The 230,686-nt window shown below is 50.7% G+C and carries 200 protein-coding genes, 8 tRNA genes, 1 other RNA gene, 6 pseudogenes and 1 riboswitch (1 of these 216 cut by a window edge); of the genes and pseudogenes, 120 read left to right on the top strand and 95 right to left on the bottom strand.

What is annotated here, in order from left to right; all coding sequences use genetic code 11:
• From ACJHXB_RS13655 to ACJHXB_RS13635, 5 genes are all read right to left on the bottom strand, one after another.
• Window positions 1-49 carry the start of a methylaspartate mutase subunit E gene (locus tag ACJHXB_RS13655; RefSeq protein WP_000423321.1) on the bottom strand. 1,397 nt of this gene lie to the left of the window's left edge, so the window shows 49 of its 1,446 coding nt (coding positions 1-49); it begins with the start codon at window positions 47-49; its stop codon lies beyond the left edge, outside the window.
• A gap of 18 nt (window positions 50-67) precedes the next feature.
• Entirely contained in the window at window positions 68-1,456 is a 1,389-nt protein-coding gene (gene glmL, locus ACJHXB_RS13650; protein WP_001167709.1) for a methylaspartate mutase accessory protein GlmL, read from the bottom strand.
• A complete protein-coding gene (gene glmS / locus ACJHXB_RS13645) occupies window positions 1,456-1,905 on the bottom strand; it encodes a methylaspartate mutase subunit S (protein ID WP_000710393.1) in 450 nt (149 codons plus the stop codon). Before glmS ends, glmL begins: the two co-directional genes overlap by 1 nt.
• Window positions 1,906-2,452: 547 nt before the next feature.
• A complete protein-coding gene (locus ACJHXB_RS13640) occupies window positions 2,453-2,875 on the bottom strand; it encodes a hypothetical protein (RefSeq protein WP_000613113.1) in 423 nt (140 codons plus the stop codon).
• Window positions 2,876-2,955: 80 nt separating this feature from the next.
• Window positions 2,956-3,900 carry a hypothetical protein gene (locus tag ACJHXB_RS13635; protein ID WP_001599571.1) on the bottom strand — a complete coding sequence of 315 codons (945 nt, stop codon included), beginning with the start codon at window positions 3,898-3,900 and terminating at the stop codon, window positions 2,956-2,958.
• Between the two features lie 805 nt (window positions 3,901-4,705).
• Here ACJHXB_RS13635 and cydA point away from each other — a divergent pair.
• The 20 genes from cydA (at window position 4,706) to pnuC (ending at window position 16,781) form a co-directional block, all read left to right on the top strand.
• A complete protein-coding gene (gene cydA, locus ACJHXB_RS13630) occupies window positions 4,706-6,274 on the top strand; it encodes a cytochrome ubiquinol oxidase subunit I (protein ID WP_000884361.1) in 1,569 nt (522 codons plus the stop codon).
• Between the two features lie 15 nt (window positions 6,275-6,289).
• Entirely contained in the window at window positions 6,290-7,429 is a 1,140-nt protein-coding gene (gene cydB / locus ACJHXB_RS13625; protein ID WP_000568275.1) for a cytochrome d ubiquinol oxidase subunit II, read from the top strand.
• A gap of 14 nt (window positions 7,430-7,443) precedes the next feature.
• A complete protein-coding gene (gene cydX / locus ACJHXB_RS13620; RefSeq protein ID WP_000270282.1) occupies window positions 7,444-7,557 on the top strand; it encodes a cytochrome bd-I oxidase subunit CydX in 114 nt (37 codons plus the stop codon).
• Complete coding sequence (ybgE, locus tag ACJHXB_RS13615; protein ID WP_000034602.1) at window positions 7,557-7,850, top strand: cyd operon protein YbgE; 294 nt, start codon at window positions 7,557-7,559, stop codon at window positions 7,848-7,850. Before cydX ends, ybgE begins: the two co-directional genes overlap by 1 nt.
• A gap of 149 nt (window positions 7,851-7,999) precedes the next feature.
• Window positions 8,000-8,404 (top strand): tol-pal system-associated acyl-CoA thioesterase, encoded by a 405-nt coding sequence (gene ybgC / locus ACJHXB_RS13610; protein WP_001098379.1) that lies wholly within the window; start codon window positions 8,000-8,002, stop codon window positions 8,402-8,404.
• Complete coding sequence (gene tolQ, locus ACJHXB_RS13605; RefSeq protein ID WP_000131314.1) at window positions 8,401-9,093, top strand: Tol-Pal system protein TolQ; 693 nt, start codon at window positions 8,401-8,403, stop codon at window positions 9,091-9,093. Before ybgC ends, tolQ begins: the two co-directional genes overlap by 4 nt.
• A 3-nt stretch (window positions 9,094-9,096) precedes the next feature.
• Entirely contained in the window at window positions 9,097-9,525 is a 429-nt protein-coding gene (gene tolR / locus ACJHXB_RS13600) for a colicin uptake protein TolR (protein WP_000090097.1), read from the top strand.
• Between the two features lie 64 nt (window positions 9,526-9,589).
• On the top strand, window positions 9,590-10,855 hold the full coding sequence (tolA, locus tag ACJHXB_RS13595; RefSeq protein WP_000030637.1) for a cell envelope integrity protein TolA: 1,266 nt from the start codon (window positions 9,590-9,592) through the stop codon (window positions 10,853-10,855).
• Between the two features lie 132 nt (window positions 10,856-10,987).
• On the top strand, window positions 10,988-12,280 hold the full coding sequence (gene tolB, locus ACJHXB_RS13590; RefSeq protein ID WP_001469076.1) for a Tol-Pal system beta propeller repeat protein TolB: 1,293 nt from the start codon (window positions 10,988-10,990) through the stop codon (window positions 12,278-12,280).
• Window positions 12,281-12,314: 34 nt separating this feature from the next.
• Window positions 12,315-12,836, top strand: a complete 522-nt coding sequence (gene pal / locus ACJHXB_RS13585) for a peptidoglycan-associated lipoprotein Pal (protein ID WP_001295306.1) — start codon at window positions 12,315-12,317, stop codon at window positions 12,834-12,836.
• 9 nt (window positions 12,837-12,845) lie between these two features.
• Window positions 12,846-13,637, top strand: a complete 792-nt coding sequence (gene cpoB / locus ACJHXB_RS13580; RefSeq protein ID WP_000097573.1) for a cell division protein CpoB — start codon at window positions 12,846-12,848, stop codon at window positions 13,635-13,637.
• Between the two features lie 164 nt (window positions 13,638-13,801).
• A tRNA-Lys gene (locus tag ACJHXB_RS13575) sits at window positions 13,802-13,877 on the top strand.
• A gap of 135 nt (window positions 13,878-14,012) precedes the next feature.
• Window positions 14,013-14,088 (top strand) — tRNA-Val (locus tag ACJHXB_RS13570).
• Window positions 14,089-14,090: 2 nt separating this feature from the next.
• A tRNA-Lys gene (locus ACJHXB_RS13565) sits at window positions 14,091-14,166 on the top strand.
• Window positions 14,167-14,217: 51 nt separating this feature from the next.
• Window positions 14,218-14,293, top strand: a tRNA-Val gene (locus tag ACJHXB_RS13560).
• 3 nt (window positions 14,294-14,296) lie between these two features.
• Window positions 14,297-14,372 (top strand) — tRNA-Lys (locus tag ACJHXB_RS13555).
• Between the two features lie 146 nt (window positions 14,373-14,518).
• Window positions 14,519-14,594 (top strand) — tRNA-Lys (locus tag ACJHXB_RS13550).
• A gap of 33 nt (window positions 14,595-14,627) precedes the next feature.
• A tRNA-Lys gene (locus ACJHXB_RS13545) sits at window positions 14,628-14,703 on the top strand.
• Window positions 14,704-14,980: 277 nt separating this feature from the next.
• Complete coding sequence (gene nadA / locus ACJHXB_RS13540) at window positions 14,981-16,024, top strand: quinolinate synthase NadA (RefSeq protein WP_000115279.1); 1,044 nt, start codon at window positions 14,981-14,983, stop codon at window positions 16,022-16,024.
• Window positions 16,025-16,061: 37 nt separating this feature from the next.
• Window positions 16,062-16,781 (top strand): nicotinamide riboside transporter PnuC, encoded by a 720-nt coding sequence (gene pnuC, locus ACJHXB_RS13535; protein WP_000345410.1) that lies wholly within the window; start codon window positions 16,062-16,064, stop codon window positions 16,779-16,781.
• On the opposite strand, the gene zitB is transcribed toward pnuC, so the two are convergent.
• Both zitB and ACJHXB_RS13525 read right to left on the bottom strand, forming a co-directional pair.
• Window positions 16,778-17,719 (bottom strand): CDF family zinc transporter ZitB, encoded by a 942-nt coding sequence (zitB, locus tag ACJHXB_RS13530; protein WP_000951276.1) that lies wholly within the window; start codon window positions 17,717-17,719, stop codon window positions 16,778-16,780. The genes pnuC and zitB overlap by 4 nt on opposite strands.
• 113 nt (window positions 17,720-17,832) lie before the next feature.
• Window positions 17,833-18,213 (bottom strand): YbgS-like family protein, encoded by a 381-nt coding sequence (locus tag ACJHXB_RS13525; RefSeq protein ID WP_000784342.1) that lies wholly within the window; start codon window positions 18,211-18,213, stop codon window positions 17,833-17,835.
• Between the two features lie 315 nt (window positions 18,214-18,528).
• Here ACJHXB_RS13525 and aroG point away from each other — a divergent pair, with 315 nt between their 5' ends.
• Window positions 18,529-19,581 (top strand): 3-deoxy-7-phosphoheptulonate synthase AroG, encoded by a 1,053-nt coding sequence (gene aroG / locus ACJHXB_RS13520; RefSeq protein ID WP_001109212.1) that lies wholly within the window; start codon window positions 18,529-18,531, stop codon window positions 19,579-19,581.
• A 165-nt stretch (window positions 19,582-19,746) separates the two neighbouring features.
• On the opposite strand, the gene gpmA is transcribed toward aroG, so the two are convergent.
• The 7 genes from gpmA to modE all read right to left on the bottom strand — a co-directional run bounded on the left by gpmA (window position 19,747) and on the right by modE (window position 27,549).
• Complete coding sequence (gpmA, locus tag ACJHXB_RS13515) at window positions 19,747-20,499, bottom strand: 2,3-diphosphoglycerate-dependent phosphoglycerate mutase (protein ID WP_001295305.1); 753 nt, start codon at window positions 20,497-20,499, stop codon at window positions 19,747-19,749.
• 202 nt (window positions 20,500-20,701) lie between these two features.
• The gene (gene galM / locus ACJHXB_RS13510) at window positions 20,702-21,742 is read right to left on the bottom strand and encodes a galactose-1-epimerase (protein ID WP_000931390.1); all 1,041 of its coding nucleotides are present in this window, start codon (window positions 21,740-21,742) and stop codon (window positions 20,702-20,704) included.
• Window positions 21,736-22,884 carry a galactokinase gene (gene galK / locus ACJHXB_RS13505; protein ID WP_000053413.1) on the bottom strand — a complete coding sequence of 383 codons (1,149 nt, stop codon included), beginning with the start codon at window positions 22,882-22,884 and terminating at the stop codon, window positions 21,736-21,738. The genes galM and galK overlap by 7 nt, the downstream gene beginning before the upstream one ends.
• A 3-nt stretch (window positions 22,885-22,887) precedes the next feature.
• Complete coding sequence (gene galT, locus ACJHXB_RS13500) at window positions 22,888-23,934, bottom strand: galactose-1-phosphate uridylyltransferase (RefSeq protein ID WP_000191508.1); 1,047 nt, start codon at window positions 23,932-23,934, stop codon at window positions 22,888-22,890.
• A gap of 9 nt (window positions 23,935-23,943) precedes the next feature.
• Window positions 23,944-24,960 carry a UDP-glucose 4-epimerase GalE gene (gene galE, locus ACJHXB_RS13495; protein WP_001265443.1) on the bottom strand — a complete coding sequence of 339 codons (1,017 nt, stop codon included), beginning with the start codon at window positions 24,958-24,960 and terminating at the stop codon, window positions 23,944-23,946.
• A 260-nt stretch (window positions 24,961-25,220) separates the two neighbouring features.
• A complete protein-coding gene (modF, locus tag ACJHXB_RS13490) occupies window positions 25,221-26,693 on the bottom strand; it encodes a molybdate ABC transporter ATP-binding protein ModF (RefSeq protein WP_000096860.1) in 1,473 nt (490 codons plus the stop codon).
• A gap of 67 nt (window positions 26,694-26,760) precedes the next feature.
• Entirely contained in the window at window positions 26,761-27,549 is a 789-nt protein-coding gene (gene modE, locus ACJHXB_RS13485) for a molybdenum-dependent transcriptional regulator (RefSeq protein ID WP_001147439.1), read from the bottom strand.
• A 128-nt stretch (window positions 27,550-27,677) separates the two neighbouring features.
• Here modE and acrZ point away from each other — a divergent pair, with 128 nt between their 5' ends.
• From acrZ to modC, 4 genes are all read left to right on the top strand, one after another.
• Window positions 27,678-27,827, top strand: a complete 150-nt coding sequence (gene acrZ, locus ACJHXB_RS13480) for a multidrug efflux pump accessory protein AcrZ (RefSeq protein ID WP_000891515.1) — start codon at window positions 27,678-27,680, stop codon at window positions 27,825-27,827.
• A 165-nt stretch (window positions 27,828-27,992) separates the two neighbouring features.
• Window positions 27,993-28,766: a molybdate ABC transporter substrate-binding protein gene (gene modA / locus ACJHXB_RS13475; protein ID WP_000101994.1), complete on the top strand. Its 774-nt coding sequence runs from the start codon at window positions 27,993-27,995 to the stop codon at window positions 28,764-28,766.
• Window positions 28,766-29,455 carry a molybdate ABC transporter permease subunit gene (gene modB / locus ACJHXB_RS13470; protein ID WP_000604031.1) on the top strand — a complete coding sequence of 230 codons (690 nt, stop codon included), beginning with the start codon at window positions 28,766-28,768 and terminating at the stop codon, window positions 29,453-29,455. The genes modA and modB overlap by 1 nt, the downstream gene beginning before the upstream one ends.
• A gap of 2 nt (window positions 29,456-29,457) precedes the next feature.
• Window positions 29,458-30,516 (top strand): molybdenum ABC transporter ATP-binding protein ModC, encoded by a 1,059-nt coding sequence (modC, locus tag ACJHXB_RS13465; RefSeq protein ID WP_000891697.1) that lies wholly within the window; start codon window positions 29,458-29,460, stop codon window positions 30,514-30,516.
• Here modC and ybhA read toward each other — a convergent pair whose 3' ends face one another.
• Complete coding sequence (gene ybhA, locus ACJHXB_RS13460; protein ID WP_000213425.1) at window positions 30,517-31,335, bottom strand: bifunctional pyridoxal phosphate/fructose-1,6-bisphosphate phosphatase; 819 nt, start codon at window positions 31,333-31,335, stop codon at window positions 30,517-30,519.
• A 154-nt stretch (window positions 31,336-31,489) separates the two neighbouring features.
• Between ybhA and pgl the strand changes: the two genes are divergently transcribed.
• Complete coding sequence (pgl, locus tag ACJHXB_RS13455) at window positions 31,490-32,485, top strand: 6-phosphogluconolactonase (RefSeq protein WP_000815432.1); 996 nt, start codon at window positions 31,490-31,492, stop codon at window positions 32,483-32,485.
• A 40-nt stretch (window positions 32,486-32,525) separates the two neighbouring features.
• On the opposite strand, the gene ACJHXB_RS13450 is transcribed toward pgl, so the two are convergent.
• Window positions 32,526-33,479: a LysR family transcriptional regulator gene (locus ACJHXB_RS13450; protein WP_000679972.1), complete on the bottom strand. Its 954-nt coding sequence runs from the start codon at window positions 33,477-33,479 to the stop codon at window positions 32,526-32,528.
• A 183-nt stretch (window positions 33,480-33,662) separates the two neighbouring features.
• Here ACJHXB_RS13450 and ACJHXB_RS13445 point away from each other — a divergent pair, with 183 nt between their 5' ends.
• From ACJHXB_RS13445 to ACJHXB_RS13435, 3 genes are all read left to right on the top strand, one after another.
• Window positions 33,663-34,715: a 4-oxalomesaconate tautomerase gene (locus tag ACJHXB_RS13445; protein ID WP_000723663.1), complete on the top strand. Its 1,053-nt coding sequence runs from the start codon at window positions 33,663-33,665 to the stop codon at window positions 34,713-34,715.
• Between the two features lie 75 nt (window positions 34,716-34,790).
• Window positions 34,791-36,224, top strand: coding sequence for an anion permease (locus tag ACJHXB_RS13440; RefSeq protein ID WP_001036486.1), 1,434 nt, complete (start codon window positions 34,791-34,793; stop codon window positions 36,222-36,224).
• Between the two features lie 182 nt (window positions 36,225-36,406).
• Window positions 36,407-38,668 (top strand): hydratase, encoded by a 2,262-nt coding sequence (locus ACJHXB_RS13435; protein WP_000593892.1) that lies wholly within the window; start codon window positions 36,407-36,409, stop codon window positions 38,666-38,668.
• Between the two features lie 69 nt (window positions 38,669-38,737).
• Here the strand turns inward: ACJHXB_RS13435 and ACJHXB_RS13430 are convergent, their stop codons facing one another.
• The 3 genes from ACJHXB_RS13430 to bioA form a co-directional block, all read right to left on the bottom strand.
• The gene (locus ACJHXB_RS13430; protein ID WP_001091563.1) at window positions 38,738-40,021 is read right to left on the bottom strand and encodes a putative acyl-CoA thioester hydrolase; all 1,284 of its coding nucleotides are present in this window, start codon (window positions 40,019-40,021) and stop codon (window positions 38,738-38,740) included.
• A gap of 151 nt (window positions 40,022-40,172) precedes the next feature.
• Window positions 40,173-40,649 carry a kinase inhibitor gene (locus ACJHXB_RS13425; RefSeq protein ID WP_000767411.1) on the bottom strand — a complete coding sequence of 159 codons (477 nt, stop codon included), beginning with the start codon at window positions 40,647-40,649 and terminating at the stop codon, window positions 40,173-40,175.
• Window positions 40,650-40,707: 58 nt separating this feature from the next.
• Window positions 40,708-41,997 (bottom strand): adenosylmethionine--8-amino-7-oxononanoate transaminase, encoded by a 1,290-nt coding sequence (bioA, locus tag ACJHXB_RS13420; RefSeq protein ID WP_001469074.1) that lies wholly within the window; start codon window positions 41,995-41,997, stop codon window positions 40,708-40,710.
• Window positions 41,998-42,083: 86 nt separating this feature from the next.
• On the opposite strand from bioA, the gene bioB reads away from it, so the two are divergent.
• From bioB to uvrB, 5 genes are all read left to right on the top strand, one after another.
• Window positions 42,084-43,124 (top strand): biotin synthase BioB, encoded by a 1,041-nt coding sequence (gene bioB, locus ACJHXB_RS13415; RefSeq protein WP_000951213.1) that lies wholly within the window; start codon window positions 42,084-42,086, stop codon window positions 43,122-43,124.
• A complete protein-coding gene (gene bioF / locus ACJHXB_RS13410; RefSeq protein ID WP_000118793.1) occupies window positions 43,121-44,275 on the top strand; it encodes an 8-amino-7-oxononanoate synthase in 1,155 nt (384 codons plus the stop codon). The genes bioB and bioF overlap by 4 nt, the downstream gene beginning before the upstream one ends.
• Window positions 44,262-45,017: a malonyl-ACP O-methyltransferase BioC gene (gene bioC / locus ACJHXB_RS13405; RefSeq protein WP_000246777.1), complete on the top strand. Its 756-nt coding sequence runs from the start codon at window positions 44,262-44,264 to the stop codon at window positions 45,015-45,017. Before bioF ends, bioC begins: the two co-directional genes overlap by 14 nt.
• Window positions 45,010-45,687 (top strand): dethiobiotin synthase, encoded by a 678-nt coding sequence (gene bioD, locus ACJHXB_RS13400; RefSeq protein ID WP_000044832.1) that lies wholly within the window; start codon window positions 45,010-45,012, stop codon window positions 45,685-45,687. The genes bioC and bioD overlap by 8 nt, the downstream gene beginning before the upstream one ends.
• Before the next feature lie 578 nt (window positions 45,688-46,265).
• Window positions 46,266-48,287 carry an excinuclease ABC subunit UvrB gene (uvrB, locus tag ACJHXB_RS13395; protein ID WP_000042533.1) on the top strand — a complete coding sequence of 674 codons (2,022 nt, stop codon included), beginning with the start codon at window positions 46,266-46,268 and terminating at the stop codon, window positions 48,285-48,287.
• 146 nt (window positions 48,288-48,433) lie between these two features.
• On the opposite strand, the gene yvcK is transcribed toward uvrB, so the two are convergent.
• Window positions 48,434-49,342, bottom strand: a complete 909-nt coding sequence (yvcK, locus tag ACJHXB_RS13390; protein ID WP_001308507.1) for a uridine diphosphate-N-acetylglucosamine-binding protein YvcK — start codon at window positions 49,340-49,342, stop codon at window positions 48,434-48,436.
• A gap of 264 nt (window positions 49,343-49,606) precedes the next feature.
• A riboswitch (molybdenum cofactor riboswitch) is annotated at window positions 49,607-49,751 on the top strand.
• Here yvcK and moaA point away from each other — a divergent pair.
• The 7 genes from moaA to ACJHXB_RS13355 all read left to right on the top strand — a co-directional run bounded on the left by moaA (window position 49,739) and on the right by ACJHXB_RS13355 (window position 53,877).
• Complete coding sequence (moaA, locus tag ACJHXB_RS13385; RefSeq protein ID WP_001295301.1) at window positions 49,739-50,728, top strand: GTP 3',8-cyclase MoaA; 990 nt, start codon at window positions 49,739-49,741, stop codon at window positions 50,726-50,728. Its footprint overlaps the riboswitch before it by 13 nt.
• Window positions 50,729-50,749: 21 nt before the next feature.
• Complete coding sequence (gene moaB / locus ACJHXB_RS13380) at window positions 50,750-51,262, top strand: molybdenum cofactor biosynthesis protein B (RefSeq protein WP_000084639.1); 513 nt, start codon at window positions 50,750-50,752, stop codon at window positions 51,260-51,262.
• 2 nt (window positions 51,263-51,264) lie between these two features.
• Window positions 51,265-51,750, top strand: a complete 486-nt coding sequence (gene moaC, locus ACJHXB_RS13375; protein ID WP_000080885.1) for a cyclic pyranopterin monophosphate synthase MoaC — start codon at window positions 51,265-51,267, stop codon at window positions 51,748-51,750.
• On the top strand, window positions 51,743-51,988 hold the full coding sequence (gene moaD / locus ACJHXB_RS13370; RefSeq protein WP_000598614.1) for a molybdopterin synthase sulfur carrier subunit: 246 nt from the start codon (window positions 51,743-51,745) through the stop codon (window positions 51,986-51,988). The genes moaC and moaD overlap by 8 nt, the downstream gene beginning before the upstream one ends.
• A 1-nt stretch (window position 51,989) precedes the next feature.
• On the top strand, window positions 51,990-52,442 hold the full coding sequence (gene moaE / locus ACJHXB_RS13365; protein ID WP_000852287.1) for a molybdopterin synthase catalytic subunit MoaE: 453 nt from the start codon (window positions 51,990-51,992) through the stop codon (window positions 52,440-52,442).
• Between the two features lie 136 nt (window positions 52,443-52,578).
• Window positions 52,579-53,283 (top strand): Bax inhibitor-1/YccA family protein, encoded by a 705-nt coding sequence (locus tag ACJHXB_RS13360; RefSeq protein ID WP_001469073.1) that lies wholly within the window; start codon window positions 52,579-52,581, stop codon window positions 53,281-53,283.
• A 204-nt stretch (window positions 53,284-53,487) separates the two neighbouring features.
• Window positions 53,488-53,877 carry a hypothetical protein gene (locus tag ACJHXB_RS13355; protein ID WP_000446922.1) on the top strand — a complete coding sequence of 130 codons (390 nt, stop codon included), beginning with the start codon at window positions 53,488-53,490 and terminating at the stop codon, window positions 53,875-53,877.
• Between the two features lie 35 nt (window positions 53,878-53,912).
• On the opposite strand, the gene ACJHXB_RS13350 is transcribed toward ACJHXB_RS13355, so the two are convergent.
• The 3 genes from ACJHXB_RS13350 to ACJHXB_RS13340 are packed head-to-tail and all read right to left on the bottom strand — an operon-like array spanning window position 53,913 to window position 56,868.
• Complete coding sequence (locus tag ACJHXB_RS13350) at window positions 53,913-54,869, bottom strand: YbhN family protein (RefSeq protein ID WP_000045450.1); 957 nt, start codon at window positions 54,867-54,869, stop codon at window positions 53,913-53,915.
• On the bottom strand, window positions 54,869-56,110 hold the full coding sequence (gene clsB / locus ACJHXB_RS13345) for a cardiolipin synthase ClsB (protein ID WP_410233503.1): 1,242 nt from the start codon (window positions 56,108-56,110) through the stop codon (window positions 54,869-54,871). The genes ACJHXB_RS13350 and clsB overlap by 1 nt, the downstream gene beginning before the upstream one ends.
• Window positions 56,107-56,868 (bottom strand): endonuclease/exonuclease/phosphatase family protein, encoded by a 762-nt coding sequence (locus tag ACJHXB_RS13340; RefSeq protein ID WP_001113348.1) that lies wholly within the window; start codon window positions 56,866-56,868, stop codon window positions 56,107-56,109. The genes clsB and ACJHXB_RS13340 overlap by 4 nt, the downstream gene beginning before the upstream one ends.
• Window positions 56,869-57,000: 132 nt before the next feature.
• Here ACJHXB_RS13340 and ACJHXB_RS13335 point away from each other — a divergent pair, with 132 nt between their 5' ends.
• Window positions 57,001-57,411 (top strand): YbhQ family protein, encoded by a 411-nt coding sequence (locus tag ACJHXB_RS13335; protein ID WP_000871982.1) that lies wholly within the window; start codon window positions 57,001-57,003, stop codon window positions 57,409-57,411.
• Here ACJHXB_RS13335 and ACJHXB_RS13330 read toward each other — a convergent pair.
• Genes ACJHXB_RS13330 through cecR form a run of 5 tightly spaced genes read right to left on the bottom strand, consistent with a single transcriptional unit; the run spans window position 57,373 to window position 63,014 of the window.
• Window positions 57,373-58,479: an ABC transporter permease gene (locus tag ACJHXB_RS13330; protein ID WP_000469031.1), complete on the bottom strand. Its 1,107-nt coding sequence runs from the start codon at window positions 58,477-58,479 to the stop codon at window positions 57,373-57,375. The genes ACJHXB_RS13335 and ACJHXB_RS13330 overlap by 39 nt on opposite strands.
• Before the next feature lie 10 nt (window positions 58,480-58,489).
• Entirely contained in the window at window positions 58,490-59,623 is a 1,134-nt protein-coding gene (locus tag ACJHXB_RS13325; RefSeq protein WP_000070131.1) for an ABC transporter permease, read from the bottom strand.
• The gene (locus tag ACJHXB_RS13320) at window positions 59,616-61,352 is read right to left on the bottom strand and encodes an ATP-binding cassette domain-containing protein (protein WP_001469071.1); all 1,737 of its coding nucleotides are present in this window, start codon (window positions 61,350-61,352) and stop codon (window positions 59,616-59,618) included. The genes ACJHXB_RS13325 and ACJHXB_RS13320 overlap by 8 nt, the downstream gene beginning before the upstream one ends.
• Complete coding sequence (gene hlyD / locus ACJHXB_RS13315) at window positions 61,345-62,340, bottom strand: secretion protein HlyD (RefSeq protein ID WP_000743444.1); 996 nt, start codon at window positions 62,338-62,340, stop codon at window positions 61,345-61,347. The genes ACJHXB_RS13320 and hlyD overlap by 8 nt, the downstream gene beginning before the upstream one ends.
• Before the next feature lie 2 nt (window positions 62,341-62,342).
• Window positions 62,343-63,014 carry a DNA-binding transcriptional regulator CecR gene (cecR, locus tag ACJHXB_RS13310; protein WP_410233502.1) on the bottom strand — a complete coding sequence of 224 codons (672 nt, stop codon included), beginning with the start codon at window positions 63,012-63,014 and terminating at the stop codon, window positions 62,343-62,345.
• 228 nt (window positions 63,015-63,242) lie between these two features.
• Between cecR and rhlE the strand changes: the two genes are divergently transcribed.
• Window positions 63,243-64,607, top strand: a complete 1,365-nt coding sequence (gene rhlE, locus ACJHXB_RS13305; protein WP_000007109.1) for an ATP-dependent RNA helicase RhlE — start codon at window positions 63,243-63,245, stop codon at window positions 64,605-64,607.
• A 104-nt stretch (window positions 64,608-64,711) separates the two neighbouring features.
• On the opposite strand, the gene ACJHXB_RS13300 is transcribed toward rhlE, so the two are convergent.
• Entirely contained in the window at window positions 64,712-66,397 is a 1,686-nt protein-coding gene (locus ACJHXB_RS13300) for a hypothetical protein (protein WP_000551719.1), read from the bottom strand.
• Between the two features lie 304 nt (window positions 66,398-66,701).
• Between ACJHXB_RS13300 and espX2 the strand changes: the two genes are divergently transcribed.
• The 5 genes from espX2 (at window position 66,702) to ybiE (ending at window position 73,490) form a co-directional block, all read left to right on the top strand.
• Window positions 66,702-68,714, top strand: a complete 2,013-nt coding sequence (gene espX2, locus ACJHXB_RS13295; RefSeq protein WP_000340610.1) for a type III secretion system effector EspX2 — start codon at window positions 66,702-66,704, stop codon at window positions 68,712-68,714.
• A gap of 283 nt (window positions 68,715-68,997) precedes the next feature.
• Entirely contained in the window at window positions 68,998-71,148 is a 2,151-nt protein-coding gene (gene dinG / locus ACJHXB_RS13290; protein WP_001218654.1) for an ATP-dependent DNA helicase DinG, read from the top strand.
• A 27-nt stretch (window positions 71,149-71,175) separates the two neighbouring features.
• Entirely contained in the window at window positions 71,176-72,138 is a 963-nt protein-coding gene (gene ybiB / locus ACJHXB_RS13285) for a DNA-binding protein YbiB (protein ID WP_000386541.1), read from the top strand.
• 140 nt (window positions 72,139-72,278) lie between these two features.
• Window positions 72,279-73,364, top strand: coding sequence for a hydroxycarboxylate dehydrogenase HcXB (gene hcxB, locus ACJHXB_RS13280; RefSeq protein WP_000443525.1), 1,086 nt, complete (start codon window positions 72,279-72,281; stop codon window positions 73,362-73,364).
• Window positions 73,365-73,430: 66 nt separating this feature from the next.
• Window positions 73,431-73,490 (top strand): protein YbiE, encoded by a 60-nt coding sequence (gene ybiE, locus ACJHXB_RS13275; RefSeq protein ID WP_211180490.1) that lies wholly within the window; start codon window positions 73,431-73,433, stop codon window positions 73,488-73,490.
• 13 nt (window positions 73,491-73,503) lie between these two features.
• Here the strand turns inward: ybiE and ybiJ are convergent, their stop codons facing one another.
• From ybiJ to mcbA, 5 genes are all read right to left on the bottom strand, one after another.
• A complete protein-coding gene (gene ybiJ / locus ACJHXB_RS13270; protein ID WP_000849301.1) occupies window positions 73,504-73,764 on the bottom strand; it encodes a DUF1471 family protein YbiJ in 261 nt (86 codons plus the stop codon).
• A gap of 264 nt (window positions 73,765-74,028) precedes the next feature.
• Window positions 74,029-74,295 (bottom strand): C4-type zinc finger protein YbiI, encoded by a 267-nt coding sequence (ybiI, locus tag ACJHXB_RS13265; protein ID WP_000146357.1) that lies wholly within the window; start codon window positions 74,293-74,295, stop codon window positions 74,029-74,031.
• 73 nt (window positions 74,296-74,368) lie between these two features.
• Window positions 74,369-75,046: a PKHD-type hydroxylase YbiX gene (gene ybiX / locus ACJHXB_RS13260; RefSeq protein ID WP_000990140.1), complete on the bottom strand. Its 678-nt coding sequence runs from the start codon at window positions 75,044-75,046 to the stop codon at window positions 74,369-74,371.
• Window positions 75,047-75,087: 41 nt separating this feature from the next.
• Window positions 75,088-77,370 (bottom strand): catecholate siderophore receptor Fiu, encoded by a 2,283-nt coding sequence (locus ACJHXB_RS13255; RefSeq protein WP_000430002.1) that lies wholly within the window; start codon window positions 77,368-77,370, stop codon window positions 75,088-75,090.
• A gap of 264 nt (window positions 77,371-77,634) precedes the next feature.
• Window positions 77,635-77,895: a DUF1471 family periplasmic protein McbA gene (gene mcbA / locus ACJHXB_RS13250; RefSeq protein ID WP_000710619.1), complete on the bottom strand. Its 261-nt coding sequence runs from the start codon at window positions 77,893-77,895 to the stop codon at window positions 77,635-77,637.
• Between the two features lie 275 nt (window positions 77,896-78,170).
• Here mcbA and rlmF point away from each other — a divergent pair, with 275 nt between their 5' ends.
• Entirely contained in the window at window positions 78,171-79,097 is a 927-nt protein-coding gene (gene rlmF / locus ACJHXB_RS13245) for a 23S rRNA (adenine(1618)-N(6))-methyltransferase RlmF (protein WP_001275944.1), read from the top strand.
• Here rlmF and ybiO read toward each other — a convergent pair.
• From ybiO to rhtA, 6 genes are all read right to left on the bottom strand, one after another.
• A complete protein-coding gene (ybiO, locus tag ACJHXB_RS13240) occupies window positions 79,094-81,319 on the bottom strand; it encodes a mechanosensitive channel protein (protein WP_001267204.1) in 2,226 nt (741 codons plus the stop codon). The genes rlmF and ybiO overlap by 4 nt on opposite strands.
• Window positions 81,320-81,435: 116 nt before the next feature.
• The gene (gene glnQ, locus ACJHXB_RS13235) at window positions 81,436-82,158 is read right to left on the bottom strand and encodes a glutamine ABC transporter ATP-binding protein GlnQ (protein ID WP_000569080.1); all 723 of its coding nucleotides are present in this window, start codon (window positions 82,156-82,158) and stop codon (window positions 81,436-81,438) included.
• Window positions 82,155-82,814 (bottom strand): glutamine ABC transporter permease GlnP, encoded by a 660-nt coding sequence (gene glnP, locus ACJHXB_RS13230; RefSeq protein ID WP_001159065.1) that lies wholly within the window; start codon window positions 82,812-82,814, stop codon window positions 82,155-82,157. Before glnP ends, glnQ begins: the two co-directional genes overlap by 4 nt.
• A gap of 138 nt (window positions 82,815-82,952) precedes the next feature.
• Window positions 82,953-83,699, bottom strand: coding sequence for a glutamine ABC transporter substrate-binding protein GlnH (glnH, locus tag ACJHXB_RS13225; protein WP_000843866.1), 747 nt, complete (start codon window positions 83,697-83,699; stop codon window positions 82,953-82,955).
• A 403-nt stretch (window positions 83,700-84,102) separates the two neighbouring features.
• A complete protein-coding gene (gene dps, locus ACJHXB_RS13220; RefSeq protein WP_000100800.1) occupies window positions 84,103-84,606 on the bottom strand; it encodes a DNA starvation/stationary phase protection protein Dps in 504 nt (167 codons plus the stop codon).
• A gap of 298 nt (window positions 84,607-84,904) precedes the next feature.
• Entirely contained in the window at window positions 84,905-85,792 is an 888-nt protein-coding gene (gene rhtA / locus ACJHXB_RS13215; protein ID WP_001295297.1) for a threonine/homoserine exporter RhtA, read from the bottom strand.
• 234 nt (window positions 85,793-86,026) lie between these two features.
• Here rhtA and ACJHXB_RS13210 point away from each other — a divergent pair, with 234 nt between their 5' ends.
• On the top strand, window positions 86,027-86,092 hold the full coding sequence (locus ACJHXB_RS13210; RefSeq protein WP_120795379.1) for a protein YliM: 66 nt from the start codon (window positions 86,027-86,029) through the stop codon (window positions 86,090-86,092).
• Window positions 86,093-86,144: 52 nt separating this feature from the next.
• Window positions 86,145-86,660: an outer membrane protein OmpX gene (gene ompX, locus ACJHXB_RS13205; RefSeq protein WP_001295296.1), complete on the top strand. Its 516-nt coding sequence runs from the start codon at window positions 86,145-86,147 to the stop codon at window positions 86,658-86,660.
• A 48-nt stretch (window positions 86,661-86,708) separates the two neighbouring features.
• Here ompX and opgE read toward each other — a convergent pair whose 3' ends face one another.
• Entirely contained in the window at window positions 86,709-88,292 is a 1,584-nt protein-coding gene (opgE, locus tag ACJHXB_RS13200) for a phosphoethanolamine transferase (protein WP_001054670.1), read from the bottom strand.
• 271 nt (window positions 88,293-88,563) lie between these two features.
• Window positions 88,564-88,692: a manganase accumulation protein MntS gene (gene mntS, locus ACJHXB_RS13195; RefSeq protein ID WP_001001761.1), complete on the bottom strand. Its 129-nt coding sequence runs from the start codon at window positions 88,690-88,692 to the stop codon at window positions 88,564-88,566.
• A gap of 185 nt (window positions 88,693-88,877) precedes the next feature.
• On the opposite strand from mntS, the gene mntR reads away from it, so the two are divergent.
• Both mntR and ACJHXB_RS13185 read left to right on the top strand, forming a co-directional pair.
• A complete protein-coding gene (mntR, locus tag ACJHXB_RS13190; RefSeq protein WP_000091016.1) occupies window positions 88,878-89,345 on the top strand; it encodes a manganese-binding transcriptional regulator MntR in 468 nt (155 codons plus the stop codon).
• A complete protein-coding gene (locus ACJHXB_RS13185; protein ID WP_000056419.1) occupies window positions 89,342-90,460 on the top strand; it encodes an anion transporter in 1,119 nt (372 codons plus the stop codon). Before mntR ends, ACJHXB_RS13185 begins: the two co-directional genes overlap by 4 nt.
• A 58-nt stretch (window positions 90,461-90,518) precedes the next feature.
• Here ACJHXB_RS13185 and ldtB read toward each other — a convergent pair whose 3' ends face one another.
• Complete coding sequence (gene ldtB / locus ACJHXB_RS13180; RefSeq protein ID WP_001056384.1) at window positions 90,519-91,439, bottom strand: L,D-transpeptidase; 921 nt, start codon at window positions 91,437-91,439, stop codon at window positions 90,519-90,521.
• A 218-nt stretch (window positions 91,440-91,657) separates the two neighbouring features.
• On the opposite strand from ldtB, the gene ACJHXB_RS13175 reads away from it, so the two are divergent.
• On the top strand, window positions 91,658-93,250 hold the full coding sequence (locus ACJHXB_RS13175) for an ABC-F family ATPase (protein ID WP_000961458.1): 1,593 nt from the start codon (window positions 91,658-91,660) through the stop codon (window positions 93,248-93,250).
• 239 nt (window positions 93,251-93,489) lie between these two features.
• Here ACJHXB_RS13175 and ACJHXB_RS13170 read toward each other — a convergent pair whose 3' ends face one another.
• The 4 genes from ACJHXB_RS13170 to ACJHXB_RS13155 all read right to left on the bottom strand — a co-directional run bounded on the left by ACJHXB_RS13170 (window position 93,490) and on the right by ACJHXB_RS13155 (window position 99,199).
• On the bottom strand, window positions 93,490-94,749 hold the full coding sequence (locus tag ACJHXB_RS13170) for a DUF1479 domain-containing protein (RefSeq protein ID WP_001558879.1): 1,260 nt from the start codon (window positions 94,747-94,749) through the stop codon (window positions 93,490-93,492).
• Between the two features lie 151 nt (window positions 94,750-94,900).
• Window positions 94,901-95,716 carry a sugar-phosphatase YbiV gene (gene ybiV / locus ACJHXB_RS13165; protein WP_000114271.1) on the bottom strand — a complete coding sequence of 272 codons (816 nt, stop codon included), beginning with the start codon at window positions 95,714-95,716 and terminating at the stop codon, window positions 94,901-94,903.
• A gap of 145 nt (window positions 95,717-95,861) precedes the next feature.
• A complete protein-coding gene (locus tag ACJHXB_RS13160; protein WP_000209370.1) occupies window positions 95,862-98,294 on the bottom strand; it encodes a glycyl radical protein in 2,433 nt (810 codons plus the stop codon).
• A gap of 5 nt (window positions 98,295-98,299) precedes the next feature.
• Complete coding sequence (locus tag ACJHXB_RS13155) at window positions 98,300-99,199, bottom strand: glycyl-radical enzyme activating protein (protein ID WP_001469062.1); 900 nt, start codon at window positions 99,197-99,199, stop codon at window positions 98,300-98,302.
• Between the two features lie 130 nt (window positions 99,200-99,329).
• Between ACJHXB_RS13155 and fsa the strand changes: the two genes are divergently transcribed.
• Window positions 99,330-99,992, top strand: coding sequence for a fructose-6-phosphate aldolase (gene fsa, locus ACJHXB_RS13150; protein WP_001305948.1), 663 nt, complete (start codon window positions 99,330-99,332; stop codon window positions 99,990-99,992).
• Between the two features lie 75 nt (window positions 99,993-100,067).
• On the opposite strand, the gene moeB is transcribed toward fsa, so the two are convergent.
• Together moeB and moeA are read right to left on the bottom strand one after the other, a co-directional pair.
• Window positions 100,068-100,817, bottom strand: coding sequence for a molybdopterin-synthase adenylyltransferase MoeB (gene moeB, locus ACJHXB_RS13145; RefSeq protein WP_000829222.1), 750 nt, complete (start codon window positions 100,815-100,817; stop codon window positions 100,068-100,070).
• A complete protein-coding gene (gene moeA, locus ACJHXB_RS13140) occupies window positions 100,817-102,052 on the bottom strand; it encodes a molybdopterin molybdotransferase MoeA (RefSeq protein WP_000397341.1) in 1,236 nt (411 codons plus the stop codon). The genes moeB and moeA overlap by 1 nt, the downstream gene beginning before the upstream one ends.
• A gap of 203 nt (window positions 102,053-102,255) precedes the next feature.
• Here moeA and iaaA point away from each other — a divergent pair, with 203 nt between their 5' ends.
• The 7 genes and pseudogenes from iaaA to ACJHXB_RS13105 all read left to right on the top strand — a co-directional run bounded on the left by iaaA (window position 102,256) and on the right by ACJHXB_RS13105 (window position 112,351).
• Window positions 102,256-103,221: a beta-aspartyl-peptidase gene (iaaA, locus tag ACJHXB_RS13135; RefSeq protein WP_000513764.1), complete on the top strand. Its 966-nt coding sequence runs from the start codon at window positions 102,256-102,258 to the stop codon at window positions 103,219-103,221.
• Window positions 103,208-105,079, top strand: a complete 1,872-nt coding sequence (gsiA, locus tag ACJHXB_RS13130) for a glutathione ABC transporter ATP-binding protein GsiA (protein WP_001469058.1) — start codon at window positions 103,208-103,210, stop codon at window positions 105,077-105,079. The genes iaaA and gsiA overlap by 14 nt, the downstream gene beginning before the upstream one ends.
• A 19-nt stretch (window positions 105,080-105,098) precedes the next feature.
• Window positions 105,099-106,637, top strand: coding sequence for a glutathione ABC transporter substrate-binding protein GsiB (gene gsiB, locus ACJHXB_RS13125; RefSeq protein WP_000090158.1), 1,539 nt, complete (start codon window positions 105,099-105,101; stop codon window positions 106,635-106,637).
• A 17-nt stretch (window positions 106,638-106,654) separates the two neighbouring features.
• Entirely contained in the window at window positions 106,655-107,575 is a 921-nt protein-coding gene (gene gsiC / locus ACJHXB_RS13120) for a glutathione ABC transporter permease GsiC (protein WP_000936043.1), read from the top strand.
• 2 nt (window positions 107,576-107,577) lie between these two features.
• Window positions 107,578-108,489: a glutathione ABC transporter permease GsiD gene (gene gsiD, locus ACJHXB_RS13115; protein WP_001236044.1), complete on the top strand. Its 912-nt coding sequence runs from the start codon at window positions 107,578-107,580 to the stop codon at window positions 108,487-108,489.
• Between the two features lie 177 nt (window positions 108,490-108,666).
• Window positions 108,667-111,015 (top strand): annotated as a pseudogene (locus ACJHXB_RS13110) (EAL domain-containing protein).
• A 7-nt stretch (window positions 111,016-111,022) separates the two neighbouring features.
• Window positions 111,023-112,351, top strand: coding sequence for a GGDEF domain-containing protein (locus ACJHXB_RS13105; RefSeq protein ID WP_000086873.1), 1,329 nt, complete (start codon window positions 111,023-111,025; stop codon window positions 112,349-112,351).
• Window positions 112,352-112,397: 46 nt separating this feature from the next.
• Here ACJHXB_RS13105 and rimO read toward each other — a convergent pair whose 3' ends face one another.
• The gene (gene rimO / locus ACJHXB_RS13100) at window positions 112,398-113,723 is read right to left on the bottom strand and encodes a 30S ribosomal protein S12 methylthiotransferase RimO (RefSeq protein WP_000049367.1); all 1,326 of its coding nucleotides are present in this window, start codon (window positions 113,721-113,723) and stop codon (window positions 112,398-112,400) included.
• Between the two features lie 212 nt (window positions 113,724-113,935).
• Between rimO and bssR the strand changes: the two genes are divergently transcribed.
• Both bssR and yliI read left to right on the top strand, forming a co-directional pair.
• Window positions 113,936-114,319, top strand: a complete 384-nt coding sequence (bssR, locus tag ACJHXB_RS13095) for a biofilm formation regulator BssR (protein WP_000497137.1) — start codon at window positions 113,936-113,938, stop codon at window positions 114,317-114,319.
• 110 nt (window positions 114,320-114,429) lie between these two features.
• Window positions 114,430-115,545, top strand: coding sequence for an aldose sugar dehydrogenase YliI (yliI, locus tag ACJHXB_RS13090; RefSeq protein WP_000555052.1), 1,116 nt, complete (start codon window positions 114,430-114,432; stop codon window positions 115,543-115,545).
• On the opposite strand, the gene gstB is transcribed toward yliI, so the two are convergent.
• The gene (gene gstB, locus ACJHXB_RS13085; protein ID WP_001469056.1) at window positions 115,542-116,168 is read right to left on the bottom strand and encodes a glutathione S-transferase GstB; all 627 of its coding nucleotides are present in this window, start codon (window positions 116,166-116,168) and stop codon (window positions 115,542-115,544) included. The genes yliI and gstB overlap by 4 nt on opposite strands.
• Window positions 116,169-116,414: 246 nt before the next feature.
• Here gstB and dacC point away from each other — a divergent pair, with 246 nt between their 5' ends.
• The gene (gene dacC, locus ACJHXB_RS13080; RefSeq protein ID WP_000195961.1) at window positions 116,415-117,617 is read left to right on the top strand and encodes a serine-type D-Ala-D-Ala carboxypeptidase; all 1,203 of its coding nucleotides are present in this window, start codon (window positions 116,415-116,417) and stop codon (window positions 117,615-117,617) included.
• A 46-nt stretch (window positions 117,618-117,663) separates the two neighbouring features.
• Here dacC and deoR read toward each other — a convergent pair whose 3' ends face one another.
• Window positions 117,664-118,422, bottom strand: coding sequence for a DNA-binding transcriptional repressor DeoR (deoR, locus tag ACJHXB_RS13075; protein ID WP_000450121.1), 759 nt, complete (start codon window positions 118,420-118,422; stop codon window positions 117,664-117,666).
• A 57-nt stretch (window positions 118,423-118,479) separates the two neighbouring features.
• Window positions 118,480-119,076 (bottom strand): undecaprenyl-diphosphate phosphatase, encoded by a 597-nt coding sequence (gene ybjG, locus ACJHXB_RS13070; protein ID WP_000892317.1) that lies wholly within the window; start codon window positions 119,074-119,076, stop codon window positions 118,480-118,482.
• Between the two features lie 284 nt (window positions 119,077-119,360).
• Between ybjG and mdfA the strand changes: the two genes are divergently transcribed.
• A complete protein-coding gene (gene mdfA / locus ACJHXB_RS13065) occupies window positions 119,361-120,593 on the top strand; it encodes a multidrug efflux MFS transporter MdfA (RefSeq protein WP_001469053.1) in 1,233 nt (410 codons plus the stop codon).
• Between the two features lie 40 nt (window positions 120,594-120,633).
• Here the strand turns inward: mdfA and ybjH are convergent, their stop codons facing one another.
• From ybjH to ACJHXB_RS13050, 3 genes are all read right to left on the bottom strand, one after another.
• Entirely contained in the window at window positions 120,634-120,918 is a 285-nt protein-coding gene (gene ybjH / locus ACJHXB_RS13060; protein ID WP_000605485.1) for a protein YbjH, read from the bottom strand.
• An 85-nt stretch (window positions 120,919-121,003) separates the two neighbouring features.
• Window positions 121,004-121,819 (bottom strand): 5-amino-6-(5-phospho-D-ribitylamino)uracil phosphatase, encoded by an 816-nt coding sequence (ybjI, locus tag ACJHXB_RS13055; protein WP_001305939.1) that lies wholly within the window; start codon window positions 121,817-121,819, stop codon window positions 121,004-121,006.
• Entirely contained in the window at window positions 121,819-123,027 is a 1,209-nt protein-coding gene (locus ACJHXB_RS13050) for an MFS transporter (RefSeq protein ID WP_000217858.1), read from the bottom strand. Before ACJHXB_RS13050 ends, ybjI begins: the two co-directional genes overlap by 1 nt.
• An 83-nt stretch (window positions 123,028-123,110) precedes the next feature.
• Here ACJHXB_RS13050 and rcdA point away from each other — a divergent pair, with 83 nt between their 5' ends.
• Entirely contained in the window at window positions 123,111-123,647 is a 537-nt protein-coding gene (gene rcdA, locus ACJHXB_RS13045) for a DNA-binding transcriptional regulator RcdA (protein WP_001295289.1), read from the top strand.
• A 174-nt stretch (window positions 123,648-123,821) separates the two neighbouring features.
• Here rcdA and ACJHXB_RS13040 read toward each other — a convergent pair whose 3' ends face one another.
• Window positions 123,822-125,507, bottom strand: a complete 1,686-nt coding sequence (locus ACJHXB_RS13040; RefSeq protein ID WP_001024885.1) for an aspartate:alanine antiporter — start codon at window positions 125,505-125,507, stop codon at window positions 123,822-123,824.
• A gap of 269 nt (window positions 125,508-125,776) precedes the next feature.
• Here ACJHXB_RS13040 and ACJHXB_RS13035 point away from each other — a divergent pair, with 269 nt between their 5' ends.
• Window positions 125,777-126,154, top strand: coding sequence for an inner membrane protein YbjM (locus tag ACJHXB_RS13035; RefSeq protein WP_000681108.1), 378 nt, complete (start codon window positions 125,777-125,779; stop codon window positions 126,152-126,154).
• A gap of 29 nt (window positions 126,155-126,183) precedes the next feature.
• Here the strand turns inward: ACJHXB_RS13035 and grxA are convergent, their stop codons facing one another.
• Complete coding sequence (grxA, locus tag ACJHXB_RS13030) at window positions 126,184-126,441, bottom strand: glutaredoxin 1 (RefSeq protein WP_001195231.1); 258 nt, start codon at window positions 126,439-126,441, stop codon at window positions 126,184-126,186.
• Between the two features lie 159 nt (window positions 126,442-126,600).
• On the opposite strand from grxA, the gene ACJHXB_RS13025 reads away from it, so the two are divergent.
• The 10 genes from ACJHXB_RS13025 (at window position 126,601) to rlmC (ending at window position 135,443) form a co-directional block, all read left to right on the top strand.
• Window positions 126,601-126,888, top strand: a complete 288-nt coding sequence (locus tag ACJHXB_RS13025) for a DUF1418 family protein (protein ID WP_001201580.1) — start codon at window positions 126,601-126,603, stop codon at window positions 126,886-126,888.
• Window positions 126,872-127,594 (top strand): nitroreductase NfsA, encoded by a 723-nt coding sequence (gene nfsA, locus ACJHXB_RS13020; protein WP_000189139.1) that lies wholly within the window; start codon window positions 126,872-126,874, stop codon window positions 127,592-127,594. The genes ACJHXB_RS13025 and nfsA overlap by 17 nt, the downstream gene beginning before the upstream one ends.
• Before the next feature lie 60 nt (window positions 127,595-127,654).
• On the top strand, window positions 127,655-128,557 hold the full coding sequence (gene rimK / locus ACJHXB_RS13015; RefSeq protein WP_000684321.1) for a 30S ribosomal protein S6--L-glutamate ligase: 903 nt from the start codon (window positions 127,655-127,657) through the stop codon (window positions 128,555-128,557).
• An 87-nt stretch (window positions 128,558-128,644) separates the two neighbouring features.
• Window positions 128,645-129,121: a YbjN domain-containing protein gene (locus ACJHXB_RS13010; RefSeq protein ID WP_000203025.1), complete on the top strand. Its 477-nt coding sequence runs from the start codon at window positions 128,645-128,647 to the stop codon at window positions 129,119-129,121.
• A gap of 350 nt (window positions 129,122-129,471) precedes the next feature.
• Complete coding sequence (gene potF, locus ACJHXB_RS13005; RefSeq protein WP_000126075.1) at window positions 129,472-130,584, top strand: spermidine/putrescine ABC transporter substrate-binding protein PotF; 1,113 nt, start codon at window positions 129,472-129,474, stop codon at window positions 130,582-130,584.
• A 204-nt stretch (window positions 130,585-130,788) separates the two neighbouring features.
• Window positions 130,789-131,922 (top strand): putrescine ABC transporter ATP-binding subunit PotG, encoded by a 1,134-nt coding sequence (potG, locus tag ACJHXB_RS13000; RefSeq protein WP_000996011.1) that lies wholly within the window; start codon window positions 130,789-130,791, stop codon window positions 131,920-131,922.
• 9 nt (window positions 131,923-131,931) lie between these two features.
• Window positions 131,932-132,885: a putrescine ABC transporter permease PotH gene (gene potH, locus ACJHXB_RS12995; protein WP_000105436.1), complete on the top strand. Its 954-nt coding sequence runs from the start codon at window positions 131,932-131,934 to the stop codon at window positions 132,883-132,885.
• Complete coding sequence (gene potI, locus ACJHXB_RS12990; RefSeq protein ID WP_001061672.1) at window positions 132,882-133,727, top strand: putrescine ABC transporter permease PotI; 846 nt, start codon at window positions 132,882-132,884, stop codon at window positions 133,725-133,727. The genes potH and potI overlap by 4 nt, the downstream gene beginning before the upstream one ends.
• A 59-nt stretch (window positions 133,728-133,786) precedes the next feature.
• Window positions 133,787-134,275: a YbjO family protein gene (locus ACJHXB_RS12985; protein ID WP_000389260.1), complete on the top strand. Its 489-nt coding sequence runs from the start codon at window positions 133,787-133,789 to the stop codon at window positions 134,273-134,275.
• 40 nt (window positions 134,276-134,315) lie between these two features.
• Window positions 134,316-135,443 (top strand): 23S rRNA (uracil(747)-C(5))-methyltransferase RlmC, encoded by a 1,128-nt coding sequence (rlmC, locus tag ACJHXB_RS12980; RefSeq protein WP_001149737.1) that lies wholly within the window; start codon window positions 134,316-134,318, stop codon window positions 135,441-135,443.
• A 28-nt stretch (window positions 135,444-135,471) separates the two neighbouring features.
• Here the strand turns inward: rlmC and artJ are convergent, their stop codons facing one another.
• The 6 genes from artJ to ACJHXB_RS12950 form a co-directional block, all read right to left on the bottom strand.
• The gene (gene artJ / locus ACJHXB_RS12975; RefSeq protein ID WP_001295905.1) at window positions 135,472-136,203 is read right to left on the bottom strand and encodes an arginine ABC transporter substrate-binding protein ArtJ; all 732 of its coding nucleotides are present in this window, start codon (window positions 136,201-136,203) and stop codon (window positions 135,472-135,474) included.
• Window positions 136,204-136,428: 225 nt separating this feature from the next.
• Complete coding sequence (artM, locus tag ACJHXB_RS12970) at window positions 136,429-137,097, bottom strand: arginine ABC transporter permease ArtM (RefSeq protein WP_410233501.1); 669 nt, start codon at window positions 137,095-137,097, stop codon at window positions 136,429-136,431.
• Complete coding sequence (artQ, locus tag ACJHXB_RS12965) at window positions 137,097-137,813, bottom strand: arginine ABC transporter permease ArtQ (protein ID WP_001001687.1); 717 nt, start codon at window positions 137,811-137,813, stop codon at window positions 137,097-137,099. Before artQ ends, artM begins: the two co-directional genes overlap by 1 nt.
• Before the next feature lie 6 nt (window positions 137,814-137,819).
• Complete coding sequence (gene artI / locus ACJHXB_RS12960; RefSeq protein ID WP_000756575.1) at window positions 137,820-138,551, bottom strand: arginine ABC transporter substrate-binding protein ArtI; 732 nt, start codon at window positions 138,549-138,551, stop codon at window positions 137,820-137,822.
• A gap of 17 nt (window positions 138,552-138,568) precedes the next feature.
• Window positions 138,569-139,297, bottom strand: a complete 729-nt coding sequence (artP, locus tag ACJHXB_RS12955; RefSeq protein WP_000027208.1) for an arginine ABC transporter ATP-binding protein ArtP — start codon at window positions 139,295-139,297, stop codon at window positions 138,569-138,571.
• A gap of 217 nt (window positions 139,298-139,514) precedes the next feature.
• Entirely contained in the window at window positions 139,515-140,030 is a 516-nt protein-coding gene (locus ACJHXB_RS12950; protein WP_001270660.1) for a lipoprotein, read from the bottom strand.
• Window positions 140,031-140,641: 611 nt separating this feature from the next.
• On the opposite strand from ACJHXB_RS12950, the pseudogene ACJHXB_RS12945 reads away from it, so the two are divergent.
• The 4 genes and pseudogenes from ACJHXB_RS12945 to amiD form a co-directional block, all read left to right on the top strand.
• A pseudogene (locus tag ACJHXB_RS12945) lies at window positions 140,642-141,880 on the top strand (pentapeptide repeat-containing protein); the annotation flags it as partial.
• Entirely contained in the window at window positions 141,863-142,444 is a 582-nt protein-coding gene (locus ACJHXB_RS12940) for a pentapeptide repeat-containing protein (RefSeq protein ID WP_227467198.1), read from the top strand. The pseudogene ACJHXB_RS12945 and the gene ACJHXB_RS12940, both read left to right, overlap by 18 nt.
• Before the next feature lie 210 nt (window positions 142,445-142,654).
• Window positions 142,655-142,978: a heavy metal-binding domain-containing protein gene (locus ACJHXB_RS12935; protein ID WP_001160737.1), complete on the top strand. Its 324-nt coding sequence runs from the start codon at window positions 142,655-142,657 to the stop codon at window positions 142,976-142,978.
• On the top strand, window positions 142,975-143,805 hold the full coding sequence (gene amiD, locus ACJHXB_RS12930; RefSeq protein WP_001255162.1) for an N-acetylmuramoyl-L-alanine amidase AmiD: 831 nt from the start codon (window positions 142,975-142,977) through the stop codon (window positions 143,803-143,805). Before ACJHXB_RS12935 ends, amiD begins: the two co-directional genes overlap by 4 nt.
• Here amiD and ACJHXB_RS12925 read toward each other — a convergent pair.
• From ACJHXB_RS12925 to aqpZ, 8 genes are all read right to left on the bottom strand, one after another.
• On the bottom strand, window positions 143,802-144,815 hold the full coding sequence (locus ACJHXB_RS12925) for an NAD-dependent epimerase/dehydratase family protein (RefSeq protein ID WP_001305933.1): 1,014 nt from the start codon (window positions 144,813-144,815) through the stop codon (window positions 143,802-143,804). The two genes, amiD and ACJHXB_RS12925, sit on opposite strands and share 4 nt — an antisense overlap.
• 98 nt (window positions 144,816-144,913) lie before the next feature.
• The gene (locus ACJHXB_RS12920) at window positions 144,914-146,344 is read right to left on the bottom strand and encodes an SDR family oxidoreductase (protein ID WP_001136539.1); all 1,431 of its coding nucleotides are present in this window, start codon (window positions 146,342-146,344) and stop codon (window positions 144,914-144,916) included.
• Window positions 146,345-146,354: 10 nt separating this feature from the next.
• A complete protein-coding gene (ltaE, locus tag ACJHXB_RS12915; RefSeq protein WP_000566382.1) occupies window positions 146,355-147,356 on the bottom strand; it encodes a low-specificity L-threonine aldolase in 1,002 nt (333 codons plus the stop codon).
• A gap of 36 nt (window positions 147,357-147,392) precedes the next feature.
• Complete coding sequence (poxB, locus tag ACJHXB_RS12910; protein WP_000815342.1) at window positions 147,393-149,111, bottom strand: ubiquinone-dependent pyruvate dehydrogenase; 1,719 nt, start codon at window positions 149,109-149,111, stop codon at window positions 147,393-147,395.
• A gap of 132 nt (window positions 149,112-149,243) precedes the next feature.
• Window positions 149,244-150,212 carry an NADH oxidoreductase gene (gene hcr, locus ACJHXB_RS12905; RefSeq protein WP_000178668.1) on the bottom strand — a complete coding sequence of 323 codons (969 nt, stop codon included), beginning with the start codon at window positions 150,210-150,212 and terminating at the stop codon, window positions 149,244-149,246.
• An 11-nt stretch (window positions 150,213-150,223) separates the two neighbouring features.
• The gene (gene hcp / locus ACJHXB_RS12900) at window positions 150,224-151,876 is read right to left on the bottom strand and encodes a hydroxylamine reductase (protein ID WP_000458771.1); all 1,653 of its coding nucleotides are present in this window, start codon (window positions 151,874-151,876) and stop codon (window positions 150,224-150,226) included.
• Between the two features lie 143 nt (window positions 151,877-152,019).
• The gene (lysO, locus tag ACJHXB_RS12895; RefSeq protein WP_000491132.1) at window positions 152,020-152,919 is read right to left on the bottom strand and encodes an L-lysine exporter LysO; all 900 of its coding nucleotides are present in this window, start codon (window positions 152,917-152,919) and stop codon (window positions 152,020-152,022) included.
• A gap of 483 nt (window positions 152,920-153,402) precedes the next feature.
• Window positions 153,403-154,098, bottom strand: a complete 696-nt coding sequence (aqpZ, locus tag ACJHXB_RS12890; RefSeq protein WP_001328199.1) for an aquaporin Z — start codon at window positions 154,096-154,098, stop codon at window positions 153,403-153,405.
• A gap of 425 nt (window positions 154,099-154,523) precedes the next feature.
• On the opposite strand from aqpZ, the gene ACJHXB_RS12885 reads away from it, so the two are divergent.
• Entirely contained in the window at window positions 154,524-156,182 is a 1,659-nt protein-coding gene (locus ACJHXB_RS12885; RefSeq protein WP_000599806.1) for an ATP-dependent endonuclease, read from the top strand.
• Here ACJHXB_RS12885 and ACJHXB_RS12880 read toward each other — a convergent pair.
• Entirely contained in the window at window positions 156,179-157,135 is a 957-nt protein-coding gene (locus ACJHXB_RS12880) for a VirK/YbjX family protein (RefSeq protein ID WP_001355621.1), read from the bottom strand. The genes ACJHXB_RS12885 and ACJHXB_RS12880 overlap by 4 nt on opposite strands.
• A 150-nt stretch (window positions 157,136-157,285) precedes the next feature.
• On the opposite strand from ACJHXB_RS12880, the gene macA reads away from it, so the two are divergent.
• Together macA and macB are read left to right on the top strand one after the other, a co-directional pair.
• The gene (gene macA / locus ACJHXB_RS12875; RefSeq protein ID WP_000746460.1) at window positions 157,286-158,401 is read left to right on the top strand and encodes a macrolide transporter subunit MacA; all 1,116 of its coding nucleotides are present in this window, start codon (window positions 157,286-157,288) and stop codon (window positions 158,399-158,401) included.
• The gene (macB, locus tag ACJHXB_RS12870) at window positions 158,398-160,344 is read left to right on the top strand and encodes a macrolide ABC transporter ATP-binding protein/permease MacB (RefSeq protein WP_000188173.1); all 1,947 of its coding nucleotides are present in this window, start codon (window positions 158,398-158,400) and stop codon (window positions 160,342-160,344) included. The genes macA and macB overlap by 4 nt, the downstream gene beginning before the upstream one ends.
• 72 nt (window positions 160,345-160,416) lie before the next feature.
• Here the strand turns inward: macB and cspD are convergent, their stop codons facing one another.
• Complete coding sequence (gene cspD / locus ACJHXB_RS12865) at window positions 160,417-160,641, bottom strand: cold shock-like protein CspD (RefSeq protein WP_000410785.1); 225 nt, start codon at window positions 160,639-160,641, stop codon at window positions 160,417-160,419.
• A 149-nt stretch (window positions 160,642-160,790) separates the two neighbouring features.
• Between cspD and yljB the strand changes: the two genes are divergently transcribed.
• The 3 genes from yljB (at window position 160,791) to clpA (ending at window position 163,591) form a co-directional block, all read left to right on the top strand.
• Window positions 160,791-160,865, top strand: coding sequence for a protein YljB (gene yljB, locus ACJHXB_RS12860; protein ID WP_001406719.1), 75 nt, complete (start codon window positions 160,791-160,793; stop codon window positions 160,863-160,865).
• Between the two features lie 98 nt (window positions 160,866-160,963).
• The gene (gene clpS, locus ACJHXB_RS12855) at window positions 160,964-161,284 is read left to right on the top strand and encodes an ATP-dependent Clp protease adapter ClpS (protein ID WP_000520781.1); all 321 of its coding nucleotides are present in this window, start codon (window positions 160,964-160,966) and stop codon (window positions 161,282-161,284) included.
• A gap of 30 nt (window positions 161,285-161,314) precedes the next feature.
• A complete protein-coding gene (clpA, locus tag ACJHXB_RS12850) occupies window positions 161,315-163,591 on the top strand; it encodes an ATP-dependent Clp protease ATP-binding subunit ClpA (RefSeq protein WP_000934041.1) in 2,277 nt (758 codons plus the stop codon).
• A 342-nt stretch (window positions 163,592-163,933) separates the two neighbouring features.
• On the opposite strand, the gene ACJHXB_RS12845 is transcribed toward clpA, so the two are convergent.
• From ACJHXB_RS12845 to trxB, 9 genes and pseudogenes are all read right to left on the bottom strand, one after another.
• Window positions 163,934-164,068: non-coding RNA, RtT sRNA (locus ACJHXB_RS12845), on the bottom strand.
• A gap of 43 nt (window positions 164,069-164,111) precedes the next feature.
• Window positions 164,112-164,199 (bottom strand) — tRNA-Ser (locus tag ACJHXB_RS12840).
• A 253-nt stretch (window positions 164,200-164,452) separates the two neighbouring features.
• Entirely contained in the window at window positions 164,453-164,671 is a 219-nt protein-coding gene (gene infA / locus ACJHXB_RS12835; protein ID WP_001040187.1) for a translation initiation factor IF-1, read from the bottom strand.
• A pseudogene (locus ACJHXB_RS12830) lies at window positions 164,599-164,751 on the bottom strand (hypothetical protein); the annotation flags it as partial. The pseudogene ACJHXB_RS12830 and the gene infA, both read right to left, overlap by 73 nt.
• Before the next feature lie 59 nt (window positions 164,752-164,810).
• Window positions 164,811-164,955 (bottom strand): annotated as a pseudogene (locus tag ACJHXB_RS12825) (hypothetical protein); the annotation flags it as partial.
• Window positions 164,956-165,660, bottom strand: coding sequence for a leucyl/phenylalanyl-tRNA--protein transferase (gene aat, locus ACJHXB_RS12820; protein ID WP_001241678.1), 705 nt, complete (start codon window positions 165,658-165,660; stop codon window positions 164,956-164,958).
• Between the two features lie 41 nt (window positions 165,661-165,701).
• Entirely contained in the window at window positions 165,702-167,423 is a 1,722-nt protein-coding gene (cydC, locus tag ACJHXB_RS12815; protein WP_001202145.1) for a heme ABC transporter ATP-binding protein/permease CydC, read from the bottom strand.
• A complete protein-coding gene (gene cydD, locus ACJHXB_RS12810) occupies window positions 167,424-169,190 on the bottom strand; it encodes a heme ABC transporter permease/ATP-binding protein CydD (RefSeq protein WP_001043584.1) in 1,767 nt (588 codons plus the stop codon).
• A gap of 122 nt (window positions 169,191-169,312) precedes the next feature.
• Entirely contained in the window at window positions 169,313-170,278 is a 966-nt protein-coding gene (trxB, locus tag ACJHXB_RS12805; protein ID WP_000537432.1) for a thioredoxin-disulfide reductase, read from the bottom strand.
• 544 nt (window positions 170,279-170,822) lie between these two features.
• Between trxB and lrp the strand changes: the two genes are divergently transcribed.
• From lrp to dmsC, 8 genes are all read left to right on the top strand, one after another.
• On the top strand, window positions 170,823-171,317 hold the full coding sequence (gene lrp / locus ACJHXB_RS12800; protein WP_000228473.1) for a leucine-responsive transcriptional regulator Lrp: 495 nt from the start codon (window positions 170,823-170,825) through the stop codon (window positions 171,315-171,317).
• 134 nt (window positions 171,318-171,451) lie between these two features.
• Window positions 171,452-175,597 carry a DNA translocase FtsK gene (gene ftsK / locus ACJHXB_RS12795; protein WP_019843100.1) on the top strand — a complete coding sequence of 1,382 codons (4,146 nt, stop codon included), beginning with the start codon at window positions 171,452-171,454 and terminating at the stop codon, window positions 175,595-175,597.
• Window positions 175,598-175,755: 158 nt separating this feature from the next.
• Window positions 175,756-176,367 (top strand): outer membrane lipoprotein chaperone LolA, encoded by a 612-nt coding sequence (gene lolA, locus ACJHXB_RS12790; RefSeq protein WP_001295343.1) that lies wholly within the window; start codon window positions 175,756-175,758, stop codon window positions 176,365-176,367.
• Between the two features lie 10 nt (window positions 176,368-176,377).
• Window positions 176,378-177,721: a replication-associated recombination protein RarA gene (gene rarA, locus ACJHXB_RS12785; RefSeq protein ID WP_000067755.1), complete on the top strand. Its 1,344-nt coding sequence runs from the start codon at window positions 176,378-176,380 to the stop codon at window positions 177,719-177,721.
• Window positions 177,722-177,811: 90 nt separating this feature from the next.
• Window positions 177,812-179,104 (top strand): serine--tRNA ligase, encoded by a 1,293-nt coding sequence (gene serS / locus ACJHXB_RS12780; protein WP_000886683.1) that lies wholly within the window; start codon window positions 177,812-177,814, stop codon window positions 179,102-179,104.
• A gap of 238 nt (window positions 179,105-179,342) precedes the next feature.
• Window positions 179,343-181,787, top strand: coding sequence for a dimethylsulfoxide reductase subunit A (gene dmsA / locus ACJHXB_RS12775; RefSeq protein ID WP_000850305.1), 2,445 nt, complete (start codon window positions 179,343-179,345; stop codon window positions 181,785-181,787).
• A gap of 10 nt (window positions 181,788-181,797) precedes the next feature.
• Window positions 181,798-182,415 carry a dimethylsulfoxide reductase iron-sulfur subunit DmsB gene (gene dmsB, locus ACJHXB_RS12770; RefSeq protein WP_000213098.1) on the top strand — a complete coding sequence of 206 codons (618 nt, stop codon included), beginning with the start codon at window positions 181,798-181,800 and terminating at the stop codon, window positions 182,413-182,415.
• A gap of 1 nt (window position 182,416) precedes the next feature.
• The gene (gene dmsC, locus ACJHXB_RS12765; RefSeq protein ID WP_000534637.1) at window positions 182,417-183,280 is read left to right on the top strand and encodes a dimethyl sulfoxide reductase anchor subunit DmsC; all 864 of its coding nucleotides are present in this window, start codon (window positions 182,417-182,419) and stop codon (window positions 183,278-183,280) included.
• Window positions 183,281-183,314: 34 nt separating this feature from the next.
• Here dmsC and ycaC read toward each other — a convergent pair whose 3' ends face one another.
• The gene (ycaC, locus tag ACJHXB_RS12760; RefSeq protein ID WP_000165876.1) at window positions 183,315-183,941 is read right to left on the bottom strand and encodes an isochorismate family cysteine hydrolase YcaC; all 627 of its coding nucleotides are present in this window, start codon (window positions 183,939-183,941) and stop codon (window positions 183,315-183,317) included.
• 314 nt (window positions 183,942-184,255) lie between these two features.
• Between ycaC and ACJHXB_RS12755 the strand changes: the two genes are divergently transcribed.
• Window positions 184,256-185,404, top strand: a complete 1,149-nt coding sequence (locus ACJHXB_RS12755) for an MFS transporter (protein WP_042096748.1) — start codon at window positions 184,256-184,258, stop codon at window positions 185,402-185,404.
• Window positions 185,405-185,613: 209 nt separating this feature from the next.
• Complete coding sequence (locus tag ACJHXB_RS12750; RefSeq protein ID WP_000918506.1) at window positions 185,614-187,044, top strand: APC family permease; 1,431 nt, start codon at window positions 185,614-185,616, stop codon at window positions 187,042-187,044.
• Here the strand turns inward: ACJHXB_RS12750 and ACJHXB_RS12745 are convergent.
• The 5 genes and pseudogenes from ACJHXB_RS12745 to ycaO form a co-directional block, all read right to left on the bottom strand.
• A pseudogene (locus ACJHXB_RS12745) lies at window positions 187,045-187,155 on the bottom strand (LysR family transcriptional regulator); the annotation flags it as partial.
• 98 nt (window positions 187,156-187,253) lie between these two features.
• Window positions 187,254-187,994, bottom strand: a complete 741-nt coding sequence (pflA, locus tag ACJHXB_RS12740) for a pyruvate formate lyase 1-activating protein (protein WP_000111043.1) — start codon at window positions 187,992-187,994, stop codon at window positions 187,254-187,256.
• A gap of 191 nt (window positions 187,995-188,185) precedes the next feature.
• Entirely contained in the window at window positions 188,186-190,468 is a 2,283-nt protein-coding gene (gene pflB / locus ACJHXB_RS12735; RefSeq protein WP_001292809.1) for a formate C-acetyltransferase, read from the bottom strand.
• A gap of 54 nt (window positions 190,469-190,522) precedes the next feature.
• Window positions 190,523-191,380 (bottom strand): formate transporter FocA, encoded by an 858-nt coding sequence (gene focA / locus ACJHXB_RS12730; RefSeq protein ID WP_000642546.1) that lies wholly within the window; start codon window positions 191,378-191,380, stop codon window positions 190,523-190,525.
• Window positions 191,381-191,785: 405 nt separating this feature from the next.
• Window positions 191,786-193,546, bottom strand: a complete 1,761-nt coding sequence (gene ycaO, locus ACJHXB_RS12725) for a 30S ribosomal protein S12 methylthiotransferase accessory factor YcaO (RefSeq protein ID WP_001469537.1) — start codon at window positions 193,544-193,546, stop codon at window positions 191,786-191,788.
• A 129-nt stretch (window positions 193,547-193,675) separates the two neighbouring features.
• Here ycaO and ACJHXB_RS12720 point away from each other — a divergent pair, with 129 nt between their 5' ends.
• The 14 genes from ACJHXB_RS12720 to ACJHXB_RS12655 all read left to right on the top strand — a co-directional run bounded on the left by ACJHXB_RS12720 (window position 193,676) and on the right by ACJHXB_RS12655 (window position 209,559).
• Complete coding sequence (locus ACJHXB_RS12720; protein WP_000642852.1) at window positions 193,676-194,368, top strand: DUF421 domain-containing protein; 693 nt, start codon at window positions 193,676-193,678, stop codon at window positions 194,366-194,368.
• A gap of 198 nt (window positions 194,369-194,566) precedes the next feature.
• On the top strand, window positions 194,567-195,655 hold the full coding sequence (gene serC / locus ACJHXB_RS12715) for a 3-phosphoserine/phosphohydroxythreonine transaminase (RefSeq protein WP_000057132.1): 1,089 nt from the start codon (window positions 194,567-194,569) through the stop codon (window positions 195,653-195,655).
• 70 nt (window positions 195,656-195,725) lie between these two features.
• Window positions 195,726-197,009, top strand: coding sequence for a 3-phosphoshikimate 1-carboxyvinyltransferase (aroA, locus tag ACJHXB_RS12710; protein ID WP_000445213.1), 1,284 nt, complete (start codon window positions 195,726-195,728; stop codon window positions 197,007-197,009).
• Window positions 197,010-197,177: 168 nt separating this feature from the next.
• Complete coding sequence (gene ycaL / locus ACJHXB_RS12705; protein WP_410233500.1) at window positions 197,178-197,942, top strand: metallopeptidase YcaL; 765 nt, start codon at window positions 197,178-197,180, stop codon at window positions 197,940-197,942.
• Between the two features lie 172 nt (window positions 197,943-198,114).
• Window positions 198,115-198,798 carry a (d)CMP kinase gene (cmk, locus tag ACJHXB_RS12700; protein ID WP_000125016.1) on the top strand — a complete coding sequence of 228 codons (684 nt, stop codon included), beginning with the start codon at window positions 198,115-198,117 and terminating at the stop codon, window positions 198,796-198,798.
• 110 nt (window positions 198,799-198,908) lie between these two features.
• Window positions 198,909-200,582: a 30S ribosomal protein S1 gene (rpsA, locus tag ACJHXB_RS12695; protein WP_000140327.1), complete on the top strand. Its 1,674-nt coding sequence runs from the start codon at window positions 198,909-198,911 to the stop codon at window positions 200,580-200,582.
• Window positions 200,583-200,741: 159 nt separating this feature from the next.
• The gene (ihfB, locus tag ACJHXB_RS12690; protein ID WP_000167336.1) at window positions 200,742-201,026 is read left to right on the top strand and encodes an integration host factor subunit beta; all 285 of its coding nucleotides are present in this window, start codon (window positions 200,742-200,744) and stop codon (window positions 201,024-201,026) included.
• 207 nt (window positions 201,027-201,233) lie between these two features.
• Window positions 201,234-203,498, top strand: coding sequence for a ComEC family protein (locus ACJHXB_RS12685; RefSeq protein WP_000705748.1), 2,265 nt, complete (start codon window positions 201,234-201,236; stop codon window positions 203,496-203,498).
• Between the two features lie 36 nt (window positions 203,499-203,534).
• Entirely contained in the window at window positions 203,535-205,283 is a 1,749-nt protein-coding gene (gene msbA / locus ACJHXB_RS12680; protein ID WP_000551266.1) for a lipid A ABC transporter ATP-binding protein/permease MsbA, read from the top strand.
• Window positions 205,280-206,266 carry a tetraacyldisaccharide 4'-kinase gene (gene lpxK / locus ACJHXB_RS12675; protein ID WP_000570552.1) on the top strand — a complete coding sequence of 329 codons (987 nt, stop codon included), beginning with the start codon at window positions 205,280-205,282 and terminating at the stop codon, window positions 206,264-206,266. Before msbA ends, lpxK begins: the two co-directional genes overlap by 4 nt.
• A gap of 36 nt (window positions 206,267-206,302) precedes the next feature.
• The gene (gene ycaQ / locus ACJHXB_RS12670) at window positions 206,303-207,535 is read left to right on the top strand and encodes a crosslink repair DNA glycosylase YcaQ (RefSeq protein ID WP_000056542.1); all 1,233 of its coding nucleotides are present in this window, start codon (window positions 206,303-206,305) and stop codon (window positions 207,533-207,535) included.
• Between the two features lie 51 nt (window positions 207,536-207,586).
• On the top strand, window positions 207,587-207,769 hold the full coding sequence (gene ycaR, locus ACJHXB_RS12665) for a protein YcaR (protein ID WP_000350058.1): 183 nt from the start codon (window positions 207,587-207,589) through the stop codon (window positions 207,767-207,769).
• Window positions 207,766-208,512, top strand: coding sequence for a 3-deoxy-manno-octulosonate cytidylyltransferase (gene kdsB / locus ACJHXB_RS12660; protein ID WP_000011612.1), 747 nt, complete (start codon window positions 207,766-207,768; stop codon window positions 208,510-208,512). Before ycaR ends, kdsB begins: the two co-directional genes overlap by 4 nt.
• Window positions 208,513-208,665: 153 nt before the next feature.
• Complete coding sequence (locus ACJHXB_RS12655; protein WP_000436922.1) at window positions 208,666-209,559, top strand: YcbJ family phosphotransferase; 894 nt, start codon at window positions 208,666-208,668, stop codon at window positions 209,557-209,559.
• Here the strand turns inward: ACJHXB_RS12655 and elyC are convergent, their stop codons facing one another.
• Complete coding sequence (elyC, locus tag ACJHXB_RS12650; RefSeq protein WP_000899598.1) at window positions 209,560-210,315, bottom strand: envelope biogenesis factor ElyC; 756 nt, start codon at window positions 210,313-210,315, stop codon at window positions 209,560-209,562.
• 135 nt (window positions 210,316-210,450) lie between these two features.
• Here elyC and cmoM point away from each other — a divergent pair, with 135 nt between their 5' ends.
• The 7 genes from cmoM to gloC all read left to right on the top strand — a co-directional run bounded on the left by cmoM (window position 210,451) and on the right by gloC (window position 221,211).
• Window positions 210,451-211,236 (top strand): tRNA uridine 5-oxyacetic acid(34) methyltransferase CmoM, encoded by a 786-nt coding sequence (gene cmoM, locus ACJHXB_RS12645; protein WP_001469538.1) that lies wholly within the window; start codon window positions 210,451-210,453, stop codon window positions 211,234-211,236.
• The gene (mukF, locus tag ACJHXB_RS12640; protein ID WP_001288850.1) at window positions 211,233-212,555 is read left to right on the top strand and encodes a chromosome partition protein MukF; all 1,323 of its coding nucleotides are present in this window, start codon (window positions 211,233-211,235) and stop codon (window positions 212,553-212,555) included. Before cmoM ends, mukF begins: the two co-directional genes overlap by 4 nt.
• A complete protein-coding gene (gene mukE / locus ACJHXB_RS12635; protein WP_001469539.1) occupies window positions 212,536-213,240 on the top strand; it encodes a chromosome partition protein MukE in 705 nt (234 codons plus the stop codon). Before mukF ends, mukE begins: the two co-directional genes overlap by 20 nt.
• On the top strand, window positions 213,240-217,700 hold the full coding sequence (mukB, locus tag ACJHXB_RS12630) for a chromosome partition protein MukB (protein ID WP_000572620.1): 4,461 nt from the start codon (window positions 213,240-213,242) through the stop codon (window positions 217,698-217,700). The genes mukE and mukB overlap by 1 nt, the downstream gene beginning before the upstream one ends.
• 260 nt (window positions 217,701-217,960) lie before the next feature.
• Window positions 217,961-219,808 carry a L,D-transpeptidase gene (gene ldtD, locus ACJHXB_RS12625; protein ID WP_000925997.1) on the top strand — a complete coding sequence of 616 codons (1,848 nt, stop codon included), beginning with the start codon at window positions 217,961-217,963 and terminating at the stop codon, window positions 219,806-219,808.
• A gap of 180 nt (window positions 219,809-219,988) precedes the next feature.
• A complete protein-coding gene (locus tag ACJHXB_RS12620) occupies window positions 219,989-220,537 on the top strand; it encodes a YcbK family protein (protein WP_001605195.1) in 549 nt (182 codons plus the stop codon).
• A gap of 26 nt (window positions 220,538-220,563) precedes the next feature.
• Complete coding sequence (gloC, locus tag ACJHXB_RS12615) at window positions 220,564-221,211, top strand: hydroxyacylglutathione hydrolase GloC (RefSeq protein WP_001109450.1); 648 nt, start codon at window positions 220,564-220,566, stop codon at window positions 221,209-221,211.
• A gap of 50 nt (window positions 221,212-221,261) precedes the next feature.
• On the opposite strand, the gene aspC is transcribed toward gloC, so the two are convergent.
• The 4 genes from aspC to pncB all read right to left on the bottom strand — a co-directional run bounded on the left by aspC (window position 221,262) and on the right by pncB (window position 227,099).
• Window positions 221,262-222,452, bottom strand: a complete 1,191-nt coding sequence (aspC, locus tag ACJHXB_RS12610; RefSeq protein ID WP_000462687.1) for an aspartate transaminase — start codon at window positions 222,450-222,452, stop codon at window positions 221,262-221,264.
• 184 nt (window positions 222,453-222,636) lie between these two features.
• Window positions 222,637-223,725, bottom strand: coding sequence for a porin OmpF (gene ompF, locus ACJHXB_RS12605; protein ID WP_000977917.1), 1,089 nt, complete (start codon window positions 223,723-223,725; stop codon window positions 222,637-222,639).
• A gap of 601 nt (window positions 223,726-224,326) precedes the next feature.
• On the bottom strand, window positions 224,327-225,727 hold the full coding sequence (gene asnS / locus ACJHXB_RS12600) for an asparagine--tRNA ligase (protein ID WP_000117881.1): 1,401 nt from the start codon (window positions 225,725-225,727) through the stop codon (window positions 224,327-224,329).
• A 169-nt stretch (window positions 225,728-225,896) separates the two neighbouring features.
• Window positions 225,897-227,099, bottom strand: coding sequence for a nicotinate phosphoribosyltransferase (pncB, locus tag ACJHXB_RS12595; RefSeq protein WP_001305916.1), 1,203 nt, complete (start codon window positions 227,097-227,099; stop codon window positions 225,897-225,899).
• Between the two features lie 265 nt (window positions 227,100-227,364).
• On the opposite strand from pncB, the gene pepN reads away from it, so the two are divergent.
• Window positions 227,365-229,977 carry an aminopeptidase N gene (gene pepN / locus ACJHXB_RS12590; RefSeq protein WP_000193811.1) on the top strand — a complete coding sequence of 871 codons (2,613 nt, stop codon included), beginning with the start codon at window positions 227,365-227,367 and terminating at the stop codon, window positions 229,975-229,977.
• Between the two features lie 67 nt (window positions 229,978-230,044).
• On the opposite strand, the pseudogene ACJHXB_RS12585 reads toward pepN, so the two are convergent.
• Window positions 230,045-230,686 (bottom strand): annotated as a pseudogene (locus tag ACJHXB_RS12585) (IS3-like element IS1397 family transposase); the annotation flags it as partial.

Genomic DNA, 230,686 nt, shown 5'->3' with positions numbered 1-230,686 from the left:
GCTCGGTCATGAATTCGTCATGGGTTAATTTCTTATTTCGAAGTTCCATTGATTGCAGCCTTAATTGTTATAGGGTTAAGCATTGAATACTGGTGCGCGCGGCGGCCAGTGGATCGACTCTGGCGACGTTTGCCAGCAGTGGTAATAGCCCCCGGGAATCGCGGTAATATTCAAATTCGGTCGGTAAGAGAATGCGTTTACCGTCGTCGTTTAACTCGCGGTATTTCAACCAGTGATGCATATCGAACTGACTGGCACGCGAGAGCCATCCGCCGGAACCAACGACTTTACGCACGGTTGTCAGGTCACGTCCCATCTGTAAATCGACATTGCCGACGCAGGTGCAGACCTCTTTTTTGGTGCCCGCATGTCTTTCGGTGGCATAACCCACACACAGTCCGGCCAGGACGGTATCGAAATATTTTTCTTCTGCATTCGCGGGTAAGTAGTCGGGATGAGCGACTAGATGGCGGAGGTAATGATAAAAAGCGTCCAGCTGTGCGGGTTGCTGAGCAAAATTCACATTGACTAACTCTTTCGCACTTTCACCAACCACCATTGCCGAGACGCGCATTCCCAGATCGCCTTCCACCGTCCGTTTCACGAAGGGTTCCGGTACGCCGTGTAAAACGGTGTCGGGCGAGAGCGTGTTGGCACAGGCGGAATAGACATCGGTGGTTGCGCCACCCATGTCGATCAGCATGAACTCTTTCCAGCTGTGATCGACGTTACTGATTGCCTTAACCAGTTCAAAGACCGTCCATGGTGTCGGCATTGGTTCTTCGCCTGTTTTATCAACAATGACATCCAACCCTTTCCCTTTAACGATGCGTTTAAGGAATATGTCGCAGATAGCCTGGCGTGCAGCTAAAGGGTTCGGATGGTCAAGATCGGGCAGAACGTTGTCGACGATGGTCAGGTCTTTATGCCCGAGGATCTCCTGCACCTCGTCCTGAATATCCCGGTTTCCGGCATAAATAATGGCGCAGTCGAGTTTGGATTCTGCCAACACACGGGCGTTATTCAGTCCGTAGCTTTCTTCTCCGCCATCGGTGCCGCCGGTGAACAAGAGAATATCGGGCTGCGTTTCTTCCAGTGCCTGGATATCACGGCGGTTCAGCTTGTAGGCGTAATATTGCGCAATTTTAGCACCCGCAGAGTGAGCGGTTACTTTCGCGGTTTCCAGGGTGATAGAAGGCACCAATCCCATTGCGGCAACCGCCAGCCCACCTTTGGCAGAGGAGGAATACTTCAATGCAACCTCACCACTGTTTAACAGGGGGAGGGCATTATCTACGTTTAACACCTGGTCCAGGCTGGAGAAAAACCCCTTCGCCAGATGATGGGTGGTGGTTGGGGTCAGAACGTGGTTAACCAACGTTAACGCGTCCCCCTCCCGGGTGAAGAGGGCTGCTTTGGTCCACGTCGAACCAATATCGACAGAGACGATTTGCATCAGATTGCCTCTTCAAGAATGCGAGTATCAACGTCATGACGTTGGTTGATATCGTGGGCCATCAGCTGACAAACATCTTCTAAGTCATGACTTGGGGAAAAGACGCGATCAAATCCCATCTCTTTGAACTTGGTTTCCACGTCAGCGAAGTCATGTTTTCCGACCACCAGGTTACCGCCCACATAGAGCAGGATGTTACCCAGCCCACGCTCGATGCAGCGTTCGCGCATGCCCAGACAATCGATATCGCCATGCCCATAGATAGAGGAGACGACAATCGCGTCAGCACCAGTTTCAATGGCAGCATCAATATATTCGTCCTGGCTGACCATTACGCCCAGATTAATAACTCTGAAGTCATGGTTGCTAAAAACGCGGTCCAGAACTTTATTGCCTACTGCATGGCAGTCCGCGCCAATAACGCCAATCACAAGTGTTGCTTTCTTCATGGGTAATCCTTTGTAAGACAGAGAGTAAAATAAGTTACACACGTCGTATTTATGGCCGCTCATAACGGCACAGGTTTAATATCACAGGAGTGTCTTTATCTGACCGTAATGTTGCAATTGATCTATTTTCAAAATGTCTTTCGGGAAATGATTGTTTAAAGTGTGTTTTCAAATTCTCATTTTAATTCAGTGTGTTATGTCAACTAATGTCATGAATGTTAAATTTTTAAAATTAACTTGATTTGATGTATTGAGATAATTGTGATCAACTTCTAATTTGCATTTTTGTGACGTGGCTTTAGCCATGAGTAAATACATTTCATAAAAGTTAAGTCGAATTTCACTGCAATTCATCTCTGCTTAATGTAAAAATAATGTTGAAAATAACAAATAATTAATGATTCATGCGAATTATGACCTTTGTTAGCTCTTTTGATTTTTCGTAAAAAAGAAAAGTACATGAAGGTGCTACCAGTACGAGTAACGTTAATCAAAAGTTTTATTACGTCTGGCAATAACGCAGGCCATTTTTCGCGACAGGAGGGATTTAATCAGTATAATCCTCATACAATAGGTCAGGATTTACTGAACCGTTAACGGGGATTTGGTGTTGAAATTTAGAAATGGCGGAGTCAATTAATGAAGACAATATCGGAAAAATGACAGTGTCAGAATTAATTTCAATTAATCCTTCTCGTTGTTGACCAAAAAAGATATTTATCTTGATTTCATTTGTACTACGGCAATCAATATGCAGTAATTTTTGATCGCTGAGATTTTCTGTTTCATAAATGTTTTTGGCGATAGTCGGATGTATTGATGCCAGACATCTGCTCAGATAAGCCAGATCCTTTAGGGAACACCCCGCTGAGTAGAGGATGTCAGAGAATTTTTGTGTGTCAACTGTTGTCTCTGAAGCGTATGTTGCATTGACAGGAAGGGTGTTGAAAGAGATTTGAGATGGGATCATTATTTAAATCTTTCCGTGAGTAATAAAAATTAATCCCCGGGCATTGTTTAGCAATATTTGCCACAGGGAATATATAAAAATTAAAGTATTTGATTGGCATCGGTTAACTGATCAATAACCAGTGCCAGATTGGTAAACATTTTGAAAAAGCGATACTGGCTCGGAATATCTCTTTCAAAGACGAAACATTCAATGTCATTGTTTGAAAAATAAAGGACTAGTGTTGCTGATTCGTCAGGAAAAATATGGAAATATATCTGGTTACCAGAAGGAGGATAGTCCAGATGAAGGGTATCTTTGCCCGTCACATACCTGTTGTGGTCGTGGATGCTGCGCTCACACTTCATCAGAGGTGTCATGATACTCATGTATTCATCTGATGTTAATATATTAAAATCACCATCCATTTTAAAGAAACGATAAAGTAACAGTACATCCTCTTGCGTAACCGGTTCGTTTGTTTTTAGAGGGAAATAAGTGGGAACCAGAAGATGAGGTTCTAATCTATTTTGTTGAGCGCTATAACTAAATTTGAACATAAATTCCGGATCGCTCATTAATTGAGCGACATAATTATGCCTGGCTTCAAAAATTTTAACTTTTATCAGGTTAAATAAGTCTGTTTCGTCATCCTGTATTAAAAGACATTGGCCATAGCAGCCAGGCTTTTTTTCATTATAAGCAGAAACGGTTATTCTGTCAGGAGTGTCAACGTTATATCCAAAAGCCAGATAGTGACCTTCCTCATCGAGATTTGTTTCCAGGTTATTTAAATTCATCACATGAAGTGTTTGCAATGCTGATTCAATGAGCTGTTGACTCTCTGAGGTAAATGTTTCGCGCTGCGTTGTATAAAGTGTATCGATTCCAACGACTATCCGATGTGGGTCAAGGATGGCGGCAATCATCTTTATTACCTGCACAGTCATGGGTGATGTCATTGATTCTTTATCTGTTTTTAGAGGATCATTAGATGGCCAACCTGAGAAGCGATTGACAGCAGAACTGATATTATCAGGACTCATAGCAGCAACCTCATTGTAATCAAGCGAGGCGCTGAGCGTACTCGGCTATAGAAAAACTAACTTGCAAAAATCGCTCATTTTTCATTTATCAGGCGAAAGTGGTCTCTGTTCACTCAGAAACAATCACTCCCGCTAAGTCATACCTGTTTCATCGATACATTTAAGTGATTATTACTAATGAAACAATAACATAACGGGCTTACGGCCGGTGCTCATAAACGCAACAATCAATTAACTTTGATAAAAATATGTTATGTAAAATAGCAACAAATTGGCTAATCTAATCAATTGGTATTATAAAAAGTGGATAAGGCGGTTCTGTTAAATAAAACACTGGTTTTTTATCTATACCTTTTCATTGTAATAATTGTGTTGCATAAATATTTCACAATAAATTAACAATAAAATTACCAATGATCTATGGTTTATACATAATTAACATATTTGGTTGGTTTTGATATAAATCAATTTTTAATTCTTGAAAAAAATCTGCAAAACACGATAAATTGTCGTAGATCAAATTGGTGAGATCGTGACAATTTCGCTATAAATTGATCACTGTCGAAAAATGCAAATTTGCTCAATAAAAACCTGTTTATTGTAAGGATTTTGCGGCGTAATATAATTACGGGATCAATTTGGTTTATTCATTAACATATTTGTAACTTTTTTATCATTGTCTTTTCCTCTTTTGATGAAATGGCAACGATAGAGGCGAGCAAATAATTTTGTATTGGGGCATGCGTGTGACCCTTTCTAACGGGGTTCACTCTCGGAGTCTTCATGCGATGAGCAAGGAGTCATGATGTTAGATATAGTCGAACTGTCGCGCTTACAGTTTGCCTTGACCGCGATGTACCACTTCCTTTTTGTGCCACTGACGCTCGGTATGGCGTTCCTGCTGGCCATTATGGAAACGGTCTACGTCCTTTCCGGCAAACAGATTTATAAAGATATGACCAAGTTCTGGGGCAAGTTGTTTGGTATCAACTTCGCTCTGGGTGTGGCTACCGGTCTGACCATGGAGTTCCAGTTCGGGACTAACTGGTCTTACTATTCCCACTATGTAGGGGATATCTTCGGTGCGCCGCTGGCAATCGAAGGTCTAATGGCCTTCTTCCTCGAATCCACCTTTGTAGGTCTGTTCTTCTTCGGTTGGGATCGTCTGGGTAAAGTTCAGCATATGTGTGTCACCTGGCTGGTGGCGCTCGGTTCAAACCTGTCCGCACTGTGGATTCTGGTTGCGAACGGCTGGATGCAAAACCCAATCGCGTCCGATTTCAACTTTGAAACTATGCGTATGGAGATGGTGAGCTTCTCCGAGCTGGTGCTTAACCCGGTTGCTCAGGTGAAATTCGTTCACACTGTAGCGTCTGGTTATGTGACTGGCGCGATGTTCATCCTCGGTATCAGCGCATGGTATATGCTGAAAGGTCGTGACTTCGCCTTCGCTAAACGCTCCTTTGCTATCGCTGCCAGCTTCGGTATGGCTGCCGTTCTGTCTGTTATTGTTCTGGGTGATGAATCTGGTTACGAAATGGGCGACGTGCAGAAAACCAAACTGGCTGCTATTGAAGCCGAGTGGGAAACGCAACCTGCGCCTGCTGCCTTTACTCTGTTCGGCATTCCTGATCAGGAAGAGGAGACGAACAAATTTGCGATCCAGATCCCTTACGCGCTGGGCATCATTGCAACGCGTTCCGTGGATACTCCAGTTATCGGCCTGAAAGAACTGATGGTGCAGCATGAAGAACGCATTCGTAACGGGATGAAGGCGTACTCTCTGCTCGAGCAACTGCGTTCTGGTTCTACCGACCAGGCGGTTCGTGACCAGTTCAATAGCATGAAGAAAGACCTCGGTTACGGTCTGCTGCTGAAACGCTATACGCCAAACGTGGCTGATGCGACTGAAGCGCAGATTCAACAGGCAACCAAAGACTCCATTCCGCGTGTAGCGCCGCTGTACTTCGCGTTCCGTATCATGGTGGCGTGTGGCTTCCTGCTGCTGGCAATCATCGCGCTCTCTTTCTGGAGTGTCATCCGCAACCGCATTGGCGAGAAAAAATGGCTGCTGCGCGCCGCGCTGTACGGTATTCCGCTGCCGTGGATTGCTGTAGAAGCGGGCTGGTTTGTGGCTGAATATGGCCGCCAACCGTGGGCTATCGGTGAAGTGCTGCCGACAGCTGTGGCGAACTCGTCACTGACCGCAGGTGATCTCATCTTCTCAATGGTGCTGATTTGCGGCCTGTATACCCTGTTCCTGGTGGCAGAATTGTTCTTAATGTTTAAATTTGCACGCCTCGGCCCAAGCAGCCTGAAAACCGGTCGCTATCACTTTGAGCAGTCTTCCACGACTACTCAGCCGGCACGCTAAGACAGGAGTCGTCAAATGATCGATTATGAAGTATTGCGTTTTATCTGGTGGCTGCTGGTTGGCGTTCTGCTGATTGGTTTTGCAGTCACTGACGGTTTCGACATGGGGGTGGGCATGCTCACCCGTTTCCTCGGTCGTAACGACACCGAGCGTCGAATTATGATTAACTCCATTGCACCACACTGGGACGGTAACCAGGTTTGGCTGATCACCGCAGGCGGCGCACTCTTTGCTGCCTGGCCGATGGTCTATGCCGCTGCGTTCTCCGGCTTCTATGTGGCGATGATCCTCGTGCTGGCGTCTTTGTTCTTCCGTCCGGTCGGTTTTGACTACCGCTCCAAGATTGAAGAAACCCGCTGGCGTAACATGTGGGACTGGGGCATCTTCATTGGTAGCTTCGTTCCGCCGCTGGTGATTGGTGTAGCGTTCGGTAACCTGTTGCAGGGCGTACCGTTCAACGTTGATGAATATCTGCGTCTGTACTACACCGGTAACTTCTTCCAGCTGCTTAACCCGTTCGGCCTGCTGGCAGGCGTGGTGAGCGTAGGGATGATCATTACTCAGGGCGCAACCTATCTGCAAATGCGTACCGTGGGCGAACTGCACCTGCGTACCCGTGCAACGGCTCAGGTGGCGGCACTGGTGACACTGGTCTGTTTCGCACTGGCTGGCGTATGGGTGATGTACGGTATCGATGGTTATGTTGTGAAATCAACAATGGATCATTACGCGGCATCTAACCCACTGAATAAAGAAGTGGTTCGTGAAGCTGGCGCATGGCTGGTTAACTTCAACAACACGCCGATTCTGTGGGCTATTCCGGCACTGGGTGTGGTTCTGCCGCTGCTGACCATCCTGACTGCACGTATGGATAAAGCCGCGTGGGCGTTTGTGTTCTCCTCCCTGACGCTGGCCTGCATCATCCTGACAGCCGGTATCGCAATGTTCCCGTTTGTGATGCCGTCCAGCACCATGATGAACGCAAGTCTGACAATGTGGGATGCAACTTCCAGCCAGCTGACACTTAACGTCATGACCTGGGTTGCGGTGGTTCTGGTACCGATCATTCTGCTCTACACTGCCTGGTGTTACTGGAAAATGTTCGGTCGTATCACCAAAGAAGATATTGAACGTAACACCCACTCTCTGTACTAAGTAAGGAGCTAAAAATGTGGTATTTCGCATGGATTCTGGGAACGCTTCTTGCCTGTTCGTTTGGGGTAATCACTGCGCTGGCGCTTGAGCACGTCGAATCAGGCAAAGCCGGTCAAGAAGACATCTGATGAGTAAGATTATCGCAACCTTGTATGCGGTAATGGACAAGCGCCCCCTGCGGGCGCTTTCCTTCGTGATGGCGCTTCTGTTAGCAGGATGTATGTTTTGGGACCCATCTCGTTTTGCCGCGAAGACCAGTGAACTGGAAATCTGGCATGGTTTATTGCTGATGTGGGCCGTCTGTGCTGGTGTGATTCACGGCGTGGGCTTTCGTCCGCAGAAGGTTCTCTGGCAAGGGATTTTTTGCCCATTGCTTGCCGATATTGTTCTCATTGTCGGGCTGATTTTCTTCTTCTTTTAAATCAGAATTCTCTTTAAAAAATTATGGGCCGCTCCAGGCCCATAAATTTTTACGCTCCCTTAACTTGCCCTCATTCCCAAACCTCAATCGCGCGCGTATAGTAGCAGCGTTTAAAAGCTCTAACTTTTGTTGCATTACCGGGATGTAAAGTGAATACAACGCTGTTTCGATGGCCGGTTCGCGTCTACTATGAAGATACCGATGCCGGTGGTGTGGTGTACCACGCCAGTTACGTCGCTTTTTATGAAAGAGCACGCACAGAGATGCTGCGTCATCATCACTTCAGTCAACAGGCGCTGATGGCTGAACGCGTTGCCTTTGTGGTACGTAAAATGACGGTGGAATATTACGCACCTGCGCGGCTCGACGATATGCTCGAAATACAGACTGAAATAACATCAATGCGTGGCACCTTTTTGGTTTTCACGCAACGTATTGTCAACGCCGAGAATACTTTGCTGAATGAAGCAGAGGTTCTGGTTGTTTGCGTTGACCCACTCAAAATGAAGCCTCGTGCGCTTCCCAAGTCTATTGTCGCGGAGTTTAAGCAGTGACTGACATGAATATCCTTGATTTGTTCCTGAAGGCTAGCCTTCTGGTTAAACTTATCATGTTGATTTTGATTGGTTTTTCAATCGCATCCTGGGCCATTATTATCCAGCGGACCCGTATTCTTAACGCAGCGGCGCGCGAAGCCGAAGCGTTTGAAGATAAATTCTGGTCTGGAATCGAACTCTCTCGCCTCTATCAAGAGAGCCAGGGGAAACGGGATAATCTGACTGGTTCGGAACAAATCTTTTACAGCGGGTTCAAAGAGTTTGTGCGCCTGCATCGTGCCAATAGCCATGCGCCGGAAGCCGTAGTGGAAGGGGCGTCGCGTGCTATGCGTATCTCCATGAACCGTGAACTTGAAAATCTGGAAACGCACATTCCGTTCCTCGGTACGGTTGGCTCCATCAGCCCGTATATTGGTCTGTTTGGTACGGTCTGGGGGATCATGCACGCCTTTATCGCCCTCGGGGCGGTAAAACAAGCAACACTGCAAATGGTTGCGCCCGGTATCGCAGAAGCGTTGATTGCGACGGCAATTGGTCTGTTCGCCGCAATTCCGGCGGTAATGGCTTATAACCGTCTCAACCAGCGCGTAAACAAACTGGAACTGAATTACGACAACTTTATGGAAGAGTTTACCGCGATTCTGCACCGCCAGGCGTTTACCGTTAGCGAGAGCAACAAGGGGTAAGCCATGGCCAGAGCGCGTGGACGAGGTCGTCGCGATCTCAAGTCCGAAATCAACATTGTACCGTTGCTGGACGTACTGCTGGTGCTGTTGCTGATCTTTATGGCGACAGCGCCCATCATCACCCAGAGCGTGGAGGTCGATCTGCCAGACGCTACTGAATCACAGGCGGTGAGCAGTAACGATAATCCGCCAGTGATTGTTGAAGTGTCTGGTATTGGTCAGTACACCGTGGTGGTTGAGAAAGATCGCCTGGAGCGTTTACCACCAGAGCAGGTGGTGGCGGAAGTGTCCAGCCGTTTCAAGGCCAACCCGAAAACGGTCTTTCTGATCGGTGGCGCAAAAGATGTGCCTTACGATGAAATAATTAAAGCACTGAACTTGTTACATAGTGCGGGTGTGAAATCGGTTGGTTTAATGACGCAGCCTATCTAAACATCTGCGTTTCCCTTGCTTGAAAGAGAGCGGGTAACAGGCGAACAGTTTTTGGAAACCGAGAGTGTCAAAGGCAACCGAACAAAACGACAAGCTCAAGCGGGCGATAATTATTTCAGCAGTGCTGCATGTCATCTTATTTGCGGCGCTGATCTGGAGTTCGTTCGATGAGAATATAGAAGCTTCAGCCGGAGGCGGCGGTGGTTCATCCATCGACGCTGTCATGGTTGATTCAGGTGCGGTAGTTGAGCAGTACAAACGCATGCAAAGCCAGGAATCAAGCGCGAAGCGTTCTGATGAGCAGCGCAAGATGAAGGAACAGCAGGCTGCTGAAGAACTGCGTGAGAAACAAGCGGCTGAACAGGAACGCCTGAAGCAACTTGAGAAAGAGCGGTTAGCTGCTCAGGAACAGAAAAAGCAGGCTGAAGAAGCCGCAAAACAGGCCGAGTTAAAGCAGAAGCAAGCGGAAGAAGCGGCAGCGAAAGCGGCGGCAGATGCTAAAGCGAAGGCCGAAGCGGATGCTAAAGCTGCGGAAGAAGCTGCGAAGAAAGCGGCTGCAGACGCGAAGAAAAAAGCAGAAGCAGAAGCCGCCAAAGCCGCAGCCGAAGCGCAGAAAAAAGCCGAGGCAGCCGCGGCGGCACTGAAGAAGAAAGCGGAAGCGGCAGAAGCAGCTGCAGCTGAAGCAAGAAAGAAAGCGGCAACTGAAGCTGCTGAAAAAGCCAAGGCAGAAGCTGAGAAGAAAGCGGCTGCTGAAAAGGCTGCAGCTGATAAGAAAGCGGCAGCAGAGAAAGCTGCAGCCGACAAAAAAGCAGCAGAAAAAGCGGCTGCTGAAAAGGCAGCTGCTGATAAGAAAGCAGCGGCAGAAAAAGCCGCCGCAGACAAAAAAGCGGCAGCGGCAAAAGCAGCAGCTGAAAAAGCCGCTGCAGCAAAAGCTGCCGCAGAGGCAGATGATATTTTCGGTGAGCTAAGCTCTGGTAAGAATGCACCGAAAACGGGGGGAGGGGCGAAAGGGAACAATGCTTCGCCAGCCGGGAGTGGTAATACTAAAAACAATGGCGCATCAGGGGCCGATATCAATAACTATGCCGGGCAGATTAAATCTGCTATCGAAAGTAAGTTCTATGACGCATCGTCCTATGCAGGCAAAACCTGTACGCTGCGCATAAAACTGGCACCCGATGGTATGTTACTGGATATCAAACCTGAAGGTGGCGATCCCGCACTTTGTCAGGCTGCGTTGGCAGCAGCTAAACTTGCGAAGATCCCGAAACCACCAAGCCAGGCAGTATATGAAGTGTTCAAAAACGCGCCATTGGACTTCAAACCGTAATCGCGATGTTGACTTTTCCGACGGTCAACATCAGGCACCGGTTGCCACGGGGTTCTGGTAGTTTTGTGTATTTTAGTTTGTTAACATTCTGCTAAATTATCGTGGGCCATCGGTCCAGATAAGGGAGATATGATGAAGCAGGCATTACGAGTAGCATTTGGTTTTCTCATACTGTGGGCATCAGTTCTGCATGCTGAAGTCCGCATTGTGATCGACAGCGGTGTAGATTCCGGTCGTCCTATTGGTGTTGTTCCTTTCCAGTGGGCGGGTCCTGGTGCGGCACCTGAAGATATTGGCGGCATCGTTGCTGCTGACTTGCGTAACAGCGGTAAATTTAATCCGTTAGATCGCGCTCGTCTGCCACAGCAGCCGGGTAGTGCGCAGGAAGTACAACCAGCTGCATGGTCCGCACTGGGCATTGACGCTGTAGTTGTCGGTCAGGTCACTCCGAATCCGGATGGTTCTTACAATGTTGCTTATCAACTTGTTGACACTGGCGGCGCACCGGGTACTGTACTTGCTCAGAACTCGTACAAAGTGAACAAGCAGTGGCTGCGTTATGCTGGTCATACCGCCAGTGATGAAGTGTTTGAAAAACTGACCGGCATTAAAGGTGCGTTCCGTACCCGTATTGCCTACGTTGTTCAGACCAACGGCGGTCAGTTCCCGTATGAACTGCGCGTATCTGACTATGACGGTTACAACCAGTTTGTCGTTCACCGTTCACCGCAGCCGCTGATGTCTCCGGCGTGGTCACCAGACGGTTCTAAACTGGCTTATGTGACCTTCGAAAGCGGTCGTTCCGCGCTGGTCATCCAAACGCTGGCAAATGGCGCTGTACGTCAGGTGGCTTCATTCCCGCGTCACAACGGTGCACCTGCATTCTCGCCAGACGGCAGCAAACTGGCATTCGCCTTGTCGAAAACCGGTAGTCTGAACCTGTACGTAATGGATTTGGCTTCTGGTCAGATCCGCCAGGTGACGGATGGTCGCAGTAACAATACCGAACCGACCTGGTTCCCGGACAGCCAGAACTTGGCATTTACTTCTGACCAGGCCGGTCGTCCACAGGTTTATAAAGTGAATATCAACGGCGGTGCGGCACAACGTATTACCTGGGAAGGTTCGCAGAACCAGGATGCGGATGTCAGCAGCGACGGTAAATTTATGGTAATGGTCAGCTCCAATGGTGGGCAGCAGCACATTGCCAAACAAGATCTGGCAACGGGAGGCGTACAAGTTCTGTCGTCCACGTTCCTGGATGAAACGCCAAGTCTGGCACCTAACGGCACTATGGTAATCTACAGCTCTTCTCAGGGGATGGGATCCGTGCTGAATTTGGTTTCTACAGATGGGCGTTTCAAAGCGCGTCTTCCGGCAACTGATGGACAGGTCAAATTCCCTGCCTGGTCGCCGTATCTGTGATAATAATTAATTGAATAGTAAAGGAATCATTGAAATGCAACTGAACAAAGTGCTGAAAGGGCTGATGATTGCTCTGCCTGTTATGGCAATTGCGGCATGTTCTTCCAACAAGAACGCCAGCAATGACGGCAGCGAAGGCATGCTGGGTGCCGGCACTGGTATGGATGCGAACGGCGGCAACGGCAACATGTCTTCCGAAGAGCAGGCTCGTCTGCAAATGCAACAGCTGCAGCAGAACAACATCGTTTACTTCGATCTGGACAAGTACGATATCCGTTCTGACTTCGCTCAAATGCTGGATGCACATGCAAACTTCCTGCGTAGCAACCCGTCTTACAAAGTCACCGTAGAAGGTCACGCGGACGAACGTGGTACTCCGGAATACAACATCTCCCTGGGTGAACGTCGTGCGAACGCCGTTAAGATGTACCTGCAGGGTAAAGGCGTTTCTGCAGACCAGATCTCCATCGTTTCTTACGGTAAAGAAAAACCTGCAGTACTGGGTCATGACGAAGCGGCATACTCCAAAAACCGTCGTGCGGTACTGGTTTACTAAGAGAATTGCATGAGCAGTAACTTCAGACATCAACTATTGAGTCTGTCGTTACTGGTTGGTATAGCGGCCCCCTGGGCCGCTTTTGCTCAGGCACCAATCAGTAGTGTCGGCTCAGGCTCGGTCGAAGACCGCGTCACTCAACTTGAGCGTATTTCAAATGCTCACAGCCAGCTTTTAACCCAACTCCAGCAACAACTCTCTGATAATCAATCCGATATTGATTCCCTGCGCGGTCAGATTCAGGAAAATCAGTATCAACTGAATCAGGTCGTGGAGCGGCAAAAGCAGATCCTGTTGCAGATCGACAGCCTCAGCAGCGGTGGTGCAGCGGCGCAATCAACCAGCGGTGATCAAAGCGGTGCGGCGACATCAACGACGCCGACAGCTGATGCTGGTACTGCGAATGCTGGCGCGCCGGTGAAAAGCGGCGATGCAAACACGGATTACAATGCAGCAATTGCGCTGGTGCAGGATAAATCCCGCCAGGATGACGCAATGGTGGCATTTCAGAATTTCATCAAAAATTACCCTGATTCAACTTACCTGCCAAACGCCAATTATTGGCTGGGTCAGTTAAACTACAACAAGGGTAAAAAAGATGATGCGGCGTATTATTTTGCTTCGGTAGTGAAAAACTATCCGAAGTCACCGAAGGCTGCAGATGCGATGTTTAAAGTCGGCGTCATCATGCAGGACAAAGGTGACACCGCAAAAGCGAAAGCCGTATACCAGCAGGTTATCAGTAAATACCCTGGTACTGATGGCGCTAAACAGGCGCAAAAACGTCTGAACGCGATGTAATGCATAACACACGACCAGAAGTCGCATTATTTCTGGTCGTGTCGTGCGAATCATAAGCAGTTGAGTGATCTACATCGAAATTTTTGTTGCGCTCAAGTCTGAAATCAGTAATATATGCCGCCGTTGCCACGGGATATCAAACAAACCGAAAGCAACGAAAAAGTGGGTCGTTAGCTCAGTTGGTAGAGCAGTTGACTTTTAATCAATTGGTCGCAGGTTCGAATCCTGCACGACCCACCAATCGCTAAGGTGGACGCGGTAGTAAAACGTGAAGGATAACGTTGCGTCAGCAACGGCCCGAAGGGCGAGACGAAGTCGAGTCATCCTGCACGACCCACCACTAACCTAGTTAGTTGTAGTATCCAGCGTAGTATCGGGTGATTAGCTCAGCTGGGAGAGCACCTCCCTTACAAGGAGGGGGTCGGCGGTTCGATCCCGTCATCACCCACCACCGGGTCGTTAGCTCAGTTGGTAGAGCAGTTGACTTTTAATCAATTGGTCGCAGGTTCGAATCCTGCACGACCCACCACTAATTACGGTGGGTTCGGTGGAAGTAGTTTGTAGTATCCAGCGCAGTATCGGGTGATTAGCTCAGCTGGGAGAGCACCTCCCTTACAAGGAGGGGGTCGGCGGTTCGATCCCGTCATCACCCACCACTCGGGTCGTTAGCTCAGTTGGTAGAGCAGTTGACTTTTAATCAATTGGTCGCAGGTTCGAATCCTGCACGACCCACCAATTTTAACATCAAACTCAGATGTTAAGCGTGAAGGATAACGTTGCGTCAGCAACGGCCCGTAGGGCGAGCGAAGCGAGTCATCCTGCACGACCCACCAATTTTAAAGATTGGTTCCGAGTAGAAATCTTTCAGGTAACACCCGTATGGGTCGTTAGCTCAGTTGGTAGAGCAGTTGACTTTTAATCAATTGGTCGCAGGTTCGAATCCTGCACGACCCACCATCCTGAATGATTAAAGCAGCATAATCCCGCAAGGGGTCGTTAGCTCAGTTGGTAGAGCAGTTGACTTTTAATCAATTGGTCGCAGGTTCGAATCCTGCACGACCCACCAATGTAAAAAAGCGCCCTAAAGGCGCTTTTTTGCTATTCAGGCATCTCTCAATTTCAATTCTTAACCCAGATGACATACTCCGCGTTTGCTGCGTAAACAACTTTACGTCGGAGAAATAAGACGCAAAGTGTGGCATTCGGCATCTCATACGTAATTCGAGTGACTTTTCCCCACCATTCGACTATCTTGTTTAGCATATAAAACAAATTACACCGATAACAGCGAATATTACGCTCATGTCGGTTTTAACGTTAAGCCTGTAAAACGAGATGGTAAGATGAGCGTGATGTTTGATCCAGACACGGCGATTTATCCTTTCCCCCCGAAGCCGACGCCGTTAAGCATTGATGAAAAAGCGTATTACCGCGAGAAGATAAAACGTCTGCTAAAAGAACGTAATGCGGTGATGGTTGCCCATTACTATACCGATCCCGAAATTCAACAACTGGCAGAAGAAACCGGTGGCTGTATTTCTGATTCTCTGGAAATGGCGCGCTTCGGTGCAAAGCATCCCGCTTCTACGTTGTTAGTCGCTGGGGTGAGATTTATGGGAGAAACCGCCAAAATTCTCAGTCCGGAAAAAACAATTCTGATGCCGACACTTCAGGCTGAATGTTCACTGGATCTCGGCTGCCCTGTTGAAGAATTTAACGCATTTTGCGATGCCCATCCCGATCGTACTGTCGTCGTCTACGCCAACACTTCTGCTGCGGTAAAAGCGCGCGCAGATTGGGTGGTAACTTCAAGCATTGCCGTCGAACTTATTGATCATCTGGATAGTTTGGGTGAAAAAATCATCTGGGCACCTGACAAACATCTGGGGCGTTACGTGCAAAAACAGACGGACGCAGACATTTTATGCTGGCAGGGTGCCTGCATTGTGCATGATGAGTTTAAGACTCAGGCGTTAACCCGCTTGCAAGAAGAATACCCGGATGCTGCCATACTGGTGCATCCAGAATCACCGCAAGCTATTGTAGAGATGGCGGATGCGGTCGGTTCCACCAGTCAACTGATCGCTGCTGCGAAAACATTGCCACATCAGCGACTTATCGTGGCAACCGATCGGGGTATTTTCTACAAAATGCAGCAGGCGGTGCCAGATAAAGAGTTACTGGAAGCACCAACCGCGGGTGAGGGCGCAACCTGCCGCAGCTGCGCGCATTGTCCGTGGATGGCCATGAATGGCCTTCAGGCCATCGCAGAGGCATTAGAACAGGAAGGAAGCAATCACGAGGTTCATGTTGAGGAAAGGCTGCGAGAGAGGGCGCTGGTGCCGCTCAATCGTATGCTGGATTTTGCGGCTACACTACGTGGATAACGAATAATAAGGCGTAACGTTACGCTTTGGGGGAAAGATGGATTTTTTTAGTGTGCAGAATATCTTGGTACATATACCAATAGGGGCAGGCGGTTATGATCTCTCATGGATCGAAGCGGTAGGCACGATCGCCGGGTTGCTGTGTATTGGCCTTGCCAGTCTGGAGAAGATCAGCAACTACTTCTTTGGCCTGATCAACGTCACCTTGTTTGGCATTATTTTCTTTCAGATTCAGCTGTATGCCAGCCTGCTATTACAGGTGTTTTTCTTTGCCGCGAATATTTACGGTTGGTATGCGTGGTCGCGACAAACCAGTCAGAACGAGGCGGAGTTGAAAATTCGCTGGTTGCCATTGCCGAAGGCGCTAAGCTGGTTGGCGGTTTGCGTTGTTTCGATTGGTCTGATGACGGTATTTATCAATCCGGTGTTTGCATTTTTGACCCGCGTGGCAGTCATGATCATGCAAGCATTAGGATTACAGGTTGTGATGCCTGAACTGCAACCGGACGCTTTCCCGTTCTGGGATTCATGCATGATGGTGTTATCTATCGTGGCAATGATTCTGATGACGCGTAAGTATGTGGAAAACTGGCTGTTGTGGGTGATTATTAACGTGATTAGCGTCGTTATTTTTGCACTTCAGGGCGTTTACGCCATGTCTCTGGAGTACATCATCCTGACCTTTATTGCCCTCAACGGCAGCCGGATGTGGATCAACAGCGCACGCGAAAGAGGTTCACGCGCGCTGTCCCATTAATGGTGATGATGTGAATGGCCAGACACCCCTTCATTCAGGTGGCAGTCTGGCCCATGACAAGGTTGATATTCCATCTGAATGGTGGCGTGCTCAATCTGATAGTGATCCATCAGGTAGTGTTGGATCTGATCTAACAAGGCATCGTGATCGTGTGGCGGGATCACCTGCACATGCAGCGTCATCACCGGCTTCTCGCCTACCATCCATACATGTACATGGTGCACATTGCGGACTTCCGGGATTTCCCGGCACATACGACGCTTCAGTTCGGCGATATCCAGCGATACCGGTGCACCTTCAAGTAATTCATTCACGCTATCTTTCAACAGTCGCCACGCGCTACGCAGAACCAGAAGCGACACCAGTATTGAGAGAATGGGGTCAGCAGGTGTCCAGCCGGTCCAGATAATAATCAACGCGGCAATAATAGCCCCAACCGAACCCAGCAGGTCCCCGAGCACATGCAGTGCCGCTGCTCGCACGTTGAGGTTTTTCTCTTCGCTGCCGTGATGAAGTAACCAGAAAGAAAGTATATTTGCCAGCAGCCCAGCCACGGCAATTGCCATCATCATGCCGCCCTCGACCGGACGCGGAGTGCGGAAGCGTTCTATCGCCTCCCAGACAATCAAAATAGTAATCACCACCAGGGCGATGGCATTCACAAACGCCGCGAGCGTGGTCAATCTTAGCCAACCGAAAGTGTGGCGAATGGTGGGAGGACGACGGGAAAATTGCACTGCGAGTAGGGCGAAAAGCAGGGCGGCAGTATCGGTCAACATATGACCCGCATCGGCCAGCAATGCCAGAGAACCGGAAAGAAAACCACCAATGACTTCTACGAGCATAAACCCGGCAGTCACGCCGAAAGCATACAACAAGCGACGAGCATTATTATCTTCTGGCAGGTGTGAGGAAGTGTGTGAGTGTGAGTGCGCCATGACGAGTCATCCCTTAATTATTCTCACTTAACTTTATGACATCATACTGCTTTTAGAAGGGAAAAATTAAAAGGGAGAGACTCCGCTCTCCCATTATTGGCTATTTCGCAGGGTTACTGCGTGGTACCGTCGGTTTTGGTATCGACATCATTGTTGATGCCATCACCGGTTTGGACTTTTTTATTGATATCCGGGCAGCGACCATCTTTGCACATGGTGTTCTTGTGCTCTTCATCTTTGGTCATGCCGTCGTTGTTCATTGAAGAACCATCCGGATGCAGCATTGTGCCTCCAGAACCGGTATTTACCCCGTTATTGTCGACGTTATTTGGCGCGACATTTTCACGGGCGTCAGGGGCTACCTGGCCCGCATCAGCTGCGGCGTTTGCCTGGCCGTTATTGCTTTGCGCTCCGCTATCGGCTGCCAGTGCGGCACCGCTGGCAAGGCTTAGAGTGGCAGTCAAAAATAGTGTGGCCAGTTTTGTCATTTTCATAGGATGCTCCTGTTATGGTCGTTATGTCGGATAACCTCTTCCAACAGTGCATTTGCAGGTGAATATAAGGCAATGGTTTAAGATTTCAGCCAGGCAAAGATACCCAGCAGAGAATCTTGAAATAATTAACAAACAAAGGAGTTACAGTTAGAAATTGTAGGAGAGATCTCGTTTTTCGCGACAATCTGGCGTTTTTCTTGCTAATTCCAGGATTAATCCGTTCATAGTGTAAAACCCCGTTTACACATTCTGACGGAAGATATAGATTGGAAGTATTGCATTCACTAAGATAAGTATGGCAACACTGGAACAGACATGAATTATCAGAACGACGATTTACGCATCAAAGAAATCAAAGAGTTACTTCCTCCTGTCGCATTGCTGGAAAAATTCCCCGCTACTGAAAATGCCGCGAATACGGTCGCCCATGCCCGAAAAGCGATCCATAAGATCCTGAAAGGTAATGATGATCGCCTGTTGGTTGTGATTGGTCCGTGCTCAATTCATGATCCTGTCGCGGCTAAAGAGTATGCCACTCGCTTGCTGACGCTGCGTGAAGAGCTGCAAGATGAGCTGGAAATCGTGATGCGCGTCTATTTTGAAAAGCCGCGTACTACGGTAGGCTGGAAAGGGCTGATTAACGATCCGCATATGGATAACAGCTTCCAGATCAACGACGGTCTGCGTATTGCCCGAAAATTGCTGCTCGATATTAACGACAGCGGTCTGCCAGCGGCGGGTGAATTCCTGGATATGATCACCCCACAATATCTCGCTGACCTGATGAGCTGGGGCGCAATTGGCGCACGTACTACGGAATCGCAGGTGCACCGCGAACTGGCGTCTGGTCTTTCTTGCCCGGTAGGCTTCAAAAATGGCACTGATGGTACGATTAAAGTGGCTATCGATGCCATTAATGCCGCCGGTGCGCCGCACTGCTTCCTGTCCGTAACGAAATGGGGGCATTCGGCGATTGTGAATACCAGCGGTAACGGCGATTGCCATATCATTCTGCGCGGCGGTAAAGAGCCTAACTACAGCGCGAAGCACGTTGCTGAAGTGAAAGAAGGGCTGAACAAAGCAGGCCTGCCAGCACAGGTGATGATCGATTTCAGCCATGCTAATTCGTCCAAACAATTCAAAAAGCAGATGGATGTTTGTGCTGACGTTTGCCAGCAGATTGCCGGTGGCGAAAAGGCCATTATTGGCGTGATGGTGGAAAGCCATCTGGTGGAAGGCAATCAGAGCCTCGAGAGCGGGGAGCCGCTGGCCTACGGAAAGAGCATCACTGATGCCTGCATCGGCTGGGAAGATACCGATGCTCTATTACGTCAACTGGCGAATGCAGTAAAAGCGCGTCGCGGGTAAGGTTTAATTGTCGGATGCGCCGTCAGAGTGGCGTATCCGATGAATCACCGTAGCCCTGACAAGACGCGTAGCGTCGCATCAGGCAATGTGCTCCATTGTTAGCAACGACAAACAAAAAAGCCGGCTCACTTGCAGTCGGCTTTCTCATTTTTAAGCGAATGACGTTTACTTCGCTTTACCCTGGTTCGCAACGGCCGCTGCTTTCGCCGCGATCTCGTCAGCATTACCCAGATAATAGCGTTTCAACGGTTTGAAATTCTCGTCGAACTCATACACCAGTGGCACACCAGTCGGGATATTCAGCTCAAGAATCTCTTCTTCGCTCATGTTATCGAGATATTTCACCAGCGCACGTAACGAGTTACCGTGTGCGGCGATGATTACGCGCTCACCGCTCTTCATACGCGGCAGAATGGTTTCATTCCAGTAAGGGATCACGCGGTCAATGGTCAGCGCCAGGCTTTCCGTCAGTGGCAGTTCTTTCTCGCTCAGCTTCGCGTAACGTGGATCGTGACCCGGATAACGCTCATCATCTTTAGTCAGTTCCGGCGGAGTCACTGCAAAACCACGACGCCACTGTTTTACCTGCTCGTCGCCATACTTTTCAGCAGTTTCTGCTTTGTTCAGACCCTGCAACGCACCGTAGTGACGTTCGTTCAGTTTCCAGGATTTCTCAACGGGCAGCCATGCCTGATCCAGTTCGTCCAGCACATTCCACAGGGTATGAATAGCGCGTTTCAGCACAGAGGTGTAAGCAAAGTCAAAGCTGTAACCTTCCTCTTTCAGCAGCTTACCTGCTGCTTTTGCTTCGCTTACGCCTTTCTCAGACAGATCCACGTCGTACCAACCGGTGAAACGGTTTTCTTTGTTCCACTGACTTTCGCCATGACGAACCAGAACCAGCTTAGTTACAGCCATATACTTACTCCTCAAATCATCTTTTAATGATAATAATTCTCATTATATTGCCGTGACGAAGCAACAGCAATGCTTACGCATAACCATAGCGAAAATAGTGTCGCAGTGTAAGGTTGTTGTGAATATTGAGTTGCAAATATGTCGGTGTTTGCTGGTGATTTGAACAATATGAGGATAAAGCCCTCATGACGAGGGCTTAACATTACTGAGCAATAAACTGATATTCCGTCAGGCTGGAATACTCTTCGCCAGGACGCAGGAAGCAGTCTGGTTGCGGCCATTCAGGGTGGTTCGGGCTGTCCGGCAGAAATTCGCTTTCCAGAGCCAGCCCTTGCCAGTCGGCGTAAGGTTCGGTTCCCCGCGACGGTGTGCCGCCGAGGAAGTTGCCGGAGTAGAATTGCAGAGCCGGAGCGGTGGTGTAGACCTTCAGCTGCAATTTTTCATCTGCTGACCAGACATGCGCCGCCACTTTCTTGCCATCGCCTTTGGCCTGTAACAAGAACGCGTGATCGTAACCTTTCACTTTGCGCTGATCGTCGTCGGCAAGAAACTCACTGGCGATGATTTTGGCGCTGCGGAAATCAAAAGACGTTCCGGCGACAGATTTCAGGCCGTCGTGCGGAATGCCGCCTTCATCAACCGGCAGATATTCGTCCGCCAGAATCTGCAACTTGTGATTGCGCACGTCAGACTGCTCGCCGTCAAGATTGAAATAGACGTGATTAGTCATATTCACCGGGCAAGGTTTATCAACTGTGGCGCGATAAGTAATGGAGATACGGTTATCGTCGGTCAGACGATATTGCACCGTCGCACCGAGATTACCCGGGAAGCCCTGATCGCCATCATCTGAACTCAGGGCAAACAGTACCTGACGATCATTCTGGTTCACAATCTGCCAGCGACGTTTGTCGAACCCTTCCGGGCCGCCGTGCAGCTGGTTAACGCCCTGACTTGGCGAAAGCGTCACGGTTTCACCGTCAAAGGTATAACGGCTATTGGCGATGCGGTTGGCATAACGACCAATAGAGGCCCCCAGAAACGCGGCCTGATCCTGATAGCATTCCGGGCTGGCACAGCCGAGCAGCGCCTCGCGGACGCTGCCATCGGAAAGCGGAATACGGGCTGAAAGTAAAGTCGCACCCCAGTCCATCAGCGTGACTACCATCCCTGCGTTGTTACGCAAAGTTAACAGTCGGTACGGCTGACCATCGGGTGCCAGTGCGGGAGTTTCGTTCAGCACTGTCCTGCTCCTTGTGATGGTTTACAAACGTAAAAAGTCTCTTTAATACCTGTTTTTGCTTCATATTGTTCAGCGACAGCTTGCTGTACTGCAGGCACCAGCTCTTCCGGGATCAGCGCGACGATACAGCCGCCAAATCCGCCGCCGGTCATGCGTACGCCACCTTTGTCGCCAATCACAGCTTTGACGATTTCTACCAGAGTGTCAATTTGCGACACGGTGATTTCGAAATCATCGCGCATAGAGGCATGAGACTCCGCCATCAACTCGCCCATACGTTTCAGGTCGCCTTGCTCCAGCGCGTTGGCAGCTTCAACGGTGCGGGCGTTTTCAGTCAGGATATGACGCACGCGTTTCGCCACGATTGGGTCCAGTTCATGCGCAACAGCGTTGAACTCTTCAATGGTGACATCGCGCAGGGCTGGCTGCTGGAAGAAACGCGCACCGGTTTCGCACTGTTCACGACGGGTGTTGTATTCGCTGCCAACCAGGGTACGTTTGAAGTTACTGTTGATGATGACGACAGCCACACCTTTGGGCATGGAAACTGCTTTGGTCCCCAGTGAGCGGCAGTCAATCAGCAAGGCATGATCTTTCTTGCCGAGTGCGGAAATTAGCTGATCCATGATCCCGCAGTTACAGCCAACAAACTGGTTTTCTGCTTCCTGACCGTTAAGCGCGATTTGTGCGCCGTCCAGCGGCAGATGATAAAGCTGCTGCAATACGGTTCCGACCGCGACTTCCAGTGAAGCGGAAGAACTTAACCCAGCACCCTGCGGCACATTGCCGCTGATCACCATGTCCACACCGCCGAAGCTGTTGTTACGCAGTTGCAGATGTTTCACCACGCCACGAACGTAGTTCGCCCATTGATAGTTTTCATGCGCGACAATGGGCGCATCGAGGGAAAACTCGTCGAGCTGATTTTCATAATCGGCTGCCATTACGCGAACTTTACGGTCATCGCGTGGCGCACAGCTGATCACGGTTTGATAATCAATCGCGCAGGGCAGAACGAAACCGTCGTTGTAGTCGGTGTGTTCACCAATCAAATTCACGCGGCCAGGCGCCTGAATGGTGTGAGTGGCAGGGTAGCCAAATGCGTTGGCAAACAGAGATTGTGTTTTTTCTTTCAGACTCATTTCTTACACTCCGGATTCGCGAAAATGGATATCGCTGACTGCGCGCAAACGCTCTGCTGCCTGTTCTGCGGTCAGGTCTCGCTGGGTCTCTGCCAGCATTTCATAACCAACCATAAATTTACGTACGGTGGCGGAGCGCAACAGAGGCGGATAAAAGTGCGCGTGCAGCTGCCAGTGTTGATTCTCTTCGCCATTAAATGGCGCGCCGTGCCAGCCCATAGAGTAGGGGAAGGAGCACTGGAAGAGGTTGTCATAACGACTGGTCAGCTTTTTCAACGCCAGCGCCAAATCGCTGCGCTGGGCGTCGGTCAAATCGGTGATCCGCAAAACGTGGGCTTTGGGCAGCAGTAGCGTTTCGAACGGCCAGGCAGCCCAGTAAGGCACAACGGCTAACCAGTGTTCGGTTTCGACAACGGTACGGCTACCGTCTGCCAGCTCGCGCTGAACATAATCCACCAGCATTGGCGATTTCTGCTCGGCAAAATATTCTTTTTGCAGGCGGTCTTCGCGCTCAGCTTCGTTAGGCAGGAAGCTATTTGCCCAAATCTGTCCGTGCGGATGCGGGTTAGAGCAGCCCATCGCCGCACCTTTGTTTTCAAAGACCTGCACCCATGGGTATGTTTTCCCCAGTTCTGCGGTTTGCTCCTGCCAGGTTTTGACGATTTCCGTCAATGCCGCAACGCTGAGTTCTGGCAACGTTTTACTGTGATCCGGTGAAAAGCAGATCACCCGGCTGGTACCGCGCGCGCTCTGGCAACGCATCAGCGGATCGTTGCTTTCTGGCGCATCTGGCGTGTCAGACATCAAGGCCGCAAAGTCATTAGTGAAAACGTAAGTCCCGGTGTAATCGGGGTTTTTATCGCCTGTCACCCGCACATTACCTGCGCAGAGGAAGCAATCTGGATCGTGCGCAGGTAACACCTGTTTGGCTGGCGTTTCCTGCGCCCCCTGCCAGGGGCGCTTAGCGCGGTGCGGTGAAACCAGAATCCATTGCCCGGTGAGCGGGTTGTAGCGGCGATGTGGATGATCAACGGGATTAAATTGCGTCATGGTCGTTCCTTAATCGGGATATCCCTGTGGATGGCGTGACTGCCAGTGCCAGGTGTCCTGCGCCATTTCATCGAGTGTGCGCGTCACGCGCCAGTTCAGTTCACGGTCGGCTTTGCTGGCGTCCGCCCAGTAGGCCGGAAGGTCGCCCTCGCGACGCGGTGCAAAATGATAGTTAACTGGTTTGCCGCAGGCTTTGCTGAAGGCATTAACCACGTCCAGCACGCTGCTGCCTACGCCAGCGCCGAGGTTGTAGATGTGTACGCCTGGCTTGTTCGCCAGTTTCTCCATCGCCACGACGTGACCGTCCGCCAGATCCATTACGTGGATGTAATCGCGTACGCCAGTACCGTCTTCGGTCGGATAATCGTTACCAAAAATCGCCAGCGAGTCGCGACGGCCTACAGCAACCTGGGCGATGTATGGCATCAGGTTATTCGGAATGCCTTGCGGATCTTCGCCCATATCGCCCGACGGATGTGCGCCAACCGGGTTGAAGTAGCGCAGCAGGGCAATGCTCCAGTCCGGCTGGGCTTTTTGCAGATCGGTGAGGATCTGTTCAACCATCAGTTTGCTTTTGCCGTAAGGGCTTTGCGGTGTGCCGGTCGGGAAGCTTTCAACGTATGGAATTTTGGGCTGATCGCCATAGACGGTGGCGGAGGAGCTAAAAATAAAGTTTTTGACGTTCGCGGCGCGCATGGCGCTAATCAGGCGCAGGGTGCCGTTAACATTGTTGTCGTAATATTCCAGCGGTTTTTGTACCGATTCGCCAACGGCTTTCAGCCCGGCGAAGTGGATCACAGTGTCGATAGCGTGATCGTGCAGGATCTCGGTCATCAACGCTTCGTTACGGATATCGCCTTCAACAAACGTTGGATGTTTGCCGCCTAAACGCTCGATAACAGGCAGTACGCTGCGCTTACTGTTACAGAGGTTATCAAGAATGATGACATCATGACCGTTTTGCAGTAATTGCACACAGGTATGACTTCCAATGTAACCGCTACCACCGGTAACCAGAACTCTCATAATTCGCTCCATTAGGCTTATGGTATGAAATAACCATAGCATAACAAAGATGCGAAAAGTGTGACATGGAATAAATTAGTGGAATCGTTTACACAAGAATTTAGCCGTTTTTTATGCGCGATTAAGTGATTATAAAACAGAGGGTTTATGAATGATTGCGCTTTTTATCTGAAAAAAGTCGCGGTTTCATGCCTGCATGCGTCGAACCGTTGGCCGGAGAGGGCGTTTAGGCCGCCTCCGGTACAGTCAGCATTACCGACTCAGTTTATTTTTGTCAGCGCATAGCGATAAAAGTCACCGTCCGGCACGAACTCAAGACGATGGGTAATACAGGCAGGCGCATCTTCAGCGTGGTGCGAAACAAACAACAATTGCGTTTCACCTTCGCTAATCAGCACATCAACAAAACGGCGGATAAGCTGGCGATTGAGTGGATCAAGCCCCTGTAGTGGTTCATCGAGAATAAGCAACGTCGGATGTTTCACCAGTGCGCGGACAATCAGCGCCAGACGCTGCTGTCCCCAGGAAAGACTATGGAAAGGAGCGTCAGCCGTGCGTTTATCAATGCCGAGAATATCCAGCCACTGCTGCACCAGCTTTTGCTGGCGATCCGAAACGGCCTGATAAATGCCAATCGAATCAAAATAACCAGACAGGATCACATTACGCACGGTAGTGCTGACCCGGTAATCCAGATGCAAACTACTGCTGACGTAACCGATATGCTTTTTGATATCCCAGATGGTTTCGCCGCTGCCGCGACGTCGTCCGAAAAGCGTTAAATCGTTGCTGTAACCTTGCGGATGATCGCCAGTAATCAGGCTTAATAACGTCGATTTTCCCGCGCCATTTGGCCCGACAATTTGCCAGTGTTCGCCTGGATTCACCTGCCAGCTAAGGTTATTAAGAATGGGGCGATCGTTATAAGAAACCACGCCATTGTTCAGCACAATGCGCGGTTCGTTGGCGGGTAAGGCGTGACGTGCTGAAGGTTCATCCGGCTCCGGCAGTTGTACACCTTCAAGCTGTTCGCTATGCGCCAGTTGCGCAACGAGTGCTTGTTGGAGCAGTTCCTCTTTAGCGCCCGTTTCCGCTAACGTACAATCCGCCAGCACGCCAGCAAACTGGACAAATTCCGGGATCTCATCGAAGCGATTGAGCACCAGTACCAGAGTAATACCGGACTGATGTAACGAGGCGAGTAGCTCAGCCAGCTGCTGACGTGAGGCAACATCCAGGCCATCGAACGGCTCATCAAGAATCAACAAGTCAGGCTCCGACATCAGCGCCTGACACAGCAGGGTTTTTCGCGTCTCGCCAGTGGAAAGGTATTTAAAGCGTCGGTCGAGGAGGGCGGTAATACCGAACTGCTGCGCCAGTTGCATACAACGCGGTGCATCCTTTACTTCATCCTGAATGATTTCAGCCGTGGTACGCCCGGTGTCATCTTCGCCAGGGCCGAGCATATCGGTGTTATTCCGCTGCCATTCGTCGCTGACGAGCTTTTGCAATTGCTCGAAGGAGAGACGAGTGATGTGGGAAAACTGGCTTTGCCGCTCACCTTTCAAAAGCGGAAGTTCCCCCGCCAGCGCGCGGGCCAGGGCCGATTTCCCGCTTCCATTCGAACCGACAAACGCCCAACTATCACCCGCGTTTAACGTTAGCTGAGGCAATTGCAGCGTTTTTGTGTCGCTAAGACGAAACGTGCCTTGCAAAATTTGCAATGATGACATTTTATATCCCATTTTGTGCAGCGATTACTGACAGGGATACGTGTTTCATAACAAATTGTCAACACGCTTAGCACAGCGTGGCGATAATCACGCTGTCGGCATTAAAGTAGGCCGTGACATTCTGTCCTTGCTGAAGAGAAGTCGCTTCATTTACCGGCACTGTGGCGCACAGTGTTTGCCCGTCGGGTAGCGCCATTAATACTTCGCACTGCTCTGCGCCGCGCTCAATATGACTAATAATACCCGGTAATTGGTTGTCGGCGTTTTGTGCGACCGCTTCGTCCTGAGTAATGCCTACCCACGGCGCTTTTAGTAATATCAACACTTCTTTGCCTTCATCCAGCCCCAGACGCGCGCCGCTTTGTGCGGTAATTGCGACTTTCAGGCGTGTTTTTCCGTCAGCCAGTAAGACATCAACATGCTGTTGAACGTCATCATGATCGCGGGCGGTGATGGTGCCAAACCATTGGTTACGGGCGCTGGTTTGCAGTGAAAAACGTGAGATCGCGGCCAGCAGGCTGTTCAGCGGCAGGGCGTCATCGTCACTTAACACATCAAAGGCTTTTTGCTGGATTTGCGCCAGTAAGTCATAGAGCTGAATCAGTCGCTGACCATAGCGGGTCAGTACTGCGCCGCCGCCACCTTTACCGCCTGTTGCGCGCTCGACCAGAATATGCTCACTTAACTGATTCATTTCGTTAATGGCATCCCAGGCGCTTTTATAGCTGATACCGGCATCTTTCGCTCCCTGGCTAATGGAACCGGAAAGCGCAATGTGTTTTAGTAGCGAAATGCGGCGCGGGTCGGCGAATAATTTTTGTTGGAGCTTAAGGGTGAGAAGGATTTCGGCCTGCATAACAATATCCTGGCAAAAGTCTTATTGTGACGGAAAACGGACGCCACGCAAAGCTGACCGCACAAAAGGGGAGTGCTTTTCTGTGCTTAGCGGTTAGAATAGTCTCATGACTATATCTGGAGTTGACCATGTTAGAGTTATTAAAAAGTCTGGTATTCGCCGTAATCATGGTACCTGTCGTGATGGCCATCATCCTGGGTCTGATTTACGGTCTTGGTGAAGTATTCAACATCTTTTCTGGTGTTGGTAAAAAAGACCAGCCCGGACAAAATCATTGATTCCCTGAATGCCCGCTTAGTCGGGCATTTCTTTTTCTCAACTTCCTGCTTTTCCTGCCGATATTTTTTCTCATCTACCTCACAAAGGTTAGCAATAACTGCTGGGAAAATTCTGAGTTAGCCGTTATATTGTCGCCTACATAACGTTACATTAAGGGGTTACCAATGGCTCGTAAATGGTTGAACTTGTTTGCCGGGGCGGCACTCTCTTTCGCTGTTGCTGGCAATGCACTGGCAGATGAAGGGAAAATCACGGTGTTCGCCGCCGCATCACTGACTAACGCAATGCAGGACATTGCTACGCAGTATAAAAAAGAGAAAGGCGTGGATGTGGTTTCTTCTTTCGCTTCGTCATCTACTCTCGCCCGTCAGATTGAAGCGGGTGCGCCTGCGGATCTGTTTATTTCTGCCGATCAGAAATGGATGGATTATGCGGTTGATAAAAAAGCGATCGATACAGCTACGCGTCAGACACTGCTCGGCAATAGCCTGGTCGTTGTAGCACCGAAAGCCAGCGAGCAGAAAGATTTCACCATCGACAGCAAAACCAACTGGACTTCGCTGCTGAATGGCGGTCGTCTGGCGGTTGGCGATCCGGAACATGTTCCCGCTGGCATTTATGCAAAAGAAGCACTGCAAAAACTGGGCGCATGGGATACGCTCTCCCCGAAACTGGCTCCGGCGGAAGATGTTCGTGGCGCGCTGGCGTTGGTCGAACGCAATGAAGCGCCGCTGGGCATAGTTTACGGTTCTGACGCAGTTGCCAGCAAAGGGGTAAAAGTGGTCGCCACCTTCCCGGAAGATTCGCATAAAAAAGTGGAATACCCGGTTGCTGTTGTGGAAGGGCATAACAATGCGACAGTGAAAGCATTTTATGATTATTTGAAAGGGCCGCAGGCTGCGGAAATCTTTAAACGTTACGGATTTACAACCAAGTAATGATACTGACCGATCCAGAATGGCAGGCGGTTTTACTAAGCCTGAAAGTTTCTTCCCTGGCTGTGCTGTTTAGCCTGCCGTTTGGGATCTTTTTTGCCTGGTTACTGGTGCGTTGCACGTTTCCGGGCAAAGCTCTGCTCGACAGCGTACTGCATCTACCGCTGGTGTTACCGCCCGTGGTCGTCGGTTACTTATTATTAGTTTCGATGGGACGGCGCGGATTTATCGGTGAACGTCTGTATGACTGGTTTGGCATTACCTTCGCCTTTAGCTGGCGCGGCGCGGTTCTCGCTGCCGCCGTCATGTCGTTTCCGCTGATGGTGCGGGCAATTCGTCTGGCGCTGGAAGGTGTTGATATCAAACTGGAACAGGCCGCAAGAACACTGGGTGCCGGGCGCTGGCGCGTTTTCTTTACTATCACGTTACCGCTGACCTTACCGGGCATTATTGTTGGTACGGTACTGGCTTTTGCTCGTTCTCTCGGTGAGTTTGGTGCAACCATCACCTTTGTGTCGAACATTCCTGGTGAAACGCGAACCATTCCTTCTGCCATGTATACCCTGATCCAGACCCCCGGCGGGGAAAGTGGCGCGGCGAGACTGTGCATTATTTCTATTGCACTGGCGATGATCTCCCTGTTGATTTCAGAATGGCTGGCCAGAATCAGCCGTGAACGGGCGGGGCGCTAATCATGCTGGAACTGAATTTTTCCCAGACGTTGGGCAACCATTGCCTGACCATTAATGAAACGCTGCCCGCCAATGGCATCACTGCTATCTTTGGCGTCTCCGGTGCCGGAAAAACTTCGCTGATTAACGCCATCAGTGGACTGACGCGCCCGCAAAAAGGGCGGATTGTCCTCAATGGGCGGGTACTAAATGATGCCGAAAAAGGTATCTGCCTGACGCCAGAAAAGCGTCGCGTTGGCTATGTTTTTCAGGATGCGCGGCTGTTCCCGCATTACAAAGTGCGTGGCAATCTGCGCTACGGCATGTCGAAAAGTATGGTCGATCAGTTCGATAAGCTGGTGGCGCTTTTAGGCATTGAACCGTTGCTTGACCGTTTACCAGGCAGCCTGTCCGGAGGCGAAAAACAGCGCGTGGCGATTGGTCGGGCTTTGCTGACAGCACCGGAATTGCTGTTGCTGGATGAACCGCTGGCGTCACTGGATATTCCGCGTAAACGCGAACTGTTGCCTTATCTGCAACGGCTGACACGGGAAATCAACATTCCGATGTTGTATGTCAGCCATTCGCTGGATGAGATCCTCCATCTGGCAGACAGAGTGATGGTACTGGAAAACGGTCAGGTGAAAGCCTTTGGCGTGCTGGAGGAAGTGTGGGGCAGTAGCGTGATGAATCCGTGGCTGCCGAAAGAGCAACAAAGTAGCATTCTGAAAGTGACGGTGCTTGAGCATCATCCGCATTACGCGATGACCGCGCTGGCGCTGGGCGATCAGCATTTGTGGGTCAATAAGCTGGACGAACCGCTGCAAGCTGCGCTACGCATCCGCATTCAGGCTACCGATGTCTCGCTGGTTTTACAACCGCCGCAGCAAACCAGCATTCGTAACGTATTGCGGGCAAAAGTTGTTAATAGTTATGACGACAACGGCCAGGTGGAAGTGGAGCTGGAAGTCGGCGGTAAAACGCTGTGGGCGCGTATCAGCCCGTGGGCCAGGGATGAACTGGCGATCAAACCAGGCTTGTGGCTGTACGCGCAAATTAAAAGTGTGTCGATAACCGCCTGATTAAATCAGGTGGCTATAAATGAACTGGGCAATGCTGTCGGTGGTGTTATCACCAATCACAATGTTGGCGCGCGCTTTTACCGCGTCATCGGCGTTGCCCATCGCCACGCCTGTACCAGCGGCTTCCAGCATACTGATATCATTAAAGTTATCGCCGAATGCCACGACGTTTTCCATCGACCAACCTTGTGCCTCAACCCATTTCGTCAAACGTTTACCTTTGCTGTTGCCGCCGCGTGCAATATCAACCTGATCGTGCCAGGACCATTCACACTCCAGTCCCAGTTCATGTTCGACATGCTTACCAAAATGCTGCAATTGCGGCAGGTCATCGTGCGTCAGGGCGAACTTCCATACGGCGTTAACTTGTTGCGCCGTTTCAGCCAGAGAAGCGACTTGTGTGAAAGTCGGACGCTGTTCCGGCGGCAGGGTTTGCGCCCAGTTAGACGTGCGAATGACATGCCCGGTCGGGTGCTCATAGACCATTGCATCATCGACATACATCAGACCGTGAATGTGGTGTTCATTCAGCATCTCAATGAGTTGCAGGGCTTTATTAACGGGCATTGGGTCCGCTTCCAGCACTGTTTTTGCATGATAATCATACAAATAGGTGCCATTACAGCAAATAGCAGGTGTATCCAGCGCCAGCGCCTGATAAAAAGGATGAATAGCGACGTGATGGCGACCTGTGACGATGATTAATTGATAGCCTGCTTCGCGAGCGCGGGCCAGGGCTTCTATCGATGATGGAAGCAAGGTCTTTTTCGGGGTCAATAAGGTGCCGTCTAAGTCGAGAGCAATCACGCGTGTGGTCATGGCGTATTCCAGATTAAGGTTAAGAATTTTCTTCTGCGCGAATGGTACACCGATACCACTATCGGACAAAATTCTGCGTTTTAATTCAGCATTCACCGCCAAAAGCGACTAATTTTAGCTGTTACAGTCAGTTGCTAAATGCAAAGGAGCATTCATGAAGCAAACAGTTTATATCGCCAGCCCTGAGAGCCAGCAAATTCACGTCTGGAACCTGAATCATGAAGGCGCACTGACGCTGACACAGGTTGTCGATGTGCCGGGGCAGGTGCAGCCGATGGTGGTCAGCCCGGACAAACGTTATCTCTATGTTGGTGTGCGCCCTGAGTTTCGCGTCCTGGCGTATCGTATCGCCCCGGACGATGGCGCACTGACCTTTGCCGCAGAGTCTGCGCTGCCGGGTAGTCCGACGCATATTTCCACCGATCACCAGGGGCAGTTTGTCTTTGTTGGTTCTTACAATGCGGGTAACGTGAGCGTAACGCGTCTGGAAGATGGCCTGCCAGTGGGCGTCGTCGATGTGGTCGAGGGGCTGGACGGTTGCCATTCCGCCAATATCTCACCGGACAACCGTACGCTGTGGGTTCCGGCATTAAAGCAGGATCGCATTTGTCTGTTTACGGTCAGCGATGATGGTCATCTGGTGGCACAGGACCCTGCGGAAGTGACTACCGTTGAAGGGGCCGGCCCGCGTCATATGGTATTCCATCCAAACGAACAATATGCGTATTGCGTCAATGAGTTAAACAGCTCAGTGGATGTCTGGGAACTGAAAGATCCGCATGGCAATATCGAATGTGTCCAGACGCTGGATATGATGCCGGAAAACTTCTCCGACACCCGTTGGGCGGCTGATATTCATATCACCCCGGATGGTCGTCATTTATACGCCTGCGACCGTACCGCCAATCTGATAACTGTTTTCAGCGTTTCGGAAGATGGCAGCGTGTTGAGTAAAGAAGGCTTCCAGCCAACGGAAACCCAGCCGCGCGGCTTCAATGTTGATCACAGCGGCAAGTATCTGATTGCCGCCGGGCAAAAATCTCACCACATCTCGGTATACGAAATTGTTGGCGAGCAGGGGCTACTGCATGAAAAAGGCCGCTATGCGGTCGGGCAGGGACCAATGTGGGTGGTGGTTAACGCACACTAACCGCTGATTTACCCGGCGCAGTCTCTTCTGCGCCGGTGTATTAACCTATCTCCTGTAACGCATGTCTCTGGCGTTCGACGATATTGGTCCACAAATTGTCTTTATCGTCAGTCCACAAATTAATCAGCAAGGCAAAAAAGCGTTCAGCTGCCGGAGAAAGCACGGCATCTTTGCGGCGAATAATCCCCAATGTCCGACGTATAACCGGTTCCACCAGCGGGATACCAATAATCGAAGAATAGGGTGCATGGGGCATTGCCAGACCAGGAAGCGCCGAAATCCCCAGTCCCGCCTCCACCAGTCCTAATGACGTCGAAAGATGACGCACTTCGTAAAACCAGTCCAGCTTCCAGGGCTTGTCGGCCAGCTGTTGTTCTATCAACAGTCGGTTGCCGCTGGAGGAGCGTACGCCAATCATTTTGTAACCCACTAACTCCTGCCATTCTACAAGCTGCTTTTTGGCCAATGGATGGTCACGCCGACAGGCCAGCACGAACGGCTCGTTGACCAGTGGGGTAAAATCAATGGATGAATTTGTGACGTTGTTCATGTTTATGCCAAAGTCTGATTCGTTACACAGCACCGATTCCATGCAATTATTCGTGCCTTGTTCCAGAATCCGCACTTTAATATTGGGATACAGCTCATTAAATTTACCGATTGCCAGCGGTAAAAAATAAAATACCGCGGTCGGAATACACGCTAACGTCACCATACCACGATGATAAGCATTCATATCACGAATATTAAAAAGCGTTTCATCGAATTTCTTTATTAATTCCCGCGCCTCCGGGAGCAACCTTTTTCCTGCTTTTGTTAACGTAACCTTGCGAGTTGTACGCTCAAATAGTTGAATATGTAAATCTTCCTCCATCTTTTTTATTCTTCGCGTTAATGCAGGTTGCGTAATATTGAGTAATTTAGCGGCATTGTTAAATGAACTGGACTCTGCCAGTATGACAAATGCCTTCATACTTGATAATTCATGCTTCATTATTACTCCGAAAAATGGAAGCGTCGATTTTGGGTGGCTGGCCGTTAAAAATTTTAACTGCATTTAGCCAACTTAAATTAATGAAAAAATGTTATTAATCGTTGAGCTAAAGTCATTAGAGATGCTTTGCCCTTAATGTAACCATATCGCAATAAGTTATGTTTTTAAATTGAGGGCATTATTATGAAAAAAATACCCTGCGTGATGATGCGAGGTGGAACCTCGAGGGGCGCGTTCCTGTTAGCGGAACATCTACCCGAAGATCAAACGCAGCGCGATAAAATATTGATGGCAATTATGGGTTCCGGTAACGATCTGGAAATTGACGGTATTGGCGGCGGTAATCCGCTGACCAGTAAAGTCGCCATTATTAGCCGTTCCAGCGATCCGCGTGCAGATGTCGATTATCTGTTTGCTCAAGTTATCGTCCATGAGCAACGTGTCGATACCACGCCTAACTGCGGCAATATGCTGTCTGGGGTTGGGGCATTCGCCATTGAAAATGGTTTGATTGCAGCGACTTCGCCAGTTACCCGCGTACGTATCCGCAACGTCAATACTGGTACGTTCATCGAGGCTGATGTGCAAACGCCAAATGGTGTTGTCGAGTACGAGGGTAGCGCCAGAATTGACGGCGTACCGGGTACTGCCGCACCGGTTGCGCTCACTTTCCTGAATGCCGCCGGAACCAAAACCGGAAAAGTCTTCCCGACTGATAATCAGATTGATTATTTTGACGATGTCCCGGTGACCTGTATCGATATGGCGATGCCAGTTGTCATTATTCCTGCTGAATATCTGGGAAAAACAGGCTATGAATCACCGGCGGAGCTGGATGCCGACAAAGCATTATTAGCCCGCATTGAATCTATCCGTCTACAAGCGGGTAAAGCAATGGGCTTAGGCGATGTCAGTAATATGGTTATCCCTAAACCTGTGCTTATTTCTCCAGCGCAGAAAGGCGGAGCAATTAATGTGCGTTATTTTATGCCGCATTCTTGCCATCGCGCGCTGGCGATAACCGGAGCTATTGCCATTTCCAGTAGTTGTGCATTGGAAGGCACCGTCACCCGACAAATCGTCCCTTCTGTAGGATACGGCAATATCAATATTGAACACCCCAGTGGTGCGCTCGACGTTCATTTAAGTAATGAAGGTCAGGATGCCACGACGTTACGCGCATCTGTTATTCGGACAACCAGAAAAATATTTTCCGGTGAAGTTTATCTTCCCTGAAAAAATTCGTTGTCAGGATAAGGACAATCAATAAAGGACTTCTGTATGAGTCATACAGAAAGAACAGGATTTTAAATGAATAAGAAATCGTTATGGAAGCTAATTCTGATATTAGCGATCCCATGTATTATTGGCTTTATGCCAGCTCCGGCAGGATTAAGCGAACTGGCGTGGGTGCTTTTTGGTATTTACCTGGCGGCCATTGTGGGGCTGGTTATCAAGCCTTTCCCGGAACCTGTCGTACTGTTAATTGCCGTTGCTGCCTCAATGGTGGTGGTCGGTAACTTATCCGACGGTGCGTTTAAGACCACCGCCGTATTAAGCGGTTACTCTTCAGGTACCACCTGGCTGGTGTTCTCGGCGTTTACCTTAAGCGCCGCATTTGTGACCACCGGCTTAGGTAAACGTATAGCCTATCTGCTGATTGGTAAAATTGGTAGCACTACCCTGGGTCTGGGTTACGTTACGGTATTTCTCGATCTGGTACTGGCTCCGGCAACACCGTCTAACACCGCGCGTGCGGGCGGTATTGTGTTACCGATCATCAACAGCGTGGCGGTGGCTTTGGGGTCCGAACCGGAAAAAAGTCCGCGTCGTGTCGGACATTACCTGATGATGTCCATTTACATGGTCACCAAAACCACCAGCTATATGTTCTTTACCGCAATGGCGGGGAATATTCTGGCGCTGAAAATGATCAACGACATTCTGCACCTGCAAATTAGCTGGGGTGGATGGGCGCTGGCCGCTGGATTGCCGGGTATCATTATGCTGCTGGTCACCCCGCTGGTGATTTACACCATGTATCCGCCAGAAATTAAGAAGGTGGATAACAAAACCATCGCCAAAGCGGGCCTTGCCGAACTGGGACCGATGAAAATCCGCGAAAAAATGCTGCTCGGTGTCTTCGTGCTGGCGCTGCTGGGCTGGATTTTCAGTAAGTCACTGGGGGTTGATGAATCCACCGTGGCAATCGTTGTTATGGCGACTATGCTGCTGCTGGGTATCGTTACCTGGGAAGACGTGGTTAAAAATAAAGGCGGCTGGAATACCTTAATCTGGTACGGCGGTATTATCGGCTTAAGCTCCTTATTATCGAAAGTTAAATTCTTCGAATGGTTAGCTGAAGTCTTTAAAAATAACCTGGCATTTGATGGTCACGGTAACGTTGCTTTCTTCGTTATTATTTTCCTCAGCATTATCGTGCGTTATTTCTTCGCTTCCGGTAGTGCCTATATCGTTGCCATGTTACCAGTATTTGCCATGCTGGCGAACGTCTCCGGCGCGCCGTTAATGTTAACCGCGCTGGCACTGTTGTTCTCTAACTCCTATGGCGGCATGGTTACTCACTATGGCGGCGCGGCAGGTCCGGTCATCTTTGGCGTGGGTTACAACGATATTAAATCCTGGTGGTTGGTCGGTGCGGTACTGACGATATTAACCTTCCTGGTGCATATCACCCTCGGCGTGTGGTGGTGGAATATGCTGATCGGCTGGAACATGCTGTAAATATACTCGTCATACTTCAAGTTGCATGTGCTGCGTCTGCGTTCGCTCACCCCAGTCACTTACTTATGTAAGCTCCTGGGGATTCACTCGCTTGTCGCCTTCCTGCAACTCGAATTATTTAGAGTATATCCATTTATTATCTTTCTGCGCACTTTCCGGTGCGCAGATATCTGGAGCATTTGATGATCAAGTTATCTGAAAAAGGCGTGTTTCTCGCCAGTAATAACGAAATAATTGCCGAAGAACATTTCACCGGCGAAATTAAAAAAGAAGAAGCAAAAAAAGGCACTATTGCCTGGTCTATTCTCTCTTCTCATAATACGTCCGGAAATATGGATAAACTTAAAATTAAGTTTGATTCATTAGCCTCTCACGATATTACCTTTGTTGGTATTGTACAGACCGCTAAAGCGTCCGGTATGGAACGTTTCCCGCTGCCGTATGTGCTGACCAACTGCCATAACTCACTCTGCGCCGTCGGCGGCACCATTAACGGTGATGACCATGTTTTTGGTTTATCGGCAGCGCAGCGTTATGGCGGTATTTTTGTGCCTCCGCATATTGCGGTCATCCATCAATATATGCGTGAGATGATGGCAGGCGGCGGCAAAATGATCCTCGGGTCAGACAGCCACACCCGTTACGGTGCATTAGGGACAATGGCAGTCGGTGAGGGTGGCGGTGAGTTGGTAAAACAGCTGCTTAATGACACCTGGGATATCGACTATCCGGGCGTGGTTGCGGTGCATTTGACCGGAAAACCTGCGCCGCATGTGGGGCCACAGGATGTGGCGCTGGCTATCATCGGTGCCGTGTTCAAAAACGGCTACGTCAAAAACAAAGTGATGGAATTCGTAGGTCCCGGTGTTGCTGCGCTCTCTACCGATTTCCGTAACAGCGTTGACGTTATGACCACTGAAACGACCTGTTTAAGTTCTGTCTGGCAAACCGATGAAGAAGTCCATAACTGGCTGGCGCTGCACGGTCGCGGCCAGGATTACTGCCAGCTTAACCCTCAACCGATGGCGTACTACGATGGCTGCATCAGCGTTGATTTAAGCGCCATCAAACCAATGATTGCGCTGCCGTTCCACCCGAGCAACGTATATGAAATCGACACACTGAACCAGAACCTGACCGACATTCTGCGTGAGATTGAAATTGAGTCCGAGCGCGTGGCGCACGGTAAAGCCAAACTCTCGCTGCTGGATAAAGTCGAAAACGGTCGCCTGAAAGTGCAGCAGGGGATTATCGCGGGCTGTTCTGGCGGTAACTACGAAAACGTCATCGCGGCGGCGAATGCACTGCGCGGTCAATCCTGTGGCAATGACACCTTCTCGCTGGCGGTTTATCCGTCATCACAGCCGGTGTTTATGGATCTCGCCAAAAAAGGTGTGGTAGCAGATTTGATTGGCGCAGGCGCAATCATCAGAACCGCGTTCTGCGGCCCATGCTTTGGCGCGGGCGATACGCCAATCAACAACGGTTTGAGCATTCGCCACACCACGCGTAACTTCCCGAACCGCGAAGGCTCTAAGCCAGCCAATGGGCAGATGTCAGCGGTGGCGTTGATGGACGCTCGTTCTATCGCTGCGACTGCGGCAAACGGTGGCTATTTAACTTCTGCCAGCGAACTCGATTGCTGGGACAACGTGCCGGAGTACGCCTTCGATGTAACGCCGTATAAAAACCGTGTTTATCAGGGCTTTGTGAAAGGGGCAACTCAGCAACCGCTGATTTACGGACCGAACATTAAAGACTGGCCGGAATTAGGTGCGCTGACTGACAATATCGTCCTCAAAGTGTGCTCGAAGATCCTCGACGAAGTGACCACCACCGACGAACTGATCCCTTCCGGTGAAACCTCTTCTTATCGTTCAAATCCGATTGGTCTGGCGGAGTTTACCCTGTCACGCCGCGATCCAGGTTATGTTGGCAGAAGTAAAGCGACTGCTGAGCTGGAAAATCAGCGTCTGGCGGGGAATGTCAGCGAGCTGACAGAGGTGTTTGCGCGCATTAAGCAGATTGCTGGTCAGGAGCATATTGATCCGCTGCAAACTGAAATTGGCAGCATGGTCTATGCGGTGAAACCAGGCGATGGTTCTGCGCGTGAGCAGGCGGCGAGCTGCCAGCGTGTGATTGGCGGTCTGGCGAATATTGCCGAGGAGTACGCGACTAAACGCTACCGTTCTAACGTCATCAACTGGGGGATGTTACCGCTGCAAATGGCGGAAGCACCGAACTTTGACGTAGGTGATTACATTTACATCCCAGGCATTAAAGCGGCGCTGGATAATCCGGGTACGACGTTTAAAGGTTATGTGATCCATGAAGATGCGCCAGTAACAGAGATTACGCTCTATATGGAAAGTCTGACTGCTGAAGAGCGCGAGATTATCAAGGCGGGTAGTTTGATTAACTTCAATAAAAACCGTCAGATGTAAAAAAAGGCGCTATGAAATATAGCGCCCAGTTTCATTAACCCGATGGTTCAGACTATCGGGTTTTCTTTTTTACTTCTTCGCCTCTGCAACCACTTTGCTACCCACGCCGCGGTTATTGTATTCCCACATGCGGTTGTAGTTAGTGTCATTCAGATTGCGTTGTATTTCGTCGCTATCGTCAACGCTGCCGGTGTTACCTGCGAATGGACGATTGGAAATCACCGCATCGGCCCACGGTTTCGCCGTGTTAAAACCTTCGTTGATGGCGCTATCACGGATCACCACCTGACCGTTGGTATTGGCATCAACATCCAGCGAGCGGCCCAGTTGCGCCACGCCATCACCGGAAGCATTGAAACGGCTGTTTACGGCGAGGAAACCGTAATAGATGTTAGACAGCGTAGCCGGTGCAAACACATACGCTTCTTGCTGAGTACGTGAGTTCACCACGCGGAATTCGGTATTATCGAACACCACTGCGCCGCGACCAGAAACGATATCCACATCCCCTTCAATATAGCTGTTGGTCACCAGAGTACGCGGCTGACGGTTGGTTTCCAGACGGTTTTGCACACCACTGTTGGTGACAAAGAAGGTATTCTGACGACCGAGAATGTTGACGTTATTGATCTGCACTTTGTCGCCATCAGTACGCAGTGCCACCGCCGGATGGTTACCCGCATCTACGCTATCGCCCAGCGTGTTTTCGATGGTCAGGTTTTGCAGTTGCAGGCCATTGTTTTGTGACCAGAAGACCGCAGAGCAGAGAACGCCGATACTGTCGCTGCGTTTGCTCTGGCAGCTATCGTACATATACCACGCTGGTTTACCTGGCATATATTTGCCGCGCGGGTTGACGTCATGACGCCAGTCGGCAGGGCTCATGCCCCCATCAAGGGAAAGCCCAATCTTCACATCAATCGGTTTTTCACCTGTACCGTACAGAGTAATTCCACCCGGAGCGGCAGGGACATATACCGTTCCCTGATACTCACCAGGCATCACGGCAATATACTGGCGCTTGTTGGTGCGCTTGATAATTGCCGCATCTACCGCCGCCTGAATCGTGGTATGCGTTACACCTTGAGTACCCGCCGGGCCGACAACAAAGTCAGGTTGCGCAGGCAGGGTAATCGGGGAAGGATTCCACGCTGCCGCACCTGGTGTCAGGGATGCAAAATAGTGTTGAGCATCGAAATTCTGCGCTTCTTTTGCCGACAGAATCGGGCGAGAAGAGGTACCAGGCGCGGTTTGATCAGAAGGACGTTGATCGGGCGGTGTTGAGCTACAGGCGGTCAGCGTCACGCCAAAAGCCAATGCCAGCGCCAGACGGGAAACTGAAAATGTGTTCACAGGTTGCTCCGGGCTATGAAATAGAAAAATGAATCCGTTGAAGCCTGCTTTTTTATACTAACTTGAGCGAAACGGGAAGGTAAAAAGACAAAAAGTTGTTTTTAATACCTTTAAGTGATACCAGATGGCATAGCGCCATCTGGCAGAGTGATTAACTAAACATCGCAGTAATCGAGGCGCTTGCCAGAGAATGGAAATGGACGTTAAACCCGACCATCGCGCCGCTGGCACCTTCATCGACATCAATACGTTCTACATCCAGCGCGTGAACGGTAAAAATGTAGCGATGGGTTTCGCCTTTCGGCGGCGCTGCACCATCGTACCCGGTTTTACCAAAGTCGGTACGCGTCTGCAAAACGCCGTCTGGCATTGCTACCAGACCAGAGCCAAACCCTTGCGGTAATACGCGGGTATCCGCGGGTAAATTAACAACTACCCAGTGCCACCAGCCGGAGCCAGTTGGCGCATCCGGGTCGTAGCAGGTGACAACAAAACTTTTCGTTCCCACAGGAACATCATCCCACGCCAGATGCGGTGAAATATTATCGCCATCGTAACCCATGCCGTTAAAGACATGACGATGCGGCAACTTATCGCCATCGCGCAGATCATTACTGATGAGTTTCATGAACCCTCCTTTCTAGTTTGCAGAAAGTGTAGCCAGAAACCCTCACGCTGACTTCCCGTTATTGGCAAAAAAATGTTTCATCCTGCACCGCACGATTAACCGCTGCGGTCAGACGCTGCAACTGTTGCGGGAGAATAATATAGGGCGGCATCAGGTAAATCAGTTTGCCAAAAGGCCGGATCCAGACACCCTGTTCGACAAAGAATTTTTGCAGCGCTGCCATATTCACCGGACGAGTGGTTTCGACCACGCCGATTGCCCCCAGTACGCGCACATCGGCAACCATTTCGGCGTCACAGGCGGGGGCAAGTTGCTCGCGTAGCTGCCCTTCAATAGCCGCCACCTGATGCTGCCAGTCGCCAGATTCGAGAATCGCCAGGCTGGCGTTTGCTGCTGCGCAGGCCAGCGGATTGCCCATAAAAGTTGGCCCATGCATAAAGCAGCCGGCTTCGCCGTTACTGATGGTTTCCGCAACCTCGCGCGTGGTGAGCGTGGCGGAAAGGGTCATTGTGCCGCCGGTTAAGGCTTTACCGAGACATAAAATATCCGGCGCGATTTCTGCATGTTCACAGGCAAACAGTTTGCCGGTACGACCAAATCCGGTGGCGATCTCGTCGGCAATCAGCAAGATACCTTCGCGATCGCACATTTTGCGGATTCGTTTTAACCATTCCGGATGGTACATGCGCATCCCGCCTGCGCCCTGGACAATCGGTTCAATGATCACCGCCGCGATTTCATGACGATGCGCCGCCATCAGGCGGGCAAAGCCCACCATATCGCGCTCATCCCATTCGCCATCCATGCGGCTTTGCGGGGCGGGAGCAAACAAGTTTTCTGGCAGATAGCCTTTCCACAGGCTGTGCATTGAGTTGTCCGGATCGCACACCGACATCGCGCCAAAGGTATCGCCATGATAACCATTGCGGAAGGTCAGAAAACGCTGGCGCGCTTCGCCTTTGGCCTGCCAGTACTGCAACGCCATTTTCATCGCCACTTCTACCGCTACGGAGCCGGAGTCCGCGAGAAAAACGCATTCCAGCGGTTGCGGCGTCATCGCCACCAGTTTGTGGCACAGCTCAATGGCTGGCGCATGAGTGATACCGCCAAACATCACATGCGACATGGCATCAATTTGCGACTTCATCGCCGCATTAAGCTGCGGGTGATTGTAACCGTGGATCGCCGCCCACCAGGACGACATACCGTCAACCAGGCGTCTGCCGTCAGACAAAATTAGCTCGCAACCTTCGGCGCTCGCCACCGGATAAACCGGTAGCGGGGAGGTCATGGATGTGTATGGGTGCCAGATATGGCGTTGGTCAAAGGCAAGATCGTCCGTTGTCATAATCGACTTGTAAACCAAATTGAAAAGATTTAGGTTTACGAGTCTACACCGAATTAACAACAAAAAACACGTTTTGGAGAAGCCCCATGGCTCACCGCCCACGCTGGACATTGTCGCAAGTCACAGAATTATTTGAAAAACCGTTGCTGGATCTGCTGTTTGAAGCGCAGCAGGTGCATCGTCAGCATTTCGATCCACGTCAGGTGCAGGTCAGCACGTTGCTGTCAATTAAGACCGGAGCTTGTCCGGAAGATTGCAAATACTGCCCGCAAAGCTCGCGCTACAAAACCGGGCTGGAAGCCGAGCGGTTGATGGAAGTTGAACAGGTGCTGGAGTCGGCGCGCAAAGCGAAAGCGGCGGGATCGACGCGTTTCTGTATGGGCGCGGCGTGGAAGAATCCCCACGAACGCGATATGCCGTACCTGGAACAAATGGTGCAGGGAGTAAAAGCGATGGGGCTGGAGGCGTGTATGACGCTGGGTACGTTGAGTGAATCTCAGGCGCAGCGCCTTGCGAATGCCGGGCTGGATTACTACAACCATAACCTCGACACCTCGCCGGAGTTTTACGGCAATATCATCACCACACGTACTTATCAGGAACGCCTTGATACGCTGGAAAAAGTGCGCGATGCCGGGATCAAAGTCTGCTCAGGTGGCATTGTGGGTTTAGGCGAAACGGTAAAAGATCGCGCCGGATTATTACTGCAACTGGCAAACCTGCCGACGCCGCCGGAAAGCGTGCCAATCAACATGCTCGTGAAGGTGAAAGGTACTCCACTGGCAGATAACGATGATGTCGATGCCTTTGATTTTATTCGCACCATTGCCGTAGCGCGGATCATGATGCCGACCTCTTACGTGCGCCTTTCTGCCGGACGCGAGCAGATGAACGAACAGACTCAGGCGATGTGCTTTATGGCCGGGGCTAACTCAATTTTCTACGGTTGCAAACTGCTAACCACGCCGAATCCGGAAGAAGATAAAGACCTGCAACTGTTCCGCAAACTGGGGCTAAATCCGCAGCAAACTGCCGTGCTGGCAGGGGATAACGAACAACAGCAGCGTCTGGAGCAGGCACTGATGACCCCGGACACTGACGAATATTACAACGCGGCAGCGCTATGAGCTGGCAGGATAAAATCAACGCGGCGCTCGATGCGCGGCGTGCTGCCGACGCCCTGCGTCGCCGTTATCCAGTGGCGCAAGGAGCCGGACGCTGGCTGGTGGCGGACGATCGCCAGTATCTGAACTTTTCCAGTAACGATTATTTAGGTTTAAGCCATCATCCGCAAATTATCCGTGCCTGGAAGCAGAGTGCGGAGCAATTTGGCGTCGGTAGCGGCGGCTCCGGTCACGTCAGCGGTTATAGCGTGGCACATCAGGCGCTGGAAGAAGAACTGGCCGAGTGGCTGGGCTATTCGCGGGCACTGCTGTTTATCTCTGGTTTTGCCGCTAATCAGGCAGTCATTGCCGCGATGATGGCGAAAGAGGACCGTATTGTTGCCGATCGGCTGAGTCACGCCTCATTGCTGGAAGCTGCCAGTTTAAGCCCGGCGCAGCTTCGCCGTTTTACCCATAACGATGTCACTCATCTGGCGCGACTGCTTGCTTCCCCCTGTCCGGGGCAGCAACTGGTGGTGACAGAAGGCGTGTTCAGCATGGACGGCGATAGTGCGCCACTGGCGGAAATCCAGAAAGTAACGCAACAGCACAATGGCTGGTTGATGGTCGATGATGCCCACGGCACGGGCGTTATCGGGGAGCAGGGGCGTGGCAGCTGCTGGCTGCAAAAGGTAAAACCAGAATTGCTGGTGGTGACTTTTGGCAAAGGATTTGGCGTCAGTGGGGCAGCGGTGCTTTGCTCCGATACGGTGGCGGATTATCTGCTGCAATTCGCCCGCCATCTTATCTACAGCACCAGTATGCCGCCCGCTCAGGCGCAGGCATTACGTGCATCGCTGGCGGTCATTCGCAGTGATGAGGGTGATGCACGGCGCGAAAAACTGGCGGCACTCATTACGCGTTTTCGTGCCGGAGTACAGGATTTGCCGTTTACGCTGGCTGATTCATGCAGCGCCATCCAGCCATTGATTGTTGGTGATAACAGCCGTGCGTTACAACTGGCAGAAAAACTGCGCCAGCAAGGCTGCTGGGTCACGGCGATTCGCCCGCCAACCGTACCTGCTGGTACTGCGCGACTGCGCTTAACACTAACCGCCGCGCATGAAATGCAGGATATCGACCGTCTGCTGGAGGTGCTGCATGGCAACGGTTAATAAACAAGCCATTGCAGCGGCATTTGGTCGGGCAGCCGCGCACTATGAGCAACATGCGGATCTACAGCGCCAGAGTGCTGACGTCTTACTGGCAATGCTCCCACAGCGTAAATACACCCACGTACTGGACGCGGGTTGTGGACCTGGCTGGATGAGCCGCCACTGGCGGGAACGTCACGCGCAGGTGACGGCGTTAGATCTCTCGCCGCCAATGCTTGTTCAGGCACGCCAGAAGGATGCCGCAGACCATTATCTGGCGGGAGATATCGAATCCCTGCCGTTAGCGACTGCAACCTTCGATCTTGCATGGAGCAATCTCGCGGTACAGTGGTGCGGTAATTTATCCACGGCACTCCGCGAGCTATACAGGGTGGTGCGCCCCGGAGGCGTGGTCGCGTTTACCACGCTGGTGCAGGGATCGCTCCCTGAATTACATCAGGCGTGGCAGGCGGTGGACGAGCGCCCGCATGCTAATCGCTTTTTACCGCCAGATGAAATCGAACAGTCGCTGAACGGCGTGCATTATCAACATCATATTCAGCCCATCACGCTGTGGTTTGATGATGCGCTCAGTGCCATGCGTTCGCTGAAAGGCATCGGTGCCACGCATCTTCATGAAGGGCGCGACCCGCGAATATTAACGCGTTCGCAGTTGCAGCGATTACAACTGGCCTGGCCGCAACAACAGGGGCGATATCCTCTGACGTATCATCTTTTTTTGGGAGTAATTGCTCGTGAGTAAACGTTATTTTGTCACCGGAACGGATACCGAAGTGGGGAAAACTGTCGCCAGTTGTGCACTTTTACAAGCCGCGAAGGCAGCAGGTTATCGGACGGCAGGTTATAAACCGGTCGCCTCTGGCAGCGAAAAGACCCCGGAAGGCTTACGTAATAGTGACGCGCTGGCGTTACAGCACAACAGCAGCCTGCAGCTGGATTACGCAACGGTAAATCCTTACACCTTCGCAGAACCCACTTCGCCGCACATCATCAGCGCACAAGAGGGCAGGCCGATAGAATCATTGGTAATGAGTGCCGGATTACGCGCGCTTGAACAACAGGCTGACTGGGTGTTAGTGGAAGGTGCTGGCGGCTGGTTTACGCCGCTTTCTGACACTTTCACTTTTGCGGATTGGGTAACACAGGAACAACTGCCGGTGATACTGGTAGTTGGTGTGAAACTCGGCTGTATTAATCACGCGATGTTGACGGCACAGGCAATACAACACGCCGGACTGACTCTGGCGGGTTGGGTGGCGAATGATGTCACGCCTCCTGGAAAACGTCACGCTGAATATATGACCACGCTCACCCGCATGATTCCCGCGCCGCTGGTGGGCGAAATTCCCTGGCTTGCAGAAAATCCAGAAAATGCGGCAACCGGAAAGTACATAAACCTTGCCTTGTTGTAGCCATCCTGTATTTGGTTAAATTGCGAGCGAGATCGCGTCTTCGATTGACTGCAATTTAACCAATTAAATTCTAAAATAATCACGAAAAAAATTTTACTTCCGCATCATGCGATGAATGTGGGAATTGCCCAGGCGGCGGGGGATAGGGGCTGCAGACAGTTATCCACTATTCCTGTGGATAACCATGTGTATTAGAGTTAGAAAACACGAGGCAAGCGAGAGAATACGCGGCTTGCACGCGAATTGGCGTTAAAGACGGCTCAAAGAAATATCTTTTATTTTTTAACTGGTTAGATAATTGCAATGGCAGTCACTGAAGAGGCATCTCTTGCCATAAAACTGTCATCACTCATCTTGACAAATGTTAAAAAAGCCGTTGCTTTGGGGATAACCCGGTAAGGCCGGAGTTTTATCTCGCCACAGAGTAAATTTTGCTCATGATTGACAGCGGAGTTTACGCTGTAACAGAAATATTATGGTGAGGAACTGTTTTTTTATCCAGTATAATTTGTTGGCATAATTAAGTACGACGAGTAAAATTACATACCTGCCCGCCCAACTCCTTCAGGTAGCGACTCATGAGTAAACCGTTCAAACTGAATTCCGCTTTTAAACCTTCTGGCGATCAGCCAGAGGCGATTCGACGTCTCGAAGAGGGGCTGGAAGATGGCCTGGCGCACCAGACGTTACTTGGCGTGACTGGCTCCGGGAAAACCTTCACCATTGCCAATGTCATTGCTGACCTTCAGCGCCCAACCATGGTACTTGCGCCCAACAAAACTCTGGCGGCCCAGCTGTATGGCGAAATGAAAGAGTTCTTCCCGGAAAACGCGGTGGAGTATTTCGTCTCCTACTACGACTACTATCAGCCGGAAGCCTATGTACCGAGTTCCGACACCTTCATTGAGAAAGATGCCTCGGTTAACGAACATATTGAGCAGATGCGTTTGTCCGCTACCAAAGCGATGCTGGAGCGGCGTGATGTGGTTGTGGTGGCGTCTGTTTCCGCGATTTATGGTCTGGGCGATCCTGATTTATATCTCAAAATGATGCTCCATCTCACGGTCGGTATGATTATCGATCAGCGCGCGATCCTGCGCCGACTGGCGGAGCTGCAATACGCTCGTAATGATCAAGCATTCCAGCGTGGTACTTTCCGCGTTCGTGGTGAGGTGATTGATATCTTCCCGGCAGAATCGGATGACATTGCACTTCGCGTGGAGCTGTTTGACGAGGAAGTGGAACGATTGTCGTTATTTGACCCGCTCACCGGGCAGATTGTTTCCACTATTCCACGTTTTACCATCTATCCGAAAACGCACTACGTCACGCCGCGCGAGCGCATCGTACAGGCGATGGAAGAGATCAAAGAAGAACTGGCCGCCAGACGCAAAGTGCTGTTGGAGAATAACAAACTGCTGGAAGAGCAGCGGCTGACCCAGCGTACCCAGTTTGATCTGGAGATGATGAACGAGCTGGGCTACTGTTCCGGGATTGAGAATTACTCGCGCTTCCTCTCCGGTCGTGGACCGGGTGAGCCACCGCCGACGCTGTTTGATTACCTGCCTGCCGATGGGCTGCTGGTGGTTGATGAATCTCACGTTACCATTCCGCAAATTGGCGGCATGTATCGCGGTGACCGGGCGCGTAAAGAGACGCTGGTGGAGTACGGCTTCCGCCTGCCATCAGCGCTGGATAACCGTCCGCTGAAATTTGAAGAGTTCGAAGCATTAGCGCCGCAAACCATCTATGTTTCGGCGACGCCGGGTAATTACGAGCTGGAAAAATCCGGCGGCGATGTGGTGGATCAGGTGGTGCGTCCAACCGGATTGCTTGATCCGATTATCGAAGTGCGGCCAGTGGCGACACAGGTCGATGATCTTCTATCGGAGATTCGTCAGCGAGCGGCAATTAACGAACGCGTACTGGTCACCACACTGACCAAGCGAATGGCGGAAGATCTCACGGAATATCTCGAAGAACACGGCGAGCGCGTGCGTTATCTTCACTCAGATATCGACACCGTCGAACGTATGGAGATTATCCGCGACTTGCGTCTGGGCGAGTTCGACGTGCTGGTGGGGATCAACTTACTGCGCGAAGGTCTGGATATGCCGGAAGTGTCGCTGGTGGCGATCCTCGACGCTGACAAAGAAGGCTTCCTGCGTTCCGAACGTTCGTTGATCCAGACTATTGGTCGTGCGGCGCGTAACGTTAACGGTAAAGCGATTCTCTACGGCGATAAGATCACCCCGTCAATGGCGAAAGCGATTGGCGAAACCGAACGTCGTCGCGAGAAACAGCAGAAGTACAACGAGGAACACGGTATTACGCCGCAAGGCTTGAACAAGAAAGTGGTCGATATCCTGGCGCTGGGGCAGAACATTGCTAAAACCAAAGCGAAGGGCAGAGGAAAATCGCGCCCGATTGTTGAGCCGGATAATGTGCCGATGGATATGTCGCCTAAAGCGTTGCAGCAGAAGATCCATGAACTCGAAGGGTTGATGATGCAACACGCGCAGAATCTGGAGTTCGAAGAAGCGGCACAAATTCGTGACCAGTTGCATCAGCTGCGTGAGCTGTTTATTGCCGCGTCGTGACAAGATGAAAAAGCCGGAATGTTCTTCCGGTTCAGATTAACGATCAAGTCAAAAAAGTGCTCGAACGTTCCCCTCGCCCCTCCGGGGAGAGGGTGAGGGGAACAGGTCGCATTGCACCAGAAGCCTGGTCAGCAATCTCGGCCACATTAACCCAGTGCCTGTAACGCCTTTTCCAGTGCGTTATGTAACAACTGGCGATCATGACGATACGGAATATCGCTGGCCTCCAGTACCTCCTGAATCACAATCCGCTCTTTAACCGCCGAGACATCCACTTTTGGCCCGACGATGACCGCATCAATGACCTTTTTACCGACATACTGCTCCATAATTGCCAGCTTGCTTTCCAGCTTCAAATTAGCCGCAGGTAAACTCAACTCACGCCCCAAATTGCCGATATAGACCATCGGCGCTGGCGTGCGGCGTAATGCCTGTGCGATTTCCTTCAGCAGCAGAATTGGCATCAGGCTGGTGTAAAAACTGCCAGGCCCAATAATGATGAGATCCGCTTCACTGATAGCGTGAACCGCCTCACGCGTTGCGGGTACATTCGGCGTTAACAGTAACTCCTGAATCGGCGTAGTTAACTGGTCGATATTGACCTCGCCGTAAACTTCATGCCCCTGATCGTCAATCGCCATCAGATCAACAGGATGCTCCGACATCGGAATCAAATGTGCGTCCACTTTCAGCAGATTGCGAATCAGATTGATCGCTTCAAGAGGTCGCACGCTAAGGTGATCCAGTGCCTTCAACATCAGGTTTCCAAGGTTATGCCCGGAAAGTTCGCCATTACCGCCGAAACGATATTCAAACATTGCGGAAGCGACGCTGGGTTCAGTTATCAGCTGGTTGAGGCAGTTTCGCATATCGCCCCAGGCAATGCCGCCTTCTGAGCGGCGAATACGCCCCGTCGATCCGCCATTATCCGTGGTGGTGACGATACCCGTTAAACGAGAACCCAAAGACGAAAGTGATGAGAGAACGCGTCCCAGTCCATGCCCTCCGCCGAGAGCAACGACACGATCAAGATCAGCCAGCGTACGATTGCGCATATAGTTTCCTGGAGTCAGATTATCCGCGCTACAGTAGCGCAAATTGCGGGGAAACAGCAATTAACCTGCCAATATTGAGGATACAAACTATTTTCTTCTACCTCTAAAGGACGATGTACGCTATGCCTCTCTGATGATGTATATCAAAGTAAAACCGCCATTTTCCCTTATTCTGTAGCGAAATAGCACGATCATGACGCTATATACATGATTACATAGCGAAAGTGTGGATGGTAAAAATCTCATTTACACGCTAGTATCGGCTTAACCACTAAACACTCTAGCCTCTGCACCTGGGTCAACTGATACGGTGCTTTGGCCGTGACAATGCTCGTAAAGATTGCCACCAGGGCGAAGAAAGAAATGACTTCGCCTCCCGTATCTGGAAAGGTGTACATGGCTTCACAACTGACTGATGCATTTGCGCGTAAGTTTTACTACTTGCGCCTGTCGATTACCGATGTGTGTAACTTTCGTTGCACCTACTGCCTGCCGGATGGCTACAAACCGAGCGGCGTCACCAATAAAGGCTTTCTTACCGTCGATGAAATTCGCCGGGTTACGCGCGCCTTCGCCAGTCTGGGCACCGAAAAAGTCCGTCTGACGGGCGGTGAGCCATCTTTACGCCGCGACTTTACCGATATCATCGCCGCTGTGCGGGAAAACGACGCTATCCGCCAGATTGCGGTCACCACCAATGGTTACCGTCTGGAACGCGATGTGGCGAACTGGCGCGATGCGGGACTTACTGGCATCAACGTCAGCGTTGATAGCCTTGACGCTCGCCAGTTTCATGCCATTACCGGGCAGGATAAATTCAACCAGGTCATGGCAGGGATCGATGCTGCATTTGAGGCCGGTTTTGAGAAGGTCAAAGTCAATACCGTGCTGATGCGTGATGTTAATCATCATCAGCTCGACACCTTTCTGAACTGGATCCAGCATCGCCCTATCCAGCTGCGTTTCATCGAATTGATGGAAACGGGTGAGGGCAGCGAGCTCTTCCGTAAGCATCACATCTCTGGTCAGGTTCTGCGTGACGAGCTACTGCGTCGCGGCTGGATCCACCAATTACGTCAACGCAGCGACGGTCCCGCGCAAGTCTTTTGTCATCCGGATTACGCCGGAGAGATTGGCCTTATCATGCCGTATGAAAAAGACTTCTGCGCCACTTGCAACCGCCTGCGCGTTTCCTCCATTGGTAAACTCCATCTCTGCCTGTTTGGTGAAGGCGGCGTTAACCTGCGCGATCTGCTGGAAGACGATACCCAGCAACAGGCGCTGGAAGCGCGTATTTCAGCGGCGCTGCGGGAGAAGAAACAGACCCATTTCCTGCATCAAAACAACACCGGTATTACGCAAAACTTATCGTACATTGGCGGCTAAAACGTCAAAAGGAGAGATCAGATGAGTCAGGTAAGCACTGAATTTATCCCGACCCGTATTGCTATTCTTACGGTTTCTAATCGTCGTGGTGAAGAAGACGATACCTCCGGTCACTATCTGCGCGATTCGGCGCAGGAAGCGGGCCATCACGTTGTCGATAAAGCCATTGTGAAAGAAAACCGCTACGCTATTCGCGCTCAGGTATCTGCGTGGATCGCCAGCGACGATGTACAAGTGGTATTGATTACGGGGGGTACTGGCCTGACGGAAGGTGATCAGGCTCCCGAAGCGCTGCTGCCGTTGTTCGACCGTGAAGTTGAAGGTTTTGGTGAAGTGTTCCGGATGTTGTCGTTTGAAGAGATTGGCACCTCAACGTTGCAATCTCGTGCGGTAGCGGGCGTCGCTAACAAAACGCTGATTTTCGCCATGCCGGGTTCGACCAAAGCGTGCCGCACCGCGTGGGAAAATATCATCGCGCCGCAGCTCGATGCCCGTACACGTCCATGCAATTTCCATCCACATTTGAAGAAATAAGTATGTCGCAACTGACCCATATCAACGCCGCTGGCGAAGCACACATGGTGGATGTCTCCGCCAAAGCGGAAACCGTGCGTGAAGCGCGGGCGGAAGCCTTTGTCACCATGCGCAGCGAGACGCTGGCGATGATTATTGATGGTCGCCACCACAAAGGCGACGTATTTGCCACTGCGCGTATCGCCGGTATTCAGGCGGCAAAACGCACCTGGGATCTGATCCCGCTCTGTCACCCGCTGATGCTCAGCAAAGTTGAAGTCAATTTACAGGCCGAGCCGGAGCACAATCGGGTACGTATAGAAACCTTATGCCGCCTGACCGGGAAAACCGGTGTCGAAATGGAAGCGTTAACCGCGGCCTCCGTGGCGGCGCTGACCATTTATGACATGTGCAAAGCGGTGCAAAAAGATATGGTAATTGGTCCGGTACGTTTGCTGGCGAAGAGCGGCGGCAAGTCGGGTGACTTTAAGGTGGAAGCGGATGATTAAAGTTCTTTTTTTCGCCCAGGTGCGCGAGTTGGTGGGAACAGATGCAACCGAAGTGGCTGCGGATTTCCCAACCGTTGAAGCGTTACGCCAGCACCTGGCTGCGCAGAGCGATCGCTGGGCGCTGGCGCTGGAAGATGGCAAATTGCTGGCTGCCGTCAACCAGACGCTGGTGAGTCTTGACCATCCGCTGACTGACGGCGACGAAGTGGCTTTCTTCCCGCCGGTAACCGGAGGTTAAGATGGCAGAAACCAAAATTGTTGTCGGCCCGCAGCCATTCAGCGTAGGAGAAGAGTATCCGTGGCTGGCGGAGCGTGATGAAGACGGTGCGGTAGTCACCTTTACCGGTAAGGTGCGCAACCATAACCTTGGCGACAGCGTCAAAGCATTAACCCTCGAACACTATCCGGGGATGACTGAAAAAGCACTGGCAGAAATTGTCGATGAAGCGCGTAACCGCTGGCCGCTGGGGCGCGTCACGGTGATTCACCGCATCGGGGAATTATGGCCGGGAGATGAAATCGTTTTTGTCGGTGTCACCAGTGCGCATCGCAGCAGTGCGTTTGAAGCCGGGCAGTTTATTATGGATTATCTCAAAACCCGCGCACCGTTCTGGAAGCGTGAAGCCACGCCGGAAGGCGACCGCTGGGTTGAAGCTCGGGAGAGCGATCAGCAGGCGGCAAAACGCTGGTAGTTTTTTGTTAGCCGGATAAGGCACCGCTGCGTCCGGCAATTTCACCGCTCAGTACATGCGTTTACGCTGCGTCGATGCACAGCCTCATCATTTTGCAGTATCCTTAAGATATTCCTTATATCTTCAGGAGATCGTCATGGACAGATTCCCACGTTCTGATTCAATTGTACACCCCCGGGCTGGCTTGCAAACTTATATGGCGCAAGTCTATGGCTGGATGACCGTTGGCTTGTTGCTGACCGCATTTGTTGCCTGGTATGCGGCTAATTCCGCGGCCGTGATGGAGCTGTTGTTCACTAACCGTGTCTTTTTAATCGGTCTGATCATCGCGCAATTAGCATTGGTTATTGTGTTATCAGCGATGATTCAAAAGCTGAGCGCAGGTGTAACGACGATGCTCTTTATGCTTTATTCGGCGCTGACGGGTCTTACGCTTTCCAGTATTTTCATTGTCTATACCGCTGCTTCTATCGCCAGTACTTTCGTCGTTACTGCCGGGATGTTTGGCGCAATGAGCCTGTACGGTTACACCACGAAGCGCGATCTAAGCGGCTTTGGCAATATGCTGTTTATGGCGTTAATCGGCATTGTGCTGGCATCGCTGGTCAACTTCTGGCTGAAAAGCGAAGCATTGATGTGGGCAGTTACCTACATCGGCGTGATTGTCTTTGTCGGATTGACGGCGTATGACACTCAGAAATTGAAAAATATGGGTGAGCAGATTGATACCCGCGACACGTCGAACCTGCGCAAATATTCCATTCTTGGCGCGTTAACCTTGTATCTGGACTTCATCAACTTGTTCCTGATGTTGTTGCGGATCTTCGGCAACCGCCGTTAATTCTTTTTCACCATCAATATCCCGGCCATGTGTCGGGATTTTTTTCTTACTAAAAACGACACTTAACAAGTACCAGGTATAAAATATGCCTTATGGCCGAGCGGAAGTGTTTTCCGTATCCATAAATACAAAAATATTTTGTATGCGTGGTTTTAAATTTATTGATGGTGAATATTAATATTTTTTCTAAGGACAACTAAAAGAATGGAATCATACTCGCAAAACAGCAATAAATTAGATTTTCAGCACGAGGCCAGGATATTAAACGGTATATGGCTCATTACCGCTTTGGGTATGGTGGCAACCGCAGAGCTGGCCCTGGTGATCATCATGGATGCCGCATTAATGAGTGAACGACCAGTTTGGGTAATAAGTTGCTTAATGATTGTGTTATGGTCAGGCATTATCTCGCATGGACGAAATAAGCTCCTTGAACTGGCAGGAAAATGCCATAGCGAAGAGTTGTGGAGTCCGGTTCGTTGCGCTTTTACAGGTGCATTAACACTCTATTACTATTTTATCGGCTTCTTTGGGATACTTGCCGCGATAGCTATAACGCTTGTCTGGCAAAGGCATACGCGTTTTTTTCATTAGTCGTAAATGCACATACTAAAGAACTTAACTAAACTTCACATCGCCGCTTCATTTTTCGCTCGTAGCTTCTTCGCCTGGCTTTCCAGTAGCAGGTAACAGATCAGCGCCAGCAGCAGTGGGATAAAGTAATACAGCACACGGTAAGCGAGTAGGGCGGCGATAATTGTACCTTTGGAGGTATGCTCCCCAGCCAGTAGCGCGATAAATACCGCTTCCAGCACACCAATTCCCGCCGGAATATGCACGATGACGCCAGCAATACTACTAACCAGTAACACGCCCAGTACAAAGAAATAGTTTACGCTTTGACCGAGTAACAGCCAGATAATCGCTCCCATTACCATCCAGTTAACGCTGGAAATCAGCATCTGGGCGAGGGCAAATTTCCATGAAGGCAGCACCAGTTTTTGTCCTTTGATGGTCATATGGCGGTGCTTCGCGAAAGCGCAAAACCACAAATAAACCGCGATAATCATCAGTAAGCCAATGCCGAGAATGCGCAGCGTGGTTTGATCGACATACCAGTGGTCCGGCAGCTCCACCACGCCTGCGGTAAAGATAATCCCGGCCAGCAAAATATAGCCCAGCCAGTTGGTGGTAATACTGAGCGAGAAAATCCGCGTAATAGTGCTGCCCGGTAACCCTAGCCGGGAGTACAAACGATAGCGCATACCAATGCCGCCGACCCAGGTACTAAGCGTCAGGTTGAAGGCGTAGCAGATAAACGACACCAGCATCACCTGGCGCTTCGCCAGTTTGTGACCGCAGTAAAAGCGGGCGAGCAGATCATAGCAGCCGTAAATCAGATAACTGACGACCACCAGCCCGACCGCACTGAGCAACGCAACGCGATTGTAGTCGCGGATGACCTTCCAGACCTCTTCCCAGTCCACCTTTTTGGCGTAGACCACCAGCAACACTATCACCGCGATAAAAAACAGCCAGGTGAGGATCTTCTTTGCTAAGCGCCAGCGTGGGTGTGATTTACTCATCAGGGTTTTACCCCCGTGTTTTCAGTTTCTACCCGATCCTGCGTTTCCATTGTCGGCTGAGCGGGCGGGTCAACCTGCGCCAGACGTGGCGTGTGTGCCGGAAGCCAGCCGACCAGCGCCGGGAAGTGGCGTAAAAAGTGGAAGGCCAGCACGCTTTTGGTCAGATTCCACCAGGTGCGTTTGGGCAGCATGGTTTCATCCACCTGCTGGCAGTCTGCGGCGATAATGCCGTTTAGATTATCGCGCAGCGTCTGGTTAAAATGACGATCGTGGATGATGACATTTGCTTCGAGATTCAGTGACAAACTGAGCGGATCGAGATTACTGGACCCTACTGTCGCCCAGTGATCGTCCATCAATGCTACTTTGCCGTGGAGCGGGCGGCGGCGGTACTCAAAAACCTGAACGCCACCTTTAACCAGATAGTTATACAGCAAGCGTGCACCGACTCTGACAATCGGCATATCCGGTTCGCCCTGAATGATCAGTTTGATCCGCACCCCGCGCCGTGCCGCTTTACGCAAGGCGTGTAAAAATCGATAGCCGGGGAAGAAGTAGGCGTTGGCGATAATCACTTCCCGCCGCGCCTGAGTGAGCATTTTCAGATAGTGGCGTTCGATATCATCGCGATGTTCTTCGTTATTGCGCCAGACCAGCAATACCTGCGCTTCTCCCGGCTGGCGATTTTCTTCCGCTTTGTGATGACGTCGCCACCAGCGTCGCGCCGCGCTCTGTCCTGGCAGGTTTTCCAGCTCAAACTGGAGAATATCTTCGACAATCGGCCCTTCGAGGCGTACCGCGTAATCCTGTTTGGCCTCCGGGCCGTAGCTGGACATATGCTCGGCGGAGTAATTCAGCCCGCCAATAAAGGCGATACGCGCGTCGATCACCACAATTTTGCGATGCATCCGGCGAAACACATTGGTGCGCATACCAAAAAGGCGAGGGCGGGGATCGTAGTAGCGAAATACCACGCCAGCTGCCGTCAATTCATTGACAAACTCATCGCTGAGATCCGGCGAACCGTAGCCATCCAGCAAGACTTCCGCTTTCACCCCGCGTTGCGCTGCTGCCAGTAGTGCCGCATGCAGTTGTTTGCCGACGTCATCCTCAAACCAGATAAACGTTTCAAGAATGATGCGTTCTTGTGCCTCGCCAATCGCCTTAAACACCGCGGGATAATATTGCTCGCCGTTTTCCAGCAACTGGATCTTATTGCCTTCGCGCCAGCTACATTTCATAAATGAATCTCCGCACTTAAAGGGGCATGATCAGAAAGGTGTCGCCATGTCCGCAGCGGCAACGCGGTTGGCGCGCTGGCGCTGGCATTTTTGACGTAGATCCTGTCCAGTCGTAGTAGAGGAAATTGCACCGGAAACGTGCGCGCCGGGCGTCCGTGGGCGCGGGTAAATATCTCATCCAGCCCGGCCTGCACTTTTAACGGATGATTAGCTTTTTGCCGCCAGTCATTGAAATCACCCGCCACCAATACCGGTTCGCCGTCCGGTAGCTCATTCACCCATTCGGCGAGCATCGCAAGCTGCGCCTGACGGTGCGCCTCACGCAGGCCCAGATGTACGCACATCACATGAATCGCTTTTCCGGTCATCGGCGGCACAATGCGGCAGTAGAGCACGCCGCGCTTTTCCGCACCATCGACCGAAACATCGCGATTCTCATAATGTTCAATGGGATAACGTGAAAGAACCGCGTTACCGTGATGCCCTTCCGGGTATACGGCATTGCGACCGTAGGCAAAATCGCTCCACATCGTGTCGGCGAGAAACTCGTAGTGCGAAGTATCTGGCCAGTTTTCCACATGCAGCGGATGAACTTCGTGCGCGCCCATCACTTCCTGCAGGCAAACAATATCGGCGCTGACGGTACGCACGGCGTCGCGAAGTTCCGGCAAAATGAAGCGTCGGTTAAACGCGGTAAAGCCTTTGTGAATATTGATGGTGAGCACCTTGAACGAAAATTGTTGTGTTTGATCGGGCATAATTTTCCTGTCTTTGCCTCTTATCTCATTGAAATAGTGTAGTCGGCGTCACAAAAAGGTGCGGTCTTACGGAATTTTCCGTAAAGTTCGGTACTCTGAGTAAGTAGAGATAAATTCTTCAGGAGAGAAGCCATGAAGTGGCAACAACGTGTTCGTGTCGCAACGGGTCTAAGTTGCTGGCAGATTATGTTGCATTTACTGGTAGTGGCGCTGCTGGTGGTGGGCTGGATGAGTAAGACTCTGGTTCACGTCGGCGTGGGATTATGCGCACTGTATTGTGTCACGGTAGTGATGATGCTGGTGTTTCAGCGCCACCCCGAGCAACGCTGGCGTGAGGTGGCAGACGTGCTGGAAGAGCTGACTACGACCTGGTATTTTGGCGCAGCGCTGATTGTGCTGTGGCTGTTGTCCCGCGTACTGGAAAACAACTTTTTGCTGGCGATCGCAGGGCTGGCAATCCTTGCCGGCCCGGCGGTAGTGTCTTTGCTGGCGAAAGATAAGAAGTTACATCACCTTACGTCTAAACATCGCGTACGCCGCTGACCCTGTCGTGGCCGTTATCACCAGTAGCGGCCACAAACTATTCCATACAATATCCAGACTCGCATCTTTCAAATAAATCTGCTTGGTAATGTCCGTAAAGTGGCGAATAGGGTTAATCCACGTCAGGTTTTGCAGCCATACTGGCATGTTTTCCACCGGCGAAACGTAACCGGAAAGGAGAATGGCGGGCATCATAAAGACAAACACGCCGATAAACGCCTGCTGTTGTGTCGAGCAGAGTGATGAAATCAACAGACCGAATCCCACCAGCGATAAACCGTAAATCACCATCGTAAAGTAGAACAGCGCCAGCGATCCGGCGAAGGGGATTTGATACGCCCAGATACCAATCGCCAGCACAATGGTGGCCTGGAAGGTGGCGACAATTAATGCCGGTACGGCCTTGCCGATGAATATCTGCCAGGTGGTGAGCGGCGAAACCAGTAACTGATCGAGCGTACCTTGTTCACGTTCGCGGGCAACAGAAAGTGAAGTGACGATCATCACGCCAATAGTGGTGATCATGGCGATCAGCGACGGCACCACAAACCATTTGTAGTCGAGATTCGGGTTATACCAGTTGCGTACCACCAGCTCGCTGTTGTTGGGTTTCGGTTTTCCTTCCAGCAGCTCCTGCTGATAATTTTTGACGATCTGTTGCAGGTAGTTGGCGGCAATTTGCGCACTGTTGGAGTTACGCCCGTCGAGGATCAACTGCAACGGCGCGGTCTGGAAGGTATCCAGTTTGCGCGAGAAGTCAGCCGGGAAACGCACCAGCAGTAACGCCTTTTGTGTGTCGATGGTTGGGCGGATCTCCTGTGGGCTTTTCAGTAGCAGCACATGGGTAAAGGCGCTGGCGCGGGCAAAACGTTGAGTAAGTTCTACCGAATGTTCGCCGTTATCTTCATCGTAGATGGCGATGGTGGCGTTAGTCACTTCCAGCGTGGCGGCGAACGGGAACAGGATCACCTGAATCAGCACGGGTAAAATCAGAATCGCGCGGGTTTGCGGTTCGCGCAGCAGCGACTGCAACTCTTTGCGGATTAACGTCCATAAGCGATGAAACATGCTCTTCTCCCTAATCCAGCCGACGTTTGGTTTTTAGCCACGTCAGGCCGATAAACATCACCGCCGAAGCGATCAAAAACAGCACGTTCACCACCAGCACCACTGGAATATTTCCGGCGAGGAACAGGCTTTGCAGGGTGCTGACGAAATAACGTGCGGGAATAATGTACGTCACCGCGCGGATCACCGCGGGCATACTGTCGATCTGAAAAATAAAGCCGGAAAGCATAATCGACGGCAGAAACGCGGCGTTCAGGGCGACCTGAGCGGCATTGAACTGGTTGCGGGTAATCGTGGAAATCAGCAGCCCCATCCCCAGGGTACTGAGTAAAAACAGGCTGGAGATAAAAAACAGAATCAGCAGTGACCCGCGATATGGCACGCCGAGAATAAACACTGACACCAGCATACACAGCAACATCGCCAGCATCCCGAGAAAGTAATAAGGGATCAGCTTACACAGCAGCAGTTCCGTGCGGGTAATCTCCGTAGAGAGCAGGGCCTCCATAGTGCCGCGCTCCCACTCCCGCGCCACCACCAGCGAGGTGAGGATCGCGCCGATGACCGTCATGATAATGGTCACCGCACCGGGGATAATAAAGTGCTGGCTAATCGCCGCCGGGTTAAACCAGTAGCGGGTTTGTACATCAATAAGCGGTTCAAAAGTCTGCCCGTTGTCCTCCGCTCGCTGCATTTGCCAGATCTGCCAGATCCCTTCGACATACCCCTGGACAAAGTTAGCGGTATTCGGCTCACTGCCGTCGGTGATCACCTGAATCGGTGCGGTGGCGTTGGCGCGCTCCATCTGTTCGGCGAAATCCACGGGAATAACCACCAGACCGCGAATTTTCCCTGCCTGCATTTTGGCGATCAATTCCTGACGGTTATCGCTGATGGTGGCGTCGATGTAGGGCGAACCGGTCATGGTGTGGGTGAAATCCAGCGCCGCTTCGCTACGCTGTTCCAGTAAAATCCCGACCCGCAGCTTGCTGGAGTCGAGGTTAATGCCGTAACCAAAAATAAACAGCAGTAGCAGCGGGATCACCACCGCAATCAGCCAGCTACTCGGATCGCGAACGATCTGCCGCGTCTCTTTGACGCACAGTGCCCGCACGCGACGCCAGGACAGGATCGGATTACTCATTGCCATGCTCCTTATCCCAGTCGTGGATCAACTGAATAAAGGCTTGCTCCATGGTGGGATCGGGTTGCTCATCGTTAGCCGACTGTGCTTTCAAATCGTCCGGCGTGCCGCTGGCAATCAGCTTCCCGCGATACACCAGGCCAATGCGGTCGCAATATTCCGCTTCATCCATAAAGTGGGTGGTAACCATCACCGTGACGCCTTTCTCTACCATGCTATTGATGTGGAGCCAGAATTCGCGGCGGGTGAGGGGATCAACGCCGGACGTCGGTTCGTCGAGAAACAGAATGTCCGGTTCATGCATCAGCGAACAGGCCAGCGCCAGCCGCTGTTTAAAACCTAATGGCAGTTCATCGGTGGCGTGGGAGGCGATACTTTTCAGGCCGAACGCCTCGCTCATGCGGGAGATCTTTTCGTTCTGCGCCCGACCGCGTAAGCCATACACACCAGAGAAAAAGCGTAAATTCTGTTCGACCGTCAGGTTGCCGTAGAGCGAAAATTTTTGCGCCATATAGCCGAGATGCTGGCGCGCTTTACCGGAACTCTCTTTCAGATCCATGCCCAGCACCAGCGCCTGACCGGAAGTCGGCACCAGCAAACCGCACATCATCTTAAAGGTGGTCGATTTACCCGCGCCGTTTGGCCCCAGCAAACCAAAAATCTCCCCGCGTTTAACGGCAAAGTTGACGTGATCGGTGGCGGCAAAATCACCAAATTTCTTGGTCAGTTCTTTCGCTTCGATCACCGTCTCGCCGGGTGTGCCTTCTACCGTATGCAATATTGCACCCAGCGGCGATTCTGAGGTTCCGGCACCGCCCAGCAAATCGATAAACGCATCTTCAAAACGCGGCGTAGTTTCGTTGATGTTGATTTCCGGCATCCCGTCGGCATGGCGAATATCGTCTGGTGTGGCCTCTTTTTTGAGGATCAGACGTACCGATTTCCCCTGAATCATGCCGTCGCTGACCTGCGGTAGTTTCAATGCCCGTTGCAACAGTTTGCGGTTGCCCTCGTGTGGACTGGTCATCAGAAAGCTGCGTCCGGCCATGGTTTGTGTCAGGGCCGTCGGTTCTCCCTGGTACAACAATTCGCCTTCGTTCATCAGTAACACGTCACGGCACTGCTCGGCTTCGTCGAGATACGATGTGCTCCAGAGGATTAACATCCCTTCGCCCGCCAGCTCATGCACCATCTGCCACAGTTCGCGCCGTGAGATAGGGTCAACACCGACGCCGGGTTCATCGAGCAGCAACACTTTCGGTTCGCCCACCAGGGTACAGGCCAGGCCAAGTTTTTGTTTCATCCCACCGGAGAGCTTGCCCGCCAGGCGTCCGGTAAACGGGCCAAGAGACGTAAACTCCAGCAGGCGAGCAAAAGTTTGCTTCCGTGCCTCGCCGGTGACGCTGCGCAAATCTGCGTACAGATTGAGATTCTCCATCACCGTGAGATCTTCATACAGACCGAATTTCTGCGGCATATAGCCGAGCACGGCGTGCAGCGCGCCGTCGTTTTTGATCGGATCAAAGCCAATCACCGTGGCATTGCCGCTGTCGGGTTTCAGTAATCCCGCCAGCATCCGCATTAGCGTGGTTTTACCTGCACCATCCGGCCCCACCAGCCCCGTCACATAACCGGCGTGAATGGTACAGTCGAGCGGCGCGACGGCGGGCTTGTCCATGCCCGGAAAGCGTTTTTCCAGGCCGTTCAGCGTGATAACGGCATCATTCATGTCCTGCCTCGTCACCGAATTGTACCGTCACTGGCATGCCCTGGCGTAACGCATCATCGGCGTCGGTCACCACAATACGCAGGCGATAGACGAGGTCGGTACGCAGATCCGGCGTTTCGACGGTTTTCGGGGTAAATTCAGCAGTCGGTGAAACGAAACCAATCTGCCCGTGATACGGCTTGTCCGGGCGACCATCGGTATAAAGTAGCACTTTGCGCCCCGGCTGGGCCTGGTCAAGATTACGTTCATCAACATAAGCGCGCACCCACACCGGACGCGTTAGTGAAACGGTAAACACCGTGCCACCTTCGTTGAGGACCGTGCCTGGCTCCACCGCGCGCGTTAACAGCGTGCCATCAGACGGTGCTATCAACGTTGAGTCCTGTAAATTCAGCTCCGCCTGCGCCAGTTGCGCCTGCGCCTGTTCGAGGCTGGCTTTTGCCTGGGCGATATCCTGTTCGCGGTTACCGGAACGGTACTGACGCAATTTATCCTGTGCCGATTTCAGCGTTGCCTGCGCCTGGTCGCGCGAGGAGCGGGCATTTTCCAGGTCATTTGCCGAAATGGTGCGGCTTTTCCACAGTCCTTGCTGGCGGTTGTAGAAGTTCTGCGCATAGTCATAGGCGGCTTGCGCCTGTTTCACCGCTGCGGCGGCCTGAGCTATTTCTTCATCGCGATACCCGGCAAGCATCAGGTCATACTGCGCCTGAGCCACCGAAACGCCCGCTTTCGCCTGCATCAGGGCAATCTCATACGGCTTGTGATCCAGTTCGCCCAGCACCTGGCCCGCTTTGATCGCATCACCTTCGTCCACTGCCAGCGACTCAACGCGCCCCCCAACACGGAAACTAAGATTCACCGTACGAATATCCACGTTGCCATACAGCGTCAGGCCGTTATCCTGGCGGCTTTGATACCACCAGTAGCCTCCGGCAACCACGGCGGCAAGTACCACTACCGCCAGTCCGATCACGACAGGTTTTTTCATCACTACAAACTCCTTTGCGATAATCCTTGCAAAATCAGGTCGATATGACAGGTCACCGTCTGGTTGATCAGTTCGGTCTTTTCTTCATCGAACGCGGTCCAGCCGGTACGTAACAAAATGGTTTCTTTGCCAAGACGAAACGCCAGAATCTCACCAATCAACGCATGGGTATGAAGGATCATGCGGGTATCGCTAGCGTCGCAGCCGGTCCAGGCGGCAATCAGGCGTGTAAGGTGGCTGTGTAGCGGACTAATCACCTGTTCGTGCACCAGGTGGTAGGCTGCCGTGGGAGAGAGCTGCTCACGGGAGATAAATTTGCTGAGGTTGACGCTGTCATCCTGGGTGAGCAGCTTAATCATGTTTCTGCAGGCGCGAAGGATCAGTTCACGGATGGCATCCCGATCCGGCTGTGGTTGCGCGAACAAGCGTTCGGCTTCTTCGGCGTGCGGACGGAACTGCTCGCCAATAAAATCGGCAATCCACTGGGCGCAGGCGAGGTACAAATCCTCTTTCGAACCGAAGTAGTAGGTGATGGCAGCGATATTCTGCCCGGCCTGGGCGGCTATCTCGCGGGTGGTGGCGTTCATTCCATATTCACCAAACTGCGCCAGTGCGGCAGCAATCAGCTGTTTTTTCGCCTGTTCACCCTTGATTGTCATGGCAGGATTATTCATCGCACAGTCCATTCTTAATCAAATGATTGATTAAGATTATGACTCCATATGGGAGTTGTCCAGTATGACCAGGAATTTTAGCAACGCCAGTCACAGGGATAATTTATGCGCTGCGTCACAAAAACTGCTACACTCCGCTCCCTCATGACATTGTGGTTTTTGTCATTTTCCTTTTCAGTATCTCCCTGAAAACTACACCGGTAACGGTCGGGGCGGTTCGGAGTAGTTATGTCTTTCGATTCTTTGGGTTTAAGCCCTGATATCCTGCGCGCCGTTGCCGAGCAGGGTTACCGTGAACCCACCCCTATTCAGCAGCAGGCGATCCCTGCGGTGCTGGAAGGCCGCGACCTGATGGCCAGTGCCCAGACCGGTACCGGCAAAACAGCGGGCTTTACGCTGCCGCTGTTGCAACACCTGATCACTCGCCAGCCGCACGCCAAAGGGCGTCGTCCGGTACGTGCGCTCATTCTTACCCCGACCCGTGAACTGGCGGCGCAGATTGGCGAAAACGTCCGTGATTACAGCAAATACCTGAACATTCGTTCGCTGGTGGTGTTTGGTGGTGTGAGTATTAACCCGCAGATGATGAAGCTGCGCGGCGGCGTTGATGTGCTGGTGGCAACGCCGGGACGTCTGCTGGACCTGGAACATCAGAATGCGGTGAAGCTGGATCAGGTTGAAATCCTCGTCCTCGATGAAGCTGACCGCATGCTCGACATGGGCTTTATCCACGATATCCGTCGCGTGTTAACAAAACTACCTGCGAAGCGCCAGAACCTGTTGTTCTCCGCGACCTTCTCTGACGATATTAAAGCTCTGGCGGAAAAACTGTTGCACAACCCGCTGGAAATCGAAGTGGCACGCCGCAATACCGCGTCTGATCAGGTGACCCAGCATGTTCACTTTGTTGATAAGAAACGCAAACGCGAATTGCTGTCGCATATGATTGGGAAAGGGAACTGGCAGCAGGTGCTGGTGTTTACCCGTACCAAACATGGCGCTAACCATCTGGCTGAACAGCTCAATAAAGATGGCATCCGCAGTGCGGCGATCCACGGCAATAAATCGCAAGGTGCGCGTACCCGTGCGCTGGCTGATTTTAAATCGGGCGATATTCGTGTACTGGTGGCAACTGACATCGCTGCGCGCGGCTTGGATATTGAAGAGCTGCCGCACGTGGTCAACTATGAACTGCCAAACGTACCGGAAGATTATGTCCACCGTATCGGGCGTACCGGTCGTGCGGCTGCTACCGGTGAAGCGTTGTCGCTGGTGTGTGTTGATGAACACAAACTGCTGCGTGATATCGAAAAACTGCTGAAAAAAGAGATCCCGCGCATTGCGATTCCGGGCTATGAGCCGGACCCGTCAATCAAAGCCGAACCAATCCAGAACGGTCGCCAGCAACGTGGCGGCGGCGGTCGTGGGCAAGGTGGTGGTCGCGGTCAACAGCAACCACGCCGTGGAGAAGGTGGTGTGAAATCAGCTAGCGCGAAGCCCGCAGAAAAACCATCTCGTCGTCTTGGCGATGCCAAATCGGCAGGCGAACAACAACGCCGTCGCCGTCCGCGTAAACCTGCCGCTGCGCAGTAATACCATGTAAGGGCAAAAGAGTATCACAGGCTTTTGCCCATTATTCAGGTAACACGGTCAGACATGCATGACATGTCTGATTTTATTGTTTTAATAAATTTGCTTTATGATCTATCTAGTGTATCTAAAATGGCAATGAAATTATTTCTTCTTGCAATCTGAATTATTGTTAATAACATTGGTTGATATTCATAAACAAATTCTGGGAAAGTCTGGAATAAACATGCTATTGCATAAAGAGTTTGTTCATCATCTGGGAAATTATTATGAGATATGTGATTCAGTATTAGCTTGATTCTGTCCCTGATTTTATTATTTTCATTGTCTATAGTGTATCCGACTATCTCCCTAAGCAAAATAAAGTGTGCAGTCGTTTCATTACCGTATATTTTTAGTAGTTCTAATAAACTATCAAATTCTGACGCCTGAATATTTTTGGCACATAACTTTAACACTTTATCGAGTAACTCCAGATGCCCCGGTTCATAAACTGTTTTTTGTAGAATATTAAGCAATGTTGGCAATGATGAATATGCATAAGGAATATCTGTATTCAATAACAATTTCAAAGATTGAGCGGCAATTTTAGGTTGATACAAATGCCGGGATTCAATTCTGCTAATTAAAAAAGCAGTTGTATTCTTTTTAGTTTCATTATCAGTAATCTCTATCATCTCAAAAAGTCTGCTAAAATATCCTCTCAGATCGTACTGAGTAACAATAGAAATACAATCCGTGAATAAGTCATTACATTCAGTGATTAAATTTGGATAGCTATCAAAAAGTGTATAACACATCTCCATATAATTATGCAGTTTTAATATTTGCGAAGAGGTTTTAATTGTCGTGTCGTTAATGCTGGTTGTTTTTATCGATTCAATAGCGAAAATAAGTGGGCTGATACATTTCGATAAATCATCATGTTGTAACTTCAACACTAAAACTATATCTTTTATCCATTTTATTTTTAAGTCAATATCTGTTTGTTTTGAGATGATGTTAATCAGTGCGTGTTGGACGCAGCGATGCCTGATTAAACTATGTTGATTTAAATATCCTCTGTAAACGGAGTTATGTGCAATATCCAGTATAGCATCAAAGAGCAAACCATCAGGATTTGAATTTGTGGATGTAAAGATGTTCGTTATAAGATAATTTAATATCAATATTTTATTTCCGTCGTTATTTATATAGCGTAGTGGTGCCACTAACTTGTTATAGAATTCTTTCTTTTCCGCAGTTTTGTATTTGCTATTTGCCTCATTAATATGATTAAGAAATTTAACCAAAAGGATGATTATTTTGTTCTTATAATCGAGTAAATCTGGCTGAACATGATACGTCGAGAGGTATCCCTGGGTATCAAAAATAGAAGATGCATCGGGACTATCAAAAATCATTAAATCTTCCGGAGTATTTATATCGAAAAGTTCGATATTTTTTATAAATAATTGTGAAAAAAACAAAATGCTTTCTTTATGAAATACGTCAGAGTTATCATATAAAATATTAATTATTGGTAAGGCTATCTGCTCATTCGAGATTTTTTGCGGTTCTAAATGATAAGGATTGTTTAATACCTTGTTATTATATAAGGTTGATGTTAAATGCTGAATGAACATTTGCTTTTGTTCATGGTTCGTGGTTTTTTTAATAACATCTAACAGTTTTTTGGCATTGTTATCGAACCAGAAAACCATATCTGTAATAGATAAGTTGTCAGGGAAATAGTTGGAATTGCCTGGTGTGTTAGGTTTAAATAATGGCCACTGCTCAAACAAATTATGCATATTAACTCCTTTAATACGTCAAATTGAAATTGATAAAAATAATAAGTAATCATTATGTGCAAGCTATAGATAATCAAAGTATTACAATGAAGTAATTTAAATTAACTATCAAAAATCGCTCATTTCTGCTTATTGATAGAAAGATTGATTGCCAGCCTGTTTAGATCCGTACAGCAGCAGACTTTCATAACCCGGTTGATCCTGAGCTTGCAGTACGAAAAGTTAAAAATGAGCGATTTCTGTAAGATTCCCCATTTTGCCAGGCTTATGATTCGCAGATCATTCAAGTGCAAAGGAGCGGTGTATGGATTGTTCAAAATGCAATGGTTATGCGACGATGTTATTAAATATGGTGCATGGTTCTGACCCGGTTAATTTACTGGAATTACATGGTTTCCTTGAACATTTCGCATATTATGTTTCATTTGGCAAATTTAATGCTGGCCACCAGCGCTATAATGCATTTAAAAAATTCGTCAGTGAGATTTCGGAGATCAGCGCAAACGATATCAATATGACGATTAAAACCGGGCAATCCAGACATGAAAATGTTATCTCTATAAATATGAATGATGCAATTCCTCATGATGAAAAAGGGATCACCGTCCGAATAGATAATATTAATGGAAAGAAAAGCAACTCTACTTTGTCAGATGTTTTTATTCCCTATATAAATACATTTTCCGACCTCAAAAATAAAATACTCAGGATGAAAATTGAACTGACTGAAGGTAGTGGTTTTTCTAAAAGTCTTTCTGACAGTCAGATTGAGATGCATATTCTGAGGAATGTTAATTCGCTAAACGTTGGCGAGAAATTGAATGATGATAATCTTGTATATCATTCTATATTCACTAACGAATTCTCTGTTATTATTCCGCCATCCTATTATGATGCGACTTCTGCAGTAAACGCCAATAATGGTGTGAGAGAAAAACTATTTGAAAGTGATAGTAAAGTTAAAGATATCGTCGATGAAATGTCTAATCATGATGTGGAGAGCGAAAAAGATATATTTGTTATCGGAGGAATGATAGAAAAACTGGATTCTCTGGTAGACGAATCTTTCAATGAAAATACTGATAACATACAAACAGTAAAAGATTTGTTAACGCAATTAACTGATGGCATGGAACTCTTCGCGCTGCGGGACATAGTGGCATTCCCATCGTCCATAATAGCAAAATTATTAAAATCCCCACTTAATAGCGATCATGAACTTGTTATGCGCGCATTGGATACGTATCTGTGCTACTTCAGAAATAAAAATCTGAGTAACGATGCGGAAATAATTAACTTTTTCCATGCTCTCTTTTTAAAGAAACCAGAGTTGATGGTTTCTGAAAATTATAGATTTATTCAATTTATTGATTTGCTTTTTGAAAACGGAAGTGTTGAAGAGAAAAACTTAGCATTTGACCTTTATCACAATTATCTTGCATTACCTGAAATAAAACAATTCGTTACTGAAGAAATAAAATTGAATTTCAATGAGCAGCAAGGATTGTTAGACAAAGATAATAAATGTTATATCCTGTTATCATCCGATAACTCTGGGCGAGTAATGCGCTTATCGCACCAGGCGTTAATCTCAATGCTTGAGCCAGAGGTTAAGAAAAAGACTATCTGGAATAATTACTCTATATATCCATCTTTGCAGGATACCCATGAAGTTGTCAGAGATGATCCAGAAACGATTTGTATGCGTGCATTTCCTTTATTTGCAAAAGGATGGGAATATGCGCAGAAAAATAAGAAACATCAATTAATTCTCAATGCTCTTGGATTCAAAGGTTATATTCGTGATATATTTATATCAGCAATAATGCGAAAAACAGATTTTGTGCCCGAATGCAATAATCAGCCAACAGAACTTAATTCATCACTTTCCTCTTTGATGACCGATTCAGACCAATGGCAACAGTATACTCTGAAAGATAAACATTACGCTAGTCTATTAACGATGCTGGATCTCAACGAGGCCAGTGAAAGTGATAAGTCTAAAATATTTTTCTGCCTGTCTGCCGTATTTGCAAATATTTCTCACAGTAGTGTCTTTAACGGTATTCCTGATGCGTCAAAAACTTTAAAACGTTATGCATTTGCTTTATTGGCGAAAGCTTATTCTTTAGATGAAAGTATGATAAGCAGTCAAACTTTTAATACATACAAAACGGTATTGCTTGATTTCAATAATCTGTCTAATGAAGAGGCCAACCAGTTGCGTATAAGTTCGTTATATCGTGATATGGTCCGCTACGCACAATATCGTTTTTCTAAAGTTTTATCCGAGTGGACGCCAGACGCATGGCTGTAAAGATCGCAGCAGGATAATGGCATTGATGGCCCTGGCTCAGGCCAGGGCGGGCAATACCGGCACCTGCGAAGCGATGACGGCGGCAAGTGTAACCACGAAATGCGGTATCACTTGCTGGTTTCTGCCCTGAAGACTGGCGCTCACTGTGCCGTCGAACTTTCAATCAAATATATTGCGATAGGGCGTGTTTGCGAGCCGCTTTCCAGAAACAGAAAAACCATTACCCCTGAAAACCGAAAAATGCCACAATATTGGCTGTTTATACAGTATTTCAGGTTTTCTCATGGCATTAACCGCCGCGCTTAAAGCGCAAATTGCCGCCTGGTATAAGGCGCTTCAGGAACAGATCCCCGACTTTATTCCCCGTGCGCCGCAGCGGCAGATGATTGCGGACGTCGCCAAAACGCTGGCCGGAGAAGAAGGGCGGCATCTGGCGATTGAAGCACCCACCGGCGTTGGGAAAACGCTCTCCTATTTGATCCCCGGCATCGCCATTGCCCGCGAAGAGCAAAAAACGCTGGTGGTGAGTACCGCCAACGTGGCGTTGCAGGATCAGATCTACAGTAAAGATTTACCGCTGCTGAAAAAGATCATTCCCGATCTTAAATTCACTGCCGCTTTTGGGCGTGGGCGCTACGTTTGCCCGCGTAATCTGACGGCGCTTGCCAGCACTGAGCCCACGCAACAGGATCTGCTGGCGTTTCTTGACGACGAACTGACGCCGAACAATCAGGAAGAGCAAAAGCGTTGTGCAAAGTTGAAGGGCGATCTCGACACTTATAAATGGGATGGTCTGCGCGATCATACGGATATCGCCATTGATGATGATCTCTGGCGTCGGTTGAGTACCGACAAAGCCAGCTGCCTCAACCGCAACTGTTACTACTATCGTGAATGCCCGTTTTTTGTCGCTCGTCGGGAGATTCAGGAAGCGGAAGTGGTGGTGGCAAACCATGCGCTGGTGATGGCGGCGATGGAAAGCGAAGCCGTATTGCCTGACCCGAAAAATTTGCTGCTGGTGCTGGACGAAGGCCATCACCTGCCAGATGTGGCGCGGGATGCGCTGGAGATGAGTGCCGAAATCACCGCGCCCTGGTATCGACTACAGCTGGACTTGTTCACGAAACTGGTCGCTACCTGCATGGAGCAGTTTCGCCCGAAGACCATCCCGCCGCTGGCGATCCCTGAACGTTTGAATGCGCATTGTGAAGAGTTGTATGAGCTTATCGCCTCATTAAACAACATTCTCAACCTCTACATGCCTGCCGGGCAGGAGGCAGAGCACCGTTTTGCGATGGGCGAACTGCCTGATGAAGTGCTGGAGATCTGCCAGCGGCTGGCAAAACTCACCGAGATGCTGCGTGGTCTGGCGGAGTTATTTCTTAACGATTTAAGTGAGAAAACCGGCAGCCATGACATTGTACGTCTTCATCGGTTGATTTTGCAGATGAATCGCGCGTTGGGGATGTTCGAGGCGCAAAGCAAACTCTGGCGGCTGGCGTCTCTGGCGCAATCTTCCGGTGCGCCGGTGACCAAATGGGCGACGCGGGAAGAGCGCGAAGGGCAGCTGCATCTCTGGTTTCACTGTGTGGGTATTCGTGTCAGCGATCAGCTGGAAAGGCTGCTGTGGCGCAGTATTCCGCACATTATTGTCACTTCCGCGACCTTACGTTCGCTGAACAGTTTTTCGCGTTTGCAGGAGATGAGTGGTCTGAAAGAGAAAGCGGGCGACCGCTTTGTGGCGCTGGATTCGCCCTTTAACCACTGCGAACAGGGCAAAATTGTTATTCCCCGGATGCGCTTTGAGCCTTCCATCGACAACGAAGAGCAGCACATTGCTGAAATGGCGGCCTTTTTCCGTGAGCAGGTGGAGAGCAAAAAACATCTCGGTATGTTGGTACTGTTTGCCAGCGGACGGGCGATGCAGCGCTTTCTCGACTATGTGACGGATTTACGCCTGATGTTGCTGGTGCAGGGCGATCAGCCGCGTTATCGCTTAGTTGAACTGCACCGCAAACGCGTTGCCAACGGTGAGCGTAGTGTGCTGGTGGGCTTACAGTCCTTTGCCGAAGGGCTTGATTTGAAAGGTGATCTGCTCAGCCAGGTGCATATCCACAAAATCGCTTTTCCGCCCATCGACAGCCCGGTGGTGATCACCGAAGGGGAATGGCTGAAAAGCCTCAACCGCTATCCGTTTGAGGTGCAAAGCCTGCCGAGCGCCTCGTTTAACCTGATTCAGCAGGTTGGGCGACTGATTCGAAGCCACGGTTGCTGGGGCGAAGTGGTGATTTACGATAAACGCTTGCTCACCAAAAACTACGGCAAGCGGCTACTGGATGCATTACCGGTATTTCCGATAGAGCAACCGGAAGTCCCTGAAGGTATAGTTAAAAAGAAAGAAAAAACGAAATCCCCACGCCGTCGGCGGCGTTAATGATGTGAGTCAGGTAAGGAGTCGTAAATGGACTATCGCAAAATCATTAAAGAGATCGGGCGCGGGAAAAACCACGCGCGCGATTTAGATCGGGATACTGCGCGCGGTCTGTATGCCCATATGCTCAATGGTGAAGTCCCTGACCTTGAGTTGGGCGGCGTATTGATTGCGCTGCGTATCAAAGGGGAAGGGGAAGCAGAGATGCTCGGCTTTTACGAAGCCATGCAAAATCACACCATCAAGCTGACGCCGCCTGCAGGCAAGCCGATGCCGATTGTCATCCCCAGTTACAACGGCGCGCGTAAACAGGCCAACCTGACGCCGTTGTTGGCGATTCTCCTGCACAAACTCGGTTTTCCTGTGGTGGTTCACGGGGTTAGCGAAGATCCAACTCGCGTGCTGACAGAAACCATTTTCGAACTGATGGGTATTACGCCAACGTTGCACGGCGGGCAGGCGCAGGCGAAGCTCGACGAACATCAACCGGTGTTTATGCCAGTCGGTGCGTTTTGCCCACCGCTGGAAAAACAACTGGCGATGCGCTGGCGGATGGGCGTGCGTAACAGTGCACATACCCTGGCGAAACTGGCGACGCCATTTGCCGAAGGTGAGGCACTGCGTCTTTCCAGCGTTTCGCATCCGGAATACATCGGGCGAGTCGCGAAGTTCTTTAGCGATATCGGCGGGCGGGCGTTACTAATGCATGGTACTGAAGGCGAAGTGTATGCTAATCCGCAGCGCTGCCCGCAGATCAATCTCATTGACCGTGAAGGGATGCGGGTGCTGTATGAAAAACAGGACCCTGCTGGTAGCGAGTTACTGCCACAAGCAAAAGATCCGGAAACCACGTCGCAGTGGATTGAGCGTTGCCTGGCTGGCAGCGAACCGATTCCCGAATCGCTGAAAATCCAGATGGCTTGCTGCCTGGTGGCTACGGGTGAAGCGGCAACTATCAGCGATGGCCTGGCGCGCGTTAATCAGGCATTTTAATTTTTATCTCAGCCGGATGAGCCACGTCATCCGGCTTTTACCCCACCGCAATATGAAATTCCTGCATCTTTATTGACCTTCCCGCGCCCGGCGTGCAGCATAAAAAAACAACAAACACATAACATAAACAGGAGTTAACCATGGAAAGTGGTCATCGCTTTGATGCTCAGACGTTGCACAGTTTTATTCAGGCTGTATTTCGTCAGATGGGTAGCGAGGAACAAGAAGCGAAATTAGTTGCCGATCATTTAATCGCGGCAAACCTGGCAGGGCATGATTCACATGGTATTGGCATGATCCCAAGCTATGTGCGCTCCTGGAGTCAGGGGCACCTGCAAATTAACCATCATGCCAAAATCGTTAAAGAGGCGGGCGCGGTGGTTACGCTTGATGGCGATCGCGCATTTGGTCAGGTCGCGGCACACGAAGCGATGGCGCTGGGGATTGAGAAAGCGCATCAGCACGGTATTGCTGCCGTGGCGCTACATAACTCGCATCATATCGGCCGTATCGGTTACTGGGCAGAACAGTGCGCAGCGGCGGGGTTTGTCTCTATCCACTTTGTTAGCGTGGTCGGTATTCCAATGGTCGCGCCGTTCCACGGTCGCGACAGCCGCTTTGGCACCAATCCCTTCTGTGTGGTTTTCCCTCGTAAAGATAAGTTCCCGCTGTTGCTTGATTACGCCACCAGCGCCATTGCATTTGGCAAAACCCGCGTCGCCTGGCATAAAGGCGTCCCCGTGCCGCCAGGTTGCCTGATTGACGTTAACGGCGTGCCGACGACCAATCCGGCGGTAATGCAGGAGTCGCCGTTGGGTTCGCTGTTGACCTTTGCCGAACATAAAGGCTACGCCCTTGCAGCAATGTGTGAAATTCTTGGTGGGGCGCTTTCTGGCGGTAAAACGACGCATCAGGAAACGTTACAAACCAGTCCCGATGCCATTCTTAACTGCATGACCACTATCATCATCAACCCGGAACTGTTCGGCGCGCCGGATTGTAGCGCGCAGACCGAAGCCTTTGCCGAGTGGGTGAAAGCCTCGCCGCATGATGACGATAAGCCGATTTTGCTACCGGGCGAGTGGGAAGTTAACACGCGTCGCGAACGGCAGGAGCAGGGGATTCCATTGGATGCGGGAAGCTGGCAGGCCATTTGTGATGCGGCGCGGCAGATTGGTATGCCGGAAGAGACGTTGCAGGCTTTCTGTCAGCAGTTAGCCAGCTAAAAAAAAGCCCGTCCAGTGGCGGACGGGCAAACAAGGGTAACATAGGATCAATGAGGGTTAGAGCATATGCGTCTGTCGGCAAACAGACAGGGAAATACTTGTGCTGGACGTAGCGTAAACGCCTGATCCGGCTTACGAATTACTTATAAATTACCGCAGTACCGCTTAATTTATTGTTGTTGGTGGCAGAAGTGATGCTGTATCCACTCGCCCCAGCTGCCGCAGCTTTCTCAGCCAGTTTCGCTTCCAGGGCATCGAGGGTGGATGCACCATCGGCAGAAACCACGCCGATTTTATTCATGTTCTGTGCCTGGGATGCCGTTACCGGTTCCGCGGCAAACACACCAAATGACAGAGTTGAAAGAGCCATAGCAGCAACAACAGTATTGATAGTTTTCATAATTAATCTCTCGCAGGTGATTTTTGTATAAGTGACGTTGTTTCGTCGATGTGATGAGTATCACGTTTTTTTTCGAGAGATAAAATCGAAGAGAATTGACCACCTTGTTCAAATAAATTGATTGATATCTAACATACTGATAATCCATTTATTTGTTGAACTTATGGACTTGTTTTATGCAGCGTGGCAGTCACGACAGCGTTAAAGGCACGGAATGCCACGCAAAATACAAATTATACTCGCTATACATCCCGCCAGTTGTAGTTAACGTAACTGGCTGTCTTTCGAACCTCTGCGATTATATCCTGTATAAGCTGGTTTTTGTAAATCTTTCTCCTGCTGACAATGAATGCATAAGCGCACGCCAGGAATGGCTTCCCGACGGGCCTGTGGGATAGGTGCGCCGCACTCTTCACATTCATACAGGCTTTCACCACGCGGAATTTCACCCCGAGCGCGGGCAATCGCATCTTCAATTGTACTGTTGATCTGTTCGTTGACGGCGTCATCGTTAGCCCAACCGGATGCCATATCGTCCTCCCCATATCAATACTTGTACAGTTAAGTGTAGCTAATATAGGGACGAACTCGGGCAGTTCAAGCGTCAGATCTCCGACCATTCCCGCAGCAGATTATGATAAAGATTGAGCAGCGACAGGATCTCTTCACTTTCGCCGTAGCGGCTTTTCAGCGACTGAATATTGTTGTCCAGATCGAACAGCATGGCGCGCTTTTTATCATCGCGGATCATCGACTGGATCCACATAAATGATGCCACTCGTACGCCGCGGGTTACGGGCGTCACGCAATGCAGGCTGCTGGAGGGATACAACACCAGATCGCCTGCCGGAAGTTTTACCCGATGTTGCCCGAAGGTGTCATTAACGACCAGTTCGCCGCCGTCGTAGCTTTGTGGATCGCTTAAAAACAGCGTGGCAGAAAGGTCAGTGCGCATCCAGCCGTTTTGTGGGTGACTGCGTACTGCGCCATCCACATGAAAACCATAAGTTTCATTGTTCTGATAGCGATTAAACAGCGGCGTGGAAAGGGTATGCGGCAAGGCAGCGGCAAAGAACAATGCATGTTGGTTAACCGCGTTCAGCACCTCATTTTGCAGTGCGGCGTATAACGCGCTGCGGGTGTCTACCTGTTGATTGTTCTTAACTTGCGCACCTTGTGCGCCGGTGGTGACGCGTCCATCCACCCATTCGGCTTGTTCCAGTTGTTCGCGAAAACGGGCGACGTCCTTTGGCGATAGCACGCCGGGAATGTGGTACATCATACAAGTTCTCCAAAAAGTGGGGCCTGCGCCCCACATCTGAATCAGAAATGCATATTGGCCGTGAGCAAGAAGGTTCTTGGCTCGCCCGGGTGATAACGGTAGCCGCTCTTGTTGATTGAGGCGACGTAATCGGTATCAAACAGGTTGTAGACGTTTAGCTGGAAGTCGAGATTGCGATTAACCCGATACCCCAGTTTAGCGTCGGCGACCCAATAACCTTCGGTAAACGCTGGCGTTCCCACCGCGCCGTCAGAACCTTTATGCATACTGCCGATATAGCGTGCGCCCGCACCAACGGAAATATCATCGGTTGCCTGATACTGGCTCCATAAGGTAAAGGCGTGCTCCGGGGTATACGGCAGCGATGAGGAACCATCCTGGGCAACATCTTTGCCGTTTTTGATGGTTGCTTTTTGCTGGGTATAGCCGCCAATCACCTGCCACGCGGGAGTGATATTCCCGGCCACGGATATCTCATAGCCTTCGACGCGTTTCTTACCGTATTGCGAGTAAGTTCCGTCATCATTTTGCTCAACTTCATTTTCGATATCAGTACGGAACAGCGCGGCGGTGAGCAACAGGCGTTTATCCAGAACCTGCCATTTGGTGCCAATCTCGCTGGTGTTGGCTTTTTGCGGTTTAAAATCGGTGCGGTTGGCACTGTTACCGCTGCCAGACTGCGCAAGGGCGAAGTTGTTGCCGCCCGGAGGCTGCTGGGAAACGGCATAGTTAATATAGACATTGCCGTTTTCCGTCAGGTGATACAGCGCCCCGGCTTTCCAGTTCACCAGATTGCCCGACTTGGCGGTGTCGACGGTGGTGACCGGAGAACCTTTTGCCACGCCAGCAGGGCAGGTGATGGCACCGCGCCCGCTGCCGCCGCAGGCGGTGGCACTGTCATATTCAGTATGATAATTATCCAGACGGATCCCGCCGTTCAGCTCAAAATCACGGGTGATTTGCAGCGTATCGAAGGCGTAAATTGCGAAGGTATCCGTCTGACCATTGGCGTTTGCGCCGTTGCGCGTCAGGCCGCCGGGATGAATGCTGCTGTCAGGATGATAAATATTTACCGCAGGTAACGTCACCGGATTAACGCCGTAGTTAGTCTGCGTTTCACGGGTAAATTCCACGCCGGTACTGACATCATGACCGATAGAACCGGTATAGAACGTCGAGGTCAGGTTGGTCTGGTTGGTGAGAATTTTATTACTTACATCTTTAGTATTCGCCGTGCGTGACCAGGTCCAGCTATTCACATCGCTGGTGGGCTGGGTAATATTCGACGCCCCGCCCATAATCGCCGTCATCAGGTAATCCTGCTTCACGCGCGACCAACGAGTAGTATTGCGAATGGTGGTGTTATCGTTGATGTCGTGCTCAAAACGCATGGTAGCGGTGTCGGTGGTCGAATCGTCGTAATCGGAATCCGTGCCGTAAAAGTGATGAGTATCAACTTTTCCGGAATGATTCAGGGCCGCCGTTCCCGCAGATGGGGCAGAATAACCCGGTAAACCGATAGTCGGAATGCCACCGTCTGGCGTGTTGTGCTGGGTGACATGCAGATAATTAAGATACAAACGATTCGCTGTACCAAGGCCAAAAGCGACAGAAGGGGCGACGCCGTAACGCTCATTTTTGACTTTGTCGCGTCCGGCATCGTGCGTTTTTTCGCCCATTACATTCAGGCGCACCGCAGTGGTATCACCAATGACCTGATTGACGTCCAGCGTGCCGCGGCGGAACCAGGCGCTGCCAATACTGGCGGAGGCGTCAATGCCCGAATCATTGCGCGGCTGTTTGCTGATCATATTGATCGAGCCTGTCGGCGCGCTGCGCCCGTAGTCGGTGCCGGACGGCCCTTTAATTACTTCGACCTGCTCGGTATTGAAGGTGTCGCGCGAGACGCTGCCGATATCGCGAATGCCATCAATATAAATACTGTTAGAGGTATCGGCACCACGCATATAAATGGCGTCGCCAGTGGTGGAGTTACCGTTCTCACCCGCAAAAAACGCACCCACGCCGGGGACGTTTTTGAGCGCGTCGGTAAGGTTGGTTGCGCCCTGATCTTTAATCACTTGTTCAGAAATCACCGTCATCGTGCGGGTAGTATCCGCTACCGGACGCGAGAATTTCGGATCAGCAGATTGTTGTGGCGCATAAAGCGAAGGCGTTGATGCTTCGACAACCAGCGTGTCATCCGCGTTAGCTTGCCCTTCGGCGGCGAGTGCCTGTGCCACAGGCGTAATACCAATACAAAGACCGGCAAAGAACGTGAGCGAATGAAATTGTCTGGCAGGGAAATTGCGATTGTTTTCCATTTTGCAGGTGACTTTTTCTTATATGTTGAAATTTTCACTGCCACGAGAAAGCATCTCTGCGGATGCGATGCCACTGTTAATCCCGTGATAGCGTTCGTGCAAGTGATAATAATTTTGATAAGCATTATCACTTGGCGCGATTTTCTATCACCCATTGCGCGAAAAAGAAATACATTTATTTACATTGCGTTCATATTTGATGTTTTTTGATTACAAAACAGGCGAAAACTGCATCCAGAGGCGAATGCAGTTACGTTGGTGGGGTTATTTGTAGATGGTTGCAGTACCGAACATCTGGTCATTTCCGCCCGCGGAATTAATGACATAACCTTTCGCGCCTTGCTCGCGCGCTTTTTCTGCCAGTTTATCCTCCAGATCGCTTAGGTTTGATGCGCCAGTTGCCGAAACGGTACCGGCGGGCCGTAGCTGACCGCTGTCCAGGTTACTCATCGGTTGCGCGGCATAAGCCGTGAGAGAGATTCCGCTCAGGACGGTGGCAATCAGTAGTGTGAGGCACTTTTTCATAATGACATCCTCATAAATACAACGGGTAGTGCCTGATAAGTGTAGGTCGCCTGGACGAGGAAAATGACGCAAAAAATTGACAGAGATGTGCTTGTTTTTTGAACGATATATTTTTACAAAATAAGACAAATCAATAACATGCATGATGCTGATTTTTATGGTGAATTGCCATAAACCATAGTCATGTTAAGGTTTTTGGGAATGATAAACGCAGCCAGATATTTACCCTGTCGCGTTATGCGGGTATCTTACGCCGCTGCTTAAAGGAGAATGCTATGTCCGCCCAGAAACCGGGGTTGCATCCGCGCAACCGTCATCACAGCCGCTACGATCTCGCCACGCTTTGTCAGGTCAATCCTGAACTCAGGCAATTCCTCACGCTTACACCCGCCGGGGAGCAAAGCGTAGACTTTGCCAATCCGCTGGCGGTGAAGGCGCTCAATAAGGCGTTGCTGGCCCATTTTTACGCCGTAGCGAACTGGGATATCCCCGACGGTTTTCTCTGCCCGCCAGTACCGGGCCGGGCGGATTATATTCATCACCTTGCCGATTTACTGGCAGAAGCAAGCGGAACAATTCCAGCTAATGCCAGCATTCTGGATATCGGCGTTGGTGCGAACTGTATTTACCCGCTGATTGGCGTACATGAATATGGCTGGCGTTTTACTGGTAGTGAAACCAGCAGCCAGGCGTTAAGCAGTGCGCAGGCGATCATCAGTGCTAATCCGGGGCTTAGCCGCGCCATTCGTCTGCGTCGGCAAAAAGAGAGTGGGGCGATTTTTAACGGCATCATCCATAAAAACGAGCAATACGACGCGACCTTGTGTAACCCGCCATTCCACGATTCCGCCGCTGCGGCACGGGCAGGTAGTGAACGTAAACGCCGTAACTTGGGGCTGAACAAAGACGATGTACTGAACTTTGGTGGTCAGCAACAGGAGTTGTGGTGTGAAGGCGGTGAAGTCGCTTTTATCAAAAAGATGATTGAAGAGAGCAAAGGCTTCGCGAAGCAGGTGATGTGGTTTACCTCGCTGGTATCTCGTGGCGAAAACTTGCCGCCGTTGTATCGTGCTCTGACGGACGTGGGCGCGGTGAAAGTGGTCAAAAAAGAGATGGCCCAGGGGCAAAAGCAGAGCCGCTTTATTGCCTGGACCTTTATGAACGACGAGCAGCGCCGCCGTTTTGTCAATCGCCAGCGTTAAAGCGTTGGCTCCCCCGGCGGCAGCGGTTCAGCCGGGGCCGCGCCCGGAGCAGGCAGCACCTGATAAGTCTGCACTGGCGCGCGAACGCCCGCCAGGTCGAAATGTTTTTTCACCTGGCTGTCGAGGGCAAAGCGTACCGTCCACTGTTTGAGTGGCAGCGTGGTGAACGAAACACGCAGTGTAAACGCGGTATTGCTTAAGCCGACAATCCCGGCAAAATTCGGTTCACCAATAATCAGCCCGCGAATTTCTTCGTTTTCCATTAATTCCGCTACCGCATCTTTCAGTGCCTGATTGGCTTTATCAGCATCTTCATGGCGATCAACATCATAATTTGCCACTACCGAACCAATGCCGCGGACAAAGTTAGCAAAGGTGGTTATCGAAGACCACGGAATGATGTGATACGCCCCGGTATCCTGGCGTACGCCCACGGAGCGAATCGACATCCGTTCCACAGTGCCGGTCAACGGCCCGATAGTCACCAAATCTCCAGTGTTCATGCCGTTTTCAAACTGAATAAATACCCCGGTGATAATATCTTTCACCAGCGTTTGCGAACCAAAAGAGATAGCCAGACCTAATGCCCCGGCACCTGCCAGCAATGGCGCGATATTAACGCCGATTTCCGACAACACAATCATGATGGTGATGGTACTGATAATCACCGCCAGCGCGTTACGAAACAGCGTCAGCAGGGTACGCGTACGGGCGCTGGGTAGCGGGCGGCCATGAATATCCGAAGCCAGCCGGTTTTCGATCAAACTGGCGAGCACTGTCCAGCCAACCGCCGAGAAGAAAAGAATGAGTGCGATACGGATCAGGATATCTACGGTTTTCTGCCCCGCACCGTTTTGCAGCCAGTTCCAGAAATCGAACAATCCCCATGCGCTCAACAGCAGCATTACCGCCACGCAGACTGTCAGAATACGCGCCGTTTTCAGCGCCGCCGACAGCCAGCCATTCAACCGTTTTTGCAGCTCCGGATAGTTACGCTGAGTATGTGGCGAGAGGGTGATGGTTTTCGCCAGCCAGCGGGAAAACATACCGGAAACAAATGCTGCGATACCAATAATCGCCAGGCTGCGCACCGTTGCACCCATCATAAATTTCAGGCTGTTGCCCGGATCGAACAACGAAAAGAAAAACAGCACGATAAAATAGGCACTTGCCAGCCAGTGCCACACCAGCGCAAAGGCGCGGATAAACAGGCTGAAAAAGGCCAGCGAATGCTCCGCGAAGTTGAGCAAATGCTGGGTAATCTCTTTTTTATTACGAAAGATCAGGTACAACGCCCAGACGGTCATGCACAGCATAATGATGACGTTCGCCAGCGCACCTATCTGTACATTCACCTGATTAGAGATAATCGGCACGGCGACAATCAGGCCATAGCCAATCAGGCTGCTTAACCAGCTCAGGCGACGGCTCCAGTAACGGGCGGTCTCGTCATGAATCGTGAACGGGCGCAGTTCCGCCACGTTTGGGCAAAAAATCAGGCGTAGTACAGCTTTGAAAAATTCAATCAGGGCAAAGGCGTTGAGAAACAAACTTTGTTGGAAAGCGATGGTGCGACTGCCCGCATTCAGGTTGTCGCTTAAAACCTGACCGACAAATAATGTCAGTGCCAGTAACAGCAGGTCGATAATAAACGCCCCGATAATCATCGCCGGAAGCTGCAACCAGTTACTGCGCTCACGATTTTTTTGCCGCGCCCACTGGCCCATTTTGCGATACAGCGGAAGTGCGCACAGGCGAATCAGCCAGTAAAAACCAAACACTAATACCGCTAATATTGAAAAATGGGTCAACGCATTGCTGAAGGTTTGTGGATTAAACGGCTTATGCGGGGAGCCGGTGATATTGCGATAAAGTTGTCCGAAGCGGGCGGAAAGGGCTTCACCATAATGGCGGCTGACTTCGGTGACTTTTTGCAGCACGGTTTGCTCTTCAACCAGCGTCGGCGGCCCGATCTTCGGTACGGGTTCCGCAGGGGGCGTCGCGGCGACGGTGCGCAACTGGTCGATCAACTCTTTACGCGAGGTGTCATTATCCAGCACATCCGCCAGTGCGCCATAGGCCGCTTTTTTTTGTTCGATATCCGGTTCCGGGGCCGGTTCAGTCGTTGAGTCCGTTGTCGTTGTGGTTGTAACGCCGGGTATGGATACCGCGTGGGCAGGTGCGCCCAGCAGGCAGAAGAGGATGAACAGGATCCACCGCATGACTCCTCCAGTGAGAAAACAGAGCAAAAAGATAAGTATAGATGCTGGGGGAGGGGCGATTTTAAATGAGAGGAATCTGGTGTGCCTCCCTTTCGGGGGAAAGGGAGGCTGAGAAGTTAAGAGACGTGCTGCAAAAATTCCTGCAAGCGCTGGCTCGGTGGGTTCTTGATCAACACCTGCGGATCGCCATCTTCCGCAATCCGGCCTTTGTCGATAAAGATCAGGCGCGAAGCTACTTTCTCGGCAAAACCGATTTCGTGTGTCACGATCACCATCGTCATCCCTTCTTCAGCCAGATCCTGCATAACCTTCAGCACTTCATGGCGCAGTTCCGGGTCAAGAGCGGAAGTCGGTTCATCAAACAGCATCATTTTCGGCTTCACCGCCAGCGCGCGTGCGATCGCCACACGCTGCTGTTGACCACCAGAAAGTTCGGAAGGGTAGTGATGTGCACGTTCTGCCAGACCGACTTTCGCCAGCAGCTCACGCGCCAGTTTTTCCGCCTCTTCTTTGTTCGCGCCACGCACGCGTAGCGGACCAAACATGACGTTTTCCAGCGCCGTCAGATGCGGGAAGAGGTAAAACTGCTGGAACACCATACCTGCTTCCTGGCGAATCAGGCGCTCGTCAACTTTCGGATCGTTAACCTTCAGGCCATCGACAATCAGATCGCCGGAGGTGATTTCTTCCAGTTTGTTGATGCAGCGCAGCAGGGTCGATTTACCAGAACCGGACGGCCCGATAATCACCACGACTTCGCCCTGAGCAATGTTCAAATCGATATTGTGCAGCACCTGGGTTGGACCAAAATGCTTGGAGACGTTTTTAAATTCAATCACAGGATTTTCATCCTTCTTTCCAGACGACGCAGAATAAAGCTCAGCACCAGGGTAATAATCAGATAGAACACCGCCACGGCGCTCCAGATTTCAAGGGCGCGGAAGTTACCGGCAATAATTTCTTGCCCCTGACGGGTCAGTTCCGCCACGCCGATAACAATAAACAGCGAGGTGTCTTTAATGCTGATGATCCACTGGTTACCCAGCGGCGGCAGCATACGACGCAATGCCAGCGGTAAAATGACGTAGCGAATGGTTTCCCAACGTGAAAGACCGAGCGCCAGTCCTGCTTCACGAAAACCTTTGTGAATAGACAGCACCGCACCACGCGTGATTTCTGCAATGTACGCGCCGGAGTTGATCATGATGGTGACCACCGCCGCAGTAAACGGGTCGATGCGTAAGTCGTTAAACGCCATCGGCAGGGCAAAGTAGATAAACATCACCTGGACGACGATAGGTGTGCCGCGGATCACTTCAATAAAGACCAGCGCGACGTGGTTGGCTATCCAACCACCGAAGGTGCGTGCAAAACCTGCCAGCAATCCGATCACCAGGCCGCCAGCCAGACCGAGGACCGAAATCCACAGGGTCATTTTGGCACCTTCAATCAGAAGCGGAATGGCAGGCCAGATGGCACTCCAGTCAAACTGCATATGTTGTTCCTGTTACCGTGGTGTAAATAATCAAATTCAGGGTAATTAATGGCCCCGGAGCGGGTTTGCGCCCCTCACCCTAATCCTCTCCCCAGAGGGGAGAGGGAACTGCCAGTGCGCTTTACAGGTGTAGCGTTATTATTTCGGTTCAGTACCGAACCATTTTTTGTAGATTTCGTTGTAAGTTCCGTTCTCGCGCAGGGTTTTCAACGCGCCGTTGACTTTGTCACGCAGCTCGTCGCTACCTTTCGGGAACGCAATACCGTATTGCTGTGCTTCCAGAGAGTCACCTACCGCTTTGAACTGACCGTTACCGGCGGTTTTGATGAAGTACAAAATGTTTGGCGTATCGTGCAGAACGGCATCTGCGCGGTTGGTGCCCAGTTCCATATAGGCGTTATCAATGTTCGGGAACTGACGCAGATCTTTAGTTTTGATGTTTGCTTTCGCGTAATCAACGGAGCCAGTGCCGCTCTTCACTGCAACCACTTTCCCGTCGAGATCTTTCACGCTTTTCACATCGTTATTGTTAGCTTTCACCATCACTAACAGGCCGCTTTTGTAGTAGCCGTCAGAGAAATCGATCGCTTTTTTACGCTCGTCGGTAATGGTGATGCCCGCCAGCGCCAGATCGACGTTTTTGGTTTGCAGTGCCGGAATGATCCCACTGAAATCCATCGGCTTCAGTTCGTAATCCAGCTTCAGCTCTTTAGCGATGGCAGCCCACAGATCAACGTCAAAGCCCACGTATTTATCGCCCTGTTTAAATTCAAACGGAACGAAGGCGGTATCCGTCGCGACAACTAATTTTTTATCCGCGGCATGAGAAGAAACCGCAAAAGCCAGGGTCAGTGCAGCCAGTGAAACTTTTAATACAGACTTCATAGCATTTCCTTTTTTCTATCCACGGGACGATCCCCTGCGTGACATTCACATATATGAAAAAATCGTGCCAGTTTTGCAACTCATTGATTTATCGAGATGCGGTAAAAACGTGATGCACGATTTATAGGGCAATACCCTGAAGATGCACCATTCTGGGGCACCAAACTGGTGCGCTAAAATTGTGCACTCAACACAGTGATTATTTAGCGTAAAACCTGATGAAAAAACAATCTTTATGTAACGATTGTGTGATGATGTGGATACAAAAAATTTACTTAACCAGCTGGGGATAGCAGATGGATGCACTAAATAAGTGCGTTGAGGCTGGCTACAAAACAAAACGGCCTCCTGTCAGGAAGCCGCTTTTATCGGGTACTAAAGTTCTGCACCATCAGCGATGGATTTATTCGATGTTAGACTCGATAAACCACAGGAATTTATCCAGGTCGCGAGACGCGGCGGTCAGGATATCTGCGGTGTCGTCATCTTTCGCTTCGCCAATCGCTTTGCGTACGTCATTAGCGACGATTGCGTAACGGTCAGCCAGCTCTTTCAGGTGATCCTGAACGTTGTGGATGTCCAGCGGGTAACTTTTCAGCGGAGTTTTGCTGTTGATAACTTGAGTGGTCCCCAGAGCTACACCGCCCAGCTGCACTGCACGTTCTGCCATGGTATCCAGATGATCGATCAGTGCGGTGCGGAAGCCATCCAGCATTTCATGTACGGCAATGAAGTTAGCGCCGCGCATGTTCCAGTGCGCTTGTTTGGTAATCAAAGAAAGATCAATAAACTGGATAACCTGGCGATTCAGCAACTCTACTGTTGCTTTTTTCTCGCTGTCGGAGACATCGTTGCGGGTATAAAGCAGATTGGTCGCTTTTGATTTAACTAATTTAGCGGTACTCATAATTTCATATCCTCTTGATGTTATGTCCCAGTAATTAACGAGACTAAGTATAGCACCGGCTATGTGTTCCGCTATTCTGGCTGTTCCTATCACACTAATAGTGGTAACAAGCGTGAAAAACAAAACTAATAAAAATTCAATGGGTTAGTTATATTGATAAGAACAATTCTTATTTATTGGCTCGCCAGGAATTTTCGGAATAAATATGCTTTTGCATAATTCGATATATAAAGACGGTGTAGAGGAAAAGTAGCGAGAAATTCTGCATGGTTATGCATAACCATGCAGAAATGTAAATTTAATTAATGTCTAATTCTTTTATTTTGCTCTCTTTGCGTACTGTCAGCGTAGACCCCATTGAAGCGGCGATGATAGCGCCGAGCGCCAGCAGCTGTATGGGTGTCAGTGTTTCTCCGAGGAAAATCATCCCGGAAACGGCAGCCAGCGCCGGTTCCATGCTCATCAGCGTACCAAATGTCCGTGTTGGCAAACGGGTGAGGGCAATCATTTCCAGCGAATAAGGCAGAGCGGTCGAGAGAATAGCGACCGCCAGACCCAATGGAATAACCGACCAGTGCCAGAGTGCTTCACCAGCCTGAAGCGCTCCAATTGGCACGAAAATTAACGCTGCAATCAACGAACCAATTGCCACCGTCGCAGGGCCATGTTCCGCTCCTGCGCGTTGCCCACTTAAAATGTAAATAGCCCAACAAGCCCCGGCCCCCAGAGCCAGCGCACAGCCGGTTAAATCGACATGGGAAACGTCTTGCCCCAGCGGTAGCAGGAACCACAGACCAAGAACCGCCAGAACAACCCAGACGAAATCTACCGGGCGACGAGAAGAGAACAGCGCCACCGCCAGTGGTCCGGTGAACTCCAGCGCCACCGCAATACCCAGCGGTACCGTCTGAATAGAAAGATAAAAAAGATAATTCATCCCCCCCAGCGAAACGCCGTAAAACAACAGCGGTAACCGCTGCTCTTTGGCAAAGCGCAGTCGCCATGGCTTAAAGAACGCGATGAGGATCAGCGTTCCTAATGCCAGACGCAGCGCAGTGACACCCGGTGCGCCCACCAGAGGAAAAAGTGACTTAGCTAACGAGGCTCCACCCTGAATAGACGCCATGGCAACGAGCAATATGACTATTGGTAACCAGACCGGCATTTTACGTAATGAACCAGGCATCCTTTCTCCCACAAATATCTAAACCTAAGTAAAGCGTGGAGTGTACTGGATATACCCAATGCTGGTTGAGCATTTGTTGAAAAAATTTTCCCCCGTTTTGACTAAAATGCGCCAGGATTGATGGAATCATTAGTCTGGTGATTAGGAATAATCTGGATGAATGACAGGGAAAACATGCGTAATACTTACGCAGTTCTCTGAAAAAGTGATTTAAATTTAGATGGATAGCGGTGTATGGAAACGTTCTGTTACATGAAATGGCCCGTTAGACATCACAAATCGCGAAGAGTTTCCCATTAATTTTTGATATATTTAAAACTTAGGACTTATTTGAATCACATTTGAGGTGGTTATGAAAAAAATTGCATGTCTTTCAGCACTGGCCGCAGTTCTGGCTTTCACCGCAGGTACTTCCGTAGCTGCGACTTCTACCGTAACTGGCGGTTACGCACAGAGCGACGCTCAGGGCCAAATGAACAAAATGGGCGGTTTCAACCTGAAATACCGCTATGAAGAAGACAACAGCCCGCTGGGTGTGATCGGTTCTTTCACTTACACCGAGAAAAGCCGTACTGCAAGCTCTGGTGACTACAACAAAAACCAGTACTACGGCATCACTGCTGGTCCGGCTTACCGCATTAACGACTGGGCAAGCATCTACGGTGTAGTGGGTGTGGGTTATGGTAAATTCCAGACCACTGAATACCCGACCTACAAACACGACACCAGCGACTACGGTTTCTCCTACGGTGCTGGTCTGCAGTTCAACCCGATGGAAAACGTTGCTCTGGACTTCTCTTACGAGCAGAGCCGTATTCGTAGCGTTGACGTAGGCACCTGGATTGCCGGTGTTGGTTACCGCTTCTAATCACTTCGGTGATATAAAAAATCCGCCTCTCGGGGCGGATTTTTTGTTTTAAGGTTTCGGGTCGAAAATATCGGTTCCGAGATGGTTGTAATCCACCTTCTGTAACTGGAAGTTGGTGATGTATATCGGCCCGGCTTTCTTCTCAGATATAAACGGGTATTTGATGTTAATTTCCTTCGCTTTAATTCCCGTCCACTGGGAGAAAAAACCTAAGAAGTCATTGGCTGAGCGGCGGGCTTTAATCACCCGATGCGCTTTATCGTCGCTGGAAATGACCATAAAAGGCACCTGGAAATTTTGCTGATACTTATCATCATGGGCAAGGTATTGCACGTCTTTGCCGCGCTCTTTAAAAGCCAGACCGTGGTCAGAAAAGTAAACCAGCGAGAAGCTGCTGCCGCTGTTGCGTAACTGATCGTACAGCTTGCGCAGTAAATCGTCCGTTTGCGTCATGGTATAGAGATAGCACGACGTTTCTTTCGATTGCACAAAGGTTTCGTATTTGCCTTGTGTCCGGTCGCAGGCCTGCGGATGTGAGCCCATCAGATGTAAAACAATCAGCTGCGGTTGCGAGTGCTCTTGCGCCAGCACTTGAGCGGTCATATCCAGTAACGCTTCGTCTTTCGTGTTTTTATCTGCTTCAAAATTACCTTCTTTCAGGAAATACACTTCATCGGCACGTTTGGCGATGCTGGCGATGGCGGTATCGTATTCGCCGATTTGGCCCTGGTTGGAAAACCACCAGGTCTGGAAGCCCGCGCGATTTGCCAGGGTGACAAAGTTATCCTGAAACTGTGGTTTGCCATCGACAACGCGATTGAGCGTTAAGCCAAGCGATTTCTGCGTGGAGCCACTGGCGGCAATGTAGTCAGCAAATATCAAACCGTTAACGCTGCTGGCAAACGGGGTATTGTCCCAGTGACCGCCAAAGGCACCGAGGGCATCGCGACGCGCGCTTTCACCGATCACCACCACATAGGTCTGATACTTCGGCTTAACGGCAGTGACCGTCCAGGTATCTTTCATTCCGGAAAGTTTTGCCATCCGTTCTTGCTCTTCAATCACCTCGTTATTATTGACGATGACATCCTTAGCAAAACGAAATACCGGATAGCCAGTATCTTTCAGTTTAAATACGCCGCCCCAGGCCAGGTTTTGCACGGGAGCAACAAAAAATGCCGCCACACTGAATACCAGACACAGGCTGTCGAAGGTATTCCAGCGCGCTTTTTCATTCTCTTTTTTTCGCCTGATTGCTATTACGCCGAGCGCAAAAATAAATAAGCCGACCAGGTAGCTGTACCACGGAAAAATCGTCAGGATTTCGGTCGACTCTTCCATATTGGTGGAGTGCAATGCCAGCAATGTATTGAAATTAGGCGCGCCGTAGGCCTGAGCAAAAGGGAAATAACAAGCCGCCACCAGCGAACTGACACCGACCAGAACTTTTTGTACGCGAGGCAATGTTCGCCATAGCAAAAGCAAAATAGCCGTAAACGCAGCGGTGTAGAGCAAACTGAAGGGATAACCTAAGCCGAGGTTAATTAATAGCGACTGTAAAAAGTAGAACGCAGTCCACGGGCTAAATACCCGGCTACGGGTAACAAGCGATTCTTTGAGGGTTAAATTCATATGCCACTATCGTAACAAACGCCATGTGCTTACCCTGGCGTCAAGGGTCAATACCTGCAAGAGTGCGTGAAGAGGGGAAAGGGGTCCGCATCCGCGAGCCGCAATATACGCAGGGCTGCAAGAAGATAGAGCGAGCCGCCGTTCAGGTCAACTACTGACGAACAAATCTTTTGCGAAGGGGATTGCAAATCCGACAAAAAGTGGGGTTTTTCAGACCAAAACGCGTTGTGCCTGCATAAAAGCAGGAGTGAAGCGGCGTACCGCGACGCCGCTATTTATCGGAAGGTTTATCTTGCTGCGGTTTGTTGTTGACCATATCGCACAACATAGAGAGCAGCATTAACCGTACTTTAAAGGGAGAATGACTAAACACGCGCATACACCTCTTGAACTCATTCATAAGACCTCCTGACTTGCTAATCCCGTCGATCCTTGAGGGATGATTGCATTACATACAGATATAGCACAGGCTATATTATATAGCTATTGCTAAAACGTTAATTTTTTGTACCTTCGCAACTCTGGTTTACAATGTGCGCACGAAATGAGAACGCTATGTATGCGTCACCATAATGAGGAAGCACAATGAGTCGTCGCGCAGGTACGCCAACAGCAAAAAAAGTGACGCAGTTAGTGAACGTGGAAGAGCACGTTGAAGGGTTCCGCCAGGTCAGAGAGGCGCATCGGCGCGAGCTTATTGATGATTACGTTGAGCTGATTTCTGACTTGATCAGGGAAGTGGGGGAAGCTCGTCAGGTGGACATGGCTGCTCGTCTGGGGGTTTCGCAACCGACGGTGGCGAAAATGCTTAAGCGGCTGGCAACCATGGGGCTGATTGAAATGATCCCCTGGCGTGGCGTGTTTTTAACGGCAGAAGGAGAGAAACTGGCGCAGGAAAGCCGCGAGCGACATCAGATAGTCGAAAATTTCTTGTTGGTGTTGGGCGTCAGTCCGGAAATCGCCCGTCGCGACGCGGAAGGCATGGAGCACCATGTTAGTGAAGAGACGCTGGATGCCTTTCGTTTGTTTACCCAGAAACACGGTGCCAAATGAGCCTGCCTTTTTTACGCACGCTGCAAGGCGATCGTTTTTTTCAGTTATTAATTCTTGTTGGCATCGGATTAAGTTTTTTCGTTCCCTTTGCACCGAAATCCTGGCCTGCTGCTATCGACTGGCACACCATCATCACCTTAAGCGGTCTGATGCTGCTGACTAAAGGTGTGGAGCTAAGCGGTTATTTTGATGTGCTGGGGCGCAAAATGGTGCGCCGCTTTGCTACGGAGCGTCGGCTGGCGATGTTTATGGTGCTGGCGGCGGCGCTGCTTTCTACCTTTCTGACCAACGATGTCGCGCTGTTTATAGTTGTTCCGCTGACTATCACGCTAAAAAGACTGTGTGAGATCCCGGTTAATCGGCTGATTATTTTTGAGGCGCTGGCAGTCAACGCTGGTTCGCTACTGACGCCAATTGGCAACCCGCAAAATATTCTTATCTGGGGACGTTCTGGTCTTTCGTTTGCCGGATTTATTGCCCAAATGGCACCGCTGGCTGGCGCAATGATGCTGACACTCCTGCTGTTGTGCTGGTGTTGTTTCCCTGGAAAGGCGCTGCAATACCATACGGGGGCGCAAACGCCGGAGTGGAAACCGCGGCTGGTGTGGAGTTGTCTGGGGCTGTATATCGTCTTTCTGATGGCGCTGGAGTTAAAACAAGAACTGTGGGGACTGGTGATTGTGGCGGCGGGCTTTGCGCTGCTGGCACGTCGCGTGGTGCTCAGTGTGGACTGGACGCTGCTGCTGGTGTTTATGGCGATGTTTATCGACGTCCATTTACTAACCCAACTGCCAGCTTTGCAGGGGGTGTTAAGTAACGTGAGTCATTTATCCGAACCCGGATTATGGTTAACGGCGATTGGTTTATCGCAGGTGATCAGTAACGTGCCGAGTACCATTTTGCTGCTCAATTATGTGCCACCGTCTTTATTACTGGCATGGGCGGTAAACGTGGGTGGCTTTGGTTTATTACCCGGATCGCTGGCAAATTTGATTGCGTTACGGATGGCGAACGATCGCCGTATCTGGTGGCGTTTCCATCTCTATTCAATACCGATGCTGTTGTGGGCGGCGCTGGTGGGATATGTTTTGTTGGTTATACTCCCAGCCAACTAGGGTCTGGCCAAATAAAAAAGGCGGATTATGAATCCGCCTCTGTTTTACGTTTTCACGATTAATTCAGACGAACCGGCATCCCGGAACGATTTTTGATCGCTTCATCCAGAACAACCTGGTCAACATCAGGCTGACCGGTCACTGTCTGCACGCTCTTCGTCAGGGTAATTGGCACAATTTCCTGACCTTCAAACTGGGCTTCGGTGGTAGACAGCGGATTATGGACTTCAATATAACGGCTGCCGTCTGGCTCGGTGGTCGCTTTTACCGGCTCATCAATAAACTGTACGCGGGTACCGACCGGTACTTTCTCGAACAGGAATTTGATGTCTTCGTTACGCAGACGCACACAACCATGACTTACACGCAGGCCGATACCGAAGTTGGCGTTGGTGCCATGGATAGCATACAGGCGACCGATGTAGAGTGCATACAGACCCATCGGGTTATCCGGACCTGCCGGAACGACAGCCGGAAGCGGTTCGCCCGCAGCGCGGTACTCTGCGTGCATTTTGGCGGTCGGCGTCCAGGTCGGGCCTGCTTTCTTACGCTCAACTTTGGTGGTCCAGTTGATAGGCGTATCTTTGCCTAACTGACCAATGCCGATCGGCAGCACGATAACGGTGTTGGTCCCTTTCGGATAGTAATACAGACGCATCTCTGCACTGTTAATGACGATGCCTTCATGAACGGTATCCGGCAGGATCAGCTGCTGCGGAATGTTCAGTACAGTACCGCCTTTCGGCAGGAAGGTATCCACACCCGGGTTCGCTTCCATCATATTGGAAAGCCCCATCTGGTACTCCGCGGCAAAATACTCCAGCGGCTGAGTGTTACCTTCAGGAATGGTGATCACCTGATTCTGACCAACCAGGCGACTCCCGTCGGTTGGCAGAGGATAAGTTACCGCAGAGGCGGTACTGCAAAAGCCGACAACAGCGAAGGCCGCTGCGAATAATGTTTTCAATTTCATATTCATGTTAAGCGAGATTTTGTGCCTGGCAGGCCATTGGGTTGAGAATATTAGAGTATTGGAAGCGCATTATAAGTTCATTCCTGCTCACAGTGAAATCAGATGTGTACGAAATCACATTTTTTGCCTTTGGCTTGAGTGTAGACCTTAAGCGAGGAGCAGGATCTTCTTTCAGACTTATGGCATAATGTGCGGTTTGTCATATCTCTTTTCAGGATACGCCTGTGTTAGTTTCCAGTAACGTCACCATGCAGTTCGGCAGTAAGCCGTTGTTTGAAAACATTTCCGTCAAATTTGGCGGCGGCAACCGTTACGGCCTGATTGGCGCGAACGGTAGTGGTAAATCCACCTTTATGAAGATCCTCGGCGGCGACTTAGAGCCGACGTTGGGTAACGTTTCCCTCGATCCCAACGAGCGCATTGGTAAGCTGCGTCAGGATCAGTTTGCCTTTGAAGAGTTCACTGTGTTGGATACGGTGATCATGGGGCATAAAGAGTTGTGGGAAGTGAAACAGGAGCGTGACCGCATCTATGCTTTGCCGGAAATGAGTGAAGAAGACGGCTATAAAGTGGCCGATCTGGAAGTGAAATACGGCGAAATGGACGGTTACTCTGCGGAAGCTCGCGCCGGTGAACTGTTGCTTGGCGTGGGAATTCCAGTGGAACAGCACTACGGCCCGATGAGTGAAGTTGCTCCTGGCTGGAAGCTGCGTGTGCTGCTGGCGCAGGCGCTGTTTGCTGATCCAGACATTCTCCTGCTCGACGAACCGACCAACAACCTCGACATCGACACCATTCGTTGGCTGGAACAGGTGCTGAACGAGCGTGACAGCACCATGATCATCATCTCGCACGACCGTCACTTCCTTAACATGGTTTGTACCCACATGGCGGATCTGGATTACGGCGAGCTGCGCGTTTATCCAGGTAACTACGATGAGTACATGACGGCGGCGACCCAGGCGCGTGAGCGTCTGCTGGCTGATAACGCCAAGAAGAAAGCGCAGATTGCTGAGCTGCAATCTTTCGTTAGCCGCTTTAGCGCCAACGCCTCGAAATCTCGCCAGGCAACTTCGCGCGCGCGCCAGATTGATAAAATCAAACTGGAAGAGGTGAAAGCCTCCAGCCGTCAGAACCCGTTCATCCGTTTTGAACAGGATAAGAAACTGTTCCGTAACGCGCTGGAAGTGGAAGGTCTGACCAAAGGGTTTGATAACGGTCCACTGTTTAAAAATCTCAACCTGCTGCTGGAGGTCGGTGAAAAACTTGCGGTACTGGGTACCAACGGCGTCGGTAAATCAACGCTGCTGAAAACGCTGGTGGGCGATCTGCAACCGGACAGCGGCACCGTAAAATGGTCTGAAAACGCGCGCATTGGTTACTATGCTCAGGACCACGAATATGAGTTTGAAAATGATCTGACCGTGTTCGAATGGATGAGCCAGTGGAAGCAGGAAGGCGATGACGAGCAGGCGGTACGCAGCATTCTCGGTCGTTTGCTGTTCAGCCAGGACGACATCAAAAAGCCAGCTAAAGTGCTTTCCGGTGGAGAAAAAGGGCGGATGCTTTTTGGTAAGTTAATGATGCAGAAGCCGAACATTCTGATCATGGACGAACCGACCAACCACCTGGATATGGAATCTATTGAGTCGCTGAACATGGCGCTGGAACTGTATCAGGGCACGCTGATCTTTGTTTCACACGACCGTGAGTTCGTAAGCTCCCTGGCGACCCGCATTCTGGAAATCACCCCGGAACGCGTGATCGACTTTAGCGGTAATTACGAAGATTACCTGCGTAGTAAAGGGATCGAGTAAGTTATTATCAGTAGCCCTGATATGGTCAGGGCTACTGAAACTGATGACAAATGCAAAATTGCCTGATGCGCTACGCTTATCAGGCCTGGCAGTACCTGTAATATATTGAATCTGCTGGACTTTGTAGGCCAGATAAGGCGTTAACGCCGCATCAGGCATTAAGAAAGCGCACTTGTCAGCAATCTGAGTAACGTCGAATCGATTTTCTTAATCCCACATCAATTCACTTCCATTAACTCTCAAACATCCATGCCCAACGCTCGCTTACCGTGAATGTTCAGATCCTCCAGCGTAAAGCGGCCTTCCCAGTTTGCTTCATAATCTTCCCGCGGGAAGTCGCCAGGTGATGCGCCTTTTTCCAGCGCCATTTTGACTTTGTGTGCATAAGCCCGATTTTTCTCGCACATTGGCGCAGCAGGGATATACATCACGTTGCCCCAACCCTGTTGATTGTCTACTGGCGCGACGGAGTGAATCACATCGCAGTGCCACCAGACGGAATCCCCTGCTGTTATCGCGGGAATGGAAGTCAGCGCTTTAAGCAGTAGTGGATGCCATTTCTCTGAAATGGGCAGAACTTTGCCAGGTGCAACCCCGCACAGTTCATCGTCCGGTACGTCATCCAGCAGCGGGCGCAATAAAACATACGCCATCGCTTCCGGGATAGGCACCACATGTAACAATCCCTGACCCGATAACATATCAGAGAGCGCCGTCCAGCCCTGAAACGTGCGGAACACCGAACATTTTGTAGTGTTATCTACCGTGTACTCTTCGACATCGGTCCGGTGTGCAGCATCCCAGGGATCGTAATCATCGAAATTACCATTAAACACATTGGCAAAAACGCGCTGATAAGCGGGTAATAACCACCGTTCCAGCGCACCAGAATCGGTATGCGCGCCCAGGCCTTTAGATGTAGTACCTGGAGGGCGGCGGCGGATCCTGTCTGGATAAATCACACTGATATCAGGATTAAACCACTGTTTGCCGTTGCTTTCAGATGTCCACAGTCGGTTTAGAAAAGATTGCACAGCAGCCATGTTTTCGCTCTGCCGCGCCTGCATCTGTGCTTGCGACCAGTAAATGGGATAGATTTCGGGACGAGAAGCCTCCAGCGAGCCGAAAAAACTGTCGCCAGGGCCTTTATAAACATCATCAAAATGATTGATATCAAGATAATCGAGCATGGCACGATCCCACGCCATCGCCTGCTCGCGAGGGAAATGGCCTTTTATGACTGCACAGCCGCGACGTTTAATTTCATTGCGAGTGGCATCGCTTACTGTACCTGCGGCAATATCACTATAAGAAACTTCCGGCCAAACCGGCAGCCCTTGCGCTTTTAGGGCATCGATTTCAGCAACACGCGTTTCGATTTTTGCAGAGAGTGTATCGAAAACCTGTTGCACATCACTGAGCTGTTCCCGCAGCGCAGCTTTCATCTCTCGGATAGCTGCTTTCGCATCTGTGGGCAGCGTCTCACAGGAAAAAGTCATATCAACCTCGCTTCTTTCATTCGAAAGTAAAATGATTACGATTGATACATTAAGTTAAAAATAAGTTAACGCAAGATAAAAATCTTGAGTCAGTGCACAAAGCGAGCAAAAAGGAGAGAGGCCGAAGTGGTCACTTCGGCCAGGGGGAAGATCAACTATTGAAAGGAGCGATATTATCCAACACCGCCTGAATCACATTCAGCGCGCCTTCATGATTATTATCATCGGTAGCGTAACGGGCGATTTGTTTAATGTTTTCCGCAGCATTGCCCATCGCAAAGGAATAACGCGCCATTTTCAGCATCTCCGCATCGTTACCGCTGTCGCCAATCGCTACCACATTTTGCGGTGACAGATCCCAGCGTTTCAGTAACCGCGAAATACCATTCGCTTTATGCAGGCCAGGAATAATCAGGTCGATAAAGCCAAAACCACTGGTAACCGGCTTCATAATGCCGTCGAGCGCTACGTGCAGTTTGTCGATCACTAACGGGATTTGTTCATCCGGCAGGTTGAGCGAAAACTTGAACAGTACGTCGTCAATCTCCTGATAATCTTTTACAGGTTTCAGGCGATGGTAGTGTTTTGCCATCAGTGCGACGAATGCTTCGGGGGCGTTTTCGCTGACATATGCACTTTGCAGACCGCAGGCGACAAAATTGAGTTGCTTATCTTTTAGCAACTCGCCAATAACAATCCGCGATTCATGTCGGGTCAGTTCGCCGTGGAACAGTTGCTTGCCATGTTCGTAAACCAGTGCGCCGTTTTCCGCGACAAAAGAGATCTCATCCTTTAGCTCAGGAAAGAACGAAATAAGCTGGTAATACTGATTACCGCTGGCGACAACGAACTTAATGCCGCGCTTTTTCAGTTCCTGATATTGCGCCATAAAACGTGGTTGGTTGTACGTTTTGGCGTCGTTAAGAAAAGTACCGTCCATGTCTGTGACGATAACTTTTACGCTCATAGGTGTGCTCCTGGCTCGAAAATGAAACCGTAACAGTGTAATAACAATGTGACGTAGAGCACAAATTATATTTCGAATGAAAGTAAGGATGAAATTGATGATGTGAATGATTTAGCCCGGCGACGACGCCGCCGGGCTGAGGAGATTACAGCATATGTTCAGTACGGGCGATGATATCGTCCTGTGCGTCTGGAGAGAGCGCAGTGAAGAAGGCGGAATAACCCGCGACACGCACTACCAGATCGCGGTACTGATCCGGATGTTTTTTCGCTTCCAGCAGCGTTTCGCGGGAAACGATGTTGTACTGAATATGCCAGCCTTTATGCACCTCGAAGAAGGTGCGCAGCAGGATCATCAGTTTCTGCTTGTCAGATTCGTTCTCCAGTGTTGCTGGATTCAGTTTCTGGTTGAGCAACACGCCGCCGAGAATCGCTGCCGTAGGCAGTTTACCCACCGAGCCAATGACCGCAGTAGGGCCAAGATGATCAGTACCGGAAGCCGGGCTTGCGCCTTCTGCCAGCGGGCTGTGGGCTTTACGCCCGTCCGGCGTTGCCATAGTCTGCGCGCCAAACGGTACGTTAGCGGAGATAGACGACGTACCCGCGTAATAGTTGCCGCCAACCGGACCACGACCGTAGCGCGGGTTATGGTACTGTTTCAGTTCGTCGATATAGGTCTGATAAGCGCGAGCCAGCAGCGTATCGACGGTATCATCGTCGTTGCCGTACTTCGGCGCACCGTTAATCAGCCGCTGACGCAGCTGCTCATGAGTCAGGCCGTCGAAGTCATTCGCCAGTGTGGCAGCCAGCTGTTGCTGACCAATCGCGCCCTGTTCAAATACCAGTTTCTTCACTGCCGCCAGGCTGTTGCCGAGGTTGGCAATGCCAACCTGCAGGCCAGAAACCCAGTCATATTTCGCGCCGCCTTGCTTGATACTTTTCGCTCGCTCAATACAGTCATCCACCAGCGCCGAGCAGAGAATATCGTGTACGTTCTCTTCCAGCATGGTGTCGACGACATACTCAATTTCGATTGATTTGCGGGTGTAGTAACGGATTTGCGTATCCCACGCGTCCATCACTTCATCGAAGTTGTTGAAGTTACCTGCCGACAACGCTTTTTCTTGTGGCAGGAACACTTTGCCGCTGGTGGCATCACGACCGCCTTCCAGCGCCGCCAGCATCACACGGGCGAAGTTGATAAAGCTCATGCCGGTACAGCGATAGCCCCATTTGCCACCGACGGCGGTTTCGATACAACCAATCGCTGCATAGTCGTAAGCGTCCTGCGGTTCAATACCGAGTTTAATAAATTCCGGGATGACGATTTCGTCGTTGTTGAACGCCGGCATCCCGAAGCCGCAACGGATCACCTGTACGCAGGCGTCGAGGAAATCGTTGCTCATTCCTGCATGGTAACGCACGCTGAGGTTAGGCTGAGTGGAACGCAGGCGACCGCAGGATTCGAGGATCGCGTAAGAGAGTGGATTCACCGCGTCCATTGGTTGACCATCAACCAGATTTTGTCCGCCAATGGTGACGTTCTGATACAGCGGACTTCCCGCAGAGGCTTTCGAGTGCGAGCCGGAGCGGATTTTGTTCACTTCCAGCAATTTTAACCAGCAGCTATGCAGCATCTCGATGGCGTGTTCACGATCCAGTGTCTGGTTCAGTTCAACGTCGCGGCGATAGTACGGGTAGAGATACTGGTCCATACGACCAAACGATACCGAGTGACCGTTAGATTCGATCTGCAATATCAACTGGATGAAGTAACACAGTTGCAGCGCCTGCCAGAAAGTCTGCGGCGGTTGGTGGGCGATAAGATCGCAGTTTTCTGCCATCGCCAGCAGTTCATCGCGACGGCTTTCGCGGGTTTCGGTCGTGGCCATTTCACGCGCCAGGGCAGCGAAACGTTCAATGTGTTCACTGACTGCCACCAGCACGATATCAATCGCTTTCAGGAACTGCTCTCCGTGTAAATCTTCCAGCACCGTCAGGTTGATGCGCGAGCGACGTTCCGCTACTTTCTCGCGCAGACCATCAAGCCCTTTTTCCAGCAGCAGCGGGAAATTGACCGCCAGGTGCGCATCACCGGAGGTCATATTGCCTTCCGCTTTAATGATGCCGGTCGCCAGCAGACCTTTTTGCTCATCGGTAAACATGCCGTAGCAGCGATCCTGTACGGTCTGACCGCGCCACCACGGGCACACTTCATGCAGAACGCGTTTGTTCTCTTCGCTCACCGCAAAACCAGCACCGGGACGATCTGCCAGATCATCAATCTCTTTTTCGATCCAGGAGACGGTATATTCCGGGAAGATCGGCGCGGCGCGAACTTCGCTTGCCTGGTTGCCAATGATCAACTCATCGTGCTTGATCCAGATGGTGCGATTCGCCAGGTGATGCGCCAGCGCCAGCGCGCGACGTACCGGGATCGGCTTATCGAGATGTTGTTGATACATCTCAGTATAGTGCTGCGCGCGCTCGGTACAGACCGGCGGTTTCACAATATGCACCAGCGCATTTTTGTGCGCTTTAATGCGGTCGCTGAGCGTGTCCAGTTTCAGTGTGGTCATGGTTGTTATCCTCGTAAGGTCGCGGTTAACCCTTTCTGGCAGGCATACTGCTGGGCAAAGTCGAGCAGTTCTGGCGCATCAAGCGGTTTTTCCGGGGCGTCATAGGGCAGATTAAGTAAGTAATATTTGTTGATGCCCAGCGTGTGGTAGGGCAGGAAATGAATTTCGCCAACGTGCAGCTCGTCGGCGGCAAAATCGGTAATGGCTTTTACAGAGGTTTCGTCGGCATTAAAGCCCTGAATCAGCGGCACGCGGATAATGATTTTTTTGCCCGCAGCGGCGAGTTTTTTCAGGTTATCCAGCACCCTGGCGGCGTTACCGTCGGTCCACTGTTTAAACGGTGCGTCGGCAACGTGTTTTAAATCGGCAAGAAACAGATCGATATAGGGCAGAGAAGGGGCGATATATTTCCACGGCACATGCAGACAGGTTTCTACCGCAGTATGAATGCCTGCCTCGTGGCTGGCTTGCAGTAGCGCCGTCGCCATTTCCGGCTGCATAAACGGTTCACCGCCAGAAAGCGTTAAGCCGCCGCCGCTGCGATCGTAAAACGGTTTATCGCGCAGAACGGTCGCCATGATCTCCTCAACGCTTTTCACTTCACCACACACGGTTAACGCCTGTGTCGGGCAGCAGTCGGTTAACGCCGTTAGATGCTCCGGGGTTAACTTTTCCCGATGAATAAGCAAACCATTCAGCGCGCGCTCAATCACTTCCGGCGCGGCCTTAGCGCACAGCTCGCAGCCTTCCAGACACAGTCGTGCGTCATACAGCAGATCCTGCGTGCGGGCGCGGCTTTCCGGGTTCTGACACCAGCGGCAGCCCAGCGAACAGCCTTTAAGAAATACGACCGTGCGGATACCGGGGCCATCATGGGTCGAGTAGCGCTGAATATTGAAAATCATAGTTGCCTCTCTGTTTCGTTCAAACATTAAAATACTTTCGAATGAAAGTTAGATTGATGTGCGTCAACTGTTCAGAGAGTTTTCCCGTGATAGTCTACATTCAGACAAAAAGTACATTTTGAGGATGGTTATGGAACTGTATCTGGATACTTCAGACGTTGTTGCGGTGAAGGCGCTGTCACGTATTTTTCCGCTGGCGGGTGTGACCACTAACCCAAGCATTATCGCCGCGGGTAAAAAACCGCTGGAGGTTGTGCTTCCGGAACTTCATGAAGCGATGGGCGGTCAGGGGCGTCTGTTTGCCCAGGTAATGGCTACCACTGCTGAAGGGATGGTGAATGACGCACGTAAATTGCGTTCTATTATTGCGGATATCGTGGTGAAAGTTCCGGTGACCGCCGAGGGGCTGGCAGCTATTAAGATGTTAAAAGCGGAAGGGATTCCGACGCTGGGAACCGCGGTATATGGCGCAGCACAAGGGCTGCTGTCGGCGCTGGCAGGTGCGGAATATGTTGCGCCTTACGTTAATCGTATTGATGCTCAGGGCGGTAGCGGCATTCAGACTGTGACCGACTTACACCAGTTATTGAAAATGCATGCGCCGCAGGCGAAAGTGCTGGCAGCGAGTTTCAAAACCCCGCGTCAGGCGCTGGACTGCTTACTGGCAGGATGTGAATCAATTACTCTGCCACTGGATGTGGCACAACAGATGATTAGCTATCCGGCGGTTGATGCCGCTGTGGCGAAGTTTGAGCAGGACTGGCAGGGAGCGTTTGGCAGAACGTCGATTTAACCGGACGTTCTGCATCCTCATAAATTGCTGATGACGTGGCGGAGTGCCGCGTCTTATCAGGCCTGGAGGTGGCAATTACTGCCCGCACACTTCACACCCCGGATTGCGCATCAGTTTCATTTCACGAAACTGGCAGGTCATCGCATCGTACATGACGATTTTCCCGCTGGTCGGTTTACCATAACCTGCCAGCAGTTTGATCGCTTCCATTGCCTGCAACGAACCAATTACGCCGATCAACGGTGCCATCACGCCTGCTTCTACGCAGGTTAACGCGTTCTCGCCAAACAAACGGCTAAGGCAGCGATAGCACGGTTCGCCGTCCTGATAAGTGAAGACCGTGATTTGACCTTCCATACGAATTGCCGCGCCGGAAACCAGCGGCACCTTCGCGGCAAAACAGCCTGCGTTCAGTTGATTACGTACTGCAACGTTATCCGTACAGTCGAGCACCAGATCGTGTTTTGCAATCATCGCAGCAAGTTCAGCGTCATCAAGCAGCGCATTGACTGGCGTAATCGCGATATGTGGGTTGATCCGCGTCAGGGCGTCACGGGCGGATTCCACTTTCGGTTGCCCGACCGTGGCATCACTGTGCAGCGTCTGGCGTTGCAGATTGGAGAGCGAAACCGTGTCGAAGTCGAGCAGCGTCAGGTTGCCGACACCGGCGCTTGCCAGATACTGCGAAGCTGCGCAGCCGAGTCCACCGAGGCCGACGATCAGCACTCGAGAATCTTTTAGCGCCTCCTGACCGTCAAAATCAAAACCGCGCAGAATGATTTGCCGGTTGTAGCGCAGCATCTCCTGATCGCTGAGTTCCGCCATTACAGGCCTCCGAACAACGCGTTAAACGGTTCTACTTCCACCCATTCGCCCACTTCCACATTGCCGCGCTCGCGCTCCAGTACGATAAAGCAGTTGCCGAGGCTAAAGGAGCTAAATATATGTGAACCCTGATGTCCGGTGGTCGTCACTTCCAGTTCGCCATCGGCGTTGCGTTGCAGCACGCCGCGCTGGAAATCAAGGCGTCCTGGCGATTTCTTCAGAGGCGATGCCGTGCGCACACGCTGGCGCGCGGGCAGGCCGCTGGCGGTGTTGCCGCTTAGTTTTGCCAGCAATGGCTGTACCAGTTGATAGAAGGTCAGCGTTGCTGAAACCGGGTTGCCCGGCAGGCCGCAGAACCAACTATTGCTGAGTTTTCCGAACGCGAAAGGTTTACCTGGTTTAATCGCCAGCTTCCAGAAGGCGATCTCCCCCAGCTCTTCAAGAATGGTTTTGGTGTAATCCGCTTCCCCCACTGAAACACCGCCGGAACTGATCACCACATCCGCCTGGCTATCGGCTTCAATAAATGCGGCGCGCAAGGCATGGGGATCGTCGCGGATAATCCCTAAGTTGATTACCTCGCATCCCAGCTGTTCTAACATCAGGTGTACGGCGAGACGGTTGGTATCGTAGATTTGGCCGTCGCCCAGCGGCTGGCCTGGCAACTGGAGTTCATCACCGGTAGAAAACAGCGCTACACGCACTTTACGAATCACCGGAACTTCGGCAATTCCCAGTGAAGCAATTACTGGCAGCTCTGCGGTAGTCAGGCGTGTTCCCGCCGGGAAAACAACCGCATCCGCAGAGATATCTTCACCGCGACGGCGAATATTTTGCCCGCTACGCACTTCAGCAGTAAAACGCACGCCAGCGTCAGTCTGTTCGGTCTGTTCCTGCATCACCACCGCTTCGCAGCCTTCCGGCACCGGCGCACCGGTCATAATACGAATGCAGGTACCCGCAGGCCATTCACCATGGTACGGCTGACCGGCAAAGGATTTACCGGCAACGGGCAGCGGTTGCCCGGAGGCAATATCGGCTAAACGCACCGCGTAGCCGTCCATAGCGGAGTTATCAAACCCCGGGACATCCAGTGGCGAAACGACATCGCTCGCCAGAATACGACCAAAACACTGTACCAGTGGCAGCGTTTCCTGGGCGGTCAGTGGGGTGACGCGAGAAAGCATCTCATTAAGCGCGGTGTCGAGCGACATCAATCCGGTGGTAAATTCCATGAAAACACTCCTGCGGAGGCAAAATCGAATTTGCCTATTATGTCAGAAAAACGCCACAGACTGTATGCCACCTCGGGCGTAGCGCTGGCTCCTGCCTTTACATGCCATATCCATCTTTCTATATTCAAAAATTGAATGAGTAATTCATAAAAATTCTGATATTTATAGCAAAAGTGGCGAGCCACCCTTAATGGACGAATACTATGGGCAAAGCAGTCATTGCAATTCATGGCGGCGCAGGTGCAATTAGCCGCGCGCAGATGAGTCTGCAACAGGAATTACGCTACATCGAGGCGCTGTCTGCCATTGTTGAAACCGGGCAGAAAATGCTGGAAGCGGGCGAAAGTGCGCTGGATGTGGTGACGGAAGCGGTGCGTCTGCTGGAAGAGTGTCCACTGTTTAACGCCGGAATTGGCGCTGTCTTTACGCGTGATGAAACCCATGAACTGGACGCCTGTGTGATGGATGGTAACACCCTGAAAGCCGGTGCGGTGGCGGGCGTTAGTCATCTGCGTAATCCGGTTCTTGCCGCCCGGCTGGTGATGGAGCAAAGCCCGCATGTGATGATGATTGGCGAAGGGGCAGAAAATTTTGCGTTTGCTCATGGCATGGAGCGCGTCTCGCCGGAGATTTTCTCCACGCCTTTGCGTTATGAACAACTACTGGCAGCGCGCGAGGAAGGGGAAATGGTCCTCGACCATAGCGGTGCGCCACTGGATGAAAAACAGAAAATGGGCACCGTGGGGGCCGTGGCGTTGGATTTAGACGGCAATCTGGCGGCAGCCACGTCCACAGGCGGAATGACCAATAAATTACCCGGACGAGTTGGCGATAGTCCCTTAGTGGGGGCCGGATGCTACGCCAATAACGCCAGTGTGGCGGTTTCATGTACCGGCACGGGCGAAGTCTTCATCCGCGCGCTGGCGGCATATGACATCGCCGCGTTAATGGATTACGGCGGATTAAGTCTCGCGGAAGCCTGCGAGCGGGTAGTAATGGAAAAACTCCCTGCGCTTGGCGGTAGCGGTGGCTTAATCGCTATCGACCATGAAGGTAACGTCGCGCTACTGTTTAACACCGAAGGAATGTATCGCGCCTGGGGCTACGCAGGCGATACGCCAACCACCGGTATCTACCGTGAAAAAGGGGACACCGTTGCCACACAGTGATGAACTTAATGCCGGTGATGTGCTGGCGGTTGAAAATCTGAATATTGCCTTTATGCAGGACCAGCAGAAAATAGCTGTGGTCCGCAATCTCTCTTTTAGCCTGCAACGCGGTGAGACGCTGGCAATTGTTGGCGAATCCGGCTCCGGTAAGTCAGTGACTGCGCTGGCATTGATGCGTCTGTTGGAACAGGCGGGCGGTTTAGTACAGTGCGATAAAATGCTGTTGCGGCGGCGCAGTCGCGAAGTGATTGAACTTAGCGAGCAGAGCGCTGCACAAATGCGCCATGTGCGCGGTGCGGATATGGCGATGATATTTCAGGAGCCGATGACATCGCTGAACCCGGTATTTACTGTGGGTGAACAGATTGCTGAATCTATTCGTCTGCATCAAAACGCCAGTCGTGAAGAAGCAATGGTCGAGGCGAAGCGGATGCTGGATCAGGTACGCATTCCGGAGGCACAAACCATTCTTTCACGTTATCCGCATCAACTCTCTGGCGGGATGCGCCAGCGAGTGATGATTGCGATGGCACTGTCATGCCGCCCGGCGGTGCTGATTGCCGATGAGCCAACCACCGCGCTGGATGTCACTATTCAGGCGCAGATCCTGCAATTAATCAAAGTATTGCAAAAAGAGATGTCGATGGGCGTTATCTTTATCACGCACGATATGGGCGTGGTGGCAGAGATTGCCGATCGGGTACTGGTGATGTATCAGGGCGAGGCGGTGGAAACGGGTAGCGTCGAACAGATTTTTCATGCGCCGCATCATCCTTACACCCGTGCGCTGTTAGCTGCTGTTCCGCAACTTGGTGCGATGAAAGGGTTAGATTATCCCCGACGTTTCCCGTTGATATCGCTTGAACATCCAGCGAAACAGGAACCCCCCATCGAGCAGAAAACGGTGGTGGATGGCGAACCTGTTTTACGGGTGCGTAATCTGGTCACCCGTTTCCCTTTGCGCAGCGGTTTGTTGAATCGCGTAACGCGGGAAGTGCATGCCGTTGAGAAAGTCAGTTTTGATCTCTGGCCTGGCGAAACGCTATCGCTGGTGGGCGAGTCTGGCAGCGGTAAATCCACTACCGGGCGGGCGTTGCTGCGCCTGGTCGAATCGCAGGGCGGCGAAATTATCTTTAACGGTCAGCGAATCGATACCTTGTCACCCGGCAAACTTCAGGCATTGCGCCGGGATATTCAGTTTATTTTTCAGGACCCTTACGCTTCGCTGGACCCACGTCAGACCATCGGTGATTCGATTATCGAACCGCTGCGCGTACACGGTTTATTGCCAGGTAAAGAAGCGGCTGCCCGCGTTGCGTGGTTGCTGGAGCGCGTGGGCCTGTTACCTGAACATGCCTGGCGTTACCCGCATGAGTTTTCCGGCGGTCAGCGCCAGCGCATCTGCATTGCTCGCGCGTTGGCATTGAATCCGAAAGTGATCATTGCCGACGAAGCCGTCTCGGCGCTGGATGTTTCTATTCGCGGGCAGATTATCAACTTGTTGCTCGATCTCCAGCGTGATTTCGGCATTGCGTATCTGTTTATCTCCCACGATATGGCCGTGGTAGAGCGGATTAGTCATCGTGTGGCGGTGATGTATCTCGGACAAATTGTTGAAATTGGTCCACGGCGCGCGGTCTTCGAAAACCCGAAGCATCCTTATACGCGTAAATTACTGGCGGCAGTTCCGGTCGCGGAACCGTCCCGACAACGACCGCAGCGTGTACTGCTGTCGGACGATCTTCCCAGCAATATTCATCTGCGTGGCGAAGAGGTTGCAGCCGTCTCGTTGCAATGCGTCGGGCCGGGGCATTACGTCGCACAACCACAATCAGAATACGCATTCATGCGTAGATAACATTCAGGCGGAGAATAAAATGGCAAGAGCTGTACACCGTAGTGGGTTAGTGGCGCTGGGCATTGCGACAGCGTTGATGGCATCTTGTGCATTCGCTGCCAAAGATGTGGTGGTGGCTGTAGGATCGAACTTCACCACGCTCGATCCATATGACGCGAATGACACGTTATCTCAGGCCGTAGCGAAATCGTTTTACCAGGGGCTGTTCGGTCTCGATAAAGAGATGAAACTGAAAAACGTGCTGGCGGAGAGTTATACCGTTTCCGATGACGGCCTTACTTACACCGTGAAATTGCGGGAAGGAATTAAATTCCAGGATGGCACCGACTTCAACGCAGCGGCGGTAAAAGCGAATCTGGACCGGGCCAGCGATCCGGCGAATCATCTTAAACGCTACAACCTGTATAAGAATATTGCCAAAACGGAAGCGATCGATCCAACAACGGTAAAGATTACCCTCAAACAGCCGTTCTCAGCGTTTATTAATATTCTTGCCCATCCGGCGACCGCGATGATTTCGCCGGCAGCGCTGGAAAAATATGGCAAGGAGATTGGTTTTCATCCAGTGGGAACCGGGCCGTATGAACTGGATACCTGGAATCAGACTGATTTTGTGAAGGTGAAAAAATTCGCGGGTTACTGGCAGCCAGGATTGCCCAAACTGGACAGCATAACCTGGCGTCCGGTGGCGGATAACAACACCCGCGCGGCAATGCTGCAAACCGGTGAAGCGCAGTTTGCTTTCCCCATTCCCTACGAGCAGGCCGCACTGCTGGAGAAAAACAAAAATATCGAGTTGATGGCCAGTCCGTCAATTATGCAGCGTTATATCAGTATGAACGTGACGCAAAAGCCGTTCGATAACCCGAAGGTCCGTGAGGCGCTGAATTACGCCATTAACCGCCCGGCGCTGGTGAAAGTAGCCTTCGCGGGCTATGCAACGCCAGCTACTGGTGTGGTACCGCCGAGTATCGCCTACGCGCAAAGTTATAAACCGTGGCCTTACGATCCAGTGAAAGCGCGCGAATTACTGAAAGAGGCGGGATATCCCAACGGTTTCAGTACCACGCTGTGGTCGTCACATAACCACAGCACCGCGCAGAAAGTGCTGCAATTTACCCAGCAGCAGTTAGCGCAGGTCGGGATTAAAGCCCAGGTGACTGCGATGGATGCCGGACAGCGGGCGGCAGAAGTTGAAGGTAAAGGGCAAAAAGAGAGCGGCGTGCGGATGTTCTACACTGGCTGGTCGGCTTCAACCGGCGAAGCGGACTGGGCACTATCGCCGCTGTTTGCCTCGCAAAACTGGCCACCGACGCTGTTTAATACCGCGTTTTACAGCAATAAACAGGTGGATGACTTCCTGGCTCAGGCACTGAAAACTAATGATCCGGCGGAAAAGACCCGCTTATATAAGGCGGCGCAGGATATCATCTGGCAAGAGTCGCCGTGGATCCCGCTGGTGGTAGAAAAACTGGTGTCGGCACACAGTAAAAACCTGACCGGTTTTTGGATCATGCCAGACACCGGCTTCAGCTTTGAAGACGCGGATTTGCAATAAGCAACGCAGGGAGTGGAATGCTTAATTACGTTATCAAACGCTTGCTGGGGTTGATTCCGACGCTGTTTATCGTCTCGGTGCTGGTGTTTTTATTTGTCCATATGCTGCCCGGCGATCCGGCGCGATTGATTGCCGGGCCCGAAGCTGATGCGCAGGTTATAGAACTGGTGCGTCAGCAGCTGGGGTTGGATCAGCCGCTGTATCACCAGTTCTGGCACTATATCAGCAATGCTGTGCAGGGGGATTTTGGCCTGTCGATGGTGTCGCGTCGTCCGGTTGCCGATGAGATTGCCAGCCGCTTTATGCCAACGCTGTGGCTGACCATAACCAGTATGGTCTGGGCGGTGATATTTGGTATGGCGGCGGGAATTATCGCCGCCGTCTGGCGTAATCGTTGGCCGGATCGATTGAGTATGACCATTGCGGTGTCGGGGATCTCGTTTCCGGCATTTGCTCTGGGGATGCTTTTAATTCAGGTATTCTCCGTTGAACTGGGCTGGCTGCCTACCGTGGGAGCAGACAGTTGGCAGCACTACATTTTACCCTCCCTGACGCTCGGCGCGGCAGTGGCAGCCGTGATGGCGCGCTTTACCCGCGCGTCGTTTGTCGATGTTTTAAGCGAAGATTATATGCGTACCGCGAGGGCGAAAGGGGTGAGCGAAACCTGGGTTGTCCTCAAACACGGGCTACGTAACGCGATGATCCCGGTAGTGACCATGATGGGCTTACAGTTTGGCTTTTTGCTCGGTGGTTCCATCGTGGTGGAGAAAGTTTTCAACTGGCCCGGACTTGGACGCTTACTCGTTGACTCCGTAGAAATGCGCGATTACCCGGTGATTCAGGCGGAAATTCTGCTTTTCTCGCTGGAATTTATTCTTATCAACTTAGTGGTGGATGTGCTTTACGCCGCCATTAACCCGGCTATCAGGTACAAGTAAGGATGCGACTATTTAACTGGCGACGTCAGGCGGTGTTAAACGCCATGCCACTGGTCAAACCTGACCAGGTACGTACACCGTGGCATGAATTCTGGCGACGATTTCGCCGTCAGCATATGGCGATGACCGCCGCATTATTCGTTATTTTATTGATTGTAGTGGCCATTTTTGCACGCTGGATCGCTCCCTATGACGCCGAAAATTATTTTGATTATGACAATCTGAATAACGGACCTTCTTTGCAGCACTGGTTTGGCGTCGATTCACTGGGGCGCGACATTTTCAGCCGTGTCCTGGTTGGTGCGCAAATCTCACTGGCGGCGGGTGTGTTTGCCGTGTTTATCGGTGCGGCGATCGGGACGTTGCTGGGCTTGCTTGCTGGATATTATGAAGGCTGGTGGGATCGGCTAATCATGCGCATTTGCGATGTGCTGTTTGCCTTCCCGGGTATTTTACTGGCGATCGCTGTTGTTGCGGTGTTGGGAAGCGGCATTGCTAACGTGATTATCGCTGTCGCCATTTTTTCCATCCCCGCGTTTGCCCGCCTGGTGCGCGGCAACACGCTGGTGTTGAAACAGCAAACCTTTATTGAGTCAGCACGCAGTATTGGTGCCAGCGATATGACCATTTTATTGCGTCATATCTTGCCTGGGACCGTCTCTTCTATCGTGGTGTTTTTCACCATGCGCATCGGCACCTCGATTATCTCTGCCGCCAGCCTGTCATTTCTCGGCCTCGGTGCGCAGCCGCCGACACCAGAGTGGGGAGCAATGCTCAATGAGGCACGAGCGGATATGGTTATCGCACCGCATGTCGCTGTTTTTCCGGCCCTGGCTATTTTTCTGACCGTACTGGCGTTCAATTTGTTGGGCGATGGTTTACGCGATGCGCTGGATCCGAAAATTAAAGGATAGTTACGTTTGAATATTGCTTGAAAGGGTAATCACCTCACAGGAAATTATTGCCCTAAGCAAGTGTTGTAACTTTCTGCTGATTTTGTAGAATCGGGTAATTTGGTTAAAAAGCCGCAGCAAGGGACAATTTTTGCAGCGGCACAGCGTTCAGATAGTTATTTTGTTAAATGTATTAACATGCTGAGTTTATACGAAAAGATAAAGATAAGGCTGATAATTTTATTTTTATTGGCAGCACTGTCATTTATTGGTCTTTTTTTCATCATTAACTATCAACTGGTATCGGAGCGCGCGGTAAAACGTGCCGATAGCCGCTTTGAACTTATTCAGAAAAACGTTGGCTATTTCTTTAAAGATATTGAACGTTCGGCCCTGACATTAAAGGACTCACTGTATTTATTAAAAAATACAGAGGAGATTCAACGCGCCGTGATTCTTAAAATGGAAATGATGCCATTTTTAGACTCGGTGGGACTGGTACTTGATGATAATAAATATTATCTTTTTTCGCGGAGGGCGAATGATAAAATCGTTGTTTATCATCAGGAACAAGTAAATGGACCGCTTGTCGACGAGTCAGGGCGGGTTATTTTTGCCGATTTTAACCCATCGAAACGACCGTGGTCGATGGCTTCAGATGACTCTAACAACAGCTGGAATCCGGCATACAATTGATTTGATCGTCCGGGTAAAAAATGTATCTCTTTTACGCTACACATCAACGGCAAAGATCACGATTTGTTAGCGGTGGATAAAATTCATGTCGATTTGAACTGGCGATATCTGAACGAGTATCTTGATCAAATCAGCGCTAATGATGAAGTTCTATTTTTAAAACAAGGCCATGAGATCATTGCCAAGAATCAACTCGCTCGTGAAAAACTAATTATTTATAATAGCGAAGGTAATTATAATATTATTGATTCTGTCGATACTGAATATATCGAAAAAACATCAGCGGTGCCAAACAACGCATTATTCGAAATCTATTTTTATTATCCTGGTGGTAATTTATTGAACGCATCAGATAAACTTTTTTATCTGCCGTTTGCTTTCATTATTATCGTATTGCTGGTGGTTTATTTAATGACCACTCGTGTGTTCCGTCGGCAATTTTCTGAAATGACAGAGCTGGTTAATACGCTGGCATTTTTGCCTGACTCCACGGATCAAATCGAGGCTCTAAAAATTCGCGAAGGCGATGCGAAAGAGATTATCAGCATCAAAAATTCGATCGCGGAAATGAAAGATGCCGAAATTGAACGGTCAAATAAATTGCTCTCACTGATCTCTTACGATCAGGAAAGCGGTTTTATTAAAAATATGGCGATTATTGAGTCCAACAATAATCAGTATCTGGCTGTGGGGATCATCAAACTGTGTGGTCTGGAAGCCGTGGAAGCGGTGTTTGGTGTTGATGAACGCAATAAAATCGTCAGGAAATTGTGTCAGCGAATTGCCGAGAAATATGCGCAATGCTGCGATATCGTGACATTTAATGCCGATCTCTATTTACTTCTGTGCCGGGAAAATGTACAGACATTTACCCGTAAAATAGCGATGGTAAACGATTTTGACAGCAGCTTTGGCTACCGCAATCTGCGCATCCATAAGTCTGCCATTTGTGAACCTTTGCAGGGGGAAAACGCCTGGAGTTACGCAGAAAAACTGAAACTGGCGATTTCCAGCATCCGTGACCATATGTTCTCAGAGTTTATTTTCTGTGATGACGCGAAACTCAACGAAATAGAAGAGAATATCTGGATTGCGCGTAATATTCGCCATGCAATGGAAATTGGCGAACTATTCCTGGTCTATCAGCCGATCGTTGATATTAACACCCGCACCATTCTGGGCGCGGAGGCGTTGTGCCGTTGGGTGTCTGCGGAGCGGGGGATCATTTCACCGCTAAAGTTCATTACCATTGCTGAAGATATCGGGTTTATCAATGAGCTGGGTTATCAGATTATTAAAACGGCAATGGGTGAATTCAGACATTTTAGTCAGCGTGCGTCGCTGAAGGATGATTTCTTACTGCATATTAATGTTTCGCCCTGGCAGTTAAACGAACCACACTTTCATGAGCGTTTTACCACCATCATGAAAGAAAATGGCCTGAAGGAGAACAGCCTCTGTGTTGAGATCACTGAAACCGTGATCGAGCGAATTAATGAACATTTTTATCTCAATATTGAACAACTGCGTAAACAAGGGGTACGGATATCGATTGATGACTTTGGCACCGGTTTGTCAAACCTGAAACGTTTTTATGAAATTAATCCAGATAGCATAAAAGTGGACTCACAATTTACCGGCGATATTTTCGGTACTGCGGGAAAAATTGTGCGCATTATTTTCGATCTGGCACGCTATAACCGGATCCCGGTGATTGCGGAAGGCGTAGAGAGCGAAGACGTTGCGCGCGAATTAATCAAATTAGGATGTGTTCAGGCTCAGGGGTATCTGTACCAGAAACCCATGCCATTCTCCGCCTGGGATAAAAGTGGAAAATTAGTAAAAGAGTAGTTTACGTATGTCCAGAATCAATAAGTTCGTACTTACAGTCAGTCTGCTGATTTTTATCATGATTTCAGCAGTTGCCTGCGGGATCTACACTCAAATGGTAAAGGAACGGGTGTATGGCCTGAAACAGTCCGTTATTGATACTGCTTTTGCGGTGGCAAATATTGCTGAATATCGGCGTAGCGTGGCAATTGATCTCATCAACACGCTAAACCCCACGGAGGAACAGCTGTTGGTTGGTTTGCGCACAGCTTACGCCGACTCGGTTTCACCCTCTTATTTGTACGATGTCGGTCCTTATCTGATTTCCAGTGACGAATGTATTCAGGTAAAGGAGTTCGAGAAAAATTATTGTGCAGATATTATGCAGATTGTGAAGTATCGACATGTCAAAAATACAGGGTTTATCTCTTTTGACGGTAAAACCTTCGTCTATTACCTCTATCCGGTAACTCACAATCGCAGTCTGATATTTTTGCTTGGTCTGGAGCGTTTTTCTTTACTGTCAAAATCGCTGGCGATGGATAGCGAGAACCTGATGTTCTCTCTGTTTAAGAACGGTAAACCGGTGACCGGTGATGAATTTAATGCTAAAAACGCCATCTTCACCGTTTCGGAAGCGATGGAGCACTTCGCCTATTTGCCGACCGGATTGTACGTATTTGCGTATAAAAAAGATGTTTATTTGCGGGTCTGTACATTGATTATTTTCTTTGCCGCATTGGTGGCAGTGATATCGGGTGTCAGTTGCCTCTATCTGGTACGCAGAGTGATTAATCGTGGTATTGTGGAGAAAGAAGCCATCATTAATAACCATTTTGAACGCGTACTGGATGGCGGGCTTTTCTTTTCGGCTGCCGATGTCAAAAAACTCTACAGTCTGTATAACTCGGCGTTCCTGGATGACCTGACCAAAGCAATGGGCAGAAAATCCTTTGACGAAGATTTAAAAGCGCTGCCGGAAAAAGGCGGTTATTTGTGCCTGTTTGACGTCGATAAATTCAAAAACATCAACGACACCTTCGGTCATTTGCTGGGCGATGAAGTGTTGATGAAAGTGGTGAAAATCCTTAAATCACAGATCCCCGTAGATAAAGGTAAAGTCTACCGCTTCGGCGGTGACGAATTTGCGGTGATTTATACGGGTGGAACGCTGGAAGAGTTGCTATCGATTCTAAAAGAAATTGTTCATTTCCAGGTGGGAAGCATTAATTTAAGCACCAGTATCGGTGTAGCGCATTCAAATGAATGTACTACCGTCGAACGCTTGAAAATGCTGGCGGATGAGCGACTGTATAAGAGTAAGAAAAACGGCAGGGCGCAGATTAGCTGGCAGTAATCATTATTCGCAGGCCGGACAAATGATTTTGCCCGGCCTGAATTAATTAAACCCGGCTACCCCACAAATCGTACTCATCGGCGTGCTCGACTTTCACACGCAGGATATCACCCGGCTTAACGTTGGTTTCACCATTGAGATAAACCGCACCGTCGATTTCCGGTGCATCTGCCATGCTGCGACCAATCGCGCCTTCTTCGTCCACTTCGTCGATAATCACCAGAATTTCACGGCCCACTTTCTCTTGCAGGCGCTCGGCGGAAATCTGCTGCTGCAGCTGCATGAAACGGTTCCAGCGTTCTTCTTTCACTTCTTCCGGAACCTGGTCAGGCAGGGCATTGGCGTCTGCACCTTCAACCGGGCTGTATTTAAAGCAGCCAACGCGATCCAGACGCGCTTCTTTCAGGAAGTCGAGTAGCATCTGGAAATCTTCTTCTGTCTCGCCAGGGAAGCCGACAATAAAGGTTGAGCGTAGGGTCAGTTCCGGGCAGATTTCGCGCCACTGTTTGATGCGCGCGAGTTGGCGATCTACAGAACCCGGACGCTTCATCAGTTTGAGAATGCGCGGGCTGGCGTGCTGCAACGGAATGTCCAGATAGGGCAGGATTTTGCCTTCTGCCATCAGTGGGATGACGTCGTCCACATGCGGATAAGGGTAAACGTAGTGCAGACGTGTCCAGATCCCCAGTTTCGATAACTGTTCGCACAGGCTGACCATGCTGGTTTTTACCGGCTCGCCGTTGTGGAAGCCAGTACGATGTTTAACATCGACGCCATAGGCGGAAGTATCCTGCGAGATCACCAGAATCTCTTTAACGCCCGCATCAACCAGACGTTTCGCTTCACTTAACACTTCGCCAATCGGACGGCTCACCAGGTCGCCGCGCATAGACGGAATAATGCAGAAGGTGCAGCGGTGATTACAGCCTTCAGAAATTTTCAGATAGGCATAATGACGCGGCGTCAGTTTCACGCCTTGTTCTGGCACCAGGCTCAGGAATGGGTTGTGTTTCGGTTTTGGCACGTAGTGATGAACGTGCTCCAGAACCTGCTCATAGCTATGAGGCCCGGTGATTTCCAGCACTTTCGGGTGGACTTCGCGGATCTGATCTTCTTTTGCCCCCAGACAACCGGTCACAATTACCTTGCCGTTTTCATTCAACGCTTCACCAATGGCTTCCAGTGATTCTTGTACCGCGCTGTCAATAAAGCCGCAGGTGTTGACGATCACCATGTCCGCATCGTCATAGCTCGGTACCACGTCATAACCTTCAGTGCGTAGTTCGGTGAGAATACGCTCTGAATCGACAAGGTTTTTCGGACAGCCAAGGGAAACAAAGCCGATTTTCGGCTGGGGAGTTACTTTGCTCATAGCTTAAAAAATATTCAGTTACAGGAAAGGTCAGGGCAGGGATTCTACAGAGTTCTGGATAAAATTTGTATCGCAATCTCATTCGCTGGCGGAGGCGAAGGAAATGTAAATTTTGTTAATTCGGCGTGAAGAATTGATCCTGGACAGCATTTTGCTCAAAAAATAGCCATACTATTTAATTGCAACAAGGCTGGAAAGAGGAGGATCGAAGTATGTTCGTTGACAGACAGCGAATCGATCTGCTGAACCGGTTGATCGACGCACGCGTTGACCTCGCCGCATACGTGCAACTGAGGAAGGCAAAAGGATACATGTCCGTCAGCGAAAGCAATCATCTACGAGATAACTTTTTTAAACTGAATCGCGAACTGCACGATAAATCGCTGCGGTTGAATCTTCATCTGGATCAGGAAGAGTGGAGTGCTCTTCATCATGCTGAAGAAGCATTAGCGACAGCCGCAGTATGTTTGATGAGTGGGCACCATGATTGCCCGACTGTTATTACCGTCAACGCCGATAAGCTTGAAAATTGTCTGATGAGCTTAACGCTGAGTATCCAGAGCCTGCAGAAGCACGCCATGCTTGAGAAGGCCTGAAAACTAAGGGGGAGAAAGCGTCTCCCCCTTCATGTTTAAGTTTTTGTAAAAATGAATTTGTTATCTCCTCCACTGACTACGCTTTAAGCCAGAGTCAATCCGGAGGCGTTATGCATCGACAATCCTTTTTCCTTGTGCCCCTTATTTGTCTTTCTTCCGCTCTCTGGGCGGCTCCTGCAACGGTAAATGTCGAAGTACTGCAGGACAAACTCGACCATCCCTGGGCGCTGGCCTTTTTACCCGACAATCACGGTATGTTAATCACTCTGCGCGGCGGCGAGTTGCGTCACTGGCAAGCAGGAAAAGGATTATCTGCGCCGCTTTCCGGAGTACCGGAAGTTTGGGCGCACGGGCAGGGTGGCCTGCTGGATGTGGTTTTAGCGCCTGATTTTGCTCAGTCTCGCCGCATCTGGTTAAGTTATTCCGAAGTTGGCGATGATGGCAAAGCCGGAACTGCTGTGGGTTATGGCCGCTTAAGTGATGATCTCTCAAAAGTGACCGACTTCCGCACCGTCTTTCGCCAGATGCCAAAACTGTCTACCGGCAACCATTTTGGCGGGCGGCTGGTATTCGACGGTAAAGGTTATCTTTTTGTTGCTCTGGGCGAAAACAATCAGCGCTCGACGGCGCAGGATCTGGATAAATTACAGGGCAAACTGGTGCGTCTGACCGACCTGGGCGAAATCCCGGATGATAATCCTTTTATAAAGGAATCCGGTGTGCGCGCCGAGATCTGGTCTTATGGCATTCGTAATCCGCAAGGAATGGCGATGAATCCGTGGAGTAATGCACTATGGCTGAATGAACATGGCCCGCGCGGTGGCGATGAAATTAATATCCCGCAAAAAGGCAAAAACTACGGCTGGCCGCTGGCAACCTGGGGAATCAACTATTCAGGCTTTAAGATACCGGAAGCGAAAGGGGAGATCGTCGCCGGGACCGAGCAACCTGTTTTTTACTGGAAAGATTCGCCCGCCGTGAGCGGCATGGCCTTCTATAACAGCGATAAATTCCCCCAGTGGCAGCAAAAATTATTTATTGGCGCGCTGAAAGATAAAGATATCATTGTGATGAGCGTCAACGGCGACAAAGTGACAGAAGATGGCCGTATTTTAACGGACAGAGGGCAGCGAATTCGTGATGTTCGCACTGGACCCGACGGTTATTTATACGTTCTCACCGACGAGTCCAGTGGGGAATTACTTAAAGTTAGCCCACGCAATTAGCTAACGGGAATCATCACCACTTTGCGCACTGCTGGGCGTTCAGTGAGTTGCTGATACCAGCGTTGCAGATTTGGACGCGGTGTCCAGGCCAGGCCAACGTTAAACAAATTGTAGATGAACGGTGCGATAGCGATATCGCCCACACCAAACTCGTCGCCGGAGAACCATTTTACTTTTGCCAGTTCCGCATCGAGCAGGGCAAACAGGGCGTCGCACTCTTTACAACTGGCATCAATGGCGGCCTGATCGCGCTCTTCCGGTGGTGTTCTGACTAATCCCATCAGGATCCCGCGATGGGCATTACTGAGCGTCTGGTTTGCCCAGTCCATCCATTTTTCTGCTTCCGCACGACGTGCCGGTGAGTCGATCCACAGGCGTTTTTGCCCGTACTGTGCCGCCAGATAGCGGACAATGGCGTTTGATTCCCAAAGAATGAGATCACTTTCGTCGTCACGCAACAACGGCACCAGCCCGTTAGGGTTCATCGCCAGAAAATCAGCATCGTGATTTATCCCAAACTCACGGCCCGCGAGAATTTGCTCATAAGGTAGTTCCAGTTCTTCGAGCGTCAGCAATACTTTTTTTACGTTGGTTGAATTATTCCGACCCCACAGCGTAATCATACTCACCCCTTTTCCGACAGGCAGCCACAGGCTGAACAGGACTCCGATGGTGAAGTAAAGTTAACTTTTAAGCAACAGCTGGCAAAAAAATGACACCAGAAGCAGCGAAGCGGCAGGATATTGCATAAACTTTAAAAACTTTACCAACTTACGGTTTCTTTAAGTTTGTGTGTGCGTTATTAATCACCGAACTTATCATACGGCGATATAACGTATTTTTTTTGAATGGATACTCGGGTGGCATTTATGACGCAATACTCCTCTCTCCTTCGTGGTCTTGCAGCGGGTTCTGCATTTTTATTCCTTTTTGCCCCAACGGCATTCGCGGCGGAACAAACCGTTGAAGCGCCGAGCGTGGATGCGCGTGCATGGATTTTAATGGATTACGCCAGCGGTAAAGTGCTGGCAGAAGGCAATGCGGATGAAAAACTGGACCCCGCGAGCCTGACTAAAATCATGACCAGCTATGTGGTTGGGCAGGCGCTTAAGGCCGATAAGATTAAACTCACCGATATGGTGACGGTCGGTAAAGATGCCTGGGCGACGGGAAATCCGGCACTGCGTGGTTCATCGGTAATGTTCCTTAAACCGGGCGATCAGGTTTCGGTGGCAGACCTGAACAAAGGTGTGATTATCCAGTCCGGTAATGACGCCTGTATTGCGCTGGCCGATTACGTTGCCGGGAGCCAGGAGTCATTTATTGGTCTGATGAATGGTTATGCCAAAAAACTGGGCCTGACCAACACTACCTTCCAGACGGTGCACGGTCTGGATGCGCCGGGGCAGTTCAGTACCGCGCGCGACATGGCATTGCTGGGTAAAGCATTGATCCACGATGTGCCGGAAGAGTATGCCATTCATAAAGAGAAAGAGTTCACCTTCAACAAAATTCGTCAGCCTAACCGTAACCGTCTGCTGTGGAGCAGCAATCTGAATGTTGATGGCATGAAGACAGGAACCACTGCAGGCGCGGGATATAATCTGGTTGCTTCGGCTACCCAGGGTGATATGCGTTTAATCTCCGTAGTGCTGGGGGCGAAAACTGACCGTATCCGTTTTAATGAGTCTGAGAAATTATTGACCTGGGGTTTCCGCTTCTTTGAAACCGTGACGCCAATTAAACCTGATGCCACCTTTGTGACTCAGCGCGTCTGGTTTGGTGATAAGAGCGAAGTGAATCTCGGGGCAGGCGAAGCGGGCTCAGTGACCATACCACGTGGGCAGCTGAAAAACCTGAAGGCGAGTTATACGTTAACGGAACCGCAGCTTACCGCACCGCTGAAAAAAGGTCAGGTTGTCGGCACCATTGATTTCCAGCTTAACGGTAAATCCATTGAGCAGCGTCCGCTGATCGTGATGGAAAATGTGGAAGAGGGCGGATTCTTTGGTCGGATGTGGGATTTCGTGATGATGAAATTCCATCAGTGGTTCGGCAGCTGGTTCTCTTAATCTTCTGATAACCGGATGGCGCGAAACGTCATCCGGTTATACGTCATTAATACATCAACTTAATACGCTGCGTCTGCGCGTACTTCACATACTCATCTTCCGGGCAACAATCGCTCACAACAATATCAAAGCGTTTCAGGTCACCCATGCGCGCCGGACGCACCTTGCCAAATTTACTGTGGTCGACAACCAGCACATGCTTTTGCGCCATCGACATGGCCCAGTGTTTTACCGGCAACTCTTCAAGATTAAAACAGGTAGCGCCTTTACTGACATGCACCCCCGCCGCGGAATAAAAAGCGATATCCGGGCAAAAATTATTCAGCGTTTGCTGAAAATCGATGGGTTTGAAAATGGCGTTGCTGGCGTGAAATTCACCACCACACAGAAACGCGCGGCAATGGGGTTTCTCTTTCAGTGCCAGAAAGGTATTTAGCGAATAACAAACGGCGGTGAAAGGGATTTCATTATCAATCGCTTCAATAATCCACGGTGTGGTGGTGCCACAGTCAAAAAAGAGGGTCTGATCGGGTTCTACCAGCGTCGCAGCCAGTTTTGCCGCCCGGCGTTTTTCTTCCACCAGGCGGGATTTTTGATCGCTTAACAGGTAATGGCTGGCGCTGCGCGGTTCCAGAACAATATAGCCGCCGAGCAAAACGACGGGCGCACTGTGGTTGTTCAGATCGCGACGAATCGTCATCTCCGAAACCCCAAGCAAGGCGGCGGCGTCTTTAAGATGTAACTTATCGCTGCGTTTTAATTCTTGCAGCAGCTGCCCGATACGCTCTTCGCGACGTGTTTCCATAATCCCTCTGAATAGTTATTGAAGCGAGCCGCTCAATACTACACTTTTTAGCAGAGATCAGTCACGCACCCAGCCTTTGCGGATCGGTAATGCAAAACAGAAACGATACCACGATTGCAGACGTTGATAGAGTTTATGCCCCATCGCTTGCCAGATAATCTGGGCGCTAAGGCAGCCAATCATACCTGCCAGCAATCCACCGAGCATATCCAGCGGCCAGTGGACGCCAAGATAAACGCGCGACCAGGCAATGACAACGGCCAGCACCATTAAAAGTGAGCCGGACCACAGGCGATGCCAGCATAAAAATGCCAGTGCAAAGGTGAAAATCACCGTACCGTGATCGCTCGGGAATGAGTCATCCGCCGCATGATGCAGGAAGTTATAGCCGATATTTTCGACAAAGGGTCGGTCGTGCGGAAAAAGATGCCCCATCGTCCAGGACACAAACAGGCTGACCGCCAGCGCGATAGCGATTTTTATCACCAGTTGCCGTTGTGCTGTAAGCCCCCACAACCAAAGTACTGCGGCCAGCAGCGGTACCACGGTAATCAAATCTTTAGCAATAAAAATCGCCAACGAGATCATCCACGGCGCAGAGTCTGGCGTCGCGTTAATAAGAGAGAATAGAGAGAGATTCAAATTTTCCAGCATAACTTCCCGACGCAAAGTGATTAAAAGGGAGCCAATACAGGCAAGTCGTTGAGAATAAAGTGCAGGTTAAACTGGGTAAAGCGGCATCGTCTTATTTCCCTCAAGCGGCCTGTTTACGGTGGGTGATTGTAACGGGCATAGGTTAAATAAAACTTAAAGAAAGCGTAGCTATACTCGCAATAATGTAAGAATGTGCTTAACCGTGGTTTCAGCTACAAAATTTGCTTTCTCGTTAGCTGCGCTTTTATTAAACTTTGCGCGATTATTATTGGCGAAGAAATTGCATGCAAAATAAATTAGCTTCCGGTGCCAGGCTTGGACGTCAGGCGTTACTTTTCCCTCTCTGTCTGGTGCTTTACGAATTTTCAACCTATATCGGCAACGATATGATTCAACCCGGTATGTTGGCCGTGGTGGAACAATATCAGGCGGGCATTGATTGGGTTCCTACTTCGATGACCGCTTATCTGGCGGGCGGGATGTTTTTACAATGGCTCCTGGGGCCGCTGTCGGATCGTATTGGTCGCCGTCCGGTGATGCTGGCGGGGGTGGTGTGGTTTATCATCACCTGTCTGGCAATATTACTGGCGCAAAACATTGAACAATTCACTCTGTTGCGCTTCTTGCAGGGCATAAGCCTCTGTTTCATTGGCGCTGTGGGATACGCCGCAATTCAGGAATCCTTCGAAGAGGCGGTTTGTATCAAGATCACCGCGCTGATGGCGAACGTGGCGCTGATTGCTCCGCTACTTGGTCCGCTGGTGGGCGCGGCGTGGATCCATGTGCTGCCCTGGGAAGGGATGTTCGTCTTGTTTGCCGCATTGGCAGCGATCTCCTTTCTCGGTCTGCAACGAGCCATGCCTGAAACCGCCACGCGTATAGGCGAGAAACTGTCACTGAAAGAACTCGGTCGTGACTATAAGCTGGTGCTGAAGAACGGTCGCTTTGTTGCGGGGGCGCTGGCGCTGGGATTCGTTAGCCTGCCGTTGCTGGCGTGGATCGCCCAGTCGCCGATTATCATCATTACCGGTGAGCAGTTGAGCAGCTATGAATATGGCTTGCTGCAAGTGCCTATTTTCGGGGCGTTAATTGCGGGTAACTTGCTGCTAGCGCGTCTGACCTCGCGCCGCACCGTACGTTCGCTGATTATTATGGGCGGCTGGCCGATTATGATTGGTCTGTTGGTCGCTGCTGCGGCAACGGTTATCTCATCGCACGCGTATTTATGGATGACCGCCGGGTTAAGTATTTATGCTTTCGGTATTGGTCTGGCGAATGCGGGACTGGTGCGATTAACCCTGTTTGCCAGCGATATGAGTAAAGGTACGGTTTCTGCGGCGATGGGGATGCTGCAAATGCTGATCTTTACCGTCGGTATTGAAATCAGCAAACATGCCTGGCTGAACGGGGGCAACGGACTGTTTAATCTCTTCAACCTTGTCAACGGAATTTTGTGGCTGTTGCTGATGGTTATCTTTTTAAAAGATAAACAGATGGGAAATTCGCACGAAGGATAAAAAAATGCCTGATTGCTTTGTGCGATCAGGCATTCTCAAATTAATGGTGATGGTCGTCAATCTGGTGTTCGATAACCATCCCTTCACCTACGCTGGCAAGATGGCGAACATAAGGATGCGGGCGGTAAGCCGGAGCTGGCGCAGGAGCCACATAGACGGTTTGCGGCACAGTCGTGACGCTGACCGCTTGTGGAACGCTGACTGAATCAGGAACCACAACCACTTTGTATCCACTCGGCACATCGACGGTGACACTTTGCGCCATCGCCACACCAGTAAAGCCCATTAAAAGCGCGCCCAACAGTAGACAATTTTTCATAATCATTTCGCCTGAAATAATGCAGCGGGTTAATTTCCGCGAATTATGCAGCCTTCATTCAGGCATTGTGTTGCCGGGCGTGCTGCCGTTTTTATTGGTTAAATGGCGCTTCGTGTTTAAGAACTTTATCGATCACATCCAGTACGCCTTCACGGTTATTGGAGCCTGCCCGGTATTTTGCTGCTGCGACGACCGCGCTGCCGGCATTTTCCATTGCAAAACTAAAGCCTGCCTGTCGCAGCATCTCAATATCGTTACCGCCATCGCCAAAGACCACCACTTCGCTGTCGTCTATTCCCCATAATTTCTGCAGTTGGCGAAGGCCATTGGCTTTATGTACGCCGGGGATAATCAGATCGATACTGCCGTTGCCGGTGTGGACCGGCACCATAATATCGCCGATGGCCTCATGTAATGCTTTTTGTACTTGTGGAATCAGTTCATCGGAAAGATTCAGGCCAAACTTAAAGAAGATATCTTCTAAGTTGTCAAAGTTATCGACGTATTCCAGACGGTGATAATACATTTCCGCCACCGTTTTCATGGCATCGTCATATTTTTTGAGTGTATAGGCACTATTTTTTCCGCAGGCAATAATTTCCACTTCCGGGCGCGTCAGCAAATGTTCCACGACAGTAGCAAACGCATCCTTCGACAGCTCGCCATTAAAAACATCTTTGCCTTCGCTCACTACCCAGCCGCCGTTTTCAGCCACAAAGGCAATTTCATTAGCAATTTCAGGGAAGAAAGAGATCAACTGATAATATTGATTCCCGCTGGCGACCACAAAGCGAATGCCTTGTGCTTTCATTTGCTGATACTGAGCCATAAACCGCTCACGGTTATAGGTTTTTTGATCGCTTAAGAAAGTACCATCCATGTCTACCGCAATTAATTTAATGCTCATCAACTATTCTCCATCGCCGTCTGCGTTTTGGTATCGTGTTTGGCGACGGCTTTCGCGACAATAGCCGCGAGAATAACCAGCGCCAGTACAACCAGCATTGCACTACGTAATCCATAATGTTCGCCGAGATAGCCCAGCAGCGGCGGCCCAACGAGGAAAGCCAGATAACCGGTCGTTGCTACCACGCTGACGCGGGTCGGTGCATCGGGGCCGGTATCGCTGGCGGCAGAAATGGTCAGCGGGAAGCCCAGCGAGGCACCCAGTCCCCAGAGTACAACAGACACCCCAGCGACCCAGGCGCTATCGACAAAAATAATCAGCCCAATACCCAACGCCCCCATTAGCGCACTGGCCCGAACCACGGCAACGCGACTGTAACGGTCGATGAACCAACCGCCGGTGAAGCGTCCAACGGTCATCCCCAGGGTAAAACCGGCATAAATCAGCGAGCCGGAAGTAGGGCTAAAACCGTGACCGTCAACCATTAATAAGGGTAACCAGTCGTTGGCAGAACCTTCGGCAAAGGCCATCGCCAGCACCACAACACCAATCAACAGCAACTGGATATCGCGATAAAAAGGTACGCCTTTTTCGCCATGCTGGGTGCCATCGGCAGCATTTTTGCCCGTACCGTCAGGGATTGCCTGAATGGCGATATAAATAGGTGCGATGCCTACCAGCGCCGCCAATAAAATATGCACCGTTGCCGGAACGCCAAAGGCCGTCAGTGCCATCCCGACACCAGCGCCTGCCAGCGTGCCCAGGCTATAAAAACCGTGCATCATCGGCAAAACCGTTTTATTCATTTCTCGCTCAACGGCGGCACCTTCAACGTTTATCGCCACTTCCGCAGAACCAAAACTTGCCCCAAAGACGCCGAGACCAACGGCAAAGAGCAGGGGCGATGTCAGCCAGAGTGCCAGACTTAATATCATCATCCCGATCAATGCGCAGGACATCGTGACCAGGATGACATTACGTGTCCCAAAGCGTTTCACTAACCACGCCGAGCAGAGAATACCGCTCATCGAACCGATCGACAGACCAAAGAGGACTCCGCCCATTTCAGCGATCGAAACAGAAAGAATATCGCGGATAGCAGGCGTACGGGTTGCCCAGGACGCCATTAACAGGCCCGGCAAAAAGAAGAACATAAACAGCGCCCAGGTTCGGCGTTTCAATGCATTACGTGAAGAATTTACGGTCATAGATCACGTCAAAATAAGAAGAGGGAAGACAACATTAGCAAGGTTGTGTACATTTGTACACAATTGCAGAGAGAGGAAATGACATGCGTCGCGCTAACGATCCGCAACGGCGAGAAAAAATTATCCAGGCCACGCTGGAGGCGGTGAAACTTTATGGAATACATGCTGTTACGCACCGCAAAATTGCTACCCTTGCCGGGGTACCGTTGGGATCGATGACCTACTATTTTTCAGGAATTGATGAGTTGTTGCTGGAGGCGTTCAGCAGTTTTACTGAGATCATGTCCCGGCAATATCAGGCATTTTTTAGCGATGTTAGTGATGCTCCGGGCGCATGCCAGGCTATCACCGATATGATCTACAGCTCACAGGTTGCAACGCCGGATAATATGGAGCTGATGTACCAGCTCTACGCGCTGGCTAGCCGAAAACCGCTATTAAAAACGGTAATGCAAAACTGGATGCAGCGCAGTCAGCAAACGCTCGAACAATGGTTTGAACCCGGAACCGCCCGCGCGCTTGATGCGTTTATTGAGGGGATGACGCTGCATTTTGTCACCGACCGTAAGCCGCTATCGCGCGAGGAGATTTTGAGGATGGTTGAGAGGGTTGCAGGGTAGTAGATAAATTTTAGGCAACAAAAAACCCACCAACCTTGAACCGAAATGGCGGGGTTGATGGGCTCCACAAAATGGGGACATCAAAGAAAAGCAGTGGCACTAATTAAGACTGATGCCCTGCGGAAAAGTTCTGCGGTTGTGCAAAAAAATTTCATTTTCAGGGCAACTTCAGTTTTATCCTAATCCTGGCCATACCATGACGATGATTGTCCCTGCCAGCGTCAGCAGGACGTTGGCGATTGCGTAGGTGCCCGCATAGCCCAGCGCCGGGATGTTACTGCGAGCTGTATCACTGATGATCTCCATTGCCGGCGCGCAGGTGCGTGCGCCCATCATTGCGCCGAACAACAGTGCGCGGTTCATTCGCAATACATAAGCACCGAACAAGAAACAGATAACCACGGGCACCAGACTGACAATCAATCCGGCAATCAACATTTGACCGCCAATCGCGCCCAGGCCGTTATTAATACCGCTACCAGCGCTCAGACCAACGCCTGCCATAAACACCATCAAGCCGAACTCCTTCACCATGCTTAATGCACCCTGCGGAATGTAACCGAAGGTCGGGTGGTTAGCACGCATAAAGCCCAGCATAATTCCGGCGAATAACAACCCGGCAGCGTTCCCCATACCGAAACTGAATGTGCTGAACTGGAAGGTGATCATCCCGATCATTAGCCCAATCACAAAGAAGGCGCAGAATGCCAGCAAGTCAGTGACCTGGCTGTGAATCGAGATAAAGCCGATGCGATCGGCGATGGTTTTTACGCGGCGGGCATCGCCGCTGACTTGTAAAACGTCACCTTTGTTAAGCACGACGTTGTCATCAATCGGCATCTCAATCTGGCTACGTATGACGCGGTTAAGGAAGCAACCGTGATCGGTCAACTTCAGTTGTGCCAGGCGTTTGCCAACAGCGTTATGGTTTTTAACGACCACTTCTTCAGTGACGATACGCATGTCGAGAAGGTCACGATCGAAAACTTCTTTACCGTTACGGAAGCTGGGATCGAGTCGGGCGTGGGCGTCGGGGTAGCCTACCAACGCTATTTCATCGCCCATTTGTAGCACGGCATCACCGTCTGGATTTGCCAGAATCCCGTTACGCCGAATACGTTCAATGTAGCAGCCGGTTTGTCGATAAATACCCAGTTCACGCAGATTTTTGCCGTCGGTCCAGGCTACCAGCTCCGGGCCGACGCGGTAGGCGCGGATCACCGGCAAATAAACTTTACGGTTGGCATTTGTGTCCAGGCCACGTTCGCGGGCGATTTGCTGGGCGCTGGTCTGTAAGTCCTGATGCTGCAATTTCGGCAAGTAACGCGCACCAACAATCAAACTCACCAGACCGATTAAATAGGTTAAGGCATACCCGAGGCTCAGATTATCCAGTGCCAGTGAGAGCTGCCTGCTTTCCATGCCGGAATGACGCAGTGTATCGCCAGCACCGACCAAAACCGGTGTTGACGTCATAGAGCCTGCTAACATACCGGCCGTCAGGCCAATATCCCAGCCAAACAGCTTACCTAACCCTAAGGCGATCACCAGCGCACTGCCAACCATCACCAGTGCTAACATTAGGTAATTTTTCCCATCGCGAAAAAAAATGGAAAAAAAGTTCGGTCCGGCTTCGACCCCGACGCAGAAAATAAACAGCATAAAGCCAAGATTAAGCGCGTCGGTGTTAATGCTGAAATGTTGTTGGCCTAATAACAGCGATACGACTAAAACGCCAATGGAATTACCCAGTTGGATCGAACCAAGTCGTAATTTCCCGAGACATAGCCCAAGCGCGAGGACCACAAATAATAACAGAATGTAATTCCCATTTAACAATTCGGCGACGTTTATATTCACGGAGGCTAACTTCTTGTTTACTAGTAAGCTGTTGAAAGAAATGGTAATTTACGATAATGTTTTTTACCAGAATTCAGGGCGCAGATTCATTCAGCGCACCTAAACGATAGTAAAGTAACAATATATTTTACTAGTGTAATCACATTAGGTATCAACGGCTATATGAATTGCGTTGGCCTATATTAGCATGGAATGCGAAGCGGCTTTATCTTACTGAACGCCACACTGGCGAAAAATGTGTTCGATAGACGCAGTGTCAGGAGGAACGAGTGAAACATAAACAACGTTGGGCGGGGGCAATCTGCTGTTTTGTCCTCTTCATTGTGGTGTGCCTTTTTCTGGCGACGCACATGAAAGGCGCTTTTCGGGCTGCCGGGCATCCTGAAATCGGCTTGCTGTTTTTCATTCTTCCTGGAGCAGTTGCCAGCTTCTTTTCACAGCGTAGAGAAGTCCTGAAACCTCTGTTTGGCGCAATGCTGGCGGCACCCTGTTCAATGCTTATTATGCGGCTGTTTTTTTCACCGACGCGCTCATTCTGGCAAGAGCTGGCATGGTTATTAAGTGCGGTGTTCTGGTGTGCGCTGGGGGCACTGTGTTTCTTATTTATCAGTAGTTTGTTTAAACCACAGCACAGAAAAAATCAATAAAGCCCTCAACGCGAGGGCTTGTCAGACGATCAGGCGTCCAGATTCTCTTTCACCCATGCAGCAAAATCGGTATAGCCGCCGATATGTTGCTGATCGACAAAAATCTGCGGCACGGTTTCTACGGGTTTACCTGCCTTTTGTTGTAGATCTTCTTTAGTGATCCCTTCCGCACGAATATCAACATACTGATACTGAAAATCATCGCGTTCATTGCTCAATTTCTCAGCCAGATCTTTTGCACGCACACAGTAAGGGCAACCCGGACGACCAAAAATAACGGTTTGCATTATTTCTCTCCTCATAGATTTATGCCTGTAATGATCACGCTAAAATGTATTCGCTGAAAGTAGGTTTAACCTGTTGCATTAATTGCTAAAAGCTATAACTGTTAAACACAATACAGTGAAAAGTTTTAGACTGAAGGCTCACTTTGCAGAGGGAAGCGTATGCGCGCGATCGGTAAATTGCCTAAAAGCGTGTTGATACTGGAATTTATCGGAATGATGTTGCTGGCGGTGGCGCTGCTGTCGGTAAGCGGCTCCCTGTCGCTGCCTGAGCCATTTTCTCGGCCAGAAGTGCAGATTCTGATGATTTTTCTCGGTGTTTTGCTCATGCTTCCCGCTGCGGTGGTGGTTATTCTTCAGGTGGCAAAACGTCTTGCCCCACAGCTGATGAACCGTCCACCGCAATATTCACGTTCAGAAAGAGAAAAAGATAATGACGCCAACCATTGAACTTATTTGTGGCCATCGCTCCATTCGCCATTTCACTGATGAACCCATTTCCGAAGCGCAGCGTGAGGCGATTATTAACAGCGCCCGTGCGACGTCCAGTTCCAGTTTTTTGCAGTGCAGTAGCATTATTCGCATTACCGACAAAGCGTTACGTGATGAACTGGTGACGCTGACCGGCGGGCAAAAACACGTAGCGCAAGCGGCGGAGTTCTGGGTGTTCTGTGCCGACTTTAACCGCCATTTACAGATCTGTCCGGATGCACAACTTGGCCTGGCGGAACAACTGTTGCTCGGTGTCGTTGATACGGCAATGATGGCGCAGAATGCGTTAACCGCAGCGGAATCGCTGGGATTGGGCGGGGTATATATCGGCGGCCTGCGCAATAATATTGAAGCGGTGACGGAGCTGCTGAAATTACCGCAGCATGTTCTGCCGCTGTTTGGGCTGTGCCTTGGCTGGCCTGCGGATAATCCGGATCTTAAGCCGCGTTTACCGGCCTCCATTTTGGTGCATGAAAACAACTATCAACCGCTGGATAAAGACGCACTGGCGCAGTATGACGAGCAACTGGCGGAATATTACCTCACCCGTGGCAGCAATAATCGCCGGGATACCTGGAGCGATCATATCCGCCGAACAATCATTAAAGAAAGCCGCCCATTTATTCTGGATTATTTGCACAAACAGGGTTGGGCGACGCGCTAAAACCGCCACATCGATGTATGATACGCGGGCTTTTGACCAGGTCTGACAGAGAGGTGCAGGGTGAAAATTGCCATATTGTCCCGGGATGGAACGCTCTATTCGTGTAAGCGGCTGCGTGAAGCCGCTATACAGCGCGGTCACCTGGTTGAAATTCTTGATCCGCTTTCTTGCTACATGAACATAAATCCTGCGGCGTCTTCTATTCACTACAAAGGCCGCAAGTTACCCCATTTTGACGCAGTGATCCCGCGTATTGGCACCGCCATTACCTTTTATGGGACGGCGGCACTGCGCCAGTTCGAGATGCTGGGGAGCTATCCGCTCAATGAGTCGGTCGCCATTGCCCGGGCGCGTGACAAATTGCGTTCCATGCAACTGCTGGCGCGTCAGGGCATCGACCTGCCTGTCACGGGCATTGCGCATTCGCCGGATGATACCAGCGATTTAATCGACATGGTCGGTGGTGCGCCGCTGGTGGTCAAGCTGGTTGAAGGCACGCAGGGAATTGGTGTCGTGCTGGCGGAGACGCGCCAGGCGGCCGAAAGCGTGATTGACGCTTTCCGCGGTCTGAACGCGCATATTCTGGTGCAGGAATATATCAAAGAGGCGCAAGGGTGCGATATCCGCTGTCTGGTTGTTGGCGATGAAGTAGTCGCTGCGATTGAACGGCGGGCGAAAGAGGGCGATTTTCGTTCCAATTTGCATCGTGGCGGCGCGGCAAGCGTCGCCAGTATCACACCACAGGAGCGTGAAATCGCGATAAAAGCCGCGCGAACGATGGCGCTGGACGTTGCTGGTGTGGATATTCTACGTGCTAATCGCGGGCCGTTGGTGATGGAAGTGAATGCGTCGCCGGGGCTGGAAGGAATAGAAAAAACCACCGGTATCGACATCGCGGGTAAAATGATCCGCTGGATCGAACGCCACGCTACGACAGAATATTGCCTGAAAACGGGTGGTTAGTCGCAATCACATTACTGATCATGGTTTTGCCTGCGCTTTTTGCGTAAGCTGTGCCGGTCTTTTTATCGAAAGAGGTTGTACAAAATTATGACATCGCTGGTCGTTCCTGGTCTGGATACGTTGCGTCAATGGCTCGATGACCTGGGGATGAGTTTTTTTGAATGTGATAACTGTCAGGCTCTGCATCTGCCCCATATGCAGAATTTCGACGGTGTCTTTGATGCCAAAATCGATCTGATCGATAACACGATCCTGTTTTCTGCCATGGCGGAAGTCCGACCTTCAGCCGTATTGCCGCTGGCGGCGGATTTATCTGCCATCAATGCCAGTTCGCTGACCGTGAAAGCATTTCTTGATATGCAGGATGATAATCTGCCAAAGCTGGTGGTTTGCCAGTCTTTATCCGTTATGCAGGGCGTAACCTATGAGCAGTTTGCATGGTTCGTGCGTCAGAGCGAAGAGCAGATTTCGATGGTCATTCTTGAAGCTAATGCCCATCAACTGCTGTTACCGACTGACGATGAAGGGCAAAACAACGTTACCGAAAACTATTTCCTCCACTGATAACTCCTTTCGAGTACGCAGTCGCTGCCGCAGTGACTGCGTGCTGCAAAATTATCTGCTGTTTTTAACCTTTTCTTAAAGATTATTTCACTTCTCTTGTGCCGATTTGGCTTTATCACATAGAGCAAATACGCATAAAAATTTGTTAAATACCGTTTTTTAATCCGAGCTATAGTCTCAAACCCTGGCTAAAGTTATTCTTGCGATGCTTTTATATAGCGAGCAGTGCTGGCCGGGAGAGAGTTCTCTTTTCTTACACCGCGCCGATAAAAAATATGCACGTTTATTGCATATCTTTCAGTGTGACAACTTTTGTTCGTTTGTTAACGAACTTTCAGAAGGAAAGAGATATGACCGCCTTAAATAAAAAATGGCTATCGGGTCTGGTTGCGGGTGCTCTGATGGCCGTCTCTGTCGGCACGCTCGCGGCTGAACAAAAAACACTCCACATTTATAACTGGTCTGATTATATCGCTCCGGACACGGTGGCCAATTTTGAAAAAGAAACCGGTATTAAAGTCGTCTACGATGTTTTCGACTCTAACGAAGTACTGGAAGGCAAATTAATGGCGGGTAGCACCGGCTTTGACCTGGTGGTGCCGTCAGCAAGCTTTCTTGAACGCCAGTTGACTGCGGGAGTTTTCCAGCCGCTGGATAAAAGCAAATTGCCGGAGTGGAAGAATCTCGACCCGGAACTGCTGAAGTTGGTTGCCAAACACGACCCGGATAATAAATTTGCTATGCCCTATATGTGGGCGACGACCGGGATTGGCTATAACGTCGATAAAGTCAAAGCGGTACTGGGCGAAAACGCGCCCGTCGATAGCTGGGACTTGATCCTCAAGCCTGAAAATCTGGAAAAACTGAAAAGCTGCGGTGTCTCTTTCCTCGATGCACCAGAAGAAGTTTTTGCTACCGTGCTGAATTATCTCGGTAAAGATCCCAACAGCACTAAAGCAGATGATTACACCGGACCGGCAACCGATCTGCTGTTAAAGCTGCGCCCGAACATTCGTTATTTCCATTCATCTCAATACATTAACGACCTGGCAAACGGCGATATTTGCGTCGCTATCGGCTGGGCAGGCGATGTCTGGCAGGCGTCAAACCGCGCGAAGGAAGCGAAGAATGGCGTTAATGTCTCGTTCTCGATTCCGAAAGAAGGGGCGATGGCGTTCTTTGATGTCTTCGCCATGCCTGCGGATGCCAAAAACAAAGACGAAGCCTATCAGTTCCTGAATTACCTGCTGCGCCCGGATGTGGTGGCGCATATTTCCGACCATGTGTTCTATGCCAACGCGAACAAAGAAGCTACGCCGCTGGTGAGTGCGGAAGTCCGTGATAACCCGGGTATTTACCCGCCTGCGGATGTTCGTGCGAAGCTGTTCACTCTGAAAGTACAGGATCCGAAAATCGACCGTGTGCGCACCCGCGCGTGGACCAAAGTGAAGAGCGGAAAATAATCAGTTCAGATTGCTGAACAGGTATGACGGGGCTTCCCCTCACCCTAACCCTCTCCCCAAAGGGGCGAGGGGATGGTTCCAGCCTACAGATAGCCAGCAATAGACGTTCTGCGACAAATTAATCTGCCGGACGGGCGCACCACACCCGCCGGCAATTCGCACCATTATGGTGCGCTTGCACACATTCAATGCCGGAGAGCAGCCGTGAATGACGCTATCCCTCGCCCGCAGGCGAAAACCCGTAAGGCGCTGACGCCGCTATTAGAAATCCGCAACCTCACCAAATCCTACGATGGTCAACATGCGGTGGATGATGTCAGCCTGACCATCTACAAAGGTGAAATCTTCGCGCTGCTGGGCGCATCCGGCTGTGGCAAGTCCACGCTGCTGCGTATGCTGGCAGGTTTCGAACAACCTTCTGCCGGACAGATAATGCTTGATGGCGTCGATTTGTCACAGGTACCGCCTTACCTGCGCCCCATCAATATGATGTTTCAGTCTTACGCGCTGTTTCCGCATATGACCGTGGAACAGAACATCGCTTTTGGCCTGAAACAGGACAAACTACCGAAAGCGGAAATTGCCAGCCGGGTCAATGAGATGCTCGGGCTGGTGCATATGCAGGAGTTCGCCAAACGCAAACCGCATCAGCTTTCCGGCGGTCAGCGACAGCGTGTGGCACTGGCCCGAAGCCTTGCCAAGCGCCCGAAACTATTACTGCTCGATGAGCCTATGGGCGCGCTGGATAAAAAGCTGCGTGACCGGATGCAGCTTGAAGTGGTGGATATTCTGGAGCGTGTCGGTGTGACTTGTGTGATGGTCACCCACGATCAGGAAGAGGCGATGACCATGGCGGGGCGCATCGCCATTATGAATCGTGGGAAATTTGTCCAGATTGGCGAACCGGAAGAGATCTATGAGCATCCGACCACCCGCTACAGCGCCGAATTTATTGGCTCGGTTAATGTCTTTGAAGGTGTACTCAAAGAGCGCCAGGAAGATGGTCTGGTGCTTTATTCGCCGGGGCTGGTGCATCCACTGAAAGTCGATGTAGATGCTTCGGTGGTCGATAACGTGCCGGTACACGTAGCACTGCGTCCGGAAAAAATCATGCTTTGCGAAGAGCCGCCCGCCAATGGTTGTAACTTCGCGGTGGGGGAGGTGCTACACATTGCCTATCTCGGCGATCTTTCGGTGTATCACGTTCGTCTGAAAAGTGGGCAGATGATCAGCGCCCAGCTACAAAACGCCCATCGTCATCGTAAAGGGTTACCGACCTGGGGCGATGAAGTGCGTTTGTGCTGGGAAGTGGACAGCTGTGTGGTGCTGACGGTTTAAGGAGCAAAAATGAGTACACTTGAACCTGCTGCCCAGTCGAAACCGCCGGGCGGATTTAAGCTGTGGTTGTCGCAGTTGCAAATGAAGCATGGGCGCAAACTGGTGATTGCGCTGCCCTATATCTGGCTAATCCTGCTGTTTCTGCTGCCATTTCTGATCGTCTTTAAAATAAGCCTGGCGGAGATGGCGCGCGCCATTCCACCTTATACCGAACTGATGGAGTGGGCTGACGGGCAACTTTCCATCACTCTTAATCTCGGTAATTTCCTGCAACTGACCGACGATCCGCTCTATTTCGATGCTTATCTCCAGTCGCTACAGGTGGCGGCGATTTCGACTATTTGCTGTTTACTGATCGGCTATCCGCTGGCGTGGGCGGTGGCACACAGTAAGCCTTCGACCCGTAATATCTTATTGCTACTGGTGATCCTGCCGTCGTGGACCTCGTTTCTGATTCGCGTTTATGCCTGGATGGGAATATTAAAAAATAACGGCGTGCTGAATAATTTTCTGCTGTGGCTGGGGGTTATCGATCAACCGCTGACCATTCTTCATACCAATCTGGCAGTTTATATTGGCATTGTTTACGCCTACGTGCCGTTTATGGTGCTGCCGATTTATACCGCGTTGATTCGTATTGATTATTCGCTGGTGGAAGCTGCACTGGATCTCGGTGCACGACCGCTGAAAACGTTCTTTACTGTGATCGTGCCGCTGACCAAAGGCGGGATTATTGCCGGATCGATGCTGGTGTTTATCCCGGCGGTGGGCGAGTTTGTGATCCCTGAACTGCTCGGTGGCCCGGACAGCATCATGATCGGGCGCGTGCTGTGGCAGGAGTTTTTCAATAACCGCGACTGGCCGGTGGCCTCGGCGGTAGCGATCATCATGTTGCTGCTGCTAATTGTGCCGATAATGTGGTTCCACAAGCATCAGCAAAAAAGCGTGGGAGAACACGGATGAATAATTTACCGGTAGTTCGTTCGCCCTGGCGGATTGTGATTTTGCTGCTGGGCTTCACCTTTCTCTACGCGCCAATGCTGATGCTGGTTATCTATTCGTTTAACAGCTCGAAGCTGGTGACGGTGTGGGCCGGCTGGTCAACGCGCTGGTATGGCGAATTATTGCGCGATGACGCGATGATGAGTGCGGTTGGTTTAAGCCTTACAATTGCAGCCTGTGCTGCAACGGCGGCGGCTGTCCTCGGCACTATCGCGGCGGTGGTGCTGGTGCGTTTTGGCAGGTTTCGCGGATCAAATGGTTTTGCCTTTATGATCACCGCGCCGCTGGTGATGCCGGATGTGATCACCGGGCTGTCATTGCTACTACTGTTTGTCGCGCTTGCTCATGCCATTGGCTGGCCTGCGGACCGCGGTATGCTCACCATCTGGCTGGCGCATGTCACTTTCTGTACGGCTTATGTGGCAGTCGTTATTTCGTCGCGTCTGCGGGAACTGGATAGCTCGATAGAAGAAGCAGCGATGGATCTCGGTGCGACGCCGCTGAAAGTGTTTTTCGTCATTACGCTACCGATGATCATGCCCGCGATCATTTCTGGCTGGTTACTGGCTTTTACTTTGTCGCTTGATGATCTGGTGATCGCCAGCTTTGTTTCCGGGCCAGGAGCCACCACGTTACCGATGCTGGTTTTTTCCAGCGTGCGGATGGGGGTGAATCCGGAAATCAACGCCCTGGCAACATTGATCCTCGGTGCGGTCGGAATTGTCGGATTTATCGCCTGGTATCTGATGGCTCGCGCAGAAAAACAGCGGATACGCGACATCCAGCGTGCAAGACGTGGCTGAAGACACTAAAATTTGCCAACCTGGCTACATAATGCCGCGCATGTCGCGGCATTGTTTTCATGGAAGACGAAACGTTGGGATTTTTTAAGAAAACATCTTCATCTCATGCTCGCCTGAATGTGCCTGCGCTGGTGCAGGTGGCGGCGCTCGCCATTATTATGATCCGTGGCCTCGACGTGCTGATGATTTTCAATACGCTGGGCGTGCGCGGTATTGGCGAGTTCATTCATCGCAGCGTACAAACCTGGAGTTTAACGCTGGTCTTTTTAAGCAGTCTGGTGTTGGTTTTTATTGAGATCTGGTGTGCGTTTTCACTGGTGAAAGGGCGTCGCTGGGCGCGCTGGCTGTATCTGTTGACACAAATCACGGCCGCAAGTTACTTGTGGGCGGCTTCGCTGGGGTATGGTTATCCGGAGCTGTTCAGCATTCCCGGTGAATCAAAACGTGAAATCTTCCATAGCCTGATGCTGCAGAAGCTGCCGGATATGCTCATCCTGATGCTGCTGTTCGTTCCCTCGACCAGTCGGCGGTTCTTCCAGTTGCAATAATGTGTATAATCGTCGCCCCTGATGATGTGAAGGTCAATGTATGCAGTGCGCACTTTACGACGCGGGTCGCTGTCGTTCCTGTCAGTGGATAACGCAGCCGATTCCAGAGCAACTCTCCGCTAAAACCGCCGATCTTAAAAATCTGCTCGCCGACTTTCCGGTTGAGGAATGGTGCGCGCCGGTGTCAGGCCCGGAACAAGGGTTTCGTAATAAAGCCAAAATGGTGGTGAGTGGTAGCGTTGAAAAACCACTGCTCGGTATGCTGCATCGAGACGGCACACCAGAAGACCTTTGTGACTGCCCGCTTTATCCTGCCTCATTTGCGCCCGTTTTTGCGGCGCTAAAACCGTTTATCGCCCGAGCGGGGTTAACGCCCTACAACGTGGCGCGTAAGCGTGGCGAACTGAAATACATTCTGCTGACCGAAAGCCAGAGCGATGGCGGTATGATGCTGCGCTTTGTACTGCGTTCTGAAACCAAACTGGCGCAACTGCGTAAGGCGCTGCCGTGGTTACAGGAACAACTGCCGCAGCTAAAAGTTATTACCGTCAATATTCAGCCGGTACATATGGCGATCATGGAAGGGGAGACGGAGATCTACCTGACCGAACAACAGGCGCTGGCAGAGCGTTTTAACGACGTACCGCTGTGGATCCGTCCGCAAAGTTTCTTCCAGACCAATCCGGCGGTCGCCAGCCAGCTTTACGCTACCGCGCGCGACTGGGTGCGGCAACTACCGGTAAACCATATGTGGGATCTCTTCTGCGGCGTGGGGGGCTTTGGTTTACACTGCGCGACGCCTGACATGCAGTTAACCGGGATCGAAATTGCACCAGAGGCCATTGCCTGTGCGAAGCAGTCAGCCGCTGAACTGGGCTTAACGCGTTTGCAATTTCAGGCGCTGGACTCCACTCAGTTTGCCACCGCCCAGGGGGAGGTGCCGGAGCTGGTGCTGGTTAACCCGCCGCGCCGCGGCATTGGTAAACCGCTGTGTGATTATCTCTCAACGATGGCACCGCGTTTTATCATCTACTCCAGCTGTAACGCCCAAACCATGGCGAAAGATATCCGCGAACTGCCAGGTTACCGTATTGAACGGGTACAGCTTTTTGATATGTTCCCGCACACTGCGCATTACGAAGTGCTGACGCTGCTGGTGAAGCAATAAAAAAGCCGCAGGTGCGGCTTTCTGAATCTTACTGTGGGAACCACTGGTCATTGATTTTCTGATACGTGCCGTCAGCTTTAATTGCTGCCAGCGCGTTATTCAGTTTTTCCAGCAGAGCTTTGTTATCCGGACGTACAGCGATACCCAGGCCGGTGCCGAAGTATTGCGGATCGGTCACTTTTTCAGTCGCAACGCCCAGTTGCGGGTTGGTTTTCAGCCATTCATTAACCACCGCTGTGTCACCAAATACCCCATCAATACGACCATTTTTCAGATCGATAAAGGCATTCTGATAACTGTCATAGGAGACAGTTTTCACTTCCGGGTGCTGATCCTGAATATATTTCTGGTGCGTAGTACCGTTTTCCATCCCAATACGTTTGCCTTTCAGATCGGCAAACGTTTTGTAGGTATCTTTTTTGGCAATCACGACGGCTGAGTTTTCATAGTAGGGCGTGGTAAACGATACCTGTTTGCTACGCTCCGGGGTGATATCCATACCGGAGATTACGGCGTCATATTTTCTGAATTTCAGTGACGGGATCAGGCTGTCGAACGCGTGATTCGTAAAAGTACATTCTGCCTGCATTTGTTTGCACAAGGCTTTTGCCAGATCGATATCAAAGCCGACAATCTCATTATTAGCACCTATAGATTCAAAGGGTGGATAGGTGGCTGAAACGCCAAAATTGATTTTCTCTGCGGCAGAAGCACCGAAAGTAAAGGAAGCAAGTAAAGCGGCAAGAACTAACTTTTTCATGATGGAACTCCCGTCTGTCAATCTTATGATTTTTGGCCGTGTCTGCGGCATGGGATAACAATGCCATCAAGTGAATTTATATGCAATAAATATGATTAAATAATTTAAATGAAATAAAAAAAGACGGACAACTTAGTGAGTTGTCCGTCTTCATTATAAGAATTTATGCACTATGTAGGCCGAATAAGGCGTCCGCGCCGCATCCGGCATCAGCACGCAGCCAAATTAATTCCTTCGCTCAAACGCCAGTGCTTTACGCTCGATCAGACGCATCATCAGCGTCAGCAGGCCGTTGACGACCAGGTAAATAATCCCTGCCGCACCGAACACCATGACATCGTAGGTGCGTCCGTACAACAACTGGCTGTATCCCATCACTTCCATCAGCGTAATGGTGTAAGCCAGAGAGGTACTTTTGAACACCAGCACCACTTCGTTGGAATAAGAAGAGAGCGAGCGTTTAAAGGCATACGGCAGCAGGATCGCCAGCGTATCTTTTTTGCTCATTCCCAGGGCGCTACAGGACTGCCACTGACCTTCCGGGATCGCACGAATGGCACCGTAAAACAGCTGCGTGGTATACGCTGCACTGTTCAGCGACAACGCAATCAGCGCACACAGCCACGGTTCTGACAGCAAATGCCACAGTGCCGGATACTCCTGCAACGTCGGGAACTGGCCCGGCCCGTAATAAATCAGGAAGATCTGCACCAGCAGCGGCGTACCGGTAAACAGCGTGATATAACCCCGCACCAGCCACACCAGAACCGGCGTTTTCAGCGTCAGGATGATGGTAAAAATCAATGCCAGAATCAGTGCCACAATCAGCGAGGCAACGGTTAGCGTCAGGCTGGTGTGCAGCCCTTTCATCAGTTCGGATAAATACTCAAACATTAGCCAGGCCTCCGCTCAAAACGTGTCGCGCGCAGGTCAATGCGTTTGAGAATGTACTGACTGAGCAGGGTGATCACCAGGTAAATCGCCGCCGCCACAATGTACCAGGTAAATGGTTCCTGGGTACGAGTAGCAATGCTTTTGGTTTGTAGCATTAAATCATTCACACTAATCAAACTGACCAGCGCGGTATCTTTCAGCAGCACCAGCCACTGGTTACCGAGGCCAGGCAGCGCATGACGCCACATCTGCGGCATCACCAGACGGAAAAAGATAGCTGATTTCGACAGCCCCAGCGCCTGGCCGGATTCCCACTGACCCATCGGCACCGCTTTCAACGCGCCGCGCAGCGTTTGCGAGGCATAGGCGGCATACAGCAGCGACAGAGCGATGACACCACAAAGGAACGGGCTAACGTCGAAGTTCTCAATGTCCATCTGCACCGGGATCTGCACGAACCCAAGATTGATAGTGAAGCCATCCGAAAGCGTCAGCAGCAGCTGCGAGGAGCCAAAATAGATAAACAGCACCACCAGAATTTCTGGCAGGCCACGCAGAATGGTTACCAGCGCTGAACCTGCCCACGCGACAGGACGCCATTTTGCAGACTCCCATACCGCAAAGAACATCGCCAGCGCCAGCCCGACAATCAATGCACAAACGGCAAGACCGACGGTCATCCCGGCGGCGCTTGCTAAAGGAAAAAATTCATTCATCAGGAATTACTTCTGGAACCATTTGTTGTAGATGGTTTCGTAAGTGCCATCTTTCTTCACTTTTTCCAGCGCAGTGTTGAGTTTCTGCTGCAGTTCAGTGTTGCCCTGACGTACCGCGATGCCGAGGCCAGTACCGAAATAATCTTTATCGGTCACTTTATCGCCCACTGCCGCCAGTTTCGGGTTGTCTTTCAGCCACTCGGTGACCACTGCAGTGTCACCGAATACGCTGTCGATACGACCGTTTTGCAGATCCAGTTTTGCGTTCTGGTAGCTGTCATACGGAACGGTGGTGATTTCCGGGTGCTTATCCATAATGAACTTCTGGTGTGTCGTCCCGTTCTGAACGCCGACTTTTTTGCCTTTCAGCTGATCAACACTGGTGTATTTGCCTTGCTGACCCACAAATAGGGCAGAGTTGTCATAGTACGGCGTGGTAAACAGCACCTGCTTTTCACGCTCCGGAGTGATATCCATGCCCGCCATCACTGCTTCTACGCGACGGAATTTCAGGCTTGGGATCAGGCTGTCAAACGCCTGGTTAGAGAAAGTACAGGTTGCATCAATCTCTTTACACAGTGCCTGTGCCAGGTCGACGTCAAAACCAACGATCTGGTTGTTTGCATCAATCGATTCAAACGGAGGATAGGAGGCTTCGGTAGCAAAACGAATAGTTTCGGCAGCTGTGGCGGAAAGACTAAAACCTGCAATTAACGCGGCAATCAGAACTTTTTTCATTGTTGTTATCCCGAATATTAGTGAGAGAGATAGTTTTTAAATGCTTCGGTTTGCGGCTCGGTAAAGCAGCTCGCGTCGCCTTGTTCTACTATATGACCGTTTTCCATATACACTACTCGGCTGGCGGTTTTACGCGCCACTTCAACTTCGTGGGTGACGATCACCTGGGTAATATTCGTTTCTGCCAACTCACGAATGATGCTGACGATTTGTGCCGTAATTTCCGGATCCAGTGCGGCGGTCGGTTCATCGAACAGCAGTACCTGCGGTTCCATCATCAACGCACGGGCAATAGCAACACGCTGCTGCTGACCACCAGAAAGATGCAGCGGGTAACGATCGCTATAAGGTTTGAGACGCAGACGTTCCAGCAGTTTTTCTGCACGGGTCAGCGCCTGATCTTTGCTCAACCCCAGTACACGGCAGGGCGCTTCAATCAGGTTTTGCTGCACGGTCAGATGCGGCCACAGGTTGTATTGCTGAAACACCATGCCAACGTTACGACGCAAATCGCGAATCGCTTTGTCAGAGGGTGTTTTGGTGAAATCGAAATGGTTGCCTGCAATGTTGAGCGTACCGGAGCGCGGCATCTCAAGCAGATTGAGTACACGCAGCAGCGAGCTTTTACCCGCGCCGCTGGGGCCAAGTAACACCAGCGTTTCGCCCTGTGGGCAATCCAGCGTGATATCGAACAGCGCCTGATGCGCGCCGTAGAAGCAATTAATGCCGTTTAATTGAATACTCATTGACACTCGTATACTGGCAGTCTGATAGCTATTGAGGTCGAAGATAGTACCTTTGACAGAATAATTATGCAATATTTCTGCTTTAAAAGTTAAAAGCAAAGCGCATTATTCAATAAACATAGCACAAAATAACGGGGGCGGTGGTCGGCGAGCATAAATGTCGGCATTCCTCACGAAATGCCGGACAATTTACGGGGTTTATTGGTTGATCAAGGCGTTAGCGATTCTCGATGGACTGACGGAGCGTACCCGCTGTGGCATGAACGCTACCGCCTAAGTAGCGCACATCGTCGATGACCCAACACTGGCCTTCCTGAATCATTAACACTTCATCCTGCCAGCCCTGGTCACCCTGTTTGAGATCCACGCGCAATGGAATGTTACGGGCATCACGATTAGGGATAGTCGATGCACTGGCAACGTGGGCGCTGTCTGGCAAGGTGGTTCGACTGGAGAACGGATCGCTGCTTAACAATTCACGATGACTGTTATTGCGGCTGGCATCGCTAAGTAGGGTTGCCAGTTTGTCACTCAAATAGGGGCGCAGGGCGGTAATGTCATTGCTGCGATGTTGAATGCGGTAGTCATAGAATTGTTGAGCCACGCTGTCAGGGCCACCCTGGACACAGGAACCGGTGCGGGGGCCGTTATCTTTATAAGCTGGCGTGACGGTGGTACAGGCACTCAGCAGCAGTGCACATGGAATAAGTAGAGATAGTGAACGGTAGCGCATAATCATTTCCTTATTAGCTTGCTGTCTGCGTCACACTACGACCAAACGTTATCAGATTATTTAATACATTGTTTTTAATACAATTCTGAAACAATCTGAACACCTGATTGGGTTTGAGTCCATTGCTGGCTACCCACTCAAGGTTGCTCGTAGCTGACTTACTTAAATTACCCAAACAATAGACAGTGTAAACCATTTGTGAGGTTGAGCGTGTTATATGGCTGAAATGATCATTTAAGGTAAATATGATAGTTCTGAAATGGCGGGATAAATCCTCCTGTAGAGGTTAAGAGCATCTGCAAGAAGCCAGTTTCACATTTATAACGCGTGATAAATGAACGCGGTTATTGTCTAATCATTACAGAATTTTTCACATGCAATAAGAGATCCTGCGATTAAGATGATTGCTAAAATTACATTGTATTTTTGAAAATGAGCGAAATTTGATAGTCCCAGCTTTGACTTTTGATAATATTATATATGCTACAGTTGTGGGTAAAGAATTTAAGCTAATGAGTTTGAGCGAAGAATAAATCAAACTGTATCAGTGTTTCGTTAATTAATATGAGTATAAATGCGTTGTGCTTTTATAATAAAGCACGAGGAGTTCAGTGGAATATCTTTTCCCTTGGGTGATTTTTAATATGATAAACAATATATCTGATCAAGCATCATCATTTCCAGACACACAACTGAATCAAAGTGATAATTTCCTCGATTCACTGAGGGAATTTTTCGCGATATTAAATTCCAGTCGTAAGGGTGAGTTGTCTACATGGGACACCATCTACTTGCATCTGATATTAGCAATAAATGCTGATAGTGATCTCATAAAAAATGATGAGTTGCTAGCGGAAAATATTCCATCAGCGAATTATCAATTTAATATATTTTTTAGTAATGCTTTCAAGATTGATGTTAAAAAATATCTTGGCAAATCAGAAGATAACGAAGTTGAAATAAAAGTGAGTAATGAAAGAATTACCATTGGAATACGTAATGTATCGAATGGGAAACTTGAAAGACAAAAATTTCTTTTCCCACTGGACTATGAGAATAAATTACAACATCAATTAGACAAGTATTTTACGATTGAATCGCACCCATTATTATACAGGCATACTATGGGTAGTAAGATTGCGAATGTGATTTTTGAAAAATTATACAGTCGTATTGACTTTAACAAAGAGCAATATATATCCTTTATAAAGGATGCGTTTATTCATTTTTATGATTATAGCAGGCGATATGCAATTAGTGAGAATATCGAAAAAGACGCTGTAACAAACAATATCGCATTGATGGGTACTTTTTATGACAGTGAAAATACGTCAGGTGAGGTTTTAAATAATGATTTTACAGAAGAAGAGTCATTTGAAACTGCGTTAGATGTAGAGCATGCAATAGTGCTTGGATTTGCTGATGATAATTTTGAAACAAAACCTGTTCAATATCAGGATTTATTAACACGATTTAGTGCCTTTCAAGATACCGTGTTTAATCTGTTTCCTGAAATGCACTCTGCGCATTACAACGATATTTGTAGCGTAAGTGTGGATATGACAAAGGGAACGCAATGCATGATCCACTTGATGGTGAATGAAGAAGTTTTCATGTCGTTGCCTGTTCCAGTTGCCACGATGGTATGTGAAGATGCAACTAATTTAGTCAATCTTAAAACACTACTCAATAATGGATGCTTTATTAAATATAGTCATTTTAATGACGTGGCATTAATAAAGCAAAACATAAATAATCTCCATTTATCACATACTGTTGTGAATGAAAGTATATTGAAGAAGTGTTGCTTTGAAAACGGCAGTTTAGGTAATATTAAAATAACAAATAGCAATGTAATAAACAGTGTATTCAAAAATATTTCGTTTAGATCTGTTAAAATTAACAACGTAAATACTCATTCTTTAAAATTTATTAACTGCAATTTTTTCAATGTTGATATGATAAGAGTTAATTTCAGTAAATGTCTTTTTCATGACTGTAGTATGCATGGTGTCAAGATAAAACCCTGGTTGCCAGTAAAATGGACAAAAGAATTAATAAATGATTATTTGTATGGCTGTTTACTTTCACTGTATTCTATCTGCGTAAGAGATATATTTAATATGAATGCGGGGAATAACGTGAAGGTTGCAGCGGATGCTTTCCTTGAAATTCTTTTCTCTCTTAAGAATAAATATTGTATTAAACTATTAAACGCTCAAGAACGGGCGTTTATATACGAGTTTGCAAGAATGATTTTTGCATATATTAATGACAAAAACATTGAGATCTTATTACTTACTTGTTTTGCCGAGGTCGATCAAAAAGCAATCCAGAGGTATGTTCCTCAGCCACAAGATGCGGAAAAATTTTGGAATAATTTACAGTATAAGTTGACTCTTTCCGCTCATTAATGTTGCTGGTACTACATAATACGACAGGTAAGCGGTGCCCTATAATGAAACTAATATCGGGTTATGCAACGGATAATCGTAAAGGCTTAAGTAGGTGTTTTTGACACAATGAGATGATTTCCTAAACTGATCAAAACCTTCTTCCCAACATGGCATATCAGTCCGATAATGCTTTAGAGATCGAAGGCTTAACAAACAAGGAGATCGATCATGCAATTTTCTACAACCCCAACTCTGGAAGGCCAGACCATCGTCGAATATTGCGGTGTGGTGACCGGCGAAGCGATTTTAGGTGCCAATATTTTCCGTGATTTCTTTGCCGGTATCCGCGATATCGTTGGTGGACGCTCCGGTGCCTACGAAAAAGAGCTACGTAAAGCGCGGGAGATCGCCTTTGAGGAACTAGGCTCCCAGGCGCGGGCACTGGGGGCCGATGCTGTGGTTGGTATTGATATCGACTACGAAACGGTCGGGCAAAACGGCAGTATGCTGATGGTTAGCGTCAGCGGTACGGCGGTGAAAACGCGTCGATGAGAAGAGTCTTCTGGCTGGTCGCCGCCGCTCTGTTACTGGCAGGGTGTGCCGGCGAAAAAGGCATTGTCGAGAAAGAGGGATATCAGCTTGATACCCGACGCCAGGCGCAGGCGGCGTATCCGCGCATTAAAGTGCTGGTGATCCACTACACCGCAGATGATTTTGATAACTCGCTGGCGACACTGACCGATAAGCAGGTCAGTTCGCATTATCTGGTGCCTGCTGTGCCACCGCGATACAACGGTAAACCGCGCATCTGGCAACTGGTGCCGGAACAGGAGCTGGCCTGGCATGCGGGAATTAGCGCCTGGCGCGGGGCAACGCGCCTTAACGACACCTCTATTGGCATTGAGCTGGAAAACCGTGGTTGGCAGAAATCATCCGGAGTGAAATATTTTGCCCCGTTTGAACAGGCACAGATTCAGGCGCTTATTCCGCTGGCGAAAGATATTATTGCCCGTTATCACATCAAGCCGGAAAACGTAGTGGCGCATGCGGATATTGCGCCGCAGCGCAAAGACGATCCGGGGCCGTTATTCCCCTGGCAACAACTGGCGCAGCAGGGGATTGGTGCCTGGCCGGATGCGCAACGGGTGAACTTTTACCTTGCCGGGCGCGCGCCGCACACACCGGTAGATACCGCATCATTGCTGGAGCTTTTGGCGTGCTACGGTTATGACGTTAAACCTGATATGACACCGCGCGAGCAGCGGCGCGTGATTATGGCGTTCCAGATGCATTTCCGCCCGACGTTATACAACGGCGAAGCGGATGCAGAAACTCAGGCGATTGCCGAAGCGTTGCTGGAGAAATACGGGCAGGATTAGCGCGGCAGTTTTCCGTGGTCGCGTAGCCAGGCGGCAGTTTTCTCAATACCTTCATCCAGGGTGAGGACTGGTTGATAACCTAACTCTTCCTGCGCACGCGTAATATCCAGCGTAAAGTCAAAATTCAACTTGGAGACGCCGTAGTGGGTCAGCGGCGGCTCTTTTGCTGACTTGCGGCCTAAACGCTCCATGCTGCGGGCGATCATATCCAGCATCGGGTAGGGGACGGAACGAATACGACAGTCAATATTCAACTCGTCGATCAGCTTCTGCACGATGCTGCGCAGTGTGCGATGCTCGCCGTTGGTGATGTTGTACACACGCCCGGAAGGTAGCTTATCGCAGGCTTCCTGGCTTGCCAGCCACATGGCGTGCACGGCATTTTCATAGTAGGTCATATCGACCAGCGCACTGCCGCCGTGCGGTAACAGAATGCTGCCGTAGTGGTGCATCATATGCGCCAGACGGGGGATAAAGACTTTATCGTGCGGTCCGAACAGACTTTGTGGGCGCAGAATAGTAAAGCGCGTTTGTGGATTCGCCTGCGAAAGCATATTGATCACTTCTTCGCTGGCTGCTTTGCTGCGGGCAAACTCGTTGGCAAAGCGGTGAGGGCGAAAATCTTCTTTAATATCGCGATGGTGGTGATAATCGAAGTACAGGGAGGGGGAAGAGATATGAATAAAGTTACGCACACCCCAGGCGACAGCCCATTCACCCAGGCGGCGAGTGGCGCGAACGTTAGCCAGATCGAAAGCCTGTTGTGTCCCCCAGGGCGAGGTAAAGCTGGAGCAGTGCCACAGCGTATCAATGCCCGCGAGCATCACTTTAGCTTGTGATGAGACCAGCTCGGTCAGATCCGCCGGAACAAACTCTGCGCCCATTTTTTCCAGCAATTTACCCATTGCCTCGTTGCGACCGGTCGCTCGCACGCTGATGCCTTTCTGGCATAAAAACTCTACCGCGTTTCGACCTAAGCCGCTGGTGGCGCCGGTAACCAGTACCTTCATATCAATCCACTGTTGTTGAGAAAATGACGTGCGCATTCTTCCGTGATTTCCCCCATGATGCAATGGGAAACATGAAAGAATAACGCAGGTTTTGTCGATTAATCTGTGCTTTGTTCTGCCAGTCTGGCGATTCGTTTTGCCATTCCGCGAAAAATAAACAGATGCGCGGGGATCATCAATAACCAGTAAAACAGCCCCGGCATACCGTGCGGATGCCAGAATGCGCGAACATCGATAGTACGATAGTCGCCTTTATCTTCCAGGGTAAAACACAGTCGTCCCAGCCCCGGCGCTTTCATGCCAAATAACAGCGTAAGTTGTTTTTCCGGTTCAACGACAATCACTTTCCAGCTATCCACCGCATCGCCGGTCTGCAAATATTCACGCCCCGGGCGGCCTTTCGCCAGCTTATGACCGATCGCGCGGTCCATCAACGCCCGGGTTTGCCACAAAATATTGCCAAAGAAATAACGCTCTTTACCGCCGATTTGATTCACCACCTGCCATAAAGCCGCAAGGCTGGCAGACGTTTTAACGGTAAACCCCGCCTGTTTGGCGAAATAACCGTACTCCGGTCGCCAGCGGGCAAAGGCCTGAGCGTCGTATCCCCAGTCGCTGGAGTTGACCAGCTTTTCTTCCTCTTTCAGGGTGCGACGTACCGCGTCATCGAAAGCAATCAGCCGTTGTGGGATGAGTGCACGTAACGCGGTGTCATCTGCCAGCAGATCGTGTTTCAGCCCCTGAATCAACGCTTTGGCGGTGGTGGGCGGTACGGAAGTAATCACATTGAGAAACCACACCGAAATCCAGCGGGTCGGAAAGGGGATGGGGATCAACCAGCGGCGCTTACCGCTCACCGCCATAAAATGTTCAAACTGTTGCTGATAACTGAGCACTTCTGGTCCGGCGGCTTCGAAGATGCGATGTTCGCTGGCCGGATGATCTAACAGCGCCACCAGATAGTGCAGCAAGTTTTCCAGCGCGATGGGCGTGGTGCGTGAACGAACCCAGCGTGGCGGCGTTAACACTGGTAGGTTGTAGACCATATCGCGCATGACTTCGAACGCCGCTGAACCTGCGCCAACGATTATTCCGGCACGCAATTCGGTCACCGGGACACCCGCTTCACGAAGAATATCCGCCGTAGCCTGACGGGCGCGCAGATGGTCAGACTGCTCATGTGGCGGGGCCTGCAACGAACTGAGAAAGATTAATTGCTTAACTGGGACTTCACGTAGCGCATCGCGGACGTTGAGAGCCACCTGGCGCTCCTGAGCGATAAAATCGCCGCCTTCGCCCATGCTGTGTACCAGAAAATAGACCGTATCGATATCCTGCAACAGGGCCGGAAGGTTATCCGGCCAGCTGAGATCGACTTTATGGCAACTGACGTTTGCCAGTTGCAGCTTTGCAAGCCTGTCGACATGACGTGCCGCCGCCAGGATCTGATGCCCTTGCTGGCTGAGAGTTCGCACCAGATGCTGACCAATGTAGCCACTGGCACCGAGAACTAAAATGCGTTGCGGCACGTCTCCCTCCTTAACGCGCCAGGAATGCGCGCCAGTGGGCGGCGACTTCAGCCAGTTGCTCGCGCGAGACGTCGAGATGGGTCACCAGGCGGACAATCGGCGAGGCGTTAATCAGCACGTTTCTCGCTTTCATGTATTCGCCTAACGCGGCAGCATTTTCTTCCCCGACGCGAACAAACAGCATATTGGTGTCCTGACGCATCACATCCGCGCCTGCTTCACGCAGCTGCTCCGCCATCCAGGCGGCATTGTCATGATCTTCCTGCAAGCGTGCGACGTTATTTTTCAGGGCATACATCCCGGCGGCAGCCAGAATGCCGGACTGGCGCATCCCGCCACCTGTCATTTTCCGCCAGCGAATTGCACGTTTAATGTAGTCACGGTTACCGACCAGTAACGAACCGACTGGCGTACCAAGACCTTTCGACAGGCAAATGGTGAACGAATCACAATATTGCGTGATCTCTTTCAGTTCGCAGCCGTAAGCCACCACGGCATTAAAGATGCGTGCACCGTCAACATGCAGCGCCAGATTGCGCTCGCGGGTAAATTCCCATGCTTCTTTCAGGTATTCTCGCGGCAACACTTTGCCGTTGTGAGTGTTTTCCAGACTGAGTAATTTGGTGCGGGCGAAATGGATATCGTCGGGTTTGATCTTCATCGCCACTTTATCCAGCGGTAGCGTGCCGTCGGCAGCCGCGTCGATGGGTTGCGGCTGAATACTGCCCAGCACCGCTGCGCCACCGGCTTCAAACAGATAGTTATGCGCGGCCTGACCGACAATATACTCTTCGCCGCGTTCGCAGTGACTGAGCAGAGCGACCAGGTTGGCCTGAGTGCCGGTAGGCAGAAAAATGGCGGCTTCTTTACCGGAAAGCTCTGCCGCATAGTCCTGCAGAGCATTAACGGTAGGGTCGTCTCCGTAAACGTCGTCCCCAACCGGGGCGGCCATCATCGCTTCGAGCATGGCGCGGCTCGGTCGGGTAACGGTATCACTGCGTAAATCAATCATGGCATGTCCTTATTATGACGGGAAATGCCACCCTTTTTACCTTAGCCAGTTTGTTTTCGCCAGTTCGATCACTTCATCACCGCGTCCGCTGATGATTGCGCGCAACATATACAGGCTAAAACCTTTGGCCTGTTCGAGTTTGATCTGCGGTGGAATGGCTAACTCTTCTTTGGCGACCACCACATCCACCAGCACCGGACCGTCGATGGAGAAGGCGCGTTGCAGGGCTTCATCGACTTCAGAGGCTTTTTCCACGCGAATACCCGTAATTCCGCACGCTTCGGCAATGCGGGCAAAGTTGGTGTCGTGTAGTTCGGTGCCGTCAGTCAAATAGCCACCAGCTTTCATCTCCATCGCCACAAAGCCCAGCACGCTGTTATTAAAGACGATAATTTTCACCGGCAGTTTCATCTGCACTACTGAGAGGAAATCGCCCATCAACATGCTAAAACCGCCATCGCCGCACATGGCGACCACCTGACGTTCCGGCTCGGTTGCCTGCGCGCCCAGCGCCTGCGGCATGGCGTTAGCCATCGAACCGTGGTTAAACGAACCTAACAGGCGACGCTTGCCGTTCATTTTTAGATAACGTGCCGCCCACACCGTTGGCGTACCAACGTCACAGGTGAAAATAGCGTCATCGGCGGCAAAATGACTAATTTGCTGCGCCAGATATTGCGGGTGAATGGCTTTCTCGCTCGGTTTAGCTAAATCGTCCAGCCCTTTGCGGGCGTCGCGGTAATCTTCCAGCGCTTTATCCAGAAACTTGCGATCGGTTTTTTCTTCCACCAGTGGCAGCAATGCACGCAGAGTCGATTTGATATCGCCGACCAGTGCCATATCCACCTTGCTGTGAGCGCCGATGCTGGCTGGGTTGATATCAATCTGAATGATTTTGGCATCGGTCGGGTAGAACGCGCGGTATGGAAATTGTGTGCCGAGCAGCACTAAGGTGTCGGCATTCATCATAGTGTGAAAACCTGACGAAAAGCCGATTAATCCCGTCATTCCAACATCATATGGGTTATCGTATTCGACATGTTCTTTACCGCGCAGGGCATGAACAATAGGGGCTTTAATTTTCCCGGCAAACTCAACTAACTCTTTATGCGCCCCCGCGCAGCCGCTGCCACACATCAGGGCGATATTGCTGGAATAACGCAGCAGTTGCGCCAGTTTGCGTAACTCTTCTTCTTCCGGCGTCACGACTGGCTGTGGCGCATGATACCAGTGCGAGGTTGCCCCTTCTGGCGCAGGTTTTAACGCCACGTCGCCCGGTAATACGACAACGGAAACGCCACGGTTAAGCACCGCTTTGCGCATGGCAATCGCCAGCACTTGTGGGATTTGCTCCGGGCTGGAAACCAGCTCGCAATAGTGACTACATTCGCGGAATAGCTCTTGTGGGTGGGTTTCCTGGAAATAGCCGCTGCCAATTTCGCTGGAAGGGATATGAGCGGCAATCGCCAGTACCGGAACGTGATTGCGGTGGCAATCGAACAGGCCGTTGATTAAGTGCAGGTTTCCGGGGCCGCACGATCCGGCACAGACCGCCAGTTCTCCTGAAAGTTGTGCTTCAGCGCCAGCGGCAAAGGCCGCCACTTCTTCATGGCGGGTGGACATCCACTCGATGGTGCCCATGCGATTAAGACTGTCGCTAAGACCGTTCAGAGAGTCGCCCGTGACTCCCCAGATGCGTTTCACGCCTGCCGATTCGAGTGTTTTGGCGATATAAGCTGCAACCGTTTGTTTCATGGTTCTCCATCTCCTGAATGTGATAACGGTAACAAGTTTAGTTCATCTGACGGAGGGGGAAGGGATGGGAGAAAAAGGAGGCACTAACGGTTAAATAGCCCGATGACAGGAATATCATCGGGCATAAGGCGATTATGCGAGAACCAAATCTCCCTGCGGATGGCAGGAGCAGGCCAGTACGTAACCTTCAGCGATTTCGGCGTCGGTCAGCGTCATTGTGCTGCTTACCGTATATTCACCGGAAACCACTTTCGTCTTACAGCAGCCGCAAACACCTGCACGGCAGGCGGCGACAACCGGAACTTTATTGCTTTCCAGCGCCTCCAGTAGCGTGGTGCCAACCGGAGAGTAAAATTCTCGTGCCGGTTGCAGTTTGGTGAATTTCAGACCGCTGGTCGCCGCTTCCGCTACTGGGGTGAAGAATTTCTCTTTAAAGAAACGCGTCACGCCGAGCGCTTTCACTTCCTGCTCTACCCAATCCATATACGGAGCCGGGCCGCAGGTCATCACGGTACGTGAGGTTAAGTCAGGGACACCTGCCAGCAGTTCGCGAGTGAGACGACCAGCGATAAAGCCTTCGGTAACGTTATTTTCTGCCACCAGCGTCACCGGATAGTTGCGCCACTCATCGGCGAAAATAACATCCTGCGGCGAACGCACGTTGTAGATCACCTGCACATCGGCCTGCGGACGGTTCTTCGCCAGCCAGCGACGCATCGACATAATCGGCGTGACGCCGCAGCCTGCCGCCAGCAACAGGAATTTATCTTCTGCTTTATCGTCGCAGGTAAATTCCCCCATCGCGTCCGAAAGCCAGAGATAATCACCGCGTTTTACATCGCGCGTCAGCCACTGGGAGCCGACACCGTCATCAATCCGCCGCACAGTCAGGGTGATGTATTCACTCACGCCTGGCGTGGAGGAAATGGTGTAAGCACGCAGCGTTTCCGCTGAGTTACGCACGCTGACCAGTGCATATTGCCCGGCGCGATATGGGTAGTAATCGTGGCAAATCAGGGAAATCGTCCACACATCCGGCGTTTCTTGCGTAATGTGATGAACCTGCATCCGCCACGGGCATTGATTCGTTGGCATCGTCATCGACAAACTCCTTACGCGCTCAACAGTTGCTTCATGTCTTCTTCAACAGTGGTGATAGAACGCAGGCCGAATTTCTCGTTCAGCACCGCCAGCAGGTCTGGTGTCAGGAAACCAGGTGCAGTCGGGCCGGTGACGATATTTTTCACACCCAGAGAAAGCAGTGTCAGCAGAATGACAATCGCTTTCTGTTCAAACCAGGAGAGCACCAGTGACAGCGGCAGATCGTTGACACCGCAGCCCAGTTTTTCTGCCAGCGTTACCGCCAGAATAATTGCTGAGTAAGCATCGTTACACTGACCAGCATCCACCAGACGCGGCAGACCTTCGATATCGCCAAACTCGAGTTTGTTAAAGCGATATTTACCACAGGCGAGAGTGAGGATCAGGCAGTCATCCGGCACGCTGGTGGCGAAATCGGTGAAGTAGTGACGCTCGCCGCGTGCGCCGTCACAGCCGCCAAGCAGGAAGATATGACGCAGTTTTTCACGGCTTACCAGATCAATCAGCGTATCCGCTGCGCCAAGCAGCGTTTGACGACCAAAGCCCACGGTGATCAGGTGCGGAATTTCGCTGTACGGGAAGCCCGCCATTTGTTGCGCCTGGGCGATGACCGCAGAGAAATCTTCGCCATCCAGATGACGCACACCCGGCCAGCCAACAATGCTGCGGGTCCAGATACGATCGTCATAAGCGCCTACGGTTGGGTCGATGATGCAGTTCGAGGTCATCATGATGGGGCCAGGGAAACGAGCGAACTCCACTTGCTGATTCTGCCAGCCGCTGCCGTAGTTACCGACCAGATGCTTGAATTTACGCAGCTCCGGGTAGCCATGCGCAGGCAGCATTTCGCCGTGGGTGTAGACATTAACGCCCGTGCCTTCGGTCTGTTCCAGCAGGTTGTAGAGATCTTTGAGATCGTGACCGGAAATCAGAATGCATTTACCTGCCGTCGCTTTGACGTTGACCTGGGTTGGGGTCGGGTGACCGTATTTACCGGTTTCGCCTGCGTCCAGAATGCTCATCACTTTGAAGTTCATCTGGCCGATTTCCATTGAACACTCAAGAAGCGCGTTCATATCGGCAGGCCAGGTCCCCAGCCACGCCATGATTTTATGGTACTGGGCGTAAATATCGTTGTCGTATTGACCGAGAACATGCGCGTGTTCCATATAGGCCGCCGCACCTTTCAGGCCATACAGGCACAGCAGACGCAGGCCGAGAATGTTTTCGCCAATCGCCGCTTTATCTTTGTTAGGGGTAAATTCTGCCGCCTGACGTTGCAGCTCGCCGAGATCATCGCTCACCAGTTGCAGGTCAGCCATCGGGTTATCGACGCGGGCGTTGGCATCTACAGCCAGGCATTGTGCTTTCAGCGCCTCGCGCAGGGCAATTGCTTCACGAGCGTAGCCGACAATACGCGGAGAATCGAAGTTAACGTTGGTCAGGGTTGAGAAAAATGCGCGTGGCGCAAAGCTGTCTATATCGTGGTTGATGATGCCGTATTCACGCGCTTTTACCGCCCAGGCCGAAAGCCCTTGCAGCGCCGCGATGAGTAAATCCTGAAGGTCAGAGGTTTCCGCCGTTTTACCACACATCCCCTGCGCGTATGAGCAGCCGTTTCCTGCCGGAGTACGGATAGTTTGTTCACATTGCACACAAAACATGATCACACCTTTTAAAGTTATATTTAATATACATGTTTAAGGTTAAGACGCTTAACGCGGGGATAAAAGGGATTTTTTATGCAACTTTAAGGGAGATTGATTTAGCGCAATTTTGGCGGCAGGGATCTACCGCCAGAGAGGTATTACGCGGAAAAAAAGGCGATGAGGATCGGCACTAACAGGCTAAGAATAAAACCGTGAACAATCGCCGCCGGGACCATATCCAGCCCGCCAGTACGTTGAAGAACGGGCAGGGTGAAATCCATTGATGTGGCACCGCATAAGCCCAGTGCAGTAGAGCGGCTGCGGCGAATCAGCCCAGGGATCAACATAATAGCAATCAGCTCACGGGCCAAATCATTAAAAAACGCCGCGCTCCCGATTACCGGACCAAAAGATTCAGTTAATAAAATACCGGAAAGAGAATACCAGCCGAAACCGGAGGCCATTGCCAGCGCGGTATTGATGGGAAGATCAAGAATAAAGGCGTTAATTAAACCACCAATTAATGAACTGGCAACCACCACCACGGCGACAATCATTCCCCGGCGATTAAGGACAATCTGCTTTAAGGTCATGCCATTATTGCGCAACTGAATACCGACGAGGAAAAGTAGCAGAATTAAGGTGTATTCACTGGCTTCGGTCGCGTGTTGTAAGAAAGCCAGTCCACTCAGGCCAATGGCAAAACCAATCACTACTACGCCGCACAGTTTTAGCGACTCCAGCGCCATCGCAATACGCGACGGGAGTTTTTCTTGCTGGTGGTGGTTGCGCCACGGCAGACCGCGCTCCAGCCACAACAACGCAATAATATTGCAGAGTAAAATAATGGTAATGCTGACGGCGGAATAATGCAGAATTGCCAACAGGTTACTGGCGAGGTTATCGAGAAACGCCAGACTGATACCCATAAAAAAGAGAATAAGGTAAACCATCCAGCTTAAGAGCTGATTAATAACTCTTAATGCAGCTTTTTGGCGAAGAGGAATGAGGTAACCCACAATCAGGGGAACCAGAATGATTAACAGCCCAGAAAACATGAAAACCCAGTCCTTGCAAAGATGAAGTCGAAATGCGCGATGACACACTACTGAAAGCGGAAGGACGAGTAAAGTTGCAATTAAAAGGAAATGTTATGCATAAGGATCGGTAGGGTATTCATTTTCATTTAAAGATATTCTTGCGCTTTAATTACAAACCGCACCGGTGTTGGTGGCGTCAAAATCGCCGAGGCGTTCCCTGAAGGCCGGGGCAGCCCACATGGATGTGGGCTGAGGGCGCGTTTTACAGGGATGTTACCTCGCGCCCGACCCGGTAGCCGCAAGGGATAAGTCGAGGGCACCGCGCAGCGGCGATTTTGTTCGCCAGAGCCCGGGGGTGCAGGGGGCGGCGGCGATTGGCCGCCCCCTGCGCGCTCCCTGCGCCAGTGACTATATGTGGCTTAACACATCAAGGAGCGCAACAGGAAGATGAATCAATATATTTAAAAAAGGCCTGACATTGCGCCAGGCCTTCTGCGTTAATTAATTACGTTTTTCCAGTAGAGTCCGGTAAATCAGACCACCGATAATGCCGCCGACAATTGGCACCACCCAGAAGAACCACAGTTGTTCTAATGCCCAGCCGCCCTGGAAGATAGCAACCGCGGTGCTGCGCGCCGGGTTAACAGAAGTGTTAGTCACCGGAATACTGATTAAGTGAATCAGGGTTAAGGCCAGACCAATAGCGATCGGCGCAAAACCTGCCGGAGCGTATTTGTCGGTTGCACCGTGGATCACTAACAGGAAGCCCGCACTCAATACCAGTTCAACTACCAGCGCGGAAAGCATGGAATAACCGCCTGGCGAATGCTCGCCATAACCGTTAGAAGCAAAACCGCTGGCTGCCGCGTCAAAACCCGTTTTACCACTGGCAATTAAATACAGCAGCGCCGCCGCAACAATACCGCCGACAACCTGGGCAATTACGTAGCCAACGACTTCTTTTGCCGGGAAACGTCCGCCAGCCCATAAACCAATAGTGACCGCCGGGTTAAAATGACCACCAGAAATATGACCAACAGCAAAGGCCATCGTCAGAACGGTCAGACCGAATGCCAGCGCCACGCCGGCAAAACCAATGCCTAATTCCGGGAAGCCTGCGGCCAGTACGGCACTACCACAGCCACCAAAAACAAGCCAGAAAGTACCAAAACATTCAGCTGCTAATTTTCTGAACATATCCACCTCAATTAAAAATTGACCCTGTGAAAAATATGGTCGTTTTATAGGGTCGTCGTAAAAAAGTGACGACGGAAATAATGCGCGGCTATTTTAAAAACGAAGGCGAGTCATTCACCAGATAAATAAATCCAGTAAATTTGATTTAGGGCAACAGCGGGTTGCCCCATATAGTCATTTGTCTGATTGACAGTGTAGTGCAAGCGAAAGATTTAATCCTTTAGGCGTAATAAAAAATAATTTATCATGCTAATTATTTGATTTTGTTGTTTTTGCAGGCTTATCAGCAAGAGGGAGTATAACGCGATTATTCGCTCATTTTTCAGACATTTGCCATGCTTAAATGTGATGTCATCACGTATTAGTAAGGCCTTTCCCGTTATACTGCCAGCGTAAAGGATAAGTCACATATTTCTGGAGGGGATATGATTCTTGAGCGCGTTGAAATTGTGGGTTTTCGCGGTATCAACCGTTTGTCGTTGATGCTGGAACAAAACAACGTCCTGATTGGGGAGAACGCGTGGGGTAAATCCAGCTTGCTGGACGCCTTAACCTTGCTGCTATCGCCAGAATCAGATCTCTACCATTTTGAGCGCGACGATTTCTGGTTCCCGCCGGGAGATATCAACGGGCGAGAACATCATCTGCATATTATTTTGACCTTCCGCGAATCGCTGCCAGGCCGACATCGGGTTCGCCGTTATCGGCCGTTGGAAGCGTGCTGGACGCCATGCACTGATGGCTATCACCGTATTTTTTATCGTCTGGAAGGGGAGAGTGCGGAAGACGGCAGCGTGATGACACTGCGCAGTTTTCTCGATAAAGACGGACATCCGATTGATGTTGAGGATATTAACGATCAGGCACGCCATCTGGTGCGTTTAATGCCGGTGCTGCGCTTGCGTGATGCCCGTTTTATGCGCCGTATTCGTAACGGCACGGTGCCAAATGTCCCCAATGTGGAAGTCACCGCGCGCCAGCTCGATTTCCTCGCCCGTGAGTTGTCATCACATCCGCAAAATCTCTCTGATGGACAGATTCGTCAGGGACTTTCCGCAATGGTACAGCTGCTTGAGCATTATTTCTCTGAGCAGGGGGCCGGACAGGCGCGATATCGTTTAATGCGGCGGCGAGCCAGCAATGAGCAACGAAGCTGGCGCTATCTGGATATCATCAACCGGATGATTGACCGACCTGGTGGGCGCTCGTATCGGGTTATTTTGCTCGGCCTGTTTGCTACTTTGTTGCAGGCAAAAGGCACATTGCGACTGGATAAAGACGCCCGTCCATTGTTGCTGATCGAAGATCCAGAAACCCGTTTACACCCCATTATGCTTTCAGTTGCCTGGCATCTGTTGAATCTTCTGCCATTGCAGCGCATTGCCACCACCAACTCGGGTGAGTTGCTTTCGTTAACGCCGGTAGAGCATGTTTGCCGACTGGTACGTGAGTCCTCGCGCGTTGCCGCCTGGCGTCTGGGGCCGAGTGGCTTGAGTACCGAAGATAGCCGACGCATATCCTTTCACATTCGTTTTAACCGTCCGTCATCGCTGTTTGCACGCTGCTGGCTGCTGGTGGAAGGGGAAACGGAAACTTGGGTTATCAATGAACTGGCGCGTCAGTGCGGACATCATTTTGATGCCGAAGGGATCAAGGTCATTGAGTTTGCCCAGTCCGGGCTAAAGCCACTGGTTAAATTTGCCCGGCGAATGGGGATTGAATGGCATGTACTGGTCGATGGCGATGAAGCAGGGAAGAAATATGCCGCTACGGTACGCAGCCTGTTGAATAACGATCGGGAAGCCGAACGAGAACATTTAACGGCGTTACCGGCGCTGGATATGGAACATTTTATGTATCGCCAGGGATTTTCCGATGTGTTCCACCGCGTGGCGCAAATCCCGGAAAATGTACCGATGAATCTGCGCAAAATTATCTCGAAAGCGATCCATCGCTCTTCCAAACCCGATCTTGCCATTGAAGTGGCAATGGAGGCAGGACGTCGTGGTGTGGATTCCGTACCGACGCTGCTGAAAAAAATGTTCTCACGCGTGCTGTGGCTGGCGCGCGGTCGCGCGGATTAACCGCGAAACATCGTGGCCATTTGTGGCTGAATAGCGTCGAGCATCTCATAGCGCCGACGGTATTCAGCCCGTTTTTTACTGGCGATTTCGGCAATCTCTTTTCGTGCTATCTGTGCCGGAAGGCGGTAATGGCGTTCAGCATCACATACGCCGCCAACCGACTCCCAGAAAGCGTTGTAATCGGCATGGATCTTGCCTTCTTTATCGCGATAACGCAGGCTGCGGTAAATATGCGTTTCATTGCTGACGGCAATAATCTGCTCTACCTGCAAACGTTGGGCAAACAGACAGGCTGCTTCCATCACAAGGCGTTTGGGAAATAGCCCGTGGCAGGCTTTCGTCGCATTCTGGATTTCCTGATGTGGAATTTCCCATTTTGCGCCTTGCAGTCCGCCAATAAACATTGTTCTTTTCCCCTGATATTCACACAGGGTAAACGTGATCTCTGCCAGAGGAATACCTTCGCTGTTGCGGAACAGGATTGTGCTGTCACCTTCTTTATCCATTGAGATCATCATGGTCAGCTCAAGTGTGAACTGCTCGCCGTTTTTGCCTTCCAGCTTCGCCAGTTGCAGCCCGGGGGTATTCAAATATAAGCTGAATTCTTCCGCCGACATACACCCGCGGAGTAACGCATAATGGTAACGTAACGCCTCCAGCAATTGCTTACGGCTAAGATTCGCCGCAAGGTAAGGGCGATGCAGACGCACAGGCAGTCGCGGCTGGCGCGTTAACAACACATTGAGATTAGGCCAGTGGGAAAGTTCGTTCATCCACTCAACGCTTAAACGCGGCATAATCAACGAGCGCAGCAAAAATTTCTGGCGAAAACTACGGCGATGCCAGAATTTACCCGGCCGACACTGTCCACGTGCCAGACTAAGAAAAAGTGACAGGCTGCTGAGAGATTCAGATGGCGTAAAGGTCCGTTCAGTTAGCTGCGACATATTCATGAAATCAATGGTTATACATGACGTCGATTTCACCATTGCGTATCTTAACAAAACATCAATAGTGTGATTACTAACGTAAATTTTAGGGTTTTGTTGATATTTCGTTGAAGTTAATGACCCGGATTGGCATATGGAGTATTCAGAATATTTATGAAAAAGCGGAAAACCGTGAAGAAGCGTTACGTTATTGCGCTGGTGATAGTCATCGCCGGGCTGATTACGTTATGGAGAATTCTTAACGCACCCGTGCCGACTTATCAGACGCTGATTGTGCGCCCCGGTGATTTACAGCAAAGCGTGCTGGCGACCGGAAAGCTGGACGCGCTGCGTAAGGTTGATGTGGGCGCGCAGGTCAGCGGTCAGTTGAAAACGCTGTCGGTGGCGATTGGCGATAAAGTAAAAAAAGACCAGCTTTTAGGGGTTATTGATCCTGAACAGGCTGAAAACCAGATTAAGGAGGTGGAAGCAACGCTGATGGAGCTACGCGCGCAGCGGCAGCAGGCGGAAGCGGAGCTGAAACTGGCGCGGGTGACGTATTCCCGTCAGCAACGTCTTGCACAAACGCAAGCGGTTTCACAGCAGGATCTCGATACCGCCGCGACGGAGATGGCTGTGAAACAGGCGCAAATTGGCACCATTGACGCGCAAATCAAGCGCAATCAGGCCTCACTCGATACGGCTAAAACCAATCTCGATTACACCCGCATCGTTGCCCCGATGGCCGGGGAAGTCACGCAAATAACCACTCTGCAAGGCCAGACGGTGATTGCCGCACAACAAGCACCGAACATTCTGACGCTGGCAGATATGAGCACCATGCTGGTAAAAGCGCAGGTTTCTGAAGCGGATGTAATCCACCTGAAGCCGGGGCAAAAAGCCTGGTTTACGGTGCTTGGCGATCCACTGACGCGCTACGAGGGGCAAATCAAGGATGTGCTACCGACGCCGGAAAAGGTTAACGACGCTATTTTCTATTACGCCCGTTTTGAAGTCCCCAACCCCAATGGTTTGCTGCGGCTGGATATGACCGCGCAAGTGCATATTCAGCTCACCGATGTGAAAAATGTGCTGACGATCCCTCTGTCGGCGTTAGGCGATCCGGTTGGCGATAATCGTTATAAAGTCAAATTGTTGCGTAATGGTGAAACACGCGAGCGTGAAGTGACGATTGGCGCACGTAACGATACCGATGTTGAGATTGTCAAAGGGCTGGAAGCGGGCGATGAAGTGGTGATTGGTGAGGCCAAACCAGGAGCTGCACAATGACGCCCTTGCTCGAATTAAAGGATATTCGTCGCAGCTATCCTGCCGGTGATGAGCAGGTTGAGGTGCTGAAGGGCATCACCCTCGATATTTATGCTGGTGAGATGGTGGCGATTGTCGGCGCTTCGGGGTCCGGTAAATCGACCCTGATGAATATTCTCGGCTGCCTGGATAAGGCCACCAGCGGCACCTATCGCGTCGCCGGTCAGGATGTTGCCACGCTGGACGCCGATGCGCTGGCGCAACTGCGTCGCGAACACTTCGGCTTTATTTTCCAGCGTTACCATTTGCTTTCGCATTTAACCGCCGAGCAGAACGTTGAAGTACCCGCCGTCTATGCCGGTCTTGAGCGGAAACAGCGGCTGCTTCGCGCCCAGGAGTTGCTGCAACGACTGGGGCTGGAAGACCGTACAGAGTATTATCCGGCACAGCTTTCGGGTGGTCAGCAACAGCGCGTCAGCATCGCGCGGGCATTGATGAACGGCGGTCAGGTAATTCTTGCCGATGAACCAACCGGCGCACTGGACAGCCATTCTGGCGAAGAGGTGATGGCGATCCTGCATCAGCTGCGCGATCGCGGGCATACGGTGATTATCGTTACCCACGATCCGCAGGTCGCTGCTCAGGCCGAGCGGGTGATCGAAATTCGTGACGGTGAAATTGTGCGCAATCCTCCCGCCATTGAAAAAGTGAATGTTGCTGGCGGGACGGAACCTGTTGTCAACACGGCCTCTGGCTGGCGGCAATTTGTCAGCGGTTTTAACGAAGCGCTGACGATGGCATGGAGGGCGCTGGCAGCGAATAAAATGCGTACTTTACTGACCATGCTGGGGATTATTATCGGTATTGCGTCGGTGGTTTCCATTGTCGTGGTGGGCGACGCCGCCAAACAAATGGTGCTGGCGGATATTCGTTCTATTGGTACGAATACTATTGATGTCTATCCCGGGAAAGATTTTGGCGATGACGATCCGCAATATCAGCAGGCGCTGAAGTACGACGACTTAATCGCCATCCAAAAACAACCGTGGGTCGCCTCAGCCACACCTGCCGTCTCGCAAAACCTGCGCCTGCGTTATAACAATGTTGATGTTGCTGCCAGTGCCAATGGTGTGAGCGGCGATTATTTTAATGTCTATGGCATGACCTTCAGTGAAGGGAACACCTTTAATCAGGAGCAGCTGAACGGTCGTGCGCAGGTGGTGGTTCTCGACAGTAATACTCGCCGCCAGCTTTTCCCCCATAAAGCAGATGTGGTTGGCGAGGTGATTCTGGTCGGCAATATGCCCGCCAGAGTCATTGGTGTGGCGGAAGAAAAACAGTCGATGTTTGGTAGCAGTAAAGTGCTGCGTGTCTGGCTACCTTACAGCACGATGTCCGGGCGAGTTATGGGCCAGTCGTGGCTGAACTCCATAACTGTCAGGGTGAAAGAAGGATTTGACAGCGCCGAGGCGGAACAGCAACTCACGCGTTTACTTTCACTGCGCCACGGTAAGAAGGATTTCTTTACCTGGAACATGGACGGCGTCTTGAAAACCGTTGAAAAGACCACACGTACTTTACAACTGTTTCTGACGCTGGTGGCGGTGATTTCGCTGGTGGTGGGCGGTATTGGTGTAATGAATATTATGCTGGTGTCAGTGACCGAGCGGACGCGGGAAATTGGCATTCGCATGGCTGTAGGTGCGCGAGCAAGCGATGTTTTACAACAGTTCCTGATCGAAGCCGTACTGGTTTGCCTGGTCGGTGGCGCGTTGGGAATAACACTGTCACTGTTAATTGCTTTCACCTTGCAGCTTTTCTTACCCGGCTGGGAGATTGGTTTTTCACCGTTGGCGCTGCTGCTGGCGTTTCTCTGCTCGACGGTCACCGGGATTTTATTTGGCTGGTTACCCGCACGAAATGCGGCACGACTGGATCCAGTAGATGCTCTGGCACGAGAGTAATTTTTGAGATAAAAATGCCAGCCGATCGGGCTGGCATTTTGCCTTTAGGATGTACACAATGAGACAGAAGAGCTATGCGACTGCCGCTTCTACTTCGACGGGCACAATAACACTGGCATGATTGCCTTTTGGCCCCTGGTGGACATCAAACTGAACGGATTGTCCAGCTTTTAGCGTTCTGTAACCATCCATCTGAATGGTGGAATAATGAGCGAAAATATCTTCGCCGCCGCCTTCAGGGCAGATGAAACCAAACCCTTTGGCATTGTTGAACCACTTAACAGTACCCTTTTCCATGCTTCGACATCCTTCGCAAATCTTATACAAGTAAGATGGAATAAACCGGGGTCAGAGAGGGGGCTGTTCAAAACCTCGCCAACTCTAGAAATACAATTTAGAGAATTAGGGCGAGCCGTCAAGCATTTGACAGGGGCCAGGGGGCAGGTATGAATCAAAAATTTGAAGCAGTTAACGCTATTGACAGGAATGTGACAGATGTCGCTGATGCCAACGATAGATGATAGTTATCTATCATGTGGAGTAGATTGGTCAGGCAAATAAGCTCTTGTCAGCGGCAGGGCGTTCTGCCGATAACCGTAACCGAAGATGATAACTGACAATGGGTAAAACGAACGACTGGCTGGACTTTGATCAACTGGCGGAAGAAAAAGTTCGCGACGCGCTAAAACCGCCATCTATGTATAAAGTGATATTAGTCAATGATGATTACACTCCGATGGAGTTTGTTATTGACGTGTTACAAAAATTCTTTTCTTATGATGTAGAACGTGCAACGCAATTGATGCTCGCTGTTCACTACCAGGGGAAGGCCATTTGCGGAGTCTTTACCGCCGAGGTTGCAGAAACCAAAGTGGCGATGGTGAACAAGTACGCGAGGGAGAATGAGCATCCATTGCTGTGTACGCTAGAAAAAGCCTGAATGCAGGCATAAAAATTGGGGGAGGTGCCTATGCTCAATCAAGAACTGGAACTCAGTTTAAATATGGCTTTCGCCAGAGCGCGCGAGCACCGTCATGAGTTTATGACCGTCGAGCACTTGTTACTGGCGCTGCTCAGTAACCCATCTGCCCGGGAGGCGCTGGAAGCGTGTTCTGTGGATTTGGTTGCGCTCCGTCAGGAACTGGAAGCCTTTATTGAACAAACCACACCCGTTCTGCCTGCCAGTGAAGAGGAGCGCGACACACAGCCGACGCTGAGTTTTCAGCGTGTACTGCAACGTGCGGTCTTCCATGTCCAGTCCTCCGGTCGCAATGAGGTTACCGGTGCAAACGTTCTGGTCGCTATTTTTAGCGAACAGGAGTCGCAGGCGGCATATCTGTTGCGTAAACATGAAGTCAGCCGTCTCGATGTGGTGAACTTTATCTCTCATGGCACGCGTAAAGACGAGCCGACACAGTCTTCTGATCCTGGCAGCCAGCCAAACAGCGAAGAACAAGCTGGTGGGGAGGAACGTATGGAGAATTTCACGACGAACCTGAATCAGCTTGCGCGCGTGGGAGGAATCGACCCACTGATTGGTCGTGAGAAGGAGCTGGAGCGTGCTATTCAGGTTCTCTGCCGTCGCCGTAAAAACAACCCGCTGCTGGTGGGGGAATCTGGTGTCGGTAAAACCGCGATTGCGGAAGGTCTTGCCTGGCGAATTGTTCAGGGCGATGTGCCGGAAGTGATGGCTGACTGTACGATTTACTCTCTCGATATCGGTTCTCTGTTAGCGGGCACAAAATATCGCGGCGACTTTGAAAAACGTTTTAAAGCGTTGCTCAAGCAGCTGGAGCAGGATACTAACAGCATCCTGTTTATTGATGAGATCCACACCATTATCGGTGCGGGTGCAGCCTCTGGTGGCCAGGTCGATGCGGCTAACCTGATCAAACCGCTGCTCTCCAGCGGTAAAATTCGCGTAATTGGTTCGACAACCTATCAGGAGTTCAGCAACATTTTCGAGAAAGACCGTGCTCTGGCGCGTCGCTTCCAGAAAATTGATATTACTGAACCGTCGATCGAAGAAACTGTTCAAATCATCAATGGCCTGAAACCGAAGTATGAAGCGCACCACGACGTGCGTTATACCGCAAAAGCGGTGCGTGCAGCGGTAGAGCTGGCGGTGAAATACATTAACGATCGTCATCTGCCGGATAAAGCCATTGACGTTATCGACGAAGCGGGCGCTCGCGCACGCCTGATGCCGGTAAGCAAACGCAAGAAAACCGTTAATGTGGCGGATATTGAGTCCGTGGTGGCCCGTATTGCGCGCATTCCAGAGAAGAGTGTTTCGCAGAGTGACCGCGATACCCTGAAAAACCTCGGCGATCGCCTGAAGATGCTGGTCTTCGGTCAGGATAAAGCCATTGAGGCGCTGACTGAAGCCATTAAGATGGCGCGTGCAGGTTTAGGTCACGAACATAAACCGGTCGGTTCGTTCCTGTTTGCAGGCCCTACCGGGGTCGGGAAAACAGAGGTGACGGTACAGCTTTCGAAAGCTTTGGGCATTGAGCTTCTGCGCTTTGATATGTCCGAGTATATGGAACGCCATACCGTCAGCCGTCTGATTGGTGCGCCTCCGGGATACGTTGGTTTTGATCAGGGCGGTTTGCTGACTGATGCGGTCATCAAGCATCCACATGCGGTGCTGCTGCTGGACGAAATCGAGAAAGCGCACCCGGACGTGTTCAATATTCTGTTGCAGGTGATGGACAACGGTACGCTGACCGATAACAACGGACGCAAAGCGGACTTCCGTAACGTGGTATTGGTGATGACCACCAACGCTGGGGTACGAGAAACTGAGCGTAAATCGATTGGTCTTATCCACCAGGACAACAGTACCGATGCGATGGAAGAGATCAAGAAGATCTTTACGCCGGAGTTTCGTAACCGTCTCGACAACATTATCTGGTTCGATCATCTCTCCACCGACGTGATCCATCAGGTAGTGGATAAATTCATCGTCGAGTTGCAGGTTCAGTTGGATCAGAAAGGTGTTTCTCTGGAAGTGAGCCAGGAAGCGCGTAACTGGCTGGCCGAGAAAGGTTACGACCGGGCAATGGGCGCACGTCCGATGGCGCGTGTCATCCAGGACAACCTGAAAAAACCGCTCGCCAACGAACTGTTGTTTGGTTCGCTGGTGGACGGCGGTCAGGTGACGGTTGCGCTGGATAAAGAGAAAAATGAGCTGACTTATGGATTCCAGAGTGCACAAAAGCACAAGGCGGAAGCAGCGCATTAATCTGATTGTCAGGTAGGTTGGTGAAGTCCGTAATCTCGAAAGAGGTTACGGACTTTTTGTTTGTAGGCTGGGGCGGTGAAAACCCTATTTTTGGAGGTGAAGGTAAGTTGTTGATAATTAATGGTGCTGGAAGGTAAGAATAAAAAAGGGTGCCAGCAGGAAAATGAGATGATTTTGCTTTATTAACAACGAGCTAAACGTGTAGTATTTGAGTTCACTGCCGTACAGGCAGCTTAGAAAGCCAACCGAAAGAAAAACTCGATTTTTATACCGTTCACTGCCGTACAGGCAGATAAAATGCGAAAAAAAACTCGTACTTTCGTACGAGCTTTTCTTTAAATATGGCGGTGAGGGGGGATTGACTCGCTTCGCTCGCCCTGCGGGCAGCCCACTCACTGCGTTCGTGGTCTGTCCAACTGGCTGCGCCAGTTGTCGAACCCCGGTCGGGGCTTCTCATCCCCCCTGGAGTGCAATATGCGAAAAAAAAGCTCGCACTTTCGTACGAGCTCTTCTTTGAATATGGCGGTGAGGGGGGGATTCGAACCCCCGATACGTTGCCGTATACACACTTTCCAGGCGTGCTCCTTCAGCCACTCGGACACCTCACCAAATTGTTTTGCTACCAAACCTCATGGGTGGCAACGGGGCGCTACTATAGGGAGTTGGAGTAAAACGGTCAAGAAGAATTTTAATGATAATTATTGTTTGCTCATACTGTAAACAAGTTGTGCAGTATATCTACATCGAGACAAGTTATGGACTTATACTTCCAAAGTACTTCATACATATCACAAAATAAAAAGGTCGGTTAAACCGACCTTTTACTCGTTCTTTCTCTTCGCCCATCAGGCGGTAAAACAATCAGCGACTACGGAAGACAATGCGGCCTTTGCTCAGGTCGTACGGGGTCAGTTCAACAGTCACTTTGTCGCCCGTCAGGATGCGGATGTAGTTTTTGCGCATTTTACCGGAGATGTGTGCAGTAACCACGTGACCGTTTTCTAACTCTACGCGGAACATGGTATTAGGCAACGTTTCAAGAACGGTACCTTGCATTTCAATATTGTCTTCTTTGGCCATCTAATCCTCTGGGGTATCACTACCGTAATTTGAACCGGCAAGATAATGCCGAAGTTCTGTAAATAAGTAAAGATTTGCGCGCTAAATCGCAACAAACAGGTTCGGCACATTACTCCGAAAACACACGGCTAAGCCGCACCAAAAGCGCAACGTATAAGGGAGCGGTGAGATAAACGATGGGCGTTACCTGACGCGAAAAATTCCTTATCGGCAGCGGGGTAATGAGCGTAACCAACTCTGCGACCGCAATTATAACACTCTGGGGAGAAATGTGCCGAAAACATTCATTCTTGTGGTGAAAACAAGCACCGTGGTACCCAGAAATTATTCGGCAATCGTCCGAGGCGCATTTGATTGAGATAATTGAGGTAATCCCGGCGGGGAATTTCGCAGGCACCAAGCGACGCTGTGTGATCGTTAAGGACCTGGCAGTCGATAAGTTTACCGCCATGACCAATAAATTCCTCACAGAATACCAGAAGCGCCGTTTTAGACGCATTTTCCATCCGGCTGAACATGGACTCGCCACAAAATAGCGTTCCCTGGGCCACGCCGTACATACCGCCGACAAGCTCATCTTCACGCCAGACTTCAATAGAGTGGGCATGACCGAGTTCGTGAAGGCGATGGTAGGCTTCGACCACGCCACGCGTGATCCAGGTTCCTTCTTCGCGATCGCTGGCACAGCCTTCAATGACCTGACCAAAAGCGTAATTCATCGTGACTCGATAGGGCGAGCGTTTATGAAATCGCTTCATACTACGGCTGATATGCAGTGATTCAGGCCAAAGCACCGCGCGAGGATCGGGCGACCACCAGAGGATGGGGTCGCCTGGAGAAAACCACGGAAAAATACCACGCTGGTAAGCCATTAACAGGCGCGCAGGGCTAAGATCGCCCCCCAGTGCCAGCAGGCCGTTAGGCTCACGTAATGCGCCTTCCGGGGAAGGGAAGGCTATTGAATGGCGAGAAAGCTGAACCAGGCGCATGACCGCAAAACTCCACGCAAGTCGGATCGTTCAATAATAGCTTACAAACCCTGCTTGAACTGGTAATAACGCCCCTGTCTGGCAAGCAGTTCTGCGTGAGTACCTTGCTCAATAATTTGCCCGTTGTCCATCACTATTATTTGTTGGAAACGAGAGAGTCCGCGAAGTCGATGGGTGACCATTAACACCGTTTTCTCATGCATCATTTCTGCAAGCAATTCAAGGATCTGACTTTCGGTTGTGGCATCTAAGCCTTCTGTAGGTTCATCCAGCAATACCAGCGGCGCATCATGTAACAGCGCACGGGCGATAGCCAGACGGCGCAGTTCACCACCGGAGAGCTGGCGTCCGCCTTCACCCAACCAACTGTTGAGACCTGCATCCTCGAGCAGCTTCTCCAGACCAACGCGACGCAAGATCTCCGCCAGAGCCTCATCACTACTGCCAGGTGAGGCGAGTAACAGATTATCACGCAGCGTGGCGCTAAACAGATGCACTCGCTGAGGAACAACGCTGATGGTCTGTCGTAGAGCCGCTTCATTCAGGCTGGCTATGGGGCTATCGTTAAGCAAAATCTTGCCTTGTTGCGGGTCCCATGCGCGGGTCAGCAGTTGTAACAGTGTTGATTTGCCGCATCCGGTTCGCCCGAGAATCGCTATATGTTCCCCGGCGTTTACCTGAAGAGAAATCCCTTTAAGTGCCTGTTGGGATTGCTCCGGATAAGTGAATTGAACATCCCGTAACGTCAGCGAAACGCGATCGGCAACACGAGTTTGGGTATCAGGGAAGGTGACTTCCGGTTTTTGATCCGTTAAGTCAGTGATCCGAACGGCAGAGGCAATGACTTGCCCCAGATGCTGAAATGCACCCGTTACTGGTGCCAGTGCTTCAAACGCGGCTAACGCGCAGAAGACAAACAGGGCAATTAACGCGCCGGGTTGAGCATTGCCGCCAACGCCGCCAGACGCCATCCACAGCATCAGGATCACCGCTAACGCGCCAATGAGCAGCATTATCGCTTGCGACAATGCGGTGAGTTCAGATTGACGACGTTGCGCTTCCAGCCACTGAATTTCGGTATTCTCTAACTGCGTGCGATAACGATCGCTGGCACCAAAAATGGTCAGCTCAGCTTGCCCTTGCAGCCAGGCCGTCAGTTGTTGGCGATACTGCCCGCGAAGATGAGTCAGATTTTGCCCGGTGCTTTTTCCCGCACGATAAAACAGTGGTGGCATAAGGAAAAGCGTCAGTAACATAATGCCGCCCAGCGTAAAGGCGAGGGTGAAATCAAGGAAACTTAACCCGATTGTCACCACCATAATCACCACAAAAGCGCCCACCAGCGGCGAGATAACGCGCAGGTAAAGATGATCGAGCGTATCAACATCCGCCACCACGCGGTTGAGCAATTCGCCCTGACGATAGCGCGCCAGTCCGGCAGGGGATAGGGGCAGCAATTTGCTGAAGGTGTAAATGCGCAGATGCTGCAACACGCGGAAAGTCGCGTCGTGACTTACCAGACGTTCAAAATAGCGCCCGGCAGTACGGGTGATTGCTGCACCACGCACGCCCGCAGCGGGTAGCATATAGTTGAAGCTGTACAGTCCGGCAACCCCCGCTACCGCTGAGGCGGAGAGGAACCAGCCGGAAAGTGTCAACAGACCGATACTGGCGAGCAGTGTGACAATTGCCAGCGCAATACCAAGACTTAACATCCATTTATGACGTTTATACAGTGCCAGATAGGGTAGCAAAGCGCGCATTTAAATCTCCTCCTGACGATGGGCCAGCAATGTGGAGAAAGGACCACCAGCCACGCTTAATTCCGCGTAACGTCCTTGCTCAATAATCTGACCATCCTGCATTACCCAAATGACATCCCAGTCAGCAAGATCTTCTAACTGGTGGGTGACCATTAACGTTGTCTGGCGCAGAGAGGCGGCATTAAGCGCCTCCATTACGCGCTGTTCACTGTGAGCATCAAGGCTGGCAGCGGGTTCATCCAACAGTAATAGCGAACAGGGATTTAGTAATGCTCGGGCCACCGCCACGCGCTGTGCCTGCCCCACGGAAAGGCGGGCAGCCTGGTCGCCAACAGGCGTATCAACGCCTTGTGGCAGGAGCGGTAGAAACTCACTGACCCAGGCGTTATCCAGCGCTGTTTGTAACTCGTGTTCGCTGGCATCAGGTCGTGCCAGTAGTACGTTATCCCGTAGTGTTGCTGCCGGTAATTGTGGGTTTTGCCCAACCCAGGAGAGATGTTTACGCCATGATTCCGGTGATAAATCGCGTAATTCTATCCCGTTGATTCGTAGCGATCCCTGATATGAGAGAAAACCAGAAAGCGCGTTCAGCAGTGAGCTTTTACCTGAACCGCTGCGACCAACCAACACTGCACGTTGGCCTGCTGGCAAAGTAAAGTTCAGCGGTCCAGCCAGCGTTTTACCTTCTGGTGATGTAATAAACAGATCCTCGGCTTCAATGGTCACCGGATCGGTTGATGCTAATTCCGCCTCACCACGTTGCGGATGGGCGAGCGGGGTTTCCATAAACGTTTTCAGACTGTCAGCTGCGCCAACAGCCTGGGCTTTAGCATGATAAAACGTACCGAGATCGCGTAATGGCTGGAAAAACTCCGGCGCAAGGATCAGGGCCAGAAAACCCGCAGCCAGCGTCACGCCAGTATCGTAGTGACCAAAATCCAGCTCGCCGAGATAGGAAAAACCAAAGTAGACCGCCACCAGAGCAATTGACAGCGAGGTAAAAAATTCGAGAATGCCGGAGGATAAAAACGCCAGCCGTAGCACTTCCATTGTCCGTTGGCGGAAATCTTCCGAAGCAGAACGAATACTTTCAATTTCAGCTTCACCACGACCAAAAATACGCAATGTTTCCATGCCGCGCAGGCGATCGAGAAAATGCCCACTTAAGCGAGCAAGAGCGAGAAAGTTACGTCGGTTAGCATCGGCAGCCCCCATTCCAACCAGCGCCATAAATAACGGAATTAGCGGTGCAGTGCCCAGCAGAATCAGCGCTGCAGCCCAGTTTGAGGGGAAGATAGCCACCACAATCAGCAACGGCACCGACACTGCCAGCGCCATTTGCGGCAGGTAGCGTGCATAGTAATCATGCATATCGTCAATTTGCTCGAGTACCAGCGTCGCCCAGCTCCCCGCCGGTTTACCCTGAATCCACGCTGGCCCTGCTTGTTGCAGACGGTCGAGAACCTGACGGCGGATGGCAAAGCGGATATGCTGCCCGGCGTGATAACCCACCCGTTCGCGTAACCAGACCACCCATGCGCGCAGTACAAAGGTCAGAACCAGTAACGTAAAGGGAAGCAGCAGGGCTTCACGGGGAATATTCTCCATAATCATATGTTGCAGAATTCGCGCCATGAACCAGGCCTGGGCAATGATCAATATGCCGCTCACAAAGCCCAGCAGACGAGAAATATTCAGCCAACGTTGGGAGATGACGCTTTGCTGTTTTAACCAGCGGGTTAACTCTTTTTGACGGGATTTATTCATTGCACGCTTAGCAGGTGAGTTATCAGAATTATTTGCAGAGCAATGTTACAACGAGGAAAAAATAAAGGCGACCCATAGTCGCATGGTGTCGCCTTCTTTACTTTTGTTACTGATTTGTAAAATTATTTTGCGTCAGCTAAACCATCGAGGTAGCGTTCCGCATCAAGTGCTGCCATGCAGCCTGTACCAGCAGATGTAATAGCCTGGCGATAAATGTGATCCATCACGTCGCCTGCGGCAAAGACGCCAGGGATGCTGGTCTGGGTGGCATTACCATGAATACCCGACTGTACTTTGATGTAGCCGTTTTCCAGTTCCAGCTGCCCTTCGAAAATAGCCGTATTCGGGCTGTGACCGATAGCAACAAACAGACCGGCAACGTCGAGTGACTCGATGTTATCGCTGTTTTGCGTATCGCGCAGACGAACGCCAGTGACGCCCATCTGATCGCCGGTCACCTCTTCCAGCGTACGGTTGGTGTGTAGAATGATGTTGCCGTTCTCCACTTTATCCATCAGACGCTTAATAAGGATTTTTTCCGCGCGGAAACCGTCACGGCGGTGAATCAGATGCACTTCCGAAGCGATGTTAGACAGATACAGCGCCTCTTCAACCGCGGTATTGCCGCCGCCGATGACCGCAACTTTCTGGTTGCGATAGAAGAAACCGTCGCAGGTTGCACAAGCAGAAACTCCACGGCCTTTAAAGGCTTCTTCAGATGGCAGGCCGAGATAGCGTGCAGAAGCTCCGGTGGCAATAATCAGCGCGTCGCAAGTATATTCGCCGCTATCGCCAGTCAGACGGAACGGACGATTCTGCAAATCAACTTTGTTGATGTGATCAAAGATGATTTCAGTTTCAAATTTGGTGGCATGTTCGTGCATGCGCTCCATTAATAACGGACCGGTCAGATCGTTTGGATCGCCAGGCCAGTTTTCCACTTCCGTGGTGGTGGTCAGTTGGCCGCCTTTTTCCATGCCGGTAATCAGCACAGGTTGCAGGTTGGCGCGCGCCGCGTAGACAGCAGCGGTGTATCCCGCCGGGCCTGAACCCAGGATAAGCAGTTTACTGTGTTTGGTCGTGCCCATGAGATCCCCATAGTTGTTGGCAGACAATGGGCAGGATTGTAGGGAATTTACAGACGTAAAAAAAGAGTATGACGATTTTGTTAACAATTTGTGCAATCGGCAGCATCGATAAGCCGGTCAAATTCTCCCGTCATTATCACCTCTGCTACTTAAATTTCCCGCTTTATAAGCCGATTAAATGATGAATAAACGCCCCTGGTAATGAATATCTGGCATGTTGTACTAAAAATCGATGTTTTGCTTTGACAATCCCCTGGTGTTTTGCGAAAACATTCGAGGAAGAAAAAAAACAGTATTCTTATATGCGCATAACCATGCATGTAAATACCATGTTTACCGTGCTAGTGAAATCTACGTATGGCGTGGACAGACGCCATTCGTGATGTCGATAGCTGCCACAAGGCAACGGTCTTCTCACCGTAGACCCAGGCATTGCGCGCCGTGAATCTTCATGATTTCGGTCTATCGTGACGGGTAGCGACTCTGAACAGTGATGTATCAGGGTCAGACAGGAGTAGGGAAGGAATACAGAGAGACAATAATAATGGTAGATAGCAAGAAGCGCCCTGGCAAAGATCTCGACCGTATCGATCGTAACATTCTTAATGAGTTGCAAAAGGATGGGCGTATTTCTAACGTCGAGCTTTCTAAACGTGTGGGACTTTCCCCAACGCCGTGCCTTGAGCGTGTGCGTCGGCTGGAAAGACAAGGGTTTATTCAGGGCTATACGGCGCTGCTGAACCCCCATTATCTGGATGCATCACTTCTGGTATTCGTTGAGATTACTCTGAATCGTGGCGCACCGGATGTGTTTGAACAATTCAATACCGCTGTACAAAAACTTGAAGAAATTCAGGAGTGTCATTTAGTGTCCGGTGATTTCGACTACCTGTTGAAAACACGCGTGCCGGATATGTCAGCTTACCGTAAGTTGTTGGGGGAAACCCTGCTGCGTCTGCCTGGCGTCAATGACACACGGACATACGTTGTTATGGAAGAAGTCAAGCAGAGTAATCGTCTGGTTATTAAGACGCGCTAACACGGAACAGGTGCAAAATCGGCGTATTTTGATTACACTCCTGTTAATCCATACAGCAACAGTACTGGGGTAACCTGGTACTGTTGTCCGTTTTAGCATCGGGCAGGAAAAGCCTGTAACCTGGAGAGCCTTTCTTGAGCCAGGAATACACTGAAGACAAAGAAGTCACATTGACAAAGTTAAGTAGCGGCCGCCGCCTTCTGGAGGCGTTGCTGATCCTTATTGTCCTGTTTGCCGTCTGGTTGATGGCTGCCTTACTAAGCTTTAACCCTTCGGACCCCAGCTGGTCGCAAACGGCCTGGCATGAACCTATCCATAATTTAGGTGGGATGCCCGGTGCGTGGCTGGCAGATACGCTGTTCTTTATTTTTGGCGTGATGGCTTACACCATTCCCGTCATTATTGTCGGCGGTTGTTGGTTTGCCTGGCGTCATCAGTCCAGCGACGAATACATTGATTATTTTGCCGTTTCGCTACGCATCATTGGCGTTTTGGCGCTCATCCTTACCTCCTGTGGTCTGGCGGCAATCAACGCTGACGATATCTGGTATTTTGCCTCCGGTGGCGTCATTGGCAGCTTACTAAGCACTACGCTACAACCACTGCTACACAGTAGCGGGGGAACTATTGCGCTGCTCTGCGTTTGGGCAGCGGGCCTGACGCTGTTCACCGGTTGGTCATGGGTGACCATTGCTGAAAAACTCGGCGGCTGGATTTTAAATATTCTCACCTTCGCCAGTAATCGTACCCGTCGCGATGATACCTGGGTCGATGAAGATGAGTATGAAGACGACGAAGAGTATGAAGATGAAAATCACGGCAAACAGCATGAATCACGCCGTGCCCGTATTCTTCGCGGCGCGTTAGCGCGTCGTAAACGGTTGGCGGAAAAATTCATTAATCCGATGGGGCGGCAAACAGATGCTGCGTTGTTCTCCGGTAAGCGGATGGATGATGAAGAAGAGATTACCTATACTGCACGCGGTGTGGCTGCCGACCCGGACGACGTCCTCTTTTCGGGCAATCGTGCAACGCAGCCAGAATATGACGAATACGATCCATTATTAAACGGTGCGCCAATTACCGAACCTGTTGCTGTAGCAGCTGCTGCTACCACGGCGACGCAAAGCTGGGCTGCACCGGTTGAACCTGTGACTCAGACGCCGCCTGTTGCCTCTGTTGATGTTCCACCTGCACAACCTACAGTAGCCTGGCAGCCTGTACCGGGGCCACAAACGGGAGAGCCGGTTATTGCTCCTGCACCGGAAGGTTATCCACAGCAGCTACAATATGCGCAGCCTGCAGTGCAATATAATGAGCCGCTGCAACAACCTGTACAGCCACAGCAGCCGTATTATGCGCCTGCAGCTGAACAACCTGCGCAACAACCTTACTACGCTCCTGCGGCGGAACAACCTGTTCAGCAGCCGTATTATGCAACTGCGGCGGAACAGTCTGCGCAACAGCCGTATTACGCCCCTGCGCCAGAACAAACGGCGGCAGGTAACGCCTGGCAAGCCGAAGAGCAGCAATCCACTTTTGCTCCACAGTCTACATACCAGACTGAGCAAACTTATCAGCAGCCAGCCGCTCAGGAACCGTTGTACCAACAGCCGCAACCTGTTGAACAGCAGCCTGTTGTGGAGCCTGAACTCGTTGTAGAAGAGACAAAACCCGCGCGTCCGCCGCTTTACTACTTTGAAGAAGTGGAAGAGAAGCGAGCCCGTGAACGTGAACAACTTGCGGCCTGGTATCAACCGATTCCAGAACCGGTTAAAGAACCAGAACCGATCAAATCTTCGCTAAAAGCACCTTCTGTTGCAGCAGTACCTCCAGTGGAAGCCGCTACCGCCGTTTCTCCGCTGGCATCTGGCGTGAAAAAAGCGACACTGGCGACGGGGGCTGCCGCAACCGTTGCCGCGCCAGTCTTCAGTCTGGCAAATAGCGGTGGACCGCGTCCGCAGGTCAAAGAGGGGATTGGCCCGCAGTTGCCACGACCGAAACGTATCCGCGTGCCAACTCGTCGTGAACTGGCGTCTTACGGTATTAAACTGCCCTCACAGCGTGCGGCGGAAGAAAAAGCCCGTGAAGCCCAGCGCAATCAGTATGATTCTGGCGATCAGTATAATGATGATGAAATCGATGCGATGCAGCAGGATGAACTGGCACGTCAATTCGCCCAGACACAGCAGCAACGCTATGGCGAACAGTATCAACATGATGTGCCCGTGAACGCAGAAGATGCAGATGCTGCGGCAGAGGCTGAACTGGCTCGTCAGTTTGCGCAAACTCAACAACAACGTTATTCCGGCGAACAACCGGCTGGGGCGAATCCGTTCACGCTGGATGATTTTGAATTTTCGCCAATGAAAGCGTTGCTGGATGATGGTCCACACGAACCGCTGTTTACGCCAATTGTTGAACCTGTACAGCAGCCGCAACAACCGATTGCACCGCAGCAACAATATCAGCAGCCGCAACAACCAGTTGCGTCGCAGCCGCAGTATCAGCAGCCGCAACAACCGATTGCACCGCAGCAACAATATCAGCAGCCGCAACAACCAGTTGCGTCGCAGCCGCAGTATCAGCAGCCGCAGCAACCAGTTGCGCCGCAGCCGCAGTATCAGCAGCCGCAACAGCCGGTTGCGCCGCAGCCGCAGTATCAACAGCCGCAACAACCGGTTGCACCGCAGCCGCAGTATCAGCAGCCACAACAGCCAGTTGTGCCGCAGCCGCAGGATACCCTGCTTCATCCGCTGTTGATGCGTAATGGCGACAGCCGTCCGTTGCATAAACCGACGACGCCGCTGCCTTCTCTGGATTTGCTGACACCGCCGCCGAGCGAAGTGGAGCCGGTAGATACCTTTGCGCTTGAACAAATGGCGCGCCTGGTGGAAGCGCGTCTGGCTGATTTCCGTATTAAAGCCGATGTCGTCAATTACTCTCCGGGGCCGGTTATCACTCGCTTTGAATTAAACCTGGCACCGGGCGTAAAAGCGGCGCGCATTTCTAACTTGTCACGGGACCTTGCCCGTTCACTTTCGACGGTGGCGGTGCGTGTCGTTGAAGTTATTCCTGGCAAACCCTATGTAGGTCTGGAGTTACCAAATAAAAAACGACAAACCGTATATCTGCGCGAAGTTTTGGATAACGCCAAATTCCGCGATAATCCGTCGCCATTAACCGTGGTGCTGGGTAAAGATATCGCCGGTGAGCCGGTGGTTGCCGATCTGGCAAAAATGCCGCACTTGTTGGTTGCGGGGACTACCGGTTCCGGTAAGTCTGTCGGGGTGAACGCGATGATCCTGAGCATGCTTTATAAAGCACAGCCAGAAGATGTGCGTTTCATCATGATCGACCCGAAAATGCTGGAGCTTTCGGTTTATGAAGGCATTCCGCATCTGTTAACGGAAGTTGTTACTGATATGAAAGATGCCGCCAACGCGCTGCGCTGGTGTGTTAACGAGATGGAGCGTCGTTATAAACTGATGTCTGCGCTGGGTGTGCGTAATCTGGCGGGTTATAACGAAAAAATTGCTGAAGCCGATCGCATGATGCGTCCGATTCCAGACCCGTACTGGAAGCCGGGTGATAGTATGGATGCGCAGCATCCGGTGCTGAAAAAAGAGCCATACATTGTGGTGCTGGTGGATGAATTTGCCGACCTGATGATGACGGTAGGTAAAAAAGTGGAAGAGCTGATAGCACGTCTGGCGCAAAAAGCCCGTGCCGCGGGTATCCACCTCGTACTGGCAACTCAGCGTCCATCGGTTGATGTTATTACTGGTCTGATTAAAGCGAATATTCCGACCCGTATCGCCTTTACCGTATCCAGTAAGATTGACTCACGTACCATCCTTGATCAGGCTGGTGCGGAATCACTGCTGGGTATGGGGGATATGCTCTACTCTGGGCCGAACTCCACGTTGCCGGTGCGTGTCCACGGTGCATTCGTGCGTGACCAGGAAGTCCATGCCGTGGTGCAAGACTGGAAAGCACGTGGTCGTCCACAGTATGTTGATGGCATCACCTCCGATAGTGACAGCGAAGGTGGCGCGGGTGGTTTCGACGGCGCAGAAGAACTGGATCCGTTGTTCGATCAGGCTGTGCAGTTTGTCACTGAAAAACGCAAAGCGTCAATTTCAGGCGTACAGCGTCAGTTCCGCATAGGTTATAACCGTGCGGCGCGTATCATCGAACAGATGGAAGCGCAGGGGATTGTCAGCGAACAGGGGCACAACGGTAATCGTGAAGTGCTGGCCCCACCGCCGTTTGACTAATTAATGCATCGTATGCCGGAAAAGGCGCGGTAGCGTCGCATCCGGCACTCTATCAACTGAAAATTCAGTATTTTCTTCTTTCCTCAAGCTGATTATTAGCCTGGAATAGAGAGTAGAGGGAGCTCCCGGTCGGGAGTGACGTAATTTGAGGAATAATGATGAAAAAAATTGCCATCACCTGTGCATTACTCTCAAGCTTAGTAGCAAGCAGCGTTTGGGCTGATGCCGCAAGCGATCTGAAAAGCCGCCTGGATAAAGTCAGCAGCTTCCACGCCAGCTTCACACAAAAAGTGACTGACGGTAGCGGCGCGGCGGTGCAGGAAGGTCAGGGCGATCTGTGGGTGAAACGTCCAAATTTATTCAACTGGCATATGACTCAACCTGATGAAAGCATTCTGGTTTCTGACGGTAAAACACTGTGGTTCTATAACCCGTTCGTTGAGCAAGCTACGGCAACCTGGCTGAAAGATGCCACCGGTAATACGCCGTTTATGCTGATTGCCCGCAACCAGTCCAGCGACTGGCAGCAGTACAATATCAAACAGAATGGCGATGACTTTGTCCTGACGCCGAAAGCCAGCAATGGCAATCTGAAGCAGTTCACCATTAACGTGGGACGTGATGGCACGATCCATCAGTTTAGCGCGGTGGAGCAGGACGATCAGCGCAGCAGTTATCAACTGAAATCCCAGCAAAATGGGGCTGTGGATGCAGCGAAATTTACCTTCACCCCGCCGCAAGGCGTCACGGTAGATGATCAACGTAAGTAGAGGCACCTGAGTGAGCAATCTGTCGCTCGATTTTTCGGATAATACTTTTCAACCTCTGGCCGCGCGTATGCGGCCAGAAAATTTAGCACAGTATATCGGTCAACAACATTTGTTGGCTGCGGGGAAGCCGTTGCCGCGTGCTATCGAAGCCGGGCATTTGCATTCTATGATCCTCTGGGGGCCACCGGGTACCGGCAAAACAACCCTCGCTGAAGTGATTGCCCGCTATGCGAACGCTGATGTGGAACGTATTTCTGCCGTTACTTCTGGCGTGAAAGAGATTCGCGAGGCGATCGAGCGCGCTCGGCAAAACCGCAATGCTGGTCGCCGCACTATTCTTTTTGTTGACGAAGTTCACCGTTTCAACAAAAGCCAGCAGGATGCGTTTCTGCCACATATTGAAGACGGCACCATCACTTTTATTGGTGCAACCACTGAAAACCCGTCATTTGAGCTTAATTCGGCACTGCTTTCCCGTGCCCGTGTCTATCTGCTGAAATCCCTGAGTACAGAGGATATTGAGCAAGTACTGACTCAGGCGATGGAAGACAAAACCCGTGGCTATGGTGGTCAGGATATTGTTCTGCCAGATGAAACACGACGCGCCATTGCTGAACTGGTGAATGGCGACGCGCGCCGGGCGTTAAATACGCTGGAAATGATGGCGGATATGGCCGAAGTCGATGATAGCGGTAAGCGGGTCCTGAAGCCTGAATTACTGACCGAAATCGCCGGTGAACGTAGCGCCCGCTTTGATAACAAAGGCGATCGCTTTTACGATCTCATTTCCGCACTGCATAAGTCGGTACGTGGTAGCGCACCCGATGCGGCGCTGTACTGGTATGCACGAATTATTACTGCCGGTGGCGATCCGTTATATGTCGCGCGTCGCTGTCTGGCGATAGCGTCGGAAGATGTGGGTAATGCTGATCCACGAGCGATGCAGGTGGCAATTGCGGCCTGGGATTGCTTTACCCGAGTTGGCCCGGCGGAAGGTGAACGCGCCATTGCTCAGGCGATTGTTTACCTGGCCTGCGCGCCAAAAAGCAACGCTGTCTACACTGCGTTTAAAGCCGCGCTGGCGGATGCTCGCGAACGTCCGGATTATGACGTGCCGGTTCATTTGCGTAATGCGCCGACGAAATTAATGAAGGAAATGGGCTACGGGCAGGAATATCGTTACGCTCATGATGAAGCAAACGCTTATGCTGCCGGTGAGGTTTATTTCCCGCCGGAAATAGCACAAACACGCTATTATTTCCCGACAAACAGGGGCCTTGAAGGCAAGATTGGCGAAAAGCTCGCCTGGCTGGCTGAACAGGATCAAAATAGCCCCATAAAACGCTACCGTTAATGTTATCGTTGCGGTAATGTTGTTACTGTATCCCTGTGGTCGCAGGCTGTGGCCACATCTCCCATTTAATTCGATAAGCACAGGATAAGCATGCTCGATCCCAATCTGCTGCGTAATGAGCCAGACGCAGTCGCTGAAAAACTGGCACGCCGGGGCTTTAAGCTGGATGTAGATAAGCTGGGCGCTCTTGAAGAGCGTCGTAAAGTATTGCAGGTCAAAACGGAAAACCTGCAAGCGGAGCGTAACTCCCGATCGAAATCCATTGGCCAGGCGAAAGCGCGCGGGGAAGATATCGAGCCTTTACGTCTGGAAGTGAACAAACTGGGCGAAGAGCTGGATGCAGCAAAAGCCGAGCTGGATGCTTTACAGGCTGAAATTCGCGATATCGCGCTGACAATCCCTAACCTGCCAGCAGATGAAGTGCCGGTAGGTAAAGATGAAAATGACAACGTTGAAGTCAGCCGCTGGGGTACCCCGCGTGAGTTTGACTTCGAAGTTCGTGACCACGTGACGCTGGGTGAAATGCACTCTGGCCTGGACTTTGCAGCCGCAGTTAAGTTGACCGGTTCCCGCTTTGTGGTAATGAAAGGGCAGATTGCTCGCATGCACCGCGCACTGTCGCAGTTTATGCTGGATCTGCATACCGAACAGCATGGCTACAGTGAGAACTATGTTCCGTACCTGGTTAACCAGGACACGCTGTACGGTACGGGTCAGCTGCCGAAATTTGCTGGCGATCTGTTCCATACTCGTCCGCTGGAAGAAGAAGCAGACACCAGTAACTATGCGCTGATCCCAACGGCAGAAGTTCCGCTGACCAACCTGGTACGCGGTGAAATCATTGATGAAGATGATCTGCCAATTAAGATGACCGCCCACACCCCATGCTTCCGTTCTGAAGCCGGTTCATATGGTCGTGACACCCGTGGACTGATCCGTATGCATCAGTTCGACAAAGTTGAAATGGTGCAGATCGTGCGTCCGGAAGACTCAATGGCGGCGCTGGAAGAGATGACCGGTCATGCGGAAAAAGTCCTGCAGCTGCTGGGACTGCCGTACCGTAAAATCATCCTTTGTACCGGCGACATGGGTTTTGGTGCTTGCAAAACTTACGACCTGGAAGTATGGATCCCGGCACAGAACACCTACCGCGAGATCTCTTCCTGCTCCAACGTCTGGGATTTCCAGGCGCGTCGTATGCAGGCACGTTGCCGTAGCAAGTCGGACAAGAAAACCCGTCTGGTTCATACCCTGAACGGTTCTGGTCTGGCTGTTGGTCGTACGCTGGTTGCGGTTATGGAAAACTATCAGCAGGCTGATGGTCGTATTGAAGTACCAGAAGTTCTGCGTCCGTATATGAACGGACTGGAATATATTGGCTAATACCCAATTTTTCTGAATCTAAAAAGCGCCTGCGGGCGCTTTTTTTGTCTCCCTTTGATACCGAACAATAATTACTCCTCACTTACACGTAATACTACTTTCGAGTGAAAATCTACCTATCTCTTTGATTTTCAAATTATTCGATGTATACAAGCCTATATAGCGACCTGCTATAGAAATAATTACACAATACGGTTTGTTACTGGAATCAATCGTGAGCAAGCTTGAGTGAGCCATTATGAAAACGAAAATCCCTGATGCGGTATTGGCTGCTGAGGTGAGTCGCCGTGGTTTGGTAAAAACGACAGCGATCGGCGGCCTGGCAATGGCCAGCAGCGCATTAACATTACCTTTTAGTCGGATTGCGCACGCTGTCGATAGCGCCATTCCAACAAAATCAGACGAAAAGGTTATCTGGAGCGCCTGTACAGTTAACTGTGGTAGTCGCTGCCCGCTACGTATGCACGTCGTGGACGGTGAAATCAAATATGTTGAAACGGATAATACTGGCGATGACAACTATGACGGCCTGCACCAGGTGCGCGCCTGTCTGCGTGGTCGTTCCATGCGTCGCCGTGTCTACAATCCGGACCGCCTGAAATATCCGATGAAACGAGTCGGGGCGCGCGGTGAAGGCAAATTCGAGCGCATTAGCTGGGAAGAAGCCTACGACATCATCGCGACCAATATGCAGCGCCTGATCAAAGAGTACGGCAACGAGTCTATCTATCTGAACTATGGTACCGGTACGCTGGGCGGCACCATGACCCGCTCCTGGCCGCCGGGAAATACCCTGGTCGCTCGCCTGATGAACTGCTGCGGCGGTTATCTGAACCATTACGGTGACTACTCTTCCGCGCAAATTGCGGAAGGTTTGAACTATACCTACGGCGGCTGGGCAGATGGTAACAGCCCGTCGGATATCGAAAACAGTAAACTGGTAGTGCTGTTTGGTAATAACCCTGGCGAAACGCGAATGAGTGGCGGTGGGGTGACTTACTATCTTGAACAGGCGCGCCAGAAATCTAATGCTCGCATGATCATCATCGATCCGCGCTATACCGACACCGGTGCCGGGCGTGAAGATGAGTGGATCCCTATTCGTCCGGGAACAGATGCCGCACTGGTTAACGGTCTGGCGTATGTCATGATCACCGAAAACCTGGTGGATCAGGCATTCCTCGATAAATATTGCGTTGGCTACGACGAGAAAACACTGCCAGCCAGTGCGCCGAAAAATGGTCACTATAAAGCTTATATTCTGGGTGAAGGGCCAGATGGCGTGGCTAAAACGCCGGAATGGGCCTCGCAAATCACCGGTGTTCCGGCAGACAAAATCATCAAATTGGCTCGTGAAATCGGTAGTACCAAACCGGCGTTTATCAGCCAGGGATGGGGCCCGCAGCGTCACGCTAACGGTGAAATCGCAACCCGTGCTATCTCGATGCTGGCGATTCTGACCGGTAACGTTGGTATTAACGGGGGGAACAGCGGCGCGCGTGAAGGTTCATACAGCTTACCGTTTGTCCGTATGCCGACCCTCGAAAACCCGATCCAGACCAGCATTTCGATGTTTATGTGGACCGATGCCATTGAACGTGGCCCGGAAATGACAGCGCTGCGTGATGGTGTGCGCGGGAAAGATAAGCTGGATGTGCCGATCAAAATGATCTGGAACTATGCCGGTAACTGCCTGATTAACCAGCATTCTGAAATCAACCGTACCCATGAAATCCTTCAGGATGATAAGAAGTGCGAGCTGATTGTGGTTATCGACTGCCACATGACCTCATCAGCGAAATATGCTGACATCCTGCTGCCTGACTGCACCGCTTCCGAACAGATGGACTTTGCACTGGATGCATCCTGCGGGAATATGTCTTACGTGATTTTCAACGATCAGGTGATTAAACCGCGCTTTGAATGTAAGACCATCTATGAAATGACCAGCGAACTGGCAAAACGTCTTGGCGTTGAGCAACAGTTTACTGAAGGCCGTACACAGGAAGAGTGGATGCGGCATCTGTATGCCCAGTCGCGGGAAGCGATTCCTGAACTGCCAACGTTTGAAGAGTTCCGCAAGCAGGGGATCTTTAAAAAGCGCGACCCACAAGGGCACCACGTTGCTTATAAAGCCTTCCGTGAAGATCCGCAGGCAAATCCACTGACCACGCCATCGGGTAAAATTGAGATTTATTCGCAGGCGCTGGCTGACATTGCCGCGACCTGGGAATTGCCAGAAGGCGACGTGATCGATCCACTGCCGATCTATACGCCGGGCTTTGAAAGTTATCAGGATCCGCTGAACAAACAATATCCGCTGCAGCTTACGGGGTTCCACTACAAATCTCGCGTTCACTCAACTTACGGCAACGTTGATGTGCTGAAAGCAGCTTGCCGTCAGGAAATGTGGATCAACCCGCTTGATGCACAAAAACGCGGTATCAACAACGGCGATAAAGTCAGGATCTTTAACGATCGTGGTGAGGTTCATATTGAGGCGAAAGTGACGCCACGAATGATGCCGGGTGTGGTCGCACTGGGTGAAGGTGCCTGGTATGACCCGGATGCAAAACGTGTCGATAAGGGCGGTTGTATCAACGTACTGACCACTCAACGTCCGTCTCCTCTCGCTAAGGGGAATCCGTCACATACAAACCTTGTTCAGGTTGAAAAGGTGTAAGGAGTAACCGATGACAACCCAGTATGGATTTTTTATTGATTCCAGCCGTTGCACCGGTTGCAAAACCTGCGAGCTGGCCTGTAAAGACTATAAAGATCTGACGCCGGAAGTCAGCTTCCGCCGCATTTATGAATATGCTGGCGGTGACTGGCAGGAAGATAACGGTGTCTGGCATCAGAACGTGTTTGCCTACTATCTGTCGATTTCATGTAACCACTGCGAAGATCCGGCTTGTACTAAAGTCTGCCCGAGCGGTGCGATGCATAAACGTGAAGATGGTTTTGTTGTGGTCGATGAAGATGTGTGCATTGGCTGCCGCTACTGCCATATGGCTTGCCCGTATGGCGCACCGCAATATAACGAAACGAAAGGCCATATGACCAAATGCGATGGTTGTTATGACCGTGTTGCGGAGGGGAAAAAGCCGATCTGTGTTGAATCTTGCCCGCTGCGGGCGCTGGATTTCGGCCCTATCGACGAGCTGCGTAAAAAACATGGCGATCTGGCGGCCGTTGCGCCGTTGCCGCGAGCTCACTTTACCAAACCGAATATTGTGATCAAACCCAATGCCAACAGCCGCCCGACCGGGGATACCACTGGCTATCTGGCAAACCCGAAGGAGGTGTGAGATGGGAAGTGGATGGCATGAATGGCCGCTGATGATCTTCACGGTCTTCGGGCAATGTGTAGCGGGTGGTTTTATCGTTCTGGCTTTGGCGCTGCTCAAAGGCGACCTGCGAGCAGAAGCCCAGCAGCGTGTTATTGCCTGCATGTTTGGTTTATGGGTGCTGATGGGCATTGGCTTTATCGCCTCTATGCTTCATCTTGGTTCACCGATGCGCGCCTTTAACTCGCTCAACCGGGTAGGGGCTTCAGCACTCAGTAACGAAATCGCCAGCGGTTCGATCTTTTTTGCTGTTGGTGGCATCGGCTGGTTGCTGGCAATGCTGAAAAAGCTGTCACCGGCATTGCGTACGCTGTGGCTGATAGTGACGATGGTTCTTGGCGTCATCTTTGTCTGGATGATGGTGCGTGTGTATAACAGCATTGATACCGTTCCGACCTGGTACAGCATCTGGACGCCGATGGGCTTCTTCCTGACGATGTTTATGGGCGGCCCGTTACTGGGTTACCTGTTGCTGAGTCTGGCTGGCGTCGATGGCTGGGCGATGCGTCTGCTGCCAGCCATTTCTGTACTGGCCCTGGTAGTGAGTGGCGTGGTGTCAGTGATGCAGGGCGCAGAGCTGGCGACTATTCATAGCTCTGTGCAGCAGGCCGCAGCGCTGGTGCCGGACTATGGTGCGCTGATGTCCTGGCGGATCGTGCTTTTGGCCGTTGCCCTGTGCTTGTGGATTGCACCACAGCTAAAAGGTTATCAGCCTGCGGTTCCGCTACTTTCCGTATCATTCATTCTGCTTCTGGCAGGGGAATTAATCGGTCGTGGCGTATTCTATGGTTTGCATATGACCGTGGGGATGGCCGTCGCAAGCTAATCATAACAACCGGGGTTTCGGCCCCGGTTCTCTTTTATTTCTGCTTCGTTAACGTGTCATAACTGGTCATCAAATTACGATAATCAGGAATATGGTTAGAGAACAACGTCGCCAGTCCTTCAATATCATTACGCCAGTCGCGATGCAGCTCGCACGCCACGCCGAACCATGTCATCAATTGCGCACCAGCTTGCGACATGCGATCCCATGCCGAATGCCGGGTAATTTCATTAAAGGTCCCTGACGCGTCAGTCACGACAAAGACGTCAAACCCTTCTTCAATGGCTGAAAGCGCCGGGAATGCCACGCAAACTTCGGTTACCACACCGGCAATAATTAACTGTTTTTTACCTGTCGCTTTGACTGCTTTTACAAAATCTTCGTTATCCCAGGCGTTAATATTGCCCGGGCGAGCAATGTAAGGTGCATCGGGGAATTGTGCTTTCAGTTCTGGAACTAATGGGCCGTTAGGACCGGTTTCAAAACTGGTGGTAAGAATAGTAGGTAAGTTGAAATACTTAGCCAGGTCGCCCAGCGCCAGCACGTTATTTTTAAACTTATCGGGTTCGATATCCCGTACAAGGGAAAGTAAACCAGCCTGGTGATCAACAAGCAAAACGGCAGCATCATTTTTATCAAGACGAACATACGGTTTGGTCATCCTCTTCTCCTTTCGAGAGTCAGTGGTACGTCTGAAATCGGTCAGACGCGATGCATTGCTCTGAAAGCATAGACGGGAAATATGAGTTTGCTTTGACCATGAAATTTTTCGACTGAACGAAGCGTATGAAATTTGTGTTAGATCAATAAAAACAATCAGATGAGATTAATCGTCTCTCCAGCATTAGCGTTATGAATGAGTAATATAAATCGATAATACCTCCGCTGCGATATGCGCGTATTTTCACCCATTGACAATGTTTTTGGCGGTGGCATGATGCGCATGAAATTTGAACTTCCTCACGGTTTTAATTCATGTCCACGTATACCCGGCCTGTCATGCTTTTGCTGTCTGGCCTGCTTTTGTTGACTCTGGCGATCGCAGTGTTAAATACACTCGTGCCGCTTTGGCTCGCCCAGGAACACATGTCCACATGGCAGGTAGGCGTTGTCAGCTCATCCTATTTTACCGGCAACCTGATCGGTACATTGCTGACAGGGTATGTCATTAAGCGCATTGGCTTTAACCGCAGCTATTATCTGGCCTCCTTCATTTTTGCCGCTGGCTGTGCCGGCCTTGGCCTGATGATTGGATTCTGGAGCTGGTTGGCTTGGCGTTTTGTCGCCGGCGTCGGCTGTGCCATGATTTGGGTGGTTGTTGAGAGCGCGCTGATGTGCAGTGGGACGTCACGTAACCGTGGGCGTTTGCTTGCTGCGTATATGATGGTTTATTACGTGGGAACGTTTTTAGGCCAGTTACTGGTCAGCAAAGTTTCAACCGAGCTGATGTCCGTATTGCCGTGGGTTACAGGTTTGACGTTGGCAGGGATCTTACCGCTGTTGTTTACGCGTGTGCTGAATCAGCAGGCTGAAAACCATGATTCGACGTCAATTACGTCAATGCTAAAACTCCGTCAGGCGCGGCTTGGCGTGAATGGCTGCATTATCTCTGGAATCGTTCTGGGATCTCTATATGGCCTGATGCCGCTGTACCTCAATCACAAAGGGGTGAGCAATGCCAGCATTGGTTTCTGGATGGCGGTACTGGTCAGTGCGGGTATCCTTGGACAATGGCCGATTGGACGTCTGGCGGATAAGTTTGGTCGACTGCTGGTGTTGCGTGTTCAGGTCTTTGTCGTCATTCTCGGCAGTATCGCGATGCTTAGCCAGGCGGCGATGGCCCCAGCGTTATTCATCCTCGGTGCCGCTGGCTTTACGCTATATCCGGTGGCGATGGCATGGGCTTGCGAGAAAGTTGAACATCATCAACTGGTGGCGATGAACCAGGCCTTACTGTTGAGCTATACCGTGGGAAGTCTGCTTGGCCCGTCATTTACTGCCATGCTAATGCAGAATTTCTCCGATAATTTATTGTTTATCATGATCGCCAGCGTATCGTTTATCTATTTGCTGATGCTGCTTCGCAACGCCGGTCATACGCCGAAACCCGTTGCTCACGTGTAAATGAATTCAAGCAGAGTGTGAACTTACTGTTTCACACTCTGCTTTTTTGTTTCTTCTATCTGACTTGCTTTATTCCAAATTTTATTCGTTTAAAAATAAAATGTGCAGCAGGTTATAATTTTGCATTTCGCTATTTCCGCACTTCTTATTTGCCGCGCATAATCCCTCGTTTTACAGATACCCCTTTAATTTTGGCGAAGGATTTGTCTATGGCTGGGAATGTTCAGGAAAAACAGCTGCGATGGTACAACATTGCGCTGATGTCTTTTATCACTGTCTGGGGTTTTGGCAACGTTGTTAATAACTATGCCAACCAGGGGCTGGTGGTTGTTTTTTCATGGGTGTTTATCTTTGCGCTCTATTTCACACCTTATGCGCTAATTGTTGGTCAGTTAGGCTCGACCTTCAAAGATGGGAAAGGCGGGGTCAGTACCTGGATTAAACACACGATGGGACCCGGACTGGCTTACCTCGCCGCGTGGACCTACTGGGTAGTGCATATTCCCTATCTGGCACAAAAACCCCAGGCAATACTGATTGCGCTCGGTTGGGCGATGAAAGGCGACGGTTCGTTAATCAAAGAATATTCAGTCGTAGCGTTACAGGGGTTAACGCTGGTGCTGTTTATCTTCTTTATGTGGGTTGCTTCACGCGGTATGAAATCGCTGAAAATCGTCGGTTCTGTGGCAGGGATTGCGATGTTTGTTATGTCGCTCCTGTATGTGGCGATGGCGGTAACCGCGCCTGCAATTACTGAAGTGCATATTGCGACCACAAACATTACCTGGGAAACGTTCATTCCTCATATCGACTTTACCTACATTACCACTATTTCAATGCTGGTTTTCGCGGTTGGCGGAGCAGAGAAGATTTCTCCTTACGTTAATCAAACGCGCAACCCAGGAAAAGAATTTCCAAAAGGGATGTTATGCCTGGCGGTGATGGTTGCGGTTTGTGCCATTCTGGGCTCACTGGCGATGGGGATGATGTTTGACTCGCGTAATATCCCGGATGACTTAATGACTAACGGTCAGTATTACGCCTTTCAGAAGCTGGGCGAGTATTACAACATGGGTAATACTTTAATGGTGATTTATGCCATTGCGAATACCCTGGGACAAGTAGCTGCGCTGGTATTCTCGATTGATGCGCCGCTTAAAGTGTTATTAGGCGATGCTGACAGCAAATATATTCCAGCCAGTTTATGTCGTACCAACGCTTCTGGTACGCCCGTTAATGGCTATTTTCTGACCCTGGTGCTGGTGGCGATCCTGATAATGCTGCCGACTCTCGGCATTGGTGATATGAACAATCTCTATAAATGGCTGTTGAATCTTAACTCGGTAGTGATGCCGCTGCGTTATTTATGGGTATTTGTTGCATTTATTGCAGTTGTTCGCCTGGCGCAGAAATATAAGCCGGAATATGTCTTTATTCGTAATAAGCCGCTGGCAATGACCGTCGGAATTTGGTGTTTTGCCTTTACCGCTTTTGCCTGCCTGACTGGTATTTTCCCGAAAATGGAAGCCTTCACCGCAGAGTGGACCTTCCAGTTGGCGCTGAATGTTGCAACGCCGTTTGTGCTGGTAGGATTAGGGCTGATATTCCCGCTGCTGGCGCGTAAAGCGAATAGCAAATAATTATTGTGGTCGGTGACGCTGACTCTGGCAGATCTGACCCGTTTTTACATAATCGAGAAATGCGCGCAAGCCGCAGGACATATACTGGCGGTTTGGGTAATACATTTGGAAGCTGTGCTGTAAGGGCGTTAGAAATAGAGCTCTGAATTATTTATGCAGCGCGGAATAAAAAAGCGGCAACTCAATAAAGTTGCCGCTTTATGGGGAAATTAGAACATTACCTTATGACCGTACTGCTCAAGAATGCCTTTCACGCGTTCCATGGTCTCTTTCTTCGGTGGTTTAACACCATCAAGTTTGTATTCTTCACCCATCGCCACCCATTTGTGTTTGCCCAGTTCGTGGTAGGGGAGAAGCTCGATTTTCTCAACGTTGCCCATATCACGGGTAAATTCACCGAGGCGATGCGCTGAATCGTCATCGTCAGACCAGCCTGGGACAACAACGTAGCGGATCCACACCTTCACATTTTTGTTCGCCAGATATTTGGCGAACTCCAGCGTGCGGTGGTTTGAAACTCCAACCAGATTTTGGTGGATCTCGTCGTTCATCTGTTTGAGATCGAGCATTACCAGGTCGGTTACTTCCAGCAGTTCATCAATCACCGGATCGTAACGACGAACAAAACCGTTGGTGTCCAGACAGGTATGAATGCCTTCTTTTTTGCAGGCGCGGAACCAGTCACGAACAAACTCAGCTTGCAGGATTGCTTCACCGCCGGATGCGGTAACGCCGCCGCCGGAAGCGTTCATAAAGTGGCGATAGGTCACCACCTCTTTCATTAAATCTTCAACGGTAACTTCTTTACCGCCATGCGTGTCCCAGGTGTCGCGGTTATGACAATACAGGCAGCGCATCAGGCAGCCCTGGAAAAAGGTGATAAAGCGAATACCCGGGCCGTCTACGGTTCCACAGGATTCAAAGGAGTGAATGCGACCAATAACTGACATTGCGGTGTTTCTCCAGATGTGGCCCATCTGAGGCCGTGTTGGTGCGCAGCTCGAAGGCTACGTCGAGTCTGTTTTGGCAGTCACCTTAAAGTATAGATAGCTGACAAAAAAGGCTCTCGTGCTAAAAAAGGCCCCACTTTCGTGGAGCCTTTATTGTACGCTTTTTACTGTACGATTTCAGTCAAATCTAATTACATAGATTGAGTGAAGGTACGAGTAATAACGTCCTGCTGCTGTTCTTTAGTCAGCGAGTTGAAACGTACTGCGTAGCCAGATACACGGATGGTCAGCTGCGGATATTTTTCCGGGTTTTCCATCGCGTCGAGCAGCATTTCACGGTTCATCACGTTAACGTTCAGGTGCTGACCACCTTCGATGGACGCTTCGTGGTGGAAGTAACCATCCATCAGACCAGCCAGGTTGGTCTTACGAACTTCGTCGTCTTTACCCAGTGCGTTCGGAACGATAGAGAAGGTGTAGGAGATACCATCTTTAGCGTAAGCAAACGGCAGTTTAGCAACGGAAGTCAGAGAGGCTACTGCACCTTTCTGGTCACGACCGTGCATCGGGTTAGCACCCGGTCCGAACGGCGCGCCAGCACGACGACCGTCTGGGGTGTTACCAGTTTTCTTACCATACACAACGTTAGAAGTGATGGTCAGAACAGACTGAGTCGGGATAGCGTCACGGTAGGTGTGCAGTTTCTGAATTTTCTTCATGAAACGTTCTACCAGGTCAACAGCCAGGTCATCTACACGCGGATCGTTGTTACCAAACTGCGGGTATTCGCCTTCGATTTCGAAGTCGATAGCCAGACCGTCTTCGTCACGAATCGGTTTAACTTTCGCATATTTGATTGCAGACAGGGAGTCAGCAGCAACGGACAGACCAGCGATACCACACGCCATGGTGCGGATAACGTCACGGTCGTGCAGCGCCATCAGAGAGGCTTCGTAGCTGTACTTGTCGTGCATGTAGTGGATGATGTTCAGTGCAGTGATGTACTGTTTAGCCAGCCAGTCCATGAAGTGATCCATGCGCTCCATCACTTCATCGTAGTTCAGGAGATCGCCTTTGATCGGCTCAGACTTCGGACCAACCTGCATTTTCAGTTTTTCGTCAACGCCGCCGTTGATTGCGTACAGCATGGTTTTCGCCAGGTTTGCACGCGCACCGAAGAACTGCATTTGTTTACCAACGATCATCGGGCTTACGCAGCAAGCGATAGCGTAGTCATCGTTGTTGAAGTCCGGACGCATCAGGTCATCGTTCTCATACTGCAGAGAAGAGGTGTCGATGGACACTTTAGCAGCGAATTTCTTGAAGTTCAGCGGCAGTTTTTCAGACCACAGAATGGTCATGTTCGGTTCCGGAGACGGACCCATGGTGTACAGGGTGTTCAGGAAACGGAAGCTGTTTTTGGTAACCAGGGTACGACCGTCGAGGCCCATACCACCGATAGATTCGGTTGCCCAGATCGGGTCGCCAGAGAACAGTTCATCGTATTCCGGAGTACGCAGGAAGCGAACCATACGCAGTTTCATGACCAGGTGGTCAACCATTTCCTGCGCTTCTTGTTCGGTGATCTTGCCAGCTTTCAGGTCACGTTCGATGTACACATCCAGGAAGGTGGAGGTACGACCGAAGGACATTGCAGCACCGTTCTGAGACTTAACAGCAGCCAGGTAGCCGAAGTAAGTCCACTGGATAGCTTCCTGAGCGTTGGTAGCCGGACCAGAGATGTCGTAGCCGTATTTCGCAGCCATTTCTTTCATCTGACCCAGAGCGCGGTGCTGTTCAGCGATTTCTTCGCGCAGACGGATAGTCTGTTCCAGGTTTACGCCGTTTTCCAGATCAGCCTGCAGAGAGGTGAACTGTGCAAGTTTGTCTTTCATCAGGTAGTCGATACCGTACAGCGCAACGCGACGGTAGTCACCGATGATACGACCACGGCCATAAGCATCTGGCAGACCGGTCAGAACACCGGATTTACGGCAACGCAGGATGTCCGGAGTGTAAACGTCGAACACGCCCTGGTTGTGAGTTTTACGGTATTCAGTGAAGATTTTTTTGATCATCGGGTCCAGTTCGCGGTTGTACGCTTTGCAGGAACCTTCGATCATTTTGATACCACCGAACGGGATAAGAGCACGTTTCAGCGGAGCTTCAGTCTGCAGACCAACAACTTTTTCCAACGCTTTGTTGATGTAGCCAGCGTCGTGAGAGGTGATGGTGGAAGCAACAGCGGTGTCAAAGTCAACTGGCGCGTGAGTGCGGTTTTCCAGTTTAACGCCTTCCATTACTTTGTCCCACAGGGTGGTGGTCGCTTCAGTAGCGCCAGCCAGGAAGGACTCGTCACCCTCGTACGGAGTGTAGTTTTTCTGAATGAAGTCACGGACGTTTACTTCATTCTGCCAGTCACCTTTGGTAAAACCTTCCCAGGCTGTGGCTAACTTTTCATTAAGCTCGGACATGTAACACCTACCTTCTTAAGTGGATTTTTTATTTACTGCGTACTTCGACAACCATTAATGGTGATCGTTTTCACGCAGATAAATGACCCAGTATGTCAACCCAACCAACAAACCACCGCCGATAATATTACCGATCGTAACCGGAATCAGGTTATCAGTGATGAAGTTCATCACGGTCAGGTGAGAAAAATTTTCCGGTGCAGAACCGACAGCGGTCCAGAATTCCGGAGATGCGAAGTCGCGGATTACAATACCCATCGGGATCATAAACATGTTTGCGATACTGTGCTCAAAACCGCTGGCAACAAACATCGCGACCGGCAGCACCATAATGAACGCTTTATCCATCAGGCTGCGGCCAGAATAACTCATCCATACTGCCAGACATACCATCAGGTTTGCCAGGATACCAAGACAGACGGCCTCAATAAAAGTATGGTGCACTTTGTGGTCGGCGGTTTGTAGGACGTTTAGTCCCCATTGACCATTCGCGGTCATATACTCGCCGGAAAGCCACATTAAAAGTACAAACAGCAGTGCGCCGACCAGGTTGCCAAAATAGACATTTAGCCAGTTTTTCGCCAACTGACCCCAGGTGATGCGCCCACTCGCCTTAGCAACAACAATCAACACTGTGGAAGTAAAGAGATCGGCTCCGCAGACAACACAAAGAATCAGCCCCAGAGAGAAGCAAATGCCGCCAACCAGTTTTGCCATGCCGAAGGGCATTGTTCCTGTGCCAGTGGTTGCTGTGATATAGAAGACGAATGCGATTGAGATGAAAACACCGGCGGTAATCGCCAGATAGAAAGTCTTAAGCGGATGTTTCGTTGCTTTATAGACACCTGCCTCTTCGGCCACTTTGGCCATTGCTGCAGGAAGTAAAAGATCAAAAGGGTTGTCAGCTTTCACACTAACTCTCTCTTTATTAAGTCGGCGACGAGATACTAACAAAGCATTATAGATGAGAAATTGATATAGATCATATCTCGCCTGGCTTATAGGCCCGTAACTCGCATGGTTTTTATGCAAATACGGAGTAAATATTTGATTATCCAAATAAAAATAAATTTTAAAAATTAACAAATGAGTTGAATTTTTTCCGCATCCTCCGCTAAAACAGTTAATTAAAAGGGAGCACCAGGCGAATAAAGTAACAATATCGATCGTATTTATTAAATACGAATTACCGATATTTAACTTTATAATTACAATTATTTTATTAATGCAAATATATGTAAAGCGGGGCATTAAAAAAACGCCCCGTAATATAACTCAGACGAATCATTAAGCCTACATTGCGTAGGCTATTTGATTTTATTTTGCCCAGAATGCTGCTTTGGCGCGCTGCAGCTTTTCGTAGGCCTTCAACAACGACTGATGTGCAGCAAACGCGTGCAGATCGCTATCTACTGGTTGCAAGCCATAAAACGCCGCTTCGCCGCTCATTGCCGCACTGGCGGCTTCCACGGCATCTGCGCCGTACATGCGAACAAACGCATTCAGATATTGCAGCGGCTGGCGATCTTCTTCCTGCGCCAGTAATAACAACGTTTGCAGGCAGCGATAATAGTTGGCGCGTTCCGGGCTGAATACCGATGAGTTAAACTCCATCGTCCATTCGGTCCAGACCAGAGCCTGTTCCAGATCGCCACCAGCCAGCGCCAGCATGGCTTTTAATTCTCCGATACGCAGGGTGTACCAACCGTTATCCGACCCGGTCGCCAGACCCAACAGCTCACGCACGCGAGTAAAGTCATCAAAACCTTCTTCATCCAGTTGCTCGATAAGGTTCAGGTAATCTTCTTTTTCCCACTCGCTGCCTGGTAACGAAAGAATCGTTTCACGTAAATGGCTGCCCATACTGTTATTCGCCAGCCACAGATCTTCAGCCGGATAAATATCGGACATGCCAGGCACGATAATACGGCAAGCATAAACGCCCAGATGCTCGTAATCGGCAATATAAACTTCTTTATCTTCTTTGTTGAAGATAGCCATCAGCGTAGCAAACTCTTCTTCCGTAGTGCCGGAGAAATTCCAGTCCACAAACGGATAATCGGCATCCTGCTTGAACAGGTCCCAGGAGATTAAACCGCTGGAATCGATAAAGTGCGTTTCGAGGTTGGTATGTTCAGCAACTTCTTCATCATCGAAGGTTGGCGGAGTAAACACATCCAAATCTTTCAGGCCACGACCTTGCAGCAGCTCGGTCACGGTACGTTCCAGTGCTACGCCAAAATCAGGATGCGCACCGAAAGAGGCAAAGCAGGTACCATTAGCAGGATTGAACAGTACCACGCAAATCACCGGATACTGGCCGCCAAGCGAACCATCATAAGCAAAGATTGGGAAACCTTCTGCTTCCAGCGTTTCGATGGCTTCAACCACCGCTGGGTAACGCGCCAGCACGTCTGCTGGGATTTCCGGCAAGCTGATGCTTTCAGCAATAATGCGGTTTTTCACGTAGCGTTCGAAAACTTCGGACAACCCCTGAACGCGTGCTTCGTTTCGGGTATTGCCAGCGGACATACCGTTAGAAACGTACAGGTTACCAATGATATTCATCGGAATATAAACGATCTGATTGTCGGACTGGCGCGTAAACGGCAGACCGCAAATACCACGATCTTCGTTACCGGATTGTAGGTCAATCAGCATGCTGCCGGTCAGTTCATTCTCCGGATCGTAAAATGCGCGCAGACGGTCATCGAGCAGCCCTTCTGGTACATCGTCGTTTTCGGTCAGTGGGAACCATTTTTCGTTGGGATAATGCACGAATGGACCGTTGGCGATGGTTTCGCCCAGCCAGAAGTCAGCAAAAAAGTAGTTGGTAGACAGACGCTCGAAATATTCGCCGAGTGCAGAAGCCAGCGCCGCTTTTTTGGTTGCGCCTTTACCGTTGGTAAAACACAGTGCGCACTCTTTGTCGCGAATATGTACAGACCAGACGTTAGGCACGGGATTCAGCCAAGAGGCCTCTTCAATCTGAAAACCGAGGTCTGAAAGTTTTTGCTGGAAGCGAGCGATGGAATCTTCCAGAGCGGCATCTTTGCCGGGGATAAATGTTTGCGTCATGAAAATCACTTTAGTCGTACGGAAAGCGCGCAATAATACGGGTTTTATCTCAAAGGCGCTATCACCGCCGCCATGCCGATGAACTGTTGACTATGCTTTTAGTGGATAAACCACGATAAGAGCATAAAAATGAAGGCGTTTGATCTCCACCGTATGGCATTTGATAAAGTGCCTTTTGATTTCCTTGGCGAAGTGGCACTACGTAGTCTTTATACCTTTGTACTGGTTTTTTTGTTCCTCAAAATGACCGGAAGACGCGGTGTGCGGCAGATGTCGCTTTTTGAAGTGTTAATCATTCTGACGCTGGGATCAGCGGCGGGAGATGTGGCGTTTTATGATGATGTGCCGATGGTCCCGGTACTTATCGTCTTTATTACTCTGGCGTTGTTATACCGCCTGGTAATGTGGTTGATGGCGCACAGTGAAAAACTGGAAGATCTTCTGGAAGGCAAGCCAGTTGTCATTATTGAAGATGGCGAGCTGGCCTGGTCAAAACTCAATAACTCCAACATGACGGAATTTGAGTTCTTTATGGAGCTACGATTGCGCGGTGTAGAGCAGTTGGGGCAAGTACGTCTGGCGATTCTCGAAACCAACGGGCAAATCAGTGTCTATTTCTTTGAAGATGACAAGGTGAAACCGGGCTTACTTATTTTACCCAGTGACTGTACTCAGCGTTACAAAGTGGTACCTGAGTCGGCGGACTATGCCTGCATTCGTTGCAGTGAAATCATTCATATGAACGCGGGGGAAAAACAATTATGTCCGCGCTGTGCAAATCCAGAATGGACGAAGGCAAGTCGGGCAAAACGGGTGACGTGACAGTAAAAACATCGGCTTTTTGCTAATAATCCGAGAGATTCTTTTGTGTGATGCAAGCCACATTTTTGCCCTCAACGGTTTTACTCATTGCGATGTGTGTCACTGAATGATAAAACCGATAGCCACAGGAATAATGTATTACCTGTGGTCGCAATCGATTGACCGCGGGTTAATAGCAACGCAACGTGGTGAGGGGAAATGGCTCAAATCTTCAATTTTAGTTCTGGTCCGGCAATGTTACCGGCAGAGGTGCTTAAACAGGCTCAACAGGAACTGCGCGACTGGAACGGTCTTGGTACGTCGGTGATGGAAGTGAGTCACCGTGGCAAAGAGTTCATTCAGGTTGCAGAGGAAGCCGAGAAGGATTTTCGCGATCTTCTTAACATCCCCTCCAACTACAAAGTATTGTTCTGCCATGGCGGCGGTCGCGGTCAGTTTGCTGCTGTTCCGCTGAATATTCTCGGTGATAAAACCACCGCAGATTATGTTGATGCCGGTTACTGGGCGGCAAGTGCCATTAAAGAAGCGAAAAAATACTGCACGCCTAATGTCTTCGACGCCAAAGTGACTGTTGATGGTCTGCGCGCGGTTAAGCCAATGCGCGAATGGCAACTCTCTGATAATGCTGCTTATATGCATTACTGCCCGAATGAAACCATCGACGGTATCGCTATCGACGAAACGCCAGACTTCGGCAAAGATGTGGTGGTCGCCGCCGACTTCTCTTCAACCATTCTTTCCCGTCCGATTGACGTCAGCCGTTATGGTGTAATTTACGCTGGCGCGCAGAAAAATATCGGCCCGGCTGGCCTGACAATCGTCATCGTTCGTGAAGATTTGCTGGGCAAAGCGAATATCGCGTGTCCGTCGATTCTGGATTATTCCATTCTCAACGATAACGACTCCATGTTTAACACGCCGCCGACATTTGCCTGGTATCTGTCTGGTCTGGTCTTTAAATGGCTGAAAGCGAACGGCGGTGTAGCTGCAATGGATAAAATCAATCAGCAAAAAGCAGAACTGCTGTATGGGGTGATTGATAACAGCGATTTCTACCGCAATGACGTGGCGAAAGCTAACCGTTCGCGGATGAACGTGCCGTTCCAGTTGGCGGACAGTGCGCTTGACAAATTGTTCCTTGAAGAGTCTTTTGCTGCTGGCCTTCATGCGCTGAAAGGTCACCGTGTGGTCGGCGGAATGCGCGCGTCTATTTATAACGCCATGCCGCTGGAAGGCGTTAAAGCGCTGACAGACTTCATGGTTGAGTTCGAACGCCGTCACGGCTAATGCCGAAATTTTGCTTAATCCCCACAGCCAGCCTGTGGGGTTTTTATTTCTGTTGTAGAGAGTTGAGTTCATGGAATCCCTGACGTTACAACCCATCGCTCGTGTCGATGGCACTATTAATCTGCCCGGTTCCAAGAGCGTTTCTAACCGCGCTTTATTGCTGGCGGCATTAGCACACGGCAAAACAGTATTAACCAATCTGCTGGATAGCGATGACGTGCGCCATATGCTGAATGCATTAGCAGCGTTAGGGGTAAGCTATACGCTTTCAGCTGATCGTACGCGTTGCGAAATCATCGGTAACGGCGGTCCATTACACGCAGAAGGTGCCCTGGAGTTGTTCCTCGGTAACGCCGGAACGGCAATGCGTCCGCTGGCGGCAGCTCTTTGTCTGGGTAGCAATGATATTGTGCTGACCGGTGAACCGCGTATGAAAGAACGCCCCATTGGTCATCTGGTGGATGCGCTGCGCCTGGGCGGGGCGAAGATCACTTACCTGGAACAAGAAAATTATCCACCATTGCGTTTACAGGGCGGCTTTACTGGCGGCAACGTTGAAGTTGATGGCTCCGTTTCCAGCCAGTTCCTCACCGCACTGTTAATGACTGCGCCTCTTGCGCCGGAAGATACGGTGATTCGTATTAAAGGCGATCTGGTTTCTAAACCTTACATCGACATCACACTCAATCTGATGAAGACGTTTGGTGTTGAAATTGAAAATCAGCACTATCAACAATTTGTCGTTAAAGGCGGGCAGTCTTATCAGTCTCCGGGTACTTATTTGGTCGAAGGCGATGCATCTTCCGCTTCTTACTTTCTGGCAGCAGCAGCAATCAAAGGCGGCACTGTAAAAGTGACCGGTATTGGACGTAACAGTATGCAGGGTGATATTCGCTTTGCTGATGTGCTGGAAAAAATGGGCGCGACCATTTGCTGGGGCGACGATTATATTTCCTGCACGCGTGGTGAACTGAACGCTATTGATATGGATATGAACCATATTCCCGATGCGGCGATGACCATTGCCACGGCGGCGTTATTTGCAAAAGGCACCACCACGCTGCGCAATATCTATAACTGGCGTGTTAAAGAGACCGATCGCCTGTTTGCGATGGCAACAGAACTGCGTAAAGTTGGTGCGGAAGTAGAAGAGGGGCACGATTACATTCGTATCACTCCACCGGAAAAACTGAACTTTGCCGAGATCGCGACATACAATGATCACCGGATGGCGATGTGTTTCTCGCTGGTGGCGTTGTCAGATACACCAGTGACGATTCTTGATCCCAAATGCACGGCCAAAACATTTCCGGATTATTTTGAGCAGCTGGCGCGGATTAGCCAGGCAGCCTGAATGAACAACGTGCAATAAATAGCCAAATCTTTCTTTATCAAAACGTCGGTACATTGCCGGCGTTTTTTTTCGGACCTTGTGAGTCATTTTGATTAATGGTAGCGTCGTTTGTCAATGTAAGCTATTGATACATAATATTTATATATGATTAATCAACGGATGATTCACATGAAGAATACTAAATTACTGCTGGCGATTGCGGCCTCTGCAGCATTACTGACAGAGTGTCAAAATACCCACGGTATTGATACCAATATGGCTATCAGCTCAGGTTTAAATGCCTATAAAGCAGCAACGTTAAGCGATGCTGATGCAAAAGCGATTGCCAATCAGGGCTGTGCCGAAATGGACAGCGGCAATCAAGTCGCAAGTAAATCCAGCAAGTACGGTAAACGTCTGGCAAAAATCGCCAAAGCATTGGGTAACAATATTAATGGCACGCCGGTCAACTATAAGGTTTATATGACCAGCGACGTCAACGCATGGGCGATGGCGAACGGCTGTGTTCGTGTCTACAGTGGCCTGATGGACATGATGAACGACAACGAAATTGAAGGCGTTCTGGGTCATGAACTGGGCCACGTCGCGTTGGGTCACTCGCTGGCTGAAATGAAAGCTTCTTATGCGATCGTTGCCGCACGTGATGCGATTTCCGCTACCAGCGGTGTGGCTTCCCAGCTTTCTCGCTCACAATTAGGTGATATCGCAGAAGGCGCGATCAATGCTAAATACTCCCGCGATAAAGAGTCCGAAGCAGATGATTTCTCCTTTGATCTGTTGAAGAAACGTGGCATCAGCACCCAGGGGCTGGTTGGCAGCTTTGAAAAATTGGCCAGCCTGGATGGCGGTCGTACCCAGTCCATGTTTGACTCTCACCCACCATCAACAGAGCGTGCGCAACACATACGTGATCGTATCGCCTCTGGTAAGTAAATCATTGTCATCTTTCGGGCTGGTCTTCTGCCAGCCCGCTATAATTGCGCAATAAATCCCCATCTGAATACAGACAAAACTGGTTTTTGCACACAACGTTAACGATTTGTGGCGTCGGCGCGTATAATGCGCGCGGTTATGTTAACGGTACGCCTGTTTTAAGGAGATAAAGATGACGGCAATTGCCCCGGTTATTACCATTGATGGCCCAAGCGGTGCAGGGAAAGGCACCTTGTGTAAGGCTATGGCGGAAGCGTTGCAATGGCATCTGCTGGATTCGGGTGCAATTTATCGCGTACTGGCACTGGCGGCATTACATCACCATGTTGATGTTGCTTCGGAAGATGCGCTGGTGCCGCTGGCATCCCATCTGGATGTACGTTTTGTGTCGACCAATGGCAATCTGGAAGTGATCCTCGAAGGGGAAGATGTCAGCGGCGAAATTCGTACTCAGGAAGTGGCGAATGCTGCTTCACAAGTCGCGGCATTCCCACGCGTTCGTGAAGCATTATTGCGTCGCCAACGCGCGTTTCGCGAATTACCAGGCCTGATTGCCGATGGCCGCGACATGGGAACGGTGGTATTCCCTGATGCGCCAGTGAAAATTTTCCTTGACGCCTCCTCGGAAGAACGTGCGCATCGCCGCATGCTACAGTTGCAGGAGAAGGGCTTTAGTGTTAACTTTGAGCGCCTTTTGGCCGAGATCAAAGAACGCGACGACCGCGATCGTAACCGAGCGGTAGCGCCACTGGTTCCGGCAGCCGATGCTTTAGTGTTGGATTCCACCACCTTAAGCATTGAGCAAGTGATTGAAAAAGCGCTACAATACGCGCGCCAGAAATTGGCTCTCGCATAAGCGACCGAATTTGCAGTACCCCCGTTGCAATGGAATGACAGCGGGTATGTTAAACAACCCCATCCGGCATGGAGCCAGGTGGACGTTAAATATAAACCTGAAGATTAAACATGACTGAATCTTTTGCTCAACTCTTTGAAGAGTCCTTAAAAGAAATCGAAACCCGCCCGGGTTCTATCGTTCGTGGCGTTGTTGTTGCTATCGACAAAGACGTAGTACTGGTTGACGCTGGTCTGAAATCTGAGTCCGCCATCCCGGCTGAGCAGTTCAAAAACGCCCAGGGCGAGCTGGAAATCCAGGTAGGTGACGAAGTTGACGTTGCTCTGGACGCAGTAGAAGACGGCTTCGGTGAAACTCTGCTGTCCCGTGAGAAAGCTAAACGTCACGAAGCCTGGATCACGCTGGAAAAAGCTTACGAAGATGCTGAAACTGTTACCGGTGTTATCAACGGCAAAGTTAAGGGCGGCTTCACTGTTGAGCTGAACGGTATTCGTGCGTTCCTGCCAGGTTCTCTGGTAGACGTTCGTCCGGTGCGTGACACTCTGCACCTGGAAGGCAAAGAGCTTGAATTCAAAGTAATCAAGCTGGATCAGAAGCGCAACAACGTTGTTGTTTCTCGTCGTGCCGTTATCGAATCCGAAAACAGCGCAGAGCGCGATCAGCTGCTGGAAAACCTGCAGGAAGGCATGGAAGTTAAAGGTATCGTTAAGAACCTCACTGACTACGGTGCATTCGTTGATCTGGGCGGCGTTGACGGCCTGCTGCACATCACTGACATGGCCTGGAAACGCGTTAAGCATCCGAGCGAAATCGTCAACGTGGGCGACGAAATCACTGTTAAAGTGCTGAAGTTCGACCGCGAACGTACCCGTGTATCCCTGGGCCTGAAACAGCTGGGCGAAGATCCGTGGGTAGCTATCGCTAAACGTTATCCGGAAGGTACCAAACTGACTGGTCGCGTGACCAACCTGACCGACTACGGCTGCTTCGTTGAAATCGAAGAAGGCGTTGAAGGCCTGGTACACGTTTCCGAAATGGATTGGACCAACAAAAACATCCACCCGTCCAAAGTTGTTAACGTTGGCGATGTAGTGGAAGTTATGGTTCTGGATATCGACGAAGAACGTCGTCGTATCTCCCTGGGTCTGAAACAGTGCAAAGCTAACCCGTGGCAGCAGTTCGCGGAAACCCACAACAAGGGTGACCGTGTTGAAGGTAAAATCAAGTCTATCACTGACTTCGGTATCTTCATCGGCCTGGACGGCGGCATCGACGGCCTGGTTCACCTGTCTGACATCTCCTGGAACGTTGCAGGCGAAGAAGCAGTTCGTGAATACAAAAAAGGCGACGAAATCGCTGCAGTTGTTCTGCAGGTTGACGCAGAACGTGAACGTATCTCCCTGGGCGTTAAACAGCTCGCAGAAGATCCGTTCAACAACTGGGTTGCTCTGAACAAGAAAGGCGCTATCGTAACCGGTAAAGTAACTGCAGTTGACGCTAAAGGCGCAACCGTAGAACTGGCTGACGGCGTTGAAGGTTACCTGCGTGCTTCTGAAGCATCCCGTGACCGCGTTGAAGACGCTACCCTGGTTCTGAGCGTTGGCGACGAAGTTGAAGCTAAATTCACCGGCGTTGATCGTAAAAACCGCGCAATCAGCCTGTCTGTTCGTGCGAAAGACGAAGCTGACGAGAAAGATGCAATCGCAACTGTTAACAAACAGGAAGATGCAAACTTCTCCAACAACGCAATGGCTGAAGCTTTCAAAGCAGCTAAAGGCGAGTAATTCTCTGACTCTTCGGGATTTTTATTCCGAAGTTTGTTGAGTTTACTTGACAGATTGCAGGTTTCGTCCTGTAATCAAGCACTAAGGGCGGCTACGGCCGCCCTTAATCAATGCAGCAACAGCAGCCGCTAAATTTGCCTTTAAGGAACCGGAGGAATCATGACCAAGTCAGAATTGATAGAAAGACTTGCCACCCAGCAATCGCACATTCCCGCCAAGACGGTTGAAGATGCAGTAAAAGAGATGCTGGAGCATATGGCCTCGACTCTTGCGCAGGGCGAGCGTATTGAAATCCGCGGTTTCGGCAGTTTCTCTTTGCACTACCGCGCACCACGTACCGGACGTAATCCGAAGACTGGCGATAAAGTAGAACTGGAAGGAAAATACGTTCCTCACTTTAAACCAGGTAAAGAACTGCGCGATCGCGCCAATATTTACGGTTAAGTTTTTACTCAAACTTGAACGCGAGAAAAGCACCTGTCGGGTGCTTTTTTCATTTCTCTAATCTGGAACTGGAAGCAGCCTCGCAGAGTTTTGAACAGTTTTCACCCTCTCGTTAAATTCTTCTGAACGTGCCTCGGGGAACGCAAAACTCCCACCAGACAACCGCTCAACAAAGTTGCACACTTTCCATAAACAGGGGAGGGGTGCATGAAAATAACGACAGTCGGCGTATGCATAATTTGCGGAATTTTTCCGTTGCTGGTTTTGCCCCAATTGCCTGGGACATTAACCCTTGCGTTTCTGACTGTCTTCGCCTGCGTACTGGTATTTATCCCTTTTAAAGCCGTCCGTTATATCGCGCTGACGTTGCTGTTTTTTCTTTGGGGCATATCAGCGGCAAAGCAAATTTTGTGGGCAGGAGAAACCTTAACTGGCGCGACGCAGGATGCAATAGTTGAGATCACTGCTACTGACGGCATGACCACTCATTACGGTCAAATCACTCATCTACAAAGTCGACGTATATTCCCTGCGCCAGGCCTTGTGCTGTATGGCGAATATCTCCCGCAAGCGGTTTGTGCCGGACAACTATGGTCAATGAAACTCAAAGTTCGTGCAGTTCATGGCCAACTTAATGATGGCAGCTTTGATAGCCAGCGTTATGCCATTGCCCAGCATCAGCCGCTGACCGGTCGCTTTCTGCAGGCAAGTGTCATTGAACCGAATTGTAGCCTGCGTGCACAGTATCTGGCGTCATTACAAACAACGCTGCAACCCTATCCGTGGAATGCAGTTATTCTTGGTTTAGGTATGGGGGAACGGTTATCCGTTCCCAAAGAAATCAAAAATATCATGCGCGATACTGGAACGGCGCATTTAATGGCGATATCGGGATTGCATATCGCTTTTGCGGCGTTGCTGGCTGCCGGACTCATTCGCGGTGGGCAAGTTTTTCTGCCTGGGCGCTGGATCCACTGGCAAATGCCATTAATTGGCGGAATCTGCTGTGCTGCTTTTTATGCCTGGCTGACTGGGATGCAACCTCCTGCATTGCGTACCGTGGTGGCGCTTGCCATGTGGGGAATGCTTAAGTTAAGTGGGCGACAATGGAGTGGCTGGGATGTATGGATATGTTGTCTGGCGGCAATTTTGCTGATGGATCCTGTTGCCATTCTCTCGCAAAGTTTATGGCTCTCTGCCGCTGCGGTCGCGGCACTGATTTTTTGGTATCAGTGGTTTCCCTGTCCTGAGTGGCAACTGCCGCCGGTATTGCGTGCAGTTGTTTCCCTCATCCATCTGCAACTGGGAATCACACTTCTGCTTATGCCCGTGCAAATCGTCATATTTCATGGCATTAGTCTGACCTCGTTTATTGCAAATCTATTTGCAATTCCCTTGGTGACATTTATAACGGTTCCGTTGATCCTCGCTGCGATGGTTGTGCATTTAAGCGGGCCGTTAATCCTGGAGCAAGGGTTATGGTTTCTTGCCGACCGGTCTTTGGCTCTACTTTTCTGGGGGTTAAAGAGTTTGCCTGAAGGGTGGATCAACATTGCTGAACGTTGGCAATGGTTAACATTTTCCCCATGGTTCTTACTGGTGGTATGGCGATTAAACGCCTGGCGAACGTTGCCAGCAATGTGTGTGGCTGGAGGCTTGCTGATGTGCTGGCCGCTGTGGCAAAAACCTCGACCTGACGAGTGGCAGGTGTACATGCTTGATGTCGGGCAAGGGCTGGCAATGGTGATAGCCAGAAACGGCAAAGCGATTCTCTATGACACGGGACTGGCCTGGCCTGAAGGAGATAGTGGGCAACAACTGATTATCCCCTGGCTCCACTGGCATAATCTTGAACCGGAAGGCGTTATTCTGAGCCATGAACATCTGGATCACCGGGGAGGGCTGGATTCAATATTGCATATATGGCCGATGTTATGGATCAGAAGTCCGTTAAACTGGGAACATCATCAGCCCTGTGTGCGTGGCGAAGCGTGGCAATGGCAAGGATTGCGTTTCAGCGCGCACTGGCCTTTACAAGGTAGCAACGATAAAGGAAATAACCATTCCTGTGTGGTTAAGATTGATGACGGGACGAATAGCATTCTTCTAACCGGTGATATTGAAGCCCCCGCTGAACAAAAGATGCTAAGCCGTTACTGGCAGCAAGTGCAAGCAACATTACTTCAGGTACCTCACCATGGCAGTAATACCTCATCATCGTTGCCATTAATTCAGCGAGTGAATGGAAAAGTGGCACTCGCATCGGCATCGCGCTATAACGCATGGCGATTGCCCTCAAGCAAAGTTAAACATCGCTATCAACAACAGGGTTATAAGTGGCTTGATACTCCTCATCAGGGGCAAATAACGGTCAATTTTTCAGCACAAGGCTGGCGGATTAGCAGCCTCAGGGAGCAAATTTTACCTCGTTGGTATCATCAGTGGTTTGGCGTGCCAGTGGATAACGGGTAGAATATGCGGCTATTTCAACAAATGCTGGTTTTTTGAATGCATAACGACAAAGATCTCTCTACGTGGCAGACATTCCGCCGACTGTGGCCAACCATTGCGCCTTTTAAAGCGGGTCTGATCGTGGCGGGCGTAGCGTTAATCCTCAACGCAGCCAGCGATACCTTCATGTTATCGCTCCTTAAGCCACTTCTTGATGATGGCTTTGGTAAAACAGATCGCTCCGTGCTGGTGTGGATGCCGCTGGTGGTGATCGGGCTGATGATTTTACGTGGTATCACCAGCTATGTCTCCAGCTACTGTATCTCCTGGGTATCAGGAAAGGTGGTAATGACTATGCGTCGCCGCCTGTTTGGTCACATGATGGGAATGCCTGTTTCATTTTTTGACAAACAGTCAACGGGTACGCTGTTGTCACGTATCACCTACGATTCCGAACAGGTTGCTTCTTCTTCTTCCGGCGCACTGATTACTGTTGTGCGTGAAGGTGCGTCGATCATCGGCCTGTTCATCATGATGTTTTATTACAGTTGGCAACTGTCGATCATTTTGATTGTGCTGGCACCGATTGTTTCGATTGCGATTCGCGTTGTATCGAAGCGTTTTCGCAACATCAGTAAAAACATGCAGAACACCATGGGGCAGGTGACCACCAGCGCAGAACAAATGCTGAAGGGCCACAAAGAAGTATTGATTTTCGGTGGTCAGGAAGTGGAAACGAAACGCTTCGATAAAGTCAGTAACCGAATGCGTCTTCAGGGGATGAAAATGGTTTCAGCCTCTTCCATCTCTGATCCGATCATTCAGCTGATCGCCTCTTTGGCGCTGGCGTTTGTTCTGTATGCGGCGAGCTTCCCAAGTGTTATGGATAACCTGACTGCCGGTACGATTACCGTTGTTTTCTCTTCAATGATTGCACTGATGCGTCCACTGAAATCGCTGACCAACGTTAACGCCCAGTTCCAGCGCGGTATGGCGGCTTGTCAGACGCTGTTTACCATTCTGGACAGTGAGCAGGAGAAAGACGAAGGTAAGCGCGTGATCGAGCGTGCGACTGGCGACGTGGAATTCCGCAATGTCACCTTTACTTATCCGGGACGTGACGTGCCCGCATTGCGTAACATCAACCTGAAAATTCCGGCAGGGAAGACGGTTGCTCTGGTTGGACGCTCTGGTTCAGGTAAATCAACCATCGCCAGCCTAATCACACGTTTTTACGATATTGATGAAGGCGAAATCCTGATGGATGGTCACGATCTGCGCGAGTATACCCTGGCGTCGTTACGTAACCAGGTTGCTCTGGTGTCGCAGAATGTCCATCTGTTTAACGATACGGTTGCCAACAACATTGCTTACGCACGGACTGAACAGTACAGCCGTGAGCAAATTGAAGAAGCGGCGCGTATGGCCTACGCCATGGACTTCATCAATAAGATGGATAACGGTCTCGATACAGTGATTGGTGAAAACGGCGTGCTGCTCTCTGGCGGTCAGCGTCAGCGTATTGCCATCGCTCGAGCCTTGTTGCGTGATAGCCCGATTCTGATTCTGGACGAAGCTACCTCGGCGCTGGATACCGAATCTGAACGTGCGATTCAGGCGGCACTGGATGAGTTGCAGAAAAACCGTACCTCTCTGGTGATTGCCCACCGCTTGTCTACCATTGAAAAGGCAGACGAAATCGTGGTCGTCGAGGATGGTGTCATTGTGGAACGCGGTACGCATAACGATTTGCTTGAGCACCGTGGCGTTTACGCGCAACTTCACAAAATGCAGTTTGGCCAATGATCGAAAAAATCTGGTCTGGTGAATCCCCTTTGTGGCGGCTATTGCTGCCACTCTCCTGGTTGTATGGCCTGGTGAGTGGCGCGATCCGTCTTTGCTATAAACTAAAACTGAAGCGCGCCTGGCGTGCCCCCGTACCGGTTGTCGTGGTTGGTAATCTCACCGCAGGCGGCAACGGAAAAACCCCGGTCGTTGTCTGGCTGGTGGAACAGTTGCAACAGCGCGGTATTCGCGTGGGGGTCGTATCGCGGGGATATGGTGGTAAGGCTGAATCTTATCCGCTGTTATTGTCGGCAGATACCACCACAGCACAGGCGGGTGATGAACCTGTGTTGATTTATCAACGCACTGGCGCGCCCGTTGCGGTTTCTCCCGTGCGTTCTGATGCGGTAAAAGCCATTCTGGCGCAACACCCTGATGTGCAGATCATCGTAACCGACGACGGTTTACAGCATTACCGTCTGGCGCGTGATGTGGAAATTGTCGTTATTGATGGTGTGCGTCGCTTTGGCAATGGTTGGTGGTTGCCGGCGGGGCCAATGCGTGAGCGAGCGGGGCGCTTAAAGTCGGTTGATGCGGTAATCGTCAACGGCGGTGTCCCCCGCAGCGGTGAAATCCCCATGCATCTGCTGCCGGGTCAGGCGGTGAATTTACGTACCGGTACGCGTTGTGAAGTTGCTCAGCTTGAACATGTAGTGGCGATGGCGGGGATTGGACATCCGCCGCGCTTTTTTGCCACGCTGAAGATGTGTGGCGTACAACCGGAAAAATGTGTACCGCTGGCCGATCATCAGTCTTTGAATCATGCGGATGTCAGCGCGTTGGTAAGCGCCGGGCAAACGCTGGTAATGACTGAAAAAGATGCGGTGAAATGCCGGGCCTTTGCAGAAGAAAATTGGTGGTATTTGCCTGTAGACGCACAGCTTTCAGGTGATGAACCAGCGAAACTGCTTGCGCAACTAACCTCGCTGGCTTCTGGCAACTAGTTACGCCGCGGCAGCGTTCGATTGATGGAGTCATGAATGTCGCTGCCGCACCTCTCTCTTGCTGATGCGCGTAATCTTCACCTCGCCGCGCAAGGCCTGTTAAACAAACCCCGCCGTCGAGCGTCGTTGGAGGATATTCCGGCAACGATCTCCCGCATGTCCTTGCTGCAAATCGATACCATTAATATTGTTGCCCGTAGTCCATATCTGGTGCTTTTCAGTCGTCTGGGAAATTATCCTGCGCAATGGCTGGATGAGTCTCTGGCGCGTGGCGAATTAATGGAATACTGGGCGCATGAAGCCTGCTTTATGCCGCGTAGCGACTTTCGTCTTATTCGCCACCGCATGCTGGCACCTGAAAAAATGGGCTGGAAATACAAAGACGCCTGGATGCAGGAACATGAGGCGGAAATTGCACAGTTAATTCAGCATATTCATGATAAGGGGCCGGTACGTTCAGCCGATTTTGAGCATCCTCGTAAAGGTGCAAGCGGCTGGTGGGAGTGGAAGCCGCATAAACGGCATCTGGAAGGTTTATTTACAGCCGGGAAAGTGATGGTGATTGAACGGCGCAACTTCCAGCGCGTTTATGATTTAACCTACCGTGTCATGCCTGACTGGGATGATGAGCGCGATCTCGTTTCGCAAACAGAAGCAGAAATCATCATGCTGGATAACAGTGCGCGTAGCCTGGGAATATTCCGCGAACAGTGGCTGGCAGATTACTATCGGCTGAAACGTCCGGCACTGGCAGCGTGGCGCGAAGCGAGGGCTGAACAGCGGCAAATCATTGCTGTGCATGTTGAAAAATTGGGCAATCTTTGGCTGCATGCTGATTTGCTGCCGCTACTCGAGCGTGCGCTGGCCGGAAAGCTCACTGCAACGCACAGCGCGGTACTTTCGCCTTTTGATCCTGTTGTCTGGGATCGTAAACGCGCAGAGCAGCTTTTTGATTTTAGCTACCGGCTGGAGTGCTATACCCCAGCGCCGAAACGCCAGTATGGCTATTTTGTTCTGCCGTTATTACATCGTGGGCAATTAGTTGGGCGAATGGATGCCAAAATGCATCGCCAGACAGGCATCCTTGAAGTTATCTCTCTGTGGTTACAGGAAGGCATTAAACCAACGACAACGCTGCAAAAAGGGTTACGTCAGGCGATTACTGATTTCGCTAACTGGCAGCAGGCAACGCGGGTGACATTAGGACGCTGCCCGCAAGGCCTCTTTACTGATTGCCGCACCGGCTGGGAAATAGACCCCGTCGCATAAATGATTATGATAAGATTTATGCATTCATAACCCGATCCATCTGGAGGAACTATGGATCATCGTCTGCTTGAAATCATTGCCTGCCCGGTTTGCAACGGAAAACTTTGGTATAACCAGGAAAAACAAGAACTTATTTGCAAACTGGACAACCTGGCTTTCCCGCTGCGCGATGGCATTCCAGTGTTGCTGGAAACGGAAGCCCGCGTGCTGACTGCTGATGAGAGTAAATCATGAGTTTTGTGGTCATTATTCCCGCGCGCTACGCGTCCACGCGTCTGCCCGGTAAACCATTGGTTGATATTAACGGCAAACCCATGATTGTTCATGTTCTTGAACGCGCGCGCGAATCAGGTGCCGAGCGCATCATCGTGGCAACCGATCATGAGGATGTTGCCCGCGCTGTTGAAGCCGCTGGCGGCGAAGTATGTATGACGCGCGCCGATCATCAGTCAGGTACAGAACGTCTGGCGGAAGTTGTCGAAAAATGTGCATTCAGCGACGACACGGTGATCGTTAATGTGCAGGGGGATGAACCGATGATCCCTGCGACAATCATTCGTCAGGTTGCTGATAATCTCGCCCAGCGTCAGGTGGGTATGGCGACTCTGGCGGTGCCAATCCACAATGCAGAGGAAGCGTTTAACCCGAATGCGGTGAAAGTGGTCCTCGACGCTGAAGGGTATGCACTGTACTTCTCTCGCGCCACCATTCCTTGGGATCGTGATCGTTTTGCAAAAGGCCTTGAAACCGTTGGCGATAACTTCCTGCGTCATCTTGGTATTTATGGCTACCGTGCAGGCTTTATCCGTCGTTACGTCAACTGGCAGCCAAGTCCGTTAGAACACATCGAAATGTTAGAGCAGCTTCGTGTTCTGTGGTACGGCGAAAAAATCCATGTTGCTGTCGCCCAGGAAGTTCCTGGCACAGGTGTGGATACCCCTGAAGATCTCGAGCGCGTTCGCGCTGAAATGCGCTAATTTCACTTCACGACACTCCAGCCAATTTTGGGAGGAGTGTCGTACCGTTACGATTTTCCTCAATTTTTCTTTTCAACAATTGATCTCATTCAGGTGACATCTTTTATATTGGCGCTCATTATGAAAGCAGTAGCTTTTATGAGGGTAATCTGAATGGAACAGCTGCGTGCCGAATTAAGCCATTTACTGGGCGAAAAACTCAGTCGTATTGAGTGCGTCAATGAAAAAGCGGATACGGCGTTGTGGGCTTTGTATGACAGCCAGGGAAACCCAATGCCGTTAATGGCAAGAAGCTTTAGTACGCCCGGAAAAGCCCGACAACTGGCATGGAAAACCACCATGCTGGCAAGAAGTGGGACTGTCCGTATGCCGACTATTTATGGTGTGATGACGCATGAAGAACACCCCGGCCCCGATGTCCTGCTACTGGAGCGGATGCGTGGTGTTTCGGTGGAGGCACCAGCCCGAACACCAGAACGCTGGGAACAACTCAAAGATCAAATCGTTGAAGCCTTACTGGCCTGGCACCGTCAGGACAGTCGCGGTTGCGTCGGCGCGGTCGACAATACTCAGGAAAATTTCTGGCCCTCATGGTACCGGCAACATGTTGAAGTGCTATGGACCACGCTCAATCAGTTCAATAACACCGGTCTAACGATGCAGGATAAGCGGATCCTGTTTCGTACTCGCGAATGTCTCCCGGCATTATTTGAAGGCTTTAACGACAATTGTGTGCTGATTCACGGTAACTTCTGTTTACGCAGCATGCTGAAAGATTCGCGCAGCGATCAGTTACTGGCGATGGTCGGGCCGGGACTAATGCTTTGGGCACCGCGAGAATACGAACTGTTCCGACTAATGGATAATTCTCTGGCGGAAGATTTGCTCTGGAGTTACCTGCAACGCGCGCCAGTGGCGGAGTCATTCATCTGGCGGCGTTGGTTGTATGTGTTATGGGATGAAGTTGCGCAACTGGTTAATACCGGACGATTTAGTCGGCGCAACTTCGATCTGGCATCAAAATCACTCTTGCCGTGGCTCGCCTGACTAACCTTTTAGCCACTGCCAGATGCGGCCAAGCGTTTCATAGCCAACACGATCGCTATGCATCAACCAAACCGGAGAAGGGATTGCCCGTTCCCACGGATTAAGCGGCGAGTCGATGGCCAACTGATTCGCCGGGGCTGGCAGCGGATTTAGCCCTTCCTGCTGAAAAAAGATCATCGCCCGCGGCAGATGTGATGCGGAGGTCACCAGCAGGAAAGGGGCGTCACCAATTGCCTGTTTCACTGCCGCAGCTTCTTCTTCGGTATCTTTTGGCAAATCCAGAGTGATAATTTGCTCGCGCGGCACGCCCAGCGATTGCGCAACTCGGGCACCTACTTCGGCTGTACTCACCGTATTGGTTTTTGCTACGCCTCCCGTGAAGATCAGTTTTGATCCCGGATTTTCGCGCCATAAGCGAATACCTTCATTCAGGCGGGGCAGACTGTTATTGATTAAATTCGAGCTTGGTGCCCACTGCGGGTTCCAGGTATAACCACCTCCGAGCACCACGATATAGTCCACTTTTTGCGAATTATTCCATGTCGGATAGGTGCTTTCGATGGGACGCAGCAGGCGGTCGGCTACCGGTTGCAAACTCAATAACAAGAGCGCCAGCCACCCAATGCTAATAAAAATCTTCCCGGTTTTTTGAAAACGGCTAAACCACAGCAGCGCCAGGCCAGCGCCAATAATCAACAACATCAGCGGAAGTGGCAGCAACATATTGCCAATCACTTTTTTCAGTGTAAAAAGCATCCTTTCTGGTTCCTTTTTTAACCATATAGCAAGGGATCGCCAGCGATATTACACCAGACGGGTTCATTCTCGCCGTGGCTGTGACAAAATAGCGTCTTTATCAGAAAACGTCTTAGCCAACCGGTGGAGAAAGCAATGCAGGATCGCAATTTTGATGATATTGCGGAAAAGTTTTCCCGTAACATTTACGGCACCACCAAAGGGCAGCTTCGACAGGCTATTCTGTGGCAGGATCTCGATCGCTTGCTGGCGGAAATAGGCCCGCAAAAACTGCGTGTGCTGGATGCTGGCGGTGGAGAAGGGCAGACCGCAATCAAAATGGCCGAGCGTGGGCATCAGGTCATTTTATGCGATCTTTCTGCGCAGATGATCGACCGCGCAAAACAGGCGGCAGAAGCAAAAGGTGTGAGCGACAACATGCAATTTATACATTGCGCCGCTCAGGATGTTGCTTCGCATTTGGAAACGCCCGTTGATCTGATATTGTTCCATGCGGTGCTCGAGTGGGTGGCCGATCCCCGCAGCGTATTACAGACCCTGTGGTCAGTGTTGCGTCCAGGCGGTGTGTTGTCGTTAATGTTCTACAATGCGCATGGCTTGCTGATGCATAACATGGTCGCCGGGAATTTTGATTACGTGCAGGCGGGAATGCCGAAAAAGAAAAAACGGACGCTTTCGCCAGATTATCCACGCGACCCGGCGCAGGTTTATCTGTGGCTGGAAGAAGCTGGTTGGCAAATTATGGGTAAGACAGGCGTTCGTGTGTTTCATGATTATCTGCGCGAGAAGCACCAGCAGCGCGACTGCTATGAAGCATTACTTGAATTAGAAACGCGTTATTGCCGTCAGGAACCGTATATTACCCTGGGGCGTTATATTCATGTCACCGCGCGCAAACCGCAGAGCAAGGATAAAGTATGAGTGAATTTTCCCAGACAGTCCCCGAACTGGTTGCCTGGGCCAGAAAAAATGACTTCTCCATCTCGCTGCCGGTAGACCGACTCTCTTTTCTGCTGGCGGTTGCCACGCTGAACGGCGAGCGTCTGGATGGTGAGATGAGTGAAGGCGAGCTGGTGGATGCATTCCGCCATGTGAGTGATGCGTTTGAGCAAACCAGCGAAACCATCGGCGTGCGCGCCAACAACGCGATCAACGACATGGTGCGTCAACGTCTGCTGAACCGCTTTACCAGCGAGCAGGCGGAAGGGAACGCAATTTACCGTCTGACGCCGCTCGGCATCGGCATTACTGACTATTACATCCGTCAGCGCGAGTTTTCTACGCTGCGCCTTTCTATGCAGTTGTCGATTGTGGCGGGTGAACTCAAACGCGCAGCTGATGCCGCCGAAGAGGGCGGAGATGAATTTCACTGGCACCGTAATGTCTATGCGCCACTGAAATATTCGGTAGCAGAAATTTTCGACAGTATCGACCTGACGCAACGTCTGATGGACGAACAGCAGCAGCAGGTGAAGGACGATATCGCCCAGTTGCTGAACAAAGACTGGCGGGCAGCGATTTCCAGCTGTGAATTGTTGCTTTCAGAAACTTCCGGCACGCTGCGTGAATTGCAGGATACGCTGGAAGCGGCAGGCGACAAATTGCAGGCTAATCTGTTGCGCATTCAGGATGCGACGATGACCCATGACGATCTGCACTTTGTCGATCGTTTGGTGTTCGATCTGCAGAGCAAACTCGACCGTATTATCAGCTGGGGCCAGCAATCCATCGACTTGTGGATTGGCTACGACCGCCACGTACACAAATTTATTCGTACTGCGATCGATATGGATAAAAACCGCGTCTTTGCTCAGCGGTTACGTCAGTCGGTACAAACCTATTTTGATGAGCCGTGGGCGCTAACTTATGCCAATGCCGATCGTCTGCTGGATATGCGTGACGAAGAGATGGCACTGCGCGATGAAGAAGTGACTGGGGAACTTCCTGAGGATCTGGAGTACGAAGAGTTTAACGAGATCCGCGAACAGCTGGCGGCTATCATCGAAGAACAACTTGCCGTGTACAAAACCAGACAAGTGCCGCTGGATCTTGGTCTGGTGGTACGCGAATATCTGTCACAGTATCCGCGTGCACGTCACTTTGACGTTGCGCGCATTGTTATTGATCAGGCGGTACGTCTTGGCGTAGCGCAAGCAGATTTCACCGGACTGCCAGCGAAATGGCAGCCGATTAATGATTACGGAGCCAAGGTACAGGCGCATGTCATCGACAAATATTGAACAAGTGATGCCGGTTAAGCTGGCGCAGGCGCTGGCGAATCCGTTATTTCCGGCGCTGGATAGCGCCTTACGTTCAGGCCGCCATATTGGCCTCGACGAACTGGATAATCATGCATTCCTGATGGATTTTCAGGAATATCTGGAAGAGTTTTACGCGCGTTATAACGTTGAGCTTATTCGCGCACCGGAAGGGTTCTTCTATTTACGCCCACGTTCCACCACTCTTATCCCGCGTTCCGTCTTGTCGGAACTGGATATGATGGTCGGGAAAATCCTCTGTTATCTCTATCTCAGCCCGGAACGGCTGGCGAATGAGGGGATTTTTACTCAACAGGAACTGTACGACGAACTGCTCACCCTGGCCGATGAAGCGAAACTGCTGAAACTGGTGAACAACCGTTCAACCGGTTCAGACGTTGACCGTCAGAAGTTGCAGGAAAAAGTACGTTCTTCGCTCAACCGTCTGCGTCGTTTAGGCATGGTGTGGTTTATGGGCCACGACAGCAGCAAGTTCCGCATTACCGAATCGGTGTTCCGCTTCGGAGCCGATGTGCGTGCTGGCGAGGATCCCCGTGAAGCACAGCGTCGCCTGATTCGTGATGGCGAAGCAATGCCGATTGAAAATCATCTGCAACTCAACGATGAAACCGAAGAGAGTCAGCCAGATAGCGGAGAGGAAGAATAATGATTGAACGCGGTAAATTTCGCTCACTGACGCTGATTAACTGGAACGGCTTTTTTGCCCGAACTTTTGACCTTGACGAGCTGGTCACGACGCTTTCTGGCGGTAACGGGGCGGGTAAATCCACCACCATGGCGGCGTTCGTTACGGCGCTGATCCCCGACCTGACCCTGCTGCATTTCCGTAACACTACGGAAGCCGGGGCCACCAGCGGTTCGCGTGATAAAGGTCTGCACGGTAAGCTGAAAGCGGGTGTCTGTTATTCGATGCTCGACACCATTAACTCGCGCCACCAGCGCGTGGTGGTCGGTGTGCGTCTGCAACAGGTTGCCGGACGCGATCGTAAAGTGGATATCAAACCATTTGCCATTCAGGGCCTGCCGATGTCGGTGCTGCCGACGCAGTTGGTGACCGAAACCCTGAACGAACGCCAGGCGCGCGTGCTGCCGCTTAACGAGCTGAAAGACAAGCTCGAGGCGATGGAAGGCGTGCAGTTTAAACAGTTCAACTCCATTACCGATTACCACTCGCTGATGTTCGATCTGGGCATCATCGCGCGTCGTCTGCGCTCCGCATCTGACCGTAGCAAATTCTATCGTCTGATCGAAGCCTCGCTGTATGGCGGGATCTCCAGCGCCATTACTCGTTCTCTGCGCGACTACCTGTTGCCGGAAAACAGCGGGGTGCGTAAAGCGTTCCAGGACATGGAAGCGGCACTGCGTGAAAATCGCATGACGCTGGAAGCGATTCGTGTCACCCAGTCGGACCGTGACCTGTTTAAGCATCTGATCAGCGAAGCCACCAACTACGTGGCGGCGGACTACATGCGTCACGCCAACGAGCGCCGTGTCCATCTCGACAAAGCCCTGGAATTTCGTCGCGAGCTACATACTTCGCGTCAGCAACTGGCGGCTGAGCAGTACAAACACGTCGATATGGCGCGTGAGCTGGCAGAGCACAACGGTGCCGAAGGCGATCTGGAAGCGGATTATCAGGCGGCCAGCGATCACCTGAACCTGGTGCAAACCGCACTGCGTCAGCAGGAGAAGATCGAACGTTACGAAGCGGATCTCGATGAGCTGCAGATCCGTCTGGAAGAGCAAAACGAAGTGGTGGCAGAAGCCATCGAACGCCAGGAAGAGAACGAGGCTCGTGCGGAAGCTGCCGAACTGGAAGTGGACGAGCTGAAAAGCCAGCTTGCTGACTATCAGCAGGCGCTGGACGTCCAGCAAACGCGCGCGATCCAGTATAACCAGGCGATTGCTGCGCTTAATCGTGCCAAAGAACTGTGCCATCTGCCGGACTTAACCGCCGACAGCGCCGCCGAATGGCTGGAAACCTTCCAGGCGAAAGAGCTGGAAGCGACTGAAAAAATGCTCTCTCTTGAGCAGAAAATGAGCATGGCGCAAACCGCGCACAGCCAGTTTGAGCAGGCTTATCAGCTGGTGGTGGCAATCAACGGCCCGCTGGCGCGTAACGAGGCGTGGGATGTCGCTCGCGAACTGCTGCGCGAAGGGGTCGATCAGCGTCACCTGGCAGAGCAGGTTCAGCCGTTGCGGATGCGCTTAAGCGAACTGGAACAGCGTCTGCGTGAGCAGCAAGAAGCTGAGCGTCTGCTGGCAGATTTCTGCAAACGTCAGGGCAAGAATTTTGATATTGATGAACTGGAAGCTCTGCATCAGGAGCTGGAAGCACGCATTGCCTCTCTTTCCGATAGCGTCTCTAACGCCCGCGAAGAGCGCATGGCACTGCGCCAGGAACAGGAACAGCTGCAGTCTCGCATTCAGAGTTTGATGCAGCGTGCGCCGGTTTGGCTGGCAGCGCAAAACAGTCTCAACCAGTTGAGCGAACAGTGCGGCGAAGAGTTCACCTCCAGCCAGGACGTCACTGAATATCTGCAACAGTTGCTGGAGCGTGAGCGCGAGGCGATTGTTGAACGCGATGAAGTAGGCGCGCGTAAAAACGCCGTCGATGAAGAGATCGAACGTTTAAGCCAGCCTGGCGGCTCTGAAGATCAGCGTCTGAACGCGCTGGCGGAGCGTTTTGGCGGCGTGCTGCTGTCAGAAATTTATGATGACGTTAGCCTGGAAGATGCGCCGTACTTCTCGGCGCTGTATGGCCCGTCACGCCACGCCATCGTGGTGCCAGATCTGTCACAGGTAACCGAGCACCTGGAAGGCTTGACCGATTGCCCGGAAGATCTCTATCTGATCGAAGGGGATCCGCAGTCATTCGATGACAGCGTGTTCAGCGTTGATGAGCTGGAAAAAGCGGTGGTGGTGAAAATCGCCGATCGTCAGTGGCGTTATTCACGTTTCCCGGAAGTGCCGCTGTTTGGTCGTGCTGCGCGTGAAAGCCGTATTGAAAGCCTCCATGCCGAGCGTGAAGTGCTTTCCGAACGCTTCGCCACGCTCTCCTTTGATGTACAGAAAACCCAGCGTCTGCATCAGGCGTTCAGCCGCTTTATCGGCAGTCATCTGGCGGTGGCGTTTGAGTCTGATCCGGAAGCAGAAATCCGTCAACTGAACAGCCGTCGCGTCGAACTGGAGCGGGCGCTGAGTAATCATGAAAATGATAACCAGCAGCAGCGTATTCAATTTGAGCAGGCGAAAGAGGGCGTTACGGCGCTGAACCGCATTCTGCCGCGTCTCAACCTGTTGGCTGATGACAGCCTGGCAGATCGCGTCGATGAAATCCGCGAACGTCTGGATGAAGCCCAGGAAGCCGCGCGTTTTGTTCAGCAGTTCGGTAATCAACTGGCGAAACTGGAACCGATCGTTTCGGTATTGCAGAGTGACCCGGAACAGTTCGAACAGTTAAAAGAAGATTACGCGTACTCTCAGCAGATGCAGCGCGATGCCCGTCAGCAGGCGTTTGCCCTGACGGAAGTGGTGCAGCGTCGTGCGCACTTTAGCTACTCTGACTCGGCAGAAATGCTTAGCGGTAACAGCGATCTCAACGAAAAACTGCGTGAACGTCTGGAACAGGCGGAAGCGGAGCGTACCCGCGCGCGTGAAGCGTTGCGCGGACACGCAGCGCAGTTGAGTCAGTACAACCAGGTGCTGGCTTCGCTGAAAAGTTCGTATGACACCAAAAAAGAGCTACTTAACGATCTGCAACGTGAATTGCAGGATATAGGCGTGCGTGCTGATAGCGGGGCAGAAGAGCGGGCACGTATTCGCCGTGACGAGCTGCATGCGCAACTGAGCAATAACCGTTCGCGCCGCAATCAACTGGAAAAAGCGCTCACCTTCTGCGAAGCGGAGATGGACAACCTGACCCGCAAACTGCGCAAGCTGGAGCGTGATTACTTTGAGATGCGCGAGCAGGTAGTGACCGCGAAAGCGGGCTGGTGTGCAGTCATGCGCATGGTGAAAGATAACGGCGTTGAACGCCGCTTACACCGTCGTGAGCTGGCTTATCTCTCCGCTGATGATTTGCGTTCCATGTCGGATAAGGCGTTAGGTGCGCTGCGTCTGGCAGTGGCAGATAACGAACATCTGCGCGATGTGCTGCGCATGTCGGAAGATCCAAAACGTCCGGAACGTAAAATTCAGTTCTTCGTGGCGGTTTATCAGCATCTGCGTGAACGTATTCGTCAGGATATTATTCGTACCGATGATCCGGTGGAAGCTATCGAACAGATGGAGATCGAACTTAGCCGTCTGACCGAAGAATTAACCTCCCGTGAACAGAAACTGGCGATCAGTTCCCGCAGCGTGGCGAACATCATTCGCAAAACCATTCAGCGCGAGCAGAACCGTATCCGTATGCTCAACCAGGGGTTGCAGAACGTATCGTTTGGTCAGGTGAACAGCGTGCGCCTCAACGTGAACGTGCGTGAAACGCACGCCATGCTGCTGGATGTGCTCTCTGAACAGCATGAGCAGCATCAGGATCTGTTTAACAGCAACCGTCTGACCTTCTCGGAAGCGCTGGCGAAATTGTATCAGCGTCTTAATCCGCAGATTGATATGGGGCAGCGCACGCCGCAGACCATTGGCGAAGAACTGCTGGATTACCGCAACTATCTGGAAATGGAAGTTGAGGTTAACCGTGGTTCTGATGGCTGGTTGCGCGCAGAGTCTGGTGCATTGTCGACCGGTGAGGCGATTGGTACCGGTATGTCGATTCTGGTGATGGTGGTACAAAGCTGGGAAGATGAATCTCGCCGCCTGCGCGGTAAAGATATCTCTCCTTGCCGCCTGCTGTTCCTCGATGAAGCAGCGCGACTGGATGCTCGTTCTATCGCCACGCTGTTTGAATTGTGTGAACGTTTGCAAATGCAGCTCATCATCGCAGCGCCGGAAAATATCAGTCCGGAAAAAGGCACCACCTATAAACTGGTGCGTAAAGTCTTCCAGAATACCGAACACGTTCACGTCGTCGGCCTGCGAGGATTTGCGCCGCAACTCCCTGAAACGCTTCCAGGAAGTGACGAAGCGCCTTCCCAGGCGAGTTAAAATGAAGGCGGCAGCAATGCCGCCTTTTCTTTTTCCGAAAACTCCGTTTCTGCACTAAAAAAGTGGCACATTACGGCGCGCTTTTCTTTAAACTTCTTTACATTAGGTTATGTAAAAACGTATCGGCGTTTATATACTGAAGATAAGCCTGATGAGTAACAGGCTTGCTCGTCATACTTTCGTGAGTATTGGCGTTGTACAGGCAAGTCGTAAAATAACAGCCTGGCTATTCAGAGTATGATAAAAACAGGGGGCAAGGGATGTTGCTTAATATGATGTGTGGTCGTCGGCTGTCGGCAATCAGTTTGTGCCTGGCCGTAACATTCGCTCCACTGTTCAATGCGCAGGCCGATGAGCCTGAAGTAATCCCTGGCGACAGCCCGGTGGCTGTCAGTGAACAGGGCGAGGCACTGCCGCAGGCGCAAGCCACGGCAATAATGGCGGGGATCCAGCCATTGCCTGAAGGTGCGGCAGAAAAAGCCCGCACGCAAATCGAATCTCAATTACCCGCAGGTTATAAGCCGGTTTATCTTAACCAGCTTCAACTGTTGTATGCCGCACGCGATATGCAACCCATGTGGGAAAACCGTGATGCTGTTAAAGCCTTCCAGCAACAGCTGGCAGAGGTGGCGATTGCCGGTTTCCAGCCGCAGTTTAATAAATGGGTAGAGTTACTGACCGATCCTGGTGTTAACGGGATGGCACGCGACGTCGTGCTCTCTGATGCGATGATGGGCTATCTCCATTTCATTGCAAATATTCCGGTCAAAGGCACTCGCTGGCTATATAGCAGTAAACCTTATGCGCTTGCAACGCCGCCGCTTTCGGTGATTAACCAATGGCAGCTGGCGCTGGATAAAGGTCAATTGCCGACGTTTGTTGCAGGACTGGCGCCGCAGCATCCGCAATATGCGGCGATGCATGAATCGTTACTGGCCTTACTCAGTGACACCAAACCGTGGCCTCAACTGACCGGTAAAGCAACGTTGCGCCCAGGGCAGTGGAGTAACGACGTACCGGCGTTGCGCGAAATATTGCAACGCACAGGCATGTTGGACGGGGGGCCAAAAATTACTCTCCCTGGCGATGACACGCCAACTGACGCAGTAGTCAGCCCATCCGCTGTTACTGTTGAAACAGCAGAAACTAAGCCGATGGACAAGCAAACGACGTCTCGTAGTAAACCTGCGCCTGCCGTTCGTGCCGCCTACGATAATGAACTGGTGGAAGCCGTAAAACGTTTTCAGGCATGGCAAGGATTGGGGGCAGATGGTGCTATTGGCCCGGCAACGCGTGACTGGTTAAACGTAACGCCCGCCCAGCGTGCTGGCGTGTTGGCACTCAACATCCAGCGATTGCGCTTGCTGCCAACAGAGCTTTCTACCGGGATCATGGTTAACATTCCGGCCTATTCGCTGGTCTACTATCAGAACGGCAATCAGGTGCTGGATTCGCGAGTCATTGTCGGTCGCCCCGATCGCAAAACGCCGATGATGAGCAGTGCACTTAACAACGTAGTGGTAAACCCGCCGTGGAACGTACCACCAACTCTGGCACGCAAAGATATTCTGCCGAAAGTGCGCAACGATCCGGGATATCTCGAAAGCCATGGCTATACGGTGATGCGCGGCTGGAACAGCAGAGAAGCGATTGACCCATGGCAGGTTGACTGGTCTACAATCACGGCCTCGAATTTACCGTTTCGCTTCCAGCAGGCTCCAGGCCCACGGAACTCGCTGGGGCGCTATAAATTCAATATGCCGAGTTCAGAGGCCATTTATTTGCATGACACGCCGAACCACAATCTGTTCAAGCGTGATACACGCGCATTGAGCTCAGGCTGTGTACGAGTGAATAAAGCTTCCGATCTGGCGAATATGCTGTTGCAGGATGCAGGATGGAATGACAAACGTATTTCTGATGCGCTGAAGCAGGGCGATACGCGTTACGTCAATATTCGGCAGTCGATTCCGGTGAATCTCTACTACCTGACTGCCTTTGTTGGTGCAGATGGTCGTACCCAGTATCGTACAGATATTTACAATTATGATCTGCCTGCGCGATCCAGCTCGCAAATCGTATCGAAAGCGGAACAATTAATCAGGTAAATGAAGCAGTTCGGGGAAATCAGTTGTCGTAATAATTAGCATGATCGGGGGCGATTCTCTGCAGCCCCCGTCACTGCTGGGGTTGAGTCATCTTGACGTCTGCTTTACGGGCGGTTAAGGTGCCTCTTGTGCGCCAGAAGTGCATATAAACGATAACATTGACCTGTAGACTTGATTATCATGGACAAATTCGACGCTAATCGCCGCAAACTGCTGGCGCTTGGTGGCGTTGCACTCGGTGCCGCCATCCTGCCGACCCCTGCGTTTGCAACACTCTCTACCCCACGCCCGCGCATTTTGACACTCAATAATCTTCATACCGGAGAGTCAATCAAAGCGGAGTTTTTCGATGGCAGAGGCTATATTCAGGAAGAATTGGCAAAACTTAACCATTTTTTCCGCGATTACCGCGCGAACAAAATAAAGTCCATCGACCCAAGATTGTTCGATCAGTTGTATCGCCTGCAAGGGTTATTAGGTACCCGCAAACCGGTGCAACTCATTTCCGGTTATCGTTCCATTGATACCAACAATGAACTACGCGCCCGCAGCCGTGGAGTAGCGAAGAAAAGCTATCACACGAAAGGGCAGGCGATGGATTTCCATATTGAAGGTATCGCGTTAAGCAATATTCGCAAAGCCGCGTTATCTATGCGCGCAGGTGGTGTAGGATATTACCCACGTAGTAACTTTGTGCATATTGATACCGGGCCAGCACGGCACTGGTAGCAATCGCTTAACGAAACAGGGGCAGTATGAACTATCGTATTATTCCGGTCACCGCATTCTCCCAGAACTGTTCATTGATCTGGTGTGAACAAACCCGTCTGGCCGCACTGGTCGATCCTGGCGGCGATGCGGAAAAAATCAAACAGGAAGTTGACGCCAGCGGCCTGACACTGATGCAGATCCTGCTGACGCATGGTCATCTGGACCACGTTGGTGCAGCGGCGGAACTGGCGCAACATTACGGCGTGCCGGTTTTTGGCCCGGAAAAAGAAGATGAGTTCTGGCTGCAAGGCTTGCCTGCGCAAAGTCGTATGTTTGGTCTGGAAGAGTGCCAGCCGCTGACGCCGGATCGTTGGCTGAACGAAGGCGATACCATCAGCATAGGGAATGTGGCTTTACAGGTGTTACATTGCCCTGGGCATACGCCGGGTCATGTCGTGTTTTTTGATGATCGGGCAAAGCTGCTGATTTCTGGCGACGTTATTTTCAAAGGCGGAGTAGGGCGCAGTGACTTCCCGCGTGGCGATCATAATCAACTGATTTCTTCAATCAAAGATAAGTTGCTGCCACTGGGGGATGACGTGACATTTCTTCCGGGTCACGGACCATTATCCACACTTGGTTGTGAGCGCCTGCATAATCCCTTCCTGCAAGACGAAATGCCCGTCTGGTAAAGGCGCATAAAAAAGCCCGCTTTTTAAGCGGGCTTCATTGTTTTTAACGCTTACAGCACTGCCACAATCGCTTCGCACAGCGGAGCCATGTTATCTGGTGTCATCCCGGCTACGTTCACACGACCAGAAGCAACAGCATACACGCCAAACTCTTCGCGCAGACGCAGCACTTGTTCTTTTGTCAGACCACTGAAGGAGAACATGCCGTTCTGTTTGATGATAAAGCTGAAGTCGCGGTTTGCGCCTTTTTCCTGCAGCGTATTGACGAACAACTGACGCATACGCTGAATACGCTGGCGCATATCAGTCAGCTCTTGTTCCCAAATCGCACGTAATGCATCGTTGCTCAGGATGGTGGCAACAACAGAAGCGCCGTGTGCTGGTGGGTTAGAGTAGTTAGCGCGAATCGCCGCTTTCATTTGGCTGAATGCGCGATCAACGGTTTCACTGTCGGCAGCAACCAGAGTACAAGCGCCAACACGCTCGTTGTACAGGCCAAAGTTTTTAGAGTAGGAACTGGCAACAATCAGCTCTTTATGCATAGCCGCGAAAGCGCGCAGTCCTTCAGCATCTTCTTCCAGACCACGGGCAAAACCCTGGTAAGCGAAGTCAAACAGCGGTAACCAGCCTTTCTCAACGGAAAGTTGTGCCAGTGTCTGCCATTGTTCCAGCGTAGGGTCGATACCGGTTGGGTTATGGCAGCAGCCATGGAACAGCACTACGTCGCCAGCCTGAGCTTCGTTCAGGCTGTTAATCAGTGCATCGAAGTCAAGGGTGTGATTTTCCGCATCATAATAAGCGTATTCACGAACTTCCAGACCTGCAGAGTTAAAGACGCTCTTATGGTTCGGCCAGCTTGGGTTGCTCACCCACACACGCTTAACGCTGGTATTTTTTGCCAGGAAATCGGCAGCCACGCGTAGTGCGCCAGTGCCACCCGGAGTCTGTGCCGTGCGAGCACGTTTGTCATTGATCAGGGCGCTACCTTTACCAAACAGCAGCTCCTGAGTGCAGCGACCAAATTCAGGGATGCCGTCAATGCCGAGGTAATTTTTGGTGGTTTCATTTTCGAGCAGATACTGTTCAGCCTTTTTCACACTGGTCAGTACCGGGGTTTTGCCCGTCTCATCTTTATAGACACCAATCCCGAGGTTAATTTTGCCGGGACGTTCATCGGCACGAAACAGATCGGCCAGGCCCAGAATCGGGTCGGCAGGAGCGGCGGTAATGTTCTCAAACATGACGAGGTTCCATTATGGTTACAGAAGGGAAGTCCGCTATCAGGGTAACGGGAGATTTACAAAATTCCAACTATTACTGATGAAAACGCAGGCTGTTTTTGCAAGACGTGAGATTGCTCTGGAAGGCATAAAAAAAACAGGACCAAAGTCCTGTTTTTTCGGCATTTAACAAAGAGGTGTGCTATTAGAACTGGTAAACGATACCCACAGCAACGGTGTCGTCTGAACCTACGCCCAGTTTGTTGTCAGAATCGATCTGGTTGATGATGTAGTCAACATAGGTGGACATGTTTTTGTTGAAGTAGTAGGTTGCGCCCACTTCAAAGTAGTTCACCAGATCAACATCACCGATACCTTCTACGTCTTTCGCTTTAGATTTGGTGTAAGCGATGGACGGACGCAGACCGAAATCGAACTGGTATTGCGCAACTAACAGAACGTCTTGCGTTTTGTTGGCGAAGCCGCTGATGTTTGTAAATTTATTAGTGATCGGCGTAGCGTTACGGGTTTCACCGTAGTTCGCTGCCAGGTAGATGTTGTTCGCGTCATACTTCAGACCAGTAGCCCACTGTTCAGCTTTTTTACCGTTGCCAAGAGGTTGAGCTTCTTGCAGGTTGGTACGGTCAGCGGCGCCATAAGCACCAACGATACCAAAGCCTTCGTATTCGTAGCTGATAGAACCGCCAACACCGTCGCCGTTAGAGCGGCGTGCAGTGTCACGCTCGTTTTTACCCAGGTACTGAACAGCGAAGTTCAGGCCATCAACCAGACCAAAGAAGTTGGAGTTACGATAGGTAGCAACGCCGCCAACACGACCAACGAAGAAGTCATCGCTGTATGCAGTATCACCACCAAATTCTGGCAGCATATCGGTGTAACCCAGTGCATCATAAACCACACCGTAGTTACGGCCGTAATCGAAAGAACCAACGTCAGCGTATTTAAGACCCGCGAATGCCAGACGCGTTTTGTTACCAGTTTGAGCGTCAGCGCCTTCAGAGTTGTTACCCTGGAAGTTATATTCCCACTGACCATAACCGGTCAGATCGGAATTGATTTGAGTTTCCCCTTTAAAACCAAGACGGGCATAGGTCATGTCGCCATTGCCACCGTAACTGTTTTCACCGTTACCCTTGGAGAAATAATGCAGACCGACAGCTTTACCGTACAGATCTACTTTGTTGCCATCTTTGTTATAGATTTCTGCAGCGTTTGCAGTACCTGCTACTAACAGAGCAGGGACGATCACTGCCAGAATATTGCGCTTCATCATTATTTATTACCCTCATGGTTTTTTTATGACACCTGCCACTGCCGTCAATAAGTTCTGTCAATAAAAATTTACGGAACTATTGATGAGAGTTTGGTGTCTTTATGTGTCTGCAGGCATCTTTCCATTCAAACTAACGTTTCGCTACCGTGAAAGTGCTACAAAGATAAAGATTTGGTTTCAAAAAGAAAAAATATGTAACTAAAAGTAAAAACTAAGGAACTTTGTGAACACCGTCATATTTCCATAGAGGCGTGATGATATTTACAGCAATTTTTATCTATTTATATGATTTCCTTATATTTAAATTAACTAAACGGAAATTTTGTTTCTGATGGAAACTTTATCGACCTGGCACTAAATCCTCATTCAGACATCCAGAATGCCAAAAAATAGTATGAAAATTGTGCTATCAGCTAAGAAAAAACTAATCCGCAATAAGAATGCTGGTTATTTTTTGTGCGTAAATGTTGCAATGTAATATTACGTAACAGGATGATCGTTATGGCGGGGTTGTAAATAGATTGCTTGACTTAACAAACAGATAACTTGACAGAAAGGATAAAAAAAGAGCCAGCGGGTGCTGGCTCTTGAAGACGCTAAATTAGAAGCTGGCGTTACGCGGAGTACGTGGGAACGGAATCACATCACGCACGTTTTGCACACCAGTTACGTAAGCAATCAGGCGTTCAAAACCAAGACCGAAACCTGAATGCGGAACAGTACCGTAGCGACGCAGATCGCGATACCACCAGTAATCTTCTTTATTCAGGCCCATTTCCAGCATACGCTCGTCCAGCACGTCCAGACGTTCTTCACGCTGGGAGCCACCAATGATCTCACCGATGCCCGGAGCCAGAACGTCCATAGCCGCAACGGTTTTACCGTCTTCGTTAAGGCGCATATAGAACGCTTTAATATCTTTCGGATAGTTTTTAACCACTACCGGTGCTTTAAAGTGTTCTTCCGCCAGATAACGCTCATGCTCAGAAGAGAGATCAACGCCCCAGTAAACTGGGTTTTCAAACTTCCTGCCGCAGTTTTCGAGAATAGTCACTGCGTCGGTGTAATCCACCTGCGCAAAATCGGCTTCAATGAAGCGTTCCAGACGTGAAACGGCATCTTTATCTACGCGTTCAGCGAAGAATTTCATGTCGTCAGCGCGTTCTTCGAGAACCGCTTTGAAGACATATTTCAGCATGGCTTCAGCCAGACCCGCGATATCGTTCAGGTTAGCAAACGCCACTTCCGGCTCCAGCATCCAGAATTCCGCCAGGTGACGGCTGGTGTTGGAGTTTTCAGCACGGAAAGTCGGGCCGAAGGTATAAATTTTGGACAATGCGCAAGCGTAGGTTTCGCCGTTCAACTGGCCAGATACGGTCAGGAAAGACTCTTTACCAAAGAAGTCTTTGTCGAAATCCACTTTGCCCTGATCGTTACGCGGCAGGTTTTCCAGATCCAGCGTAGAAACGCGGAACATTTCGCCAGCCCCTTCGGTATCAGACGCAGTAATCAGTGGCGTTGAAACCCAGAAGAATCCCTGCTCGTTAAAGAAGCGATGCAGCGCCTGCGCCAGCGTATGGCGAACGCGCGCGACGGCACCAATCAGGTTTGTGCGCGGACGCAGGTGAGCGACTTCACGCAGATACTCAATGCTGTGGCGTTTTGCCGCCATCGGGTAAGTGTCTGGATCTTCAACCCAACCAGCAACTTCAACCTTGCTGGCCTGAATTTCAAATTGTTGCCCCTGGCCCGGCGATGCCACGACTTTACCCGTCACAATGACCGAGCAACCGGTGGTCAGACGCAGGACGTCTTCATTGTAATTGGGCAGAGAATTATTGATGACAGCCTGTACAGGATCAAAGCAGGAACCGTCATAAACGGCGAGGAAGGAGATGCCAGCTTTTGAATCTCGGCGGGTACGTACCCATCCGCGTACGGTGACTTCGCTGTCAACGGCTACGCGGCCCTGGAGTACGTCGGCTACAGGCACAACGCTCATAATATTCTCTCTGTTAATAGTCGGAAAAAATAAACACTTGTCCACCCGTAAATGGGGGGGATACCTATGTTACCTGGCATCTGCAATCAGACAAGCAGAATTCGCAAATGCAGCGAAAGATTTCGGAATTAAAGGTAAAAAAAGGGAGCCGATTAGCTCCCTGATGATATTAACTGGCTTTTTTAATATGCGGAAGGTCGAACGCTTTGCGCAGCGCCCGAACAAACGCTTTATCGTGGCAGATAGTTTTGCCAGGGCTGTCAGAAAGTTTCGCCACCGGTTTACCGTTACACTCAACCAACTTAATGACAATATTCAGGGGTTTTACCTGGGGGATATCGCAGGTCAGGCGAGTCCCAATACCAAAACTTAATTGCACGCGGGAAGAGAAGTGGCGGTATAGCTCAACCGCTTTGCGTAAATCCAGATTGTCAGAGAAAACCAGCGTTTTACTCTGTGGATCAATTCCCAGCTTCTCATAATGTGCAATGGCTTTTTCACCCCATTCAACCGGGTCGCCGGAGTCATGACGCAGGCCCTGATAGCGACTGGCGAACTCGACACCGAAATCACGCAGGAAAGCATCCATAGTGATGCAGTCGGTTAATGCAATGCCAAGTTGGTCGGGATATTCTTCCAGCCAGGCAGCAAGTGCAGCTCGCTGGCTGTTGGCAAGATCCGGACTGATTTGCTGATGCGCCTGGAACCATTCGTGTGCTTGTGTTCCCATTGGCGTGAGGGAAAGCCGACGCGCCAGATCGTAGTTGCTGGTGCCCACGAACCAGGATTCCTGTTGCAGACGTTTCACGATGGTTTCTTGTACTTCACGAGAAAAACGTCGGCGGGTGCCAAAATCCATCAGATGGAAGCGCGACATATCAAGACCGGCGGTTAATGCCGAGAAGTCGGCTAATTTGCTTTCCAGCGTGTCGAGGGCTTGCGCAACGTCGGCCTGCGGTGAGCGATAGCGATGTACCATTTCACTGATAACCGCCAGCAAAGGAACTTCCCAGAGGATGACTTCACGCCACGGGCCGCTTAAACGAATATCCAGCTTGCCATTATCGTTGGACACGGTGACTTGTTCCGGGTTAAAGCGGAACTCGCGTAGCCAGTTAAGATAGTCGGCCTTAAAGAAAGGCAGGGCTGAGAGCCATTGATATTCATCATCCTGCAGGCGCAGGTGCTGCATCGCCTGAACCTGTTCACGAATAGCATCGGCATAAATACCCAGCAGATCGTCACCTCGGCAACGAAACTCCGCCGCGACATGCACATCGTAATAGTGATGAAACACGGCTTGCTGCATATGCAACTTATAAGCATCTGTATCCAGCAACGAGTGCAGAACAGGAGAAGCGAATTGTGTCATAGGTGCGCAGTAGCGTCCTCGTACAGGAGCGTTTAGTACAATAAACATCTTCAGGAACTGCTGGAGTATACCTTGTTTCGCAATTTATTGAACCCCGATCACACCATATGCCACCTTTCTGGTCGATGGCATTACGCGGTGTATGTTATAAAAATGTAGCAATAAAGGCGTTTGTACCTGAAAAGATGAAGATTCTGCATAGCGCGATTTACGCAACAGGAATAGACTGAACACCAGACTCTATAAAAGATGCTAAAGGTTATTTATGACTCAACAGCCACAAGCCAAATACCGTCACGATTATCGTGCGCCGGATTACCAGATTACTGATATTGACTTGACCTTTGACCTGGACGCGCAAAAGACGGTCGTTACCGCGGTCAGCCAGGCTGTCCGTCATGGTGCATCAGATGCTCCGCTTCGTCTTGATGGCGAAGATCTTAAACTGGTTTCTGTTCATATTAATGATGAGCCGTGGACCGCCTGGAAAGAAGAAGAGGGCGCACTGGTCATCAGTAATTTGCCGGAGCGTTTTACGCTTAAGATCGTTAATGAAATTAGCCCGGCGACGAATACCGCGCTGGAAGGGCTTTATCAGTCAGGCGATGCGCTTTGCACTCAGTGTGAAGCCGAAGGTTTCCGCCATATTACGTATTATCTTGACCGCCCGGACGTGCTGGCGCGTTTTACCACCAAAATTATTGCCGATAAAACCAAATATCCCTTCCTGCTTTCCAACGGTAACCGCGTTGCGCAAGGCGAACTGGAAAACGGACGTCACTGGGTACAGTGGCAGGACCCGTTCCCGAAACCGTGCTACCTGTTTGCGCTGGTGGCAGGCGACTTCGACGTGCTGCGCGACACCTTCACCACGCGTTCTGGTCGCGAAGTTGCGCTGGAGCTGTACGTCGATCGCGGCAACCTTGATCGTGCGCCGTGGGCGATGACCTCGCTGAAAAACTCCATGAAATGGGATGAAGAACGCTTCGGCCTGGAGTATGACCTCGACATCTATATGATCGTCGCGGTGGATTTCTTCAATATGGGCGCAATGGAGAATAAAGGTCTGAATATCTTTAACTCCAAATATGTGCTGGCCCGTACCGACACCGCCACCGATAAAGATTACCTCGATATTGAGCGTGTTATCGGCCATGAATATTTCCATAACTGGACCGGTAACCGTGTGACCTGCCGCGACTGGTTCCAGCTCAGCCTGAAAGAAGGTTTAACCGTCTTCCGCGATCAGGAATTCAGCTCTGACCTTGGTTCCCGCGCGGTAAACCGTATCAACAACGTGCGCACCATGCGCGGATTGCAGTTTGCGGAAGACGCCAGCCCGATGGCGCACCCGATCCGCCCGGATATGGTCATTGAGATGAACAACTTCTACACCCTGACCGTTTACGAGAAGGGCGCGGAAGTGATTCGCATGATCCACACCCTGCTGGGCGAAGAAAACTTCCAGAAAGGGATGCAGCTCTATTTCGAGCGCCATGATGGCAGCGCGGCAACCTGCGACGACTTTGTTCAGGCGATGGAAGATGCGTCGAATGTCGATCTCTCTCATTTCCGCCGTTGGTACAGCCAGTCCGGTACGCCGGTTGTGACCGTCAAAGACGACTATAATCCGGAAACCGAGCAGTACACCCTGACCATCAGCCAGCGCACGCCTGCTACGCCGGATCAGGCAGAAAAACAGCCGCTGCATATTCCGTTTGCCATCGAACTGTATGACAACGAAGGCAAAGTGATCCCGTTGCAGAAAGGCGGTCACCCGGTGAATTCGGTGCTGAACGTCACCCAGGCGGAACAGACCTTTGTCTTTGATAATGTCTACTTTCAGCCGGTGCCTGCGCTGCTGTGCGAATTCTCTGCGCCAGTGAAACTGGAATATAAGTGGAGCGATCAGCAACTGACCTTCCTGATGCGCCATGCGCGTAATGATTTCTCCCGCTGGGATGCGGCGCAAAGCCTGCTGGCAACCTACATCAAGCTCAACGTCGCCCGTCATCAGCAAGGGCAGCCGCTGTCTCTGCCGGTGCATGTGGCTGATGCTTTCCGCGCGGTACTGCTTGATGAGAAGATTGATCCGGCACTGGCGGCAGAAATCCTGACGCTGCCTTCCGTCAATGAAATGGCAGAACTGTTCGATATCATCGACCCGATTGCTATTGCTGAAGTACGCGAAGCACTCACTCGTACTCTGGCGACTGAACTGGCGGATGAGCTACTGGCTATTTACAACGCGAATTACCAGAGCGAGTACCGTGTTGAGCATGAAGATATTGCAAAACGCACTCTGCGAAATGCCTGCCTGCGTTTCCTCGCTTTTGGTGAAACGCATCTGGCTGACGTGCTGGTGAGCAAGCAGTTCCATGAAGCAAACAATATGACCGATGCGCTGGCCGCGCTTTCTGCGGCGGTTGCTGCACAGCTGCCATGCCGTGACGCGCTGATGCAGGAGTACGACGACAAGTGGCATCAGGACGGTCTGGTGATGGATAAATGGTTTATCCTGCAAGCCACCAGCCCGGCGGCAAATGTGCTGGAGACGGTGCGTGGTCTGTTGCAGCATCGCTCATTTACCATGAGCAACCCGAACCGCATTCGTTCGTTGATTGGCGCGTTTGCGGGCAGCAACCCGGCAGCGTTCCATGCCGAAGATGGCAGCGGTTACCAGTTCCTGGTGGAAATGCTTACCGACCTCAACAGCCGTAACCCGCAGGTGGCTTCGCGCCTGATTGAGCCGCTGATTCGCCTGAAGCGTTACGATGCCAAACGTCAGGAGAAAATGCGCGCGGCGCTGGAGCAGTTGAAAGGGCTGGAAAATCTCTCTGGCGATCTGTACGAGAAGATAACTAAAGCACTGGCTTGATACTTTTGAGCCAAAATGCCGGATGCGACGCTTGATGAACTGAACCCCAAAACCTGGACAGTTTCAGTTAACCGGCTTTTTGATGCTCAGTCCGGTATTCTACCGGACTGAGTCCCCCAAGACTGAGTTTTATTCTTTTTTGATTCCAGTAAGTTATGTATTCGTTAACGGCATTTTCCAGCTCTTCTACATTTCTGTAGTCCCGGCGATAGTACATTTCTTCTTTCAGGTGACCAAAGAAGTTCTCCATTACCGCATTATCAAGGCAGTTGCCCTTGCGCGACATGCTCTGCACTAACCCTTTGTCTGCCAGGGCAGACTGATAACTTTTTATCCGGTAATGCCACCCTTGATCACTGTGGAGCAGCGTTTTTTCTCCTTCTGCAAGGCTTTCCAGCCCCTTATTTAACATGCGCTTCACCAGCTCCTCTGTAGGCCTGCAGGCCGTTTCCCACGCCACGATTTCCCCGTTAAACAAATCAAGTATCGGGGACAGGTACAGTTTTTGTCCGCCAGCCCTGAATTCGGTGATATCTGTCACCCATTTCTCACAGGGAGCTTCCGCTTTGAACTGTCGCTGAAGGATATTTTCTGCAGCGAGTCCCATATTTCCCCGGTAAGACCGGTATTTCTTCAGGCGCACAGGAGACTTCAGGCCGAGCTGTTGCATCAGTTTTCGCACTGTTTTGCCACTGAACTTAAGACCTCT

The organism is Escherichia sp. WS3227_2 (assembly GCF_046486495.1).
Taxonomy (GTDB): domain Bacteria; phylum Pseudomonadota; class Gammaproteobacteria; order Enterobacterales; family Enterobacteriaceae; genus Escherichia; species Escherichia coli.
The sequence above is the reverse complement of the archived record's forward strand: the minus strand, read 5'-3'. Positions and strand labels throughout refer to the sequence as shown.

Bases quoted from the DNA above. Each gene is read 5' to 3' on its own strand.
- gstB (WP_001469056.1), bottom strand. From the start codon at position 116,168: ATGATTACGCTGTGGGGTCGGAATAATTCAACCAACGTAAAAAAAGTA.
- mdfA (WP_001469053.1), top strand. From the start codon at position 119,361: ATGCAAAATAAATTAGCTTCCGGTGCCAGGCTTGGACGTCAGGCGTTA.
- ybiB (WP_000386541.1), top strand. From the start codon at position 71,176: ATGGACTATCGCAAAATCATTAAAGAGATCGGGCGCGGGAAAAACCAC.
- ACJHXB_RS12620 (WP_001605195.1), top strand. From the start codon at position 219,989: ATGGACAAATTCGACGCTAATCGCCGCAAACTGCTGGCGCTTGGTGGC.
- ACJHXB_RS13330 (WP_000469031.1), bottom strand. From the start codon at position 58,479: ATGTTTCATCGCTTATGGACGTTAATCCGCAAAGAGTTGCAGTCGCTG.
- ybgE (WP_000034602.1), top strand. From the start codon at position 7,557: ATGAGTAAGATTATCGCAACCTTGTATGCGGTAATGGACAAGCGCCCC.
- dps (WP_000100800.1), bottom strand. From the start codon at position 84,606: ATGAGTACCGCTAAATTAGTTAAATCAAAAGCGACCAATCTGCTTTAT.
- lpxK (WP_000570552.1), top strand. From the start codon at position 205,280: ATGATCGAAAAAATCTGGTCTGGTGAATCCCCTTTGTGGCGGCTATTG.
- ACJHXB_RS13320 (WP_001469071.1), bottom strand. From the start codon at position 61,352: ATGAATGATGCCGTTATCACGCTGAACGGCCTGGAAAAACGCTTTCCG.
- gsiC (WP_000936043.1), top strand. From the start codon at position 106,655: ATGCTTAATTACGTTATCAAACGCTTGCTGGGGTTGATTCCGACGCTG.
- ACJHXB_RS13325 (WP_000070131.1), bottom strand. From the start codon at position 59,623: ATGAGTAATCCGATCCTGTCCTGGCGTCGCGTGCGGGCACTGTGCGTC.
- artP (WP_000027208.1), bottom strand. From the start codon at position 139,297: ATGAGTATTCAATTAAACGGCATTAATTGCTTCTACGGCGCGCATCAG.
- rcdA (WP_001295289.1), top strand. From the start codon at position 123,111: ATGCGTCGCGCTAACGATCCGCAACGGCGAGAAAAAATTATCCAGGCC.
- bioF (WP_000118793.1), top strand. From the start codon at position 43,121: ATGAGCTGGCAGGATAAAATCAACGCGGCGCTCGATGCGCGGCGTGCT.
- modE (WP_001147439.1), bottom strand. From the start codon at position 27,549: ATGCAGGCCGAAATCCTTCTCACCCTTAAGCTCCAACAAAAATTATTC.
- ACJHXB_RS13105 (WP_000086873.1), top strand. From the start codon at position 111,023: ATGTCCAGAATCAATAAGTTCGTACTTACAGTCAGTCTGCTGATTTTT.
- ACJHXB_RS13010 (WP_000203025.1), top strand. From the start codon at position 128,645: ATGACATCGCTGGTCGTTCCTGGTCTGGATACGTTGCGTCAATGGCTC.
- galE (WP_001265443.1), bottom strand. From the start codon at position 24,960: ATGAGAGTTCTGGTTACCGGTGGTAGCGGTTACATTGGAAGTCATACC.
- nfsA (WP_000189139.1), top strand. From the start codon at position 126,872: ATGACGCCAACCATTGAACTTATTTGTGGCCATCGCTCCATTCGCCAT.
- amiD (WP_001255162.1), top strand. From the start codon at position 142,975: ATGAGAAGAGTCTTCTGGCTGGTCGCCGCCGCTCTGTTACTGGCAGGG.
- ybiI (WP_000146357.1), bottom strand. From the start codon at position 74,295: ATGGCATCCGGTTGGGCTAACGATGACGCCGTCAACGAACAGATCAAC.
- cpoB (WP_000097573.1), top strand. From the start codon at position 12,846: ATGAGCAGTAACTTCAGACATCAACTATTGAGTCTGTCGTTACTGGTT.
- modA (WP_000101994.1), top strand. From the start codon at position 27,993: ATGGCTCGTAAATGGTTGAACTTGTTTGCCGGGGCGGCACTCTCTTTC.
- hcr (WP_000178668.1), bottom strand. From the start codon at position 150,212: ATGACGATGCCAACGAATCAATGCCCGTGGCGGATGCAGGTTCATCAC.
- ACJHXB_RS13450 (WP_000679972.1), bottom strand. From the start codon at position 33,479: ATGAAGCATGAATTATCAAGTATGAAGGCATTTGTCATACTGGCAGAG.
- msbA (WP_000551266.1), top strand. From the start codon at position 203,535: ATGCATAACGACAAAGATCTCTCTACGTGGCAGACATTCCGCCGACTG.
- ybjH (WP_000605485.1), bottom strand. From the start codon at position 120,918: ATGATTATGAAAAATTGTCTACTGTTGGGCGCGCTTTTAATGGGCTTT.
- hcxB (WP_000443525.1), top strand. From the start codon at position 72,279: ATGGAAAGTGGTCATCGCTTTGATGCTCAGACGTTGCACAGTTTTATT.
- kdsB (WP_000011612.1), top strand. From the start codon at position 207,766: ATGAGTTTTGTGGTCATTATTCCCGCGCGCTACGCGTCCACGCGTCTG.
- nadA (WP_000115279.1), top strand. From the start codon at position 14,981: ATGAGCGTGATGTTTGATCCAGACACGGCGATTTATCCTTTCCCCCCG.
- pgl (WP_000815432.1), top strand. From the start codon at position 31,490: ATGAAGCAAACAGTTTATATCGCCAGCCCTGAGAGCCAGCAAATTCAC.
- pal (WP_001295306.1), top strand. From the start codon at position 12,315: ATGCAACTGAACAAAGTGCTGAAAGGGCTGATGATTGCTCTGCCTGTT.
- cydD (WP_001043584.1), bottom strand. From the start codon at position 169,190: ATGAATAAATCCCGTCAAAAAGAGTTAACCCGCTGGTTAAAACAGCAA.
- elyC (WP_000899598.1), bottom strand. From the start codon at position 210,315: ATGCTTTTTACACTGAAAAAAGTGATTGGCAATATGTTGCTGCCACTT.
- ACJHXB_RS13170 (WP_001558879.1), bottom strand. From the start codon at position 94,749: ATGACTTTTTCCTGTGAGACGCTGCCCACAGATGCGAAAGCAGCTATC.
- cecR (WP_410233502.1), bottom strand. From the start codon at position 63,014: ATGAATAATCCTGCCATGACAATCAAGGGTGAACAGGCGAAAAAACAG.
- glnP (WP_001159065.1), bottom strand. From the start codon at position 82,814: ATGCAGTTTGACTGGAGTGCCATCTGGCCTGCCATTCCGCTTCTGATT.
- ACJHXB_RS13340 (WP_001113348.1), bottom strand. From the start codon at position 56,868: ATGCCCGATCAAACACAACAATTTTCGTTCAAGGTGCTCACCATCAAT.
- ldtD (WP_000925997.1), top strand. From the start codon at position 217,961: ATGTTGCTTAATATGATGTGTGGTCGTCGGCTGTCGGCAATCAGTTTG.
- serC (WP_000057132.1), top strand. From the start codon at position 194,567: ATGGCTCAAATCTTCAATTTTAGTTCTGGTCCGGCAATGTTACCGGCA.
- hcp (WP_000458771.1), bottom strand. From the start codon at position 151,876: ATGTTTTGTGTGCAATGTGAACAAACTATCCGTACTCCGGCAGGAAAC.
- ycaL (WP_410233500.1), top strand. From the start codon at position 197,178: ATGAAGAATACTAAATTACTGCTGGCGATTGCGGCCTCTGCAGCATTA.
- potI (WP_001061672.1), top strand. From the start codon at position 132,882: ATGAATAATTTACCGGTAGTTCGTTCGCCCTGGCGGATTGTGATTTTG.
- glnH (WP_000843866.1), bottom strand. From the start codon at position 83,699: ATGAAGTCTGTATTAAAAGTTTCACTGGCTGCACTGACCCTGGCTTTT.
- ACJHXB_RS12685 (WP_000705748.1), top strand. From the start codon at position 201,234: ATGAAAATAACGACAGTCGGCGTATGCATAATTTGCGGAATTTTTCCG.
- rhtA (WP_001295297.1), bottom strand. From the start codon at position 85,792: ATGCCTGGTTCATTACGTAAAATGCCGGTCTGGTTACCAATAGTCATA.
- macA (WP_000746460.1), top strand. From the start codon at position 157,286: ATGAAAAAGCGGAAAACCGTGAAGAAGCGTTACGTTATTGCGCTGGTG.
- uvrB (WP_000042533.1), top strand. From the start codon at position 46,266: ATGAGTAAACCGTTCAAACTGAATTCCGCTTTTAAACCTTCTGGCGAT.
- dmsB (WP_000213098.1), top strand. From the start codon at position 181,798: ATGACAACCCAGTATGGATTTTTTATTGATTCCAGCCGTTGCACCGGT.
- bioB (WP_000951213.1), top strand. From the start codon at position 42,084: ATGGCTCACCGCCCACGCTGGACATTGTCGCAAGTCACAGAATTATTT.
- tolB (WP_001469076.1), top strand. From the start codon at position 10,988: ATGAAGCAGGCATTACGAGTAGCATTTGGTTTTCTCATACTGTGGGCA.
- ybiJ (WP_000849301.1), bottom strand. From the start codon at position 73,764: ATGAAAACTATCAATACTGTTGTTGCTGCTATGGCTCTTTCAACTCTG.
- cspD (WP_000410785.1), bottom strand. From the start codon at position 160,641: ATGGAAAAGGGTACTGTTAAGTGGTTCAACAATGCCAAAGGGTTTGGT.
- ACJHXB_RS13025 (WP_001201580.1), top strand. From the start codon at position 126,601: ATGCGCGCGATCGGTAAATTGCCTAAAAGCGTGTTGATACTGGAATTT.
- ACJHXB_RS13445 (WP_000723663.1), top strand. From the start codon at position 33,663: ATGAAAAAAATACCCTGCGTGATGATGCGAGGTGGAACCTCGAGGGGC.
- gsiB (WP_000090158.1), top strand. From the start codon at position 105,099: ATGGCAAGAGCTGTACACCGTAGTGGGTTAGTGGCGCTGGGCATTGCG.
- aroG (WP_001109212.1), top strand. From the start codon at position 18,529: ATGAATTATCAGAACGACGATTTACGCATCAAAGAAATCAAAGAGTTA.
- dinG (WP_001218654.1), top strand. From the start codon at position 68,998: ATGGCATTAACCGCCGCGCTTAAAGCGCAAATTGCCGCCTGGTATAAG.
- potF (WP_000126075.1), top strand. From the start codon at position 129,472: ATGACCGCCTTAAATAAAAAATGGCTATCGGGTCTGGTTGCGGGTGCT.
- mcbA (WP_000710619.1), bottom strand. From the start codon at position 77,895: ATGAAAAAGTGCCTCACACTACTGATTGCCACCGTCCTGAGCGGAATC.
- dmsA (WP_000850305.1), top strand. From the start codon at position 179,343: ATGAAAACGAAAATCCCTGATGCGGTATTGGCTGCTGAGGTGAGTCGC.
- acrZ (WP_000891515.1), top strand. From the start codon at position 27,678: ATGTTAGAGTTATTAAAAAGTCTGGTATTCGCCGTAATCATGGTACCT.
- pncB (WP_001305916.1), bottom strand. From the start codon at position 227,099: ATGACACAATTCGCTTCTCCTGTTCTGCACTCGTTGCTGGATACAGAT.
- pepN (WP_000193811.1), top strand. From the start codon at position 227,365: ATGACTCAACAGCCACAAGCCAAATACCGTCACGATTATCGTGCGCCG.
- moaE (WP_000852287.1), top strand. From the start codon at position 51,990: ATGGCAGAAACCAAAATTGTTGTCGGCCCGCAGCCATTCAGCGTAGGA.
- ACJHXB_RS13050 (WP_000217858.1), bottom strand. From the start codon at position 123,027: ATGACCGTAAATTCTTCACGTAATGCATTGAAACGCCGAACCTGGGCG.
- ACJHXB_RS13255 (WP_000430002.1), bottom strand. From the start codon at position 77,370: ATGGAAAACAATCGCAATTTCCCTGCCAGACAATTTCATTCGCTCACG.
- rlmF (WP_001275944.1), top strand. From the start codon at position 78,171: ATGTCCGCCCAGAAACCGGGGTTGCATCCGCGCAACCGTCATCACAGC.
- gsiD (WP_001236044.1), top strand. From the start codon at position 107,578: ATGCGACTATTTAACTGGCGACGTCAGGCGGTGTTAAACGCCATGCCA.
- ybjG (WP_000892317.1), bottom strand. From the start codon at position 119,076: ATGCTGGAAAATTTGAATCTCTCTCTATTCTCTCTTATTAACGCGACG.
- ACJHXB_RS13440 (WP_001036486.1), top strand. From the start codon at position 34,791: ATGAATAAGAAATCGTTATGGAAGCTAATTCTGATATTAGCGATCCCA.
- cmoM (WP_001469538.1), top strand. From the start codon at position 210,451: ATGCAGGATCGCAATTTTGATGATATTGCGGAAAAGTTTTCCCGTAAC.
- aspC (WP_000462687.1), bottom strand. From the start codon at position 222,452: ATGTTTGAGAACATTACCGCCGCTCCTGCCGACCCGATTCTGGGCCTG.
- cydC (WP_001202145.1), bottom strand. From the start codon at position 167,423: ATGCGCGCTTTGCTACCCTATCTGGCACTGTATAAACGTCATAAATGG.
- clsB (WP_410233503.1), bottom strand. From the start codon at position 56,110: ATGAAATGTAGCTGGCGCGAAGGCAATAAGATCCAGTTGCTGGAAAAC.
- ybiO (WP_001267204.1), bottom strand. From the start codon at position 81,319: ATGCGGTGGATCCTGTTCATCCTCTTCTGCCTGCTGGGCGCACCTGCC.
- iaaA (WP_000513764.1), top strand. From the start codon at position 102,256: ATGGGCAAAGCAGTCATTGCAATTCATGGCGGCGCAGGTGCAATTAGC.
- ACJHXB_RS12935 (WP_001160737.1), top strand. From the start codon at position 142,655: ATGCAATTTTCTACAACCCCAACTCTGGAAGGCCAGACCATCGTCGAA.
- galT (WP_000191508.1), bottom strand. From the start codon at position 23,934: ATGACGCAATTTAATCCCGTTGATCATCCACATCGCCGCTACAACCCG.
- trxB (WP_000537432.1), bottom strand. From the start codon at position 170,278: ATGGGCACGACCAAACACAGTAAACTGCTTATCCTGGGTTCAGGCCCG.
- ycaR (WP_000350058.1), top strand. From the start codon at position 207,587: ATGGATCATCGTCTGCTTGAAATCATTGCCTGCCCGGTTTGCAACGGA.
- ACJHXB_RS13155 (WP_001469062.1), bottom strand. From the start codon at position 99,199: ATGATTTTCAATATTCAGCGCTACTCGACCCATGATGGCCCCGGTATC.
- gpmA (WP_001295305.1), bottom strand. From the start codon at position 20,499: ATGGCTGTAACTAAGCTGGTTCTGGTTCGTCATGGCGAAAGTCAGTGG.
- cydB (WP_000568275.1), top strand. From the start codon at position 6,290: ATGATCGATTATGAAGTATTGCGTTTTATCTGGTGGCTGCTGGTTGGC.
- ybjI (WP_001305939.1), bottom strand. From the start codon at position 121,819: ATGAGCATTAAATTAATTGCGGTAGACATGGATGGTACTTTCTTAAGC.
- ACJHXB_RS13160 (WP_000209370.1), bottom strand. From the start codon at position 98,294: ATGACCACACTGAAACTGGACACGCTCAGCGACCGCATTAAAGCGCAC.
- artQ (WP_001001687.1), bottom strand. From the start codon at position 137,813: ATGAATGAATTTTTTCCTTTAGCAAGCGCCGCCGGGATGACCGTCGGT.
- mukB (WP_000572620.1), top strand. From the start codon at position 213,240: ATGATTGAACGCGGTAAATTTCGCTCACTGACGCTGATTAACTGGAAC.
- ybhA (WP_000213425.1), bottom strand. From the start codon at position 31,335: ATGACCACACGCGTGATTGCTCTCGACTTAGACGGCACCTTATTGACC.
- ACJHXB_RS12755 (WP_042096748.1), top strand. From the start codon at position 184,256: ATGTCCACGTATACCCGGCCTGTCATGCTTTTGCTGTCTGGCCTGCTT.
- moeB (WP_000829222.1), bottom strand. From the start codon at position 100,817: ATGGCGGAACTCAGCGATCAGGAGATGCTGCGCTACAACCGGCAAATC.
- moeA (WP_000397341.1), bottom strand. From the start codon at position 102,052: ATGGAATTTACCACCGGATTGATGTCGCTCGACACCGCGCTTAATGAG.
- moaC (WP_000080885.1), top strand. From the start codon at position 51,265: ATGTCGCAACTGACCCATATCAACGCCGCTGGCGAAGCACACATGGTG.
- yvcK (WP_001308507.1), bottom strand. From the start codon at position 49,342: ATGCGCAATCGTACGCTGGCTGATCTTGATCGTGTCGTTGCTCTCGGC.
- aat (WP_001241678.1), bottom strand. From the start codon at position 165,660: ATGCGCCTGGTTCAGCTTTCTCGCCATTCAATAGCCTTCCCTTCCCCG.
- ACJHXB_RS12655 (WP_000436922.1), top strand. From the start codon at position 208,666: ATGGAACAGCTGCGTGCCGAATTAAGCCATTTACTGGGCGAAAAACTC.
- lysO (WP_000491132.1), bottom strand. From the start codon at position 152,919: ATGTTTTCTGGGCTGTTAATCATTCTGGTTCCCCTGATTGTGGGTTAC.
- ACJHXB_RS12750 (WP_000918506.1), top strand. From the start codon at position 185,614: ATGGCTGGGAATGTTCAGGAAAAACAGCTGCGATGGTACAACATTGCG.
- moaA (WP_001295301.1), top strand. From the start codon at position 49,739: ATGGCTTCACAACTGACTGATGCATTTGCGCGTAAGTTTTACTACTTG.
- macB (WP_000188173.1), top strand. From the start codon at position 158,398: ATGACGCCCTTGCTCGAATTAAAGGATATTCGTCGCAGCTATCCTGCC.
- cydX (WP_000270282.1), top strand. From the start codon at position 7,444: ATGTGGTATTTCGCATGGATTCTGGGAACGCTTCTTGCCTGTTCGTTT.
- ycaC (WP_000165876.1), bottom strand. From the start codon at position 183,941: ATGACCAAACCGTATGTTCGTCTTGATAAAAATGATGCTGCCGTTTTG.
- ACJHXB_RS13360 (WP_001469073.1), top strand. From the start codon at position 52,579: ATGGACAGATTCCCACGTTCTGATTCAATTGTACACCCCCGGGCTGGC.
- grxA (WP_001195231.1), bottom strand. From the start codon at position 126,441: ATGCAAACCGTTATTTTTGGTCGTCCGGGTTGCCCTTACTGTGTGCGT.
- rlmC (WP_001149737.1), top strand. From the start codon at position 134,316: ATGCAGTGCGCACTTTACGACGCGGGTCGCTGTCGTTCCTGTCAGTGG.
- galK (WP_000053413.1), bottom strand. From the start codon at position 22,884: ATGAGTCTGAAAGAAAAAACACAATCTCTGTTTGCCAACGCATTTGGC.
- ACJHXB_RS13525 (WP_000784342.1), bottom strand. From the start codon at position 18,213: ATGAAAATGACAAAACTGGCCACACTATTTTTGACTGCCACTCTAAGC.
- modF (WP_000096860.1), bottom strand. From the start codon at position 26,693: ATGTCATCATTGCAAATTTTGCAAGGCACGTTTCGTCTTAGCGACACA.
- ompX (WP_001295296.1), top strand. From the start codon at position 86,145: ATGAAAAAAATTGCATGTCTTTCAGCACTGGCCGCAGTTCTGGCTTTC.
- ACJHXB_RS12885 (WP_000599806.1), top strand. From the start codon at position 154,524: ATGATTCTTGAGCGCGTTGAAATTGTGGGTTTTCGCGGTATCAACCGT.
- hlyD (WP_000743444.1), bottom strand. From the start codon at position 62,340: ATGAAAAAACCTGTCGTGATCGGACTGGCGGTAGTGGTACTTGCCGCC.
- cmk (WP_000125016.1), top strand. From the start codon at position 198,115: ATGACGGCAATTGCCCCGGTTATTACCATTGATGGCCCAAGCGGTGCA.
- aqpZ (WP_001328199.1), bottom strand. From the start codon at position 154,098: ATGTTCAGAAAATTAGCAGCTGAATGTTTTGGTACTTTCTGGCTTGTT.
- ACJHXB_RS13300 (WP_000551719.1), bottom strand. From the start codon at position 66,397: ATGCATAATTTGTTTGAGCAGTGGCCATTATTTAAACCTAACACACCA.
- ACJHXB_RS13185 (WP_000056419.1), top strand. From the start codon at position 89,342: ATGAGCCTGCCTTTTTTACGCACGCTGCAAGGCGATCGTTTTTTTCAG.
- ompF (WP_000977917.1), bottom strand. From the start codon at position 223,725: ATGATGAAGCGCAATATTCTGGCAGTGATCGTCCCTGCTCTGTTAGTA.
- dmsC (WP_000534637.1), top strand. From the start codon at position 182,417: ATGGGAAGTGGATGGCATGAATGGCCGCTGATGATCTTCACGGTCTTC.
- bssR (WP_000497137.1), top strand. From the start codon at position 113,936: ATGTTCGTTGACAGACAGCGAATCGATCTGCTGAACCGGTTGATCGAC.
- ybiV (WP_000114271.1), bottom strand. From the start codon at position 95,716: ATGAGCGTAAAAGTTATCGTCACAGACATGGACGGTACTTTTCTTAAC.
- ACJHXB_RS13640 (WP_000613113.1), bottom strand. From the start codon at position 2,875: ATGATCCCATCTCAAATCTCTTTCAACACCCTTCCTGTCAATGCAACA.
- pnuC (WP_000345410.1), top strand. From the start codon at position 16,062: ATGGATTTTTTTAGTGTGCAGAATATCTTGGTACATATACCAATAGGG.
- serS (WP_000886683.1), top strand. From the start codon at position 177,812: ATGCTCGATCCCAATCTGCTGCGTAATGAGCCAGACGCAGTCGCTGAA.
- fsa (WP_001305948.1), top strand. From the start codon at position 99,330: ATGGAACTGTATCTGGATACTTCAGACGTTGTTGCGGTGAAGGCGCTG.
- ACJHXB_RS13435 (WP_000593892.1), top strand. From the start codon at position 36,407: ATGATCAAGTTATCTGAAAAAGGCGTGTTTCTCGCCAGTAATAACGAA.
- mukF (WP_001288850.1), top strand. From the start codon at position 211,233: ATGAGTGAATTTTCCCAGACAGTCCCCGAACTGGTTGCCTGGGCCAGA.
- ACJHXB_RS12925 (WP_001305933.1), bottom strand. From the start codon at position 144,815: ATGAAGGTACTGGTTACCGGCGCCACCAGCGGCTTAGGTCGAAACGCG.
- mukE (WP_001469539.1), top strand. From the start codon at position 212,536: ATGTCATCGACAAATATTGAACAAGTGATGCCGGTTAAGCTGGCGCAG.
- bioA (WP_001469074.1), bottom strand. From the start codon at position 41,997: ATGACAACGGACGATCTTGCCTTTGACCAACGCCATATCTGGCACCCA.
- ltaE (WP_000566382.1), bottom strand. From the start codon at position 147,356: ATGATTGATTTACGCAGTGATACCGTTACCCGACCGAGCCGCGCCATG.
- moaD (WP_000598614.1), top strand. From the start codon at position 51,743: ATGATTAAAGTTCTTTTTTTCGCCCAGGTGCGCGAGTTGGTGGGAACA.
- ACJHXB_RS13355 (WP_000446922.1), top strand. From the start codon at position 53,488: ATGGAATCATACTCGCAAAACAGCAATAAATTAGATTTTCAGCACGAG.
- artI (WP_000756575.1), bottom strand. From the start codon at position 138,551: ATGAAAAAAGTTCTGATTGCCGCGTTAATTGCAGGTTTTAGTCTTTCC.
- yliI (WP_000555052.1), top strand. From the start codon at position 114,430: ATGCATCGACAATCCTTTTTCCTTGTGCCCCTTATTTGTCTTTCTTCC.
- poxB (WP_000815342.1), bottom strand. From the start codon at position 149,111: ATGAAACAAACGGTTGCAGCTTATATCGCCAAAACACTCGAATCGGCA.
- rhlE (WP_000007109.1), top strand. From the start codon at position 63,243: ATGTCTTTCGATTCTTTGGGTTTAAGCCCTGATATCCTGCGCGCCGTT.
- ycaO (WP_001469537.1), bottom strand. From the start codon at position 193,546: ATGACGCAAACATTTATCCCCGGCAAAGATGCCGCTCTGGAAGATTCC.
- infA (WP_001040187.1), bottom strand. From the start codon at position 164,671: ATGGCCAAAGAAGACAATATTGAAATGCAAGGTACCGTTCTTGAAACG.
- pflB (WP_001292809.1), bottom strand. From the start codon at position 190,468: ATGTCCGAGCTTAATGAAAAGTTAGCCACAGCCTGGGAAGGTTTTACC.
- potH (WP_000105436.1), top strand. From the start codon at position 131,932: ATGAGTACACTTGAACCTGCTGCCCAGTCGAAACCGCCGGGCGGATTT.
- asnS (WP_000117881.1), bottom strand. From the start codon at position 225,727: ATGAGCGTTGTGCCTGTAGCCGACGTACTCCAGGGCCGCGTAGCCGTT.
- clpS (WP_000520781.1), top strand. From the start codon at position 160,964: ATGGGTAAAACGAACGACTGGCTGGACTTTGATCAACTGGCGGAAGAA.
- mntR (WP_000091016.1), top strand. From the start codon at position 88,878: ATGAGTCGTCGCGCAGGTACGCCAACAGCAAAAAAAGTGACGCAGTTA.
- ACJHXB_RS13350 (WP_000045450.1), bottom strand. From the start codon at position 54,869: ATGAGTAAATCACACCCACGCTGGCGCTTAGCAAAGAAGATCCTCACC.
- ACJHXB_RS12720 (WP_000642852.1), top strand. From the start codon at position 193,676: ATGAAGGCGTTTGATCTCCACCGTATGGCATTTGATAAAGTGCCTTTT.
- glmS (WP_000710393.1), bottom strand. From the start codon at position 1,905: ATGAAGAAAGCAACACTTGTGATTGGCGTTATTGGCGCGGACTGCCAT.
- mntS (WP_001001761.1), bottom strand. From the start codon at position 88,692: ATGAATGAGTTCAAGAGGTGTATGCGCGTGTTTAGTCATTCTCCCTTT.
- ACJHXB_RS13335 (WP_000871982.1), top strand. From the start codon at position 57,001: ATGAAGTGGCAACAACGTGTTCGTGTCGCAACGGGTCTAAGTTGCTGG.
- opgE (WP_001054670.1), bottom strand. From the start codon at position 88,292: ATGAATTTAACCCTCAAAGAATCGCTTGTTACCCGTAGCCGGGTATTT.
- moaB (WP_000084639.1), top strand. From the start codon at position 50,750: ATGAGTCAGGTAAGCACTGAATTTATCCCGACCCGTATTGCTATTCTT.
- zitB (WP_000951276.1), bottom strand. From the start codon at position 17,719: ATGGCGCACTCACACTCACACACTTCCTCACACCTGCCAGAAGATAAT.
- dacC (WP_000195961.1), top strand. From the start codon at position 116,415: ATGACGCAATACTCCTCTCTCCTTCGTGGTCTTGCAGCGGGTTCTGCA.
- ldtB (WP_001056384.1), bottom strand. From the start codon at position 91,439: ATGAATATGAAATTGAAAACATTATTCGCAGCGGCCTTCGCTGTTGTC.
- ACJHXB_RS13635 (WP_001599571.1), bottom strand. From the start codon at position 3,900: ATGAGTCCTGATAATATCAGTTCTGCTGTCAATCGCTTCTCAGGTTGG.
- modB (WP_000604031.1), top strand. From the start codon at position 28,766: ATGATACTGACCGATCCAGAATGGCAGGCGGTTTTACTAAGCCTGAAA.
- artJ (WP_001295905.1), bottom strand. From the start codon at position 136,203: ATGAAAAAGTTAGTTCTTGCCGCTTTACTTGCTTCCTTTACTTTCGGT.
- clpA (WP_000934041.1), top strand. From the start codon at position 161,315: ATGCTCAATCAAGAACTGGAACTCAGTTTAAATATGGCTTTCGCCAGA.
- ACJHXB_RS12950 (WP_001270660.1), bottom strand. From the start codon at position 140,030: ATGCGCTACCGTTCACTATCTCTACTTATTCCATGTGCACTGCTGCTG.
- deoR (WP_000450121.1), bottom strand. From the start codon at position 118,422: ATGGAAACACGTCGCGAAGAGCGTATCGGGCAGCTGCTGCAAGAATTA.
- rimO (WP_000049367.1), bottom strand. From the start codon at position 113,723: ATGAGCAAAGTAACTCCCCAGCCGAAAATCGGCTTTGTTTCCCTTGGC.
- aroA (WP_000445213.1), top strand. From the start codon at position 195,726: ATGGAATCCCTGACGTTACAACCCATCGCTCGTGTCGATGGCACTATT.
- espX2 (WP_000340610.1), top strand. From the start codon at position 66,702: ATGGATTGTTCAAAATGCAATGGTTATGCGACGATGTTATTAAATATG.
- lolA (WP_001295343.1), top strand. From the start codon at position 175,756: ATGAAAAAAATTGCCATCACCTGTGCATTACTCTCAAGCTTAGTAGCA.
- artM (WP_410233501.1), bottom strand. From the start codon at position 137,097: ATGTTTGAGTATTTATCCGAACTGATGAAAGGGCTGCACACCAGCCTG.
- pflA (WP_000111043.1), bottom strand. From the start codon at position 187,994: ATGTCAGTTATTGGTCGCATTCACTCCTTTGAATCCTGTGGAACCGTA.
- ycaQ (WP_000056542.1), top strand. From the start codon at position 206,303: ATGTCGCTGCCGCACCTCTCTCTTGCTGATGCGCGTAATCTTCACCTC.
- ybiX (WP_000990140.1), bottom strand. From the start codon at position 75,046: ATGATGTACCACATTCCCGGCGTGCTATCGCCAAAGGACGTCGCCCGT.
- glmL (WP_001167709.1), bottom strand. From the start codon at position 1,456: ATGCAAATCGTCTCTGTCGATATTGGTTCGACGTGGACCAAAGCAGCC.
- ACJHXB_RS12880 (WP_001355621.1), bottom strand. From the start codon at position 157,135: ATGAATATGTCGCAGCTAACTGAACGGACCTTTACGCCATCTGAATCT.
- cydA (WP_000884361.1), top strand. From the start codon at position 4,706: ATGTTAGATATAGTCGAACTGTCGCGCTTACAGTTTGCCTTGACCGCG.
- rpsA (WP_000140327.1), top strand. From the start codon at position 198,909: ATGACTGAATCTTTTGCTCAACTCTTTGAAGAGTCCTTAAAAGAAATC.
- lrp (WP_000228473.1), top strand. From the start codon at position 170,823: ATGGTAGATAGCAAGAAGCGCCCTGGCAAAGATCTCGACCGTATCGAT.
- ACJHXB_RS12985 (WP_000389260.1), top strand. From the start codon at position 133,787: ATGGAAGACGAAACGTTGGGATTTTTTAAGAAAACATCTTCATCTCAT.
- gloC (WP_001109450.1), top strand. From the start codon at position 220,564: ATGAACTATCGTATTATTCCGGTCACCGCATTCTCCCAGAACTGTTCA.
- ihfB (WP_000167336.1), top strand. From the start codon at position 200,742: ATGACCAAGTCAGAATTGATAGAAAGACTTGCCACCCAGCAATCGCAC.
- modC (WP_000891697.1), top strand. From the start codon at position 29,458: ATGCTGGAACTGAATTTTTCCCAGACGTTGGGCAACCATTGCCTGACC.
- tolR (WP_000090097.1), top strand. From the start codon at position 9,097: ATGGCCAGAGCGCGTGGACGAGGTCGTCGCGATCTCAAGTCCGAAATC.
- bioC (WP_000246777.1), top strand. From the start codon at position 44,262: ATGGCAACGGTTAATAAACAAGCCATTGCAGCGGCATTTGGTCGGGCA.
- ACJHXB_RS13425 (WP_000767411.1), bottom strand. From the start codon at position 40,649: ATGAAACTCATCAGTAATGATCTGCGCGATGGCGATAAGTTGCCGCAT.